The organism is Variovorax sp. 770b2, assembly GCF_900115685.1.
GTDB lineage: Bacteria > Pseudomonadota > Gammaproteobacteria > Burkholderiales > Burkholderiaceae_C > Variovorax.
This window is the reverse complement of record NZ_FOXJ01000001.1, coordinates 1140012-1366917: the sequence shown is the minus strand read 5'-3', so window position 1 is coordinate 1366917 and position 226906 is coordinate 1140012. Positions and strand designations below refer to the sequence as shown.

Here is a 226906-nt window from a genome sequence, read left to right as displayed (position 1 = left end):
GGTCACGCTGCGCCGGTCGGGCGCGACCGCCACGTCTTCTGCCAGCAGGCCGTAGCCCGAGGCGGTTTCGTCCATCGAGCCGGTCAGCAGGGTCTCGAAGATCAGGCCGTCCAGGTAGGCCGGCGCGGTGCCCTTGATGGTGAACGGGTTGTACTTGTCGAAGGTGGAAACGCGCAGGTTGCTCACCAGGCGCAACTCGCCGCCCTTGGGCGCATCGGGGTTGACGTAGTCGAAGGCGGTGAAGCCGGGGGCGTACTTCAGGTCGTCCCAGAGTGCATATCCATGCGCCGCCCAAACAGGAGCCGCCCATACCAACAACCACCAGACCCGGAGAAACCGCATGCGAGAATTCTGCCCAAGATTTTCACGAGGCAACTTCATGGGCTTTCTTTCCGGCAAAAAACTGTTGATCACCGGTGTGTTGAGCAATCGCTCGATCGCTTACGGCATCGCCAAGGCGTGCCACGAACAAGGCGCGGAGCTCGCCTTCAGTTATGTCGGCGAACGATTCAAGGACCGTATCACCGAATATGCCGCAGACTTCGGCTCGAAACTGATTTTTGATTGCGACGTGAGCGACGACGCCCAGATCGACAAGCTCTTCGCCGACCTCGCCCAGACCTGGCCGAAGTTCGACGGCTTCGTCCACAGCATCGGCTTTGCGCAGCGCGAATCCATCTCGGGCGACTTCCTGGAAGGCCTCTCGCGCGAAGGCTTCAAGATCGCGCACGACATCAGCGCCTACAGCTTCCCGGCCATGGCCAAGGCGGCCCTGCCCTACCTCAACGACAAGTCGGCCCTGCTGACCCTGACCTACCTGGGCGCCGAGCGGGCACTCCCCAACTACAACACCATGGGCCTGGCCAAGGCCTCGCTCGAAGCCTCGGTGCGCTACACCGCCTCGTCGCTGGGCCCGAAGGGCATGCGCGTGAACGGCATCAGCGCCGGTCCGATCAAGACGCTGGCCGCGAGCGGCATCAAGGGCTTCGGCAAGATGCTGGCCGCCGTGGCCGACGCCTCGCCGATCCGCCGCAACGTGACGATCGAGGAAGTGGGCAACGTCGCCGCCTTCCTGCTGAGCGACCTGGCCAGCGGCGTGACGGCCGAGATCACCTACGTGGACGGCGGCTTCAGCAACGTCGTCGGGGGCATGGCGGAGTAAACCTGCCTTCTTCCCGAAGGCTTGCAGCGATCATCGAACGGTCGCTGCTCGCTACTTACTTCATGGCATCGTGCTGAATCGACGTTCCCTCCTGCTTGCCGCCCTGGGCGTGGCCCTGGCCTCCCCGGCGCTCGCGCGCAATGCCGCACCTTCGCTGATGCTGGCCGACATCTATCGTCCGGGCATGTCGCTGGCCGACTACTGGGTCAGCGAAAAATACGACGGCGTGCGCGGCTACTGGGACGGCAAGCAACTCTGGACACGCGGCGGCGAGCCCGTGGCGGCGCCCGCCTGGTTCATCGCGTCGCTGCCCAGGCAGCCGCTGGACGGTGAGTTATGGGCCGGCCGCGGCCGCTTTGCGCACGCGGTGTCCACCGTGCGCAGCCAGACGCCGAACGACGTCGCCTGGCGCGAGATGCGCTTCATGGTCTTCGACATGCCGGCCCAGCCCGGCGACTTCACCACGCGCCTGGCGGCACTGCGCAAGCTGCTGCCGATCACCGATGCGCCGTGGGTCACCCTCGTGCCGCAGGAGCGCGCCACCACGCAGGCCGAACTGCAGGCCCTGCTCGACAAGACGGTGAAGATGGGCGGCGAAGGCCTGGTGCTGCACCGCGGCGGCTCGCTCTACCGCGGCGAGCGCAACCACGACCTGCTCAAGTTCAAGCCCTACGACGATGCCGAAGCCCGCGTGGTCGGCCACGCGACCGGCAAGGGCCGCAACAGCACACGGCTGGGCGCATTGATCGTCGAGACGCCCGAGGGCAAGCGCTTTCGGATCGGCAGCGGCCTGACCGATGCCGAGCGCGAGAACCCGCCCGCCATCGGCACCTGGGTCACCTACCGCTTCAACGGCACCAACGCCAGCGGCCTGCCCCGGTTCGCGCGCTTCATGCGGGTGCGCGAAGACGCCCCGCACTCCTGAACAAGATCAGCCGGCCCTGCGAACGCAGTCGGCGTAGTAGCGCTTCTTGCCCGTTTCGTCGACGCGCGCCACGAGGCCGTGGATATCGGTCTCGAAGCCCGGGCACTGCAGGTTGAATTCGCGCGAGAACTTCAGGTAGTCGACGATCTTCTTGTTGAACACTTCGCCCGGAATCAGGAGCGGAATGCCCGGCGGGTACGGCGTGATCAGGCTGGTGGTGATGCGGCCCTCGAGTTCGTCGATCTCCACGCGCTCGGTCTTGCGGTGCGCGATGTGGGCGAAGGCGTCGCTGGGCTTCATGGCCGGCGTGAGGTCACTCAGGTACATCTCGGTCGTGAGGCGCGCCACGTCGAAGCGCGCATACAGCTTGTGGATGTGCTGGCACAGGTCGCGCAAACCGAGCTTCTCGTAGCCCGGGTGATGCTGGCAGAACTCGGGAAGGATCCGCCACATCGGCTGGTTGCGCGCGTAGTCGTCCTTGAACTGCTGCAGCGCCGTGAGCAGCGTGTTCCAGCGGCCCTTGGTGATGCCGATGGTGAACATGATGAAGAAGCTGTACAGGCCCGTCTTCTCCACGATCACGCCGTGCTCGGCGAGGAACTTGGTCACCACGCTCGCGGGGATGCCGGTCTCGGCGAAGTTGCCCTCCAGGTCCAGGCCTGGCGTCACGATGGTCGACTTGATCGGGTCGAGCATGTTGAAGCCGTCGGCCAGGTCGCCGAAGCCGTGCCAGTTGCGCGGCGACTTCTTGTTCTTGGGCTTTCCGTCCTTCTCGCCCTTCATGATCCAGTCCTCGGCGCGGCCGATGCCTTCGTCCACGAGCTTCTCGGGGCCCCAGACCTTGAACCACCACTCGTCCTTGCCGAACTCTTCCTCGACCTTGCGCATGGCGCGGCGGAAGTCCAGTGCCTCGAGGATGCTTTCTTCCACCAGCGCGGTGCCGCCGGGCGGCTCCATCATGGCGGCGGCCACGTCGCAGCTCGCGATGATCGCGTACTGCGGGCTGGTGGACGAGTGCATCAGGTAGGCCTCGTTGAAGAGGTCGCGGTCGAGCGCGCGATTCTGCGAGTCCTGCACCAGCACGTGGCTGGCCTGGCTGATGCCGGCCAGCAGCTTGTGGGTGGACTGGGTGGCGAACACCAGCGAATCCTTCGGCCGCACGCGGCGCTTGCCCATCGCGTGGTAGGCGCCGTAGAACGGGTGGAAGGCCGCATGCGGAAGCCACGCCTCGTCGAAGTGCAGCGTGTCGACGTAGCCGTCGAGCATGTTCTTGATGGTCTCGGTGTTGTAGATCACGCCGTCGTAGGTCGACTGGGTGAGCGTCATCACGCGCGGCTTGACCTTCTCGTGGTCCACGTCGGCCAGCAGCGGGTTGGCCTTGATCTTGGCCTTGATGGCGCTCTGCTCGAACTCGCTCTTGGGAATCGGGCCGATGATGCCGAAGTGGTTGCGCGTGGGCTTCATGAACACCGGAATCGCGCCAGTCATGATGATCGCGTGCAGGATCGACTTGTGGCAGTTGCGGTCGACCACCACCACGTCGTCGGGCGCCACCGTGTGGTGCCACACCATCTTGTTGCTGGTGCTGGTGCCGTTGGTCACGAAGAAGCAATGGTCGGCATTGAAGATGCGCGCAGCGTTGCGCTCGCTGGCCGCCACCGGGCCGGTGTGGTCGAGCAACTGGCCCAGTTCTTCGACCGCGTTGCAGACGTCGGCGCGCAGCATGTTCTCGCCGAAGAACTGGTGGAACATCCGGCCCACCGGGCTCTTGAGGAACGCCACGCCGCCCGAGTGGCCCGGGCAGTGCCAGGAGTACGAACCATCTTCCGCATAGTCGATCAGCGCCCTGAAGAACGGCGGCTGCACGCCTTCCAGATAGCTCTTGGCCTCGCGGATGATGTGGCGCGCCACGAACTCCGGCGTGTCCTCGAACATGTGGATGAAGCCATGCAGCTCGCGCAGGATGTCGTTCGGAATATGGCGCGCGGTCTTGGTCTCGCCGTAGATGTAGATGGGCACGTCCGCGTTCTTGCGCCGCACCTCGCCGATGAAGGTGCGCAGGTTCAGCACGGCCGGATCGAGGTCGGGGCCGACGGTGAACTCCTCGTCGTCGATCGACAGGATGAACGCGCTGGCGCGGCTTTGCTGCTGCGCGAACTGGCTCAGGTCGCCGTAGCTCGTGACGCCCAGCACCTCGAAGCCCTCGCTCTCGAAGGCCTGCGCGAGCGCGCGAATGCCGAGGCCCGAGGTGTTTTCGGAGCGGAAGTCCTCGTCGATGATGACGATGGGGAAGCGGAATTTCATGAGCGGGGCTCCGGACAGGCAATGAGGCGCGAAGTGTACGGAATTCAGATGAAGGATTTGGTCAGCCTCGCGCAAGACATTCGAGCGATGGCGGCATGAAGCACTCCCCTCGCACCAGTACCCCTACGCGTGGCAAGCGCTTGGCGTCTTATGCCTCAGAATGGCGCGCATCGAACAAGCAAGAAAGAGGAGTTGTCATGGCGAATTCCACCGTCTGGTGGCTGATCGCGGGAGCTGCCATCGTGGCCGAGTTGCTCTCGGGCACGGTGTACCTGCTTCTGCTGGCGGCCGGCTTCGCGGCTGCGGCCATCGCAGCGCACCTGGGCTTGGGCCCCATCACGCAATTGATCGTGGCCGCCGTGGTCGGCGTGGGTGCCGTGCTGGTCTGGTATTCGATCCAGCGCAAGCGCCCACGGGCAGCGGGCGCCGGCACCAACCGCGACGTGAACCTGGACATCGGCGAGAGCGTGCATGTCGATGCATGGAATCCCGACGGCACCGCCACTGTGCGCTATCGCGGCGCCCAATGGACCGTCGTGCAGCGCGCGGGGCACGCGCCTTCGACGGGCGAACACCGCGTGGTCGAGGTGATCGGCAGCCGCCTCGTCGTCGACAAGATCTAGTCAGCAGAGAACAGAACTCAGAAAAGGAAGAGCACCATGGAATTCTCGGTCCCCCTCATCATCCTGGTCATTGCGATCATCTTCATCAGCCAGTCGGTCAAGTTCGTGCCGCAGCAGAACGCCTGGGTGCGCGAGCGCCTGGGCAAGTACCACGGCACCATGACGCCCGGGCCCAACTTCCTGATCCCGTTCATCGACCGGGTGGCCTACAAGCACAGCCTGAAGGAAATCCCGCTCGACGTTCCGAGCCAGATCTGCATCACGCGCGACAACACGCAGCTGCAGGTTGACGGCATCCTGTACTTCCAGGTGACCGACCCGATGCGCGCGAGCTACGGCTCGTCGAACTACATCGTGGCGGTGACGCAGCTCGCACAAACATCGCTGCGCAGCGTGATCGGCAAGCTCGAGCTGGACAAGACCTTCGAGGAACGCGATGTCATCAACGCCCAGGTCGTGGCCGCGATCGACGAGGCCGCGCTCAACTGGGGCGTGAAGGTGCTGCGCTACGAAATCAAGGACCTGACGCCGCCCAAGGAAATCCTCTTGGCCATGCAGGCGCAGATCACCGCCGAGCGCGGCAAGCGCGCGCTGATCGCAGCCTCGGAAGGCCGCCGCCAGGAGCAGATCAACATCGCCACCGGCGAGCGCGAGGCCTTCATCGCCCGCTCCGAGGGTGAGAAGCAGGCCCAGATCAACAACGCCCAGGGCGAGGCCGCCGCCATCACCGCGGTGGCCACTGCGACGGCAGACGCCATCGAGCGCGTGGCCGCCGCCATCCAGCAACCTGGCGGCGAACAGGCCGTGCAGCTGAAGGTGGCCGAACGCGCGGTCGATGCCTACGGCAAGGTCGCGGCCGATTCCAAGACCACCCTGATCGTGCCGAGCAACATGAGCGAGACCGCGGCGCTCATCGCCTCGGCGATGCGCATGGTTCAGGCCGGCAAGCCGTCGAATCCGAGCTGAGCGACTGCTATAATCATGGGCTCAGGAGCGGTGGATGAGCGGTTTAAGTCGCACGCCTGGAAAGCGTGTGAGGGTTAATAGCCCTCCGCGGGTTCGAATCCCGCCTGCTCCGCCAGAGATTGATTGTTCGTAACCGTTCGCGAACATGCAGAGACAGCAAGAAGAAGCCCAAGTCGCCACAAGCACTTGGGCTTTTTTTCGTCCGGGCTGTTCTATGTGTTCTATGACACGTTGCTTTGCAACAACTGGGGGCAAGATCGCGGACGAATTCGTCTGGCGGTACGATTCAAAGGTTTTACTTTCAAGCCCGCAAGAACCGCAAAAGGAGCCTCGATGGCTGGACAGACCCAAACCGCACCGCGTGGCAAGACCTCCCTGGACAAGACGCTTCAAAAGAGCGAAGAAGTCGCTGCCGATGTGCAACGGGCATCGGACAACCTCGCCGTGGTGAGCACGGTGCTCGAGCAGGAGCTGCCCGACGAGATCCAGGTCGGTGAAGTGGCGCAGGCCATCGAGCACACGAGCCAGCTCGAAGAAAAGCTGGCCAAGTCGGCGGAAAAACTGGCCGAGGTGAACGCGGCGCTGAGCGAAGAAATCGAGAAGCGCATCGAGGTGACGGCCGAGCGCGACGAGAGCCAGGCGCTGGCCGAAAAGCTCAAGGCAAAGATCCGCGCCAACGGCTCGGACTGAACGGGCCCCGGAACAACGGTCCTTCGGTCCGTCTCCCTTCTCCTACGCTGCGACCGCGCCGGGCACGCTACGCTATTGGTTCTCAAAGCGAAACCAAGGCATGTCCCTCATCACGTTCCTCGTCGAGGACAACAAGACCATCAGAGACAACCTGGTCCCGGCCCTGGAAGATCTGGTCAACGGCCATGTGGTCGGCTTTGCCGAAACGGAGTCGGATGCACTGGCCTGGCTGGCAGCCCACCCCGCCGACTGGCAACTCCTGATCGTCGACCTGTTCCTCAAGGAAGGCTCCGGCCTGGGTGTGCTGGCCGGCTGCAAGGCTCGCTCGGCGGGCCAGCGCGTGGTGGTGCTGAGCAACTACGTGACCGTGGACATCCGGGCCCGCTGCGAAGCGCTGGGGGCCGACGCCGTGTTCGACAAATCACGCGACCTCGATGCCTTCATCGAGTACTGCAACACCGACCGCCCCTCGGGCCTCGCCGCACTCTAGCGCCGCTTGCACGGCGCATGAAAAAAGGGCCCGAAGGCCCTTTTCTCTTTAGCGGACAAGCCGCGCAGTTGCCAATGCGTTCAGCGCACCACGGCGATCTGCGTACGCACACCACCCTTGTAGGTGAACAAGGTCAGCGCGCCGTTCTTGATGTCGCCCTTTTCGTCGAAGGCGATCGGGCCGGTCACGCCCTTGTATTGCAGCTTGCTGATTTCAGGCAGGTACTTTTCCGGCTCCGACGAACCGGCCTTGACCATGGCTTCGGCCAGCACGTTGACCGCGTCATAGACGTACGGTGCGTAGATCTGCACTTCGACGCCGTTCTTGGTCTTGAAGCGGGCCTTGAAGTCTTCCAGCGGCTGCTTGAAGTCGCCATCGACACCGCCGGCTTCGGCGCACACCACCATGTCTTCGCCGATGGCATCGCCAGCCAGCTTGGGCAGTTCGCCGGTGCACAGGCCGTCGCCGCCCATGAACTTGACGTTCAGGCCGAGTTGCTTGACTTGCTTGAGCATCGGGCCGCCCACGGCATCCATGCCGCCGAAGAACAGGACGTCGGGCTTGGCAGCCTTCAGCTTGGTCAGGATGGCGTTGAAGTCGGTCGACTTGTCGGTGGTGAACTCGTGGCCCACGATGGTGCCGCCGGCAGCCTTGGCAGCCTTCTCGAATTCTTCGGCAACGCCTTGGCCGTAGGCCGTGCGGTCGTCGATCACGGCAATGTTCTTGCCCTTGAGCGTGTCGACGGCGTACTTGCCGAGCGTGCCGCCCAGTTGCGTGTCGTCAGCCACCACGCGGAACGTGGTCTTGAAGCCCTGGCGCGTGTACTTGGGGTTGGTTGCCGAAGGCGAGACCTGCGGAATGCCGGCGTCGCTGTAGAGCTTGGAAGCGGGAATGGTGGTGCCCGAATTCAGGTGACCGACCACGCCGTTGACCTTTTCGTCGACCAGCTTCTGGGCAACGGCCGTGCCTTGCTTCGGATCGCCGGCGTCGTCTTCAGGCACCAGCACGAACTTGGCAACCTTGTCGCCGATCTTGAGGCCCTTTGCATTCAGGTCTTCGATGGCCATCTTGGCGCCGAACTCGTTGTCCTTGCCGAGGTGGGCAATGGGACCGCTGGTCGGGCCGACGTGACCGATCTTGACGACCAGTGCATCGGCAGGAGGTGCTGCAGGTGCGGGAGCAGCCGCGGTGGGCGCCGGCGTTGCAGCGGGTGCGGCAGCTTCTTCTTTCTTGCCGCAAGCCACCAGCGTGAGTGCAGCCAGTGCGACCGCAGTCCATTTCAATTGCATGGGAAACCTCCAGAACTTGGATGAAAACAATAAAAAACCGGTCGTGTGATCCGGGCGCGCAGACCTCGCAAGTTTCGCGCCGCAGACCAGCGGCACCCTCACGCCATTCCGACCTGCGGCGCAGTTTAGCCGAGGATTTATGCGCCGGAAGCTGGCGTAGACCCTGTGTTTTCAGAGAGTTCGGCGGCCATCGATTCGATCACCAGCGCACGCAGAACGGCCTCGATTTCACCGCGCAGGCGCGGCACCATGTCGTCCAGTTGCTGCTGGACTGCGGCGGACACCGCATCGCTCAACCGCTCTTCCAGTGAGAGGTCGACGCGCTGCAGCACGCGATGCAAAAGCTGCTCCTCGAGGCTGACGATTTCCGCCTGCGTGAGCTGCGCCGCGGGCGGCAACGCGACCGCGCTGGCCGCATCGGGCTGTGGTGCTGGCGCCTCGCCCGGCTCGGCATCCGCGGGCTCCGCCGGGATATCGAGCACCGTGGTCAGCGTGGGAACGAACCGGGGCGGCGTGCGCAGCGTGCTGGCCATCAGGAAGCGCTCCTTGCGAAGTCGTGCGGCTGAATGGTGTAGCCGCGGTCGGCGTAGTGGCGCCAGCGCGAGCGGCCGATCTGCCGGTCGTTGGCCTCGTCGCTCACGATGTCGATCAGGCGCTCGAAGCGCTCGAAACCGGCGGGCACTTCGAGGCCCAGGTTCACCAGCATCTCGCGGTGCGGCAGCGATGCCGCGTCGGCACCTTCCGACGAAAGGATCACCGGCGAGCGGGCCACCACATGGGCCTGCGCATCGCCGCGGCAATGCGCGACGAAGTCGACGGGCGACAGCTGCCAGAGCGCGGCATCCACCGCGTCGAGCGCCTGCGCATCGCCGACCACCACCACCCGCAGGCCGCGTGCATTCACGGCCTTGCGAACGAGCCGGCAAGCGTAGTTCAGCTTGTCGGGCGCGTTGAAGTGAAAGCCGATTTCCGTCACTTGGAGGACCGGGCCTTCCGGGTCGGCGCCTTGAGCTCGGCCTTGGCCTTGGGTGAAGCGGGAGCGGCCTTGTCGGCCGCGCGGGTCGTCAGGTAGGACACCAGGAGCCCCACGGGCCGGCCCGTCGAGCCCTTGGCCGCCCCGCTCTTCCAGGCGGTGCCCGCGATGTCCAGGTGCGCCCACGCGAAGTCGCCGGCAAAGCGCTGCAGGAACTTGGCCGCGACGACCGCGCCCCCGGCGCGCCCCCCGATGTTGGCCACGTCGGCGAAGTTGCTCTTGAGGCCTTCGGCGTACTCGTCGTCCAGAGGCAGGCGCCAGCAGCGGTCCTGCGATTGCTCGCCGGCCGCCTGCAGCGCCGCAGCCAGCGTCTCGTCGCTCGCGAACAGGCCGCTGCGCACGCCGCCGAGCGCGATCACGCAGGCGCCCGTGAGCGTCGCGATGTCGATCACCGCGGCCGGATCGAAGCGCTTGGCATAGGTCAGCGCATCGCACAGGATGAGCCGGCCTTCGGCGTCGGTGTTGAGCACCTCGATGGTCTGCCCGCTCATGCTGGTGACCACGTCGCCCGGCTTGACGGCCTTGCCGTCGTTCATGTTCTCGCACGAGGGGATGAGACCGACCACGTTGATCGCCGGCCGGATCTCGCCGAGCGCGCGGAAGGTGCCCAGCACGCTCGCGGCGCCGCACATGTCGAACTTCATCTCGTCCATCTCGGCCGCGGGCTTGAGCGAAACGCCGCCGGTGTCGAAGGTGATGCCCTTGCCGACCAGCACCACCGGCGCCTGGTCCTTGGGCGCGCCCTGGTAGCGCAGCACGATGAATCGCAGCGGCTCGGCCGAGCCCTGCGCCACCGCGGCGAAAGAGCCCATGCCCAGTTTCTCGACTTCCTTGGGCCCGAGCACCTCGCACTTGACTCCGGGGAGCTTGGCCAGTTCCTTGGCGGCTTCGGCCAGCAGCGTGGGGGTGGCGTAGTTGGCGGGGCGGTTGCCCCACTCCTTGGCCAGTTCGATGCCCAGCACGGTGGCGCGGGCCTCGTCGAAAGCCTTGCTGGCGCCCGCCGCATCGGCCACGCCGACGGTCAGGTGGCGGATGCTGCGCGCCTCGGCCTTCGACTTGGTGGTGGTGTAGACATAGCTGGCATCGGCCGCGGCCGTGACCGCGCAGGCCACGGCTGCGCCGTCGGCCGGCTGGGCGAAGACGATGACGGCCCGCTTGGGCCGGTGGGCCTTGGCCGCATTGATTGCCGCGATCACCCCGCTGCGCACCGACGCGGGCTTGCCGTCGCCGATGGCCGCGAGCACCACGCGGGAGGCCACGACCTCGTCGGGGCGGTAGAGTGCGAGGAGCTTGCCGGCCTTGTCGGGCAGGTCGCCGGCCTTGCGGGCAGTGGCGGCCAGCACGGAAAGCGCATCTTTGGAGGTGATGGGAGCGCTGCCGACGAGCACGATGAGGACATCGGATTTTTCGGCTGCGGCCTGGGCGACGGTGAGGGGCTTGAGTTGAAAGTCCATAATCCTTTTTTTCCTCGAACGATGTTATTCCATTCTTCCCTACGCAAGGAGCTGTCCCGCAGCTTCGGAGCGACCCTCGTGGTTCTGGTCACCATCGTGATGACCATGATGCTCATCCGTACCCTGGGGCTCGCGTCCAAGGGCAGTGTGAACCCGCAAGAGGTGTTCCTCGTGATGGCCTACACGGTGCTCGGCTACATGCCGACCATCCTGAGCCTGAGCCTTTTCATCGCCATCGTGGGCACCCTCTCGCGCATGTACCGCGACAGCGAGATGGTCATCTGGTTCTCCAGCGGGCGCGGGCTGGCCGACTTCGTGGAGCCGCTGTTCCGCTTCGCCTGGCCGGTGCTGATCCTGATCGCCGTCATGGCGCTGGTGGGCTGGCCCTGGGCCAACTCGCAGACCGCGGGCATGCGCCAGCAATACGAGCAGCGCAGCGACATCGAGCGCGTCACGCCGGGCGAGTTCCGTGAATCGTCGGGCCGCATGCGCGTCTTCTTCATCGACAAGGACACGCCGGACGGCGCCACTGCCACCAACGTCTTCATCTGGGCGATCGAGCGCGGCCTGCAGATCACCACCTCGGCGCGCAGCGGCCGCATCGAGGACGTGGGCCCCAACCGCTTCCTCATGCTCAGCAACGGCCAGCGCCTGGAGCGCCCGCTGCTGCCGACCTCGGGCCTGAAGATCAGCGAGTTCAAGACCTACGGCACGCGCGCAGGCGGCAGCTCCGACGCCACGGCCAACCCCCCCCCGCCTCGGTCGCGCACCACCCTCTCGCTCCTGCGCGACCGCAGCAACGCGAGCCTGGGCGAGCTGGGCTGGCGCATCGGCATGCTGCTGGCGGCCATCAACTTCGTGCTGCTGGCGCTGACCGTCTCGAGCGTCAATCCGCGCGTGGGCCGCAGCGGCAACCTGCTGTTCGCGCTGTTCGCCTTCGTCATCTACTACAACCTGTTGAACCTGGGGCAGAGCTGGATCAGCTCGGGCCGCTACGGCATGGGCAGCTTCATGCTCCTGCTGCATGGCGGCGTGTTCCTCATCGGCGCAGCGTGGCTGTTCCTGCGCAACAACAACTGGGGCCAGCGCCGAAAGCCGGCGCGCGTGATCGCCGGCGGCCTGCCGTCCGTGCAACCCCACAAGATCGACCCGACCTCGTGAAAACCATCCGACGCCTGATCTATGTCGAGGCACTGAAGGCGGTGGCCTTCGTGACGCTCGGCTTCCTGAGCCTGTTCTTCTTCTTCGACTTCGTCGACGAGCTGCAGTCCGTCGGCAAGCCCGAAAGCCTCGCCTACGGACCGATGCAGGCGCTGATCTACGTGGCGCTGCTGATCCCCAGCCATCTTTATGAACTGCTCCCGATCACCGTGCTGATCGGCTGCATCTTCGTGATGGCGCGCCTCGCGCAGAGCTCCGAATACACCATCCTGCGCACGAGCGGCCTGGGCCCGTGGCGCGCGCTGCGCACGCTGCTGCTGCTGGGCGTGGGCTTTGTCATCCTGACCTTCGCCGTGGGCGACTACATCGCACCGATGTCCGAGCGCACCGGCCAGCTCCTGAAGTCGCGCTACCAGGGCACCTACTCGCTGGTGGGCAACACCGGCGCCTGGCTCAAGGAGAAGCGCGACAACGTGTCCTACGCCGTCAACGTGCTGTCGATCTCGCGCGACGGTTCGCTCAAGAACGCGCGCATCTTCGAATTCGACGCCAACGGCTACGTGAGCAAGCAGCTGGTCGCCAAGTCCGCGCGCATCCTGGACGGGCACTGGGCACTGGCGGACATCGAGAAGCAGGACTACGACACGCGCAGCGCCGCCGACAAGGCCCGCATCGTCACCACCGAAATCCCGCAGATGGACTGGCCCACCTCGCTGACCGCCGAAATGGTCTCGGTGGCCCTGCTGCGGCCAGACCGCATGAGCACGATCGACCTGTTCGACTACATCCGCCACCTGGATGCCAACGGCCAGACCGCGCAGCGCTACGAGATCGAGTTCTGGCGCAAGGTGTTCTATCCGCTGTCGTGCCTGGTGATGGTGGTGCTCGCCCTGCCCTTTGCCTACCTGCACTTCCGCCAGGCCGGCATCACGACCTACGTGTTCGGCGGCGTGATGATCGGCATCAGCTTCTTCCTGCTGAACAACGTGTTCGGCTACCTAGGCAACCTGAGCAACTGGTCGCCATGGCTCACGGCAGCGGCGCCGGGAATGATCTATTCGGTGATGTCGTTGACGGCCTTCAGCTGGCTGGTGCTTCGAAGATGACCGACGGCGTGCGGATGCGCAGCGTGCGAGGCACCGTGCTGCTGGCGCACGGTTCGCGCGACGAGCGCTGGCGCGAGCCCATCGAGGCGGTGGCCGCGCGGGTCCTGCAGGACGACCCCACGGCGCGCGTCGTGTGCGCGTACATGGAACTGGCCACGCCGGACCTCCATTCGGCCGCAGCCGGCCTGATCGCCGACGGCGCCACCGCCCTCCGCGTCGTTCCCCTGTTCCTCGGCATGGGCAAACACGCCCGCGAGGACCTCCCGCTGCAACTCGAAACCCTTCGCAAGACCTGGCCCGACATCGATTTCTCGCTCGCCCGCATCGTCGGCGAAGAGCCCGAACTGCTCGAATTGCTGGCCAGAATTGCGGTCAAATCCTGAGACCCGGCAATTTCGATAGATTGCGAAGGCATAATGAATTCCGCAATAAGACGGAATTTGATATGAATCTGCACCAATTCAAGTTTGTTCAGGAAGCCGTGCGGCGCAACCTGAACCTTACCGAGGCGGCCAAGGCGCTCCACACCTCGCAGCCGGGCGTCTCCAAGGCCATCATCGAACTCGAAGAAGAGCTGGGCGTCGAGATCTTCGCGCGCCATGGCAAGCGCCTCAAACGCGTGACCGAGCCGGGCCAGCACGTCATTGCCAGCATCGAGCTGATCATGCGGGAGGTGGGCAACCTGAAGCGCATCGGCGAACAGTTCAGCGCGCAGGACAGCGGCACCCTCTCCATCGCCACCACCCACACCCAGGCGCGCTACGTGCTGCCGGTGCCCGTGGCCAACCTGCGCGAGGCCTATCCGAAGGTCAACGTGAGCCTGCACCAGGGCTCGCCCGACCAGGTGGCGCGCATGGTGATCGACGAGATCGCCGAGATCGGCATCGCCACCGAATCGCTCGACGGCTACGCCGAGCTCGTGACCCTGCCCTGCTACGAATGGCAGCACGTGCTGGTGCTGCCCAAGGACCATCCGCTGGCCGCCAAGGAGCGCATCTCGCTCGAAGACCTGGCCAGCGAGCCGATCATCACCTACCACCCGTCGTTCACAGGCCGCACGCGCATCGACCACGCCTTCGCGCAGAAGAAGCTCTCACCGCGCATCGCGCTCGAAGCGATCGACTCCGACGTGATCAAGACCTACGTGCGCCTGGGCCTGGGCGTGGGCATCGTGGCCGAGATGGCGGTGCGCGACGAGTCGAACGCCGACCTCGTGGTGCGCCCGATGGGGCATGTGTTCGGCCAGAATATTGCCCGTGTCGCGTTCAAGCGCAGCGCCTACCTGCGCAACTTCGTCTTCAAGTTCGCCGAGCTGCTGAGCGACCGGCTCGACCGCAACCTGATCGCCAAGGCTCTGAGCGGCCATCAACAAGACTACGAACTATGAGTACTGTGCTTTCCCCCCGCACGCCCGAGATCACCACCAAGCTGCCGGCAGTCGGCACCACCATCTTCACCGTCATGTCGGCGCTGGCCGCCGAGAAGAACGCGGTCAACCTCGGGCAGGGCTTTCCGGATTTCCACTGCGATCCGAAGCTGCTCGAGGACGTGACGGCCGCCATGGCCGCGGGCCACAACCAGTACCCGCCGATGCCGGGCATCCCGGCGCTGCGCGATGCCATCGCCGCCAAGATCTCCGCGCTTTATGGCCACAGCTACAGCGCCGCTGCCGAGATCACCGTCACCGCGGGCGCGACGCAGGCCATCATCACCGCCATCCTGGCCATCGTGCGGCCGGGCGACGAAGTGATCGTGCTGGAGCCCTGCTACGACAGCTACGTGCCCAACGTCGACCTTGCAGGCGGCAGCGTGGTGCGCGTGCCGCTCGTGCCCGGCACCTTCCGCCCCGACTTCGACAAGATCGCCGCCGCGCTCACGCCGCGCACGCGCGCGATCATCATCAACACGCCGCACAACCCGAGCGCCACGGTCTGGACCGAGGCCGAGATGCGCAAGCTCGAAGCGCTGCTCGCCCCGACCGACGTGTTCGTGATCGCCGACGAGGTCTACGAGCACATGGTGTTCGATGCCGCACGGCACGAAAGCGTGGCCCGCTTCCCGGGTCTTGCGGCGCGCAGCTTCATCGTCAGCAGCTTCGGCAAGACCTACCACGTGACCGGTTGGAAGGTCGGCTACGTGGCCGCGCCCGCGCCGCTGATGGCCGAGTTCCGCAAGGTGCACCAGTTCAACGTGTTCACCGTGAACACGCCGATGCAGCATGCGCTCGCGCAGTACATGGCCGAGCCGAAGCCCTACCTCGAGCTGCCGGCTTTCTACCAGCGCAAGCGCGACCTGTTCGCCGCGGGCCTGGCCGAGAAGACGCGCTTCAGGCTGCTGCGCAGCGAAGGCAGCTACTTCCAGTGCGTCGACATCTCGGCCGTGAGCGATCTCTCCGAAGCCGACTTCTGCCTGTGGCTCACAGGCGAGATCGGCGTGGCGGCGATTCCGCTGTCGGCGTTCTATGGCAACGGCTTCGACCAGCGCGTGGTGCGCTTCTGCTTCGCCAAGAAGGACGAGACGCTCCTGGCGGCGCTGGACCGGCTCGCGAAGCTCTGACGACGGCCGCCAGGACCCGGGTGCCGCGATGACGATGAACCGGCCGCGCTGGATCCTGCTGGCCCTGGGCCTCTCGTTCCTCGTGGTGGGCGTGGCCGACGCCTTCATGCCACCCGTGCGCGGCAAGGACTACACCGTGCTCGACATGGCGCATGCGTTCCTGATCTCGGCGCTTTGCTACACATGGTGCCGGGCCGAAGGCCTCGCGCGCGGCGTGATCCCGCCCGGCCGCTCGGCGCTGTGGGCCGGGGTCTTTCCGCTGCTGGGCATTCCGGTCTATTTCTTTCGCACACGCCCCTGGCGACGCGCGCTGCTGTCCACCTTGGGAGCGGCGGGCTTCCTGGCCGTGGGCCTGGTGCTCGCGGCCGTCGGCACCCTGTTGACCGAACTGATGCGAAGCTGAAGGCCACCCGAATGAAATCCGCCCGCATCGTCAAGTTCGTCTTCGGTCTTGTCGGCGTGCTGATGCTCGCCGGCGCGTGGCTCCTGTACCAGAACACCACGAAGTTCATCGCCTCGGCCAGCCGGGCACAAGGTGAGGTGATCGAGCTGCTGCGTGTGGAGAGTTCGCGCCGCAACAGCTCGGACACATGGCGCCCGCTGGTGCATTTCAAGGTGCCGTCCGGCGAAACCATCGAGTTCGCGCCGTCGAGCAGCAGCAGCCCGCCCGCCTACGACAAGGGAGAGGTCGTGGGTGTGCTCTTCGATCCCGCCGATCCGAAAGACGCTCGGCTCGACGGCTTCTTCGATCTCTGGGGCGGTGCAACCATCATCGGCGGACTCGGCGCCGTGTTCCTGGCATTCGCCCTCGGCATGCACTTCCTGCTCTCCGACGAAGCAGGCGCCAAGCGCCGACGCCCACGGTAGGACAGTCCTGACCGCCGAAGGGGCGGCTCTCCGGCGCCTCGCGCGCCCCAGGACGATGAGCATCAAGGCTCGTTACAACAAACGTCCCAGGAGAAAACCATGTCCCTCTCGTTCATTCTGCTCATCGTCCTGATCCTGATATTGGTCGGCGCGCTGCCGAGTTGGGGTTACAGCCGCTCCTGGGGTTACGGGCCAAGCGGCGGCGTCGGCCTGATCGTGCTGATCGTCGTCATCCTGGTGCTGATGGGTCGCATATAGCGCATACGATGGCGCCTACGCCTCAATGAAAAAAGCCCGCTTCGCCGCGGGCTTTTTCATGCCTGCAACTGGGCCCAGGCCTTGTCGAGTCGCTTAACGCTCACCGGCTGCGGTGTGCGCAGCTCCTGGGCGAAAAAGCTCACGCGAAGCTCCTCGAGCAGCCAGCGGAATTCGAGCATGCGGTCGTCCACCACGCCCTTGCGCTCGGCCACCAGGCGCCAGTAGCGCTGCTCCTGCGGGCGCAGTTCGGCCAGCTTGGCGGTGTCGCGCGCGGGGTCGGCGCGCAGCTTGTCCAGGCGCAGCACGATGGCCTTCAGGTAGCGCGCGAAGTGCTGCAGCTGGGTCCACGGCGAATCGGCGATGAAGCGCTTGCCCACGAGCTTCTGCAATTGCTGCGCGGCGTCCTGTACGGCCTCGGGCTGGATCCTGGTGTCCTTGATCTTGCGCGCAGCCGCGGCGTACTCGATGAGGACGGTCGACGCGAGCCGCGCCACCTCGTTGGCGATCAGCGTGAGCCGCCCCCGCCCCTCTTCCAGCCGGCGCTTGAAGGCGAACTCGTCGGTGGGCAGCGGCTCCTGCAGGAACGCACGGTCGATGGCCACGTCGATGATTTGCGCGCGCAACTCCTCGGAGGTGCCCAGCGGCATGAAGGCCACGGCCATCTTCTGCAGGTCGGGGATGTTTTTCTCCAGGTACTTGAGCGCGTCCTTCAGCTGCAGCGCGAACAGCCGGCGCAGGCCCGCGCGATGCTTCGCGGCGGCGACGGCGGGCTCGTCGAACACCTCGATCGTCACCGCGTCGCCCTCGTCGCGCAGCGCGGGAAAGCCGATGAGCGATTGCGCGCCGCGGCGCACTTCCATCAACTCCGGCAACTCGCCGAAGGTCCAGGCCGTGTAGCGCTGGCCCGCGGGCAATGCGGGTGTCGCCTTTTCGGGCGCCGCGTTTTTCGCGGGCGCCTTGCCTTCATCGACGGCAGAAGCTTTCGGCGCCGGCGACGCTTTCACGTTGAGCCCCGCAAGCGCCTGGAAGGCCCCGCGCGCCTGCGCACCCAATTCGGCCTTCAGCGCACCGAGATTGCGCCCCATGCCCAGCTGGCGGCCATGCTCGTCGACGATGCGCAGGTTCATGAACAGGTGCGGCGCCAGCATGTCCAGCTTGAAGTCGGCGCGCTTCACGTCGATGCTGGTCATGTCGCGCACGCGCTTGAGCAGCACGTCGGTGAGCGAGCCGGAGCCGAACAGTTCGGGTTCCGAGAGCGCCTCGGCCAGCTTGGTCGCCGATTCGGGCAGCGGCACCAGCCGCGAGCGCGGGCGCTGCGGCAGGCTCTTGAGCAGCGCCTGGATCTTGTCCTTGAGCATGCCGGTCACCAGCCATTCGCAGCGCTCTTCGCTCACCTGGTTGAGCACGAACAGCGGCACGCTGACCGTGAGGCCGTCCCTCGCATCGCCGGGTTCGTGCAGGTACGCCGCGGCGCAATCGACACCGCCCAGGCGCAGCGTCGGCGGGAACGATTGGGTCGTGATGCCGGCCGCCTGGTGGCGCATCAGCTCGTCGCGTGTCAGGTACAGGAGGCGCGGCTGCTCCCTGGACGCATGGCGGTACCAGTTCTCGAAGCTGATGCCGCTGGCCACGTCGGCGGGCAGTTGCGCGTCGTAGAAGGCGAAGATCAGTTCCTCGTCGACCAGCACGTCCTGCCGGCGCGCCTTGTGCTCCAGCCCCTCGACTTCGCGCACCAGCTTGCGGTTGGCGGTGAGGAACGGGAACTTGCTTTCCCATTGCCCGGCGACCAGCGCTTCGCGGATGAATATTTCGCGCGCCGCGACTGGATCGACCTTGGTGAAATCGACGCGGCGCCCGCTGTACACCACCAGGCCGTACAAGGTCGCGCGCTCCAGCGCCGAGACCTGCGCGCCCTTCTTCTCCCAGTGCGGATCGAGCAGCTGCTTCTTCAGCAGATGCCCCGCCACCTGTTCGAGCCACTGCGGCTCGATGTTGGCGATGCCGCGTCCGAAGAGCCGCGTGGTCTCGACCAGCTCGGCCGCGACGATCCAGCGTCCGGGCTTCTTCTTCAGATGCGCGCCGGGGTGCTTGTAGAACTTGATGCCGCGCGCACCGAGGTACGCCTCGTCGTCTTCGAGCTTCCAGCCGACGTTGCCCAGGAGGCCGGCAAGCATCGACAGGTGCAGCGGCTCGTAGCCGGCCGCCTCGGCGTTGATGCGCCACTTGTGCTCGGTGACCACCGTGAGCAGCTGCGAGTGGATGTCGCGCCACTCGCGCACGCGGCGGATGTTGATGAAGTTCTGGCGCAGCAACTGCTCGTACTGGCGATTGCTGAGCTTGTGCGTGTCGCCGTGGCCGCCGCGAGCGTCGGCGATCCATTTCCACAGGCGCAGGTAGCCGCTGAACTCGCTCTTCTCGTCGTCGAACTTCGAATGGGCCTGGTCGGCTTGCTGCTGCGCTTCCATCGGCCGGTCGCGCACGTCCTGCACGCTGAGGGCGGATGCGATGACCAGCACTTCCTCGAGCGCGCCGCGCGTGCGGGCTTCCAGGATCATCCGGCCGACGCGCGGGTCGAGCGGCAGCTTGGCGAGTTCGGCGCCGGTGGCGGTGAGCTCGTTCGCGTCGTCGACCGCGCCGAGTTCGTTGAGCAGCTGGTAGCCATCGGCGATCGCGCGGGGCGACGGCGCTTCCAGGAACGGGAAACGCGCCACGTCGCCCAGCCGCAGCGACTTCATCCGCAGGATCACGCCCGCGAGCGAGGAGCGCAGGATTTCCGGATCGGTGAAGCGCGGGCGCCCGTCGAAATCCTTCTCGTCGTAGAGCCGGATGCAGATGCCGTTCGCCACGCGGCCGCAACGGCCCGCGCGCTGGTTGGCCGCGGCCTGGCTGATCGGCTCGACCAGCAGCTGCTCGACCTTGCTGCGGAAGCTGTAGCGTTTGACGCGGGCCGTGCCGGTATCGATCACGTAGCGGGTGCCCGGCACCGTCAGCGACGTCTCGGCCACGTTGGTGGCCAGCACGATGCGGCGGCCCGTGTGGCTGTCGAAGATGCGGTCCTGCTCGGGGCCCGAGAGCCGCGCGAACAGCGGCAGCACCTCGGCGTTGCGAAACAGCGGCTGGTGGCTCAGGTGGCGGCGCAGGTGGTCGGCCGCCTCGCGGATCTCGCGCTCGCCGGGCAGGAAGACGAGGATGTCGCCCGCGTTGTGCGGATCGCGCCAGAGCTCGTCGACGCCGTCGGCGATCGCATCGTTCAGGTCGTGCTCGCGCGATTCCTCGAAGGGGCGGTAGCGCTGCTCCACGGGGAAGGTGCGGCCCGACACGTAGATGATCGGCGCCGGGCCCTTGGCCGATGCGAAGTGCTGCGCGAAGCGGTCGGCGTCGATGGTGGCCGAGGTCACGATCACCTTCAGGTCGGGGCGGCGCGGGAGGATCTCGCGCAGGTAGCCGAGCAGGAAGTCGATGTTCAGCGAGCGCTCGTGGGCCTCGTCGATGATCAGCGTGTCGTAGGCCTTGAGCAGCGGATCGGTCTGCGTCTCGGCGAGCAGGATGCCGTCGGTCATGAGCTTGACCGAGGCATCGCGGCTCAGGTGGTCCTGAAAGCGCACCTTGAAGCCGACCACGTCGCCCAGCGGCGTCTTCAACTCTTCGGCGATGCGCTTGGCCACGGAGCTCGCGGCAATGCGCCGCGGCTGCGTGTGGCCGATGAGCCGGCCCTTGCCCGGCTCGGCGTTGATCTTGCCGCGGCCGAGCGCGAGCGCGATCTTGGGCAACTGCGTGGTCTTGCCCGAGCCGGTTTCACCGCAGACGATCACGACCTGGTTCGCCTGGATGGCGGCCATGATTTCGTCGCGCCGGCCGGAGACGGGAAGCGATTCGGGGAACTCGATGCGCAGGGGGGCGGAGGGTGTCGTGGTCGTCAAGGCAGAGCAGTCGTCGTCGGCACGCGGCGGGCAAACCGTCGATTATCGGCGCGCACCGGCTGTTGCACAGCTTCCACAGTACGGCGCCACGGTTGGATGTGTGACGTAAATAGTCTTTACTCTACCGCAACCCACCGATAGGATCGCGTCCATGTCCTTCCTTGCCCTCACCCCATTGCGCAGCCGCTGCGCACGCCATGCGCTCCCAACGCATGGCCGGGCCAGGTTGCTCCGCCCGGCCTGAGGCCCGCGCCACGTTTCGAGTCGCGCGCTTCAGGTCCAGAAGCGCAGCAACCGCCCCTTCACAGCGTCTGCCTGCCGCTCCTTCATTGCGAAGGGGTGGCCGCTTTTTCGTTCCTGTTTTTTTTCAAGAAATCAATCCATGTCCACCGACATCCATTCCGAACTGCATGCCGAGCTCGCCGAGCGCACGAAGCACCTGCAGAACGTCGCCCGATCGCTGAAGGAAGAACTCTTCGGCATCGACGACATCATCGATCGCGTGATCGAATCGCTGCGCGCCTGGTATGTGCTGCCGCAGCTCATCAGCCGCCCCGTCATCGTCTGCCTCTGGGGCCTCACCGGCACCGGCAAGACGCAGTTGGTGCGCAAGCTGGCCCAGCACCTGGGCTTCTACGACCGCTTCATCGAAGTGCAGATGGACGGCTTCAGCCACGGCTCGGGCCATGGCAGCCGCGGCTCGATCTCGGCCATGCTGGCCGAGTCGGGCATCGTGGAGGGCACGCCGGGCATCCTGGTGCTCGATGAGTTCCAGCGCTTTCGCACCGTGGACGGCAACGGCCACGACGCCAAGGTCGAGCGCTACCAGGACGTGTGGGCGCTGCTGTCCGACGGCCGCCTGCCGCCGGCGCTCTCGATGCTCGGCGAGATCGAGTCTTCGCTCGCCTATGCCGAATACGAGCAGGACCGCGACGGCCCCGCCGACAAGAAGAAGCTCAAGAAGCGCAAGCTGCACCTGGCGCCGTGGGAGGCACGCGAAATCAAGCGCTGCCTGAAGCTGCCCGAGACCCTGCTGCAGATCATGGCGTGGAAGCCCGCCGAGGTGCATGCGCGCCTGCGCGCCTTCCGCGACACGCAGCAGAGCTGGGAGACCGACTACAGCAAGCTGCTGGTGTTCGTCTCGGGCAACCTGGACGAGATGTACGCCGAGACGGCCCAGCGCGTCGAAGACTGCGACACCGACGCCGACATCTTCCATGCGCTCACGAAGAAGCTCTCGGTCATCGACGTGAAGAAGGCGCTCGTCAATCGCTTCCGCCCCGAGCAGATCGCGCGCCTGGGCAACAACCACGTGATCTACCCGTCGCTCAACCGCGCGACCTACGTGCAGTTGATCCTGTCGATCTGCGACCGCTACGTGAGCGAGATCCAGGAGAGCTCCGGCGTGCGCTTCGTGCTCGATGCCGTGGTGTACGAGCAGATCTACGCCAACGCCGTGTTCCCGGCGCAGGGCACGCGTCCGCTGTTCTCCTCGATCCACGCGATCCTGAGCGCGACGCTGGTCAACGCGGCGCTGTGGGCGCTGGAGCGCGGCGGGGATGGGAGCGAGCCCGTGTGGCTCACGCTGGACGCGAGCGTGCCCTGCATCGAGGCGAAGTACCGCAAGGCGCGCCGCCGGTTCCCGGTGGCGCTGGAGCTCAATCGCCTGAAGCAGCGTTCGAGCGAGGACTTCCGCGCGCTGCTCGCCGTGCACGAGGCGGGCCACGGCGTGGTCTACGGCGTGCTCTTCGGCCGCGCGCCGCAGGAGATCAAGATCAACGTGGCCTCGTTCGAGGGCGGCTACAACAGCTACGAGCAGCGCAAGACCTGGTCCAAGGAAAACCTGCGCGACCGCATCTGCGTCGGCCTGGCGGGCCGCGCCGCCGAGCAGATGGTGTTCGGCGGCGAGGCCTGCACCTCGGGCGCCTCGCAGGACTTCATGCAGGCCACGTCCCTTGCGGCGCAGTACGTGCGCCACTACGCCTTCGGCTCACGCTTGAGCCGCACCGACGTCGCCAACGACGCCGAGGACAACCTGAACACCGACCTCGCCGCGACGAACCCGGAGATCGAGGCGCTGCTCGCCCAGGAGCACGCACGCGCGCTCGCGCTGCTCGAGACGCACACCCCGGCGCTGATGGCGGTGGTCGATGCGCTCATGCGCGAAGGCTCGATCGCACCGGCCGAGCTGGCCGCGCTGCTGGACCTGCCCGCCACCCCGGCGGGCGAGTCGACCGACGCCTACGCGGCGCTGCTCGCGACCTTCCGTGCCCGCAAGGCGCAGTTGCTGCCACCTCCGGCGCCCGGCCGAGGCCGCGGCGCGGGTCCGCCCGCCGCCGCGGCCCGCGTGCTGCGCGCATTGGCCTGAGCCGTACGAAACCCCTTCCAAGAATGCACAATCACGCCCCATGTCCACCGTCTTCAATTTCACCTTCGTGCCCTGGTTCCGCTCGGTCGCGCCCTACATCCACACGCACCGCGGTAAGACTTTCGTGGTCGGCCTGGCGGGCGAGGCGATCGCGGCGGGCAAGCTGCAGAACATCGCGCAAGACCTGGCGCTGATCCAGAGCATGGGCGTGAAGATCGTGCTGGTGCACGGCTTCCGTCCACAGGTCAACGAGCAGTTGGCGGCCAAGGGCCACGAGGCGCGCTACTCGCACGGCATCCGCATCACCGACGAGGTGGCACTCGACTCCGCGCAGGAAGCCGCCGGCCAGTTGCGCTACGAGATCGAAGCGGCCTTCAGCCAGGGCCTGCCGAACACGCCGATGGCCGGCTCGACGGTGCGGGTGATCTCGGGCAACTTCATCACCGCGCGCCCCGTGGGCGTGGTCGACGGGGTCGACTTCAAGCATTCGGGCCTCGTGCGCAAGGTGGATGCCTCGGGCATCCGCCGCACGCTGGACTTCGGCGCGATGGTGCTCATGTCGCCCTTCGGTTTTTCGCCCACCGGCGAGGCCTTCAACCTCACGATGGAAGAAGTCGCCACGAGCGTGGCCATCTCGATCCAGGCCGACAAGCTGATCTTCCTGACCGAGATTCCCGGCATCCGCATGGACAGCGAACTGCCCGAGAGCGAAGACAACCCGATCGACACCGAACTGCCGCTGGACGCCGCCGAGAAGCTGCTCGCCTCCCTCCCCCCGGCGCAGAAACCCACCGACACCGCCTTCTACCTGCAGCACTGCGTGAAGGCCTGCAAGGGCGGCGTGGAGCGCAACCACATCCTGCCGTTCGCGCTGGACGGCTCGCTGCTGCTGGAGGTGTACGTGCACGACGGCGTCGGCACCATGGTGATCGACGAAAAACTCGAGAGCCTGCGCGAAGCCACCGTGGACGACATTGGCGGCATCCTGCAACTCATCGAGCCCTTCGAGCGCGATGGAACGCTGGTCAAGCGCGACCGCACCGAGATCGAGCGCGACGTGGGCCACTACACGGTGATCGAGCACGACGGCGTGATCTTCGGCTGCGCGGCGCTCTACCCGTACCCCGAGGCGAAGACGGCCGAGATGGCGGCGCTGACCGTGTCGCCGCTGTCGCAGTCGCAGGGCGACGGCGAACGCATCCTGAAGCGCATCGAGCACCGCGCCAAGTCCATGGGCCTGGAAAGCATCTTCGTGCTCACCACGCGCACGATGCATTGGTTCCTGAAGCGCGGCTTCCAGCAGGTCAACCCCGACTGGCTGCCCGAGGCCCGCAAGCGCAAGTACAACTGGGACCGCAAGAGCATGGTCCTGGTCAAGAAGATCTGAAACACGCCCAGACGGAGACACCACGATGACGCTCGCCACCGCCCTGTTGTTCGCCATCGTGGCCTTCGCGGCCATCGCCACGCCCGGTCCCACCGTGCTGCTGGCGCTGAGCAATGGGTCGCGCCACGGCGTGCGCCGGGCGCTGCCGGGCATGCTCGGTGCGGTGTTGTCTGACTTCGTGCTGGTCGGCGCGGTGGCGCTCGGGCTCGGCGCGCTGCTGGCGGCGTCGGAGTTCTGGTTCTCGATGTTGAAGTGGGTCGGCGCGGTCTACCTGGCGTGGCTCGGCCTGCGCATGCTGCGTTCCAAGGGCGGCTTCCAGCTGCCAACCGCGGACGGCGCCGCGACGGTCACGGCGGGCGAAAGCCGGCGCATCTTCTTCAAGTCGTTTCTCGTGGCGGTGACCAACCCCAAGGGCTACATCTTCTGCTCGGCCCTGCTGCCGCAGTTCATCGACCCGACGGCCGCGCAGACGCCGCAGTACCTGATCATCGCGTTCATCTTCGCGGGCCTGGACACGCTGGTGATGCTGGCCTACGCCTTCGTCGGCGCCCGCGCGATACGGCTTTTGACCATCTCGGCCACCCGCTGGATCGACCGCGCCTGCGGCGGCATGCTGCTGGCGCTGGCGGGCTCGCTCGCCTTCTACCGGCGCAGCGCCGCCTGACATCCGCCCGGGCGGGCGGTCTGGCGGGCGGTCTGGCAGGGGCAGGCAGGCCGCCAAACAGCGACGCCTGTCACCGTTTCGCCGAGTGCGGTAACAGGTGTCACCGATAATCCCGCCCATGAATCCCTTGCTTTCCAAGTTGCAGCCGTACCCCTTCGAGCGGCTGAAGCAACTGTTCGCGGGCGTCACGCCCGTCCCCGAATACGCACCCATCAGCCTCGGCATCGGCGAACCCAAGCACGCCACGCCGGCTTTCATCAAGGAAGCGCTGAGCGCCAGCCTCGGCGCGCTGGCCGCCTACCCTGCCACCGCCGGCGACCTGAAACTGCGCAGCGCCTTCACCGACTGGCTCCAGACCCGCTATGGCCTCGCGCTCGATCCGGCCACGCAGGTGCTGCCGGTCAACGGCTCGCGCGAGGCGCTGTTCTCGCTGGCGCAAACGGTGATCGATGCCACCGTCTCGCCGCAGCCGGTGGTGCTCTCGCCCAATCCGTTCTATCAAATCTACGAGGGCGCGGCCCTCCTCTCGGGCGCCGAGCCGTACTACGTGCCCAGCGTGCCGTCGCGCAATTTCGCGGTCGACTGGGACAGCGTGCCCGACGACATCTGGGCCCGCACGCAGCTGGTGTTCGTCTGCTCGCCGGGCAACCCGACCGGCGCGGTGATGGCGCTCGACGAATGGCAGAAGCTCTTCGCCCTGTCGGACCGCCACGGCTTCGTGATCGCGGCCGACGAGTGCTACAGCGAGATCTACTTCCGCGACGAGCCCCCGTTGAGCGGCCTCGAAGCCTCGGTGAAGCTGGGCCGGCCCGATTTCAGGAACCTGATCGCCCTCACCTCGCTGTCCAAGCGCAGCAACGTGCCGGGCCTGCGCAGCGGCTTCGTGGCGGGCGACGCGGCGATCATCAAGAAGTTTCTGCTCTACCGCACCTACCACGGCAGCGCCATGAGCGGCACCGTGGCGGCCGCCAGCATCGCGGCCTGGGGCGACGAAGCGCACGTGGTGGAGAACCGCGCCAAGTACCGCGCCAAGTTCGCCGCCGTCACGCCGCTGCTCGAACCCGTGCTCGACGTGCGCCTGCCCGACGCCAGTTTCTACCTCTGGGCCGGCGTGCCCGAAGTGTGGGCTGGCGACGACGAAGCCTTCGCCCGCGCGCTCTACGCTCAATACAATGTCACGGTTCTGCCGGGGAGCTATCTGGCGCGAAACACGGCCCACAGCGCCAACCCCGGCCGGGGCCGCATCCGAATGGCCCTGGTGGCCGAAACGGCCGAGTGCGTGGAAGCCGCCAAACGCATCGTCCGCTTCGTGCAAGACGGCCGGCGCTGACGCGCCGAGGCACCGCTTCCCAAGGCTCCTGGCCCCGATTTTTCACCCGAGACCCTCTCCATGACCCAGCAACTGCAACAAATCATCGACGCCGCGTGGGAAGACCGCGCCAACATCTCGTCTTCCGCCGCCTCCGCCGAAGTGCGCGACGCCGTGGAGCACGTGATCACCGAGCTCAACAACGGCAAGCTGCGCGTGGCCACCCGCGAAAGCGTCGGCAAGTGGACGGTGCACCAGTGGATCAAGAAGGCCGTGCTGCTGTCGTTCCGCCTGAAGGACAACGAACAGATGCAGGCCGGCTCGCTCGGCTTCTACGACAAGGTGCCCACCAAGTTCTCGCACCTGTCGGCCGGCGAACTGAAGGAATCGGGCGTGCGCATCGTGCCGCCGGCCGTGGCCCGCCGCGGCAGCTTCATCGCCAAGGGCGCGATCCTGATGCCCTCCTACGTGAACATCGGCGCCTACGTGGGCGAAGGCACCATGGTCGACACCTGGGCCACGGTGGGTTCGTGCGCGCAGATCGGCGCCAACGTGCACCTGTCGGGCGGCGTGGGCATCGGCGGCGTGCTGGAGCCGCTGCAGGCCGGCCCGACCATCATCGAGGACAACTGCTTCATCGGCGCGCGCTCCGAAGTGGTCGAAGGCGTGGTGATCGAAGAAAACTCGGTGCTCGGCATGGGCGTGTACATCGGCCAGAGCACCCCGATCTTCAACCGCGACACCGGCGAGACCTCCTTCGGCCGCGTGCCCTCGGGCAGCGTCGTCATCAGCGGCAACCTGCCCAAGAAGACCAAGTCGGGCCAGGACTACAGCACCTACGCCGCCATCATCGTGAAGACGGTCGATGCGCAAACGCGCTCCAAGACCAGCCTGAACGACCTGCTGCGCGACTGATCCCCCTGCTTTTGTCCCGTTAGAAAACAACAGACCCGAGGAGAGAGACCGATGAACATGATGGAGCGAATTCTTCGTTTGATGGCCGAGCGCAAGGCCTCCGACATCTACCTCTCGGCTCACTCCCCGGTGATGATCCGCATCAACGGCATCTGCGTGCCGATCAATGCGCAGGTCCTGCCCGCGACGGCGCCGCTCGCGCTCTTGTCCGAGGTGGTGCCCGAGGCCCGCATCCAGGAGCTGGAGAACACGGGCGAACTGAACATGGCCGTCGCCCTGGAAGGCGCCGGCAACTACCGCATCAGCGCCATGCGCCAGCGCGGCACCTATGCGGTGGTGGTGCGGCACATCGCCTCGGTCATCCCGAGCTTTGCCGACCTGAACCTGCCCGACATCCTGAAGACGCTGATCATGGACAAGCGCGGGCTGATCCTGATGGTCGGCGCGACCGGCGCGGGCAAGACCACCACCCTGGCCTCGATGCTGGACTACCGCAACGAGAACGCCAGCGGCCACATCCTCACGGTGGAAGAGCCGATCGAGTTCACCTACACCAACAAGAAATCGCTGGTGAACCAGCGCGACGTGGGCAGCGACACCACCTCGCTGCACATCGCGCTCAAGAACGCGCTGCGCCAGGCGCCCGACGTGATCCAGATCGGCGAAATCCGCGACCGCGAGACCATGACGGCCGCCATCGCCTACGCGCAGTCGGGGCACCTGTGCGTGGCCACGCTGCACGCCAACAACAGCTACCGCGCGCTGAACCGCATCCTGAGCTTCTTTCCGGTGGAAGTGCGCTCCACGCTGCTGGGCGACCTGGGCGGCGCGCTGCGCGCCATCGTGTCGCAGCGCCTGTTGCGCACGCCGGCCGGCGCGCGCGTGCCGGCGCTGGAAGTCATGCTGAACACCGCGCTCGTGGCCGACCTGATCGAAAAAGGCGACTTCTCCGCCGTCAAGGAGGCCATGCAGCAGTCGATGGCCGAAGGCTCGCAGACCTTCGAGGAAGACATCGCCCGCCTCATCACCGAGGAGCGCGTGACGCGCGAAGAGGGCCTGGCCCACTCCGACTCGCCCACCAACCTGCTGTGGCGCCTGCAGAACCGCGCTGCGCCCAAGCAGCAGATCGACGACCGCAATCTCACCGACCAAGTCGACGAACCCACCTTCACCGACATCACGCTCGACGTGAAGTTCTGAACGAACCCCTTTTCCCCGATGTCCCGCACGCTCCAGCTCGCCGAACAACTCATCTCGCGCCCCTCGGTCACCCCTGACGACGCGGGCTGCCAACAGATCCTGGGCGAACGGCTGGCGCAACTGGGCTTCGCGCTCGAAACCATCGAGAGCGGGCCGGCCGATTTCCGGGTGACCAACCTGTGGGCGGTGCGCCGCCCGGCAAACGCCACCGGCAGCAAGACGCTGGTGTTTGCCGGCCACACCGACGTGGTGCCCACCGGCCCGGTCGAGCAATGGACCAGCCACCCATTCACGCCCACGCACCGCGACGGCAAGCTGTACGGCCGCGGCGCGTGCGACATGAAGACCTCGGTGGCGGCGTTCGTGGTGTCCATCGAGGAATTTCTGCAGAGCACGCCCGACCCGAAGCTCACGCTGGCCCTGCTGCTCACGAGCGATGAAGAAGGCCCGGGCGTGGACGGCACCGTCATCGTCTGCAACACGCTGGCCGCGCGCGGCGAGGTCATCGACTACTGCATCGTCGGCGAGCCCACGGCCGTGGAACGCTGCGGCGACATGATCAAGAACGGCCGTCGCGGCACCATGAGCGGCAAGCTCACGGTCAAGGGCGTGCAGGGGCACATCGCCTACCCGCACCTGGCGAAGAACCCGGTGCATTCGGTGGCGCCGGCGCTGGCCGAACTGGTGGCTCTCAACGCGGCCGGCGGCTGGGATGCGGGCAACGGCTATTTCCAGCCGACCAGCTGGCAGATCAGCAATTTCCATTCGGGCACGGGCGCGAGCAACGTGATCCCGGGCAATGCGGTGATCGATTTCAACTTCCGCTTCTCGACCGAATCGACGCCCGAATCGCTGCAGCAGCGCGTGCATGCGGTGCTCGATGCGCATGGCGTGGACTACACGCTCGCGTGGACCGTCGGCGGCCTGCCCTTCCTGACCACGCCCGGCGAGCTCGTCGCCTCGGTGCAGGCGGCCATCGCCGACGAAACCGGCATCGCGACCGAACTCTCGACCAGCGGCGGCACGAGCGATGCGCGCTTCATCGCCAAGATCTGCAAGCAGGTGGTCGAGCTCGGCCCGGTCAACGCCAGCATCCACAAGATCGACGAGCACATCGACGTGGCCGAGATCGAGACGCTGAAGAACATCTACCGGCGCACGCTCGACAGGCTCGAAGCCTCGCTCGCGCGATGAGCGCAGCGCCGGGCCGCCCCAAGCAAGCTCGCACCGCAGCGCGAAGCGCGGAGGTCATCCTGTGAGCACGGTCATCCAACTCATCGAGGCCGGCGCGAAGCGGCTGGAAGAAGCCGGTGTCGCCTTCGGGCACGGCACGGCCAATGCCTTCGACGAAGCCGCGTGGCTGGTGCTGTGGCGCCTGAAGCTGCCGCTGGACGACATCGACGCGGTGGCCGACACCGCCGTCTCGCCGGCCGATGCCGGCAAGGTCGCCGCGCTGCTCGATGAACGCATCGCCTCGCGCAAGCCTGCCGCCTACCTCACCAAGGAAGCCTGGCTGCAGGGCGTGCCCTTCTACGTGGACGAGCGCGCCATCGTGCCGCGCAGCTTCGTCGCCGAACTGATCGCCGACGGCAGCATCGACTACTGGCTCGGCACGCACACCGAGCGCGTGCTCGACCTGTGCACCGGCAACGGCAGCCTGGCCGTGCTGGCGGCCATGACCTACCCGGACGTGACGGTGGATGCGGCCGACCTGTCCGTCGAGGCGCTCGAAGTCGCGGCAATCAATGTCACCCGGCACGAACTCGATGCGCGTGTGAAGCTGGTCGAGTCCGATGGCATGGCCAATCTGCCCGGCCCCTACGACCTGGTGCTGTGCAATCCGCCCTACGTGAACAGCGCCAGCATGGCCGCCCTGCCCGCCGAATACCGGGCCGAGCCCGAGCTGGCGCTGGCCGGTGGCGCCGATGGCATGGACTTCATCCGAAAGCTGTTCGCCGACGCGCCTTCCCGCATGCGCGAAGAGGCCGTGCTGGTGCTGGAAATCGGCAACGAGCGCGACTACTTCGAGGCGGCATTCCCGCAGCTGGAGGTGGTGTGGCTCGAAACCTCGGCGGGCGAGGACCAGGTCCTGCTCGTGACCCGGGCGGCGCTCGCGTCGCTCTCCCCGCCATGACGCAGCTTGCCGGCGCCGGCGCGCGTTAGCTGCGCCCGCCCAAGCCCCTTTTCGCCGCGCTCCGCCGCTTTTTCGCAGCCCTGGCTGCGGTCCCCTTGACCGGGTGATGCCCCTCTTTTGCCCCCTCGCGCCAGACCGTCGGGGCCGGACGGGATAATCGCCCCTACGGTTCCTATTTCATGATTACTCTCAAAAACGTCATTCTTCGCCGCAGCGCCAAGAAACTCCTCGACGGCGCCACCGTCAATCTCAACCCCGGCGAAAAGGTCGGCCTGGTGGGGCGCAACGGCGCCGGCAAGTCGTCGCTGTTCGCGCTGTTCAACGGTTCGCTGCACGAAGACGGCGGCGACTTCTACGTGCCCAAGCAGTGGCGCATGGCCCAGGTGGCGCAGGACATGCCCGAGACCGACGAATCGGCCACTGAATTCGTCGTCGGCGGCGACACCCGCCTCACCGAACTGCGCGCCACGCTGGCCGCCATCGAGGCCGCCTACGAAGCCAACCCCGACGACGCCGACATCGGCATGGAACTGGCCCACGCCTACACCGACCTGGCCGATGCCGGCGAGCACGACGCCGTGCCGCGCGCGCAGGCGCTGATCCTCGGCCTGGGCTTCAAGTCGCACGAGCTGGACGGTGCCGTCAACAGCTTCTCGGGCGGCTGGCGCATGCGCCTGCAACTGGCCCGCGCGCTGATGTGCCCGAGCGACCTGCTCCTGCTCGACGAACCCACCAATCACCTGGACCTGGACGCGCTCGTCTGGCTCGAAGCCTGGCTGCAGAAATACGCCGGCACCATGATCGTCATCAGCCACGACCGCGAGTTCTTGGACGCCGTGACCGATGTCACCCTGCACATCGCCAACGCCCAGCTCACGCGCTACGGCGGCAACTACAGCGCCTTCGAAACGCTGCGCGCCGAGCAGATGGCGCTGCAGCAGACGGCCTTCAGCAAGCAGCAGGACAAGATCGCCCATCTGCAGAAGTTCATCGACCGCTTCAAGGCCAAGGCCAGCAAGGCCAAGCAGGCGCAAAGCCGCGTGAAGGCGCTCGAGCGCATGGAAAAGGTCGCGCCGCTGCTGGCCGAAGCCGACTTCACCTTCGAGTTCAAGGAGCCGGGCAACATTCCTAACCCGATGCTCTCGATCAGCAACGCGAGCTTCGGCTACGAGATCGAGGACGAAGCGCCCAAGACCATCCTGCGTGGCGTGAGCCGCTCGGTGCTGGCGGGCCAGCGCATCGGCATCCTGGGCGCCAACGGCCAGGGCAAGTCGACGCTGGTGAAGACCATCGCGCGCGAAATGGGCGCGCTGGCCGGCGAAGTCACCGAGGGCAAGGGCCTGAACATCGGCTACTTCGCGCAGCAGGAACTGGACGTGCTGCGCCCGCAGGACAACCCGCTGGAGCACATGGTGCGCATGGCCCGCGAACTGGGCAGCGCCGTCAAGGAAAGCACCGGCGAGCAGGCGCTGCGCGGGTTCCTGGGCAGCTTCAACTTCAGCGGCGACATGGTCAAGCAGCCCGTAGGCACCATGAGCGGCGGCGAAAAGGCCCGCCTCGTGCTCGCGATGATGGTCTGGCAACGCCCCAACCTCCTGCTGCTGGACGAGCCCACCAACCACCTGGACCTGGCCACCCGCGAGGCCCTGGCCGTGGCGCTCAACGAGTTCGAAGGCACGCTGATGCTGGTGAGCCACGACCGTGCGCTGCTGCGCTCGGTGTGCGACGAGTTCTGGCTCGTGGGCCGCGGCGTCGTCACCGACTTCGATGGCGACCTGGACGACTACCAGCGCTACCTGCTGGACGAGGCCAAGCGCCTGCGCGAAGAGGCCAAGATCGCGGTGCGCGAGGCCGAGAGCGCCGTGGTGGCCGCAGCGGCGGCTGCAGCACCTGCCAAGCCCAACGCCCAGGACCGCCAGCAACGCAGCGACCAGGCCAAGCCGATCAAGCGCGAAATCGCCCAGATCGATGAACGCCTGGCCTCGGCCAACGCCGAACGCACGACGCTGGAGGCCCGCCTCGCCGAACCGCTCACACCGGCCGCGATCGCCGACGCGGGCAAGCGCCTGAAGGCCCTGAACGATGAAATCGCCAAGCTCGAGGAGCGCTGGCTGGCCCTCTCGGACCAGCTGGAGGCCCTGGCCGCCTGACCCCACCGGTCTCACCGGTCCCCCAAGGAGATACGCCGCATGCCGTCCGCGATCGAACTGGCCCATGGTGACGAGAAACTCATCGCGGCCATCCACCGCAGCCGGCGCCTGATCGGCCGCAAGGCCCTGATGGCGGCTGCGGCCAGCGCGATCCCGCTGCCCGGCATCGACTGGGCGGCCGATGCGGCGCTGCTCTCGCGGCTGGTGCCGCAGATCAGCGCCGAATTCGGGCTCTCGGTCACCCAGGTCGAGAAGCTCGCGCCGCACCAACGCGAGCGCATCCAGAAAGCCGCCACGACCGTGGGCGCGCTGCTGGTCGGCAGGCTCGTGACACGCGACCTGCTGATCAGGCTGGCCAAGCACGCCGGCGTGCGCCTGACGGCCAAGCAGGCCACCAAGTACGTGCCGATCGCGGGGCAGATCGTCTCCGCCGCGCTCGGCTACGCGGCCCTGCGCGCGCTCGGCGAGCAGCACATCAAGGACTGCGTGCGCGTCAGCGCCACACTCGGTCTAGAGCCTCCCGAACGGCACGTTCCCGTCGGCGCGTAGCGCCGTCGAACAGCACGCACGCGACCCAGGCGGCCCCGGTGAGGCCGAACACCGCCATGCCGACGAGGGACGGATCGCCCGTCAAGACCCCGCAGAGCAGCGCTGCGAAGGACAGCAGCACCAGCAGCGCGCACAGTGCGCGGTCGAGCCAGAGGCCCGACGGAACGGGACGGCGCACCGCTCAGTCATGGACGCGGGGCCAATGGAAGGCAGCCGGCAACGGCGCCGGCCCGGCCGCTTCGGCCTTGATCTGCTGCTCGTAGGCCGTCAACAACGCGACATAGTGCCGCGACATGACGTCGCGCACCCGGCCGAGGCCGATCTTGCTGACAGTGGGTTGCGGAATTCCGGTACGTTCCTGGATCTGCTTTTGCGTGAGGCCCATGGCCCTCAACGCCAGCACCAACTCGCGTGGCTTCATAAAAACTCCCATTTTTATAATTTTCAGTCTAACTATAATATTCATCCCGGCTTAAATATCGGTATGGAAACCATAGCTCAACGCGCGAAGGCGGCGCGCCTCTACGCCAACCTGACCCAGAAACAAGCCGAGGCCGCATCCGGCGTGAAACAAGGGAGCATTTCGAAGATCGAGCGCGGGGACACCACCCGCACGATGAGCCTGCTGGCGCTGGCGCGCATCTACCGCGCCGACCCGAATTGGCTCGACACCGGCGACGGCCCGGCGCCCTGGGACCCGATCCAGATCCGCAAGGCCCAGCACTATGCCAACGAGCCGGCGGCCATCTACCGGGTCGTGCGCGTGCCGCCGGAGCTGCCCTGCTTCGCGCCCGGCACGCCCGACACCGTGCCGCTCATTTCCTGGTCGCAGGCCGCCAGCTGGGAAAGCGCGGGCAAGCAAAGCGCCGATCGCTGGATTCCCTGCATCGCCCACCACGCCCCTGAAAAAACCTATGCGCTGCGGGTGGAGGGCGACAGCATGGCCGCGGCGAGCGGCGAGTTGAAGAGCTATCCCGAAGGCTCGATCATCTTCGTCGACACCAACCTCAAGACCCCCGACGAAGGCGAGCGCGTCATCGCCCTGCTCACCGAGAGCAACAAGCTCACGTTCAAGGAATTCAAGGAGCAGGACGGCCCCCGCTGGCTGCTGCCGCTGAACCCGAAGCACGAGCCGATCCGCACCGCCTTCGTGGTGCTCGGCACCGTCATCGGCAAGTGGGAAGACGAGGACTGATCAGGGCAGCCGCAGGGGCGGCACGTGGGGCCTGGCCCACTCTATTTCCGTGACACACGAAGGTGCAGGAAGCGAGGCAAGGTCAGGTTGTGTACAGCTTGGCCGCGCATAGTCAGGTCTCTCCCGTGGCCTGCATCCTCTCTGATCCTCCCTCCTCCAGCAGGTCACCTTCCAGCCCGCCTCGTGCGGGCTGTTTTTTTAGGGCTGTTGCTCGCCCCCAGGCTGCGCGCACTTCGTGTCGCTTCGCCTTCCCCCTACCGGGGGCAACACCTGCGGCCTGGCAAAGCCAGTTCCGCGGTGTTCGCTGGAAGAAGACAGGGGGCCTGGTGAGACTGGGGAGTTACTTGGGCAGCAGCACCTTGTCCACCACGTGGATCACGCCGTTCGACTGGTAGACATTCGGGATCGTGACGGTGGCGGTGCCGCCCTTCTCGTCGGTGAGCGTGATCTTGCCGCCCTTGCTCTTGGCAATCAGCGTGCCGCCGGCCACGGTCTTCAGTTCGGCGGAGCCCTTGCCGGCCTTGATCTCCTTCTTCAGCTCGGCCGCATCGAGCTTGCCCGACACCACGTGGTAGGTCAGCACGCCGGTCAGCGCATCCTTGCTCTCGGGCTTGAGCAGCGTATCGACCGTGCCGGCCGGCAGCTTCGCGAAGGCCGCGTTGGTTGGTGCGAACACGGTGAACGGACCCGGGCCCTTGAGCGTGTCGACGAGGCCCGCTGCTTTCACGGCTGCCACCAGCGTGGTGTGGTCCTTGGAGTTGACCGCGTTGTCGATGATGTCCTTGGTGGGTAGCATCGGCGCGCCGCCGACCATGACGCTGGCCGCCATGGCCGAATAGGCACCGGCTGAAAGCGCGACGGCGAGCGTGACGGCCGCGAGGCGATGAAATTTCTTGCTGTGCATGAAGGTGCTCCTGTTGTGTGACGGGGCACGCCGCGAAATGCGCGACGGCTGCCTTCAATACGGCGCACTGCGCACAGCAGATTCGTTCATCGACGAAAAAAGAAAACGGCGCCCGATCGCGCCGAAGCAAAGGTCAGAACCGGAACGAGCCCAACGTCCGCCAGTGCGCACGCAGTTCGGAACGCGGCGTCTTCTTCGCATACGCCAGCGCCAGGATCAGCCCGACGCCCGTCGCGGCCGCGCCGCCCAGCACCACGGGGTTCAAGAGGAAACGCCCGATGCGCGAGCGCGGCCGTTCATTGCCCTGCCCCTCACCGGACGCCGCGCGCTCCAGCGGCGTGACCGCACGCAGGGCGCTCGGGTTTTCTTCTCCTTCGAGAATGCCCTGGGAAATTTCCAGCGGCGTCAGTTCTTCTGCAATCGGGCCCGAAAGCCGGGTGTCGTTGGCGCGCATGGGAAAGCCTTTCCTCGTCGGTTGATCTTGCGACCAAGCCTCGCCCGCGAACCCCTCGGCCCCGCTCAGCGAGCGGCGGACATTCGCGTAGGCCGAAGGCGCACGCGCTGCGGCATCAGAAGGCCGGGATCACCGCGCCCTTGTACTTGTCCTGGATGAACCTACGCACCTGCGCCGTGTGCAGCGCCGCCACCAGCTTGGCGACGGCCGGCGATGCCGCGTTGTCCTTGCGCGAGGCGATGAAGTTGGCGTAGGGGGACTTGCGGCCGTCCTCGATGAAGAGCGCATCCTTGCTCGGGTCCAGCTTGGCTTCGAGCGCATAGTTGGTGTTGATGAGCGCCAGGTCCACATCGGGCAGCGCGCGCGGCAGCTGTGCCGATTCGAGCTCGCGGATCACCAGCTTCTTCGGGTTGGCGACGATGTCGCGCGCGGTCGACTTGATGTTGCTCGGGTCCTTGAGCGTGATGAGCCCTTCGCGCGCCAGCAGCGCCAGTGCGCGGCCCGAGTTCGACGGATCGCTCGGGATCGCGACGACCGCACCCTCGCGCAGCTCGGAAGCCTTCCTGATCTTCTGCGAGTACGCGCCGAAGGGCTCGATGTGCACGTCGCTGCCCGGCACTTCCACGATGTCGGTCTTGCGGTCCTTGTTGAAGGACTCCAGGTACGGGCGGTTCTGGAAGAAGTTCGCGTCCAGCTGCTTGTCGCTCACGGCCAGGTTCGGCTGCACGTAGTCGTTGAACACCTTGACCTGCAGGTCCACGCCCTGCGCCTTCAACTGCGGCCGGATGAATTCGAGGATCTCGGCGTGCGGCACCGGCGAGGCGGCCACGCGCAGCACTTCTTGCGCGTGCGCGGTGGCGGCGAGGCCGGCAGCGGCAAGCGCCACCACGGAAAGTGCGCGTCGGATTGAAAGCGACATGGTTCTGGGTTCCCTCAAGAGATCGATTGAAAAGTTCTGTTCACCCGCCCGCTCCGCAGCGAAGAAGGCATGGGCGTCGCAGGTTAGTCGCGCGCCCCGCGGACCCAAACAACGGATGGGCGCTTCGATATCTGTTTTTTGCATGGGGCGTTCTTCGGATCGCCTATATGCATGCAGCGGCTAAGCAATCCCGAAAGCCTTCTTTGGCGAGCGCACAGGCCGCGCGTAGCCTGCGCCGTTCCTTTTCCGCTCCTTTCCCCACCGAGGAATTCGCAGATGAACGATCGTTTGAACCGCGTGCACGCATCGCGCTCCGCCGCCGTGAAGGCCGGCCTCGACCATCCCGTGATCGACACGGATGTCCACGTCAACGACTACGCGCCCGTGCTCGAGGACTACGTGGCGCAATACGGCGGCAACAAGCTCGTCGATGCGCTGCGCAAGGCGCTGGGCGGGCGCTTCGTCACGCGCAGCAATGCCGGCAAGGACTGGTACCAGCAGACCCCCGAGGAGCGCCAGTTCCATCGCACGCTGCGCGCGCCCTGGTGGGCCCGCGTGACGCGCAACACCTACGACCTGGCCACCTACACGCTGCCCGCGCTGCTGCACGAACGCCTGGGCGAGCAAGGCTCGGACTACTCGATCCTGTTCCCCAACGACGTGCTCTCGCCCGCCGCGGCCGGCAGCGAATACCGCCAGCCGCTGCACCGCGCCATCAACCACTTCCACGCCGACCAGTACCGCCCCTATGCCGACCGCCTGACGCCGGTGGCAGGCATCCCGCTGCACACGCCCAAGGAAGGCATCGAGGAGCTGGAGTTCGCGGTCAAGACGCTGGGGCTGAAGGTCATCAACATCGCCGGCGGTGTGCGCCGTCCGATCCGCGCCATCGCCGAGAAGTACCCGGCCGCCGAGCACCCCGAGATCGCCAAGCAGGCGGGCTACATCGACTTCTACGGCATCGACAGCGAGCACGACTACGACCCGTTCTGGGCCAAGGTGGTCGAGCTGGGTGTGCCGGTTACCACGCACTACGGCAGCCAGGGCTGGACCGGCCGGCAGTCGATCAGCAACTACATGAACAACCACGTGGGCCACTTCGCCGACGGTTCGCAGGCCTTTGCCAAGGCGCTGTTCTTCGGCGGCGTGACGCGGCGCTTTCCCGGCCTGCGCGTGGGCCTGCTCGAAGGCGGCGCGGACTGGGGTTCGCACGTCTACACGCACCTGGTGGACCGCTGGGAAAAGCGCAACAAGAACGCGGTGCGCAACTACGACCCGGCCGAGGCCGACATCGAACTGCTCGCCTCGCTGTTCGAGCGCTACGGCGGCGACCTGCTGAAGGGCTGCACCATCGACAAGTCGAAGCTGCTGCGCGACAGCCTGGGCATCTCGGCGCTCCCGCACAGCCGCGAGCCCAACGACTCGGAGATCGACGACTTCGCGCTCGCCGGCATCGAGAAGGTCGAGGACATCCGCGACCGCTGGGTCGACAACTTCTACTTCGGCTCCGAGGCCGACGACCGCACCGTGGCGGCCGCCTTCAACACCAAGGTGAACCCGCTGGGCACGAAGATCAATGCGATCTGGTCGTCCGACGTGGGCCATTGGGACGTGCCCGAATTCACCGAGCCGCTGGCCGAAACCTGGGACCTCGTGGAACAGGGCGTGATCTCCGCCGCGGACTTCAAGGCCTTCGTCTTCGAGAACCCGCATCGCTTCTACACCGAGGCCAATCCGCGCTTCTTCGAAGGCACCGAAGTCGGCCGCAAGCTGGGCCTGAAAGGCGCGAAGTGAAAGGGGCTGTCTTCACGCTCCTGCGCCGTTGGACCGCGCCGCTCGGCGCTCTTGCGCTGATGGCCGCTGCCACGCTGCCCGCGCACGCAGCGCCCGACACCATCCGCATCGGCGTCGCCACCGCGGGCGGCGGCGATCCCGTCACCTGGGGCGGCTCGCCCGGCGGCGTGGCGCGCGCCAACCACTGGCTGGAGGACGAGTTCAAGGCTTCGGGCGTCAAGGTCGAGTGGCTCTTCTTCAAGGGCGCGGGCCCGGCGGTGAACGAGGCGCTCTCGAACAAGCAGATCGACTTCGCCTACCAGGGCGACCTGCCCGCGATCGTCGGGCGCTCCAACGGTCTGAAGACCAAGCTCCTGGTGGTGAGCGGGGCGCGCAACAACCTCTACCTGGTGACGCCGCCCAAGTCGGACATCCGTTCGATCAAGGACCTGAAGGACCGCAACGTCTCGATCTTCCGCGGCACCAACGGCCACATCGTCGCCATCAACCTGCTGGCCGCCAACGGTCTCGCCGAGCGCGACGTCAAGGGCGTGAACCTGGACACCGGCAGCGCGCAGGCGGCGCTGGTGTCCAACGGCGTGGACGCGGCCTTCGGCGGCTACGAGTGGTTCAAGGTGCGCGACCAGGGGCTGGCCAAGGTGGTGTATTCCACCCGGGGGCAAGACCCGTCGTACACGCGGCAGGCGGCGCTCCTGGTGCGCAGCGACTTCGAGCAGGCCAACCCGGCCGAAGTGCAGCGCGTGGTCGACGTGTTCGTGCGCGCGGCGCACTGGTCGTCGGACGAGAAGAACCGCGAGGAGCTCTTCCGCATCTGGGCGCGCAGCGGCACGCCGGTCGCGTCCTGGGTGTCGGAGTTCGACCAGCAGCAGCTCGCGCTGCGCAACTCGCCGCTGGCGGACGACTTCATCGTCGGGCGCTACAAGGCCGTGGTGGCCGATGCGCTCAAGCTCAAGCTGATCCGCCGCGAGGTGACGGTCGATGACTGGTTCGACACGCGCTACCTGAAGAACGCGCTGAAGAAGCAAGGGCTGGAGAACTACTGGACGGCCTACGACGCGAAGGGCAATCCCAAGGGCGGCCCGGCCGCATCGGTCGCGGCCCGATGAGTGCCGAAGCGGAGTTGACGGCCGTCCTGCGGCCCCGCGACGACGCGCCTGCGTCCGCTGAAGCGCGCACGTTCGCATCGTCTCTGGCGCAGTTGCCTTGGCGCCGCATCGGCGACGCGGCCCTCCCCTGGCTCCTGCCCGTCGCGCTCCTGGCGCTCTGGTTCACCGGCGCCGAGCAGGGCTGGATCTCGCCGCAGGTGCTGCCGCCGCCGCAGTTCGTGTGGGAAACCCTGCGCGACCTCGCCACCAGCGGCGATCTCTGGCTGCACGTGAGCACCAGTTTCACGCGCGTGGGCGTGGGCTTCGCGGCGGGCACGCTGCTCGGCCTGGTGCTCGGCTCGGCCATGGGCCTGTCGCGCAGCGTCGAGGCCTACCTGCTGCCCACCTTCAATGCGCTGGTGCAGATCCCGGTGCTGGCCTGGCTGCCCTTCGTGCTCTTGATCGTGGGCATCGGCGAGCCGCTGAAGTACATCCTCATCGCCAAGGCGGCGCTGGTGCCCGTGGCGCTGAACACGCTGCAGGGCTTTCGCCAGACCCCCGCCGCGCTGCGCGAGGTGGGCGACGTGTACGGCTACAGCCGGCGCCAGCAGGTGCTGGAGATCGTGCTGCCGCACGCCGTGCCGACGCTCTTCACCGGCGTGCGGCTGGGCTTCACCAAGGCCTGGCTCTCGCTGGTGGTGGTGGAGCTCGTGGCGTCGAGCGAGGGGCTGGGCTACCTCATCGTCTACGGCCGCCAGCTGTTCCAGCTCGACCTGGTGATGGCCGCCGTGATCGTGGTGGGCGCCATCGGCTACGCCATCGACCGGCTGCTCGACCGGCTCGAAGGCGCGGTGCACCGTCGCCGCCCCGGTGGAGCCGCGCCGTGACCGCAACACGTACCGCGACATGTACCGCGACACGCACCGCCCCGCGCGACGCGGCCGAGCTGGCCGCCGTGCAGCCGCTGCGGCCCGAGCAGCGCAGCCGCTGGCGCGGCTTCGTGCTGCCGGTGGCGGCCGTCGCGTTGTGGTGGCTGCTGTCGTCGCTCGATGTCGTCAACTCGGCGCTGCTGGTTTCTCCGGCCAAGGTGTTCGACACCGCGGTCGAGCAGGTCGCGAGCGGCCGCCTCTGGCGCGCGCTGAGCGCGAGCCTTGCGCGCGAGGCCACGGGCTTCTTGATCGGCACGGCATCGGGCCTCGTGCTCGGCGCGCTGCTGGGCCTGTCGCCCCTCTTCAACCGCGTGGTCGGCCCGAGCTTCAACACCTTCAAGCAGATCTCGCTGTTCGCGTGGATTCCGCTGATCTCGGTGTGGTTCGGCCTCGGCGACCTGGCCAAGGTGGTGTTCCTGTCGCTGGCCGCGCTGGTGCCGGTGGTGGTCAACACCTGCGACGGCATCCGCACCGCGCCGGCGGGCCTGCTGGAGGTGGCGCGCGTCTACGGCTACACGCGCTGGCAGACCGCGACGCAGGTGGTGCTGCCGTCCGCGCTGCCCTCGATCTTCACGGGCGTGTATCTCGCGCTCATCTATTCCTGGCTCGCGACCATCGGCGCCGAATACCTCCTGGTGGCTGGCCGGGGCATCGGCAACACGCTGATCGAGGGCAGCGAGCATTTCCAGATGGACCTGGTGATCTTCGGCATGTTCGTGATCGGCCTGGTCGGCTGGCTCATGAACGCGTCGGCCCGCGCACTGGAGCGCCGCTTGTCGCGCTGGACCGGGCGCAATTGAAACCGCACAAACGCATCGAACCCGTCGAACCCATCGAACCAATGAGCAACGCAACCCTCGCCGCCTCGAACGAGCTCGACATCCGCGCCCTCGGCAAGCGCTACGCCAACACGCAGTCCGACGGCGGCGAGCTGCAGGTGCTGGACCACATCGACCTGCATGTGCCCGCCGGCAGCTTCGTGAGCATCGTGGGCGCGAGCGGCTGCGGCAAGTCGACGCTGCTGCGCCTGGTCCTCGGCCTGGACGACCAGTACGAAGGGCAGATCCTGCTGGGCGGCCAACCCGTCTCGGGCACGGGGCGCGAACGCGGCATCGTGTTCCAGGACCACCGGCTCTTTCCGTGGCTCACGGTCGCGCAGAACATCGCCGTGGGCCTGCGCAACGCACCCCATACCGCGAAGGAAAAGGCCGAACTGGTGGCCGAGCACGTGGCGCTGGTGGGCCTGGGTGGCTTCGAGCGCTCGTGGCCGCACGAGATTTCCGGCGGCATGGCCCAGCGCGTGGCCATCGCGCGCGGGCTGGTCAACCGCCCGCGCGTGCTGCTGCTGGACGAGCCCTTCGGCGCGCTCGACGCGCTCACGCGTTCGCGGCTGCAGAACGAGCTGCAGCGCATCTGGCAGAAGGAGCAGATCACGATGCTGCTGGTGACCCACGACGTGGAAGAAGCCGTGTTCCTCGGCGACCGCGTGGTGGTGATGCAGCCGTCGCCGGGGCGCATCCGGCGCATCGTCGATGTCGACCTGCCGCATCCGCGCAACCGGAGCGACCCGGCGTTCATCCGGTTGCGGGACGATGTGCTGAGCGATTTCCTGGACACCGAAACGCAGCCGCGGGTGCCACCGCCACCGCGCGGAGGGCTTCCCGTCGGCGGTGTGCCGCAGCGGCTGCAGCTGGCCTGGTAGAGCGTCCTCGCTCAGGCGGCCGCGTTCTCCTGCGGCTCGCCCAGCGACAGCATCAACCGGTTGGCCCAGTTGAAAAAGGCCGCGCCGTGGATCACATCGGCAATCGCCAGGTCGTCCAGCCCCTGCGCGCGCAGGAGCTCGATGTGTTCCGGCCCGAACGCCGACGGCGTGGCCGACAGCGCGACCGAGGCCGCGACGATCGCACTCCATCGCTCGCCCAGGTCGGCCTTCACGCCCTCGTCGAGCAGGCGCTGCACGTCTTCCGTGCGCTGCGAGAAATGCGAGGCGAAGCGCGCATGCACCGAGGCGCAGTAGATGCACCCGTTGTAGCGCGATGCCGCAGCGGCCGAGAGCTCGCGCTCGGCGCGCGGCAGGCCGGCTTCGGGGTTGTAGAAGATGTCCTTGTCGGTGCGGGTGCGCGCGCCCAGGATGTCGGGATCGCGCGCCAGCAATCGGAAGTACGGCGACTTGGCGCGCGATGCGTCCACCAGCCCGGCGAAGTGCCGCTCGGTCAGCTCGGCCTCGGGCAATGGTTCCAGCCAGGGCAGCCATTCGAGCTGCGCCTGCGTGAAGACGGTCGGATGCGTGTCGTGGGAATGAGTCAGCGTGGATTCGGTGGTCATGGTGTGCCTCGCATCGGTCAATCGACAAGGGTGACGGGACGTTGCGCCAGCGCCTTCAGGCCGATGACCACGCGGATCTGGAAGGCGAGGAACGCCACGAGCTGCGACAGGGTCACGACCTCGGTGCTCGTCCATCCGGCATCGAGCAGCGCCTGCAGCGCGCCCGGGCTCGCGTCGCGCGGATGAAAGACCAGGAGGTGCGCATGCGCGAGGCCGGCCGACAGCCGCTCGCCGAGCACCGGCCGTTGCGCGGCGCCCACCGCATACGAAGGGCCGGGCGCATCCTCGGTGCTGAGCGGGCCGGCGGGATAGCGGCCGTAGGGCCCTTGCGCGGCGCCTCGCTGCGTTTCGATGGCGATGGCCTCGGCCACCCCGGTGCGCGCGCCCTGCCCGCCCAGCGCATCGGCATAGAAGCGCGCCACCTCGGGCTGGCCGTGCAGGGCAGCGACGAAGGCCGCGACGGCGAACCGGTCGGCGACTTCGAAGTTGCCGAACACGGGCGGGGCCGGCGCGAACAGCGAGAGATAGCTCTGCTGCGCGTTCGTGCGCGCCGCTTCGCGCTGCGCGCGGATCTGGTCGAGATGGCTGCCTGGCGCGATGCCGGCGAGCCGGTCGATGACGTCGGGCACGGAGGAAGAAGAAGCCGTGGCGTTCATGGATGAAGTCCAGCCTACAGAAGTGCAAGCGATTGAAGGTCCGACACGCCTTCGCCGCGCGCCCAGCCCAGGGCCGGCGCGACCACGGTGGCGGTCAGTTCGATGGAGCGCAGGATCGCCTCGTGCGGCGGATCGACCGAATGCACCTGGCACACCAGGTCGGTCACCCGCGCGAGCGTGCGGTCCGCGCGCAGCGAGGCGATCACGTCGTCGGGCGAACCGACGTGCACGTCGTACGCGGCGATCAGCTGTTCGAGCGAGGCATCCGGGCCGGCGCGGTCCGCGAGGCCGGCCTGTCCCGATGCGGCGAAACGGGCGGCCGAGCGGCGCAGCCCGATGTCCGCCAGGCGCAGTGCCTCCTTGCGCGTGTCCGCCACGAACACGCTGCGCGAGCCCACGATGCGCGGTGCGCGGCCGGGCGGCAGCGCGGCCAGGTAGGCATCGACGATCGGGTTCTGGATGTCGGCGAGCGACGCATCGGGCGCATGTTCGGGACGCGGCTGCGTGCGCGAGAGCATCAGCCCGTCGCCGGCCTCCCCCGCGCGCGTGCCGCCGCTCACCGAGAACGTGGCCTGCCAGATGCGGTCGAGCAGTTGGGAACCCGCGGGGTACAGCGTGTCGCCGCCGGCCAATGGTTTGCCGGCCCACGCCGCGCGCACCGCGGCGAGTTGGCGCGCGAAGAGGGCCGAGCGGTCGTTGCCGTCCAGCCCGAAGGCCGCGAACGATTCGGGCGTGCCGCCCGTGCCCACGCCCACTTCGAGCCGGCCGTTGGAAAGCAGGTCGAGCACGACCGCATCCTCGGCCACGCGCACCGCGTTTTCCAGCGGCAGCGTGACGATGCCCGTGCCCAGCCGAATGCGTTTCGTGCGCGAGGCCACGTAGGCGAGGAACACGAACGGCGACGGCAGCCCGCCCTCGTGTTCGTGAAAGTGATGCTGCGCCACCCAGGCCGAGTCGAAGCCGAAGGCCTCGGCATGGGCGATCTGCGCGGCGACGAGACGGTACCGCTCGGCGGCCATGGTGTCGTCGAGCAGGCGGCTGAAGAAGCCGAGGCGAAGGGGGCGCGAAGCGTTGTTGGAAATGCCGGGCATCCGGAAAAGACGAAGGTGGTCGCAGAGCCTTCGAGTCTTGCCTGCGGCTGGGCAGGAGGGAAATCCGGTTTTCGCGCTTGGTTATGCGAATTGCGCGCATACCGGCACGCAGTGCCTGTTCGTTCGATGGGCCATGCGATGCGGCGGGTTCAGCGGCAAGTCGCGCAGGCGGAACGAAAAAAAGCCCGCTGTCTGTTCGACAGCGGGCTTTTCGTATTCGGCGAGGTTCGGTGGTAGGACGTACTGGATTCGAACCAGTGACCAACGGATTAAAAGTCCGCTGCTCTACCAACTGAGCTAACGTCCCGGAACCATTTTTTGCTTCTTGCCGACGTTGAATCCGGCAAAGCCAAAGATTATAGCGTGGCGTTGCTCGCGATCTTGTCGAGAACCCAGCCTGCCGCACATTGTCCGAAGGTGGCCGTGACGCTCACCACCGATCCGTAGCCGTGGCAGTTGAGCGAACCGTCGCCTTCGATCGCGCAGGACGCATCGGGCGGCGCAACGCTTTCGCGGCTGAAGACGCAGGCGACGCCGATCTTGCGGCCCTCGCGCGGCGCACCGTGGTCCTTGCGCAGGCGCTGGCGAAGCTGGGCGAGCAGCGGGTCGTGCGTGACGAGCGAGAGATCGTCGATGTCGACCTTGTGCGCCTGCCGCTTGCCGCCTGCCGCACCCACCGTGATGAACGCCGCGCGCGATGCGCGGGCCCACGCGGCCATGGTCAGCTTGGCCTTTACCTGGTCGCAGGCGTCGATGACGGCGGTGGCCGGGCCGTTCGCGGCCTCAGCCGCATCGAGCAATGCGGTCCAGTTGCCGGGCTCCACGAACTCGTCGAGCGCGAGCACCTTGCAATCGGGGTTGATCTGCGCGATGCGATCGCGCATGGCCTCGACCTTGGCCTGCCCCACGGTCGCCTCGAGTGCGTGGATCTGCCGGTTGATGTTCGATTCGGACACGTGGTCCAGGTCGACCAGCGTCAGTCGCCCCACCCCACTGCGCGCCAGGGCCTCGACCGCCCAGGAGCCCACGCCGCCGATGCCGGCGACCAGCACATGCGCATTGCGGATGCGCGCAGCGCCGGCCACGCCATACAGACGCTCCAGGCCGCCGAAGCGGCGCGCAAAGTCGGGCGCCGCGGTGTCGGTGACGACATCCGCGGCAACCGGCGTGAACGCTGCTGGCGTGAGGGTGCTCAAGCGGAGGGCTCCGCTCGCATTAGCGCAGGCGCGAGAGACGCTCGCGACCCGCCTGCGCAGCCTCGGACTGCGGATAGGCCTTGGCGAGGTCTTCCAGCGTGCGGCGCGCCGAGCGCGTGTCCTTCAGTTCGATCTGGCAGTTCGCGATCGACAGCACGGCCTCGGGGGCCTTGGCGTGATCGGGCGCGAGGGAGAGCATCGAGCGGAAGTTCGCGATGGCCTCGTTGTAGTTGCGCGTGGCGTACTGCGCATTGCCAAGCCAGAACAGCGCCGAGGCGTTGTAGCCGCTCTGCGGGTAGCGCTTGACGAATTCGGCGAACGCCGTTTGCGACTGCGCGAACTGGCCGGCGCGGAAGATGCCGAGTGCAGCCTCGAAGTCGGCCTTTTCCTTGGGATCGGCATTGAACTCGCGGCCGTCGACCGTCACCTTGGACGGCTCGCTCTGCTTGAGCTTGTCGTCGATGGTGGACTGGCGCGACTGCATTTCGCTCAGCGTGCGCGTGAGCTGCTCGTTCTGGCCGGTCATGCGCGCCAGGTCGCCCCGCATCTGCTCGATCTGGTTCTGCAGATCGAGCAGGCTGCGGCGCAGCTGGCCGTTTTCGTCGGTCAGCCGCTGGTCGGTTTGCTGGCGCATGGCCTCGACACGCTGGCGCAGGTCGAGAATGGCCTTGCGGGCCTCGTCATCCTCGAACAGTGCGGCCTGCGATCCCATCGAGACGCAAAGCAGGGCGGCAGCCAGCGCCGCGCCCCGCAACAGGACGCGTGGCATCACCGGGAGTAGCGGATTTCAGCGCGGCGGTTCTGTGCCCACGCCTCTTCGCCCGAGCCCTGGACGGCCGGCTTTTCCTTGCCGAAGCTCACGGCTTCGATCTGGCTGTCGCTCACGCCCAGGAGGGTCAGCGCGCGACGCACGGCTTCGGAGCGCTTCTGGCCGAGGGCCAGGTTGTACTCACGGCCACCGCGTTCATCGGTATGACCTTCGATCGAGATGCGGCGCTGCGGAGCGCTCTTCAGGAAGCGCGCGTGGCCGTCGATGATCGACTGGAACTCGGGCTTGACCGTGTAGCTGTCGTAATCGAAGTACACGATGCGCGCCACGCCCACCGGGCCTTGTGCCGTGCCCGCGTTCGGGTCGGCATTGACCGGGGTCACGGCGCTGGCGCTGCCGCCTTGCTGGCCCGCAGTGCCACGGCCGTCGGTCACGGGCGTGTCGGTGAGCTTCGTGCCCGACGAGCAACCGGCGATGAGAGCCACGATGGCCAGCGAATAAATTGTGCGTTTCAACATTTCGAACTCCTCAAATAAACCTAATCATTGCTTTTGAAACGGACCCCAGTCCGGTTCCCTGATGTCTCCCGCCTGTCCCGCCAGTCGTGCCTTTATTTTTCCGTCGAGCGTGGTCGTCATGAGCGCTTCGCGGTCCTGCAGGCGCGTTGCGTAGACGATCAACTTGCTATTGGGGGCAAAACTCGGGCTCTCGTCGGCAGCGGTGTCGGTGATGGACGCAACTTTGCCGGTCGCCAACTCCATCACCTGGAGTTTGAAGGCACTGTCCACGCGCGCGATGTAGGCCAACCACCGGCCATCGCCGCTGACGGACGGAGAAATGTTGTAGGTGCCATTGACGGTGACCCGTGTCGGGTTGCCGCCGCTGACATTCATCTTGTAGATCTGGGGCGAGCCGTCACGGTCGCTCACGAAATAGAGGGTGCGGCCGTCGGCCGAGTACGCGGGCTCGGTGTCGATGCTCGCGCTCTGGGTCAGCCGGCGCGGTTCGCCGCCGCTGGCCGGCACCGTGTACAGCTGCGAGCCGCCGTCGCGGGTGAGCGTGACGGCCAGCGTGTTGCCGTCCGGCGCCCAGGCGGGTGCGCTGTTGGAACCCCTGAAGTTCGCCAGCAGGCGGCGCTGTCCGCTGCTCACGTTGTGCACGTAGACGACGGGCTTGCGCGACTCGAAGGACACGTAGGCCAGTTGCTGGCCGCTGGACGACCAGGTGGGCGAGATGATCGGCTCCGGGCTCGCGAGCGCAGCCTGCGCGTTCTCGCCGTCGGCATCGGCCACCCACAGCGTGTTGCGCTTGCTGCCCTTGGTGACGTAGGCGATGCGGGTCGAGAAGATGCCCTTGTCGCCGGTCAGCTTTTCGTAGACGAAGTCGGCGATGCGGTGCGAGGCGAGACGCAGGTCGCCCTGCGGCACGGTGTAGCGCTGGCCGCCCAGGTCCTGGCCCTTCACCACGTCCCAGAGGCGGAACCTCACATCGAAGCGGCCGTCGGCCAGCCGGGTGACGCTGCCCACGACCAGCGAACCGGCGGTGCGCTGGCGCCACAGCGAGAGGTCGGGACGCGAGGCCTCGTCCAGCGCCGGGCCCGAGGCATCGACGCCGCGGAACTGGCCGCTGCGTTCCAGGTCGGCCTGGACGATGTCGGAGATCTTCTGGGAGGAGCCGTCCTGGCCCTTGAAGGGAACGAGCGCAACCAGCAAGCCCGCGTCCACGGCGGCAGGCTTCGCCGCACTGGCGCTGTCTTGCGGGCGTGTGCTGCTGCTGCGATCGGGCACCGCCGTTTCATCGGGCTTGGTGTTCGACGCGCAACCGGCGATCAGGGCCACGACGACCAGCGAATAAATCGTGCGTTTCAACGTGTCGAACCTCTGGGGATGCATCTGGTTCTGGTCATTGCTTGCGGAACGGTCCCCAGTCGGGCTCTCTGATGTCGCCGGCCTGTCCCGCCAGGCGCGCCTTGATCTTTCCGTCGAGCGTGGTCGTCATGAGCGCTTCGCGGCCCTGCAGGTGCGTTGCGTAGACGATCAGCTTGCTGTTCGGGGCAAAGCTCGGGCTCTCGTCGGCGCTGGTGTCGGTGATCGACGCCACATTGCCGGTCGCCAGTTCCATCACCTGGAGCTTGAAGGCGCCACCCACGCGGGAGATATACGCCAGCCACCGGCCATCGCCGCTGATGGACGGGGAGATGTTGTAGGTGCCGCTGAAAGTCACCCGTGCCGGGTTGCCGCCGCCCGCGCCCATCTTGTAAATCTGGGGGGCGCCGCCGCGGTCGCTCACGAAGTAGATGGTGCCGCCGTCGGCCGAATACACCGGCTCGGTGTCGATGCTCGCGCTCTGCGTCAGCCGGCGCGGTTCGCCCCCGCCCGCCGGGATCGTGAACAGTTGCGAGCCGCCATCGCGGCTGAGCGTGACGGCCAGCGAACCGCCATCGGGCGACCAGGCCGGCGCACTGTTGGAGCCCTTGAAGTCGGCCACCTTGCGGCGCTGTCCGCTGGACACGTTGTGCACGTACACCACGGGCTTGCGCGATTCGAAGGACACATAGGCCAGTTGCTGCCCGTCGGCCGACCAGCGAGGCGAGATGATCGGCTCGGAACTGGCGAGCGCGGCCTGCGCGTTCTCGCCGTCGGCATCGGCCACCCACAGCGCATAGCGGCTGCCGCCCTTGGTGACGTAGGCGATGCGGGTCGAGAAGATGCCTTTTTCGCCGGTCAGCTTTTCATAGACGAAGTCGGCGATGCGGTGCGCCACCAGGCGAAGGTCGCCCTGGGGCACGGTGTAATTCTGGAAGCCCAGCTCCTGCCCCTTCACCACGTCCCACAGGCGGAACTTCACATCGAAGCGGCCGTCGGCCATCCGGGTGATGCTGCCGCCGACCAGCGAATCGGCGGTGCGCTGGCGCCAGAGCGACCAGTCGGGGCGGGAGGCGTCGTCCAGCGCCTGGCCTGAGGCATCGACGCCGCGGAACTGGCCGCTTCGCTCGAGGTCGGCCTGGACGATGTCGGAGATTTTCTGGGGCGAGGCGTCCTGGCCCCTGAAGGGAACGAGCGCGATCGGCAATTGCGTGAGGCCGACACCCGACACTTCGACCCGGAACTGCGCCAGCGCAGGAAGCATGGGGGTGGCAGCAAGGGCCGCAATGAGCGTGCGGCGTGCAATTAGCGATGAAGAAGGAGTTGGGATAGGAGCTGGCAACGGCTTGTTCATGCGGTTCGGAGAGGTTTTCGGACGAAAAGTTTCGGTCCGACACAACGGGCCACATGTTACACACTGGCCCGGCGCCCCCGTCACAAAACGTTTATCCATCGGTGCGGTCCTACACGACGCCTGCGAAAAGCCGTCCCCGGGGCGACCCGTAGAATCCGCCGCCATGCAAGCACCCCCTGGCAGCGAGAACGCGCGCCCTCCCCTGATGCGCCGCCTGGCGCGCCTGATGACCTGGTTCGGCAGTTCGCGCAAATGGTGGGCCGTGGGCCTGTCCGGGGCCATGCTGGCGGCGATCACCGAGCCGCTGATGGCTGCCCTTCTGAAGCCTTTGCTCGACCGCGGCTTCACCCGCGGCGAGATGCCGCTGTGGTTCGTGCCCGCCGCCGTGTTGATGCTGTTCGCCGTGCGCGGCATCGCGCAATTCATCTCCCAATATGCCCTCTCGCGCATCGCCAACGAAGGCATGCAGAAGCTGCGCCGGGTGCTGTTCGAGCGCCTGCTCGGTGCCGAACTCGCCCTCTTCACGCGCCAGTCGGCCAGCGCCCTGTCGAACACGGTGGTGTACGAAGTGCAGACCGGCGCGATGCTGCTGGTGCAGGCCCTGCTCGGGCTTTCGCGCGACGGCTTCACGCTGATCGCGCTGCTGGGCTACCTGGTCTACCTGAACTGGAAGCTGACACTGATCGTCGCCTTCCTGGTGCCCAGCATCTCCTGGATCATGAAGGTGTTCTCCAAGCGCCTCTACAAGCTCACCCAGCAGGGCCAGCAGGCGACCGACGAGCTGGCCTACGTGGTCGAGGAAAACGTGCTCGCCCACCGCGTCGTGCGGCTGCATGGCGCCGAGCAGGCCCAGGAGCGCCGCTTCGAGCAACTGAGCCAGAAACTCAACCGCCTGGCCTTGAAGTCCACCATCGCCCAGGCCGCCACCACGCCGCTCACGCAGATGATGGCTTCGCTCGCGCTGTCGATCGTGGTGATGATCGCCCTCTGGCAAAGCGGCAAGCAGGGCTTCACCGTGGGCGGATTCGTCGCCTACATCACGGCCATGCTGATGCTGATCGCGCCGATCCGGCGCCTGGCGGAAGTGGCCGGGCCCATCACGCGCGGCCTCGCCGCGCTCGAACGCGGCCTGATCCTGGTCGACGAAGTCGCGCCCGAGTCGCAGGGCAGTTTCGAACTGGCGCACGCCGCGGGCCGCATCGAGCTGCGCAACGTGCAGGTCAGCTACCGCGGCGACGACGAACAGCGCGCACTCGACGGCGTGAGCCTGACCATCGAGCCCGGCCAGGTGGTCGCCTTCGTCGGGCCCTCGGGATCGGGCAAGACCACGCTGGTCAACCTGCTGCCGCGCTTCGTGCAACCCAGCGGCGGGCAGGTGCTGCTCGACGGGCACGACACCAGCGAGTGGCAATTGAAGAGCCTGCGTGCCCAGTTCGCGATGGTGAGCCAGGACGTGGTCATGCTCAACGAGACGCTGGCCGCCAACGTGGCGCTGGGCTCGGAGATCGACCGCGAGCGCGTCAACGAATGCCTGGTCGCCGCCAACCTGAGCGCGCACGTCGAGAACCTGCCGCAGGGCATGGACACGGTGCTGGGCCACAACGCCACGCAGCTCTCGGGCGGCCAGCGCCAGCGGCTCGCGATTGCGCGCGCGCTCTACAAGAACGCGCCCGTGCTGCTGCTCGACGAAGCCACCTCGGCGCTCGACACCGAATCGGAACGGCTGGTGCAGGACGCGTTGCAGCGCCTGATGCAGAACCGCACCACGCTGATCGTGGCCCACCGCCTCTCGACCATCCAGCACGCCGACCGCATCATCGTGATGGAGCAAGGCCGCATTGCCGAGCAAGGCAGCCACGAACAGTTGATGGCGCTGGACGGGCTCTATGCCCGCCTGCAGACGCTGGCGGTGCGCAGCGCCACGCCGGGGCAGGACCCGACGCTCTGAGCCGCTCGCTCAGAGCAGCACGATGTCGTACTGCCCCTGCCCGATGGCAGGCTCGGACTGCAGCGAGATCGGCTTGCCGATGAAATCGCTCAGCCCCGCCAGGTGCTGGCTTTCCTCGTCGAGGAAGAGTTCGATGACCTGCGGCGACGACACGATGCGGAACTCGCGCGGCGTGAACTGCCGGGCTTCCCGCAGGATCTCGCGCATCACGTCGTAGGCCACGCTGCGCGCGGTCTTCACGATGCCCTGCCCGCCACAGGCCGCGCACGGCTCGCACAGCATGTGGGCCAGCGATTCGCGCGTGCGCTTGCGCGTCATCTCCACCAGCCCGAGCTGCGAGAAGCCGCCCGCCGTCGTCTTGACCCGGTCCCGCGCCAGTTGCTTCCTGAACTCCGCCAGCACCTGCTCGCGGTGGTCATCGCGGGCCATGTCGATGAAGTCGACGATGACGATTCCGCCCAGGTTGCGCAGCCGCAACTGCCTTGCGATGGCCTGCGCCGCCTCGAGGTTGGTCTTGAAGATCGTGTCGTCGAAATTGCGCGCCCCGACGAAGCCGCCGGTATTCACATCCACCGTGGTCAGCGCCTCGGTCTGGTCGACCACGAGGTAGCCGCCCGACTTGAGCTCGACGCGCCGGCCCAGCGCCTTGGCGATTTCCTCGTCCACCGAATACAGGTCGAAGATCGGCCGCTCGCCCTTGTAGTGCTGCAGCTTGCCCGCCGCCTGCGGCATGAATTCGAGGCCGAACTTGAGCAGCACCTCGAACTGCTCGCGCGAGTCGATGCGGATGGTCTGCGTCTCCTCGATGGTCATGTCGCGCAGCACGCGCTGCAGCAGGCTCAGGTCCTGGTGCAGCAGCGACATCGCGGGCAACTTGCTCGATGCGTCGCGGATGCGCGACCAGGTCTTGCGCAGGTAGGCGATGTCCTCGGCCAGCTCGGCGTCGGACGAATCTTCGCCGTTGGTGCGCAGGATGAAGCCGCCGGTATTGACCGGCACCACACCGCCGCTGTCGGCAGCCGCGGCCGCCTCGATCAGCGTCAGCATGCGCGTGCGCAGCGACTCGCGCTGCTCCGAAGGAATCTTCTGCGAGACGCCGATGTGGTTGTCCTGCGGCAGGAACACCAGCAGCCGGCCTGCAATGCTGATCTGCGTGGACAGCCGCGCGCCCTTGGTGCCGATCGGGTCCTTGATCACCTGCACCAGCAGCGACTGCCCTTCGAACACCTGCTTCTCGATCGGCACCATCGGGCCGCCATTGCGGTGGTCGCGCTCCGGTGCCGGCGCGCTCGGCCGCGAGCCCGGGGTGAACGGCGCGACGATGTCGGCCACGTGCAGGAAGGCCGTGCGCTCCAGGCCGATGTCGATGAAGGCCGACTGCATGCCCGGCAGCACGCGCGAGACCTTGCCCAGGTAGATGTTGCCGACCAGCCCGCGCTCCAGCGTGCGTTCGACGTGCAGTTCCTGCACCGCGCCGTGCTCGACCAGCGCCACACGGGTCTCTTGAGGGGACCAGTTGATCAGGATGTCTTGCATGGAATTCTTAAGTATTGAAACCGGCGCTGCGAAGCAGCTGCGCGGTCTCGAACATCGGGAGTCCCATGATGCCCGAATAGGACCCGCTGATGTGCTCGATGAAGGCGGCCGCGGCACCCTGGATCGCATAGGCGCCGGCCTTGCCGAGCGGCTCGCCGCTGGCGGCATAGCCGGCGAGCTGCTTCTTCGTGATCGTGGCAAAGCGCACGCGCGACACGCTGAGCGCCGCATGGCGGCGGCGGCCGTGCTGCAGCGCCACGGCAGTCAGCACGCGGTGGGTGCTGCCGGACAGGAGCGCGAGCATGCGCTCGGCATCGCGCGCGTCCTCGGGCTTGCCGAGGATGGTGCGGCCGAGCGCGACCGTGGTGTCGGCGCAGAGCACGGGCGCGTCGGCCAGGCCCAGGCGCTTGCGTCGCGCGACGGCGGCATCCAGCTTGAGGGCGGTCACGCGCTGCACATAGGCCGTCGGCGACTCGTTGGGCAGCACAACTTCGAGCGACTCTGCGTCTTCTTCGGGCGTGGCCAGCAGCAGTTCATGGCGAACGCCGAGTTGGCCCAGCAGTTGGGCGCGGCGCGGGCTTTGCGACGCGAGGTAGATGAAGTCGGGCAAGTTCAGGGCTCCGTGAGATTCCAGACCAGTCCATGCGGCAAGCGCGCGGGTCCGAACAGAAAGTGAAGGACGCGCCGGCGGACGGGCGCCCGGGCGCGAGAAGAGGCGTGCAGCAGCAACGGCCGCATGGCCAGGGCATCGCCGCGCGCGGCGGTACAGGTCACTTCGCCATGAAGATCGCGCAAGGCGCGCGCCTCCGCGTCGCCGAGCCGGCCCGCACGGTGGCTGCCCGGCACGACGCGCAGCGGGCCCGCGTCGACGCCGCAGTCGTCCAGATGCACGCGCACGGCGAGCAGCGATGCCAGCACTTCGACCGGGGGCTGGACATAGGGCTCGCCCTCTTTGATGGCGATGGGCATGACCGCATCGGGCGAGCGCGTCGATGCGGGAATCGATGTGTCCTGGTGCAGTGCGACGAGCCAGTTCTTGTCGGCCGTCTTGTCGAAGAGCGTGCATTGCACGGCCACCGATGCGGCGTCCAGCAGGCCGGCTTCGACGAGCCGGGCCTTGAGCCGCGCCGCCATGTCACGGCAGTGCGGCTGCATCAGCAGGTTCCTGCTGCCGACCGCATCCTGCAACCAGGGCTCCAGCGACTCTGCAACCTCGTCCAGGTGCCCGGTCTGCAGCAGTGCGGGCACAAGCGCGTAGCCCGCCTCATCGAGCAAGGCGACCGGCCCGGTCATTCCCGGTGGTACGGATGGCCCGCGTTGACCGACCACGCCCGGTACAGCTGCTCGACCAGCAGCACGCGTGCCATGGCATGCGGCAGGGTCAGGTCCGAGAGGCGGATGCGTTCGTGCGCCGCGGCCTTGAAGGCGGGGTCCAGGCCGTCGGGCCCGCCGATGACGAGGGCCACGTCGTCGCCCTCGCCTTGCCAGGCCTGCAGGCGCGCCGCGAGCGCCTTGGTGGTGAGTGCGGTGCCGCGCTCATCGAGCGCCACGATGCGCATGCCGCGGGCGATGGCGCCCTCGATGCGTTCGCGTTCGGCGGCGTAGAGCGTCTCCAATGACTTGGAGCCGCGGGGTTCGGTCTTGACGGCGCGCAGCTCGAGCTTGAGCTCGGGCGGGAAGCGCTTGGCGTAGTCGTCCCAGGCGGTCTGCGCCCAGTCGGGCATGCGCTGCCCGACGGCGACCACCAGCAGCTTCATGCGCGGCGGGCTGGCGCCTTCTTGGCAGGCGCCTTCTTTGCCGCGGGCTTGGCCGCAGTCTTCTTCGCGGCGGGCTTGCCGATGATCTTGACTGGCGTGCGTGCGGTGGTCGAGGTCTTCCTGGCGGGTGCCTTCTTGGCGGCAGTCTTTCTTGCGGGCGACCGGCGGGCCTTCTCGTCCCTGGCTTCCTGCTCGGCGGCCTTGATCGCCGTCTTGGCAGCGCTGGAGCGGCGCAGCGAAGGCTCCTTGGCGGCGGGCTTTTTCTTCTTGTCGCTCACGTCTTCCGTGCTCGACGAGGTGCTGGCGGCAGGCTTGGCGCCGCCGAGCTTGGCGCGCACCGGCTTGTCGCCCCAGATCTCTTCGAGGTGGTAGTACTGGCGGATGGCGGGCTGCATGATGTGCGCCACGGCCGCGCCGCAGTCCACGATGATCCACTCGCCGTTGTCTTCGCCCTCGATGCGCGGCTTGCCGAAGCCGGCCTCGCGCACCGCGTCGCGCACGCTGGCGGCGAGCGCCTTGGTCTGGCGGTTGGAGGTGCCCGAGGCGACGATCACGCGCTCGAACAGCGGCGACAAGTGCTCGGTGTCGAATACCTGGATGTCCTGCGCCTTGACGTCTTCGAGTCCATCGATGATGGCTCGCTGGAGTTTCTGGGTGTCTTTCTTGGCGGCGGCTTCAGTGGTCATCAGGCAGAGCGGTAGAGGTGGTGTTGGTCAATATAGCGTGCAACCGTGGGCGGAACCAGCGAGGAAATGTCCACGCCCAGTGCAGCGCGCCGCCGAATCTCGGTGGCGCTGGTGTCCATGGCAGGCAGTTCTAGCGCCTCGAAACGCGCGCCAGCCGGGAGGTTGGGCAGCATGTTCGGATCAAAACGGGCAATGTCGCCCGTCGATAGTGCGCGATACGCTACAGAAACGATAGCAATGCCGAGTATAGCCTGCCAGCCGTGCCAGCTCGGCAATGCGCTGGCCTGGTCGGCGCCCATGATCAAGACCAGTTGGGCGCCGGGCTGCTCTTTCTGCAACTCGTGCAGGGTGTCGAGGGTGTAGGTCGGGCCATCGCGCAACACTTCGCGGCTGTCGATGACGACCTTGCCCTTCAACTCGCCGAAGGCCAGCTGCGTCATCGCGAGGCGGTCTTCCTTCGACGTGAGCGTGCGGCTCTTGTGCCACGCCTGCCCTGTCGGAATGACATGAAGCTCGGCCAGATCGAGTTGCGCCAATGCGGCTTCGGCCAGTGCGACGTGCGCGTTGTGCGGCGGATCGAACGCGCCGCCGAAGACGCCGATGCGCGGGGCCGTGCCGGAAGAATTCACAACCAGTCGCGCCGCGGGAGGAAGTCGCTGTACAGCGCGGCTTCGGGGCTGCCCGCCTCGGGCTGCTGGCGATAGGCCCAGCTTGCGAGCGGCGGCATCGACAGCAGGATCGATTCGGTGCGCCCGCCCGACTGCAGCCCGAAGTGCGTGCCGCGATCCCACACCAGGTTGAACTCGACATAGCGCCCGCGCCGATAGAGCTGGAACTCGCGCTCGCGTTCGTCGTAGTGCGTGTGGCGGCGGCGCTCGACCAGCGGCAGGTACGCTGGCAGGAACGCATCGCCGACCGAGCGGACCAGCGCGAAGCCATTGTCGAAACCGCCCTCGGCGAAGTCGTCAAAGAAGATGCCGCCGATGCCGCGCTGCTCGTTGCGGTGCTTCAGGAAGAAATACTCGTCGCACCAGGTCTTGAAGCGCGGGTACTTGTCGTCGCCGAAGGGCGCGAGCGCATCGCGGCACACGGTATGGAAGTGCACCGCGTCTTCCTCGAAGCCGTAGCAGGGCGTCAAGTCCATGCCGCCGCCGAACCAGCAGACCGGCTCGCCGCCCTCGGGCAGCGCGGCCAGCATGCGCACGTTCATGTGGACGATCGGCACGTACGGATTGCGCGGATGGAACACCAGCGACACGCCCATCGCCTCGAATGGCGCGCCGGCCAGCTCAGGCCGGTTCTGCGTGGCCGAAGGCGGCAGCCTGGCCCCACGCACCTGCGAAAAGCCGCAGCCCGCGCGCTCGAACAACGCACCGCCTTCGAGGATGCAGGTCAGGCCATTGCCCTGCAGCTGCTCGCCCGGCGCCTTGTGCCAGGCATCGTGCAGGCAGGTGCCGCCGTCGGCCTTTTCGACCGCCGCGATGATCGACTGCTGCAGTCCGCGCAGGTAGGTGCCGACTGCCGCGGGGTTCGTTTGCTGCATCAAGCGTGGGGCGTGTTGCGCGCGTGGACCGCGCGGAATCCGATGTCCTTGCGGTATTGCGCGCCGTCGAAACGCACGCGCGCCGCGACCTCGTAGGCCCTCTGCTGCGCGAGCTTCACGCTGTCGGCCAGCACGGTCACGCAGAGCACGCGGCCGCCGCTGGTCTTCAGGTCGCCGTCCTGCATGGTCGTTCCGGCATGGAACACCACGGCATCGGGCGCTTCGGGCGGAATGCCGCCGATGCGGTCGCCCTTGCGCGGCGAGAGCGGATAGCCATGCGCCGCCATCACCACGCCGAGCGCGACACGGCGGTCCCACTGCAGGTCGACCTGGTCCAGCGTGCCGTCGGTGGCGTGCCAGAACACCTCGAAGAGGTCGGACTTCAGCCGCATCATGATCGGCTGCGTCTCGGGGTCGCCCATGCGGCAGTTGAATTCGAGCGTCTTCGGATGGCCGGCCGCATCGATCATGAGGCCCGCGTAGAGAAAGCCGGTGTACGGGATGCCGTCCTTTTCCATGCCGCGGATCGTCGGCAGGATGATCTCGCGCATCGCACGCGCATGCACCTCGGCCGTGACCACCGGTGCGGGCGAGTACGCGCCCATGCCGCCGGTGTTGGGGCCTTCGTCGCCGTCGAGCAGGCGCTTGTGGTCCTGGCTGGTGGCCAGTGCGGTGACGTTCTTGCCGTCGCACAGCACGATGAAGCTGGCTTCTTCGCCCTGCAGGAATTCCTCGATGACCACGCGCGCGCCGCCGTCGTTATGTGACACGCCGAACTTGTTGTCGACCAGCATGAAGTCGACCGCCTCGTGCGCCTCTTCTGCGGTCATGGCCACCACCACGCCCTTGCCGGCCGCCAGGCCGTCGGCCTTGACGACGATCGGCGCGCCCTTGGCGTCGATGTATGCGTGGGCAGCAGCCGCGTCGGTGAAGGCCTCGTATTCGGCGGTCGGGATCTTGTGGCGCTTCATGAACGCCTTGGAGAACGCCTTGGAGCTCTCCAGCTGCGCAGCCGCCTGCGTCGGGCCGAAGATGCGCAGCCCGTGCGCGCGGAACTCGTCGACCACGCCCGCGGCGAGCGGCGCCTCGGGGCCGACCACGGTCAGCGAGATCTTTTCCTGGATGGCCCACTCGCGCAGCGCGGCGGGCTCGGTGATGTCGATGCAGTCGTAGCGCTCGTCGCTCACGGTGCCGCCGTTGCCCGGCGCCACGTACACGCGGCTGACCCGGTTGGCCTGCGCCAATCGCCACGCCAAGGCGTGTTCACGGCCCCCTCCCCCAATAACCAGTACCTTCATTCGTGGGCCTTCTTCATTCGCTGTGGATCAATCATTCATTCGGATTCGGAGAGCAAGGCGTTGTGATAAACGGCCTGCACGTCATCCAGGTCCTCGATCACGTCGAGCAACCGTTGCATCTTGGCGGCGTCTTCGCCGGTGACGTCGATGGTGTTCTCGGCGCGCATGGTGACTTCGGCCACCTCGGGCTTCAGGCCCGCGGCTTCGAGCGCGTTCTTGACGGCTTCGAAATCGCCGACGGCGGTGATCACTTCGATGGCACCGTCGTCATCAGCAATGACGTCTTCGGCGCCCGCTTCGAGCGCCACTTCCATCACCTTGTCTTCATCGGTGCCGGGCGCAAAGACGATCTGGCCGCAGTGCTTGAACTGGAAGGCCACCGAGCCTTCGGTGCCCATGTTGCCGCCGTGCTTGGAGAAGGCGTGGCGCACTTCGGCCACGGTGCGCACGCGGTTGTCGGTCATGGTGTCCACGATGATCGCCGCGCCGCCGATGCCGTACCCCTCGTAACGAATTTCTTCGTAGTTGACGCCTTCCAGATTGCCGGTGGCCTTGTCGATGTTGCGCTTGACGGTGTCGATCGGCAGGTTGACCGCCTTGGCTTTTTCGACCGCCAGCCGCAGCCGCGGGTTGGCGCTGAGATCACCGCCACCGGCGCGCGCTGCCACGGTGATTTCACGGATGGCGCGGGTCCAGAGCTTGCCGCGCTTCTCGTCCTGGCGGCCCTTGCGGTGCTGAATGTTCGCCCATTTGCTGTGTCCGGCCATGGCTTTCTATCTCGCTGTCTTGTGTTTTCAAAGCAAGCCGCGAGTTTACTGTCCGGCGCGCACAACGCCCGCCGGCGCCCGGGAATTCGGGCCGGGGCTTTTGGCGATAATCTTTCGATGACGCCATCGCCTACCGTCGGAACCGGGAATCCCGACACCCTCGCGCCTCACGCGCCCCTTCCGCTGTATTACAACAATGAGGTAGAGCACCAGGCCTTCCTTCGCCGCATCTTCGACAGCACCGCCGCGGACTACGACCGCATCGAGGCCGTGCTCGCATTCGGCACCGGCCCCTCGTACCGCCGCGCTGCACTGCAGCAAGCCGGCCTGGCCGCCGGCGCAGAGGTGCTCGACGTGGGCATCGGCACCGGCCTGGTGGCACGCGAGGCGCTCAAGATCATCGGCCCCACGGGCCGGCTGACCGGCGTGGATCCCAGCGCCGGCATGATGGGGCAGGTCAAGCTGCCTGGCGTCCAGCTGCTGCAGGGCGTGGCCGAAGCCCTGCCCCGCCCCGACGCCAGCTGCGACTTCGTGAGCATGGGCTACGCCATGCGCCACATCAGCGACGTGGCGGCCGCCTTCGGCGAATTCCATCGCGTACTGCGGCCCGGCGGCCGCGTGATCGTGCTGGAAATCACCAAGCCCGAGGGCCGCATCGCGACGGCGCTGCTCAAGGGCTACATGCGCGCCGTGGTGCCGCTGATCGCCCGCGTGGTCGGCCGCCAGAGCAACACCTCCGAACTGTGGCGCTACTACTGGGACACCATCGAGGCCTGCATTCCGCCCGAACGGGTGATGCAGGCGCTGGGCGATGCGGGCTTCACCGACGTGCGCCGCTACCCGAGCCTGGGTGTCTTTTCTTCCTACACCGCCCGCAAACCAGAACAGACCGCTAAGGCCGCTTGACAGTGCGAGTTCAGGACGACAACTCTTCTTCCCACCTGCGCGTCGAGCGCCTTTCGCTGGCGGACAGCCTGGCGCTGGCCGCGAACGGCAAGGCGCCCTTCGCCGCCCTCGGCTACGGCACGCCGCACAGCGTGGCATGGATGCCGACCGTCAATGCGCGCGTGCTGTCGTCGCACGGCGCCATGGCCGACGTGTGGCAGGTGACGGGCGCGCACATCGAGTCGGGTACCACCGGCATCGCGCGCTGGCGCACCGACGGGCACTGGCTGCTTGGTGCCATCGACCTGGATGAAGCCGCCGAGAAGCAGGGTCTGGCCGAACTCGCGCACCGCGCCTACCGCGATCTCTTCAAGACGCTCGAGCAGGCCGGAACGCCCCACCTGCAGCGCATCTGGAACTACCTGCCGCAGATCAACGCCGATGGCGGCGGCCTGGAGCGCTACCGCCAGTTCAACCTCGGCCGGCAGGAGGCCTTCTTCGAAGCCGGCCGCGCCGCGTTCGAGGGCGCCCCCGCGGCGTGCGCGCTGGGCATCCACCAGGGCATGCTGTCGATCCGGTTCCTCGCGGGCCAGGCGGCGCCAGTGCCGGTCGAAAACCCGCGGCAGGTCTCGGCCTACCGCTATCCCGAAACCTACGGACCGCGCTCGCCGACCTTCTCGCGCGCGGCGCTCTCGGACATCGGCGACGGCAACGTCGCGCTCTTCATTTCCGGCACCGCGAGCATCGTCGGGCACGAAACGCAGCATCACGGCGACGTGCTGGAGCAAACGCGCGAAACGCTGCGGAACCTCGGCGCCGTGGTCGCCGCCGCCAACGAGCGGGTCACGGCGACCTTCTCGCTCGCCGGGCTGGATTGCGTGGTGTACGTGCGCCACCCTTCGGACACCGAGGCGGTGCGCGGCGTGATCGAAAGCGCGCTGGGCGCCGACGCCCCGATGGCACGCCATGCGGTGTACCTGGAAGCCGACATCTGCCGCAGCGATCTGCTGGTCGAGATCGAGGCCCACATGGTCGCAGCGGGCCGGCTGCACGCGGTTGCAGCCGACCGGCTGAACGCCGCTGCAGCCGACCGGCTGCGGGCCTGAGCCGCGGCTCGCTCGCTCGACCGACCGGGGCCGACCATTCATTCCTCCATGATCACCCGCGTGCTGCGCATTCTCTGGGCGATCCCGCTCGCGCTGATGCTCTACGCGCTCTTGCTGTTCCTCGGCCTCATCTCGCTGGTCTGGAATTTCGTCGCGATGCTGATCTACCCGGTGATGCCGGTCGCGCCCGCGCGCACGCTGGGCCGGATGACGATCGCCTTCGCCTACCGCATGTTCTGGTGGCTCGCCTCGGTGACCGGCATGATGCGCATCGACGCCACCTGCCTGGACCCGATGCGCGACGAGCCCGGCGTGATCTTCGTGGCCAACCATCCGACGATGCTCGATGCGCTGCTGCTGGTGGCGCGCCTGCCGCGCAGCGCCTGCATCATGAAGGCGGACCTGTTGCGCAACATCTTCCTCGGTGCGGGCGCCCGGCTGGCGCGCTACATCAGCAACGAATCGGCGCGCATGATGGTGCGGCTGGCGGTGAACGACCTGCGCAGCGGCGGCCAGCTGGTGATCTTTCCCGAAGGCACGCGCACCGTGACGCCGCCGCTCAACGCGTTTCGCCCCGGCGTGACGCTGATCGCCAAGCTGGCGCAGGCGCCGATCCAGACGGTGTTCATCGACACCGATTCGCCGTACCTCAGCAAGGGCTGGCCGCTGTGGCGCGTGCCTCCGCTGCCGATCGTCTTCACCCTGCGGCTGGGCCAGCGCTTCTCGCCGACGCCCGACAGCGACATCCTGCAGGCCGACCTCGAACAATACTTTCGCCAAAACATGGAGCAGCGCGCCACCGACGCGTCCCCCGAATGCCAGACGCCTCGCGCACCCACCTTGTCCTGATCCCCAGCTACAACGCGGGCGAACGCCTGTTCTCGACGGTCCAGGGCGCGCGGGCGCAGTGGAGCCCGGTGTGGGTGGTGGTGGACGGCAGCGACGACGGCACGGGCGAACGCCTGCAGCAGATGGCGGCCGGCGATCCGGGCCTGCGCGTGTGGGTGCTGCCGCAGAACCAGGGCAAGGGAGCCGCCGTGCTGCACGGGCTGCGCATGGCGAAGGAAGCCGGTTTCACGCATGCGCTGACGATGGATTCCGACGGGCAGCATCCGGCGGACCTCATCCCCTCCTTCATGCAGGCCTCGCTGGCCCGGCCCGAGACGATGGTGCTGGGAAGGCCGGTGTTCGATGCCAGCGCGCCGCTGCTGCGGGTGCGCGGGCGGCGCGTGTCGAACGGGTGGACGCAGCTGGAGACGCTCTTCGCGGGGATCGGCGATTCGCTCTACGGCTTCCGCGTGTACCCCGTCGCCGATCTGATCGCGGTGATGGCGCGCCAGCCGTGGATGCGGCGCTTCGACTTCGATACCGAGGCGGTCGTGCGGCTGGCCTGGCGCGGCGTCAAGCCCGTGAACATCGATGCGCCGGTGAAGTACCTGACGGCCGAGGAAGGCGGGGTTTCGCACTTTCGCTATGGGCGGGACAACGTGCTGCTGACGTGGATGCACGCGCGGTTGATGGTCGAGTTCGTCTTGCGGCTGCCCGCGTTGATTTTTCGCAAGCTGCGCGGGGCGCCGCCCTTTCAGAAGTAGCGCCTGTCGCGGCGCTGGTGCCATCGGCCCTCACCCCTCACTCCGCCCCTCTCCCGGAAGGATGGGGAGCAAGACGCGCTACTCGGCAGCCGCGCCACCCAGCGCCTTGTAGAGCGTCATCGTCGCGTTGAGCTGGTTCAACCGGTTGAGGGCCAGCGACACCTCGGCCGAACGGCGCCTGTCCTTGGCATCGAGCACCGGCTGCAACGCGGTGGCGCCGGCGCGGTAGCGCACTTCGGACAAGGTCTCCGCGCGCTGCGCCTGCTGCAGCGCCACGACCAGCTTTTCGCTCTCGCTGCGCAACTGCGTTCGCGACGACAAGGTGTTCTCCACCTCCGACAGGGCCGTGTAGAGCGATTGGCGGAAGCCGAGCACGGCCTCTTCGTACTGCGTCTGCGACACGGCCACGGTCAGCCGCGCGGTGTTCCATTGCAGGAAAGGCAGCACCAGTCCGGCACCGAGCGTGGCGACCGGGTTCTTCAGCAGTTCGCCCAGCGCAGTGCTCGACGTGCCGAGCGAACCGGTGAGGCTCAGCGCCGGATAGAAGCCGGTGCGCGTCGCATCGACATTCGCCAGCGATCCGCGCAGGCGCTGCTCCGCGGCACGCAGGTCGGGGCGGCGGCCGAGCAGGCTGGCAGGCAGGCCGGCGTCGATCGCGGGCAGGTCGATGTCCGGCAGTCGCGACGGCTCCTGCGCCGCGGCTTCGGGCGGACGGTCGAACAGGATCGCCAACGCATTGCGCGCCTCGACGCGCTGCTGCAGCAGCTGCGTGTGCGCCGCTTCCTGGCTTGCCAGGTTCTGGCCGGCCTGTGCAACGTCGAGTCCCGACACCGCGCCTGCCGCATATTTCGCGCGCACCAGCGCGAGGATGCGGCGCGCGTCTTCCATGCCCGCTTCGCTCAACGCGATCCGCTGGTTGAGGTAACCCACTTGCCAGTAGAGCCCCGCCGTGGTGCCCACCAGCGAAAGCGCCGTGGCCTGGCGGTCCGACTCGGTGGCTTTCAGCTCCCAGTCGGCCGCACTGCGCTGCGCCGACAAGCGGCCCCACAGGTCGAGCTCGTAGCTCAGCGTCACCAGCGACGTCGAACTCGAACCGGCCACGCCGCCGCGCTTCAGGTCGTAGCTGCGGCCGGTGCTGGCCTGCCCCACCACGCCGGGCGTGAGATTGGTGTTCGCGAGCCCCGCCTGCAACTGCGCGCGCTGCACGCGAATGCCGGCTGCGGCGAGGTCGTTGTTGGTTCGCAGCGCGTCGTCGATCAGCGCATCGAGCTGCGGATCGTTGAACGCGCCCCACCAGTGGGCCGGAAATGCCGCAGCCGCGCCCGGCGTGCCGGGCTGCGGTTGCTGCCACGTCTGCGGCACGTCCAGCGGCCGCTGCGCGCGCCGCTCCGGCTGGAACAGCGTGCAGCCGCCCAGCGCCAGCGCCGCGGCGAGCGCACCCAGGGCAAGACGGGGCTTACTCACGAGCCAGCGCCTCGATCGGGTCGAGCCGCGCCGCATTGCGCGCCGGCAGGTAGCCGAACAGCACGCCGATCAGCGACGCGCACAGAAATGCCGACACCACGGCGCCCATCGAAAAGATCATTTGCCATTGCGTCACGAAGAGCGAAAACAGAAAACTGATGCCATAGGACAGCAGCACCCCGATCAAGCCACCCACCAGGCACACCAGCACCGCCTCGGTCAAAAACTGCTGCAGCACGTCGCTCTGCCGCGCGCCCACGGCCATGCGGATGCCGATCTCGCGGGTGCGCTCGGTCACCGACACCAGCATGATGTTCATCACGCCGATGCCGCCCACCACCAGCGAGATCACCGCGATCAGCGACAGGAGCAGCGTGAGCGACTGGCTCGTGCGCTCGGCGGTCTTCACGATGCTGTCCATGTTGAAGGTGAAGAAATCCTTGGCGCCATGGCGCAGGGTGAGCAGCCGCACGATGCTGTCCTCGGCCGCCTTGGTCGGCTGGTCGTCGCGGATGCGCACCGTGATGCCGTCGAAGTGCTGCTGCCCGAAGATTCGGCTCGCACCGGTGCTGTAGGGCAGCCAGATGTTGAGCGACTTGTTCTCGCCGAACACGCTTTTTTTCTCCTGCGCCACGCCGATCACCGTGCACGGCAGGTTGCCCACCAGGATGACCTTGCCGACCGGCTCGGTGCCATCGGCAAAGAGCTTGCGCCGCGTGTTCTGGTCGATCACCACCACCTGCGACTGGTGGCGCACGTCCTCGGCGGTGAAGGCCGCGCCGCTGGCCATGCGCATGTCGCGCACGCGAAAGAACGCGTCGCTCACGCCGTTCACGTTGCCGTTGATGTCGGCGCTGCGGTAGCGCAGGCGAAGGCTGCGCATGGTGGCGGGCGTCACGCTGTGCACATAGGGCTGCGCGGCGATGGCCTGCAGGTCGGGTGGCGTCAGCGTGCGGATGCTCGCGGCCTTGTCGTCGCCGAAGTCGCGGCCCGGGTACACGTCCAGCGTGTTGGTGCCGATGGCGCGGATGTCCGAGAGCACGAAGCGCTTGGCGCCCTCCCCGATGGCCACGATCGACACCACCGAGGTGATGCCGATGACGATGCCCAGCATGGTGAGCGCGGTGCGCATGCGGTGCGCCATCATCGAGCGCCAGGCCATGCGGAAGGCCTCGGCGAAGCGGGCCCAGCCGGTGCTGAAGCGCGCGATGCCCAGCTTGGGCCTCGTCATCGCGGGGGGTGTCGACGCATCGGCGCCGACCGCCTGCGCGGGCGCCGCGACGGTCGGCACAGTCGGCACATTGGGCCGGTCGCCCACGATCACCCCGTCGGCGATCTCGATGATGCGTTCGGTGCAACTGGCCACCTGCATGTCGTGCGTCACGATGATGATCGTGTGGCCCTGCGCATGGAGTTCGCGCAGGATGCCGATGACCTCCTGCCCGCTCTTGCTGTCGAGTGCGCCCGTCGGCTCGTCGGCCAGGATGACCTGGCCGCCGTTCATCAGCGCGCGCGCGATGCTCACGCGCTGCTGCTGGCCGCCCGAGAGCTGGCTCGGCCGGTGCTCGGTGCGGTCTTCCAGGCCCAGGCGCGCGAGCAGCTGCCGCGCCCGCGCATCGCGCGCAACGCCCTCGGTGCCGGCATACACGGCGGGCACCTCGACGTTGCCCGCAGCCGTCAGGTGCTGCATCAGGTGGTAGCGCTGGAAGATGAAGCCGAAGTGCTCGCGGCGCAGCTGGGCGAGCGCGTCGCTGTCGAGCGTGCCGACGTCCTGGCCCGAGACGGTATAGGTGCCGCTGCTCGGCCGGTCGAGGCAGCCGAGGATGTTCATCAGCGTCGACTTGCCCGAGCCCGAGGCGCCGACGATGGCCAGCATTTCGCCGCTGCCGATGTCCAGGTCGACATCCTTGAGCACCTGCACCTCTTGCTCGCCCGAGGGAAAGCTGCGGCCGATGCCTCGCAGCTTCAGCAGCGGCTCGGTCACTGGCGCTTTCCTCTGTTGCCGCCGCCTTCGCTGCCGCTGGCCGGATCGAGCGCCGAGGCATCGCCGGTGATGACGGTGTCGCCCTCCTTCAGCCCCTCCAGCACCTGCGCCTGGAAGTTGTTGCTGATGCCCACGCGCACCTGGCGCTTTTCCACGCCCTGGTCGGGCTTGAGCACGCGCACTTCCTGGCGGCCGTCCTTGTCGCGCGCGCCGAGCGCGGTGAGCGGCACCGTGAGCGCCTGTTTCGCCTCGCCCAACAGGATCGCCACTTGCGCGGTCATGTCCACGCGCAGCGTGCGGTCGGGGTTCGGCACGTCGAACAGCGCGTTGAAGAACACCGCGTTGTTGATCTTCTCGGGCGAGGGCTGCACCGCGCGCAGCGTGCCGTGGTAGCGCTTGTCAGGATCGCCGAGGATGGTGAAGTACACCGGCAAGCCCGCCTTCACGCGCACCACGTCGGCCTCCGATACCTGCGCCTTCACCGTCATGGTGGACAGGTCGGCCAGCTTCATCAGCGTGGGCACCTGGAAGGCGGCCACCACGGTCTGGCCCTCGAGCGTGCTGATGGAGACCACGTCGCCATCGATGGGCGCGACGATGCGGGTGTACGAGAGATTGGTTTGCGCAGAAGCCAGGGCCAACCTCTGCTGGCGAATCTGCGCTTCCAGCGAAACCCCATCGGCACGCAGCGCACGCAGTTCGGTGTCGGCGCTTTCCATGTCCTGGCGCGGTGCGGCGTCCTGCGCCAGCATTTCGCGCTGGCGGGCCCAGGTGAGTTCGGCCTGCTTGACGCGCACTTCCTTGGCGAGCTTCTGGGCCTGCAGGTTCTCCAGCTTGGCCTGCTCCTGGGCCAGCGTGTTCTGCGAGATGACTGGATCGATCTCGGCGAGCCAGTCGCCCTTTTTCACCGTCTGCCCCAGCACCACCTTGAGCGACTTGAGCTGGCCGCTGACCTGCGCGCCCACCTCCACTTGCTTGAGCGCCTGCAGCACGCCGGTGGCGAGCACCGCGTTCTCCAGGTCGGTGCGCTGCACGGTGGCGGTGAGGTATTCGGTTTTCTTGGCGGGGCTCAGCCAGAAGAAAGCGATGACGGCCAGGACGACGAGCGCTGCAATGCCGAGAAGGAGCTTGCGCGATCGCCGCGGTGGGTTGTTTGGCATGCAATGAGGTGAAAGTGGAACACGCGGCAGGAGAGGGATCGGATCGATCCTAGCCCCGCTTTCTGAAGGCCGGCTAAAGAAGGAGTTCCCTTGAAAGGCTACTTCGTGCCATTGTTGCCGCCGGCGCCGCATGAAAAACGGCGTGGCTCACCGCCCCTTTTCAGGGCGGCGAGCCACGCCGTTTCGGATGCGAAGAAAGGGCTCAGCGTGCGCTGCGGCGGCGCAGGAGCAGCGTGATCAGCAGCAGCGAGAGCACCACGAACGCGACGAACGACCAGTTCGCCAGCGTCAGGCCGAACAGCGTCCAGTCGACCTTGGAGCAATCGCCGCCGCCGCGGAAGATGAGCGGCAGCGCGCGCTTGAGCGGAAAGGTCTCGATCATTCCGTAGAGGTCGCGCCCGCAGGACACGACTTCGGGCGGATACCACTGCAGCCAGCTCTGCGAGGCGGCCGTGTAGGCACCGCCCACCGCCGACACCAGCGCCAGCACCCCGCCCGTCACCTGCAGCGCGCGGTTGCGGAAGATGGCGGCCAGCCCCGTGAAGAGGGCCACCAGCACCAGCGCATACCGCTGCACGATGCACATGGGACAAGGCTCCAACCCCACCACGTGCTGCAGGTAGAGCCCGAAGGCCAGCATGAGGACACAGGCCAGGCAGATCAGCCCGAGCGCGCGGCGCGGCGCGCCGAAGTACCAATCGATCAAGGAGACACCCAATCTTCTTCTACGAACACCCTGGCCTTGCGCGGATTGGCAACGACGGTGTCGCCCTCCTTCAAGCCCAGGTCACGGAACTGTTGCGCAGGGAGTTGCGCCTCGATGATGGTTCCGGAGCCCGGATTATCTGGATTCGATTCGGTGGGCTCAAGTTCCAGCCGCGCGGTCGGTCCGACCACGATCGCGCGCGACAGCGTGGCGACGATGCCGGTGGCGCCCGGCACATAGCGTGTCACCTCCAGGTCATGCGGGCGCACATAGGCCATGGCCTTGGCGTCGCGCGCGCCGCTGTGCTCGGGCGATTCCAGGCGCATGCCGTCCAGCTGCACCTGGCCGTTGTCGGCGCGGCCGTGGAACAGGTTCACGTCGCCCAGGAACCCGTAGACGAAAGGACTCGCCGGCTTGTCCCACACGTCCTGCGGCGAGCCGACCTGTTCGATCTGCCCCTTGTTGATGACCACCACACGGTCGGCCACTTCCAGTGCCTCTTCCTGGTCGTGCGTGACGAAGATCGAGGTGACGTGCAGCTCGTCGTGCAGGCGGCGCAACCACCGGCGCAATTCCTTTCGGACCTTGGCGTCCAGCGCGCCGAAGGGCTCGTCCAGCAGCAGCACCTTGGGCTCCACCGCCAGCGCGCGGGCCAGCGCAATGCGCTGGCGCTGGCCGCCGGAGAGCTGCGACGGGTAGCGGTCGGCCAGCCAGTCCAGCTGCACGAGCTTGAGCAGGTCGGTCACCTTGGCCTTGATCTGCGCGTCGCTCGGGCGCTCTTTGCGCGGCTTCACGCGCAGGCCGAAGGCGACGTTCTCGAACACGGTCATGTGGCGGAACAGCGCGTAGTGCTGGAACACGAAGCCCACCTGGCGCTCGCGCACATGCACGTCGGTGGTGTCCTCGCCCGAGAAAAGGATGCTGCCGGTGTCGGCCGTCTCCAGCCCCGCGATGATGCGCAGCAGCGTGGTCTTGCCGCAGCCCGAGGGGCCGAGCAGCGCGACGAGTTCGCCCGATTCGACGTCCAGGTTCACGTTGCGCAGCGCGCGGAAGTCGCCGAACTGCTTGCTGATGTTGCGGATTTCGATGCTCATGATTTCTTCTCTCTCTCTCAAGCCGCCGTCGTTTCGGGCGGGCGCTCGGGGGGCAGTTCGGCAATGGCCTTCATCTCGCGCTCGTGGCGCCACTCGATCACCGACTTGATCACCAGCGTGACCAGCGCCAGGATCGCCAGCAGCGAGGCCACGGCGAAGGCGGCCACCGACTGGTATTCGTTGTAGAGCACTTCCACGTGCAGCGGCATGGTGTTGGTCTGGCCGCGGATGTGGCCCGACACCACCGACACCGCGCCGAACTCGCCCATGGCGCGCGCGTTGCAAAGGATCACGCCGTACAGGAGGCCCCACTTGATGTTGGGCAGCGTCACGCGCCAGAAGGTCTGCCAGCCGGTCGCGCCGAGCACGATGGCGGCCTGCTCCTCGTCGGTGCCCTGCGCCTGCATCAGCGGAATGAGCTCGCGCGCGATGAACGGGAAGGTCACGAACACGGTGGCCAGCACGATGCCGGGCACGGCGAAGATGATCTTGATGTCGTGGTCGGCCAGCCACGGGCCGATCCAGCCCTGCGCGCCGAACACCAGCACGTAGATCAGGCCCGCCACCACCGGCGACACCGCGAACGGCAGGTCGATCAGCGTGGTGAGGAAGGCCTTGCCGCGGAACTCGAACTTGGCGATGGCCCAGGCCGCAGCCACGCCGAACACGAGGTTCAGCGGCACGGTGATGGCGGCCGTGATCAGCGTGAGGCGGATCGCGCTCCAGGCATCGGGCTCCTTCAGCGCTTCGAGGTACGCCGAGACGCCCTTGCGCAACGCCTCGGTCGCCACGGCCGCCAGCGGCAGCACGAGGAACAGGAACATGAACGCGAGCGCAACGCCGATCAGCGTCCAGCGCACCCAGGGCGCTTCGGTGGTGCCGGCCTGTGCGCGGCGAATGATCTTGGAAGGTGCGCTCATGTCAGGCTCCAGACCTGCGGCGCTGCCACGCCTGCAGGCCGTTGATGACCAGCAGCAGCAGGAACGAGATGACCAGCATCACCAGCGCGACCGCCGTGGCGCCCGCGTAGTCGTACTGCTCCAGCTTGCCGATGATGATGAGCGGCGTGATCTCCGAGATCATCGGCATGTTGCCGGCGATGAAGATCACCGAGCCGTATTCGCCGATCGCACGCGCGAAGGCCATCGCAAAGCCGGTGAACAGCGCAGGCCCGATCGAGGGAAAGATCACCCTCGTGAAAGTCTGCAGCCGCGTCGCCCCCAGCGAGGTCGCGGCCTCCTCGAGTTCCTTCTCGGCGTCTTCCAGCACCGGCTGCACCGTGCGCACCACGAACGGCAGCCCGATGAAGATCAGCGCGATCACGATGCCCGCCGGCGTGAATGCCAGCTTGATGCCGTGCGGCTCGAGCAGTTGCCCGATCCAGCCGTTGCCCGCGAGCAGCGCGGTGAGCGAGATGCCGGCCACGGCCGTGGGCAGTGCGAACGGCAGATCGACCAGCGCGTCGACGATGCGCTTGCCCGGAAACTTGTAGCGCACCAGCACCCAGGCCACGAGCAGCCCGAACACCGCGTTCACGAGCGCGGCGATCAGCGAGGCGCCGAACGTCAGGCGGTAGGAGGCCATCACGCGCGGCGCGGTCACGGCCACCCAGAACTGGTCCCAGGTCAGCGTGAAGGTCCGGAAGACCAGCGCCGACAGCGGGATCAACACGATCAGGCTGAGATAAAGAATGGAGAAGCCGAGCGTGATGTGGAAACCCGGCAGCACGCGCTTGGCGCCCCCTGCCCGGTTGGCACGCGAAAAAGGCGCTCCCGCGGACGGGAGCGCCGAAGAGACTGCGCCGCTCATTTACTTTGCGCCGGGCGTATAGAGCTTGTCGAACTGGCCACCGTCGTTGAAGTGCACCTTCTGCGCTTCGCCGAGGCTGCCGAACAGTTCCTGCACCGTGAACAGCTGCAGCGGCTTGAACGTCGCGGCGTACTTCTTCAGCACGGTCTGCGAGCGCGGACGCAGCGCATGCCTGGCGGCGATTTCCTGCGCTTCTTCGGAATAGAGCCAATCCAGGTACGCCTTGGCAAGTTCGCCGGTGCCCTTCTTGGCCACGGTGCGCTCGACCACGGCCACCGGGTTCTCGGCCACGATGCTGATCGACGGGTAGACCGAATCGACCTTGCCGGTGCCGAATTCGCGATCGATAGACACCACTTCCGATTCGAAGGTGATCAGCGCATCGCCGATGTTGCGTTGCAGGAAGGCGGTGGTGGCGTCGCGGCCGCCGCGTGCCAGCACCGGCGTGTTCTTGAAGAGCTTGCCCACGAACTCGGCGGCCTGCGCATCGGTGCCGCCCTTCTTCTTGATGTAGCCCCAGGCTGCGAGGTAGGCGTAGCGCCCGTTGCCGCCGGTCTTGGGGTTGACGATCACGACCTGGATGCCGGGCTTGACCAGGTCGTCCCAGTCCTTGATGCCCTTGGGGTTGCCGTTGCGCACGAGGAACAGCATGGTCGAGGTGGTCGGCGATGCGTTCTCGGGAAATTTCCTGGTCCAGTCCTTGGCGACCACGCCGGCGTTGGCCAGGAAGTCGATGTCGGTCGAGGTGTTCATGGTCACCACGTCGGCATCGAGCCCGTCGGCCACCGAGCGCGCCTGTGCGCTGGAGCCGCCATGCGACTGGTCGATCTTCACGTCCTTGCCGGTGGCCTTCTTGTAGTGCGCCACGAACGCTGCGTTGTAGTCCTTGTAGAACTCGCGCGCCACGTCGTACGACGCGTTGAGCAGCGTCGTGCCTTGGGCAAAGGCGCTGCTGCCCGCGAGTGCGGAGGACGCCAGCGCGAGCACGGCGACGAAGGTCTTGATTTTGGAAGTCATGTGGTTGCCAAGGTTTCTGAAAAATCACGGCCCGCCGACCAGGCAGCGGGCTCGTCGGTCAACGATTGCAGCAGGGCCAGGCCGAGCGGCCAGTCTCCGTGCCCCGAATCGATGTTGATGTGGCCCGCATTCTGCATGCGCACGAACTCGCTGCCCCAGGCCCGCGAATATGCACCTGCCAGCCGGATGGGGCAGTAGGGGTCGTTGCTGCTGGCCACCACGATGCTGCGGTAGGGCAGCGCCGCATACGGCACGGGCGCGAAGTCGGAGAGCACCGCGCGGCGTTCGGGGTCGGCCGGGGCCACCAGGAGCGCCCCCCGGATGCGGGCGGCCGCCTCGGGCGGCAGGTGCGCCGTGGCGATGCAGCCCAGGCTGTGGGCCGCGATCACCACCGGGCCGGGGCTTTCGAGCACGAGCCTGGTGAGCGCGGGCACCCAGGCATCGCGCTTGGGCGAGGCCCAGTCGTCCTGCACCACCCGTGCGGCGCCCGGAATGCGCTCTTCCCACAGGCTTTGCCAGTGGCCGGGGCCGGAGTCGCGCCAACCAGGCACGATGACGACGCGCGTCAACACTGGCTCTCCCCCAGGGTTCGCGCACTTCGTGTCGCTTCGCCAACCCCCTCGCCGGGGGCAACACCAGCGGCCCGGCAAAGCCGGTTCCGCGGTGTTCCTGGAAGGAGCGTCAAAGCTTTCACGGGCGGCTCTTACTTGTTGGGCTGCGGCGTGATGCGCAGGTAAGGCTTCACGGCCTTGAAGCCCTTGGGAAAGCGCTCTGCCAGCTCGGCCGGGTCCTGGATGCTCGGCACGATGACCACGTCGTCGCCGTCTTTCCAGTTCACGGGCGTGGCCACCTTGTGGCTGTCGGTGAGCTGCAGCGAATCGATCACGCGCAGGATCTCGTCGAAGTTGCGGCCGGTCGATGCCGGGTAGGTGATGGTGGTGCGGATCACCTTCTTCGGATCGATGATGAACACGCTGCGCACCGTGGCCGTGGCCGAGGCGTTCGGGTGGATCAGGTCGTACAGGTCGGCCACCTTGCGGTCGGCGTCCGCAATGATCGGGAAGTTGACGGTGGTGTTCTGCGTTTCGTTGATGTCGCTGATCCAGTCCTTGTGCTTGGTGGCCGGATCGACGCTCAGCGCAATGGGCTTCACGCCGCGCTTGGCGAATTCGCCCGACAGCGCCGCGGTCTTGCCCAGTTCGGTGGTGCACACGGGCGTGAAGTCGGCCGGGTGCGAGAAGAACACGATCCACGAATCGCCGCCCCACTGGTAGAAGTCGAGGGGGCCTTCGCTGGAGTCCTGGGTGAAATTGGGGGCGGTGTCGCCGAGTCGCAGAGTAGCCATGGTCGCTCCTGGATGGATGGGAGCCTTGGATTGTGCGAACCGTTGCTTCAATGCCAAACGAATATCTGCTTGTTTGGATATGACGTTTTTCGCATAAGGCGACAGGAAAGGCGCGTTCGAGGCGCCCCTAGAACATGCGCATGTCCTCGCTTTGCAGGTGCTCCATCAGGAAATCGATCAGCCGCCGCACCGCCGGCACCAGCGCCCGCCGCGCGGGGAACACCATGTGCGCCACCACCGGCGCCGGCCCCCAGCCGGGCAGCAGCCGCACCAGGCGGCCGGCGTCGATGTCGGCGCGGCACATGTAGTCGGGCAGCATGGTCGCCCCGACGCCGGCCAGCGTGCCCTGCTGCAGCGTCACGAGGTCGTCCGCCACGTAGCGCGGCGTGTGGGAGTGGACGTGGCTCTGGCCTTCGGGGCCTTCCAGCCGCCAGTCGCTGCGCCCGTCCCCGTTGACCGACATCGCCGCCGTGGGCAGCTTGCCGAGGTCGGCCACGGTTTCTGCCGGCCCGTGGCGCGCCAGCAGCGCCGGGGTCGCCACCAGCACGCCACGGCTGTAGCCGAAGGTCTTGGCCACCAGCACCGTACTGTCCTCGATGGAATGCCGCACCCGCAGGGCGATGTCGATGCCCTCCTCGATCAGGTCGACCGGCCGGTTGATCACCCGCATGTCCACCCGCACCGCCGGATAGCGCGCCATGAAGAGCGGCATCAGCTGCCCCAGCCCGCTGTGCACGATGGTGACCGGGCAGCTGATGCGCACCAGGCCGCTGGGCTCGTTCTGCACCTGCGCCACCGCCTCGGCCGCCGCCTGGGCCGCGTCGCGCATCGCGGCCGAGTGCCGCAGGTAGATCTCGCCTGCGGGAGTCAGCGACAGGCGACGGGTGCTGCGCTGCATCAGCTGCACGCCCAGGCGCTCCTCCAGCTCCGCCACGCGGCGGGAAAGCCGCGACTTGGGAATGCCGAGCGCCCGGCTGGCGGCAGCAAAACCGCCGCGCTCGGCCACTTCGGCGAAAAAAACCATGTCATTGAGGTCTTGCATGGCGCTCATTGTCCTGCAATCAGGACGATCTATGCAAATTTTGGCTACTTATCAATCACTCGACTCAAAAATAGAATTCTCTCAACGCCGGCCACTTTTGAGCGCCGACACCATCCACACGAAAGTGATTGATATGAAGCTGCTCCACATCGACTCCAGCATCCTCGGTGCCTATTCGACCTCCCGCCTGCTGACGGCCGAGACCGTGGCCGCCTGGAAGGCCGCGCACCCCGACACCGTCGTCGAGTACCTCGACCTGGCCGTCGACGCCCCCGCGCACTTCGGCGCCGACGCCCTGGCCATCAAGACCGGCCCGCAGGCCGAGCCGACCGAAGCCCAGCAACGCGAGAACGCGTTGTCGGAAAAGCTGGTGAGCCAGTTCCTCGCGGCCGACGTGGTCGTGGTCGGCGCACCGCTGTACAACTTCTCGGTCCCGACCCAGCTGAAGGCCTGGATCGACCGCCTCGGGCAGGTCGGCCGCACCTTCAAGTACACCGAGACGGGCCCCGTGGGCCTGGCCGGCGGCAAGACCGTGATCGTGGCGTCCAGCCGCGGCGGCGTCTACTCGACCAGCGACTGGGGCCAGGGCGCCGAGCACCAGGAGAGCTACCTGAAGGTGGTCTTCGGCTTCTTCGGCATCACCGACGTGCGCATCGTGCGTGCCGAGGGCGTGGCGATGGGCGACGAGCCCAAGGCTGCCGCACTGACCGCGGCGCGCTCCGACATCCTGGTGGCGACGGCCGAAGCCGCGAACCAGAAGGACGTCGCCCAGGTTGCCTGAGCGCCTCGACGCCAAAAAAAAGCCGCCCCGTGGGGCGGCTTTTTTCATGGGCGCGGATCAGGCGGCCGAATGGCTCTTGATCCAGGCAACGTACTTGTCCATCCACCCCTGCAGGAACTTCTTGGAGCCTTCGTTGCCGATGTGGCCCTTGTCGTCGAACAGGTCGTCCTTGGTCTGCAGGAACACTTCGGGCGAGCCCAGCGTGGGCACGTCCAGATAAGCCAGGATGTTGCGCAGGTGCTGCTGCGCGAGCGCGGTGCCGATGGCGCCTACCGAGATGCCGACCACGCCGGCCGGCTTGCCGCCCCAGGCGTTCTGGCCATAGGGACGCGAGGCGTGGTCGATGGCGTTCTTCAGCACGCCGGGGATCGAGCGGTTGTATTCGGGCGTGACGAACAGCAGGCCCTGCGCGGCTGCGATCTCGCTCTTCAGGCGCTTGACTGCGGGCGCCTGGTTGCCGTCGTCGTCCTGGTTGTAGAGCGGCAGGTCGTCGATGCGCACGTGCTCGAAGGTGAAGTCCGACGGCGCGAGGTGCGCCAGCGCGAGCGCGAGCTTCTGGTTGAACGAATCCTTGCGAAGACTGCCGACAACGACGGCGATCCGGGTCTGGGCCATGGGTGACTCCTTGGTGTGAATGAAAGGTCTGGAGGAAGGTCCGAAAGACGAACGCGATTATGCGAATCGCCCATGACCTTTTCCGGAAAAGTTCTTGCGCCATCGCGCGCCCTGCCAGATGCTGGAGGCCATGCCTCTGTCCTCTTCCTCCTCCCAGTCGTCTCACTACGACGTCATCGTCGTCGGCCTCGGCGCCCTCGGCGCGGCCACGCTCTACCAACTCTCGCAGCGCGGCGCCCGCGTGCTGGGCATCGACCAGTTCGCGCCGCCGCACGACCAGGGCTCCTCGCACGGTGACTCCCGCATCACGCGGCTGGCGGTCGGCGAAGGCGACGAGTACGTGCCCTTCGTGCAGCGCTCGCACACCCTCTGGCGCGAACTCGAGGCCCGCACCGGCAAGCCGCTGATGACGACCACGAGCGGCCTCATCCTCGCGCCGCGCGACCGCGTGGCCGAGCACCACGGCAAAGCCGATTTCGTGCGCCGCACCATCGCCTGCGCCGAGCGCTTCGGCATCGCGCACGAGGTGCTCGATGCGGCCGGCATCCGCGCGCGTTTTCCGCAGTTCAAGCTGCAGGGCGACGAGATCGGCTACCACGAGCGCGATGCCGGCTTCGTGCGGCCCGAGGACGCCATCGGCGCACAGCTCGCGGTGGCCCGCGCCTCGGGCGCACAGACGCGCACCGGCGAGCGCGTGCAATCCGTGGAGCCCGTGGGCAACGGCGACACGGTCCGCGTGCGCACCGATTCGGCCAGCTTCACGGCAGACCGCGTCGTGGTCGCGGCGGGCGCGTGGCTGCCCGAATTCCTCGGGCGGCAGGCGCGCACCGACTGGCAGGCGAACTTTTCGGTACACCGGCAGGTGATGCATTGGTTCGATACCGGCAGCGCCGCCGCCGACTTCTCGCCCGGCCGCTTTCCCATCTTCATCTGGATGTTCGGCGACGGTCAGGAAGACTACATGTACGGTTTTCCGTCCTCCGACCCCGCGCAGCCCGCGCTCAAGGTCGCGACCGAGCAGTACGTGGCGGCCACCACGCCCGACACCATCGAGCGCAGCGTGAGCCCCGAGGAAACCGCCGCGATGTACCAGGGCCGCGTGGCCGGCCGCTTCCCGCAGATCGGTGGCCGCGCCCTGAAAGCGCGCGCCTGCATGTACACCGTGACGCCCGACCGCCGCTTCGTGATCGATGCTCTGGAGGGCCTGCCCCGCGTGCTGATCGCCTCGGCCTGCTCGGGCCACGGCTTCAAGCATTCGGCCGGCCTTGGCGAAGCCATTGCCGACCAGGTGCTGGGCCGCGCCATTTCTCACGGCCTCGACCTGCGCCCCTTTGCCCGCCAGCGGCTGCTGGAGAAGGAAACTGCCTAGAGCGGCCCGGCGCGAACGCGGGCATCATCGCTCCCGATCTTCTTGATTTCTGGAGCAATGCGCGATGAGATTCCTGGTGGTGGGTGCCGGTGCACTCGGTGGTTATTTCGGCGGCCGTTTGCTGGAGGCGGGGCGCGACGTGACCTTTCTTCTTCGTCCGCGCCGCGCAGCCCAGCTCGCGAAAACCGGGCTCGTGGTGCAGAGCCCTTTCGGCAACCTCGAATTGCCGGCGCCCAGGCATGTGCTGGCCGAGGACATCGACGGCCCCTATGACGTGGTCGTGGTCGGCAGCAAGGCCTACGACCTGGACGCGACGATGGACTCGTTCGCGCCCGCGATCGGCCCGAACACGGCGATCCTGCCGCTCCTCAATGGCATGAAGCACATCGACCAGCTGGTCGAGCGCTTCGGCGACGAGCGCGTGCTCGGCGGCCTCTGCATGATCTCGGCCACGCTGGACGACGAGGGCCGCGTGCTGCACCTGAACGACATGCACGGCCTGAGCTACGGCGAGCGCGCGGGCGGCCGCTCGGCGCGCGTCGATGCCATCGCGGCCCAGTTCGCCGGCGCGAAGTTCGACGCCACCGCGAGCGAGACCATCGCGCAGGACATGTGGGAGAAGTGGGTCTTCATCGCCTCCGCGGCGGGCCTCACCAGCCTGATGCGCGCCACCATCGGCGACATCGTCGCGGCCGGCGGCCAGGACGTGGCGCTCTCGATCTTCGACGAATGCTGCGCCATCGCCGCGCACAACGGCTTCGCGCCGCGCCCCGCCGCCATCCAGCGCGGCCGCGCGGTAGTGACCACGGCCGGCTCGCCGATGACGGCGTCGATGTACAAGGACATGGTGCGCGGCGCGGCCGTGGAAGCCGACCACATCGTGGGCGACCTCCTCGGCCGGGCGCCTCAAAGCGGTTCAGGCGATTCGCCGGTGCCCACGGTGCTGCGCACCGCCTACGTCCACCTCAAGGCCTACGAGGCCCGGCGCGCCCGCGAGGCCGGCTGACCCGCATGGCCGACGCGCTCGCATTCCTTCACACGGCGCAGCCGCATGTGCAGACCTTCGGGCGGCTGATGCGCGACATGGCGCCCGATCTCGACGTGCGCCACCTGGTGATGGAAGAGCTGCTGGCCGACGCACGCGTCGTGGGCGTGGACAACGCGGCGCTGGTCCAGCGCGTGCAGGAGGCCATGCGCGAGGCGGCATCGGACGGCGCCGCGGTGGTCGTGTGCACCTGCTCGACCATCGGCGGCATCGCCGAGAAAACCGCCACCGGCGGTGCCTTCTCGGCCCTGCGCATCGATCGCGCCATGGCCGACCGCGCGGTGCGCACCGGCCCGCGCGTGCTGATCGTCGCGGCCGTCGAAAGCACGCTGGAGCCGACGACGGCGCTGATCCTCTCGGCAGCGACGCAGGCCGGCGTTGGAACCCGGCCCAGTGCGCTGCTCGTCCAGGAGGCGTGGGCGCATTTCCAGGCCGGCGATACCGGCCGCTATGTGGAGACGCTGGCAGCAGCGATCCGCAGCGCGGTCGGCAAGGCCGACGTGGTCGTGCTCGCGCAAGCCTCGATGGCGCCGGTGACGCCGCTGCTTGCCGACCTGGGGATCGATGTGCTCAGCAGCCCGGGGCTGGGCGTTGCGCATGCGGTGGCGACGCTGCGGGCGTCGGGCAATGCGTGGAATGCCAGCGGCACGGGCATGCTGTACGGGCCACAGGGCTGAGCCCGTTGCGGCTCTTGCACCGAGGGGTCGAGTATCTATTCACGTAGATATTCAACAGCCCCTGCATTCCCAATGAGGACCGGGGAAATCTATCTATTCACGTTGCTATTCGGCGTCCTGCCCAATTACTCCGACTTGAGGATCGTCTCCCCCTTCACCACCCCCATGTCCCGCGTGTTGAAGCGATGCCGCTTCCACCCGGCCCAGGTGCGGCGGAAGTTCGCAAGCGAGATGCCGTAGTACAGCACCTTGAACATCCGCAGCGCGCCCCACATCGGCGTGCCCTTGTAGATGTCGCCGGCCAGGAGCGACATCAGCGCCTCCTTCACCCGGAACGGATTGCCCGGGTGCATGAACATGTCGCGGATGGTCGGGTTGGTCACGCGGTAGATGAACCACGAATACTCGCGCGGGCCCTTGCGCATCATGGCCTCGAAGCCCTGGCGCGCGGTGGCCAGCTCGGCCGGCTGGTCCAGCGCGGTGGCCACCAGCTGGGCCCCGTCGAAGGCGCTGTGCATCGCCAGGTACACGCCCGACGAGAACATCGGGTCGATGAAGGTGAAGGCATCGCCCAGCAGCAGGTAGCGCTCGCCCGTGGCGTGCGTGCTCGAATACGAGAAGTTGCCGGTGGCATGCACCGCGTCGTCGACCAGCGTGGCGTTTTTCAAGCGCTCCACCAGCACCGGGCAGGTGGCGATGGTGTCGTGGAAGAAGTCCTTCAGCGGCTTGTCGCGCGTCTTCAGGTAGTACGGCCAGCACACCGCGCCCACGCTGGTGGTGCCGTCGGCCAGCGGAATGAACCAGAACCAGCCGTGCGGAAACCAGCAGATGCTGATGTTGCCTTCCTTCTTGCCCTCGAGCCGCTCGGCGTTCGTGAAGTGCCCGAAGACGGCGGTGCTGTTGTGGTCGGGGTTCTTTTCCTTGCAGCGGAATTTGTTGGCCAGCAATGTGTCGCGCCCGGTGGCATCGACCACGAAGCGGGCACGCCAGCTGCGCCTGGCGCCATCGTCCATCTCGGCCTGGACGGTCGCGCCGTCGGCATCGAAAGCCACGTCGCGCACCTTGCAGCCTTCCAGCGTCTGCGCGCCGCGGGTGGCGGCGTTGCGGAACAGCAGTTCGTCCAGCTCCGAGCGGCGCACCTGCCAGGCGGAGTCGAGCGACTTGTCCCAGCCCTCGGCAAAGTCCACATAGCTGCGGTGCTCATGATCGGGCGAGACGAACTCGATGCCGAATTTCGGCATGCCGATCTTCTCGACCTGGTCGCGCACGCCGAGCCTGTCGAACAGTTCGACGTTCGCCGGCAGCAGCGATTCGCCGATGTGAAAGCGCGGGTGATGCGCCTTCTCGAGCAGCACCACGTGGCGGCCCTGTTGCGCCAGCAGCGCCGCGACGGTAGAGCCGGCGGGGCCGCCGCCGATCACGATCACATCGCAGGATTCGTGCGCGGCCGGGCTGGGTTCGATGGCTTCAGTCGGGAGAGACATTCAGGCTGTACAACATTGTTTGACAATGCTGCGCAGCATAACGCCCTCGGCACAGGCACGGTCCCTGTGCCGATCCGCATCCGCCGCAGATTGACGTTCGACCTTCACGCAGGATTCGCCATGCCTTTTCTTCGCTTTCTCGTCGCCGCCGCCTTCTGTCTCCTTGCCGCATTCGCGCACGCCGCGGGCTTCAGCACCTTCGAGATACCGGCCGACGCCGGGGGCCCGGCGCTGCGCGGCGCGGTGTGGACACCCTGCGCCGCGCCGGCCGGCGAAATCAGGCTCGGCCTCTACGCGATTGCCGGCGTGCGGGATTGCCCGGTCGCGGCAAGCGGCCCGCTGCCGCTGGTCGTGCTGTCGCATGGCTACGGCGGCTCCTTCCTCGGCCACCACGACACAGCGCAAGCGCTGGCCGATGCGGGCTTCGTCGTCGCGGCCATCAACCATTCGAACGACAACTTCCAGGTCCAAGGCACTCCGAACGACAAGCTCTCCGCGCTCGCGACGCGCACCACCGACATCCAGCGGCTCGTCGACTACATGCTCGTGCAATGGCCCGCGCACGACCGGCTGGCGGCCGGACAGATCGGCTTCTTCGGCTTCTCCAGAGGCGGCTTCACAGGCCTTGCGCTCGCCGGCGGCCGTCCGGATTTCGAGCGGCTTCCGTCCCGTGCCGCGGCGACCTGCATATCAGCGCCGGAAGGCGCGGCCTGCGTGCAGGCCCGGCAGCGGTTGCGCGAGCTTCTCGCCACGCCGGTGGTCCACGACGCCCGCATCAAGGCCGCGGTGATCGCCGATCCGCTCGCCATGGTCTTCGATGCCGAGCGCCTGAAGAACGTGACGATCCCGATCCAGCTCTGGGCCTCCGAGCGCGGTGGCGACGGCGTGCTGCCCCGCGACGTGGATGCCGCGCGGCGCGCCCTGCCCTCGCCGCCCGACTACCGCGTGCAGCCCGGCTCCGCGCACTTCGCCTTTCTTGCACCCTGTTCCGAGGCGATGGCCAGGACCTTGCCCGAGATCTGCAGCGACGCCTCCGGCTTCGACCGCGTGGCCTTCCACGCACAGCTGAACGCCGCAGTGCTCGCCTTCTTCAGGCAGCACCTCGCGCCGGCGTCCAAGCCCTAGCCGGCGCGCCGCTGACCGGCGAGGCGCCGCACCACGGCGACCAGGCGATCCACCTCGTCGAAGGTGTTGTAGAACGCGAGCGAAGGCCGCACCGTCGTCTCCACGCCGAAGCGCCGCAGGATCGGCTGCGCGCAGTGATGGCCCGTGCGCACCGCGATGCCTTCGTCGTTCAGCGCGTGGCCCACTTCCTCGGTGGTGTAGCCGTCGAGCACGAAGGACATCACGCTGGCCTTGTCGGCCGCCGTACCGATCAGCCGCACGCCCGGGATCGCACCGAGCTGCGCCATGCCGTACACGAGCAGGTCGTGCTCGTAGCGCGCGATGTTCTCGATGCCGACCTTGTTGACGTAGTCGATCGCGGCGCCCAGGCCCACCGCATCGGCGATGTTGCCGGTGCCGGCCTCGAACTTGTTCGGGATCGGCTGGAACACGGTCTTCTCGAAGGTCACGTCGGCAATCATGTTGCCGCCGCCCTGCCAGGGCGGCATGTCCTCGAGCACTTCGCGCTTGCCCCAGACCACGCCGATGCCGGTCGGGCCGAACACCTTGTGGCCGGAGAACACGAAGAAATCGGCACCGAGGTCCTGCACGTCCACGCGCATGTGCGAGACCGACTGCGCGCCGTCGACCAGCGCCTTGGCGCCGGCGCGATGCGCAAGCTCGACGATCTCCTTCACCGGCACCACGGTGCCCAGTGCGTTGGAGACCTGCGTGACCGCGACGATCTTCGTGCGGTCGTTCAAGAGCTTGCGGTATTCGTCGAGCAGCACCTGCCCGGAGTCGTCCACGGGGATCACGCGCAGCTTCGCGCCCTTGGCGGCGGCGAGCTGCTGCCACGGCACGATGTTGGCGTGATGCTCGAGGTTGGAGACGATGATCTCGTCGCCCTCGCCCACGTGCTGGCCGCCCCAGCTCTTGGCCACGAGGTTGATGGCCTCGGTGGTGCCGCGCACGAAGATCACCTCTTCGACTTCGGGCGCGTTGATGAACTTGCGCACGCGCTCGCGTGCTCCTTCATAGGCATCGGTCGCACGCGCGGCGAGCTCATGCGCCGCGCGATGGATGTTCGAGTTCTCGTGCGCGTAGAAATACGCGATGCGGTCGATGACCGACTGCGGCTTGTGCGTGGTGGCCGCGTTGTCGAACCACACGAGCTGCTTGCCGTTGACGCGCTCCTGCAGGATCGGGAAGTCGCGGCGCACGGCATGGACGTCGAACGGCGGATGCTGCCCGCTGCCGGCGAGCGGCACCGCGTCGGGACCGCGCGGATCGGCCTTCGCCGGCGTGACGAAGCCGTTGGGCAGGCGCACGGCATCGACGAAGTAGAACTGTGCATCGCGGCCAGCCGGCGCCGAAGGCGGGCTCGGCGGCAATGCCGGTTGAGCCGTCGGCGCCGCCAGGCCTGCGAACGGATCGTGAATCGCGAAGCCATCGCTGGCACCGGCCGTTGGATGTCCGTAGCTGTTGTTCAGGAAGTAGAACGGTGACGTGGCCGATTGCGGCGATGCGGGCGCACCGACCTGCTGCGGCACCCCCAGCACCGTGCCGCCCGAACGCGGCTCGAAGGCCGGCGCCACGGACAACACGTTGTCCGGCACGCCATTGCCCGCGACCGCATGCGGCAGCAGGGCCGGCGCGCGGTTCGCGAGCGAAGGCAACTGGGTTGGCGATGCCGGCAGCACATTGGCGCCCGGAATCTGCCCCTGCGGAATCGGCGTGCCCGGCACGCTGGGACCGAAGCCGGCGGGGCTCACCAGCGGCGAGCCCGGCGGCGCGATGTTGGACGGGAACTGCGCACCCGGCACCAGCCCGCTCGCCACGCCGGGCAGCGAGGTCGGCGGCGTGCCCGGAAAATAGGCGGGTGCCGTGCCCGGCAGGGCGGCGAACATGGCGCTCGCCATGCGCGCGAGGATCGCCGGATCGAACGGCGCCTCGCCCGGAATCGTTGGGTTGCTCACCGCGGCTTACTTGTAGGTGTCGGGATAGTCGTGGTACTTGCCGATCTCGACGTCGTCGAGCACCGCCAGCGCGTCGGTGGTCAGCACCGCGAGCGAGCAGTACAGCGAGATCAGGTACGACGCGATCGCATGGTTGTTGATGCCCATGAAGCGCACCGACAGCCCCGGGCTCTGCTCACCCGAGAGGCCCGGCTGGAACAGGCCCACCACGCCCTGGCGCTTGTCGCCCACGCGCAGCAAAAGGATCTTGCTCTTGCCGTCGGCCACCGGCACCTTGTTCGACGGAATCAGCGGAATGCCGCGCCAGGTGATGAACTGCGAACCGAACAGGCTCACGGTCGGCGGCGGCGTGCCGCGGCGCGTGGCCTCGCGGCCGAAGGCGGCAATGGCCAGCGGGTGCGTGAGGAAGAACGCGGGCTCCTTCCACACCTTGGTGAGCAGCTCGTCCAGGTCGTCCGGCGTGGGCGCACCGGTCAGCGGGAAGATGCGCTGCTCTTCGCTCACCTGGGCCAGCAGGCCGTAGTCGGGGTTGTTGATGAGCTCGCTCTCCTGGTTCTCCTTGATCGTCTCGATCGTGAGGCGCAGCTGCTCCTTGATCTGGTCGTGCGGGCTGCTGTACAGGTCGGAGATGCGGGTGTGCACGTCCAGCACGGTGCTCACGGCATTGAGGTAGTGCTCGCGCGGGTTCTCTTCGTAATCGACGAAGGTGCGCGGCAGCTGGTTTTCTTCTTCGCGCGAGGTGCAGGTGACCTTGATCGACTCGGGGTTCTTGACCTTGTTGACGCGGTAGATGCCCGCCTCCACCGGCACCCATTGCAGGAGGTGCGTCAGCCAGCGCGGGCTGATGGTCTCCAGCTGGGGGACTGTCTTGGTGGCATTGGCTAGCTGGCGTGCGGCGTTGTCGCCAAGGGCGGTGGTACCACCGACTGTTGCGCTCATGGATCAAGGCTCCGGGGTTGGAAAGAAAACGGGGACATCGACGCGGCGATCTGCATCGACGCACCGAGTGTCCGGTGGCCCCGGGTTTTCCCTCAACAGGCTATAGCCGCCAAGTTGATCCGCCTTGCAAGACGCGATTGCTCCAGCTGCTCGCAGCGCGCGAGCAGGTTCACGATGTTGATGCCCAGCGCCGTCGCGAGCTTCTGCGCGGTGACGATGGAGGGGATCACGCGGCCGCGTTCGACCTCGCCCACATAGGAGCGATTGAGGTCCGAGCGTTCCGCAAGCTGCTCTTGCGACCAGCCGTTCGCCTCGCGCAACTGGCGCACGGTCACGCCGAAATCTTCGACAAAGGCTTTCATGGCGCGCTCGCTTTCGGTGCGTTCTGCAAACTGGCCTGCGTCACGCTGGCACCCGGCTTCACGTCGTCGGTGATCCAGACGTTGCCGCCGATCACCGCGCCCTTGCCCAGCGTCACGCGGCCCAGGATGGTCGCGCCCGCGTAGATGACCACGTCGTCTTCCACCACCGGATGCCGCGGCAGGCCTTTCTGCAGGTTGCCCTCGGTGTCGGTGGGAAAGCGCTTGGCGCCCAGCGTCACGGCCTGGTAGAGCCGCACGCGCTTTCCGATGACGGCCGTCTCGCCGATCACGACGCCCGTGCCGTGGTCGATGAAGAAGCCCGCGTCGATCTGCGCACCGGGGTGGATGTCGATGCCGGTCTGCCCGTGCGCGAGCTCCGCGACGATGCGCGCGAGCAGCGGCAGCTCGAGCCTGTAGAGCGTGTGCGCGAGGCGGTGATGGATCATCGCAAGCACGCCCGGATAGCACAGCAGCACCTCGTCGACGCTGCGCGCGGCCGGGTCGCCCTGGTAGGCGGCGAGCACGTCGCTGTCGAGCAGGCGGCGAAGGTCGGGCAGCGCGTTGGCGAACTGGCGCACGGCCTCGGTGGCGAGGTCGTCGATCTCGCTGGCGGGGCGCGGCTGGAGGCGCGCGTTGAAATTGAGTTCCAGGCGCGCCTGCAGCAGCAGCGCCTGCAGGGCGGCGTCGAGCGTGTGGCCGACGTAGAAGTCCTCGCTCTCATGGCGCAGGTCCGGCGGGCCGAGCCGCATCGGAAAGAGCGCGCCCTTGAGCGATTCGACGATCTGCGCGAGCGCGTCGCGCGACGGAAACTCGCGCGCACCGGGCTCGCGCGAGCGCCGCTGCGAATCGCGCCATTCGTCGCGCACGCCGTGCAGCGCGCGCACGATGTCGCTTACCTCGAAGTGGGCCATTTGTTTTTTCTCCCGTGAACGTCTTGTGTAGGGGGTCTCAGTCCTGCACCCACGGCAGCTGGTGAAAGCGCCAGCCATCGGCACCACCGCGGTGCTGCTGCGCATCGATCTCGCCCTCGAAACCTTCGAGCACGTTGAAGACGTTGGTGAAGCCGGCCTTGGCAGCCGCCTCGGCCGCCAGCGCGGAACGCTTGCCGCTGCGGCACAGCAGCAGCGCCACGGCATCCTTGCCGCCCTCTTTCGCGAGCTTGGCCTCGAGTTCGCGAACGAAGCGCGGATTGCGCGTGAGCGCAGTGCCCGTGGCCCAGGCCACATGCAGGCTCTCGGGCACATGGCCGACGAACTTGCGTTCCTCGCCCGAGCGCACGTCGACCAGCACGGCCTGGCCTTTCTGCACGAGGTCCCAGGCCACCGTCGGCGTCACGCCGCCGGCATGGGGCCAGTTGTTTTCGGCGGCCTTGGCGCGCGCCTGTTCCAGTGCTTCGGGCAAGACGATTTCTTCAACTTCCACTGACATGCTGTGCGGCTCCTGTTGTGCGTTGGAATTCGCCTTTGATGGCGATAACCACCACTTTAGGAGCGTCGCCCGGAACCTCCAACGACTGAAAAGTCGATTTCTAACAACCGGACGTTGTATAGCGCAGCATTCAGGCGGCAGCCGCCTCCGCCGCGCGCACGGCCGGCGCGGTCAGGTCCACGCTTTTCGCACCGTCCACGCCATGCGGCACATCGCCCGCGATCGTCACGCGCCGCACCACCCGGTGCTGGTCCCCGTAGTCGTTGATCGCGTAGTGCTGCGTGGCCCGGTTGTCCCAGATGGCCACGTCGCCCTTCGTCCAGCGCCAGCTCACCGTGTTCTCCAGGCGGTGCACGTGGCTTTGCAGCACGCTCAGCAGATGGCCCGAGTCGTGCGTCGAATGGCCGGCCAGCCGCTTCACGAAATGGCCCAGCACCAGGCTGCGCTCCCCGGTCTCGGGGTGCACGCGCACCACCGGGTGCTCGGCTTCGAGAAGGCGCCGGGTGAACACCTCCTTGTAGCGCCTGACGCCCTCGTCGGCGAGATCTGCGGGCTGTCGCGAGGCGGCGTAGTCGTAGTCGTTGCCATGCACCGCGCGCAGCCGGTCGGCCAGCGCCTTCAGGTCGTCCGGGAGGCTCTCATAGGCGGCCACGGTGTTGGCCCAGACCGTGTCGCCGCCATAGGGCGGGATCACGACCGCGCGCAGGATCGACACCTGCGGATAGGCCACCTCGAAGGTCACGTCGGTGTGCCACGAGTTGGCGCGGCCGCCGTGGCGCGAGTCGAGTTCGAGCAGCTTCGTGCCGTCCTTGGAGGGCACGGTGGGATGCGGCACCAGTTCGCCCCAGAGGCGGCCGAAGGCCTGCTGCTGCGTGTCGTCCAGGTGCTGCTGTCCGCGGAAGAACAGCACCTTGTGCTTCAGGAGCGCCACCTTGATCGAGCGGAACACCTCCGGCTGCAGTTCGCCCGAGAGCCGCACGCCGCGCACCTCGGCGCCGATGTGGCCGGCCTGGCGGACGATGTCCAGGTCGCTGTCCCGCGTGTCCTGCAGCGGGGCCGGAGAAGAAAGAATGGCGCTCATCGAAGGTCCTCGTTGGGGTTGATTCCAAAGATTCTGCGAGGCGGCTTTCCAGGCCGGAAGGAAGCTGTTCGCAGTACCTCATGCCCCATTCGACTAAGCCATGCTGGATATATCGAACTGCGCGAAACAAAGGCACAGTGGCGCCATGGATCACAAAGTCATCACCCTCATCAAGTGGCTCTTCCTGGTCATCGGACTCTTGCTCCTGGTCGGCGCCATCTTCGTGGACCCCGAGGCCAAGCTGGCCTTGACGATCATGGGCGTGATCTTCGCGGGCGTCGGCGGCGGCATCATCGCCTTCGGCCGCTGGAGCGCGCAGAAGGAGGCCGACCTGCGGCAGAACGGCCAGCTCATCGAGGCCGAGTTCCAGGAGGTCGAGCAGAACGGCAGCATCGAGGTGAACGGGGAGCACCCGTATCGCATCGTCGCCCGCTGGCACGACGCGGGCAACAACCGCCTGCACGTCTTTCGCAGCGCCAACCTCTGGTTCGATCCGACCGACTATGTGCAGGAGTGGATTCCGGTCTATGTCGATATCAACAATCCGAAGCGCTATCACATGGACACCTCGTTCCTGCCCAGGCTGCAGTGAACGAAGCGCGAGCGCATCTTCACCAGGGAACGGCGTTCCCGTCGCGGTCCAGATACCGCAAGCCGGGCCGCCCCTGTTGCGCCACAAGCACATCCACGACCTTCGGAATGCTCTCCCCGATGCTCAGGGGTGCATCGGGGCCTCCCAGCTCGGTGCGTATCCAGCCCGGCGCAATCAGCGCCAGGGCGCGCGCCTCGCCGGCATGGCGGGCGGCGTAGCTTCGCATGTACATGTTCAGGGCCGCCTTGCTGCCTCTGTAGATCTCATGCCCTCCCTTCTCGTTGTTGCCGACGCTGCCCTGTCCCGATGACATGACGCCGATCACGCCGCTCCCGGAGACCAGGTCCTGCAAACCCTCGACGACACGCATCGGACTCAGCGCATTCGTGACCATCACGCGCACGAACTCTTCCGTCGAGACATCCGCGATGGTCTCGCCCTGGTTGTCGTTGGCGGTCCCGGCGTTCACGAACAGCATGTCGAAGCTGCGGCCGGACAGGCGTTCGCGCAGTGCCGCAATCTCGTTCGTTTGGGTGATGTCCAGAGATTCGATCTCGAGACGGCCCTTGTATTCGTCCGCCAGGTCGTGCAGCTTCGTCCTGCCGCTGCCGCGAACCGTGCCGACGACGCTCCACCCCCTGGCCAGAAATTCGACAGCCATCGCGAGGCCCAGACCGCGCGATGCGCCAACGAGGAGAAGCGCACCGGTGGCGCCGTGTGAAGTGAGTTTGTGCATGGGGAGTTCTTTCGGTTGCCTGAAGTGACGGTCAGTGTGATCCACCAGACCCGCAGGCGCCAGACGCATGGCACGCACAATGCAGTTGCATGGGACGCCACGCCAAGTCGGCAAACAACCAGGGCTCGCGAATGGATGATGTCGATCTGAACCTGCTTTTCGCGCTCGACGCGCTGCTTGTCGAAGGGAGCGTCACTGGCGCCGCCCGGCGCCTTGGCCTGAGTTCTTCTGCGATGAGTCGCACGCTGGCGCGCCTGCGGTCTGCAACCGGCGATCCACTGCTCGTGCGCGCGGGGCGCGGACTGGTGCCCACACCGCGCGCCGCCGAACTGGGCGACCATGTGCACCGGCTTGCCCGCGACGTGCGGGCGGTGTTCAGCCCGCAATCCGGCGATCTCGATCTCGCCTCGCTCGAGCGGACTTTCACGATCCGCGCCAACGAGGGGTTCGTGCAAGTGCGCTCTGGGAAACTGGTGGCTGCCGTCGCAGCGGCCGCTCCGCGCGTGCGCCTGCGCTTTGCCCCCAAGCCTCAGAAGGATGCCGGTCCGCTGCGGCAGGGAGACATCGACCTGGAGATCGGCGTGCTCGGGTCGTCTGCCCCGGAAATACGCATGCAGTCGCTCTTTCGAGAGCATTTTGTCGGCGTCGCGCGGCCGGGACATCCGCTGCTGACAGAAGGCCCCGTGACGCCCGAGCGCTATGCGGCGTGCCAGCATGTCGTGGCCTCGCGTCGCGGCAGCTTCACGGGCCCGGTCGACGACGCGCTCCAAGAGCTGGGACTTCGACGAACAATCGTCGCCGTGGTGCCTGGATTCCTGGATGCGATGCGCATTGCGCACCAATCGGACCTGGTCGCGCTCGTGCCACGCTCCTGCGCCGACAGCGCCCTGGCAAGTACCGCCCTGCCCGGGCAAGGCCTTGCAAGCTTCGACCTTCCGGTGCGCACGCCGGAGATCGTGGTCTCCATGATGTGGCATCCCCGCCTGCACGCCGACCCGGCGCATCGCTGGTTGCGCGCCACGGTGATGGCAGCGTGCCGTGAAGCGCAGGGGCCGATCGACCACTTGCCCTAGCGCTGCGCGCACCCACAAAAAAACCCGGCGCCGCGAGGACGCCGGGTTGTTCGCAATCGCCCGAGGGTCCGTCAGAGCTTCGCGATAGAAACCTCGGTCGACTTCACGAGCGCGACCACGTCGGAGCCGACCTTCAGCTGCAGCTCGTCGATCGAGCGCGTGGTGATGACCGAGGTCACGATGCCCCAGGCGGTTTCGACATCGACTTCGGAGACGACGTCGCCGCGGATGATTTCGCGGACCTTGCCCTTGAACTGGTTGCGCACGTTGATGGCTTGGATGGACATGATGGTTTCTCTTTCAGGTTGAAGAAATAAAGGATGGGATGGGGAGATCAGAGGATCTGCGCCACGTCGTCGAACCCGAGCCGCGGCCCGCGTTGGAAGGTGCCGGCGTGGTCGGCCACGCCGAGATTCACGAGGAAGTTGGCGCGATAGCGGCCGTCGGGAAAGAACGCCTTGTCGAGCAGCCCCGCGTTGAAGCCCGACTGCGGCCCCGCGTCCAGGCCGAGCGAGCGCGCGGCCAGGATCAGGTAGGCGCCCTGCAGGCTGCTGTTGCGAAAGGCCGTGGCCTCTGCGGCTTCGGCGCTCTTCTCGAAGAAGGGCTTGGCGTCGTAGGCCGGGAACTGCGTGGGCAGGTGTTCGTAGAAGCGCGTGTCGTGCGCCACGATCACCGTCACGCCGGCGGCCAGCGTCTGCGCCGCGTTGCCGGACGACACCGCGGGCTTCAGCCTGCCCTTGGCCTCTTCGCTGCGCACGAACACATAGCGCGCGGGCTGCGCGTTGTAGGCGGTCGGGCCCCACTTCACGAGGTCGTAGAGCTTGTGGATCAGCTCGTCGGTGACGGGCACCGGCTTGAAGGCGTGCACGGTGCGGGCCTTGCGGAACAGCTGGTCGAGCGCCGCTTCGGGAATGGCGTTGAGTGTTGTCATGGTTTTACGTTCGTCGAAGCGGTCAGGACGCGGCCGCGAGTGCCACGTCCAGGTCGGCGATCAGGTCGTCGATGTGCTCGATGCCGACCGACAGGCGCACGGTGTCTTCCGTCACGCCGGCCTTGGCGAGCTCTTCGGGCGAGAGTTGCCGGTGCGTGGTCGAGGCCGGGTGCGTGGCCAGCGAGCGCACGTCGCCGATGTTCACCAGGCGCGTGAAGAGCTTCAGCGCATCGAGAAACTTCGCGCCGCCTTCACGGCCGCTGCCGATGCCGAAGGTCAGCACGCCGCTGGACTTGCCGCCGAAGTACTTCTGCGCGAGCGCATGGTCGGGGTGGTCTTCGAGCGCCGCGTAGTTCACCCAGTTCACGGCCTTGTGCGTCTTCAGGTGCTGCGCCACCTTGAGCGCATTGCTGCTGATGCGGTCCATGCGCAATGCCAGCGTCTCGATGCCCTGCAGGATCAGGAAGGCGTTGAACGGCGAGATGGCCGCGCCGGTATTGCGCAGCGGCACCACGCGCGCGCGGCCGATGTAGGCGGCCGGGCCCAGCGCCTCGGTGTAGACCACGCCGTGGTAGCTCACGTCGGGCTCGTTCAGTCGCTTGAAGCGCGCCTTGTGCTCGGCCCACGGGAACTTGCCCGAGTCGACGATGGCCCCGCCGATGCTGGTGCCGTGGCCGCCCAGGTACTTGGTGAGCGAATGCACCACGATGTCCGCGCCGTGCTCGATGGGCCGGCTCAGGTACGGCGAAGGCACGGTGTTGTCCACGATCAGCGGCACGCCATGGCGGTGCGCGATCTCGGCGATGGCCGCGATGTCCGTCACGTTGCCCGCCGGGTTGCCCAGCGACTCGACGAACACCGCCTTGGTCTTGTCGTCGAAGAGCTTCTCGAAGCTCTTCGGATCGCGGTGGTCCGCAAAGCGCGTGGTGATGCCGAACTGCGGCAGCGTGTGCGCAAAGAGGTTGTAGGTGCCGCCATAGAGCGCGGTGCTGCTCACGATGTTGTCGCCGGCCTCCGCGATGGTCTGGATCGCATAGGTCACGGCCGCCTGGCCCGAGGCCAGCGCGAGCGCCGCGATGCCGCCTTCGAGCGCGGCCACGCGCTGCTCCAGCACATCCTGCGTCGGGTTGTTGATGCGGGTGTAGATGTTGCCCGGCACCTTCAGGTCGAACAGGTCGGCGCCGTGCTGCGCACTGTCGAACGCGTAGGCCACCGTCTGGTAGATCGGCGGCGCGACGGCGCGCGTGGTCGGCTCGGGCGAATAGCCGGCGTGCACCGAGAGGGTTTCGAATTTCCAGTTCTGCGACATGGGGACTGCCTTTCAGGGACGGATGAAGGAAGGCTCAGATGGCCCAGCGCAGCGCATGCGCGGGTCGGCCAAGCCAGTTGGCGTCGGTGCTGCCGTCAGCCTCTTCGGAAGTTCCGGGCTTTTGCAGCACCCTGTCGAGGATGCGTTTTTCGATGGCCGCGAAGGCCGGGTCGCCCTGCGAGCGCGGGCGGGCCAGGGCGATGTTTTCGTCCAGCGCGATGCGGCCGTCTTCAATGAGGATCACGCGGTCCGCCAGGGCCACGGCTTCCTGCACGTCGTGCGTCACCAGCAAGGCGGTGAAGCGGTGGCGCTGCCAGAGGTTCTCGATGAGCCGGTGCATCTCGATGCGGGTGAGCGCGTCCAGCGCGCCCAGCGGTTCGTCCAGCAGCAAGAGGCGCGGGTGATGCACCAGTGCGCGGGCGAGCGACACGCGCTGGCGCTGTCCGCCCGACAGGCGCGCCGGCCATTCGTTCTCGCGGTCGGCCAGGCCCACCTGCGCGAGCACTTCCTTGCCGCGCGGCTTGGCGTCGTTCGCCAGGCCCAGCGTCACGTTGTCGAGCACGCGGCGCCAGGGCAGGAGGCGCGCCTCCTGGAACATGATGCGGGTGTCGTCGTGCAGGCCGTTCACGGCCTTGCCGTCGGTGTAGAGGCCGCCGGAGGTCGCCTCTTCGAGCCCCGCGATCAGCCGCAGCAGCGTGCTCTTGCCGCAGCCGCTGCGCCCCACGATGGCGATGAACTGGCCCGGCTCGATGGTCAGCTTGGTGTTGCGCAGCACGTCGCGCGTGCCGTAGCGCTTGTGCAGGCCGCGCGCTTCCAGGCGCACGCCACCGGCGATGGCCTGGGGTTGGATGTCTTTCAGAACGGCACTCATGAACTCAGGCTCCGGGTTTGAATAGCGCTACGTCGAGCGCATTGAGTTTTCGGGGCAGCAGCTTCTCGCCGAAGAAGGCGTCGGCAATGCGCTGCTGCTCGGTCAGGCCCTCGGCCACGACCGGGCGCACCGCGTAGCTGCGGCGGCTGTTGGCTTGTTCGATGGTCGCGGCGTCCAGGCCCCACACGGGCGACAGCAGCGCGGCGGCCTCCCTGGGGTTCTGCTTGACCCACTTGCCGGTCTTCTCGAGCTCGGCGTAGATGACGCGCAGCACGTCGGGCCGCGCCTTCGCGAACTTGGTGCTCGCGAGGTAGTAGCGCTGGTACGACGCGATGCCCGCGCCGTCGGCCAGCACGCGCACCTTCGACTGGCGCTGCGCGGCGGCCAGGAACGGGTCCCACACCACCCACGCGTCGATGGCGCCCTTCTCGAAGGCGGCGCGGCCATCGGCCGGCGTGAGGTAGGCGGGCTCGATGTCCTTGAACGAGAGCCCGGCCTTCTCCAGCGCGGCGATCAGCAGGTAGTGCGCGCCGGCCGCTTTCGCGAAGCCGACCTTCTTGCCCTTCAGGTCGGCCACGGTCTTGAGCGGCGAGTCGTCTTTCACGACGATGGCTTGCGCGGCGGGCGACGGCGCTTCCTGTGCGATGAAGGTCAGCTCGGCACCGGCCGCCTGCGCGAACACGGGCACCGTGTCGGCCACGTCGGCGCTGAGGTCCAGGTTGTCCAGGTTCAGCGCCTCCAGCAGCGGCAGGCCACTGGTGAACTCGTGCCAGCTCAGCGTGGCGTTGAGCGGCGCGAGTTGCTTTTCGAGCGTGCCCTGCGCCTTGAGCAGGGCCGTGAGCGTCGACGACTTCTGGTAGCCGAAGCGCACGGTGACGGGTCGCGGCGCGACGCCCTGTGCCAGCACGGCACCGGCGCTCCATGCGCCCAGCGTGGCGATGGCCGCGCGTCGGGAGATGGTGTGGTTCATGTGCCCTGCCCTCACTTCGGCTTCTTCTGATAGCCCGGGTGCCAGCGCAGCCACCACTGCTCCAGGCCGCGCGCGAACAGGTCGGCCAGCTTGCCCAGCAGCGCATACAAGAGGATGCCCACGAGCACGATGTCGGTCTGCAGGAATTCGCGGGCATTCATCGTGAGGTACCCGATGCCGGCCTGCGCCGAGATCGTCTCGGCCACGATCAGGATCACCCACATGAGGCCCAGCGAAAAGCGCAGCCCCACGAGGATCGACGACAGCGCGCCCGGCAGGATCACCTCGCGGTACAGCTGCCAGCGCGTGAGGCCGTAGGTGCGGCCCATCTCGATGAGCTGCGGATCGACGTTGCGGATGCCGTGGAAGGTATTGAGGTAAATCGGGAAGAACACCGACACCGAGATCAAAAACAGCTTGGCCGATTCATCGATGCCGAACCAGAGGATCACCAGTGGAATCAGCGCGAGCGCGGGAATGTTGCGCACCATCTGGATGGTCGAGTCGAGCAGCGTCTCGGCGAACTTCACCGAGCCCGTGAGCAGGCCCAGCGCCAGCCCCGCGCCGCCGCCGATGGCCAGGCCCGCGAGCGCGCGGCCCGCGCTCACCTTCACGTGCGTCCAGAGTTCGCCGGACACCGTGAGCGACCACGCGGCCTTGACCACGTCGACCGGTGCCGGCAGCACGCGCGTGGAGAGCCAGCCGAGCGACGAGGCGATCTGCCAGAACACGATGAGCCCCACCGGCACGAGCCAGGGAACGAGGCGGCCCGCCACATTGAGGCCGAAGGCCTTGAACGCGTTGCCGGTGCCTGCGCCTTCGTCGGTCGAAGCCACCGGAAGCTCCTGTACTTGTTCAGTCATGGAATTCCTTGTTCAACTCTGGGAGACGAGGCGCGACGGCGCGTCGAGGTTGGCGACGACCTCGCCGAACGGTCCGCTCAGCGAGCCGCCGGCCAGTCGCGACTGCGCCTTGCGCGAGAGCAGCGGGAACACCAGCTCGGCGAAGCGGTACGCCTCTTCCAGGTGCGGGTAGCCCGAGAGAATGAATTTGTCGAGGCCGAGCGCCGCGTATTCCTCGATGCGCGCCGCGACGGTCTTCGCGTCGCCCACGAGGGCCGTGCCCGCGCCGCCGCGCACGAGGCCCACGCCGGCCCAGAGGTTCGGCGAAATCTCCAACTCGGCGCGCGAGCGCTTGGCACCGCCCGCATGCAGCGCGGCCATGCGGCGCTGGCCTTCGGAATCCATGCGCGCAAAGGCGGCCTGGGCGCGGATGACGGTGTCGTCGTCCACGCGGCTGATCAGTTCTTCGGCGGCCTTCCATGCGGCGTCTTCGGTCTCGCGCACGATCACGTGCAGGCGAATGCCGAACTCGACGCGGCGGCCCTGTTTCTCAGCGCGGGTGCGCACGTCAGCGATCTTCCTGGCGACTTCGGCGGGCGGCTCGCCCCATGTCAGGTACGCATCGACCTGCTCTGCGGCAAGGTCGTGTGCGGCGGCCGACGAGCCGCCGAACCACACCGGCGGGTACGGCGTCTGCACCGGCGGATACAGCAGCTTGGCGCCCTTCACGCTCAGGTGCTTGCCTTCGAAGTCGTAGCCCTGGCCGTCGTGGCTGCGCGTGAGGATCTCGCGCCAGATGCGGATGAACTCGGCCGACTGTTCGTAGCGCGAGGCGTGGTCCAGGTACACGCCATCGCCTTCGAGCTCGGCCTGGTCGCCCCCGGTCACGAGGTTCACGAGCAGGCGCCCGCCCGAGAGCCGGTCGAAGGTCGCGGCCATGCGCGCGGCGAGGCTGGGCTGGTGCAGGCCCGGGCGCACGGCGACCAGGAACTTGAGATTCTTGGTCGAGCCGATCAGGCTGGAGGCGATCACCCACGGGTCCTCGCACGAGCGGCCGGTGGGAATCAGCACGCCTTCGTAGCCGAGGTTGTCGGCCGCGCCCGCGATCTGCTGCAGGTAGGCCAGGTCGATGGGGCGTGCGCCCTCGCTGGTGCCGAGGTAGCGGCTGTCGCCGTGCGTCGGGAGAAACCAGAAGATCTGCATCACGCGACTCCCGCGCCGGCGGCTTCGAGCACGTTGATCTTTTTCGGGATCAGCTTCAGATCGAAGAAGGTGTCGGCGATCTTCTGCTGCTCGGCCAGGATGGCCCTGGTGATCGGCGTGATGCCATAGGCCGTGCGCGCCACGGTGACGTCGGCCACGGGCTTGGGCAAACCCCACAGCGCGGCCAGCTCGGCGGCCAGGTCGCCCTTGTTCGCCGCGCCCCAAGCGTCGACCTTGTTGAGTTCTTCGACGGCGATGGCCAGCACGTCGGCGTTCTTGGCCACGTAGTCGAGCGACGAGAAGTAGTAGGCGCGGTTGCCCACCACGCCCGTGGCGTCGGCGAGGATGCGCGCGTCCAGCGTTTTCTCTGCAGCGGCCAGGAACGGATCCCAGATCACCCAGGCGTCGACCGAGCCTTTCTCGAACGCGGCGCGCGCATCGGCCGGCGGCAGGTAGGCCGGGTTCAGGTCGGCATACGACAGGCCGTGCTTCTCGAACAGCTTGACGATGAAATAGTGGACGTTGGAGCCCTTGTTGAGCGCGATCTTCTTGCCCTTGAGATCGGCCACCGTCTTGATGGCGGAGCCCTTGGGCACCAGCACGGCCTCGGTCTGCGGGCGGTGCTGCGTGGCGGCCACATAGGCCAGCGGAGCCCCGGCGGCCTGCGCGAAGATGGGCGGCGCTTCGCCGACATCGCCGAAGTCGATCGAGCCGACGTTCAGCGCTTCCAGCTGCACCGGCCCGGCGGTGAACTCGGTCCACTTGACCGTGACGCCCAGCGGCGCGAGCCGCTTCTCCAGCGTGCCGCGGCCCTTGAGGATGTTCAGCGTGCCCTTCTGGTTGCCGACACGGAACTGGCGCGCGGGCGCCTGGGCCAGTGCGGCGAACGAAGGCAGTGCGATGGCGGCTGCGGCTGCGCCCTGAATCAGGCGGCGGCGGGGAATGGAGAGGCGGTTCATGGCGTGTGCTTGAAAGAGATTCAGGGCTGCGCGGCGACCACCGCGTCGCTGACCTTGATGGGCTTGGGAATGAGCTTCAGCGCGAAGAAGGTGTCGGCGATCTGCTGCTGGCCGGCCGCGACGGCGGGCGTGATCGGCTTCACGTTGAACTCGTAGCGGCGCAGCGCCAGCTCGACCACGTCGACCGGCAGGCCCTGCAGCGGCGCGATCTGCTCGGCCGCCTGGCGCAGGTTCTTCTTGAGCCAGATGCCCTGCTCCACCGAATCGGCGAAGAGCGCGTCGATGACCTTCGGGTTGTTCTTCACGAAGCTGCGCTCGCCCAGGTAGAACTGGTAGTTGTTGACCACGTCGGTGGTGCCGTCGGCGAGCACCCGGGCGCCGGTGGCCTTCTCGGCGGCGGCCTGGAACGGGTCCCAGATCACCCAGGCATCCACGTTCTTGCTCTCGAAGGCGGCGCGGCCGTCGGCGGGGGCCAGGTACACGGGCTGGATGTCGGAGAACTTCAGGCCGTTCTTCTCGAGTTGCTTCACGAGCAGGTAGTGCACGTTGCTGCCCTTGTTGAGCGCGACCTTCTTGCCCTTGAGTTCCGCGACGGACTTGATCGGCGAATCTTTCGTGACCAGGATCGCCTCGGCGCGCGGCGCAGCCGGGTCGTAGCCGACGTAGACGAACTTCGCACCCGCGGCCTGCGCGAAGATGGGCGGCGCCTCGCCTACATAGCCCACGTCGACCGCGCCGACGTTCAGCCCTTCGAGCAGTTGCGGGCCGGCCGGAAACTCGACCCACTTGACGCCGAAGCCCAGCGGCGCGAGCTTCTTCTCGAGCGTGCCCTGCGCCTTCTGCAGCACGAAGAGGCTGGCCGATTTCTGGTAGCCGATGCGCAACTCGCCCTTGCCCTGGGCATGGGCGGATGCGGCGGAGATGAAGCTCACGATCAGCGCGACGGCGGCGACCACGATCGTGCTGATCGCCAGGTCGCGCAGCGCCTGCCAGATCGAGCGCGGCGGCGCTTCGAACGCGGAGTCTTCGGTGGCAACGGGGTTCATGCGGGGATTCCTTGGTGCAAAAACTTTGGGCAAAGCTGTCCCCTTGCCACGCACAGGCGGCTTTGAAAAACGGGGACGGGGATGGGTCTGGCGACGCCGGGTTCTACGAGGAACCCCGCGCTCAGACGCTACATCGCACGCGGGAGAACGGCACCGGTTCGAAGCCGTGTGTCGCGGGCAATTTGAGGCCCTCTGTCGCAAGCACCTCGACGGCCTCGTTGAGTCGCTCGGCCAGGTCGTTGTGCACCTGGTAGGCGTTCTCGGGCGTCAGCGCGATCTGCGAGTCGCTCGCATAGACGCCCGGCAGGATGTGGCGCGCCGCCAGCGACTGCAGCACGGGCCGCAGCGCGTAGTCGAGCGCGAGCATGTGATGGGGGCTGCCGCCCGTGGCCAACGGCAGCACGGTCTTGCCCTTGAGGGCGTTCTGCGCGAGCAGGTCGAGAAAGACCTTCAGCACGCCGCTGTAGGCCGCCTTGTAGACCGGCGTGGCCACCACGATCACGCGGGCCGCCGCCACCTGGGCGATGGCGCGCTCGATGGCCGGATGGGTCCACTCGGCCAGCAGCAGCGCCTGTGCGGGCAGGTCGCGGATCGAGAGCCGCTCGATGCGGGCATTGCGTTTGGCCAGCCGCTCGCCCACGGCCTCTAGCAAGGCGGTGGAACGGGACGGGGCCGAGGGGCTGCCGGCAATCAGGAGAACGGACACAGGAGGCTTTCGGTTTTCTTCGGGGATTCAAGGCGTGCCGGGTCGCGGCGCCCGCGGAACGGGCGCCCTGAGAACCGGCCTGGCAGCGCGGATTACTTTTGCTTCGTGGTGTAGATCTGGTCGAACGAAGCACCGTCTGCGAAGTGCTCCTTGTCCGCCTTCGCCCAGCCGCCGAAGGCCTGGTCGATGGTCACCAGCGTGAGCTTGGGGAACTGCTTGTCGTACTTGGCCTTGGCCTTCTCGGAGGTCGGGCGGTAGAAGTTGCGGCCCGCGATGTCCTGGCCTTCGTCGGAGTAGAGGTACTTCAGGTATTCCTCGGCCACGGCACGGGTGCCCTTCTTGTCGACGACCTTGTCGACGACGGCCACGCTGGGCTCGGCCAGGATGGAGATGGACGGCACCACGATCTCGAACTTCTCGGGGCCGAATTCCTTCAGCGCCAGGAAGGCTTCGTTTTCCCAGGCCAGCAGCACGTCGCCCACGCCGCGCTGCACGAAAGTGATGGTCGATCCGCGCGCGCCGGTGTCCAGCACGGGCACGTTCTTGTACAGGTTGCCCACGTATTCCTTGGCCTTGGCGTCGCTGCCGTACTTGCGCTTGGCGAATTCCCAGGCGGCCAGGTAGTTCCAGCGGGCGCCGCCCGAGGTCTTGGGGTTGGGGGTGATCACCTGCACGCCGGGCTTGACCAGGTCGTCCCAGTCCTTCAGGCCCTTGGGGTTGCCCTTCTTCACCAGGAACACGATGGTCGAGGTGTAGGGAGCCGAATTGAGCGGCAGGTGCTTCTGCCAGTCGGCCTTGACCAGGCCGCCGTGGGTGACGAGCGCATCGATGTCGCCGCCCAGGGCCAGCGTGGCCACGTCGGCGTCGATGCCGTCGATGATCGAGCGGGCCTGCTTGCCCGAGCCGCCGTGCGACTGCTTGACGGTCACGTCCTGGCCGGTCTTGCCCTTCCAGTACTTCGCGAAGGCCTGGTTGTAGTCCACGTAGAGCTCGCGCGTCGGGTCGTACGACACGTTCAGCAGCGTCACGGGGCCCTTGGCGGCGGCCGCACCCTGGGCGAACGTCGGCAACGCCGAGAGGGCCAAGGCACCGGCCACGCCGGCACCCAGGGAAAGCTTGATAAAGTCGCGGCGAAGGCTCATGGTGTCTTGCTCTAAAAAGGCATATCAATGAAGCTGCGTATTCTCAATACGACATATAGAAACTGGAACGACCAAGTTTTCAGTTCTAAATAGCCAAATCAACTAAGCGACACGCTTACCCCACCCAAGAGGCAAAAAAATGGCACGCATGATCCAGTGCATCAAGCTCGGCAAAGAGGCCGAAGGGCTCGACTTCCCGCCCTATCCCGGCGACCTGGGCAAGCGCCTGTGGGAAAACGTCAGCAAGGAAGCCTGGGCCGCCTGGCTCAAGCAGCAGACCATGCTGGTCAATGAAAACCGGCTGAACCTGGCCGATCTGCGCGCCCGCCAGTACCTGGCGCGGCAAATGGAAAAGCATTTCTTCGGCGAAGGCGCCGACGTCGCCCAGGGCTACGTGCCCCCACCGGCGGCCTGAACGTCGCTGCCCGCCGTGACCGCTGAGCCAGTGGCCTGGCGCGCCGACGGCGTCCCTCGCAGCGAACGCTTCGACGACATCTATCACACCGAAACCGGAGCGCTGGCGCAATCGCGCCATGTGTTCCTGGGCGGCTGCGGCCTGCCAGCGGCCTGGGCCGGGCAACCGCAATGGCGGATTCTGGAAACCGGCTTCGGGCTGGGCCTCAATTTCCTGACAACCTGGCAGGCATGGCGCTCCGATGCGAACCGGCCGCGGATGCTGCATTTCGTCTCGGTGGAGGCGCATCCGGTCGGGGCGGACGATCTCTTGCGGGCTGTAGAGGCGTATCCCGAACTGGCGTCGCTGGCCCGGGAACTGGTCGCGCAGTGGCAGGGGCTGCTGCCAGGCTTTCACCGGCTCGCTTTCGACGAAGGCCGCGTCCTGCTCACGCTGTGCATCGGCGATGTGCAGGCCATGCTGCGCTCCCAGCGCTTCGAGGCCGACAGCCTCTTTCTCGATGGTTTCAGCCCGCAGCAGAACCCGGCGATGTGGTCGGCCGAGACGCTGAAGGCCGTGTCGCGATTCGCCCGGCAAGGCACCGGTCTTGCCACCTGGACCTGTGCGCGCGCGGTATGGGATGCGCTCTCGCAGAACGGCTTCCAGCTCGAAAGGCGCCCGGGCCTGCCGCCCAGGCGCGACGGCCTCGGCGGCGTGTTCGCGCCGGCCTGGACGGTGCGGCGCCGCGGCCCGGTGCCCGCGCGGATCGACGCGCCGGGGCGTTGCGCAGTGATCGGCGCCGGCCTGGCGGGCTCGGCCGTCGCCGCGAGCCTCGCGCGGCGCGGGTGGCAGGTCACGGTGCTTGATGCGGCCTCGCGCCCTGCCTCGGGCGCCTCCGGGCTGCCGGTCGGCGTGCTGGCGCCCCATGTGTCGCCCGACGACGCCCTGCTCTCGCGTCTCACGCGCGCGGGCATTCGCGCCACTTGGTTCGAACTGCAGCGCCTCCTCGAAGAAGGCCGCGACTGGCGTGCCAGCGGGGTGCTGGAACGGCGGCCCGAGGGCGACACGCGCGTGCCTGCCGGCTGGAGCGACAGCGGCCCCAACGAATCGTGGCCTGCGAGCGCGGAGCAGTTGGAAGCGGCCGGCCTGCCAGCCGGCGCCGCCGCGCTCTGGCACGCGCGTGCCGGTTGGGTGCGCCCGTCGCGCCTGATCGAGGCGTGGTTGCGCCAGCCGGGTGTCGAATTCCGTGGCAACGCCGCCGTGGCGCGACTTGCGCGAAACACCGACGGCTGGCAGCTGTTCGACGCAGCGGACCGGTTGTTGATCGCAGCAGACCGCGTGGTCGTCGCCGCCGGTTTCGAATCAGGCCGCTTCGCCCCGGGACTGCCGCTACAGCCGGTGCGCGGCCAGGTCGCATGGGGCCACGCCAACGACCGCGTCCTTCCGGCCACGCCGCTCAACGGCGACGGCCACCTGATCGCCCATGTGCCCGACGCCGACGGCGCCCCGCTCTGGCTGGCCGGTGCCACCTTCGAGCGCGACAGCACGGACCTCGCTCCGAACGCTGCCGACGGCGCCTCGAACCGCGACCGCCTCGCCCGGCTGCACCCCACCGCCGCCGCGGCACTGGCCCCGGCTTTCGAGCGCGGCGAAGTCAACGCCTGGGTCGGCGTGCGCTGCGCCTCGGGCGATCGGCGGCCGCTGGTCGGCCCGCTGGACGAGGACACCGCCGGCCTCTGGACCTGCACCGCGCTGGGCTCGCGCGGCCTCAGCTTCGCGGCCCTGTGCGCCGAACTGCTGGCCGCGCAATGGCATGGCGAACCGCTGCCATTGCCCGCCACGCTGGCCAAGGCGCTCGGCACGCAGCGGCTCTGAATGAATCGCTTCCCCTGGGTCGGCGCGAACACGTGAGAATGCCCCATGGCCATCCAGTACGACATCACGCACACCACCATCTACCGCTACAACAAGCCGGTCACCTTCGGTTTGCACCGTGTGATGTTCCGGCCCCGCGACAGCCACGACCTGCGCGTGCTGGCCACCGACCTGCAGGTGAGCCCCCAGGCCTTCACGCGATTGATCCAGGACCCGCACTCCAACTCCGTCGCGCTGGTGCAGCCGATGGGCGAGGCCACCGAGCTGCGCATCGTGTGCTCCTTCACCATCGAGCACGTGCCGGCGCAGCAGGACCAACTGGCGCTCGACCCGGCCGCCGAATTCCTGCCCTTCGCCTACTCGGTGCAGGAGCGCCTGGACCTGGAGCACTACCTGCGCCCGCACCACGACGACGACACCAACGGCACGCTGATCCGCTGGGCCCACCAGTTCCTGCACACCGACAAGCCCAACAGCACGCGCGAGGTGCTCGCGCGCATGAACGCGCACATCGGCCAGAGCCTCGAATACAAGGCGCGCGACGAGGAAGGCACGCAGACGCCGCTGGCCACGCTGGCGTTGGGCAGCGGCAGCTGCCGCGACTACGCGCTGCTGATGATGGAGGCCGCGCGGCGCCTGGGCATCGCGACCCGCTTCGTCTCGGGCTACCTCTACGACGCCGCGCTCGACCGCGCGGCCCAGGCACCCGGCGAATCGATGACCGGCGCAGGCACCACCCACGCCTGGCTGCAGGCGTACCTCCCGGGCATCGGCTGGCTGGCGTTCGATCCGACCAACAACCTCATGGGCAGCGGGCAGCTGATCCGCGTGGGCGTCACGCGCGACCCGGCGCAGGCCGCGCCGATCTCGGGCAGCTGGTATGGCGATGCCGAGGCGTACGAAGGCCTGGACGCCACGGTGGTGGTGACGCGCCGCAAGGGCTGACCCCACCCGCGCAGGCAGTGCGCAGATAGCGCGCAAATGTCGCGCAGACATCGAGCAGGTGTCGCGCAGGAGATAGCAGGTACGGGAAAGCCCGGGCCGACGCGCCCGGCAACGCCCCTACGCTGCGCCGCCGGTCCAGTGAAATAGCACGATCGTTCTCAATGGTCGTTCGGGCAGCGCTGCGCCGGGCATCTTCCAAAACCCATAAGAACGGAGAGAGACATCCCATGCATTCCGCGCGCCTGACACTCCTTGCCCTGGCCGCCAGCCTCGCCGTCGCATCCTGCGGCGGTGGTGGCGGTGGAAACGGTTTTGCCTTCACGCCGCTGCCGCCGGCTCCGGCGCCTGCGCCACCTGCGCCGCCCCCTCCCCCGCCGCCGCCGGCTCCGCCCGAAGAGACGCGCGTGCAGGACAGCCGCAATTCCTTCGCGCCCGCCGACCCCACTGCCACCACCTTCGCGGCGCTGAAGCTCGATGCCGGCGACACCGTCGACAACGCCACCACCAGCCGCTGGGCCGGCGTGCTCGGCGGCGCGCAGTACCACGTCGAAGTGCCGGCCAACTGGAACGGCAAGCTCGTGATGTACGCGCACGGCTACGCGGGTGAAGTCAACGCGCTGTCGGTCACCGACCCGTCGATCCGCCGCTACCTGATCCAGAACGGCTACGCCTGGGCCGCCTCGAGCTACAGCAAGAACTTCTACGACGTGCGGGCCGGGGTGGAAGACACCAACGCGCTGGCGCTGGAGTTCAACAAGATCGCCAAGGCCAACGGCCGCGAGCTCGCTGCGCCGACGAAGACCTACATCACCGGCCACTCGATGGGCGGCCACATCACCGCGGCGGCCATCGAGGACGAGGCCTTTGCCACCGCCAATCACAAGGTGAAGTACAACGGCGCGGTGCCCATGTGCGGCGTGGTCGGCGACACGGAGCTGTTCGACTACTTTGCCGGCGCGCAGGTCACGGCGCAGGCGCTGGCGGGCCTTCCGAAATACCCGACGCCGAACTGGGCGGACATCTCCGCGCAGGTCACGGCCACGCTGTTCACCACCTTCCCTACCGCGCCCACGGCCACGGGCCTGAAGTTCGCCTCGGTGGTGAAGAACCTGACCGGCGGCGAGCGCCCGATGTTCGACCTCGGCCTGGCGGCGGGCGGTTCATTCGCGGCGGTGTGGGGGGTGTTCGGCAGCGACGGCACGGTCAACGGCATCCTGAACAAGAACACGCTGGACACCAACCGCTTCACCTACACCATCGACGGCGACGTGCCGGGCTCGACGGCGTTGAACGGTTCGGTGATCAAGCTCACTGCGGCCGCCGATGCCAACCGCCTGCGCACCGACGGGCTGCGCTGGATTCCCAAGACCAACGGCGAGTTCAAGATCCCGGTGGTCACGCTGCACACGCTGGGCGACCTGTACGTGCCCTTCAGCATGGAACAGATCTACAACAAGCGGGTGGCCGCCAAGGGCAACGGCGGCTGGCTGGTGCAGCGCGCGGTACGCGGCATCTCGCATTGCGACTTCACCATCGCCGAGCAGGTCGAGGCCTTCGACGCGATGATCAAGTGGGAGCGCGACGGCGTGAAGCCGGCGGGCGACGACGTGGTCACGGCCGCGACGGTGGCGGCGCCCACCTACGGATGCACGTTCACGCGGCCGCTGAGCACGCTGGATGAAAGCGGCACGAGCAAGCTGACGCGTCCGGGCGCCGCACTGGCACGCCCCTGCCCGCCCTGAGCGACGAGCGAGCGGTCAGCGCGCGGGCGGCACCGCCGCCCGCGCCGCCGCCAGCTTTGCCTCCAGTTCAGCGACGAGCGCCCTCGCCTCGTCGCCCTCCGGAATGTCCCGGCCGCTGTCGCGCCATGCGACAGCGCTCTTGAACCCTTCGGCCTCCGCCTGCCTGCGAAACCACATCCCCTCCGGGTTGTGCCGCGTGATCCCGTCGAACACGGTCGCGAACATCTGCGTCTGCTCCAGCCCCATCGAATGCCACACCTGGTTCACGACCAGCTTGTGCATCATCAGATGCGAACGCGGCACGCCCGCGATGCGCTGCGCGAGCTTCAGCGTGGCGTCGTCCAGCCGGTCGGGCGGCACCGAGAAATTCGCGAGGCCCCATTCGGCCGCCTGCGTGCCATCGATGGTGTCGCCGGTGAACATGAGTTGCTTGGCGCGCATCGCGCCGAGCCGGTAGGTCCACATCGCCGTCGTGGGGCAGCCCCACACGCGCGTGGGCATGTAGCCGATGCGCGCGTCGTCGGCCATGGTGAGCAGGTCGCAGCACAGCGCGATGTCGCTGCCGCCGGCCACCGCGTAGCCGTGCACCTTGGCGATGGTGGGCTTGCGGCAGCGCCACAGGGCCATGAAGTCGTCGGTGTTGCGCTTCATGGCGGCGTAGTCGAGCATCGGGTCCCAGGGCGTTTTCTCCTGCCGGCAGGGGTGGTCGCCCTGGCCTTCGCGGCCGTGGCCTTCGGCGTAGTCGCCCAGGTCGTAGCCGGCGCAGAACGCGCGGCCCGCGCCCTCGACCACGATCACGTGCACCTCGTCGTCGGCCTCGGCCCACTCGACCGCCCGGCGGATTTCCGAGGGCGTGGTGTCGCCGATGGCGTTGAGCTTCTCGGGACGGTTGAGCACCAGGCGCGCGATGCGCGGATGCTGCGGGTCCTTGTCGATCAGGACGGTCTTGAAGGCGGGCATGGTCTTGTGTCTCCTTGGGTTGGGTCGCCATGCTCTTGTAGCATCGCCCCCAGGCCGACCGGCACAGGCAAACCACGGGGGGGACCACGCGATGACCGCGACATTCAGGCTTTCGGAAGATGACTACGTCGATGCGATGCGGCTCTACGGCCGGCTACCGCGCCTGGCGCGATGGATGGTGATCGCGATCGCCGTCGGGCTGCTGCTGACGGCGATCTTCGGTTCGCGACAGATCCAGTCGGGCGCGCTGGGCGGTCTCGTCGGCGGCACGGGGGTGCTGCTGGCCCTGCGCTACGTAGCCCTGCCGATGAGCGCACGCCGCCATTACCGCAAGTACAAGGCGATCCAGGACGAGTTCTCGGTCGAGCTGCAGGACGACGTCCTGCGCCTCTGGGCCCCGCACGGCGAGAGCCGGATCATCTGGACGAACCTGCTCAAGTGGCGCCAGGACGACCGCTTCGTGCTGCTCTACCTGATGCCGCGCCTTTTTCACGTGCTGCCCAAGTCGGTGGCCTCGCAAGGCTTCGATGTGGCCGCGCTCGTCGAGCGGTTGAACTGCCACGTCGGCCCGGAGGCCTGACGCGCTTCAGGCGCCCTGCGCACAGCCCGATCAGGCGCCTTGGGCACCACCCAGCTGAAAGCGGAACACCGCGCCCTTGCCCGCCTGCGGCACCAGCCGGATGTCGCTGCCGTGCAGCTGCAGGATGCGCTGCACGATCACCAGCCCCAGCCCGCCGCTGCCCGAGCCGTCGCTGCGCGCACCGCTCATGAACACCGGCCGCACGAAAAGCCCCTTCTGCAGCTCGCCCGGAATGCCCGGACCCGTGTCGCTCACCTGCACCGCCACGCCGGCCACACCGGCCACACCGGTATTGGCGGGCCGCAGCTGCACCTCGATTTCTCCGCCGGCCGGCGTGTGGCGGATGGCGTTGTCCAGCAGGTTGGTCAGCACGCGCTCGATCATCCCCAGGTCGGCCGACACCACCGGCAGGCCCGGCGCGATGTCGGGCCTGAGCTGCTGGTGGCGCGCCTCGGCCGCCAGTTCGAATTTCTGGAACACGTCCTGCACCAGGTCGGCGAGCGCGAAGTTCTCCTTCTCGGGCTTCACCACGCCGTACTCGAGCCGCGCCAGCTCGAACAGCTCCTGCGCGAGCCGGCCCACCTTGCGGCTCTGGCCGAGCGCGATCTCCAGGTAGCGCCGGCGCTCTTCGTCGCTGAGCGTGCCGGCCTTGAGCAACAGGGTTTCGAGATAACCGTGCAGCGACGTGAGCGGCGTGCGCAGGTCGTGCGAGATGTTGGCGAAGAGTTCGCGGCGCTGCTGGTCCTGCAGCGTGAGCTCGCGCCATTGCTCGGCGATGCGGCGCGTCATCTGCGTGAAGGCCTGGCCCAGCAAGGCGATTTCGTCGCTGCCGTGCGAAAGCCTTTCCAGCGTGGGCGTTTCACTTTCGAGCGAGGCCATGCCCTCGGTCTCGAAGCGCTTGACCGCCTTCGTCAGCTCGCGCAGCGGCCGCGTGATGAGCCGGAACGCCGCCAGCCCCGCGATCAGCCCGAGCAGCGCGACCAGCGCCATCGACCAGAGCGTGGTGCGCAGCACGTTGTCGGTCGCGACGTTGGCCGCGAGCGCGTCGTAGTCCTCGCCCTGCAGCACCACGTACACGTAGCCCGCATCGCGCCCGCCCATCTTCAGCGGCGCGGCGCTGAACACCTTGGCCGCGTCGGCGCTGCGCGGGTCGTCGCCCAGGATGGGCAGCGGCGCGCCCGACAGGAGCTTGCGGATCGGCGCCAGCGCGACGCGCTCGCGCTTCATGTGCCCGGGCGGCGCGGCCTGCGCTTCGATGCGGCCGTCCAGGCCCAGCAGGTAGACCTCCACGCTGGGGTTGACGGCCATCAGCTTGTCGAAGAGGTCCTTCACCGCGGCCTGGTTGAGGCCACCGGGTTGCATCAGCTCGGAGTTCTCGGCGATGTGCGCGGCGAGCCCGCCCGAGAGGCGCTGCACCACCTCCTGCTCGTGCAGCCCGCTCGATCGCATCTGCAGCCAGGCCGAGGCGCCGCAGCAGGCCAGCAGCAGCACCGCGAACACCATCGAGAGACGGCGCGAGAGCGTGGCCCAGGTGATCATCGGCGCACCCTTGGCGCTTCGCGCCTTCCCGCCAGGCGGGAGCGAGCTTGCTTGGGGCGGCCCGGCGCGGCGCTCATGCGCCCCCCTCGTCACCTGCACCGGTGGGCGAGAGCTTGTAGCCCCGGCCCCAGACCGTCAGGATGCGCCGCGGCTCGGCCGGATCGGCCTCGACCTTGGTGCGCAGCCGGTTGATGTGCGTGTTGACCGTGTGCTCGTACCCATCGTGCTGGTAGCCCCACACCTGGTTGAGCAGATCGAGCCGCGAGAACACCTTGCCGGGGTTGCGCGCAAAGAAATACAGCAGGTCGAACTCGCGCGGCGTGAGCTCGATGAGCTTGCCATCCACGCGCACCTCGCGCGCCAGCGGCTCGATGTCCAGGTTGCCCAGCGTGAGGCTGCCCGACTCCATGCGCGCATTGCGCGCCAGCGCGTCGGTGCGGCGCATCAGCGCCTTCACGCGCGCCACCAGCTCCAGCACCGAGAAAGGCTTGGCCAGGTAGTCGTCGGCGCCCAGTTCCAGCCCGAGGATGCGGTGCACTTCGCTCGACCGGGCGCTGATGATGATGATCGGCGTGTAGCGCGCCATGGCCCGCGCGCGGCGGCAGATCTCCAGGCCGTCGACGCCGGGCAGCATCAGGTCGAGCACCAGCGCGTCCCAGTTGCCGCGCTCCAGTTCGCGCAGGCCCGCATGGCCGTCGGCGGCGTGTTCGATCGCATAGCCCTCGTCGCGCAGGTGCATGCGCAGCAGTTCGGCGATGTGGGCGTCGTCCTCGACGATCAGCACGCGTTTGGGGGTGTCCATGCGCCGATTGTCCCGCGATACGGGTTCCCCAGTTATCACGATTAATTGAACTTTGCGTGATGAATCGGCCATGGGGTGCGCCCAAGAATCCATCCCATGAACAGCACAGCCCTCGCAAGCATTGCCCCCGATGCCCGGCCCATCCACCCGCTGTGGATGCGCATCACGCACTGGCTCAACGCCCTGGCCGTGCTCGTGCTGGTGACCAGCGGCTGGCGCATCTACAACGCGGCGCCGTTCTTCCCCTTCAGCTTTCCGAACGGAATCACGCTGGGCGGCTGGCTCGGTGGCGCGCTGCAGTGGCACTTCGCGGCGATGTGGCTGCTGGTGTTCAACGGCTTCGTTTACCTGGCTACCAATATCGCCAGCGGTCGGCTGGCCGCCAAGTTCTTCCCGGTCACGCCGGCCGGCATCTGGCACGACGCGCTCGCAGCGCTCAAGGGCAAGCTCTCGCACGCCGACCCGCGCCGCTACAACAGCGTGCAGCGCCTGGCCTACCTGTTCGTGATGCTCGACATCGTGGTGATCGTGCTCTCGGGCCTGGTGCTGTGGAAGTCGGTGCAGTTCGCCGTGCTGCGCGACCTCCTGGGCGGCTACGAGTTCGCGCGCCGCATCCACTTCCTCGGCATGGCCTCGCTGGTCGCCTTCGTGGCCCTGCACCTGGTGATGGTGGCGCTCGTGCCCCGCACCCTTCTCACCATGATCCGCGGCCGTGCGCCCAAAGCCTGACATGAGAATCTTCAAAGCCCCCAAGATGACCGGCGTCGACGGCGATGCCGTGGTGCGCGAGGCCCGCACGCTGATCGCCAGGAACCTCGACCAGCCCGCGCGCCGCGCCTTCCTGCAGCGCTCGCTCACGCTGGGCGGCCTCTCGCTGCTCACGGGCTGCAGCATCAGCGACGACAGCCATGTCGAAGCCGCGCTCTCGAAGATCTCGCGCTTCAACGACAAGGTGCAGGGCCTGATCTTCAGCCCGACGCAACTGGCCGAGACCTTCCCCGAGTCGATGATCACGCGGCCCTTTCCGTTCAACGCCTACTACGGCGAGGACGAGATCCGCGAGGTCGACGAAGCCACCTACAAGCTCGAAGTGACCGGCATGGTCGCCGACAAGCGCAGCTGGACCTTGCCCGAGCTGCGCGCCATGCCGCAGCACGACCAGGTGACGCGGCACATCTGCGTCGAAGGCTGGAGCGCCATCGGCAAGTGGGGCGGCGTGCGCTTTGCCGATTTCCTGCGCCACATCGGCGCGGACACCACCGCCAAGTACGTCGGCTTCAAGTGCGCCGACGACTACTACACCAGCATCGACATGCCTACCGCGCTGCACCCGCAGACGCTGCTCACGCTCACCTACGACGGCCAGCCGCTGCCGCCGAAGTACGGCTTCCCGATGAAGCTGCGCATGCCCACCAAGCTTGGCTACAAGAACCCCAAGCACATCAAGGCGATGTTCGTCACCAACACCTATTCCGGTGGCTACTGGGAAGACCAGGGCTACAACTGGTTCGGAGGGAGCTGAGCGTCTTTTGCGACGACTCGACTACCGATGAAAGCGCGAAAGCGAAAGCAAAAAACCTCAACCTCAACTCAAGGACTTCCAATGAACAAGCTCACCGCAACCCTGCTCGCAACCTGCATGGCTTTTGCCGGCGCCTCGGCGTTCGCCGCGGACGAAATGGCCAAGGACGGCATGGCCAAGGATTCGATGTCGAAAGACGCGATGAAGAAAGACTCGATGGCCAAGGACTCCATGTCCAAGGACGGGATGAAGAAAGACTCCATGGCCAAGGATTCCATGTCGAAAGACGGGATGAAGAAGGATTCGATGGCCAAGGACTCCATGTCCAAGGACGCCATGAAGAAAGACTCGATGGGCAAGGACGAGATGAAGAAGTAAGCGGCGCGCCATTGACGGCCGGTGGATTCGGCGGCAATGTCGCCGCCATCGGCTTGCTTCTTCCTGCCTCCACGCGCAAAACCTGCTTTCAAGGACACCCCATGAAATCCCTCGCACTCACCGCCGGCGCATTGGCTGCCGCAGCCCTGGTCTGGTATGGCGTGCCCTCTTTCGCCGAACCGGCCCGGCGCGTGCCGGCCCCCACCGCCGACCTGGCCGCCCCGGCCACCGCGAAAACCGAAACCGCCGTGTTCGCCGGCGGCTGCTTCTGGGGCGTGCAGGGTGTGTTCCAGCGCGTCAAGGGCGTGAGCAACGCGGTGTCGGGCTATGCCGGCGGCGACGCCAAGACCGCGCGCTACGACCAGGTGGGTTCGGGCCGCACCGGCCATGCCGAATCGGTGCGCATCACCTACGACCCGCAGCAGGTGAGCTACGGCAAGCTGCTGCAGATCTACTTCTCGGTGGCGCACGACCCGACCGAGCTGAATCGCCAGGGCCCCGACACCGGCACGCAATACCGCTCCACCGTGTTCGCGGAAAACGCCGAGCAGGCCCGCATCGCCAAGGACTACATCGCGCAGCTGAACCAGGCCAAGACCTTCGGCAAGCCGCTCGCCACCACCATCGAGACGGCCAAGCCCTTCTATGCGGCCGAGGACTACCACCAGGACTACCTCACGCTCAACCCGAGCCAGCCTTACATCGCGATCAACGACATGCCCAAGATCGACGACCTGAAGAAGCTGTTCCCCGAGAGCTACAAGGCCACGCCGTCGCTGGTGCGCACGGCGAAGGCCGGTTGATCAGAGCAGCTTCGCGCGCTTCGCCTGCCCGGTGAGCTCCGCCCGGAAATCCGGGTGGGCGATCGCGATCAGTTCCAGCGCGCGCTGCTTCGCTGACTTGCCGCGCAGCTGCGCCACGCCGTACTCGGTGACCACATAGTCGATGTCGTTCTTGCTCGTGCTCACGTGCGTGCCGGGCGAGAGCGAGGGCACGATGCGCGAGATGGTGTCGCCCTTGGCCGTCGAAGGCAGCACGATGAAGGCCTTGCCGCCGCGCGAACGGTTGGCCGCCCGCACGAAGTCCGACTGCCCGCCCGTGCCCGAGTACGGCGCATGCCCCAGGCTCTCGGAGCCGCACTGGCCCAGCAGGTCGATCTGCATGGTCGCGTTGATCGCGATGAGGTTGTCGTTGAGCCCGGCCAGCGCGGGGTCGTTGGTGAAGTTCACCGGATGCATCTCCAGCGACGGATTGCGGTCCATGAAGCGGTAGAGCTTGGCCGAGCCCAGCGCGAAGGTGGCGACGGATTTGCCCGGCAGGTAGTTCTTGCGCCGGTTGGTGACCGCGCCGCTTTCCACCAGCGTGAGGATGCCGTCGCCGATCATCTCGGTGTGAATGCCCAGGTCGTGCTTGTGCGTGAGCTGCATCACCACCGCATCGGGAATGCCGCCGTAGCCGATCTGCAGCGTGGAGCCGTCGTCGATCAGGTCGGCCACGTGCTTGCCGATGGCCTCCTGCACGGGGCCGATTTTCGGAAGGCCCACTTCCATGACCGGCGCATCGCTTTCGACGAACGCCGCCACCTGCGAGATGTGCACGTGGCAGTTGCCGTGCGCGAAGGGCACGTTCGGGTTCACTTCGAGCACCACGGCGCGCGCCTTGGCAATGGCGGCCATCGTGTAGTCGGCGCCCAGGCTCACGGCGAAGTAGCCGTGCGCGTCCATCGGCGAGGCCATGCTGAAGACCACCTCGGCGGGGATCTGCCCACGTTCGATCTGCGCGGGAATCTCAGAGAAGTAGTTGGGGATGAAATCGATCCAGCCCTCCTGCCCGCCCGCGCGCGTGGCGCCGCCGAAGAACAGCGCGACGTGGCGCACATGCTCCACGGTCTCGGGATCGATGTAGGCGTACTTGCGCATCGCGAGGATCTGCGCGACCTTGACGTCGCGGAAATCGCGGCGCTGTTCCGACAGGGCCGTGAGCAACGATGGCGGTTCGCCGACGCCGGTCGGCACGATGATGAGATCGCCGTTGCGCACGAGGCGCACGGCATCGGCGGCGGAGACGCGCTTCTGCGCGTAGAGGTCCTGGACGGTCATTCGCTCTTTCTGGCTTTCTGGCTTTCTGGCTTCTTGGCTTTTGGGTTACTGCGGCGCGTCGGCCCGTGCGTCGTAGCGGCCGCTGCGCGCGGCCTTGTTGCAGCCCGTGCGGACCACGAGCGCCTTTTGCGCCTGCGCGACGTTGGCGGCCTGGCCTTTCCAGAGATCGAGTGCCGGCTGCTGAACGGCGCGCGAGAACGAGAAGGTCAGCGCCCACGGCATGCGCGACTTGAACTTCACGTTCATCGCATGGAGCCGCGCGGAGGCCAACTGCGCCGATTGCCCGCCCGAGAGAAACGCCACGCCCGGCACGGCGGCAGGCACGGTGCGCAAGAGACAGGCCACCGTCGCATCGGCCACCGCTTCAACGCTGTCCTGCGTCTTGCTGCCCTGCCCCGGCAGCACCATGTTCGGCTTGAGCAGCATGCCTTCGAGCAGCACGCCCTGCGCGTTCAGTTGAACGAACACTTCGCGCAAGACCTCTTCGGTCACCTCTGCGCACCGTGCCAGGGAATGGCCGCCGTCCATCAGCACCTCGGGCTCGACGATGGGCACCACGCCGGCCTCCTGGCACAGCGCCGCATAGCGTGCGAGCGCGTGGGCGTTGACCTCGATGCAGGCCCGACTCGGCAAGCCGTCGCCAATGGCGATCACCCCGCGCCACTTCGCGAAACGGGCGCCCATGCCGACGTATTCGGCCAGTCGCTCGCGCAGGCCGTCGAGGCCTTCGGTGACCGTCTCGCCGGGATGGCCGGGCAACGCCTTCGCGCCCATGTCGACCTTGATGCCGGGGATGATGCCCGCGTCGGCCAGCGCCTTGGCGAATGGCTTTCCGGCGTTGGTCGTCTGCCGGATGGTCTCGTCGAACAGGATCGCGCCGCTGATGCTGTCGGCGAGGCCGGGCGCGGTGACGATCAGCTCGCGCCAGTCGCGCCGCGCGCTCTCGGTTTGCGGGATGTTCAGCGCGGCGAAGCGCTTGTTGCAGGTGGCGTTGCTCTCGTCCATGGCGAGCAGGCCCTTGTCGCCGGCGACCAGCGCCTGTGCGGTATCGATCAATGTCTGTGCAGTCATTGGGGCACCTTTCTGGCGGGCATGGTACGCCCGCGCCCCGCCCGCAGCTAGATCACGTTCTTCTCGAGCAAGGGCTTGTTGTCCAGGATGCGCGCAAACGAGACCGGCGAGAGATCCAGGCTGCGGTATTCGCCGAAGCGGATCAGCTCCGCGATGCCGCGTCCCGCCGCGGGACATTGCTGCAGCCCGTGGCCCGAGAAGCCGTTGGCGAAGAACAGGTTCTCGCAGTCCGGGTGCAGGCCGAGGATCGCGTTGTGGTCGAACACGTTCATCTCGTAGTAGCCGGCCCAGGCGCCAGTCATTCGGATGGCTTCGAAGGCGGGGATTCGCTCGGCGAGCGCGGGCCAGATGAGTTCGTCGAAGGCGCCGTACTCGACGTCGAGCGGCGCGTCGTCGTGGTCCTGGTCTTCGGGCGGCGCGAAGCCGCAGATGAACTGGCGGCCCTCGGGGCGCAGCCAGATGCCCGAGGTGTCGATGACCAGCGGGCAGCCGGGCAAGGTCTCGGGGCACGAGAAGCTGAACACGCTGCGGCGCCGGCCGCGCACCGGCAGATCGATGCCGGCCCACCCGGCCACCTTCGCGGCCCAGGCGCCGCCGGCGTTGACGGCGATGTCGGCATCGAGCGTGTCGCCGTTGTCCAGCTGCACGCCGGTCACGGTGCTGCCCTTGCGCCGCAGTCCCGCGGCATGCGCCTGCACGTAGCGCGCGCCCTGCGATGCGGCCTTCTTGCGGAAGGCCTGGAGCAGGCTGTAGCCGTCGTACCAGCCCTCGCCCGAAAGGCCCAGCGATGCGAGTTCGACGCCCTCGGTCGATATCCACGGAAAGCGCGCCTTCAGTTCATCGGGCGTCATCAGCGCCACGTCCACCGCGTGCGCCTTCTGCATCGCATGGTTCTCGCGCAGCACATCGACGCCCGCCGCCGAGGCCAGGTACAGGTAGCCGGGCTCCACGAGACCGATGTCCGGCACGTCGTCGCCGACGCGCAAGGTCTCGCCCAGGTGCCGGAAGAAATCGATGCCGTAGAGCGACATCTCGATGTTGATGGCGGTGGAGAACTGCTGCCGGATCGAACTGGCCGACAGCGCCGACGACGCCTGCTTGTACGAGAAGTCGCGCTCGACCACCGTGACCTCGAAGGGCTCCGCCTCCGGGTCCCGGGTCAGGAAGTACGCGATGGCCGAGCCGATGGCCCCGCCGCCGATGATCACCACTCGACGCATGAATGCTTTCCGTTCATCGTTGCTGTTGCGTGTACGCCAGTTGCGCGGCTGCCAGGTCCCACAGCGCATGGCCCACGGTCTTGATCAGCACCGGCCGGTCTGGCGTTGCCAACCCCGCCTTCGCGTTCGCGAAGGCCTGCACGGTGGACCAGTCGATGCCCGCCTGGATCAGGTCGCCCGCCTCGTTGCGCGCACCCTCCAGCGTATCCACAAACACGGCGCAGCGGCGCACGAGTTCGGGCGGCACCTCGGCCATGTCGGCGCGGTAGGCGCCGACGGCGATGACGGTGGCGTCCAGCCGCACCTTCGGCGGGATCACGGGCGTCGAAGAGTTGGTCGTCGCGACGATCACGTCGGCTTCTTCGGAAACCTGCGCCGGGTCGTCGATCGCGCTGGCGTCCACGCCGAGCGTTCGCATGTGCTGCGCCAGCTGTTCGGCATGGGCCTGCGTGCGCGCATGAATCCACAGATGGCGCACGCCTGCGACTTCCGCAAAGGCCTCGGCATGCGAACGCGCTTGCACGCCCGCACCGATCAGCAGCATGCGGCCACCGACAGGGCGTCCTGCCCTTGCAGCCCCGGCCAGCGACAGCGCCGCGGTACGTCGCGCGGTCAGCACGTTGCCATCCATCGCGAGCAGCCGGGTGCCGTTGACGGCATCCATCAGCGTGACCTCGCCCTGCACCACCGGCAACCCGAGCCCGGCGTTGCCGGCATGCACGGTCACGGTCTTGAGCGCTGCGAAGCGCGCATCCGCCGCGGGCATCAGCAGCAGCACGCCGCCGCCCGCGAGCGGCACCGAGGTGCGCGTGGCCGCATGCGCCTCGCCCCGGCGCTCCCGCTCGAACATCTGCAGCAGCGCCTCGACCAGCGCGCCATAAGGCAGCGCGGCTGCCGTCTCCGCCGCGTTCAGCGTCCGCATGCGTGCCGCGCGTTCGGAGTTCAGGAGCCGGCCACGCGGACGCGCTTGCCGTCCTTGTAGGTGAAGACGGTGAAGTCGGGCTTCTGCAGGTTGCCCTTGGCGTCGAAGCTGATGGCGCCGGTGACGCCATCGAACTTCACCTTGCGCATCGCCGGCAGGTAGGCCTCGGGCTCGACCGAGTTGGCCGCGCGCATGCCGGCGGCCAGCGCCATCATGGCGTCGTAGAGGTACGGCGCATAGGTCAGCACCTCGACGCCGAAGCGGGCCTTGTAGCGCTGCTCGAACTCGGCGCCCTTGCTGGTCTTCTCGATCTCCTTGCCGCCGCGCGTGCAGTACAGCAGGTCGTCGACCGCGCCGCCGCTGATCTTGGCGACCTCGTTGGTGCAGAGGCCGTCGGTGCCCAGCAGCTTGGCCGTGATGCCCAGCTGCTTCATCTGCCGCGCGATGAGGCCGCCCTGCGCGTCCATGCCGCCGTAGAACACCACGTCGGGCTGCTTGGCCTTGATGCTGGTGAGGATGGCCATGAAGTCGGTGGCCTTGTCGCTCCCGAACTCCTGCGCGACGATGGTGCCGCCCAGGCCCTTCACGCCCCGCGTGAACACCTCGGCCGCGCCCTGGCCGTAGGCGGTGCGGTCGTCGATCACCGCGATCTTTTTCGCCTTGAGGTCCTTCACCGTGAAATCGGCGATGGCCATGCCCACGTCGTCGTCGCTCGCCAGGATGCGAAAGACGTTGTTGTAGCCCTGCTTGGTGAAGGTCGGGTTGGTGGCGGTCGACACGTCGGGCAGGCCCGCGCGGCTGTAGACGGCCGAGGCCGGAATGGCGGCGCCCGAGTTGAAGTGGCCCAGCATGCCCTTCACGCCCATGTCGGCCAGCTTGTTGGCCACCACCATGGCCTGTTTCGGATCGGCCTGGTCGTCTTCGGACTGCAGCACGAACTTGATCTTCTTGCCGCCGATGACCAGGCCCTGCTTGTTTAGGTCTTCGAGCGCGAGCCGTGCGCCGTTGTCGTTGTCCTTGCCCCAGTGGGCCGCGCCGCCGGTGAGCGGGCCGGCGTGGCCGATGGTGACGATCTGCTCGGCCTGCGCGAGCGCGGCGGTGGGCAGGCCGAGAACGGAAGCCAGTGCAATACCTACGGCAGTGCGACGGGTGCGCAAGACAATCATCGGAAGTCTCCTCATATCGTTGCAGGGGTCGAGACGCAGAATAGGGTCGCGGCGGCATGCGAAACAAACGCTAAATACTCACAACGTTGTGCAGCGCCGGAAGGACCGAGACACCGGGCACGACAGGTGCTTGCGGCAGGAAGACACAGAGACAACAGGCATTCGATGAGAAAAGACATTCCCAACCTGGGCGCGCTGCAGGCCTTCGAGGCCTCGGCGCGACTGGGGAGCTTCACCCGCGCCGCGGCCGAATTGGCGCTCACGCAGAGCGCGGTCGGGCGGCAGGTGGCGATGCTGGAGCAGCGGCTGGGCGTGCCGCTCTTCTCGCGCGTGCGCAGGCGCCTGACGCTCACCGACGTGGGGCGCGAGTACGCCGCGCGCATCCGCCGGCACCTCGACCAGATTCGCCGCGACACGCTGGAGATCAGTGCGGGCCACGACATGGGTTTCGTGCTGGAGCTGGCCGTGGTGCCCACCTTCGCGACGCAGTGGCTGATTCCGCGGCTGCCCGATTTCAGCCGGCTGCATCCGAACATCACAGTGAATCTCTCGGCGCGTTCGCAGCCCTTCTCGTTCCAGGAAAACGCCTACGACGCGGCCATCTATTTCGGCGACCAGTTCTGGCCCAACACGCGCGGCGGACTGATCTTTTCAGAGGGCGAGATGGTGCCGATCTGCAGCCCCGCCTTTCGCGACGCCAACGGCCCGTGGGACGAAGCGGGCTTCGAGCGTTGCCGCCACGTGCACCTGAGCACGCGCGCGCATGCATGGCGCGACTGGTATGCGCAGCAGGGCTGGGACTACACGGTGCATGCCTCGCGCGGACCGCGCTACGAGCTCTTCACGATGGTGGTTGCGGCGACGGCGGCCGGGATGGGCGTCGGCCTCGCGCCGCGCATCCTCATCGAGCACGAACTGCGCACCGGCGAATTGGTGATTCCCGTGGATCGCCACCTCGACGTGCCGCAGGGCTACTACTTCGCGTACCCCGAAGGCCGTCCGGCCTCCGGGGCGCTGGAGCACTTCAAGCAGTGGGTGCTTGGTTTGACACCTGCTTAGACCGGGTTCGGGTTGCGCTCCAGAAAACCCTGCTGGTGCCAGTAGGGATAGGTCCGCGTCACCGCGCTGGCCGCATCGAGTTCGGCGATCTGCGCCGGTGTGAGATTCCAGCCCACCGCGCCGAGGTTCTGCCGCAGTTGCGTTTCGTCGCGCGCACCGACGACCACGCTGGACACCGTCGGCCGCTGCAAGAGCCAGTTGAGCGCGACCTGCGGCACGGTCTTGTCGATTTCTCCGGCGACCTTCTCCAGCGCATCGACCACGCGGTACAGCAGCTCGTCGGCCACCGGCGGGCCCATGTCGGCCGTCACGTGCAGGCGGCTGTTGGCGGGCAGCGGCTGGCCGCGGCGGATCTTGCCCGTGAGCCGGCCCCATCCCAGCGGGCTCCAGACCACGGCGCCCACGCCCTGGTCCTGCGCGAGCGGCATCAGCTCCCACTCGTACTCGCGCCCGACGAGCGAGTAGTACGCCTGGTGCGCCACATAGCGCGCGTAGCCGTAGCGCTCCGACACGGCCAGCGACTTCATCAGGTGCCAGCCCGAGAAGTTCGACGCGCCCACATAGCGCAGCTTGCCCGCGCGCACCAGGTCGTCGAGCGTGGACACGGTTTCCTCGACGGGCGTGCTCGCATCGAAGCCATGGAGCTGGAAGAGATCGATGTAGTCGGTGCCCAGGCGCTTGAGCGCGCTGTCGACCGCCTGCACGAGATGGTGGCGCGACGACCCCACTTCGTTCGCCCCCGGACCGCTGCGGAACGTGGCCTTGGTCGAGATGATGAGCTTGTCGCGCGGCCGGCCCTTGATGGCCTCGCCGAGCACCGATTCGGCGGCGCCGTCGGAGTAGATGTCGGCGCTGTCGAACATGTTGACGCCCGCGTCGATGCAGATGTCGATGAGCTTGCGCGCCTCGGCCACGTCGGTGCTGCCCCAGGCGCTGAAGAACTCGCCCTTGCCGCCGAAGGTGCCGGTGCCAAAACTCAACACGGGGACCTTGAGGCCTGATTTGCCCAGATGACGGTATTCCAAAGTGCTACTCCTTCGAACAATGAAGCGGCGGGCCGACCGGCGCGCCGTTGCGGCATTGTTGGCCGGGGCGTTGAACCCCTTCGCGAGTCGGGCTTTGCGGGGGCGCTGGGTAATATCGGCCGGATGCAGATCGCCATCGAAAACCCCGGCCAGCCCGACGTCGTCCAGCTCATCGACGACCTCGACGCGTACCAGAAGCCGCTCTACCCGCCCGAGAGCCACTACGGCATCGACATCGCGGCGCTGTCTGCCGCGAATGTGCTTTTCGCCGTTGCGCGCGACGAGGCCGGCACGGCGGTCGGCTGCGGGGCCATCGTCATGGAAACCGGGTACGGCGAACTCAAGCGGATGTATGTGCGGCCGGAGCATCGCGGACAAGGCGTTGCGGCCAAGGTGCTGGCCTTTCTCGAAGGCGAGGCGATGTCGCGGGGCTGCGCGATGTTCAGGCTGGAGACGGGCGTGAGCCAGCCCGAGGCGCTGTCGTTCTATGCGCGCTCGGGGTACGCGCGGCGCGAACGCTTCGGGCGGTACCCGGAAGATCCGCTGAGTGTCTTCATGCAGAAGGACGCGGGCTGAAGCCGGCGATGCCGCGACTAGGCCGCGTCTGAGCGCAGCGCGATGACCCCGACTTCTGCTGCGTCATCGCGCCGCGGCCTTTGGGTCAGCCTCGCGTTTTGCGCAGCGCTCGCCGCGGGCGCATGGGCCGTGATCAGCGGCACCGTCGAAGTGCCGGAGCGCTTCAATCCATGGGCACCGCTCGACGTGATGGCCGAGCCCAATTGGCTCACCGGCTTCAAGCTCGCCCGCGCCCGCCGCGAGCCGACGCGCTGCCTCGCAGCGCTCGCGCAAACGGGCATGCAATACGACCTGATGCCCGACCGAATGACCGGCGAAGGCTGCGGCTTCGAGAACGCGGTGCTGCTGCGCTCGGCCGGTGTGCGCCTGGGCACGGCGCCTTCATTGAGTTGCCCGATGGCGCTGTCCTTCTTCATGTGGGAGACGCACGCGCTGCAGCCGGCCGCGAAGCAGCACTTCGGCGAGCCGGTCGTGGCCATCGCGCATCTGGGCAGCTATGCGTGCCGCAACGTGAACCGCGGCGAAGGCGCAGTGCCGGGCGCCTCCCGCAGCCGGCACGCGACGGCCGATGCATTCGACATCGCGAGCCTGACGCTCGCCGGTGGCCAGCGCATCACGGTGCGGAAGGATTGGTCCGGCAAAGGCGATCCGGCAGACCTGCTGCTGCGCGACGCGCATCGCGGGGCCTGCCGGTTCTTCGATGGGGTGCTGGGTCCCGACTACAACGCGGTGCACCGGGACCACTTTCATCTGGAGACGGGCGGCTATTCGATGTGCCGCTAGCGCTGCGCCCTATGCGCCGGAGGGGCTCGGCGCGAACACGCTCGGCACCATGGCCGCTCGCATCGCCTGCACGGCCTTGTCGACCGACTCGATGCGGCGACTCAGTTCTTCGTTGACCACGCGCACCAATGCACTGAGTTCATTGCGCGTCGGATTCAGTTCGTCGGCGTCGCCCAGTTCGAGCGGAACGATGAGCTTCTCGATGCACGCGTAGGCGCGATGCACTTCGCGAAGACTGTCGGTGTCCTCGCAGACTTGCAGCGCCAGCGCGTTGGGATCGGTATCGAGAAATGCGGCAGACGATGCCGTGCGGGAACAAGAGGTCCTGACCATGATTGGCTTCCATAAAAAACGCAGGGGTGCTTAGGGACGCCAATCCCATGCACGCCATTTCTTGACGTGCGCGGGCAGTGTATCTCTGGCCTTTCTTGGCGCGTGTTGCAGATTTCGCGTTTTCGTCAAAGACGCATCCCCAGCCATATGACAGTCTCCGTCGACAGCGCGACCACAGGACTCAATATGCGCGACCAGACATGGCTCTCGCGCACGTGCGATGCCGACTGGTCATGGTGGAGTTGCTCTTCCTCGACGATCTGCGAGATGACGTGTACGGCCGCTTCATCCTTCCCGGCCAGTTCGCGCAGTTGAGTCTTCAGATGCCTGAGCACCACTCGCTCGACAGCAACGGTGGTTGCCGAAATCGCATGCCGCCCCATCAGCCCGTCAGCAAGCCCAGCATCCAGCCGCCGATGCCGCACAGCCAGTAGCTGCGGCAGCGGCGAACGCCACGGCGTTGCAGTTCGGCCCAGAACAACGCGCGGTGCCGTTCTTCGTGCGACTTGAACTCTCGCAGCTCAGGCACCAGCGAGGGCGCGGTCCATCGCGCCATCAGGATCTGTGCCCTGTAGATGTTCACCGCGCCTTGCTCGCCCGCGTGATCGACTTTCAGGATTCGCCCACCGAGTGCCGAGCCGCGATCGGGTGTCTGCTCTGTTGTCATCGCTCTCCTCTTTTTCTCTGATTCTCATGGCCCGCCGCGCGAGCCAGTCTCGGGCCGCGCATTCGCCGGGCATCGACAAGCCTCGGACAACAGCGATTCCGGGAAAACACCTAGACGAAGCACTGAAGCAACGGCGAACCCGCGTCTTCACAGGCGAGCCATCGACCGCCGCTTCTTTTTCAACCCCTTCGCCGCTGGCCCGCTCCTTGCAACCTCGTTCAAAAATGACAGAAAATTTTCAGAATTGACTTATATTTGAAAACTGGTTTTCACAAAACGCACACTTTCAGGTTCCTCCGCACCATCCATGAGCACCCCCGTCGACACCCCAGGCACCACCGTGGCCCAGCGCATTGCGCAGGCGCTGCCGCGGCTGACGCGTTCGCACCGGCAGGTCGCCGACTACGTGCTGGAGCATCCGCTGCAGGTCGCCACGCTGCCGATCGATGAGCTCGCGGCCGCGGCGGGCGTCTCGGTCGCGACGGCCAACCGCTTCGCGCGCGCGCTGGAATTCGACGGCTACGCCACCTTCCGCGCCGAGCTCGTGCGCGGCTTCGAGTCGCTCGTGGCGCCGGTGGAGCGCCTGCGCGGCAACCTGGAGCACCCGACCACGGTGGCCGAGGTGTTCGCGACCGCCCTGGACGAGAGCCGCCGCAACATCGAGGCCACGCGCCAGTCGCTCGACTACGCCGCCTGCGAGGCCGCGGTGCAGCGCATCGGCAAGGCGCGCTCGGTCTACATCGCGGGCTTCGGCGCGAGCGGCTGGCTCGCGGGCCTGTTGCAGCACGGGCTGGACAGCAGCTGCAGCGACGTGCGCCTGCTGCCCGGCGTGAGCGGCGTCACGCATGCGGCCCGCTCGCTGATGCACGCGGGCCCGAAGGACGTGTTCATCGGCCTCACCTTTCCGCGCTACCTCACCGACACCGTGCTGCTCGCGCAGATCGCGCGCGAACAAGGCTGCGGCGTGATCGCGCTCACCGACCGGCCGACCTCGCCGATGGCGCCGCTCGCCGACATCGCGCTCTACTGCCAGACCGAAACCAACTACCGCCCGAACTGCGAGACCAGCGTGCTCGCGCTGGTCGAGGCGCTCACCAGCGCCGTGGCGCTGCGGGCGCCCGACCCGGTGCAGTCCGCCCGCCGCACGCTGCAGGTGCTGCGGCCCTGGCTGCACGGTGCGAACGGGCTGCCGCGCATCGACGGCATGGCCGCCCGGACTGCCGGTGCCGCCGGTACATCCAATGCCGCCGCCCTGAACGGCGCCGGCAAGAAGAAAAAGGAAGCTCCCCGATGAAGAACACCACGCCCGTCATCGCCATCCACGGCGGTGCCGGCACCATCAGCGCCGCCACGACCAGCACCGCGCAGGCGCAGGCCTATCACGACGCATTGCAGAACATCGTGCGTGCCGCGCAGGCGGCGCTGCTCAAGGGCGCGTCCGCGCTCGACGCCACCTGCCTGGCGGTCGAACTGCTCGAAGAGTGCCCGCTCTTCAACGCGGGCCACGGCGCGGTCTTCACGCACGAAGAAACCCACGAGCTCGATGCCGCCGTGATGGACGGCGCCACGCTCGCCGCCGGCGCCATTGCCGGGGTCTGCCACGTTCGCCGCCCCGTGCGCGCCGCGCGTGCCGTGCTCGAAGACGGCGCGCACGTGCTGCTGGCCGGTGCGGGCGCCGAGGCCTTTGCGCGCGATCGCGGGCTCGAAATGGTCGAGCCCTTTTTCTTCTCCACCGAAGCGCGCCGCCAGCAGCTCTACCGCGTGCGCGACACCGGCCGCGTGGTCACCGACCACGAAGGCGCCGCAATGACGCCGCCGCTGGACGAAGACAAGAAGTTCGGCACCGTCGGCGCGGTCGCGCTCGACATGCACGGCCATCTCGCCGCCGCCACCTCGACCGGCGGCATGACCAACAAGCGCGTCGGCCGCATCGGCGATTCGCCGCTTATCGGTTCGGGCACCTATGCCGACGACCGCACGGCTGCCATCTCCTGCACCGGCAGCGGCGAAATGTTCATCCGCGTCGCAGCCGCCCACGACATCTGCGCGCGCATGGCCTACGGCGGCGCGACGCTCGAAGCGGCCACGCACGCCGTGGTGCACCAGTCGCTGCCCGCCATCGGCGGCACCGGCGGGCTGATCGCCGTCGACCGCCACGGCAACCTGAGCCTCGCCTTCAACACCGAAGGCATGTACCGCGGCCACGCGCGCGGCGACGAAGCACCCATCACGGCCATCTTCGCCTGACCCCTACGCCCTTTTTCTTTCGCATCGCCATGTCCTCCCCTGCCCTCAACCTGCCGGACGGCCGCGTTCTCGCCGTCGACGACCTCACCGTGCGCTTCTCGACGTCCGAGCGCACCGTCGATGCCGTCAAGCACCTGTCCTTCCACGTCGACCATGGCGAAACGCTCGCGGTGGTCGGTGAATCGGGCTCGGGCAAATCGGTCACCTCGCTCGCGCTGATGCGGCTGGTGGAGCACGGCGGCGGGCGCATCCTGGGCGGCAGCATGGCGTTTCGCCGCCGCAACGGCGAGGTGCTCGACCTCGCGCAGGCGCGCGACGGCACGATGCGCGGCATCCGCGGTGCGGACATCGCGATGATCTTCCAGGAGCCGATGACGTCGCTGAACCCGGTGTTCACCGCCGGCGAACAGATCGCCGAGGCCATCCGCATCCACCAGCACAAGGACAACGCGGCCGCGCGCGCCGAGGCGCTGCGCATGCTCGAACTCGTGCGCATTCCCGAAGCGCGCAACGTGCTCGACCGCTTTCCGCACCAGCTCTCGGGCGGCATGCGCCAGCGCGTGATGATCGCGATGGCGCTGTCGTGCAAGCCGCAGTTGCTGATTGCCGACGAGCCCACCACGGCGCTCGACGTGACGATCCAGGCGCAGATCCTCCAGCTCATCCGCGAGCTGCAGAAGGAGATGCGCATGGGCGTGCTCTTCATCACGCACGACATGGGCGTGGTGGCCGAAATTGCCGACCGCGTGCTCGTGATGTATCGCGGCGACAAGGTGGAAGCGGGCACTTCCGACGCCGTGTTCGCAGCGCCGCAGCACCCTTACACGAAGGCGCTGCTGTCGGCCGTGCCGAAGCTGGGCGCGATGCAGGGCACGGACCTCCCGGCCAAGTTCGAGCTGCTGCGCACCGAGGGCAGCCCCGATACCGTGCCGTGCACCAACACCACGCCGCAGACCACCGTGCGCGAAGAGGCCGGGCCGATCCTGCGCGTGCGCGATCTGGTCACGCGCTTCGACGTGCGCAGCGGCATCTTCGGCCGCGTGAAGCGCCGCGTGCATGCGGTCGAGAAGATCAGCTTCGATCTCTATCCCGGCGAAACACTGGCGCTGGTCGGCGAATCGGGTTGCGGCAAGTCGACCACGGGCCGCTCGCTGCTGCGCCTGGTCGAAAGCCAGAGCGGTGCCATCGAGTTCGGCGGCAAGAACATCCGCGAGCTGCCCACGCGCGAACTGCAGGCGCTGCGCCGGAACATCCAGTTCATCTTCCAGGACCCGTTCGCCTCGCTCGATCCGCGCGTGACGGTGGGCTTCTCGATCATGGAGCCGCTGCTGATCCACAACATCGCCAAGGGCGCCGAGGCGCAGAAGCGCGTCGACTGGCTGCTGCAGAAGGTCGGGCTGCCGCCTGAAGTCGCGCAGCGCTATCCGCACGAGTTCTCGGGCGGGCAACGGCAGCGCATCGCGATTGCGCGCGCGCTCGCCTTGAACCCCAAGGTCGTGGTGGCCGACGAATCGGTGTCCGCGCTCGACGTGTCCATCCAGGCGCAGATCGTCAACCTCATGCTCGACCTGCAGCGCGAGCTGGGCGTGTCGTTCCTGTTCATCTCGCACGACATGGCGGTGGTGGAGCGCATCAGCCATCGCGTGGCGGTGATGTATCTGGGCCAGATCGTGGAGATCGGCCCGCGCCGCGCGGTGTTCGAAGCCCCGCAGCACGCCTACACCCGCAAGCTGATGGCGGCCGTGCCGGTGGCCGACCCGTCGCGCCGCCACAAGCCGCGCGCGCTGCTCGAAGGCGAGATCCCGAGCCCGATCCGCGCGGTGGGCGACGAGCCCGACGTGCCGCCGCTGGTGCAGGTCGCGCCGGGCCATTTCGTTGCACGCCACGCCATTGGCGGCGCGTTCTGATTTCCGATTTTTCATCCCGCAGGCCCTCCTGCTTTTTTCCTCGAACCGACTGGAGTTCTCCCATGAAGCAATCTTCTTCCTCCCTGCGATGGGCATCCGCACTGCTGGGCCTGGCCGCGTTGGCCGCATCGGGCGCGGCGCTGGCATCCAAAGACGTGGTGCTGTCGATCGGCTACCAGCCGGAAACGCTGGACCCATACAACACCAACACCACCATCACCACCGCCGTCACCAAGACCTTCTATGAAGGTCTCTTCCAGTTCGACAAGGACCTGAAGGTGCAGAACGTGCTCGCCGAGGGCTACGAAGTTTCGAAGGACGGCCTGGTCTACACCATCAAGCTGCGCAGCGGCGTCAAGTTCCACGACGGCACCGACTTCAACGCCGAAGCCGTGAAGGTCACGCTCGATCGCGTGCTGAACCAGGACAACAAGCTGCTGCGCTACAACCAGTTCAACCGCGTGGGCAAGGTCGAGACGCTGAACCCGACCACCGTGCGCATCACGCTGAAGGAGCCCTTCGGCCCCTTCATCAACTCGCTGGCCCACGCCTCGGCCGCGATGATTTCGCCCGCCGCGCTCAAGAAGTGGGGCAACAAGGACATCGCCTTCCACCCCGTGGGCACCGGCCCCTTCGAGTTCGTCGAGTGGAAGCAGACCGATGCGGTGAAGGCCAAGAAGTTCGACGGCTACTGGAAGAAGGGCTTCCCCAAGATCGACAACCTGCAATGGAAGCCGGTGCTGGAGAACAACACCCGCGCCGCGATGCTGCAGACCGGCGAAGCCGACTTCGCGTTCCCCATTCCCTACGAACAGGCCGAGCTGCTGAAGAAGAGCGACAAGCTCGAAGTGGTGGCCTCGCCCTCGATCATCACGCGCTTCCTGGCCTTCAACATGCTGGTGAAGCCTTACGACAACCCGAAGGTGCGCGAAGCCATCGGCTACGCGATCAACAAGGAAGCGCTGTCGAAGGTCGCCTTCGGCGGCTATGCCTTCCCCGCACAGGGCGTGATGCCCCAGGGCGTGAAGTTCGCCGAGAAGATGGCGCCGATTCCCTACGACGTGAAGAAGGCCAAGGAACTGCTGGCCGAAGCCGGCTACCCGAATGGTTTCGAGTCGGTGCTGTGGAGCGCGTACAACAACACGACCAGCCAGAAGACCATCCAGTTCGTGCAGCAGCAGCTCGCGCAGGTGGGCATCAAGCTGCAGGTGCAGGCGCTCGAAGTGGGCCAGCGCACCGAGCTGGTGGATGCATGGCCCGATCCGAAGACGGCCAAGGTGCGCATGTACTACACGGGCTGGTCGTCGTCCACGGGTGAGGCCGACTGGGGCCTGCGTCCGCTGTTCGCATCCGAATCGTGGGCACCGAAGTTGAACAACATGTCGTTCTACAAGAGCGACGTGGTGGACAACGCGCTCGCCAAGGCGCTGATCACGGTGGACGACAAAGAAAAGGCCGCGCTCTACAAGACCGCGCAGGACGAGATCCGCAAGGACCTGCCGCGCGTGCCGCTGGTGACCGAGCAGAACCTGTCGGCGCACGCCAAGCGTCTTTCCGGTGTGTTCGTGATGCCCGACGCGAACATCAACATCGACGCGATCGCTGTCTCGAACTGATTGAGCGCGCACCGGGCGATGGCACCGCGCCATCGCCCGTTCGCGACACCCGCACCCCATGCTGAATTACTTTCTCAAACGCCTGTTGGGCCTGATCCCCACGCTGCTCATCGTGGCCGTGCTGGTGTTCCTGTTCGTCCACATGCTGCCCGGCGACCCGGCGCGACTTGCCGCCGGCCAGGAGGCCGACGAGCAGACCGTGGCCATGGTCCGCGCCGAGCTCGGCCTGGACAAGCCGCTGCCGCAGCAGTTCGTGAGCTTCTTCACCCACATGCTGCAAGGCGACTTCGGCACCTCGATCCGCACGCGGCGGCCGGTGTCGACGGAAATCGGCGAGCGTTTCTTTCCGACGGTGATGCTGACCATCACCAGCATGGTGTGGGCGGTGATCTTCGGCATGGGCATCGGCATCGTCTCGGCGGTGTACCGCAACAAGTGGCCGGACCGGCTGGGCATGACGCTCGCCGTGTCGGGCATTTCATTTCCCGCATTTGCACTGGGCATGCTGCTGATGCAGATCTTCTCGGTGCAACTGGGCTGGCTCCCCACGGTGGGCGCCGCGACCTGGAAGCACTACATCCTGCCCTCGATCACCTTGGGTGCGGCCGTGGCGGCCGTGATGGCGCGCTTCACGCGGGCCTCGTTCGTCGAGGTGATCCAGGAAGATTTCGTTCGCACCGCGCGCGCCAAGGGCGTGCACGAATCCCGGGTGATCTTCAAGCACACGCTGCGCAACGCGCTGATCCCCGTGGTGACGATGATGGGCCTGCAGTTCGGCTTCCTGCTCGGCGGCTCCATCCTTGTGGAGGCGGTGTTCAACTGGCCGGGCCTGGGCCGCCTGCTGGTCGATGCCGTGCAGATGCGCGACTACCCCGTCATCCAGACGCTGGTGCTGCTGTTCTCGCTCGAATTCATCCTGATCAACCTCGTGGTCGATGTGCTCTATGGCTACATCAACCCGACCATCCGCTACAAGTGAGCAAGCAGCCATGACGCAAGCTTCCGGCGTGCCTGCCGAAACCCTCATTCCAACGACACCGGTCGCGGCCGTCCAGATCGCGGGCAAGGTCCGCACGCCCTGGGGCGAATGCTGGCGCCGCTTCAAGAAGCAGCCCGTGGGCATCGTGGCCGCGATCTTCGTGTTGCTGCTGGTGTTCGTCGCGGTGTTCGCGCCGTGGATCGTGCCTTTCGATCCGGAGAACTTCTTCGACTACGACATGCTGAACAGCGGCCCCTCGGCCACGCACTGGTTCGGCGTCGACCCGCTGGGCCGCGACATCTTCAGCCGCATCCTGGCGGGCGCGCGCATCTCGCTGATGGCGGGCTTTCTGTCGGTGCTGGTGGGCGGCTTCATCGGCACGGCCTTCGGGCTGCTGGCGGGCTACTACGAAGGCTGGTGGGACCGCATCGTGATGCGCATCTCGGACGTGCTGTTCGCCTTTCCCGGCATCCTGCTGGCACTGGGCGTGGTCGCCATTTTGGGCAGCAGCATGACCAACGTGGTGGTCGCGGTGTCGGTGTTCAGCGTGCCGGCCTTCGCGCGGCTCGTGCGCGGCAACACGCTGGTGTTGAAGCAGCAGACCTACATCGAGGCCGAGCGCAGCATCGGCGCGTCGGACTGGACCATCATCGTGCGGCACATCCTGCCGGGCACGATCTCCTCGATCGTGGTGTATTTCTCGATGCGCGTGGGCACCTCGATCATCACGGCGGCCAGCCTCTCGTTCCTGGGCATGGGCGCGCAGCCGCCAACGCCCGAGTGGGGCGCGATGCTCAGCGAAGCGCGCGCGGACATGGTGACCTCGCCGCACGTGGCGTTGTTCCCGAGCCTGGCCATCTTCTTCACCGTGCTCGCCTTCAACCTGCTGGGCGATGCCCTGCGCGATGCGCTCGATCCGAAGATCGACCGCGAGTAATCCGCTTTCTTCATGTCATCGACTCCCCTGCCCTACATCGGCACCCTCATCCAGGGCCCGCGCAACGCCATCACCGACGTCGAAGGCGTCACGGTCGGCCACCGGACGCTGGACGACGGCGGCGTGCAGACGGGCGTGACGGTGATCCGCCCACATGCGGGCGATCCGTTCCGCGACAAGGTGCCGGCCGCGGCCGTGGTGCTCAACGGCTTCGGCAAGAGCGTGGGGCTGGTGCAGCTCGCGGAGCTCGGCGTGCTGGAGACGCCGATTGCGCTGACCAACACCTTCTCGGTCGGCACGGTGGGCACGGCGCAGATCCGGCATTGCGTGGCCGCCAACCCCGAGAGCGGCCGGTCGCTGCCCACGGTGAACCCGCTGGTCTTCGAGTGCAACGACGGCTTCTTGAACGACATCCAGCGGCTGGCCGTGACGGAGGCCGATTACCTGCAGGCGCACGATGCCGCCACTAGCGACTTCGCGCAAGGCTCGGTCGGCGCGGGGCGCGGCATGTCCAGCTTCCAGCTCAAGGGCGGCATCGGCAGCGCCTCGCGGCGCGTGTCCTCGCCCTGCGGCGAGGTGCATACGGTGGGCACGCTCGTGCTGGCGAACTACGGGCGCCAGCCGCAGCTGGTGCTGGCCGGGCATGCGGTCGGCGAGCGATTGGCGGCGCCAGGCACGCCCGAATGCAAGGAGCCCGAAAAGGGCTCGATCATCATCGTCGTCGCCACCGATGCACCGCTCGACGCGCGCCAACTGCGCCGCCTCGCGCTGCGCGCGGGCGCGGGGCTGGCGCGCACGGGCTCGGTCTTCGGGCATGGCAGCGGCGACATCGTGCTGGCCTTCTCGACCGCCTACACCGTGCCCGACCGCGTCGACCGCCCGATGCCGACGATCGCGATGGTGCACGACGGGCTGCTCGACGGCCTCTTCCAGGCCGCGGCCGACAGCACCGAGCAGGCCATTCTTCATGCGCTCTGGCGCGCGACGGCCGTGACGGGCCGCGACGGCAATCACCGGGCGGCGCTGTCCGAAGTGCTGCCACCCTCTTCCCTTTCTTCTTTCGCCGAATCGCGGGTCCCCTCATGAAAGTCCTGATCTCCACCGACATCGAAGGCGTTGCGGGCGTCTACCACCACGAGCAGGCACGGCAAGGCAACCCCGAGTACGAACGCGCGCGCCTCTTGATGGCGCACGAGGCCAACGCGGCGATTGCCGGCGCCTTCGACGCGGGCGCCACCGAGGTGCTGGTGAACGACTCGCACGGCGGCTTTCGCAACATGCCGCCGGACGTGCTCGATGCGCGCGCCCGCGTCGTGCAGGGCAAGCCGCGCTACCTGAGCATGGTGGCGGGCGTGGAGGAAGACGGCGTCGAGGCGGTCTGCATGGTCGGCTACCACTCGCGCGCGCAGGGCCGCGGCATCCTTGCGCACACGATCAACGGCTTTGCCTTCGCGGGCATCCGGTTTGGGGATCAGGAGTTGGGCGAGGCCGGGATCTACGGCGCGCTGGCCGGCGAATACGGCGTGCCCGTGGTGATGGGCAGCGGCGACGATGCGTTCATCGCCGAGAACCGCGCGCTCTTTCCGCACGCGACCTTCGTGGAAACCAAGAAGGCGACCGGCTTCAACAGCGGCGTGTCGCTCTCGCCGGAGCAATCGCGCAAGGCGATCCGAGCCGGCGTGGCCGAGGCGCTGGCTGCGCGTGGCAATGCGAGTCCGCTGGTCTTCGACGGCCCGCAGGTGGTCACGCTGCGCACCCAGTCGCCGATGATGGCCGACCTGTTCTGCCAGTGGCCGACCTTCGAGCGTGTCGATGGCGTCACGTTGCGTTTTACTGCCGACACGGTGGAAGCGGCAGTGCGCATGCTGAACTGCTGCTCGGCCATGTCGTCGATGCTGCGCTGAGGCGCAGCCGCTGCTTCAGGCCAGCACGTCGAAGCCGCGCAGGATCCAGGACAACTGGTAGAGCACGTTGCCCACCGCCAGGCTGGCGTGAAAGCGCCGGTTCGCGGTCCAGGCGGCCACGCCGGCCAGCACGAAGTACGCCGTGATCCGCAGCGGGTACTCGATGCCGAAGGCCGCGAAATGGTCGCGCCCTTTCAGCAGCGAATCGATGCCGTCGAAGGCGACCGACACGGCCAGCAGCGCGAAGAACCAACGCCGGCGCGACATGAAGTAATCGCCGTAGCCGTCGTACTCGGCGATGTCCGAGGGAAACAGCACCGCGCACATCAGGTAGTAGAGGATGGCGAAGCACATCACGAACAGGTAGAGCTCGAAGCGCCAGCTCAAGGCCGACAGCCGGTACTCCCACCACCAGAAGTGCAGCATCGACAGCAGCATGGACAGCGCCCATGCGAGGTGGATCCAGTCGGGCTTGTGGCGATGCGGGTGCTGGACGAAGCGCGCCACGCCAGTCAGCACGCTGGCGATGGCCAGGCTGACCACCATGCCGATGGCCACCTTGATGTGGATGAAGACGGCGGGATCGGGTGGGGTGGGCTCCATCGGCGGACGATAGCAAAGCCAGGCGCCCTGCCACAAGAACAAAGGGCCCGGGCACTCCCGTGCGCCCGCGCGGGCTTCTTTCCATTCCTAGAATCCTTGGGTCCGGCAACCGGTTTCCGGCCCGCCGGCCTTATCCGGAATAAGCATTCAACCGTCCCGAAACCCGCATGGATACTGGTGAATAAGCTTATCCGCATAAAGCGCGAACCAAAAAATAGTTTGTTTCCATAAGGCGCGCTTTCAGAATCTCGGCTTCTTGCTGGGGCGCTGGACGCACCGCACTTCAAGACACATACGCACGATGTACCAATACACAGAATTCGATCGCCAGTTCGTTCACCAACGGGCCGCCCAGTTCAGAGACCAGCTCGAGCGCTGGCAAAAGGGCCGCCTGCACGAGGACGAGTTCCGCCCGCTGCGGCTGCAAAACGGCTGGTACGTCCAGCGCTACGCGCCGATGCTGCGCGTCGCGGTGCCCTACGGCGAGCTCTCGAGCCGCCAATTGCGCGTGCTGGCAAAGATCGCCCGCGAATACGACGAGCCCGAGGCCGAGGTCTACCGGAAGGCCATCGAGACGCAGGGCCTGCTCGGCAGCCACAAGCTCCCGACCCACTACGCCCACTTCTCGACACGCCAGAACGTCCAGTACAACTGGATTCCGCTGGCCAAGTCGGCCGACGTGATGGACCTGTTGGCCTCGGTGGACATGCACGGCATCCAGACCAGCGGCAACTGCATCCGCAACATCACCAGCGACGAGCGCGCCGGCATCGCCGTCGACGAGATCGCCGATCCGCGTCCGTTCGCGGAAATCATGCGCCAGTGGAGCACGCTGCACCCTGAATTCGCCTTCCTGCCGCGCAAGTTCAAGATCGCCATCACCGGCGCCACCGAAGACCGCGCCGCCACCGGCTGGCACGACGTGGGCCTGCACGTGGTGAAGAACGAAGCGGGCGAAATCGGCTTCCGCGTGCAGGTAGGTGGCGGCATGGGCCGCACGCCCATCATCGGCACCGTGCTGCGCGAGTTCCTGCCGTGGCAGCAGATCATGAATTACCTCGAAGCGGTGATCCGTGTCTACAACCGCTATGGCCGCCGCGACAACATCTACAAGGCGCGCATCAAGATCCTGGTGAAGGCCGAAGGCCAGCGCTACATCGACGACGTGGACGCCGAGTACAAGCAGATCCTCGAACACGACGGCGCACCGCACACCATCACGCAGGAAGAGTACGACCGCGTGGCCGCCTCCTTCGTGCCGCCGACGCTGGCCACCCGCGTGCTGCAAAGCGCCGAGAAGACCGACGCCGAGCTGCGCGCCCAGGCCGCCGACGACGTGCAGTTCGCGCGCTGGCTCGCCCGCAACGTCGCGCCGCACAAGAACCCTGCGCTGCGCGCCGTCACGCTGTCGTTCAAGCGCCTGAAGCAGGCGCCCGGCGATGCATCGGCCGACCAGCTGGACACGCTCGCGCTGCTGGCCGACCGCTTCTCGGCCGGCGAAGCCCGCGTGACGCACGACCAGAACGTGGTGCTGCCCTGGGTGCATGCCGAAGACCTGCACGCGCTGTGGCTCGCCGCCCGCGCCGCAGGCCTGGCCAGCGCCAACGTGCACCTGCTGACCGACATGATCGCCTGCCCCGGCGGCGACTTCTGCGCGCTGGCCAACGCGCGCTCCATCCCGATCGCCGAAGCCATCACCGAGCGCTACCAGGACCTCGACGAGCTCGACGACCTGGGCGAGATCGACCTGCACATCAGCGGCTGCATCAACTCCTGCGGCCACCACCACAGCGGCCACATCGGCATCCTGGGCGTCGACAAGGACGGCAAGGAGTGGTACCAGGTGTCGCTGGGCGGCTCCGACGGTTCCGCGCTCAGCGGCGCGCCGGTGGCCGGCAAGGCCGTGGGCCCCTCGTTCTCCGCGGCCGAAGTGCCGGGCGTCATCGAAGCCGTGCTCACCACCTACCGCGACACGCGCGTGTCGGGCGAGACCTTCATCGACACGCTGCGCCGCGTGGGCCCCGACCCGTTCAAGGCCGCGGCCAACGGTGCGCGATTCAAGGTGGAGGAAGCAGCATGAACAGGACGCTGAACATCCTGGCCGCCGAAGACCACATCGACGACGGCGATCCGAAGGTGCTGCAACTGGCCAACGATGCCGACCCGCTCGCCATCGAGGTGTGCCTGGCCGACATCGAGCGCATCGACCTGAGCTTTCCGAAGTTCACCGACGGCCGCGCGTACAGCCAGGCCTTCCTGCTGCGTCGCCGGCTGGGCTTCACGGGCGACATCCGCGCCACGGGCGACGTGCTGATCGACCAGCTGGTGCAGATGGAACGCACCGGCTTCTCCAGCGCCGTGCTGAAAGAAGGCGTGGACGCCTCCGACGCGCAGCGCCAGTTCGACCGCTTTGCCGCCTTCTACCAGGGCGATGCGGTCAAGACCGCGCCGCACTTCGTGGCCGGCAACTGAGAAGGCTTTCGACATGAGCATCGCCACCGACATCGACTTCGACTTCGCGCGCATCAACACCGACCTCGGCCGCAACGCCGAAGGCCTGGTGGACTGGGCGATCGGCCTCGGCCAGCCTTCGATCATCACCACCAACTTCCGCCCGTTCGAGGCTGTGATCCTGCACATGGTCACGCGCGCCAGGCGCGATGTGCCGGTGGTCTGGATGGACAACGGCTACAACACCGAGGCCACCTACCGCTTTGCCGACGAGGTGACCAAGCAGCTGGGCCTGGACCTGCACATCTACCTGCCGCGCCGCTCGCGTGCGCATCGCGAAGCGGTGGAAGGCCCGACGCCGGCACTGGACGATCCGCGCCACGCCGCCTTCACCGAAGAGGTGAAGCTGGAGCCCTTTGCCCGCGCGCTGCGGGAGACGGCGCCCAAGGTGTGGTTCACCGCGCTGCGGGCCACCGACACGGCCGTGCGCGCGCAGATGGACCCGGTGAGCGTCAACCCGGACGGCCTCATCAAGGTCGCGCCGCTCCTGCACTGGTCGTCCAAGGAGTTGTACGAGTACTGCACGGCACACGGCCTGCCCAACAACTTCGACTACGTGGACCCGACCAAGGGCGAAGACAACCGCGAGTGCGGATTGCATATCGCGCACTGAGCGCCAACGCCTCACCGATCCTCTGAATCCAGCTCCCACCCGATGAACGCCCGTACCGAAACCGAACTGCTGCTGTCGCCGGCGGACCTGTCCCACCTGTCCAATACGCACCTCGATGCGCTGGAGGAAGAAACCATCTTCATCCTGCGCGAAGTGGCGGCCGCTTTCGAGCGCCCCACCCTGCTGTTCTCGGGCGGCAAGGACTCGCTGGTGCTGCTGAAGTGCGCGGAGAAGGCGTTCGGCGTCGGCCGCATTCCCTATCCGCTGCTGATGATCGACACGGGCCACAACTTCCCCGAAGTGACGGCCTACCGCGACCAGCGCGCCAAGGAACTGGGCGCCGAACTCATCGTGCGCAGCGTCGAGGATTCGATGGCGCGTGGCACCGTGCGCCTGGCGCACCCCGGCGAATCGCGCAACGCGCACCAGTCGGTGACGCTGCTCGAGGCGATTGAAGAATTCCGCTTCGACGCGCTGATCGGCGGTGCCCGCCGCGACGAGGAAAAGGCGCGCGCCAAGGAGCGCATCTTTTCTCACCGCGATTCCTTCGGCCAATGGCAACCCAAGGACCAGCGCCCCGAGCTGTGGACGCTGTTCAACACGCGCCTGGCTCCCGGCGAACACTTCCGCGTGTTCCCGATCTCCAACTGGACCGAGCTGGACGTGTGGCAGTACATCGAGCGCGAGCACGTCGGCCTGCCCTCCATCTACTACACGCACAAGCGTGAAGTGGTCGAGCGCCGCGGCCTCCTGGTGCCGGTGACCGAGCTCACCCCGCCGCGCGACGGCGAAACGGTGCAGGTGCGCGACGTGCGCTTTCGCACCGTGGGCGACATCACGACCACCTGCCCCGTCGAAAGCCTTGCGGCCGATGCGGGCGACGTGGTGATCGAAACGCTCACGGTCGACGTCAGCGAACGCGGCGCCACCCGGATGGACGACATGACCTCCGAAGCCTCGATGGAAAAACGAAAGAAAGACGGTTACTTCTGATGAGCGCGACGACAGCCACCCCCAACGAACTCGCCGTGCACGGCGACACCGGCACCGCCCTGCGCTTCATCACCTGCGGCTCGGTCGACGACGGCAAGAGCACGCTGATCGGCCGCCTGCTGGTGGACAGCAAGACCGTGCTGCAAGACCAGCTGGCCGGCGTGCAGCGCGGCGGCGAAACCGATCTGGCCTTGCTCACCGACGGCCTCTCGGCCGAGCGCGAACAGGGCATCACGATCGACGTGGCGTACCGCTACTTCTCGACCGCCAAGCGCAAGTTCATCATCGGCGACGCGCCGGGCCACGAGCAGTACACCCGCAACATGGTCACCGCCGCCTCGGCCGCCGATGCCGCCGTGGTGCTGGTCGATGCGACCAAGCTGGCCTGGGCCGCCGAAGTGGAAGACGGTACCGTGGTCAAGCGCGAGCTGCTGCCGCAAACGCGCCGCCACACGCTCTTGTGCCACCTGCTGCGCGTGCAGTCGATCGTGTTCGCGGTCAACAAGCTCGATGCCATCGACGACGCGGGCCTGGCCTTCGAGCGCATCTCGACCGCGCTCAATGCCTTTGCCGAAGCGGCCGGCGTGCAGGTCGCGGGCATCGTGCCGATCTCCGCCCTCAAGGGCTGGAACGTGGCCACGCGCCATGCCGACTGGGTGGGCTACGAAGGCCCGAGCCTGCTCGCGCTGCTCGAAGACCTGCCGGTCACCGTGCAGGACGAAGCCGTGCCCTTCGCCTTCCCGGTGCAATGGGTCGAGAAGTTCTCGGCCTCGGCCGATACCTCGCAAGGCCGCCGCGTGTTCTGGGGCCGCGTGGCCTCGGGCCATGTGGAGCCCGGCCAGCGCGTGACGGTGCTCCCGAGCAACCAGACCGCCACCGTCGCGCAGGTCTTGAGCCACACGCGCCAGCCGAAATCGGTGCACGCGGGCCACAGCGCCGGCATCGTGCTCGACCGCGAGGTGGACGTGTCGCGCGGCGACTGGTTGCTGGCACCCGGCGCCTTCGAGCCGGTGCGCGAGATTACCGCCACCGTGGCCTGGCTGGACGACGAGCCGCTGGTCGCGGGCCGCGTGTACTGGGCGCTGCAGGGCCACCGCTGGGTCAAGGCCAAGGTGGCGCGCATCGTCGATCGGGTGAACATCACCACCCTCGAATCGGAGCCGGCGACGCAGCTGGAAGCCAACTCGATCGGCGATGTGGTGCTCGCGCTGCAGCAGCCGCTGGCCGTGCTGCCCTTCACGCAATCGCGCGCCCTGGGCTCGCTGGTGCTGGTCGATACGGCCTCGCACAAGACCGCTGCTGCCGTTCTCGTGCAGCCCGCCGCCGCAAAGGCCTAAAATCTGGGGTTTTCCCCGATCAAACTGACGTTAAAAGACAAATGACTCACGTCGTCTCCGAAGCCTGCATCCGTTGCAAATACACCGACTGTGTGGACGTCTGCCCCGTGGACTGCTTCCGCGAAGGTCCCAACATGCTGGTGATCGATCCGGACGAGTGCATCGATTGCGCGGTCTGCATCCCCGAATGCCCGGTCAATGCGATCTACGCCGAGGAAGACCTCCCGGCCAACCAGATCGCCTTCATCAAGATCAATGCCGAGCTGGCCCTGGCCGACGGCTGGAAGAGCATCACCAAGCGCAAGCCCGCGCTGCCCGATGCGGATGACTGGAAAGACAAGACGGACAAGGTCGGGGAGCTGGTGCGCTGAGCGCCCTGCCCGTCCCCATCGAAACCGACGCGCTCGTCGTCGGTGCCGGCCCTGTCGGGCTGTTCCAGGCCTTCCAGCTGGGCCTGCTTGAAATCTCCTGCCACATCGTCGATGCACTGCCCGCCGCGGGCGGCCAGTGCGTGGCGCTCTATGGCGACAAGCCGATCTACGACATTCCCGGCACGCCGGTGACCAGCGGGCGCGAGCTGGCGCAGTCGCTGCTCGCGCAGGTGGCGCCGTTCAAGCCGCAGTTTCATTTCGGCGAGCAGGTCGCCACCCTCGCCCGCCAGGCCGACGGGCGCCTGCTGCTGACGACCTCGGCCGGCAAGGCGTTCCTCGCGAAGACGGTGTTCATCGCGGCCGGCGTCGGTGCCTTCGTGCCCAAGCGCATCACCATCGACGGGATCGCGCAGTTCGAAGGCACTTCGCTTTTCTATCACCCCGAATCGCTGGACCGCTTTGCGGGGCAGGCGGTGGTGGTGAATGGCGGCGACGACATCGCGCTCGAAACCGCCGTGGCGCTCACGGCCATCGCGAAACAGGTCACGCTGGTCCATCGCCGCGACGGCTTCCAGGCCGATGAGGCGAACATCGCCGCGATGCGCGCCCTCGTGGCCGCCGGCAAGCTGGCCTTCAAGGTCGGCCAGCCGACCGCGTTCGACGGCAAGCAACTGCAGATCACCACGCCCGATGCCACGACCGTCGACCTGCCGCTCGATGCGCTGATCGCCTGCCTGGGCATCTCGCCGCGCCTCGGCCCCATCGCCGACTGGGGCCTGGAACTCGAGCGCAAGCAGGTGCCCGTGGACACCGAGAAGTACGAAACCCGCGAGCGCGGCGTGTTCGCGGTGGGCGACATCAACACCTACCCGGGCAAGAAGAAGCTCATCGTCTGCGGCTTCCACGAAGCCACGCTGGCCGCCTGGGGCGCCACCGCCATCGTGTTCCCTGGCAAGGCGATTCCGCTGCAGTACACGACCACCAGCACGCGCCTGCACGAGCTGCTGGGCGTGGCTACTTCGCGCCAGGCATAAGCGCCCGGTACTCGCCGATGAAGCTGCCGATGGCGGCGATGTAGCCGTCGATGTCCGCATCGGACAACGGCAGCGAGAGCACGACGAAGCCGCGCGGCGACGTATAGATGCCCTGGCTCAGCAGGTGGAAGAACAGCAGCTGGCGCAGGCGCCCGTCGACCACTGCCAGATCGTCCACGCGCCGCACCTCCCCCTCGAGGAAATGCGCGTTCATCAGCGAACCCACGCCGGTGAACTGCATGGCTACGCCCTCTTTCGCGCACAGCGCATTGAGCCGCGCACGCATTGCCTCGCCACGTTCGGCCAGCGCGCCAGCCGCCTCGGGCGTGAAGAGCTTCGTGAGCCCCGCATACCCGGCCGCCATCGTCATCACGTTGTTGTTGAAGGTGCCCGAGTGCGCGAGCGCGCCGGTGCGCGGATCGAACTGCGCCATCACGTCCGCACGCCCGCCGAAGGCGCCGAAGGACATGCCCCCGCCGATGTACTTGCCCAGCGTGGTCAGGTCCGACTGGATGCCCAGCTTGTTGGCCAGGCCGTGCGGCGCGAGGCGCGAGGTCATGACCTCGTCCAGGACCAGCAGAGCGCCGACCTGCGTGGCGCCATCGCGCAGCGCCTGTAAAAAGTCGAGACGCCCCGGAATGCATCCGCTCGCGCCCTGCATCGGCTCGACCAGGATGGCGGCGATCTGCGGCCCGTGCCTGGCGATCTCCTCGCTCGCGCGCTGCGCGTCGTTGTAGGGCAGCACGAGGAAATCGAAGGGCACGGTCGTGGGCGAAGGCTTGTCGCCGAAGCCCAGCACGCCGCCGTGATAGCCACCCGAGAACACCACGATCTTTCGCCGCCCCGTGAAATGCAGCGCGGCCGTGAGCGCCATCAGGTTCGCCTCGGTGCCCGAGTTGGTGAAGCGCAATTGCTCGATCTGCGGAAAGCGCTCGCAGATCGTCTTTGCCAGCCGCCCTTCGAGCAGGTTGTGGCCCGTGAGGTTGATGCCGCTCTTCATCGCCTCGATGACGGCATCGCGGATCTCGGGCGCCGAGTGGCCGTAGACGCCGGCCGTGTACTCGGCGATGAAGTCGGCATGGCGATGGCCATCGGCATCCCACAGCGCAGCGCCTTCACCCCTGGCGATGGTGAGCGGGAACGGCGCATAGAACAGCACCGATCGCGTATTGGCGCCCGGCATGTAGCGCGTCTGCTCCTCGAACAGGCGCCGGCTCACGGGGTTGGCCTCGGTGAAGCGTTGATGCGCCCCGGCGAGGGCTTGGTCGATGGCGGCGTCGGTCATGGAACGGTCCTTGAAAGATGGATGGCCTCTTCGGCGCGATTAATTGATCACTGCTCAATTAATAATATTTATACAATCAATTCGCCCGCCGCACAACGCCCACCTCCATGAAAAAGCCCGCTCCCGAGCCGAAACCCAAACCCAAACCCAAGACCGCCGGCCGCCCCACCGGCGGCGGCGCGCTGTCCAAGAGCCTCATCGCCGAGGCCGCCCTCGCGCACATCGATGAATTCGGCCTGGGCGCGTTCAGCATGCGCGAGATCGCGTCGCAGCTCGGTGTGTACCCGGCCACGGTGCACTGGCACGTCAGCACGCGCGAGGCGCTGCTGGCCGAAGTGGCCGCGACCGTCATGGCGCAGGTCACGCCCCCGGCGGGCACTCTCGCATGGCAGGCCTGGATCACCGAGCTCTTCCACCGCTGCCGCGCCGCGGTGCGCCGCCACCCGAACGTGGCGCAGTTGCTGGGTGCGCAGTTGGTATCGAACGGCAGCCTGCCGACCGAGCTGGTCGAAGGCGTGCTCGCTGCACTGGCCGAGGCCGGCTTCGAGGGGCAGTCGCTGCTGGAGGCCTACAACTGCGTGATCGCGGCGATGCTGGGGTTCCTCACGATGGAGTTCTCGCCCCTGCCCGCCGACAACACCCAGGCCTGGGCCGAGGAGCTGCGCGAGCGCGTCCACACCATCCGCCCGCTCGACCACCCGGTGCTCGCGCGCAACCTGCCACTGCTGGCCAACAAGGCCTTCATCGTGCGCTGGGACAACGGCACCACCGTACCGCTGGACAGCAGCTTCGAGCGGCACATCCGGATCACCATCGACGGGCTGGAGGCGTTCGCGCGCAGGGTCAAGGGCGTCTAGACGGGGCCCAGCAGCTCGTACAGCACCATGCGCGTCTGGCGGCCGCGCAGCTCCACCAGTTCCTCGATGCGCCGCGTGGCGAGCCGCCCGCCCAGCCCTTGGAAGGTGGCCTCCGAGATCAAGGTGCGCGTGCCCAGTTGCTTGTTCGTGCTCTCGATGCGGCTCGCCACGTTGATCACGTCGCCCAGCGCGGTGTAGGACAGCCGGTCGCTCGAGCCGAGCACCCCCGCGATCACGATGCCGGTGTGGATGCCGATGCGCGTGCGGAACGCTTGCAGGCCCTGCTCCTGCCACTTGCGGTTGAGCGCCTTCATTTCTTCATGCAGTTCGAGCGAGGCGATGCAGGCCCGGTGCTCCGCATCCGGCAGGTCCGCCGGCGCGCCCCAGAGCACCATGATCCCGTCGCCCATGAACTTGTCGACCACGCCACCGTGCCGCGCGAACACGCGCGTGGCCAGGTTGAAGTACTCGGTCAGCTGGCGCATCAGCACGTCGGCCTCCATCGATTCGGAGATGCTGGTGAAGCCTTCCACGTCGGTGAACATCGCGGTCACGCGCCGCGGCGAACCGTTGGGCGCGAGCGCATGGCCTTCGGCGACCAGCTGCTTGATCACGTCCACCGGCACGAACTTGCTGAAGGCCTGCAGGCTGCGCGCCGAGTCGTCCAGCGCCTGGCTCAGGTTCTGGATCTCGAACACCCGGCTCGGCTCGCGCGGCAGGTCGTCCAGCTCCAGCCGCCCGATGCGTCGCGCCGTGCGCGAGAGGCTCTCGATCGGCGCGGTCACCAGCTTGGACAGGCGCAGCGAGATGAACAGCGCCACGGCCAGGAAGCCGAGCGTCAGCAGCAGCGACCAGAGCACGTTGCGGTGCAGCCCGCCCAGCAGCGCGTCCTCGGGCTCCCAGCTCACCAGCCGCCAGCCCGTGGACGGGATGTGCGAGGTCTGCACCTTGTAGCGCTCCCCCTCGTGGTCGAGCGTGAAGGCCATGTCTTCGGTCCAGCCCCGGCTGCCGTTGGCCAGCATGTGCGCGTGCAGCGCGCCGAGCACGCCGCCTTCGGGATTTTCCAGCGCACGCACGACGTGGGGCTGGTCGCTGCGCGCGATCACGTGGTGGTCCGCGCTCAGCAAGGCGCTGTGGCCATGGCCCGTGCCGCCGAACACGCGCACCAGGTTCGACAGGTGCCCGAGCGACACGCCGCCCGCCACCACCAGCGTCCGCATCGCCCCTTCGTCGTCGCGCCGCCGGCTGGGCCGCGCATGGCCGATGCCCAGCTCCTTCGCAGAGCCGAGCACGAAGGGCGCGGTCCAGACCGGGTGCTGCGCTTTCTGCGCCTGGACGAACCAGTCGTCGTGCACCGGATCGTCGTCGCTGCGAAAGGCCTCGATGCGGCGGGTGGCGTAGCGCTGGCGCGGGTCGTCGTCGCCTTCACCGTCGGGCGGCTGCTTGTATTCCCAGGTCTCGGTGCTGAACCCTGCATCGCGCAGCACCTGGCGCACCACCGGCTCGGGATAGCGCATCGCCATCAGCACATGGCCGTCGTCGCTGGCCACGCCGATGCTGTCCAGCTCGGGGGTCTGCTCCAGCGCGGCCCAGAGCAGCTCGGCGGTCTGCTCGCCGTCTTCGCCGGCCGGATGCAGGCTGGGCGTGTGCGCGACGGCGCGCACCAGCGCCTCGGTCTTGGCGAGGAAGGCCAGCACGTTGTCTTCGACGCGGTCGTGGTTGACCTTGTGCGCCGACTCGCCGACCCGCGACACCAGCTGCTCCGCGCCCCAGTAGCCGAAGGCCACCAGCAGCAGCGACTGCAGCAGCGCGACCGCGCAGATGATGGTGCCGACATCGACCCGGAAACGGCGCAGGCGGGCGCGCGCGGAAGGCGTGGAAGGCGCAGGTGGGGCCTGCGCCAGGTCGGGATGCCTGGAATCGTCTGTCATGTGCGCGGTCCTCTCTCTCGCGCCGATTCTCGCCCTGCTTCAGCGCGCGGCCTGCAGCTCCCGGTACTTCACAGGCGGTACTCCTTCAGGCGGTTGTAGAGCGTCTTCATGCTGATGCCCAGCACCGCGGCCGTCCGCTCCTTGTTCCGGCCGCAGCTCTCGTAGGTCGCGAGGATCACGCGCCGCTCCACGTCGGCCAGCTGGGTGCCGACCTCCACGAGCAGCTCGTTGCCGCCCGGCTCCAGCGCACCAGGCACGGTGTCGTCGAAACCGGCCATCGTCGCGCGCGCCGTCGACGCGTCGCGCCGCGGCAGTGCGCGGGCTGCTCCTGCGGGCGCGACGGCCGCAACCGTCGGCGGCGGCAGCCATTCGTCGCCCACCTCGGGCCCCGTGGCCATGACCCAGGTGCGCTGCACGATGTTGCGCAGTTCGCGCACGTTGCCGGGCCAGTGGTAGGCGGACAGCCGGGACAGCGCCGCGGGGCTGAAGCGCTCCGCGCCGCCGTCCGCGTGGTGCAGGTCCTGAAGAAAGCTGCGCGCGATCAGCTGGATGTCGTCGCCGCGCTCGCGCAGCGGCGGCAGCCCGATCGGAAAGACGTGCAGGCGATACAGCAGGTCTTCGCGCAGCTTGCCGCTGGTCACCGCCTGGGCGGCGTCGCGGTTGGTGGCCGCGATGATGCGCACGTCGGTCTGCTGCAACTGCACCGACCCGACCCGCATGAAGATGCCGCTCTCCAGCACGCGCAGCAATTTCGCCTGCAGCTCCAGCGGCATTTCCGTCACTTCGTCCAGGAACAGCGTGCCCCCGTGCGCCCGCTCGAAGAAGCCGCGGTATTGGTGCTCCGCGCCCGAGAAGCTGCCGCGCTCGTGGCCGAAGATCTCGCTCTCGATCAGGTGCGGCGAGAGCGCCGCGCAGTTGACCGCCAGGAAGGGTTGGTCGCGCCGGCCGCTCAGGTCGTGCACCCCGCGCGCCACCAGTTCCTTGCCCGTGCCGCTCTCGCCATGGACGAACACGCTCACGGCCGTGTCGGCCACCCTGGACATCTGGCGGTACACGCGCTGCATCGGGGGCGAGCGTCCGATGAGGTGGCCGAACCGGCCGGTTCCGCGCCAGCGCTCCTGCACCTCGTCCAGTTCCAGGCGCAGCTGCGATGGCTCGACCAGGCGCGAGAGCAGCTTCTTCAGCTGCTGCGGGTTGATCGGCTTGGGAAGGTAGTCGGTCGCCTGCAGGCCCGGCGGGCCGGTGGATGTTTCGGGGATCGCCTGGGCGCTCATGAGCACCAGCACCGTGTCGCCCAGGGTGTCCAGGTCGGCCAGCAGGTCGAAACCGCTGCCGTCGCGCAGGTGCAGGTCCAGCAGCAGCAGGTCGGGCCGCCGCGTGGCGATGAGGCGGCGGGCCGCGCCGATCGAATGGGCGCACGCGGCCGTGTGGCCCTCGCGCACGACCAGGGCGGCGATCATTCGCGCCGACTCCTCGTCGTCTTCAACAATCAGTGCATGGCCCAATCGTGACTCCCTTGGCTCCGGCATCGCACGGCGACGCCCGAGCCCGCCGCTGGCGGCAGTTTGTTCACCCGAGACAGCGCACGGCAGGTGCACATCACGCCTCGGTCTGCGATGTAGTACGCAAGACCTCAGGCGCCGGATTCACACCATTTGACGTTGTTTCAAGAGGTTTGGGAATATAACGATCGAAAGCTGCAGGATGGTCATCGGGTCGTCCAAACGGCCATGAACCTACGCCTTTACGCGATTCCGTCCGACGCAGCGGCCCTTTGCGCGCTTCGTCGCGCGATGCACATGAGCGACAACGCGCTCGCCGGCGCCGCCGGATCGCGGCCCGAGAGCAGGTTGCCGATGCGGTACTTCCATTGCGCCGGGCCGACGTCGCCGCGCAATGCCGCGGCCCCGACCTGGTGGTTGTGCGGGTGGACCGCGACCTCGAACCCCAGCGGCTCGAGCGTCGCGGTGAAGAATTCCCGCGTGACGCCGTCGCCGGGCCGGTGGTGCAGTTCGGTCTTCAGGCCCCATGACTGCTGGTTGCCGGTTTTGTGAAATCCATGCCGGATCACGCGGTAAATACCCAGCCGCGCATTCCAAAGCAGCCGGGCCACGCCTTTGTAGTCCCAGGCGGTCAATTGCGGGTCGTGATCGGTGATAAGCAAACCATTTGACTTAACCAGGCGCGCACCTTCACGCAACACCGCTTGCATATCGTCGCAATGGTGCAGTGAAGCATTGATGACGACGATATCGGCAATCTGCGATCGAAACGGCGTGTTCGCCGCATCGGCCTGCACGGCCGTATAGCCGATTCCGGCCGCCATTTCCAGCGACCCGCCCGCCACGTCGACGCCCACCAGCAGCCGGGGCTTTCCGCCCAGCGTGGCAAAGACATTGCCGGGACCGCAGCCCAGATCGACGACGACCTTGTCCGTCCAATCTCCGCCTGCGGCCAGCCATCTGTTTCGGAAATGCACATCGCGATGGCAAAAGGCGAAATACTCCCGCGCCCATTCCTTATTCCCGAAATAGAAGGCATTGGCCGATCTTCCATCGGAATTTCCTTCCATTTTCGATTTCCAATAACCATCGGAATAATTCAGAACAACGCCGGGTAACAGGATGTCGTCGAGCATATTCAGCCTTTCGTTGAATTACAGGAGTCCCTGGAGTATTTTTCTGATGAAATCTTCATTCAACTCCCGCACCATTGATTCTTTTACGCCGAAGAAAAGAGAATCGCGCAGGAAATGTTTTCAATCCGAATCCTGATGTTTGCAAGATTGCCAAACTTGACAACTGTCAAGACGGTACGGCCTGTCCCGCCTTCACCGAACATTCTCCTCTCGGGAGGTCGCCATATGCCTCCTGCAGGGCGCCCGCCCAACCTTTCTTGAAACCGGATTCCACGTCCGTCCGTAAATTCGGCAGTCAATCGGACGGCAAATTATTCAAAATCATGAATTGGGTACCCCAAACACCATAAATTGGGTAGTTGAATCCAGAAATATGTATATCTCGATGTAACACCACCCCCAAACACCCACACGGACAGTTCACCAAGCTCCTAGGATCGCGACAAGCCGATCCCGACTTGAATTTCAATTGATGCGTCGATTTTAATTCAGGAATTATCCATTGCAATTGAGCTTGGTAATTAAATGGAAACTCAGACTGTTCCGCTGGCGCCAACGCCCGCTGCTTCCGGGCCTTCGCTGGACGACCTGTTCGTCGCGCAGCCCTCGCTGGAAGCGGCAGGCGGACAGCGCACCGCCACCCTGGCGCTCCAGGCGGGTTTGGGGCAGCGCTGGCTGGCTGCCCTCGGTTCCACGGGCCATCTGCCGGACACGCTCTTCGCCGGCGCCCGGCAACTGCTGCAGGCGTGCTGGCTGGGCCAGTCGCTGCCGTCCGCCACGGCGAGCGCGTGGCTGGCGCAACTGGACCGCGACCGCCGCACAGCCGCCGAGCCTTCCGACAGTCCGCTGCACCTGCGCCTCGACGCCCGCGCCGGGCACCCGGCCTGCCTGCACCTGGATTTCGCGCCGGGGCTGATGGACGCGCCCTCCGCCGACCGGCTGCTCGCCGCCATCGCCGACACCGCCGCCGACCTGCTGGACCGCCCCGATGCCGCGCTCCACGACATCCGCACCCTGTCCGACGCCGATCGCCACGACCAGCTCGCCGCATGGAACACGGCGCCCTCCACGCTGGACCGCGCGCTCACCGTGCCGGCCCTCTTCAGCCGCCAGGCTGCCGCCGCGCCCGATGCGGTGGCGCTGGAGGAAGGCGACGCGGCGATGCGCTACGGCGAGCTGGACGAACGCACCGACCGGCTCGCGCAGCGCCTGCAGCAACTGGGCGTGCGCGCTGGCGACAACGTCGGCGTGATGCTGGAGCGCTCGATGGCCGCCATCGTCGCCATGCTGGGCATCCTCAAGGCGGGCGCCGCCTACGTGCCGGTGCCGACGGACTTTCCGCCCGAGCGCATCGCGAACATGCTCGGCCAGGCCGGCGCCACGCTGGTGGTGACGACTGAAGCGCTCCGCCACCTCGTGCCGGCCGACCGCACCGCCGTGCTGCTCGACGGGTCTGATGACGACTTGCATCGCGCTCTCCGGAACGCACCGGACATCGACGGCGAATCGGCGGCGTACCTCATGTACACCTCGGGCTCGACCGGGATACCCAAGGGTACGGCGATCAGCCATCGCGCGATCCTGCGGCTGGTGGTCGGCGTCGATTACGCCGAGTTCGCGCCCGGTCGCGGGGTACTGCACGCGGCGCCGCTCGCCTTCGACGCCTCGACGCTGGAGATCTGGGGGCCGCTGCTGAACGGCGGCCGCTGCGTGATCCACGACGAACGGGTACCCACCGGCGCCGGCCTCGCACGCACCATCGCCCGGCACGACGTGCACACCGCCTGGCTCACGGCGGCGCTCTTCAACGCGGTGGTCGACGGCGATCCGCGGCACCTGGCAGGCCTTGCGCACCTGTTCACGGGCGGCGAGGCGCTCTCGGTGGCGCATGTGCGCCGCGCGCTCGACGCACTTCCCGGCCTCGTGCTCAGCAACGGCTATGGCCCGACCGAGTGCACGACCTTCGCGGCCACGCACCGCATCGAGCGCGCGAGCCTCGTGGCGGGCCTGTGCTCGGTGCCGCTCGGGCGGCCTATCAAGGACACGGTGCTGCGCGTGCTGAGCCCGTCGCTGGCGCTGCTGCCCAGCGGTCTGGTGGGCGAGCTGTGCATCGGCGGGCATGGCCTCGCGCACGGGTACCTGGGGCAACCCGAGCTCACCGCCGCGCGCTTCGTGCCCGATCCCTTCGGCGGGCCCGGCGACCGGCTCTACCGCACCGGCGACCTCGCGCGCTGGCTGCCCGATGGCACCGTCGAATTCATCGGCCGCATCGACGGGCAGGTGAAGATCCACGGGCATCGCATCGAGACCGGCGAGGTCGAGGCGGCGATCCTCGCGCACCCCGCGATCCAGTCGTGCGCGGTGGTGGCGCGGCCCGGCGGCGATGGCGCCTTGCGCCTCATCGCCTACCTGGTCGCGCGCTCGCAGCCGCTGCCCTGGGACGTGCTGCGCGCGCACCTCGCGGCGCGCCTGCCCGCGGCGATGCTGCCCTCGGCCCCGGTGTGGCTCGCGCAGTTGCCCGTCACGCCCAACGGCAAGCTCGATCGCAAGGCGCTGCCCGAACCCGCGGGCGAGCGGCCCGAACTCGCGCAGCCCTACGAGGAGCCGCGCGACGCGCTCGAGCAGCAGGTGTGCGATGCCTTCGCGCGCGCCCTCTGCATCGACAGGGCCGGGCGCAACGACAACTTCTTCGACCTGGGCGGCAACTCGCTGCTGGTGCTGCAGGTGCTGGCCGACCTGCAGCGCGCCGACGCGACGACGCTGTCGACCAACCTGTTCTTCCGGCATCCGACGCCGGCCGCCATCGCGGCGCAATTGCAGCCGGTCGAAAAGACGGAGAGCGCGCAGCCCGCGCCCGCGCCCGTTCGCACCACCGCGCACCGCGCACCGGCCGACGCCCCCGAGGCCGTCGCCCTCATCGCCACCGCCGGCCGCTTCCCCGGCGCGGGCGACGTCGAGCAGTTCTGGGACAACCTGGTCGCCGGCCGCGACACCGTGAGCTTCTTCGACGACGCGACGCTGGACGCCGGCGTGAGCCAGGCCCTGCGCAGCGACCCGGCCTACGTGAGGGCCCGCGGCGTGATCGAAGGCATCGAGAACTTCGACGCCGCCTTCTTCGGCATCGGCCCGAAGGAAGCCACGCTCATGGACCCGCAGCACCGCGTGTTCCTGGAGATCTGCTGGGAGTGCCTGGAGCGCGCGGGCTACGTGCCCGACGAGGCGCCGGGCCCCGTGGGTGTGTACGCGGGCACGTACAACGCCACCTACTTCCAGCGCCACGTGGCCTCGCGGCCAGATCTCGTGGAAGCCGTCGGCGAATTCCAGGTGATGCTGGCCAACGAGAAGGACTACATCACCACCCGCGTGGCCAACCGCCTGAACCTGCGCGGGCCGGCCGTGAGCGTGAACACCGCCTGCTCGACCTCGCTGGTCGCGGTGGCGCAGGCCTTTCACGCGCTGCGCACGGGCCAGTGCTACATGGCGCTGGCGGGCGGTGCCTCGGTCACCTGCCCGCCGAGGAGCGGCTACCTCTACAACGAGGGCTCGATGCTCTCGCCCGACGGCCACACGCGCAGCTTCGACGCCGAGGCCAAGGGCACCGTGTTCAGCGACGGCGCGGCCGTGGTGCTGCTCAAGCGCCTGTCGGATGCGCAGGCCGATGGCGACACCATCTACGCGGTGCTGCGCAGCGCGTGCGTGAACAACGACGGCGGCGCCAAGGCCAGCTTCACCGCCCCCAGCGTGGACGGCCAGGCCGCGGTGATCCGCGCCGCGCTGGCCGCGGCCGACGTGGACGCGCAGAGCATCGGCTACGTCGAGGCGCACGGCACCGCCACGCCGATGGGCGACCCGATCGAGGTCGAGGCGCTGGCCGTCGCCTACGCCGAGCACACCGATGCGCGCGGCTACTGCACGCTGGGTTCGCTCAAGAGCAACGTGGGGCACATGGTCACGGCCGCGGGCGCCGCGGGGCTCATCAAGACCGCGCTGTCGCTGCACCACGAACTGATTCCACCCACCGCGCATTTCACCGCGCCGAACCCGGCGATCGATTTCGCGCGCACGCCGTTCTTCGTGAGCAGCCAGCTGCAGCCCTGGCCGCGCGCCGACCTGCCGCGCCGCGCGGGGGTCAGCTCCTTCGGCGTCGGCGGCACGAATGCGCACGTCGTGCTGGAAGAGGCGCCGGCGCGTCCTGTTGCGCCATCGTCCGCGGCCGGCATCCACGTGCTCCCGCTGTCGGCCCGCTCGGAGGCCGCGCTCGCAGTGGCCACGCAGCAGCTCGCGGCGCACCTCGAAGCGCACCCCGGCCTCGCGCTCGCCGACGCGGCCTTCACGCTCGCGGTCGGCCGCAAGGCGCACGCCTTCCGCCGCGCCGTGGTGGCCGCCGATGCGACAGAAGCCATCGCCGCATTGCGAATGGACGACGCCCCGTGGCGCACGAGCGGCAGCATCGCCGCGCGCGCCCCGCAACCCGTGCTGATGTTCCCGGGCCAGGGCGCGCAGTACGCCGGCATGGGCCGCGCGCTGCATGCGAGCGACGCGGTGTTCGCGGCCGCGTTCGACGATTGCCTGCGCGCGCTCGAAGGCACCACCGATTTCGACCTGCGCGAGCGCATGTTCAGCGACGATGCGGGCGCGCTGGCCCCCACGGCCGTCACGCAACCCGCGCTCTTCACGCTCGAATACGCGCTCGCGCGGCGTCTTCTCTCGCTGGGCCTGCGGCCGCATGCGCTCATCGGCCACAGCGTCGGCGAATTCGTCGCGGCCGTCATCGCGGGCGTGATGCGGCTCGAAGACGCCGCCCGCCTCGTCGCCCGCCGCGGTGCGCTGATGCAAGCGATGCCCGCGGGAACGATGCTCTCGGTGCGGCTAGGCGCGGACGATCTCGCCGCGCGGCTCGCGTCTTCTCCCACCGTCTCGCTCGCGGCGGAAAACGGACCGACCGCCTGCGTGGCCGCCGGCCCCACCGAGGCCATCGCCGCGCTGCAAGCCGCGCTCGAAGCTGAAGGCATCGCCTGCCGCGCGCTGCAGACCTCGCACGCCTTTCACTCTTCGATGATGGACGGCGCGGTCGCGCCCTTCGAGGCGCTCGTCGCCGAGGTGGCGCTGCACGCACCGGCGATCCCGATCTTCTCGACGCTCACCGGCCGGCTGCTCGAAGACGCCGAGGCCACCAGTCCCGCGTACTGGGCGAAGCACCTGCGCGGCACGGTCCGCTTCTCCTCCGCCCTGCAAAGCGCGGCGGCTGCGGCTGCGAACCCGGTCTTCGTGGAAGCCGGCCCGCGCAACACGCTGGCCACGCTGGTGCGCCAGCACGGCGCGAAGACGCTCGCCCCCACGTCGAAAGCAGGCGTCACCGCCGTCTCGCTGCTGCACGGCGAGCCGGCCGACGAGGCCCGCACGCTGCGCTTGGCCGCCGCGCGCCTGTGGACCTGCGGCGCCGATGTCGAGCTCGCCCGCCTGGCCGCGCGTGCCGGCGCGCGGCGCGTGTGTTTGCCCACCTATCCGTTCGAACGCAAGCGCCTCTGGGTCGACATCGCGCCCATCGCTTCCACCACGTCCACCGCGCCCGCTGCATCGGCCCAGCCGATGCCGACCGCCCTTCTTCCCGCTCTTCCCGCTCTTTCCGTCCCAACCGTTTCATTGGAGCCGACCGTGACCGCTGCAGTGCCTTCGACCTCATCGACCCCTCCGCCCCAGCCCTCCGCGTCGTCCGCGGCATCGGTGGGCGTGCGATTGCGAACGCTCTTCGAGGACATCTCGGGCATCGACATGGCCGAGGCCGAAGGCCACGCCGCGTTCGCCGAGCTCGGGCTCGATTCGCTCACGCTCACCCAGGCGGCCACGCAGATCAAGAAGACCTTCAAGGTCAATGTGAGCTTTCGCCAGCTGATGGAGAACTACCGCAGCTTCGACGCGCTCACGGCGTTCCTGCAGCAGAGCCTGCCGCCCGAAGCCGCGCCGGTGCAGCAGCCCGCGGCCGCGACCGCGACCACGCTGGTGGCCGTGCAGGAAACGGTGCAACAGCCCATGGTCCAGGTGATGCAGGCGGCCAGCCAATTGCCGCAATTGCCGGCCGGTGCCGTCAACCAGCTGATTGCGCAGCAAATGGAATTGATGCGCCAGCAGCTCGCCCTGCTCTCCGGCACGACCGCCGCCGTGGCGATGTCCGTGCCGGCGACGGCGTCGTTGCCTCTCGCCGTGCAGGCCACGCCCGCACCGCAAGCACAGGCGCAGGCGCAACCGCTGGAGCCATCGCCCGACGCGCCCCGCGAACCCCTGCGCTACGACGTCGCCAAGGCCTTCGGCGCCATCGCCCGCATCCACACCAAGCCCACCGCCGAACCCAGCGCGCGGCAGAAGGCGCGGCTTTCCGCGTTCGTGCGCCGCTACGTGGAGCGCACGCGGAACAGCAAGCGCTTCACCGAGGACAACCGCGCCCACATGGCCGACCCGCGCGTGGTCAACGGCTTTCGCCCGATCACCAAGGAGATCACCTACCAGATCGTGATCGAGCGCTCCAAGGGTTCGAAGATGTGGGACATCGACGGCAACGAGTACGTCGACGCGCTCAACGGCTTCGGCCTCAACCTGTTCGGCTGGCAGCCCGACTTCGTGCAGGAGGCCGTGAGGAAGCAGCTGGACGCGGGCTACGAGATCGGGCCGCAGCATCCGCTGGCGGCCGACGTGACGCGCCTCTTGTGCGAGCTCACCGGCTGCGAGCGCGCGGGCCTGTGCAACACGGGCTCCGAGGCCGTGATGGCGGCGCTGCGCATTGCGCGCACCGTTACCGGCCGCAGCACCGTGGCGGTGTTCACCGGCTCCTACCACGGCACCTTCGACGAAGTGCTGGTGCGCGCCGGCAAGGGCGGCAAGGGCCTGTCGGCCGCGCCGGGCGTGATGAGCGGCATGTTCGGCGACGTGCGCGTGCTGGACTACGGCACGCCCGAGGCGCTGGCCTTCATCCGCGAGAACGCGGAGGACCTGGCGGCCGTGCTGGTCGAGCCGGTGCAGAGCCGCCGCCCCGACTTCCAGCCGCGCGAGTTCCTGCACGCGGTGCGCGACATCACCACGCAAAGCGGCACCTGCCTCATCTTCGACGAGGTCATCACGGGCTTTCGCACGGGGCTGGGCGGCGCGCAGGAACTGTTCGGCGTGCGCGCCGACCTCGCCACCTACGGCAAGGTGATCGGCGGCGGCTTTCCGGTCGGTGTCGTCGCGGGCAAGCGCCCGTTCATGGACGCGCTGGACGGCGGTGCCTGGCAGTACGGCGACGACTCCATTCCGGGCGTGGGCGTGACCTACTTCGCCGGCACCTTCGTGCGGCACCCGCTCGCGCTGGCCGCGGCCAAGGCCTCGCTGGAACACCTGAAGGCGGCGGGCCCCGCGCTGCAGGCCGCGCTCAACACCAGCACCGCCGCGATGGCCGGCGAGCTCACGGCCTGGTGCGCCGAGGTGGGCGCGCCGATCGCCATTCGCCACTTCGCCTCGCTATGGCGCGTGAACTGGCTGGAGGACCACCCGTTGCAGGACCTGCTCTTTGCCATGATGCGCAGCCGCGGCGTGCACATCCTGGACAACTTCCCGTGCTTTCTCACGACGGCGCACAGCCAGGAAGACATCGCCACGATCCAGCGGGCGTTCAAGGAATCGGTGGCCGAGCTGCAGGAGTCGGGGTTCCTGCCGCGCCGCACGCCTGCCGTCCAGGCCTTCGATGTACGCAAGCCTTCGCAGGAAGGCTCGGTGCTGGGCCGCGACGTGGACGGCCAGCCCTTCTGGTACGTGCCGGGCACGAGCGAAGCGATCCAGATCCCCAACGGGCACGCCGCATGAACGCCGTCCTTCGCCCCACCCCGGCCGCGATGGGCTCGGCCGCCAACTCCGGCACGCTGGTCGGCGCCTTCGTCGAATGCGTCATTCCCACCACCGAATCGCAGCGCGAGGTCTGGCTGGGCGCCATGCTCAGCCCCGAGGCCTCGCTGGCCTACAACGAGTCGGTGCTGCTGCGCCTGCGCGGCCCGCTGGACCGGCCCGCCATGGCGCGCGCCGTGGCCCGGCTGGTGGAGCGCCACCAGTCGCTGCGCGCGACGATCTCGCCCGACGGCACCTGCATGCTGGTCGGCCAGGCCGAGGCCGATCCGCTCGTGCAGCAGGACCTCGGCATGCTCGATGCCGCGGCCCGCGCCCTGGCGCTGGACGACGCGCACGACGCGGCGGTGAGCACGCCGTTCTCGCTGGAGCACGGCCCCCTCTTTCGGGCGGTGCTCTATCGGCTCGGCGAGGCCGAGCACGAGCTCCTCATGTCGGCCCATCACGTGGTGTGCGACGGCTGGTCGTGGGCGGTCATCACCGAGCAGCTGGGCCATCTGTACGCCGAGCAGACCGGCGACGGCCTGCCGCTCAAGCCGGCGCCCACCTTCGATGCCTTCGCCACAGAGGAAGCCACCGACGCGGCGGGACCCGGCATGCAGCTGCACGTGGACTACTGGCTCGAACGCTTCTCGGGCGGCACGCTGCCCGTGCTCGACCTGCCGCCCGACCATCCGCGCCCCGCGGTGCGCACCTTCGCCTCGCGGCGCACCGAGCGGCTGCTCGAGCGGCGCCTGGTGACTGCGCTGCGCGCCATGAGCGCCAGGACCGGCGCGAGCCTGTTCGTGGGCCTGCTCAGCGGCTTCGTCGCGACGCTGCATCGCCTCACGGGGCAGGACGACATCGTGGTCGGCATCCCGGCCTCGGGGCAGATGGCGCGCGACATGCCGGGCCTGGTGGGCCACTGCGTGAACCTGCTGCCGCTGCGCATCGCGGCGCACGCCAAGCTGCGCTTCGACGCGCTCATGGGCGAATGCAGCACCGCCGTGCTGGACGCCTTCGACCACCAGGCGCTCACCTACGGCGCGCTCCTTGGCAAGCTCGCGCTGCAGCGCGATGCGAGCCGCCAGCCGCTGGTGAGCGTGATGTTCAACGTGGACCCCGACGTGGCCGGCAGCGCGCAGACCTTCTCGGGCCTGCACGTCGAGCAGGACACGGTGGCGCGCCGCTGCGAGAACTTCGAGCTCTTTCTCAACCTGCGGCCGCTGGACGGCGGGCTGCAGATCGAGGCCCAGTACAACACCGACCTCTACGACGAGGAGAGCGTGCAGCGCTGGCTGGACATGTTCGAGTGCGTGCTGCGCTCGGCCGTGCGCAGCCCCGCCGACGCCATCGGCCGGCTGGAGGTGCTCTCGCCCGAAGCGGCGCACGCGCTGGCCGCGCTGCAGCCGCCGCCCACCGCGCTGCAAGGCGCGCCGCTCGCGCACGCCGGCTTCATGGCGCGCGCGCTGCTGCAGCCCGAACGCCCCGCGGTGCGCGACGGCGCGCGCACCTGCAGCTACGGCGATCTGGATGCGCGCTCCAACCGCCTGGCCCATGCATTGCGCGCGCGCGGCATCGGCCGCGGCGAATACGTGGGCCTGTGCCTGGAGCGCGGCCTGGACATGGTCGTGGCGCTGCTCGCGGTGCTCAAGTCGGGCGCGGCCTACGTGCCGCTGGACCCGGCCTTTCCGCAGGCGCGGCTGGACCACTACGCCGCGGACGCGAGCCTGCGCCTCTTGGTGACCACCTCGGACATCGCCGCCGCGCCGCGCAAGTGGAACGCCGATGCGGGCGCGCGCCTGTTCGAGATCGACCGCGACACCGACTGGCTGCAGGCCTCGGCCGACGCGCTCGCGCCGGGCCTGGGCGATGCCGGCCCGGACGACGCCGCCTACGTGATCTACACCTCGGGCTCCACGGGCCTGCCCAAGGGCGTGTGCGTGCCGCACGGCGCGGTGGCCAACCTGATCGCCTCGATGCAGAAGGCCCCGGGCATCGGCGCGAACGACCGGATCGCCGCGGTGACCACGCTGTCGTTCGACATCCATGTGGCCGAGATCCTGCTGCCGCTGGCGGCCGGTGCCGAAGTGGTGATGGTCCAGCGCGAGACCGCGATGGACGGCAACCGGCTGCGCGCGCTGCTGGAGACCGAAGAGATCACCGTGCTGCAGGCCACGCCCGGCATGTGGCAGCTCTTGCTCGATGCGCAGTGGGCCGGCGCCAAAAACTTCCGCGGCTGGATCGGCGGCGAGCCCGTGCGCGGCCGCCTCGCGTTCGACCTGCTGGACCGCGCTGCCGAGATCTGGAACGTCTACGGCCCCACCGAGACCACCGTGTGGTCCACCGCATGGAACATGCAGCGCGACATCGTCGCCGCGCGCGGCATGTCCGTCGGCACGCCCATCGACAACACCGAGGTCTGGATCCTGGACGCCGACCTGCAGCCCTGCCCCATCGGCGTGCCCGGCGAGATCTGCATCGCGGGCGCCGGCCTCACGCTGGGCTACCACGAACGGCCCGAACTCACGGCCGAGCGCTTCGTCACGGCGCGCGTGCTGGGCCACAACCGCGCGGTGTACCGCACCGGCGACCGCGGTCGCTGGCGCAACGACGGCCTGCTCGAACACCTGGGGCGCCTGGACTTCCAGGTGAAGGTGCGCGGCTACCGCATCGAGCCCGGCGAGATCGAGGCGCGCTGCAACGAGGTGGCCGGCGTCTCGCGCAGCGTGGTGGTGGCGCGCGAAGACCATCCGGGCGACGTGCGGCTGGTGGCCTACCTGGCACTGGTGCCGGGCGCCGCGTTCGAGCCCGATGCACTGATGCAGCACCTGCGCGAGCGCCTGCCGGCCTTCATGCTGCCGCAGCACGTGGTCACGCTCAAGAGCCTGCCCACGCTGCCCAACGGCAAGCTCGATCGCGTCTCGCTGCCCGCGCCGCAGGCCCTGCCGCGCGACGAGGTGCGGCGCGGCGCGGGCCCCCGCAACGACGCCGAGCGCACCGTGCTCGCGGCCATGGAGCAGGTGCTGAGCCTGCCGGGCCTGGACATGCACGACGACTTCTTCACGATGGGCGGCCACTCGCTGCTGGCCGCGCGGCTGGCAACACTCCTGAGCCGCGAGTTCCAGGTCACGCTGCCGCTGCGCGCGCTGTTCGAGGCGCCCACGGCCGAGCGGCTGGCCGCGGCGATCGCGGTGCTGCAGGGCGCCGGCGTCGGCATGCAGGCGGCGCTCCCGTGCCGGCCCGATCGCGTGGCCGCGCCGATGACGCCCTCGCAGGAACGCATCCGTTTCATGGAAGAGCTGCACCCGGGCCGCTCGGTCTACAACGTGCCCTCGGCACAGCGGCTGGTGGGGCCGCTGGACGTGGCGCGCTTCCAGGCGGCGCTCGCGGAAATCATTCGCCGCCAGCCCGCGCTGCGCACCTCGGTGGGCACCGAACCGACGTCCGGACAGCCCGTGCAATCGATATCGCGACGTGTGGAATTCTCGTTGCCGCTGATCGACCTGCGCGGCCTGCCCGCGGACCAGCGCGAGGCCGAGCTGGCCGAGCGCATGCAGGAGCTGGCGGACCGCCCCATCGACCTGCAGCGCGCACCGATGATCCACGCGGCGCTGTTCCAGGTCGACGACGACGACCACGCCTTCGTGTTCGTGCCGCACCACCTCATCTGGGACGGCTGGTGCTTCGATCTCTTCCAGCGCGAGCTCACCGCGATCTACGACGCCGCCGAGCGCGGCCGCCCGCATGGGCTGGCACCGCTGGCCACCACGCACGGCGACTACGCCGAGTGGCTCGCGCAATGGATGCGCGAGCCCGAGTTCCGGCAGCAGCTGGACTTCTGGCGCCGCCGCTTCGAGAGCGTGCCCGCGCCGCGCGCCCCCCGCACCGACATGCCGCGGCGCGCGGGCAAGAGCGGCCAGGGCGGCACGCAGTGGATCCACATCGACCTGGCGACCACCGGCCGGCTGCGCGAGATCGCGCGCGGCATGGAGGTGACGCTGAGCATGCTCACCTTCGGCCTGTACGCGCTCACCATGAGCCAGGTCATCGGCAGCGACTCCATCGTCATCGCGAACCCGGTGCGCGGCCGCCAGCAGCCCGAGACCGAGGACGTGATGGGCGTCTTCAACAACGTGCTGCCGGTGTCGCTGCAGATCGACACGGCGCAATCGCTGCCGGACTTCATGCGCTACGTGAAGCAGGAGCTGCTCACGCTCATGAACTACCAGCAGGTGCCGTTCGAGCGGATGGTGGCCGACGGCGGCCTGGGCGGCCAGAACAGGAACGCGGGGCCCTACCAGTCGATGTTCTCGTTCCAGGATGCGCGCGAACGCGCGCGCCACCTGGGCAGCCTGCAGACGCGCCAGATGCACCTGATGCAGCGCGGCGCGACCGACGACATCGGCGTGTGGCTGATGGACAAGCCGCACGGCCTGGAAGGCGCGCTGATCTACAACGCCGACATCTACCTGCGCGAGACCGGCGCGCAGCTGCGCGACCGCTACCTCGAACTGCTGCACCGCGCGGCCGACCGCCCCGCGGCCACGCTCGCCTACCTGGCCACCGACGAAGGCTCGGCGAGCGCGGCCTACCTGCGCAAGCTCGCGGCGGTCGAACCCGACAAGGCCAGGGAGGCGCCGGCCATCGTCGTGCCCGGTGCAACCGATGCGACCGGTGCGAACGGCGCAACCGGTGCAACAGGCGCGCGCTCCCCGGTGCAAAGCCTGCTCACGCCCGAGCAGGCCCCGCTCGCGCAGATCTGGGCGGGCGTGCTGGGCATCGACGTCAACGAGATCCGCGCGAGCGACAACTTCTTCGACCTGGGCGGCGATTCGCTGATGGTGCTGCGCGCGGTGGAGCAGACGGCGCAGACGCTGGGCGTGCGCGTGGCGTCGCGGCGCTACCTGTTCGAGAACCTGGGCCAGATCGCGTCCTCCTCCTCCCCGCGCGCCGGCGCGGCCGACACCGAGCCGGGCGAGCTGCCGCAGGTGCCGCTCGGCCAGGTCAAGAGCGCGTCGCACGAAGGCCTGCTGGGCCGCGCGTTCGGCGTGGGCGGCTGGCTGCGCAAGGGCTGATGCCATGACCGCCATCGCCTTCGCCACCACCGCCGCGCAGCGCACCGCGGCGCAGCCGATCATGTTCGGCCCGGCCTCGCGCCAACTCTTCGGCCTCTTCCATCCGGCCGAGGACAACCGCACCGAGGACAGCGCGGTGCTGGTCTGCCCGCCGTTCGGCCAGGAGGGCCTGCGCACCCACCGCTTCTTCAAGGTGCTGGCCGAGCGCTTCGCCCGCACCGGCGTCCCGACGCTGCGCTTCGATTTCCACGGCACGGGCGACTCCCCCGGCGACGAGCGCCTGGGCGAGCTGGACGGCTGGCGGCGCGACCTGTGCGCGGCGCACGAAGAGCTGCGCCGGCGCGCGCCGGACAAGCGCATCGTCTGGGTCGGCGCGCGGCTGGGCGCCACGCTGGCGGTGCTGGCGGCGCGCAACGGGCGCTGCGACCCGGTGCGGCTGGTGCTGTGGGAGCCGGTGATCGACGGCCGCCGCTATGCGCGCTTCCTGCGGGAGCAACACGTGGCCGCGATCGATGCGACCTTCTGCATCCCCGACCTGGCATGGCGCCGCGAGCTCGCCCGCGAGCCCGCCGCGCTGCCCGACGAGGCGCTGGGCACGGCCCTCTCGCCCGCGCTGCGCGCGCAGCTGGAGGCGCTCGTGCCCGACGCGCTGCCGCTCACGGCGCTGCACGACACGCTGGTGCTCGTGCCGCCGGACGACGCGCACACACCGCAGTGGGCGGCCGAGCAGCAGTCGCGCCACATGCCGGTGCGCCTGGCGTACTTCCAGCACCGCCTGGACTGGACCGCGGACCCCTACCCCAACAGCGCGATGGTCCCGGCCGATGCGCTCAGCCGTCTTCAAGGGGCGCTTCATGAATGACACGACGCGGGTCAGCCAGACGCCACAGGCCATCCAGGCGCCGCAGCTCCTGCAGGCCACGCAGGTCATCCAGATGCCGCACGCCGCCCGCATGGCGCAGCAGCCGGTGCGCTTCGGCGCGGACGACGCGCTGGTCGGCATGATCACCACGCCCGCCGGCCAGGCACCCGCGGCCGTCGCCTGCCTCATGTTCAACATGGGCGCCAACCACCGGGTCGGGCCGCGCCGCATCAACGTCAAGCTGGCGCATGCGCTGGCCGCACGCGGCGTGGGGAGCCTGCGCCTGGACCTGGGCGGCATCGGCGACAGCGACGCGCCGGCCACGGCCGACGACCTGCCCTCGCGCGCCGTGCGCGACCTGCGAGCGGGCATGGACCTGCTCGAAGAGACGCTGGGCATCCGCGAGTTCGTGATCGTGGGCATGTGCTCGGGCGCGGAGCACGCCATGTCCACCGCCGCGGCCGATGCCCGCGTGGTCGGGCTCTCGCTGTTCGACGGCTACGCCTTTCCGCAGCGGCGCACGCGCTGGGAACGGACGCTGCGGCGCGCGCTCGCGGCGCCCGCCCACCCCTCGTTCGCGGGCAAGACGCGGCGCTGGCTCAAGCGCCATGTGCTGCGCAGCGAAGCGGCCAGGCCGATGCCCGGCTTCTTCACGCAGGAGATCTCGCCCGAAGCCACGGCCGCCTGGTTCGGCCGGACCATGGCGCTGCTGGCCGAGCGCAACGTCGCCATGCAGCTTCTCTACTCGGGCTCGCTGCACGTCTGCGACCGCGACCGCGACCAGCTCGGCGCCTTCCGCAGCGAGCCGTTCGCACAGGCGCTGCACTACGAATTCATGCGCGAGGTGGACCACACGGTCTGCACGGCCGAGGGACAGCAGCTGTTCCTGGAAGCCGTGGGCGACTGGGTCGCCGAGCGCTGCATGGGCGCCAACGCCAGCACTGGACGGCGCGGCGCCGGCCGCCCGGCCGCGAACGCCCCCCGCCCCATGCCGGCCAGGCGGGCCGCGCCCTGACCACCGACTGCAGACAACAGACCACCGACCACCGACAGCCAAGGAGAACCTCATGATCCGCATCGATCCAGCGAGCACGCCGCAGGGCGCCCGCGTTCCGTTCTTCACCGGGTGTGCCGACCTCGGCGCACGCGCCTCGTTCGCGGCCGAACGGGTCCGATGGCTGGGCATGGCGATGCTGCTGTCGCTCGGCCTGTGCGGCTGCGTGCCGGGCTTCGGCACGCCGGGCGTGCTGCGCAACGAGGACGGCTCCGCGGGCACCGGCAAGGTCAAGACCATCACGCCCGAGCTGATCCGCGCGCAGAACGCGGGGAACACGGGCCTGGCGCCCGAGGTGAAGGCGCTGTTCGGCCGGGCCTCGGCCTACACCATCGGGCCGGGCGACGTGGTGGGCATCATCGTGTACGACCACCCCGAGCTCCTGCCCAACGCGGGCGCGGTGATCTCCCAGCAGAGCGACCCGACCGGCGTCACCGTCGCGCCCGGCTTCATCGTCGATGCGGCGGGCGAGATCAGCTTTCCCTACATCGGCCGCACCAAGCTGCAGGGGCTCACGGAGAGCAGCGCGTCGGAGCTGATCGCCAAGCGCATCCGCGCCTACATCAAGGCGCCGCAGGTGAGCGTGCGCATCCAGTCGTTCCGCAGCCAGCGCGCCTACGTGGAGGGCGAAGTGCGCACGCCCGGGCTGCAGATCTTCACCGACGTGCCGATGACGCTGGCCGAGGCGCTGAACCGCGCGGGCAGCATCACCGCCGCGGGCGACCGCTCGCAGGTGGTGCTCTCGCGCGGCGACCGCTCGGTGGCCATCGACCTGCTGCAGCTCAAGCGCTTCGGCGCCGACCCCAACAACATCCCGCTGCGCAACGGCGACATCGTGTACGTCGGCGCGCGCGACGACAGCCGGGTCTACGTGATGGGCGAGATCCTGCGGCCCTCGGCGCTCCTGATGCGCAACGGGCGCCTGAGCCTGAACGAGGCGCTGGGCGATGCGGGCGGGCCCGACCTTTTCTCGTCGGACCCCGGGCAGATCTACGTGATCCGCAGCTCGCCGCAGTCGCCTGACACGCCCGAGATCTTCAACATCAACGCGAAGAACCCGGCCGCCCTCGCGCTGGCCGACCGCTTCGAGCTGAAGCCGCGCGACGTGGTCTACGTGGACCGCGTGCCGCTGGTCTCGTGGAACCGCGTGGCCAGCCTGATCCTGCCCGCCGCGCAGGTCATGAACCTCACGCGCGACACCGCGCGCAGCCGGTAGGCCGCGCCGCGACCGCACGCACACCGCACCCGCCCCGCCCCCGCAACACGGAACAAAGGTGAACCCCATGAACGCGCGCTGGTACCCCCCGCTTCCCGCCCCCCAGGGCGCGGAACCCGACATGCCCCGCTCGGGGCTGAAGGAATACGTCGACATCCTCATGGACCACCGATGGCTGATCGCGGCGGTCACCGCCGTGGCGCTGGTGCTGGGCGCCTGCTACGCGCTCTTCGGGCCGCGGGTGTACGAGGCGAACGTGCTGATCCAGGTGGAAGACGCCGAGCGCTCGGGCAGCCCCGGCGATGCGGTGGTCAACGGCGTGAACGTGAAGACGCCGACATCGGGCGAGGCCGAGATCCTGAAGTCGCGGCTGGTGCTGGGCCAGGCGATCGAGAACACCAAGCTGTACATCAGCGCGCAGCCGCACTACCTGCCGGTGGTGGGCGCGTTCATGGCGCGGCACTCCAAGGGGCTCTCGACGCCGGGCTTCTTCGGCATGGGCGGCTATGTGTCGGGCACCGAGCGGATCGCGGTCGCGCAGATGGACGTGCCGCCGCCCTTCGAGGGCGAGCGCTTCATGCTGACCGCGGGCGCGGACGGCACCTACACGCTCGCGCACCCCGACCTGGGCGCGCCGCTGCAGGGCCGAGTCGGCGTGCCGCTGGACGCCTCCGTGCCGGGCGGCGCGATCCACCTGCTGGTGGGCGCCATCGACGCCCGGCCCGGCGCCGCCTTCGAGCTGACGCGGCGCTCCATGCAGCTGGCCCTGCTCGAGCTGCAGCGCGACCTGCGCGTGATCGAGAAAGGCAAGCAGTCCGGCGTGATGGACGTGAGCTGGCAGACCGGCGACCGCGCGCAGCTGCCCGAACTGCTCAACGAAGTCTCGCGCCTCTACGTGCGGCAGAACATCGACCAGAAGACGGCGCAGGCCGAGCGCACGGTGAACTTCCTGGGCACCGAGCTGCCGAAGTTCAGGCAGCAGCTGGAACAGTCGGAAGACGTCTACAACCAGTACCGCAACCAGAACGGCACGATCAACCTGGACGACGAGGCGCGCAACGCGCTCACGCAGAACCTCGACCTGCAGTCCAAGCTCTTCGATGCGCGCCTGAAGCGCCTGGACCTCACCAGCCGCTTCACCCCGCTGCACCCGATGGTGGTCACGCTGGATGCGCAGATCGCCTCGCTCAAGAAGGAACTGGGCAACGTGGACGCGCGCATCCGCCGCATGCCGATGCTGCAGCAGAACTCGCTGCGCATGCAGCGCGACATCAAGGTCAACACCGACCTCTATGCGTCGCTCCTGAACAGCTCGCTGCAGGCGCGGCTGGCGCGCGAAGGCCGCATCGGCAACGTGCGCGTGCTCGACGCCGCGCTCCTGCCCGAGAAGCCGGTGCGGCCCAAGGCGGCCATCGTGATGGCGCTGGCGCTGGCCGCGGGCCTCTTCGTGGGCGCGGCCACGGCGATCCTGCGCAAGACGCTCAAGAGCACGGTGGCCAACCCCGACGAGATCGAGGCGCACACGGGCCTGGACGTGTACAGCACCATCGCGCTGAGCACGCACCAGGGGGCGCTGGACCGCGCCATTCGCCTGGGCCGGCCGGGCCTGAAAGTGCTCGCGGCGCTGCACCCGGAAGACCAGGCGCTGGAAGGCGTGCGGCGCCTGCGCACCACGCTCGGCTTCGCAATGCTCGGCGCGCCGAACAACCGCATCCTGCTGACCAGCGCCACGCCCGGCGCGGGCAAGAGCTTCGTCTCGGCCAACCTCGCCGCGGCGCTCGCGGCCTCGGGCAAGCGCGTGCTGCTGATCGATGCCGACATGCGCCGCGGCAGCCTGGCGGCCCAGTTCGGGCTGGAGCAGGACACGGGCCTGGCCGAGCTGATCGCGGGCAGCGCGACGCTCATGCGCACGATCCAGACGCACGTGCTGCCCAACCTGGACGTGATCGCCAGCGGCACGCTGCCGCAGGACCCGGCCACGGCGCTGGCCAGCGAAGCCTTCGCCAAGCTGCTGGAGACGCTCTCGGCGCGCTACGACACGGTGCTGATCGACGCGCCGCCCGTTCTTCTCGCGACCGAGTCCGTCGCGATGGCGCCGGCCATGGGCACGCTGCTGCTGGTGGCCCGCGCGGGCGACAGCCAGCTGGGCGACCTGATGGAAAGCGCCAAGCGGCTCGCGCACGTGGGGGCGTCGTTCCACGGCGTGGTGCTCAACGGGCTGGACATGCGCCAGCGCCACTACGGCAGCTACGGCTACGGGTACGGCCTGTACCGCTTCCGCCCGCACAGCTATCCCGCGCTGGGCCATACGCCGGCCGCGCCGCAGGCCGCCCGCAACGAACCGGAGCGCGCCACATCATGAACACGCTTCGCCCGGGCACGCAGGGCCGCTCCCCGGCCAACCCCGGCACCACGGCGCCGGCACCGGCGCCGCTGGGCGGCTCGCCGGCCCTGCAGGCGGCCAAGCGCGTCATCGACATCCTCATGGCGGGCAGCTTCTTCGTCTTCTTCGGCTGGGCCTACGCGCTCATCTGGGCGGGCGTGCTGCTCACCTCGGGCAGCCCCGCCATCTACATGCAGCCGCGCTACGGCAAGGACGGCAAGGTCTTTCGCTTCCTCAAGTTCCGCACCATGGTGCCGGACGCCGAGGCGGTGCTGGCGCGGCATCTGCGGGACAACGAGGCGGCCTGGCGCGAATGGCAGGTGTTCCAGAAGCTGGAGCACGACCCGCGCATCACCCGCTTCGGCGCGTTCCTGCGCAAGTACAGCATCGACGAGTTCCCGCAGTTCTGGAACGTGCTCAGGGGCGACATGAGCATGGTCGGCCCGCGCCCCTGCATGTTCGCGCAGAAGGACCTGTACGGCCCCTACTGGCAGCACTACTGCGCGGTGCGCCCGGGCATCACGGGCCTGTGGCAGATCAGCGGACGCAACGAAGTGAGCTACCGCCGCCGCGCGGCGATGGACGCCGAGTACGTGGCCACGCTGTCGGTGCTGCACGACATCCAGATCGTGCTCAAGACCTTCCGCGTCGTGATGGGGGCGCGCGGCTCGCGCTGAACCGCGCCGAACCGCGAACACCCGTTTCCTCTTCCCGAATTCATCAACTCCTTTCACCGAAAGAACGATATGCGTATCTATGTTGCAGGTCATCGCGGGATGGTGGGCCAGACGCTCACGAGGCGCCTTGTCGAACTGGGCCACGAGGTGGTGACGCGAACGCGCGCGGAGCTCGACCTGCTGGACCAGGCGGCGGTCGCGCGCTTCTTCGCGAGCGAGCCGATCGACCAGGTGTACGTGGCCGCAGCCAAGGTCGGCGGCATCCACGCCAACATGACCTACCCCGCGCAGTTCATCTACGAGAACCTGCTGATCGCGGCGAACATCACGCACCAGGCGTTCGTGGCCGACGTGAAGCGCCTCCTGTTCCTGGGTTCCAGCTGCATCTACCCGCGGCTGGCGGACCAGCCGATCCGCGAGGACGCGCTGCTCACCGGCAAGCTGGAGCCGACCAACGAGCCCTACGCGATCGCCAAGATCGCGGGCATCAAGCTGTGCGAAAGCTACAACCGGCAGTACGGCGCCACGCACGGCATCGACTACCGCAGCGTGATGCCGAGCAACCTGTACGGCCCCGGCGACAACTACCACCTGGAGAACAGCCACGTGGTGCCCGCGCTGATCCAGCGCTTTCACCTGGCAAAGATCAGCCGCGCGCCGAGCGTGCTGATCTGGGGCAGCGGCCGCGCGCGGCGCGAGTTCCTGTACGTGGACGACATGGTCGAGGGGTGCCTGGATGTGATGGCCCTGCCGCGCGCGGCCTACGACGAGCACACCGACCCGATGCGCGGGCACATCAACCTGGGCACCGGCGAAGACGTGTCGATCGCCGAGCTGGTCGAGCAGATCCGCGAGACCGTGGGCTACGAGGGGAGCATCCGCTACGACCTCGCGCAGCCCGACGGCGCGCCGCGAAAACTGCTGGACGTCTCGCGCGCAGCCACCTTCGGCTGGCGCGCCACGGTGCCGCTGGCCGAAGGCCTGCAGCGCACCTACGCGGACTACCAGAAGGCCGTCCGGCCGGTCGAAGCCACCGTCGAGCACGCCTGAGAAGTTCCCACAGAACGAAACGGAAAGCTGCCATGAGAACCCTCGTCTTCTGGTTCGGCATCGCCTGCACCGTGCTGTGCGGACTGGTCGACCCCGTCTGGGGCTATGCGGCCGTGTTCGTGCTCGCGGCGGTGCAGCTGTCGATGCTCGGCGCCGCCGGCGACAGCGTGTTCCTGCTGATCCACTACACGGTGGTTCTCATCTATTTTTCGATCGCCCCGGCGATGCAGATCGCCGCCGATGTCGACTTCTGGGAGGTCGGCATCCTCACCAGCGCCGCGCACACGCAGGCGCTGATGCTCCTGCTGCTGTACATGGCCGGCGTGGAGGCCGCGCGCCTGGGCATGCCCGTGCGGCCGGCCGCGCGGGGGCTGCGCCCCGCCGAGCGCGGCGCGGGCGTGGCCCACCCGTTCCTCCTGCTCCTGAGCTGCTCGCTCGCGGCCTTCGCGGCGCTCTTCATCCGGCCCGACCTGAACTTCGTGGCGCGCGGCGTGATCGCCGACGACGACAGCCTGCCGATCGAGTTCATCGTCTATTCCACGATCCCCAAGCTGGTGGTGCTGATGTGCTTCGTGGCGCTGGCGATCCACGCGGTGCGCCAGCGCACGCTGTGGGCATGGTGCGCCGCGGCCATGGCGTTCGCGCTGGCCGCGCTGGCCGCCAATCCCGTCAACACGGCGCGCCAGATCATCCTCATCGGGCTCTTGCCGCTGCTCATCCATGCCATTGCGCGCAGCCACCGCTGGACGCTGGCCACGGTGATCTTCGGCGCCATCGCGGGCGTGGGGCCGGTGCTGAACCTGATCTCCAGGGACAGCATGTGGGGCGCGGGGCTGGAGACCTTTCCGTTCAGCCAGGACTTCGACGCGATGTTCGTCATCGCGGGCCTCCTGGAGCGCGCGCCCTCCCCCGACGCCGGCTTCGGGCGCTACCTGCTGTCGGCCATGTCGTTCTTCCTGCCGCGCGACCTGAAGATGTTCCCGGGGTTCGACCCGCTCGGCTGGTCGGCCGTGGCGGCCAATTTCTCGCAGAGCAACCTGTCGCTGCCGCCGTTCGCCACCGCGTACTTCGACTTCGGACTGCTGGGCCCGGCGATGCTGGGCTTCGTGATCTCGGCGGGCTTTCGCGTGGTCGACCGCATCGTGGATCCGCGCCGCGCGCTGACGGCCACGTATCTCTGCGCGCTGGTGCTGCTGGCGGCCTACGTGCCGTTCATGCGCGGCCCGATCCTGGGCTGGGGACCGTTCGCCGCGTCGGGGCTGATCGCGGCCGTGGTGGCGGGCAGCCTGAGTTCGTGGTTCCGGCGCGCGGCGCGAAGGCCTGCGCCGCAGCCGGCCCATGAACCCGTGCGCGCCGGCTTGCCCACCGCGTGAACGAGACAAAGAAAACGCCCATGGCCACCTATCTCTTCTACGACACCATTCGGCTGAACCCGTCGGCCGGCGGCGTGCTGAACGTGTCGGAAGTGCTGCTCCAGAGCATGCGCCGTTCGACCGACCATCAGGTGCAGCCGATCAGCGAGCGCCATCCGCGTCTCTACGAGGCCGCGCGCCGGCTGGGCGTGAGCCGCTTCGTGCTCGACGTTCTGCTCTACAACTTTCACCGCGTGCGCGCGTGGCTCTCGGGCGAGCGGGCGTTCTCTCTCTTTCCGAACTACTTCCTGCCGTTCTCGCCTTTCGGGCGCCACGCCGATTCGATCGTGGTGGTGCACGACCTGCAGTACAAGACGTACCCGCAGTACTTCACGCCGGCCAAGCGCCGGTGGCTCGACTGGAACCTCGCCCGCATTGCGCAGAGCGCAGCCGACGTGGTGTTCATCAGCCGCAGCAGCCAGGAAGATTTCGAGCGGCACTTCGGGCGCTGCGAGCGGCCGGCGGTGATCTTCAATCCGGTGGACGCGGGCACGACGGGGCGCGCGATGGAGAGCGGCGCGGAAGAACCGAAAGACGCGAACGACGCGCAAGAGGCGCAAGAGGCGCAAGGCAGCCGCTACCTGATCGCGTCCTACCACTACTACCCGCACAAGAATTTCGGCGGCATCCTGAAGCTGTTCGAGCGCATGAAGCGCGAGGGCCTGGTCGACTACCTGGACATCACGGGCAACGGCGCGCGCGAGGTCCAACGCATGCTCGCGGCCGAGACGCCCGCGCTGCGCGCGAGCGTGCGGCACCGCGGGCTGGTGTCGCGCGACGAGCTGTTCCGGCTGTACCGCGGGGCGACGGCGTTCATCTCGCTGTCCACGTCGGAGGGCTTCAACCTGTCCGCGGCCGAGGCGGCCACGCTGGGCGTTGCGCTGCTGCTCTCGGACATCCCGGTGCACCGCGAGCTCTTCGCCGGCTACGGGCTCTTCGTGGGCAGCGAGGCCTGCGATCTCGGCGAGATCACGCACTACCTGGCCAGGCACCAGCGTGCACGGCCGGTGTGGACGCACTCGCGCGACTGCGCGCCCAGCGCGGTGGCAGCGAGCTACTTCACGCTCAAGCGCAACCGCGCTTCGCTGGCGGAGGCCGTGCAATGACCCATCGCGCCCTTCCTGCCGCGCTTTTTCGCACGCTCGCAGCGCTGGTGTTCGCGCTGCTCGCATGGCCTGCCGTTGCGGCGGTTCCGGTCGCGCCGCCTCCGCCGGGCTTCGGCGTGATGGTCCACTACCTGCCCGCAAAGCAGTCCATCGGCGAGGTCACGCGCTTCGACGCGGAGGCCTTCGCCGCGTCGCTCGCCCAGATGCGCGCCACCTACCTCATCCTCACGCTCGGGCAGAACAACGGCCAGTTCATCGCGCCGAACGCGGCACTCGAGGCGCTGTGCCCGCGCAGCGCGATGAACCGCCCGCCGCGCGACCTGCCGCTGGCGATCGGCCAGGCGCTGCAACGCCGAGACATCGCGCTGATCCTGTATCTGCCGTTCCGCGCGCCGCAGGCGGACCCGTACCTCATGGAATGCCTGGGCGACATCTCCGAGCAGCTGCCGCCGCCGCCGCGCTTCATCGCCGCCTGGTCGGCGGTGATCAAGGACTGGTCGGACCACTACGGCCCGCTCGCCAAGGGCTGGTGGTTCGACGGCGTCTACAACACGACCGGCATGACGCCGGACGACTGGAACAAGCTGTGCGGCGCCGCCCGCAGCGGCGCATCGAACCGGTGGCTGGCCTTCAACGCCGGCGAGGGTGCGGCGCGCTTCAGCCTGAAGAGCGCACCGTGCCAGAACCTCATGGCGGGCGAGTTGCTGCAGCCCGCCGCGCACCTGGCCTCGCCGCCCTCGGAACTGCGGCTGCACGTGCTGACGCCGCTGGGCGCGTCCTGGGCCCGGCCGACCGCGCCGCGCTTCTCGGCGGCGCAGCTGCGCGGCTGGATCGCCGATGCGAATGCCGCGGGCGGAATGCTCACGCTGGACATGCCGCTGGACAACGACTTCCGCTTTCTCCCCGCGCACGTGGCGCTGGTGCGCAGCGCCACCGCGCCGCAGCGTTGACCCGCCCGCTCCCCATACACCCGTATCTCACACGCCCGCACCCATGAACAACGCCCTCGCCTTCATCGTGGTGGAAGACCGCCGCAACAAGACGCTGCTGCTGTGCCGCAAGGCCGCGGCGCGGGCCGGGGAGCAGCTGCTCGTGCTGGCCGGCACGGAGGCGGGCTTCGCGTACCGGCGCTTCTGCGAGGTCTACGTGCACCTCTCGAGCAACACGCCGGCGTTCGAGAAGATCTGCTTTCGGCGCTACTTTCTTCTGGCCGACTACCTGGCGGCGCACCCCGAGTGCCGCGAGTTCGTGCTGATCGACAGCGACGTGCTGCTGTTTCGCGGCGCCGGCGCGCACATCGCGCAGCTCGTGGGGAACGCCGCGTTCTCGGGCTCCTTCATCCGTCCCGCCGCGGGCTGGAACCCCTGCCAGATTTCGCCGCACGTGAGCTACTGGACGGCCGCGGGCCTGCGCGATTTCGTCGCCAGCGTGATCGAGGCGTACAGCACGCCGGCGGGCGTGCAGCAGCTGCGCGACATCGCCGACCGGTTCGCCGCACGCGGCGTGCGCGGCGGCGTGTCCGACATGACGCTGCTGTACCTCTGGGCGGAGGCTTCGGGCAATGCCGCGCCGATCAACCGGGTGCAGGACGGCCAGGTGATCGACCACAACATCAACGGCGGCACCAACCATCTCGTGCGCGAGTTCCGCGTGCGCGGCGGCGCCAAGCGCCTGGAACTCATCGACGGGCAGCCGTGCCTCTGCACGCCCGCAGGCGATGCGGTGCGCGTGCTCGCGCTGCACTTCCAGGGCTCGGCCAAGAAGGCGATGGCGCATGCGCTCCAGGGCCGGATGCGCACCGTCGCGGCGCTCACCTGGGCGCTGCAGATCGCGCGCAGGGCGAAGAACGGCGCGCACCGCATCGCCTCGCGCGCGCGCCGCATGGCCGAAGCACTGCGCCTGGCGCATGCACCGACGGCAAAGCACCCGGCGGATGGAAGCACCCCATGAAGCTGCCCGCCGCCCCCTCGTTCGCCCTGCCCGGCGCCCGCCTCGCGCAGCGCTTCGGCCTGGGTGCGCTCGCCTCGCGGTTGTATGTGTACCTGTCGGGCTTTCTGGCCATCTTTCTCATGGCGGCCGAGGTCGCGCCCGCGCGCTTCGGCGAGTACTCGATCTACCAGTCGGTGCTCGAAGTGGCGCTGGTGGTGGGCACGCTGGGGAGTTCGCTGCTGTTCTCGCGCAACGCTGCGAGCGTGCCCCCGGGCGTGACCCGCGGCGACCTCGCGCGCACGCTGGCGATCGGGCTTCCGCTGGCCACGCTGCTGGCGGCCGCCATCGTGGGCGCGCAGCGCCTGCCGGTGATCGGCACGCCGCTGGCGCTGATCGTGGCGACGCTGGCGGTCTTCGCCTTCAACAGCCTGCGCCTGTCGTACAGCCGGGGCCTGGGTTTTGCGGGCCTGCTCAACCTGGAGTCGGGCCTGCGCTCGACGCTGCTGGTGCTGGGCGTGGCGGCGCTGGCTTCGTTGGGCCTCGAGATCGGCGTGACACACCTGCTGGCCATCAACCTGCTGGCGTTCGTGCTGGTGTGCGCGGCCATCGGCCTGCCGTCCAACGGCCCGGCGCCGCCCGCCGGCAAGCCCGCGCTGGATCTCGCCTCGCAGGCCCATGCCACGGTGTATTCGCTGCTCACGTTCCTGCTGCGCAAGTCCGACCTGCTCGTGGTGGCGCTCTTCATGCCGCTCAGCTACGTGGGCGCGTTCAAGCTGGCCTTCCTGCTCGCGGAGGCGCCCTCGCAGTTCGTGCAGGCCTTTCTCTTCACCAAGACGCCCGCGATGCTGAACGCCAACGCCGGCAACTTCACGGCCGCCAAGCTGCAGCTGGCGCGCCATGCGTTCCTGCTGGGCTGCGCGCTCTTCGCGGCGCTGGCGGGCCTGCTGGCGGTGGCCTCGCCGCTCCTGAAGGTGGGCAGCGAGGCGCTGGAGATCTTCGTGTGCATCGCGCCGTACTTCCTGCTGCGCACCTACACGGTCCACCACGAGATGCTGCTCTCGCTGAACGTGCCGATGGGCACGCTCGGGCGCTGGGCGCTGCTGGAGGTGGCGCTGCGGATGGCCTCCTACGGCGTGGTGATCGCGCTGTTTCCCGACCGGCCGCACTACGTGTTCTTGGTCGCCTTCTTCTCCGATTTCCTGTTGTACGAGCTGCGCATGCGCGCGCTGTTCGGTTTCTTTCCGCTGGTTCGCCTGCTGCGCCCGGTCCATTGAGAGGGTCCCCGTGAAAATCCTTCTGTATTCGATGAACTTCACGCCCGAGCTCGCGGGCATCGGCAAGTACTCCGGCGAGATGGCCGAATGGCTCGCCGCGCGGGGCCACGAGGTCCGCGTGATCGCGGCGCCGCCTTTCTTTCCGCAATGGGCGGTGTTCGAGGGGCACTCGGCCTGGGCCTATCGCAAGAGCGAGGCCAACGGCATCACGGTCTGGCGCGCACCCACCTGGGTGCCCGCGAAGCCGCGCACGCTGGCGCGCGTGGCGCACCTGTTCTCCTTCATGCTCTCCAGCATGCCGCTGCTGCTGGCGCAGGCGCGCTGGAAGCCCGACCTCGTGTTCGTCGTGGAGCCGCCGCTTTTCTGCGCGCCCGCGGTGCTGCTGTTCTCGAAGATGCTGGGCATCAAGTCGTGGCTGCACATCCAGGACTACGAAGTCGATGCCGCGTTCGGCCTGGGCTGGGTGCGCGGCGCGGGGGTGCGGCGCTTCGCGCTCGCGGCCGAGCGGTGGCTGCTGGGCAAGTTCAACCGCGTCTCGACCATCTCGGGCGCGATGCTGGAGAAGGCCAGGGGCAAGGGCGTCGGCGAAGCCCGGCTCGTGCTGTTTCCGAACTGGGTGGACGTGTCGGCGATCCGGCCCGCCACGGGCGCGGCGGCACGCCCCACCGACGACGACACGGGCTTCAGGGCCGAGCTGGGCATCCCGGCCGATGCCCTGGTGGTGCTCTATTCGGGCAGCCTGGGCAGCAAGCAGGGCATCGAACTCCTGGCCGAGGCGGCGCGCCTCTTGGTCTACGCGCGGGACATCCACTTCGTGATCTGCGGCAACGGCCCGAGCCGCGAGGCGCTGATGTCGGCCTGCATGCGCCTTCGCAACGTGCACTTTCTCGACCTGCAACCAGCCGCGCGGCTCAACGAACTGCTGGGCATGGCCGACATCCACGTGCTGCCGCAGCGCGCCGATGCAGAGGACCTGGTGATGCCCTCCAAGCTGGCCGGCATGCTCGCCAGCGGCAAGGCCGTGATCGTGACCGCCAACCCCGGCACCGAGCTCGGCCGCGTGATGACGAACCGGGGCCTGGTGGTGCCGCCCGGCGATGCGGCGGTGCTGGCCGACGCCATCGAGCAGCTGGCGCTCTCGCCGACGGTGCGCGAGGCGCTGGGCGCGGCGGGCCGGGCGTTCGCGCAGGCCGAGCTGGACCAGAACGCGATCCTCTCGCGCTTCGAACAAGAGCTGTTTCGCTGCGTCGCAGGCGCGCAGACGGCACCCTGCACGCCCACCATCGAGTCCAAGGCATGACCCTTCCAAAGATCCTGGTGACGGGGGGCGCGGGCTTCATCGGAAGCCACGCCTGCGTGGCGTTGATCGCGGCCGGCTACCAGCCGGTGGTGCTGGACACGCTGGTCAACAGCGACCCGCGCTCGCTGCTGCGCGTGGCGCGCATCACCGGGGTGGAGCCGGTGCTGGTGCGCGGGGACGTGCGCGACGCGGTGGCGCTGGACCGCGCGTTCGCCGAACACGGGTTCGACGCGGTGCTGCACCTGGCGGGGCTCAAGGCGGTGGGCCATTCGGTGGGCGATCCGATCGGCTACTACGACGTCAACGTGGCGGGCAGCCTCGCGCTGGTGCGCGCCATGGAGCGCGCCGGGGTGCGCACGCTGATCTTCTCGTCGTCGGCCACGGTCTACGGCGACCTGCAGCGCTCGCCGATCCGGGAGAGCGCGCCCTATGCGGCCGTCAACCCCTATGGACGGACCAAGGTGATGGTCGAGCGCATGCTCGCGGACCTCGCCCGGGCCGACAAGCGTTGGGGCATCGCGTGCCTGCGCTTCTTCAACCCCATCGGGGCGCACGAGAGCGGCCTCCTGGGCGAGCACCCGCACGGGCCGCCCGACAACCTGCTGCCGTATGTCTCGCAGGTCGCGGTGGGCGAGCGCACCCACGTGGTCGTGCACGGCGACGACTACGAGACGCCCGACGGCACCGGCGTGCGCGACTACGTGCACGTGATGGACGTGGCCGAGGGCCACGTGGCGGCGCTGCGGCATGCCACGAGCCACCGGGGGCTGCTCACGGTCAACCTGGGCACGGGCCGCGGCGCCTCGGTGCTCGAGGTGATCTCGGCCTTCGAGCGGGCGTGCGGGCGGGCCATTTCCGTGCACGTCGGGCCGCGCCGCACCGGCGATGCCCCGGCCTATTGGGCCGACGTGCGGCATGCCCGCGACCGGCTCGGCTGGCGCGCGCGCAGGAGCCTGGACCAGATGTGCGCGGACTGCTGGCGCTGGCAACTGGCGAACCCGCGCGGTTTCGACGAACCCGAGCCCGAGCCGGCGCCCCCCGCACCGCCGGCCCCGGCCGTCACCGCCGAATGAAAACCGCAGAGGACAAACCGACACCGCCGCCCCCGCCCCCGTCCTACAGCCAAGGAAGTACGCCAAATGCCGAATGAACCAAAGCTCTATCTTTTACAAACGTAAGACATTTGTTATCTTTTAGTTGCTAAAAACGTTAACAGTCCAAATACCAAGAACCGAGGGCATTCCCATGCTTGACAACACGCTTCACTTTTCCGGAGAGCGGCCTTCCGGCACGATGGCCGAGCGCCGCGCGGTGTACGCCGCCGGCGTATGCATGCCCGCGGCGATGCCCTGGCCGGACTTCCTCACGGGACAGGAGACAGCGCCGGTGCGCGTGCTGCTCATCGACGACGACGAGTTCGTGCGCCGGGTGATCGCCCAGGAGCTGTTGTCGGACCTGCGCATCCAGCTGGAGGGCCAGGCCGACAGCATCCGCGAGGGACGCAAGCTCCTGGCCACGCACGAGTTCGACGTGCTGATGGTCGACCTGCGCCTGAGCGACGGCATGGGCTTCGAGCTGATCGACGAGGCGCGCAACCACCACAGCAACGGCGAGATCATCGTGATCTCGGCGCTGGAGGACGACTCGCACGTGCTGCGCGCCTTCGAGCTGGGCGCCACGGGCTATCTGCTGAAGAACGCGTGGCTGCAGAGCTTTGCCGAAGCCGTGCTGCACGTGGTGAACGGCGGCGCGGCCATCACCCCCCGGCTCGCGCGGCGGCTTTTGCACCGCATGAACCAGAACAACCACCATCACACTCATCAGGATGAACCGGCCGGCGACGCCTCGCCGATGCTGCGTGCGCCCTCGCGCGATGCGACGCTCACGCCGCGCGAGAGCGAGATCCTGCGCTTCGTGGCGTGCGGCTACGTCTCGGCCGAGATCGGTTCCAGGCTCGGCATCACGGGGCAGACGGTCAACGTGCACATCAAGAGCATCTACAAGAAGCTGCATGTGCATTCGCGTGCGCAGGCCGTGAACTTCGCGGTTCACTCGGGCCTGATCTGAACGGCGGAAATTCCCGCCCGCCAACGACCGGGGGAGATCCCTTTCATGCCATCCGAAGCCTGTGACCCCAGCCTCTCGGCCATGCTCGCCGAGCGCCAGCGGATCGCCAACGACCTGCACGACGGCGTTGCCACGCGCCTGGTGATGCTGCTGGCCAGCATTCCGGTTCACAACCGCCTGAACGCGGAGATCGCGCGCGGCCTGCAGGAGTGCCTGCTCGAGCTGCAGATGACCGTGGACGGCCTGGGCGCCGAGCACATGTCGCTGGGCGAGATGCTGGGCAACCTGCGCTACCGGTTCGAACCGGCCTTCCGGCGCAGCGGCATCGACTTCCAGTGGGACGTGTCGGACCTGGAGACCGGGTCGCTGGACGACGTGCGGGTCCACCGCGAGCTCTGCAAGATCGTGCAGGAGGCGCTCGCCAATGCGCTGCGCCATTCGGGCGCCCGCCGCGTGCAGGTGCGCGTGCGGCTCGCGCACAGCCGCGGCAACGAACTGCTGACGCTGGAGGTGAGCGACGATGGCCGCGGGCTTCCCCATTCCACCGATGGCGGCGATGCCGGCGATGGCGGCGACCGCGCGGCCGGGGCGCAGCGCAGCCGCGGCCGGGGCCTTCGCAACATGCGCGCGCGCGCCGAGGCCATCGGCGCGGGCATCGGCATCTCGAACCTGTCGCCGCGCGGCTTGCGGGTGGGCGTGATCCTGCCGCTCGGGGGCCATGCGGGCCGCGCGGTCCATGCGAGCCGCCCCGCCCGTGCGGGCCACGCGGTCGCGCCCGGGGCCGTCCTGGCGTCGCCCCGCCGGTAAGCCCGCTTTCCATCCACTCCACAAAGATTGGTCACCATGAACGCATCCACCATTCATCCCGTGCTCCTGTGCGGCGGCAGCGGCACGCGCCTGTGGCCGCTCTCGCGCAAGGCGCTGCCCAAGCAGTTCGCCCCGCTCGTGGGCAACAAGAGCCTGCTGCAGCTCACGCTGGAACGCCTGTCGGGCCTGAACCGGACCATCACCTGCGTGGCCTCGGAAGACCATCGCTTCCTGGTGCGCGAAGCGATGGACAACGCGCAGGCGCAGGGCCGGCAGATCCTGGAGCCGATGCCGCGCAACACCGCTGGCGCGATGGCCGCGGCCGCCCTGCTGGCCGACCCGGACGACCTCCTGCTGTTCGCGCCCGCCGACCACCACATCCCCGACGCCGCGCTGTTCGCGGCCACGGTGCGCAGCGGCGTCGAAGCGGCGCTGGCCGGGCGCATCGTCACCTTCGGCGTGACGCCCAGCTTTCCGAGCACGGCCTACGGGTACATCGAGGCAGCCGGGCCCACGGGCCACGGCGCGAGCCATGCGGTGGCGCGCTTCGTGGAGAAGCCGACGGCGGCGGTGGCCGAATCACTGATCCTGCAAGGCAGCTATTGCTGGAACGCGGGCATCTTTCTCGTGCAGGCGCGCGCGCTGGTCGCGGCGCTGCGCACGCATGCGCCCGACATCCTGGCCGCCTGCGAACGCGCGACCGCGGCGCACTCGGTCGACGGCAGCTTCGTGCGCCTGGGCCGCGAGGCCTTCGAGGGCTGCCGCAGCGAGAGCATCGACTACGCGGTGCTCGAAAAGCACACGGACGTGGCGGTCGTGCGCTTCGAGGGCGCCTGGAGCGACGTGGGCAGCTGGAACGCCGTGGCCCAGCTGCACCCGGCCGACGACGCGGGCAACCGCCTGAGCGGCGGCATGGCGAGCGTCCTGCGTTCGCGCAACACCTTCGTGCATGCGCCGCACCGGCCGGTGGTGGCGCTGGGCACCGAGGACCTGATCATCGTGGACACGCCGGACGCCGTGCTGGTAGCCGGCGCGGGCTGCGCCGAGCAGGTGGCCGAGGTGGTACGCATGCTCGCGTGCGAGGGCAAGGCCGTGGCCACCGAGCACCGCCGCGTGGTGCGGCCCTGGGGTGCCTACGACAGCGTGGACACGGGCGAGCGCTTCCAGGTGAAGCACCTGACCGTCAAGCCCGGCGGCACGCTGTCGCTGCAGATGCACCACCACCGCGCCGAGCACTGGATCGTCGTCAAGGGCACGGCCAAGGCCACGCGCGGCGGCGAAGTGCTGCTGGTGCGGGAGAACGAATCGATCTACCTGCCCTCGGGCACCATCCACCGGCTGGAGAACCCCGGCAAGACGATGCTGGAGGTGATCGAGGTGCAGACCGGCGGGTACCTGGGCGAAGACGACATCGTGCGTTTCGACGACACGTATGGGCGCTGCGCGCCGATCGAGGTGCGGGGCGGGGCCGAGCGGGCCGCCACGCCGCCGGCCCATCAGCCGGTGATGCCCCCGGTGGCCGAGGCCGGCGTCGGCGCGGCCGCCTGAGCGGGCGGCGGCTCGATCGCGGGAAGATCGAAGGCGCTGACCCTGGGCGGGTTCACGCACTTCTCGATCTGCACCAGCACCGTCTGCGCGACCGAGGACTGCGTGAGGCGCGAGGTGCCCTTGTCCATCGTCACCACGTTGGGGTTGCCGTGCTTCTCGACGGAGCATGGTGCCGCGGGGTCCTCGGGATCGAACCATGCGCCGGTCGCCACCTGCAGCACGCCGGGCATGAGGTCGCACGAGATCACGGCCGATGCGAGGAAGGCGCCGCGGTCGTTGAAGACCTTCACCACATCGCCGGCGACGATGCTGTAGCGCTGCGCATCCGATGCATGCAGGGTCAGGGGCTCGCGGCCATCGACCTTCGTCGCGCGGCTGACGGCGCCTGCGTCCATCTGGCTGTGCAGCCGCCCCTTGGGCTGGTTGGACAGCAGGTGAAACGGAAACCGCGCCGCGCTTTCGCCTCCGAGCCATTCGGCCGGTTCGAGCCACGTGGGGTGCGGCGGGCAGTCGTCGTAGCCGAAGGCTTCGATGCGGCGCGAGAAGAGTTCGATCTTTCCCGAAGGCGTGGCCAGCCTGTTCGCCACCGGATCGTCGCGAAAGGCCGAGAGAAAGAGCGGCGGCTCCGCGGCCATCGGGAATTCGTAGCTGCCCGCCGCCCAGAATTCATCGAACGCCGGCGGCGAGAAACCCAGCTCGAAGGCGCGTTCGCGGGCCTGCCCGTACATGTGGCGCAGCCACCCCATCTCGTCGCGCCCCTCGGTGTAGGCCTGCCTGAACCCCAGCCGCTCCGAGAGCTCCGCAAAGATGTCCATGTCGTTACGCGCCCCGCCCACCGGATCGATGACCTGGCGCATCGCGATGTAGTGGCGCTGCAGGTCCGTCGCCAGGATGTCGTTGCGCTCCATCGTGGTCGTGGCCGGCAGCACGATGTCGGCGTACTTCGCAGGCGGGTTCCACCAGGGCTCGTGCACCACCACCATCTCGGGCTTGCGCCAGGCCTGCACGAAGCGGTTCAGGTGCGTGTTGTGGTGAAACGGGTTGCCGCCCACGGAGTAGATGAGCCGGATGTCCGGCATGCGGATCGTGGTGCCGTTGAATTCGAGTTCGCTGCCGGGGTTGAGCAGCATGTCGGCCACGCGCCCCACGGGCACGAAGCTGCGCACAGGGTTCTTTCCCAGCGAAAGGGTCGGGCGCGGAATGCCGTCGGGCCGGCTCGTCGTGATGCCGTTGACCGCGCCGAACCCGAGGCTGAAGCCGCCGCCGGGCAGGCCGATCTGCCCGAGCATCGAGGCGAGCGCCACGGTCGCCCACACCGGCTGCTCGCCATGGTCGGCGCGCTGGATCGACCAGGTGGTGGTCACCAGCGTGCGGCAACGCGCCATCCGCAATGCGAGGTCTTCGATGGTCTGTGCCGGCACGCCGGTGATGGCCGAGGCCCAGGCGGCGCTCTTGGCCACGCCGTCGTCCTGTCCGAGCAGGTAGCGCTCGAAGGCGCCATAGCCTTCGCAGTGCGTCGCGAGAAATCCGGTGTCGTGCAGGCCCTGCGCGACCAGCGAATGCGCCATGCCGAGCATCATCGCGACGTCGGTGTTGGGGCGGATCGGAATCCAGTCCGCCCGAAGGCCCTCGGTCATGTCCCCGCGCGACGGGCTGATGTTGACGAAGCGCACGCGCGATGCGGCGGCGCGTTCGATCCAGTGGGCGTTGTCGTGCGTCACCGCGCCGCCGGCGTCGATCTGCATGTTCTTCGTGTGCGCGCCGCCGAACATCACCACGAGTTCGGAGTGCGCGACGATCGACGGCCAGGGCACGACCATCGCGGTGATGTCGTTGTCGCCGGTGACGTAGGGCATCACGCCCAGCGCGGCGCCGAAGCTGTGGTTGCCGCGCTTGTCGACGTAGCCGCCGAAGAGGCCGAGAAAGCGCTTGAGCACGCTGGGCGAATGGTGCAGGCGCCCCGCACTTGCCCAGCCGTAGGAGCCGCCGTAGATCGACTCGTTGCCGTGTTCGGACTTGATGCGCTGCATGCCGTCCACGATGAGGCCGAGCGCGGTGTCCCAGGACACCGGCACGAAGGCTTCCGAGCCCCGGCCCTGCGCCGACCGCTCCCGGTTTTTCAGGTACCCCGAGCGAACGTAGGGCCGGTCGATACGCAGCGGGCTGCGCACCATGTCGGGCAGGCTGCGGATGAGCGCGGTGGGCGCCGGATCGCTGGCGAAGGGAACGGTCGAGACGATCTCGCCGGACGCCGACACCTCCACCGAATACACGCCCCAGTGCGAGGCCGTCTGGATGGTTCTGTTCGCAGCGGTCGTCATGGCGCGCGCTCGTTTTGCATGCCTTACTCCTGGCGCACGAGGTAGTCGCGCAGCCACTGGCTGCAATGGCTCGCGCCCTCGACCGGCCACAGCACCTTGACCACCGTGTCGCCGCGATGGATCTCGATGCAGATGTCCGTCGATTCGCGCCGGGGCGAACGGCCGAACCAGCGCGACCACCAGGTGCCGGCCGGCACCGCAGCTTCGTGCTGCACGACGACCGGCGGTGCGGGCCGCGGCACCTCGATCGGCGCGTCGATCGGCGCTGCAACGGGCGGGCGGGCAACCGGGTGCGAGGCAGGCGCCGCCACCGGCGCCCTGGCTGCCACCGGCGGCTTCGCCGGCGCCTGCGTGACCTTGACGCCGCTTGCCGCCGCATCGCCGGTGCCCGTGATCCGCGCCACGAGCTTCTCGGTGAACTCGTCCCACATGCGGTCGGCCTTGGTCTTCATCGCGCTCAGCCCGAAGGTGCCCAGGCGCCCCAGCACATCGACCTTCACGAGGATGCGCAGCTCGGTCTGGCCGTCCGCCTGTTCCGTGAGGAAGATCTCGCTGGTCTGCTTGAGCGAGCTGGCGACGGACGTGTCCTCGCCCGTGCCCTCGGTTCGCAGGTAGTGCGGCGCCCGCTGCTCGACGATGGTGGTCCTGAGCTTGAACTTCGCACTGATGAACGACACCTTCACCTTGATCTCGGCGACGTACTCCAGGTCGCTGATGACCTGGATGGACTGCATGCCGGGCACGCAGCCGCCCATCACCTGGGGGTCGAGCAAGAGTTCCCACACGCGGTTCGCGGGGGCGGGAACGACAACGGTTTTTTCAATTTCCACGCATCTTCTCCGCGGCAACAAGAATGGATTCGACGATCTGGGTGTAGCCGGTGCAGCGGCAGAGATTGCCGTTCAGGCCGTGCCGCACCTCGTGTTCGGATGGCGAGGGGTTGTGCGCCAGCATGGCGCACGAGGTCATGAGGAAGCCGGGCGTGCAGTAGCCGCATTGCAGCCCGCCGCACGCCATGAAGCTTTCCTGCAGCGGGTGCAGGTTCTCGCCCTCCGACAGGCCTTCGACCGTGGTGATGCTGCGGCCATCGACCTGCACCGCCAGCATCAGGCAGGACTTCACGACCTCGCCGTCCAGGTGCACGGAGCATGCGCCGCAGATGCCGGTTTCGCAGCCGCGCTTGGTCCCCGTCAGGTGCAGGTCGTCGCGCAGGAAATCGCTCAGCAGCCGCCGGGAGGAAACCTGCGCAGCGTGGACTTCACCGTTCACGGTGATCTCGATGTCGTGTTGACTCACGGCCTGTCTCCTTCTTCCTTGTCCAGCCCGAACACTTCGAGCAGGGTGCGCCGGGCGATGACGCGCACCATGTCGCGGCGGTACTCGGCGGCGCCGCGCAGGTCGGACACGGGCTCGATGTCGGCGGCCACGATGTCGGCGGCCTCGCCGATGCGCTCCAGCGTTGCTTCGCTTTCCGCGAGAAAGGCTTCCGCCCTTCTCAACCGCAACGGGATCGGTGTCGATGCACCGACGGCGATCCGCACCGCATGGCAGCGCGCGCCGCTGCGGCGCGCCGAGACGGCCACGCTCGCGAGGGGCCGGTGTTCGGCCGCGGTGCGCAGGAACCGCGAATACACGCCGGTGGTGCCCGGCTCCGGTGGTGCGATGCGGATCTCGGACAGGAGCTCGTCCGGTGCGAGTGCCGTCGTGTAGTAGTCGATGAGGAACGCCTCGATGCCCATCACCCGGTCGCCCTGTGTGCCGGTGACGACCACCTGGGCGTCCAGCGCCATAAGGCAGCCGGGCGGGTCGGTCGCGGGATCGGCGTAGCAGAGGTTCCCGCCGATGGTCCCCTGGTTGCGCACCTGCGGGTTGGCCACGCGCGAGGCCATGCTCGCGAGCATCGGGTAGTGCGCCTGCACGAGCGGCGAGCGCGCGACTTCGGCGTGCAGCGTGAGCGCGCCGATGCGCAGGCCGTTGGTCTCGTCATAGGCAATGCCCTTCAGGCCGGGCAGCGTGCCCAGCGACACGAGGTGCGTGGGCGTCAGCATGCGCTGGCGCATCGCCAGCATCAGCGCAGTGCCGCCCGCGATGACGCGGCATTCGTCGCCAAGATCGGCCAGCATGTGGGTCGCCTCGGACACCGACACGGGCTGCAGGAAATCGAAATCACGCACCGGCGGCCTCCTTCTGCACGCGCAAGGCGGCGAGTATTTTTTCGGGCGTGATCGGCAGGTCGACGATGCGCACGCCGATGGCGTCGTACACCGCATTCGCGATCGCAGGCGCCCCTGGAAGAATCGCCGTCTCGCTCGCGCCCTTGGCGCCGTAGGGACCGTTCGGGTCGTTCGATTCGACGAAGCCGCCGCGCAGCATGGGCACGGCATCGGCCGTGGGCATCGTGTAGTCGGCGAGGTTGCCGTTGACGATGCGGCCCGCCTCCAGGTGCAGTTGCTCGTACAGCGCCCAGCCGAAGGCCTGCACCGTCGCACCGTTGGTCTGGCCGTGGATCGCCATCGGGTTGAGCGCCTTGCCGCAGTCGTCCGACACGAAGCTGTCGATGACAGTGACCTGCCCCGTGTCGATGTCGACTTCGACCTCGACCGCCTGTGCCGCGAACGAGTAGGACGGCGCGATGTTGCCGTAGACCTTGTCGTCGTGCATCACGGTTTTCGCGTCCCACGTCGCACTCACCTGGATGGCCTCGCCACCGTGGCGCCACACGTGCTGCCGCGCGAGGTCGCCGATGGTGAGCCGGCGGTCGGCCGCCTCGCGCACGTGGACGGCACCGTCGGCCATGTCGAGCCGCTCGACCGGCACTTCGAGCAGTTCGGCGGCCAGGGCGAAGAGCTTCGCCTTCGCCTTGCGGGCCGCCTCGATGGCGGCATTGCCCGCGACGATGGTCACGCGCGATGCGAGCGAGCCGATGGCGAACGGCGCAACGTCGGTGTCGGGCGCTATCACGTGCACGTGCGAGAGCGGAATGGCCAGCTCGTGCGCGACGATCTGGCTGAGCATGGTCATCGCGCCCTGGCCCATGTCGCATTCGCCGCTGTGCACGACGACGCGGCCGTCTTCGTTGATCTTCACGACCACGGTCGAGCCGTCCCAGTTGCCGATGGTGCGGTTGCCGCTGACGTGCATGGCCGCGGCCATGCCCACGCCGCGGCGCCTGGAGCCGCCCGGTGCGCCGCTCTTCCTGGGCTCGCCCCAGCGCAGCGCGCGCGTCGCCTGGTCGATGCATTCGACCAGCCCGGTGCTCGCGACCTTCCAGCCGTGAACCGACACCTCGCCCGCGCCGATGGCGTTTTTCTTGTGGACCTCGGCCGGGTCCAGGCCCAGCTGCTCGGCCATCATGTGGATATGGCTGTTCAGCGCGAACAGCATCTGCGTGCCGCCGAAGCCGCGGAAAGCGCCGTGCGGCGGCGTGTGCGTGTAGACCATGGTGGCGTGCGAGCGCACGTTCTTCAGGCGATGCATGTTGTCGCTGCGCATGGCGCTCACGTGCATCACCTCCGAGGCCAGGCCCGCGTAGGCGCCGCAATCCGCGACGATGCGCACGTCCTTGGCCACGATGAGGCCGTCCCGCGTCATGCCCAGCTTGAGCGTGATGCGCTCGGGCAGGCTCGTGGGGCACGCCAGGAAGTCTTCGAGCCGGTTGTTGACCAGCCGCACCGGCTTGCCGGTCTTCACCGCGAGCAGGCCGGCGACCAGCTGGTTCGCGTCCTCGACGATCTTGCCGCCGAAGCCGCCCCCGGTCGTCGCCTGGATCACGCGAACGGTGGACACGGGCCGCTCCAGCGCCGCGGCCAGGCGCGCGCGGGCGAGGAAGGCGGATTGCGTGGACGTCCACACGACCAGGCGCCCTTCGGCATCGAGCATGGCGACCGAACCCATCGGCTCCAGGTATCCCGGGTACTGGGCGTGCGTCGTGTAGGTGGCCTCGTGAACGAGGTCGGCCTGGGCAAAGCCCTCGTCGACGCTGCCGCGCTCGAAGCGGATCTCGTGCGCGATGTTGTCGGCGCGCCCGTCGTGGATGTTCGGCGCTTCTTCGTCGAGCGACTCCTCGGGCAGCAGAACGGCCGGAAGCTCTTCGTATTCGATGCGGATCAGGTCGAGCGCGTCTCGTGCGATCTCATCCGAGATCGCGGCAACCGCGGCAACCTCTTCGCCGCAGAAACGCACCACGCCCTCCGCAAGAATGCGCCGCTCCTTGTGGCTGACGCCCCAGAGCGCGCGCGGGGCGTCGGCGCCGGTCAGCACCGCCTTGACGCCGGGCAGCGCCAGTGCGTCGGAGGTGTCCACCGAGACGATGCGCGCGTGCGGGTAGGGACTGCGCAGGACCTTGCCATGCAGCATGCCCGCGACCTTGATGTCGCCCGCGTACTGCGCCTTGCCGAGCACCTTGGCGCGCGCCGTGACCTGCGGCGTGTCGCGTCCCAAGGTCGATTGCGTCGTCGTCATGGGCACTCAGTCGGCCTGGATGTTCAGGTCTTTGATGACTTTGCCGAGCCGCTCGTAGTCCGACGCATTGACCTTGGCCATCGCGGAGGGCGGCCCGCCGACCGGCGCCGCGCCGAAGGTGCCCATCTTCGCGATCACGTCGGGCATCTTGAGGATCTCGTTGAGGTTGGCGTTCAACACGTTCACCACCGCGGCCGGCGTATTGCGAGGCGCGAAGAGCCCGTTCCATGCGCCCGAGTCGATGTCCTTGTAGCCAAGCTCGGCGAGCGTGGGAACGTTGGGCAGCAGCGGGGAGCGCTTGGCGTCCGAGATGGCGAGCGCGACCAGCTTGCCGGAAGCCACGTACTGGGCGACCGGGCCGAGCGTCACGTAGGCCAGCGGGATGTGTCCCGCGACCACGTCGGTGACCGATGGCGCGACCCCGCGGTAAGGCACGTGCTGAACCTGGATTCCGGCTTCCCGGTTGAGCCACTCGCCTGCAATGTGCATCGGCGAGCCGGCGCCGGGCGTTCCGTACGACAAGGGCTTGCCCGCCTTGGCCTGCGCCACCAGATCGGCCACGCTCCTGATGCCGGACGACGGATTCGCGACCAGCAGGACCGCCTGGTTGGCCGAATGAATCACAGGGGTGAAACCGTTGACCACGTCGTACGAAGCCGATGCCCCGAGCTTCATCACCAGCGGCGCGGTCGTGAACGGGTTGGGCGTGAACAGCAGCGTGTAGCCGTCCGGCGCCGCGCGGCCCACGTAGGTGTTGCCGACCGTGCCGCCCGCGCCGGGCCGGTTGTCCACGATGACGGACTGGCCCAGGCGCGCCTGCAGCTTCTCGGCGAACAGCCGCGCCATGGCGTCGGTGTCGCCGCCGGCCGGGTACGAGACGACGATGGTGATGGGCTTGGTCGGGTAGGCTGGCGGCTGAGCCTGGGCGTGCACCGCACTGGCCCAGAGTCCTCCCGCAAGAACACCCAGAGCAAGGAACAACGGACGGCTGACTTTCATCTTGGAGCTTTCATAGGGAGCGCGCGCCGGGACGATCGAGGCGGAACGGCACAACACCCGGGCCAACATCTGGACTGCGTTGACGTTTCATATATGGAACATCGAACCGTATTTGAAACGTTGACGCATCGTAAAATGAAGCTGTTGATCAATCAACCAAGTGAAACTTCGAATTGACATTCGAAATTTTTCTTCTAGCAAAGTAATAAATAAGTGTGATCACGGACGAAAGTCCGCCTCATCGACGAGACAAGCCATGCAAGACGACGCCCTGACCGAGCGCTCCACCCTCCCATCCGCCGTGCCCACCGATCCGTGGTCGGGACTCAACGAATCGGGCGACAACCTCACCGTCGACAACTTCATCACCACCGTGATGAGCCAGACCGTGAATGCGCTGCGCCGCGTGACGACGCTGCCCTACGCCAGGCGCTTCGGGCTCACGGTGTCGGAGTGGCGCATCCTGTCCCTGATGGCGCATGCGCGCTCGATGCCGTTCGCGGAGCTGGTCGTGCAATCGACCTCGGACAAGGCGCTCGTGAGCCGCACGCTGCGCCTGCTCGAGCAGCGCGGCCTGGTGTCGCTCCAGGCCGAAGGCCCCACGCCGAGAAAGCGGCTCACCTGCAACATCACGCCCGCCGGCCAGGCGCTGCATGCAGAGGTCATTCCGGTCGCGCGCAAGGCGCAGGCATCGATGATCCAACTCATGACGCCGGAGGAGCGCCGCGTGATGTACGTCGCCCTCAAGCGCATTCATCGCCAGTGCCTGGAAGCCGACGCTTCGGCCGGCGAAGACGAAGACAGCTAGGGCAATTCCCGCCGCCGACAGCTCTGGAAGCCGCCGCGGCAGGCTCGTACAATGACGGCCGCTCTGCGCTCAGGCGCGGAGCACACGCTAGGGGTGTCGAACCGGAATCCGTTCCGGGGCTGACTGAGAGAGTCCCTTTGAACCTGACTGAGGTAATCCTCGCGCAGGGAAGCTGGTCCGGCGGCCTGTCACGTTGTCTCGCGTGGCGGCAGCGCTGCCGGAGCCTCGCCCACCTGCCAAACCTTTTGCACTGGAGCAAACGGATGGCACACGACGACGACGACAACGGAATTTCCTCCGGCAACGAGGCGCTGACGCCCTTGCCCGCCTCCCGCCGCGTGTTCGGCTGGACCGACCACGCCTCGCTCTGGTTCAGCCTGGGCGTCGGGCTGCTGGTGATGCAGATCGGCGCCTACCTCGTGCCGGCCGTGGGCACGCGCGACGCGGCGCTGGCCATCGCACTGGGCTCGGTCATCGGTGCCGGCCTCCTGGCCTGGACCGCGCGCCTGGGCTGCGAAACCGGCCTCGCGAGCGCAGGCCTCATGCACGCGACCTACGGCAGCGCCTTCGCGCGGCTGCCGGTGCTGCTCAACATCGTTCAGCTGGTGGGCTGGACCACCTTCGAACTGGTGATCATGCGGGAGGGCACGCAGGCGATCGGCCAGGTCGCCTTCGGTGCATCGCTCGGTAGCTTCTGGGGCGGCATGCTGACCACGCTGCTCTGGGGCGCGGTGCTGCTGGCGCTGCTCGCGGGCTCGATGGTCAAGCTGGTGCGGCGCTTCGTGAGCCGCTTCGGGCTGCCGCTGGTGGTGCTCTCTTTGCTCTGGTTGACCTGGCAGTTCGCCACGCGCCTGCACGCCAAGGGCCTGGACGCCTTCTGGGCGCGCCCCGGCGACGGCAGCATGGGCATGTTCGGCGCACTCGATCTCGTGATCGCGATGCCGGTGTCGTGGCTGCCGCTGGTGGCCGACTACGCGCGCCACGGCAAGCGCAGCGCGGGAGGTCTCGGCAGCGCGTTCAGCGGCACCTGGATCGGCTACGCGCTCGCCAACATCTGGTGCTACGCGCTCGGCGTGATGGTGGTGAGCGTGGCCGAGCCGGGCACGGGCCTGGTCACCGCGCTGCTGCTCGCGCAGGGCGGGCTGGTGGCGCTGGGCCTCATCCTCGTCGACGAACTCGACAACGCGTATGGCGATGTCTATTCGGGCTCGGTCTCCACGCACAGCCTCTTGCCGCGCTGGAGCGTGAAGCGCTGGGGCCTGCTGCTCGCTGCGCTGTGCATCGCGCTCGCGCTGGTGCTGCCGATGCACACGCTGGAGCCCTTCTTGCTGCTGTTGAGCTCGGTGTTCGTGCCGCTCTACGGCGTGATCCTCGGACGGCTCGGCAGCGGCCAGACGCCGGTGCAGGCCGGCACGCGCCAGATCGACTGGGCCGCCGCGCTGATCTGGATCGCGGGCATCGCCGCCTACCACGCGCTTGCCAAATGGGCACCGCAGTTCGGCTCCGCGCTGCCGACGCTGGCAGCGACCTTCGTGCTGGCGTGGATCAGCAGGCCGTCGGCCGCAGGCGATGCATCGGCACTGGCGCAAAGCCGTGGTTGAGCGGACCGTGGCCCGCGCCAATCTTCACATCCGCACCGGCCGCCATCGCGCCGAGGATGTAGGCGCGTGCGCGTTCGACGGCCTCGGGCAGCTTCAGCCCCAGTGCGAGGTGCGCCGCGATGGCGGACGACAGCGTGCAGCCGGTGCCATGCAGGTTGCGGCTCGCGATGCGCTGCGAAGCCAGGCGCTTGCGCGTGCCGTCCGCCTGCAGCAGCACGTCGACCACTTCATTGCCCGGCAGATGGCCGCCCTTGAGCAGCACGGCCTTCGCGCCGAGCGCCAGCAGTTCGTCGGCCGCGCCGTCGAGCGCGTCGATGCCGTCGATGGCATGGCCGATCAGCAACGCGGCTTCATCGAGATTGGGCGTGACCACCACGGCGCGCGGGAAGAGTTCGCGCACCAGCACCTGCACGGTCTCGGAGGCGATCAGGCGATCGCCGCTGGTGGCGACCATTACCGGGTCGAGCACCACGTTCGGCAACTTGTAGTGGTCGATGGCCCAGGCCACCACCTCGACCACCTCGGGCGCATGCAGCATGCCGAGCTTGACCGCGTCGACGCCGATGTCCTCCACCACCGCCTGGATCTGCGCCTTGAGAAAAGCGGGCGGCACGCCGTGGATGCCCGAGACGCCGAGCGTGTTCTGCGCGGTGAGCGCGGTGATGGCCGTCATGCCGTAGCAGCCCAGGGCCGCGAAGGTCTTGAGATCGGCCTGGATGCCGGCGCCGCCGCCGCTGTCGGAGCCTGCGATGGAGAGCACGCGTGCGTAGCGCATGGGCGCTTGCAGCGCGGGGGAAGGTCCTTGGGTCATGCCGAAAATTATCGGCGACGCACGCAGGCTGCGGGAGCGACGACATGAGCGTGCCGTTTCAATCGGCGGCCGTCATCGGCGCGGGCCTCATGGGGCGCCTCGTGGCGGTCACGCTCGCACAGGCAGGCTGCAAGGTCGCGCTGTATGAAGCCGGCACCTCCGAAGCCGAAGGCGCAGCAGCCCGCGTCGCGGCTGCGATGCTCGCGCCGCTGGCCGAATCGGCGGTGGCGCCGGTGTCGGTCGTGCGCATGGGGCACTACGCGCTGTCGCGCTGGCCGGAGCTGCTCGCACCGCTGGCGCAGCCCGTGTTCTTCCAGCGCGAAGGCACGCTGGTGCTGTGGCACCGGCAGGACGCGACCGAAGCCGCGCGGCTGGAACGCGTGCTGGCGCACACCGGCATGCAGGTGCCCGAGCTGGCGCCGATGCAAGCGCTCGACGGCGCAGGCATCGCCGCGCTGGAGCCATCGCTCGGCCAGCGCTTCGCCAAGGGCCTGTTCCTTCCGGGCGAAGGCCAGCTCGACAACCGCGCGCTGCTCGCCTCGCTGCTCGCGACGCTGCAGGCCGACGCGAACGTCACGCTGCACTGGCAATCGCCGCACGTGCCCGAAGACTTCACACCCGGCAAATCCGGCCAGCCCGACTGGGTGATCGATTGCCGCGGCCTCGGTGCCCGTCCGCAATGGAACGCATTGCGCGGCGTGCGTGGCGAGGTGATCCGCGTGCACGCGCCCGAGGTCACGCTGCAGCGGCCGACGAGGCTGGTGCATCCGCGCTATCCGCTCTACATCGCGCCCAAGCCCGGAAACCTGTTCGTGATCGGCGCGACCGAGATCGAGTCGGAGGACATGTCGCCCGCCAGCGTGCGCTCCACGCTCGAACTGCTGAGCGCGGCCTATGCGGTGCACAGCGGTTTCGCCGAGGCACGCATCGTGGAGATCGCCACGCAGTGCCGCCCGACGCTGCCCGACAACCTGCCCGCCATCCGCCAGCCGCAGCCGCGCGTGCTGCAGATCAATGGCCTCTACCGGCACGGCTTCATGATCGCGCCGGCCCTGCTCGACGCGGCGATGGAGTTGCTCGTGCACGGGCACTCGGCACTCGCGCAGGGCTTCGGCATGGCCCCCCCGACATCCGACGACGCATGATGATGAACATCCTGATCAACGACAAGCCCTACACGCTGCCCGACGGGGCCACCCTCCCCGACGCGCTGGCCGCGCTGGAGGCCGTGCCGCCTTTCGCGGTGGCGGTGAACCGCGAGTTCGTGCCGCGCTCGGCCTACGCCGCGCGCGCGCTGCAGCCCGACGACCGCATCGAAGTGATCCGCCCCGTGACGGGCGGCTGAAAAAAGAGATTGGAGACGACACCCATGACCACCCCGAACGACCCGCTGGTTCTCTACGGAGAAACCTTCCAGAGCCGCCTGCTGCTGGGCACCGCGCGCTACCCCTCGCCCGACCTGCTCGAAGCAGCCGTCAAGCGCGCGAAGCCCGCGATGCTGACCGCGTCGCTGCGCCGCCAGACCGCGAGCCAAGGCCCCCAGGGCTCGGGCGGCAACGACACGAGCAACGGTTTCTGGGCGCTGCTGCGCCAGCTCGCCGTGCCGGTGCTGCCCAACACGGCCGGCTGCCACAGCGTGCAGGAGGTGATCGCCACCGCGCAGATGGCGCGCGAGCTCTTCGACACGCCCTGGATCAAGCTCGAACTGATCGGCGACGACTACACGCTGCAGCCCGACACGCTGAACCTGGTCGATGCCGCCTCGCAGTTGATCCGCGACGGCTTCAAGGTGCTGCCCTACTGCACCGAGGACCTCGTGGTGTGCCAGCGGCTGGTCGACGTGGGCTGCCAGGCCGTGATGCCGTGGGCCGCGCCCATCGGCAGCGGCCGCGGGCCGGTCAATCCGTATGCGCTGCAGGTGCTGCGCGAGCGGCTCAACGTGCCGATGCTGGTCGATGCGGGCCTGGGCCTTCCGTCGCACGCCTGCCAGGTGATGGAGTGGGGCTACGACGGCGTGCTGCTCAACACCGCGGTCGCGCTCGCGCAGGAGCCGGTCGCGATGGCCGGCGCCTTTGCCGATGCGGTGCAGGCCGGCCGCACCGCTTACCGCGCCGGCGCGATGGCCGCGCAAGACTCCGCGCAGCCGAGCACCCCAGTGCTCGGCACACCCTTCTGGCACCACACCGCATGAACGCCACGAGCCAAGTGACCGACGCCCGTTCCATCGCCCACGCCATCGTCGCGGCGCACGGGTTGCGCTTCGGCGCCATCACCGCATCGGCCGTGGGTGCCACCACTTTTTCTTCGGACGACGCGGTCTACCGCGGTGCCAAGCAGGCGTGCACGGCGCTCGGCTTCATCGAAGTCGATGCCGAATGCCTCGCGCTTGCCTGGCATGCGCAGACCGAACGCATCGGCCATTTCGACGCCGCCCGATGGCCCGACGCGCCCGCCGACTTCGGCATGCGTTCGTTCCCGCCTGCGTCGCGCGACGACGCCTTCCTGCCCTGCCCCGAACGGCTGGGCCTCTACGCCGTGCTGCCCGATGCGGCATGGGTCGGCCGCATGGCGCGCGCCGGTGTGCCGACGGTGCAACTGCGCTTCAAGTCCGACGATGCGGCGGCCGTCGAGCGCGAAGTGCAGGCGGCCGTCCAGGCCGTACAGGGCACGGGCGCCCTGCTCTTCGTCAACGACCACTGGCAGGTTGCCATCGCCGCGAGCGCCTATGGCATCCACCTCGGCCAGGAAGACCTCGATGCGCTGTCGCCCCATGAACTGCAGCAGCTGCGCGCCTCGGGCCTGCGGCTGGGCGTCAGCACGCACGGCTACGCCGAGATGGTGCGCGCCGATGCGGTGAGCCCCAGCTACATCGCGATGGGCGCGGTCTACCCGACCACGCTCAAGAAGATGGCGACCGCGCCGCAGGGCGTGGCCCGGCTCGCGGCCTATGCGCGCCTCTTGCGCGGCTATCCGCAGGTGGGCATCGGCGGCATCGACGCGGTGCGGCTGCCCGAGGTGCTCGCCACCGGCGTGGGCTCCGTCGCGGTGGTGCGCGCGCTGGTGACGGCCACCGACCCCGAGGCCACGGCCGCGCAATGGATGACGGCCATGGGCGCCGCGAACGGCAACTGAATACATCGATGACTCCACAACGCTTTCCCTCTTCTCCAGCCCTGAAGCCCTCGCCTGTTTCGCATGCCATCGCCATCGTGCTTTTTGCAGCCGCCTGCAGCGCGCACGCGCAGCAGGGCGCGCTCCCCGCGGTCGTCGTCAACCAGGGCCCGGCCGCGCCGCAGGCCGACGTCAGCGGCTTCGGCGACGTGCCGCTGCGCGAACTGCCGCTCTCGGCCACGGTGATCGACAGCAAGCAGCTGAGCGCCAGCGGTGCGCGCCGGCTCGCCGACCTCACGCAGTTCGATTCGTCGGTCACCGACGCCTACAACTCCGCCGGCTACTGGGACTACCTGACGGTGCGCGGCTTCGTGCTGGACAACCGCTTCAACTACCGGCGCGAAGGCCTGCCGATCAGCGCCGAGACATCGATCCCGCTCGACAACAAGGAGCGCGTGGAGATCCTGCGCGGCACCAGCGGCATCCAGGCCGGCACCAGCGCGCCGGGCGGGCTTGTCAACTACGTCGTGAAGCGCCCCACCGAACAGGACCTGCGCACGGTGGGCATCGAGACCGCGAGCCGCGGCAGCGTGCTCGGCGCGCTCGACCTGGGCGGGCGCTTCGGCGAAGACCGCCAGTTCGGCTACCGGCTCAACGTGGCGAGCGAAAACCTGAAGCCGCTCACCCACGACCTGGACGGCAACCGCAACATGTTCTCGCTGGCGGCCGACTGGCGCATCACGCGCGACTCGGTGCTGGAGTTCGAGGTCGAGCAAAGCAGGAAGACCCAGCCCAGCCAGAACGGCTACAGCCTGCTCGGGAGCGTGCTGCCCGCGCCGGTCGATCCGCGCATCAACCTGAACAACCAGCCGTGGTCGCAGCCCTCGGTGTTCAAGGCGCTGACCGGCACGGTGCGCTTCAGCCAGGCGCTGAACGCCGACTGGCGCTGGAGCGCGCAGATCGGCCAGCAGCGCCTCAAAAGCGACGACCGCCTGGCCTACGCCTTCGGCTGCGGCGCGGAGGGCAACTACGACCGCTACTGTTCGGACGGCACCTTCGACGTCTACGACTTCCGCAGCGAGAACGAACGCCGCACGCAGACCGCGGGCAGCATCAATCTCAAGGGCAACGTGATGACCGGCAGCGTGCGCCACGAACTGGGCTTCGGCCTCTTGCAAAGCCGCGTGCGCAACCGCTTCCAGAACCAGGCCTACAACTATGCGGGCACCGGCAACATCTGGGCCACGGCCATGGTGCCGCCGAGCCCCGACGCCACCACGCCGCAGACCAACCGCGACGAGCGCTCGACCGAGCTCTCGGTGCAGGACGCGATCCGCTGGAACGACCGCTTCACCACCTGGCTCGGCGCGCGCCACACGCGCATGGACCGCAGCAGCATCGGCAACGACGGCTCGAACCCGACGGGCTACAAGCAGGGTGTGACCACGCCGTGGATCGCCGCGAGCTACGCCATCCAGCCGGGCCTCCTGGCTTATGCGAGTTGGGGCAAGGGCGTCGAGTCGCAGGTCGTGCCGAACCGCAGCGACCAGTACAGCAACGCGGGCCAGGCACTGCCCGCGCTGAAGTCGCGCCAGTGGGAACTGGGCATCAAGGGCGGCAACGATGCGTTCAACTGGCAGCTCGCATGGTTCGATATCCAGCGTCCGATGACCAACCTGGATGCGTGCAACCGCTTGGGGCTCACGCCGTGCGAGGCGAAGTACGACGGCCGCGCCGTGCACCGCGGCCTCGAAGCCGGCGCGCAGTGGACCGAAGGCCCCTGGCGCATCGGCGGCAGCATGACGCTGATGGATGCCAAGCGCCGCGGCAGCACCGTCGAACCCGCCAGCAACGGACAGTGGCCGACCAACGTGCCCAAGCAGGTGCTGCGTGCGCAGGCGGCGTATCGGGTGCCATCGGTGCCGGGTCTCGAAGTGGCGGGCCAGCTGTCGCACGAAGGGCGTCGCAACGTGCTCGCCGACGGCTCGATCACGCTGCCCTCGTGGACGCGCGTCGATGCGGTGCTGCGCTACGACACGAAACTGCGCGGCGTGAACACGAGCTGGACACTGGCCATCGACAACCTGTTAGACCGCCGCTACTGGAAGGAATCGCCCTACCAGTTCGGCCACGTCTACCTGTTCCCCGGCGCGCCTCGAACGCTGCGCCTGGGCCTGAGCGTCGCGCTGTGAAGATGCACGAGCGAAAGTTTTTGGTGCAAAAGTTTCGAGGCCTTGAGAAGGCCCAAAAAACCACGCTATAATTTGAGGCTTGTTCCTCGATAGCTCAGTTGGTAGAGCGCCGGACTGTTAATCCGTAGGTCCCTGGTTCGAGCCCAGGTCGAGGAGCCACTACAAGCCGCAAGGCAACTGGATGCCCCGCTACTCAAAAGGTAGCGGGGCATTTTCAATTGTGGGTCGATATTGGAAGCTTCCAATACCCAGTACTCGGGGGTCACCTCTTGAAGGCCGCACCGCGCGGCCCCATGATCGTTCCGGACCATCAATATCTCGACACACTCATGCCTACTTCACCCGAATCTCGCGCCATCGCGAAGCTCGCATGGGAAGCCGCGTGGGAGCGGCTCGGCAACGCTCTGCGTCCGCCGGAGGGTTACCCCGAGCCAACCCCGGAGGAACTCGCGCAGTGCTACTGGAATGCGCAATCGCGACTGGACGAAGTGCGCGTCGCGTTCAACGTCCAACCGCCGCAGTGACTCTGCATTGCTGCTCCACTTCGCCGCATTGCGGTCTGCGTCGATGAGTCGGATGGTTCGCCTGAACTCTCGCCGGGGATGACGAAAGCGCGTCGAATCGGACGTGATCGAGCCAGCCAAAAAAGATGGATGGCAGCCAATGTTGCTCACCGAGCCACGCTTCGCGAGCGCAATCAGATGAGCGCCCGCGCCAGCGCGGCATGCGCTTCGACAAGGCGTGCGCGCTGGCCCCGGATACACGCGCTTGCGCATTCAGACCTCGTTCAGGTCCGCAATGCACATTTCGCCGCCATGACCCTCAAGAACGGGAAGCGCACCATCGTCGCCGATACCCTTGCAGCGGTGCCGAAGGGCCCCGGTCCCGAGAACCAGTTCATCCAGTTGCGCCCGGCATTGCACGGACGTGAGGTGGATGTGTTGAAAGCGGTCGCAGCGCTGCCAGCGGAAATCCGCACGCCCAGTGCGGCGGCGTCCGAACTCGTTCGCAGGGGGATTGGCATTCCCTACTCGACGGTGGGTTCGATCCTCCGACGACTGGAGCGAAAAGGCGCGCTGCGCCTGGGGCGCGTCAAGCCTTGAAGTCCTCTCTCTTGGTCCAGCGGCGACGCTCGATACGGACGCCGAACCGAGTACAAGCGGTTTCAAACAAACGCAACCTGGTGTGACGTAAAGTTCGTTGATTCGAGGCTTGTTACGAACGGCCGGATTCGCCCCCCCGCGCAGCAGCCACTAGACTGGCACCTCGTCCACTGAATCGAGGTCTTGAATGAAAAGCACGAGTCAATACGAATTCAGCCTGCCTCTTTGCAACGAAGAGCAGCAGTTCCAGGTCCAGAAAGCGCTCATGTTCCCCGGTGCGATCACGACAGCCACGGTCGATCGCACCTTCGGCGCGGCCGGCGTGATCGTGCAGGCCAGCTTCACGCCGGCGCAGTCCCTCGGGCTCATGCATGCAGAAATCATTTCGCGCATCGCCCCCCTGGGTCTCGTGCCGATGCGGGTCCCTTCCGTTGCGGCCTGATCGGGAAACCGGACAAGCCTTTCGCGGTTCCTGAATGCCTCGCCGCTCGAACGGCGGCGAGGCATTTTTCAATAGGGCCGCCTGCTCCGGCGTTCCGATCATGGACAGCACCGGCACGCTGTCCGGGTCGCTCAGTGACTTCGGCGCGCATGAGCAGCCGCTGGCGCTCTCGGCTTCGAACACCTCAAGGCCATCGCCCGGGTCATCTGGCCATTGCCCGGCGGCGCGCCTGGGTTGCAATCGGCACGGGGGAAATTCCTACCTGCAATTCCCCAAGACGACTATCCATCGACCTGCGGGGACTCGTCAGACTCCGGCCACCGAAGGAGACGAAGCGGATGACCAGAAGCGAGTTCAAGGCGCTGTCCAGGCGCGCCCGGTTGCGAGAAACCCCCTCTCGCGATGCCGCATACATGGTTCTGGTCGGTGGTGTGCGCCCCGGCGTCGCGGCGCGGGAAGTCGGCACGAGCCCCCAGGCGCTGACCAATATTCTTCGCAAGTTGAGAGACGCGATGGACGAGCCCGCCCATCGCGGCCGCCCACACGCCATCGCAGACCTGCACATCCGGAAATGAGGCACAACCTCACGGCCTGAACGCGGCTGCGCAGCGATTCGGCCAGCAGATTCCAATACAGTCCTGACCATGCATTCCAAGCCGCAAGCTGAACCCGGATTTCCGAACCTCCCCGCACCCCGATCACTCATCCCTCGCCGGATCGCACTCGCCCTCGCCTCGGGCGCACTGGGCGTCCTGCTCATCGGCTGCGCCACCAAGCCGGCCCCGGCGCCCGCACCCAGGAAACCGGCAAGCACCAAGCCGGCGCCCTCCGCCCGCAACGACGCCCGCCCCGCACCGGATCGCCGTGCGCGAAGCAGCGAGCCGGCGCCCGCAACACCGTCGGCCCCCGTGGCCAAGGCGGAGCGAAATTTCCTCCGCCCGTCGAGTGGCACCGTCATCAAGCGATTCGATGGCCGCAACAGCAAGGGCGTCGACTTCGCGGGATCGGAGGGCGATCCCGTCGTCGCCGCGCGCGACGGCAAGGTCGTCTATTCGGCCGTGGGCCCACGTGGCTATGGCCAGCTCGTCATGATCAAGCACGACGCGGTCTTCGTGACCGCCTACGCACACAACAGCAAGCTGCTGGTCAAGGAAGGACAGTCCGTCAAGCGCGGCCAGGTGATCGCGCACATGGGCCGCACCGAGGCCGATCGCGTCAAGCTGCACTTCGAGTTGCGCAGGAACGGCAACGCGGTCGATCCCGTTCCGTACTTCGTGTCCGACTAGGGCCCTTTTCAGGCATCGATCCGGTCGCTTTGGCGCAACTTCAAACCGGTTGAATCCAGACCGGTTGCTTCCGCGTAGACACTTGCATGGCAAGTACGAACGAAGAATGCAAGACGACGCCGCGCCCGGGTTTCGAGGGCATCTGCGCGCACTTCAACGTGCCCGCGAAGAAGGGCGCCCGCGTCAGTTTCCAGGGCCAGCCGGGAACGGTCACCACCGCCCGGGGCTTGACGGTGCGCGTTCGCCTCGATGGAATGTCCTGGTCCCGCCCCTACTTGCCGGACGAGCTGCAGTGGCTCGACGAGACGCCGAAGGCGAAAGAGGATGGCGCCTCGTCGTGCACGGCGCACGCACCGAAGACCCCCGCGCTTATCGGCAAGGCGCGTGAGGCCATTGCTTGACGGACCTCATCGCCTCCCTACACTCGAGCGATGGTCCCCTCGCCCGCGTCCCGCCAACATCCTGCATGCGCAGCCCTGCCTTGGGCAGCGGCTCGCCGCCGCACGGATGTCGTTGCGGCGATTTCGGCAGTGTTCCGACGCACTTGCGCACTTTCCTGAGCCCGGTGGTCCGCTACTTTTCCTGATGCGCAAACCATAGACCGCCGGGCACCGCTTCCGCGCGTTCCATTGGAGTGCTTCATTCATGCTTGCAACGATTCACGGAGAGCGCACGCTCACCGAACTGGACTTCGTCCGTCTTCAGAAACTGACGGGCAATCACCCTCCCCCGGCGCTCGCCGACCTTCTGGACATGGCGGACGTTCTTGCGTCGCGGGAGGTGCCTGCGGACATCGTCACGATGTACACGCAGGTCGAAATCGAAGACCTGCCCACGCGCCAGCGGCAGAAGCTGGTCGTCTGCTACCCGGACGATGCGCAACCGAACGCCGGCTTCATCTCGGTGCTGTCGCCCGCGGGCATCGGGCTGCTCGGCCTGAAGGCCGGGGCAACGGCACGCTGGCGCATGCCGGGCGGCCAGGAGAGCGCCGCGCGCGTGGTGGCGGTGCTCTTCCAGCCCGAGGCCAGCGGCGACTACACGACCTGACGGATTTGACGGTCGAGGTCAGTGCTGGACGACGGGGGTGCGGCCTTTCGCGCTGTCGATGGTCGCGCTGACGGAGCTGGTGTTGACGGCCAGGGCCACCAGGATGGAGCCGACGAAGGAGGGATCGGAAGCGCCGCTGAAATTCGAGGCGCCGGCGATGGCCAGGGCCTGCGCGACTTGTTGACGGGTCAGTTCCGCTGCTGCTTCGCCAACGACATTCTTCTTGGTGGTTGCCATCTGAAAACTCCTCGTGTTGAAGGCCCGACTGTAACTGCGCCGCACCGGGCGCCGGACCATCTCCCTGCGCCTTCCGGGGAGCCTTGAGACCGCCTGTCCGCGGGTGCGCGCTGGGTCATGATCCCGCCCGCTTCGCTGCGCGCGGACCATGACTTTCGGCACTGGCATGCCGATGCGCCAGGTCGTATCGTCGCGCGGTCGCTGGCGGCGCGACGAATCGGGGGAGGTCATACAGGCCACGCGGTCCCACTTCGGTACCCGATGAGTGGCGCTTCCCGGCGGGGCGCTTCTTCATTCCTTACCTGTTGATCCGGACATGGCTTCTTCCAAATTTTCTTTCGCAAGCGCCAGCGCGCTTGCCGGCGCGCTGGTTCTCTCCGGCTGCGCGACCACCGACATGCAAATGGGCAGCCAGTCGGCCAAGACCGTGGCCACCGGCAGCGCCGCCGGTTCGGCCACCGCCGGTGAAAGCAGCGCGCTCGAACGCTGCGATTCGCCGCTGGGCACCGTCTCCCTCATCGAGAACGTCAACGCCGGCTGGTACACCGTCCTCACCGGCGAATACAAGCTCCCGCCGACGGCCAACCTGCTGCGCCTCTTGGTGCAGCAATCGAACTGCTTCGTGGTGGTCGAGCGCGGCGCGGCCGGCATGAACGCCATGACGCGCGAGCGCGCGCTCATGCAGTCGGGCGAAATGCGCGGCGGCAGCAACTTCGGCCGCGGCCAGATGGTGGCTTCCGACTACGGCCTGTCGCCCGAGATCGTGTTCAGCAACAACGACGCCGGCGGCCTCGGTGGCGCGCTGGGCGGCCTGGTGGGCGGCGGCCGTGGCCGCGCCATCGCCAGCATCGGCGCGAGCCTGCAGACCAAGGAAGCCAGCGCGCTCCTGACCCTCATCGACAACCGCTCGGGCGTGCAGGTCGCGGCCGCCGAAGGCAGCGCCTCCAAGACCGACTTCGCGGGCTTCGCCGGCCTGGGCGGCCACTCGGGCGCGGGCGGCATCGGCGGCTACACGCGCACGCCGCAGGGCAAGGTGATTGCGGCGGCCTTCATGGACGCCTTCAACCAGATGGTCCGGTCGCTGCGCAACTACAAGGCGCAGACGGTGCGCGGCCAGGGCTTGGGCGGCGGCGGCCGTTTGGGTGTGGATGGCGGCGCTGCACCGTCGCAAACCTCGGCACCAGCCGCCCGCAACCGGCGCAAGTAAGCGCGCAAGTCCGTCGGACCCGGTCTGAATTTCGCCCGGGTTCACAATTCACCCCTCTGGAGGTGAACACGATGGATGGTTTGGAAGAGACAGCGGAAGCGGCCAAGGGCAAGCTCGTCTACCCCTTTGCGGAGCTCCCGCCACGCGGCAAGTCGATCGAGGTCGCCGCGGGCGTGCACTGGATCCGCATGCCGCTGCCCTACTCGCTGGACCACATCAACCTGTGGGCGCTCGACGACGGCGCAGGCTGGGCCGTCGTCGATACAGGCGTGCGCACCGAGGAAACGGCCGCCGTCTGGCGCGAACTCTTCGCCAATTCGCCGGACACGCGCGGCCTCACCCGCGTCTTCGTGACGCACATGCACCCCGACCACGTGGGCATGGCCGGCTGGCTCACGCGCAAGTTCGGCGTGCGGCTGTGGATGACCCGCTCCGAATACCTCATGTGCCGCGTGATGGTGTCCGACACCGGCCGCGAGGCGCCGGACGACGCCATCGCCTTCTACCGCCGCGCCGGCTGGAGCGATGCCGCCATCGAGACCTACCGCACGCGCTTCGGCAATTTCGGCAAGCACATCCATCCGCTGCCCGACAGCTTCCGGCGCCTGCGCGACGGCGAGGTGCTGCGCATCGGCGCGCACGACTGGCGTATCGTCACAGGCAACGGCCATTCGCCCGAACATGCGTGCCTGTACTGTCCCGATCTCAAGGTGCTGATCTCGGGCGACCAGATCCTGCCGCGCATCTCGTCCAATGTCTCGGTCTCGCCGGTCGAGCCCGACGCCGACCCGATGGCCGACTGGCTCGCATCGCTGGCCAAGCTCCGGCACGAGGTGCCCGACGACGTGCTCGTGCTGCCCTCGCACAACGAGTGCTTTCGCGGCCTGCATGCGCGCATCGACCGGCTCCAGCAGGGGCAGGACCGCGCACTCGACCGGTTGCGGAATGCCTTGAAGACGCCCAAGCGCGCGGTCGACGTGTTCGCGAGCCTCTTCGCGCGCAGCATCGCCGAGTCCGATGTGCAGCTGCTGGGCATGGCGACGGGAGAGAGCCTCGCGTGCCTGAACTACCTGCTGCACCGGGGCGAGGTCGCGTGCGATATCGCCGAAGACGGCATCGGCTGGTACCGCCTCGTCGGCTAGGCGCCGAACCAGTCCCGCGCCGATCGCCCCTGGTCCGGCCCCAGCATCGAGAAGCCGCCATCGACCGGAATGTCCGCGCCGGTCACGAAGCGCGCGGCATCCGAGCACAGGAACAGCACCACCTGCGCCACGTCGTCGCCATCGCCCGCGCGGCCCAGCGGATGCATCGGCGCTGCCATGCGGTCCGCGTGCGCGCGGTCACCGCCCGACATGCGGGACAACGCGTCCGACCACGTCCACCCGGGCGACACCGAGTTCACGCGCACGCGCCGGTGCGCCAGGCTCGCGGCCTGGTTGCGCGTGAGCTGCAGGATGGCCGCCTTGGCCGCCGGATAGAGCGCCCGCCCCGCCGTGCCGAACTTGCCGCCCACGCTGCCCATGTTCACGACCGCCCCGCCCTGCGCCGCCAGCGCGTCGGCGGTCTTGTGCACCAGCAGCGCGCCGGAGACCAGGTTGACGTCGAGCGCATGCAGCCATTCGCCGCGCGAAGCTTCCAGCCCGTTGTCGCCGTACACCACCGCGTTGTTGACGAGGAAGTCGATGCGCCCCTCGCTGGCGAGCGCATCGGCCACCAGCGCATCGAGCGCCGTGTCCGAGGCGATGTCGCACGCAATGAAGCGGCAGCGCGGACCCAGCTCGGCCGCCAGCGCCTCGCCGCGCGTGGCATCGATGTCCACTGCCAGCACTTGCGCACCGGCCTTCACGAAAGCACGGACGATGGCGGCGCCCAGCATCGCCGCCGCGCCGGTGACGATGGCGACTTTTCCTTCGAAGTTCATGGCGTGGCCTCCATCTGCATGATCGCATCGTCGACATTCATCACATCCGCGAGCATCGCCAGCGTCTCCAGGCTGGCCGCATGCAGGTGCGCTTGCGCGGTGCTGCAGGCATCGGCAACGACCGCCACCTCGTAGCCCAGGTCGCTCGCATGTCGCGCGCCATGCTCGACCACGTGGTTCGTCGCGATGCCCGCGACGAAGAGCCGCGATGCGCCAGTGCTGCGCACAACGTCTTCGAGCCCGCTGGCCCAGAACGGGTTGTTGCGCTTGTGGGTGACGATGGCTTCGCCCGGCAACGGCGCGAGCTCTTCGTAGAACTCCGCGCCCCACTCGCCGTCGAGCACCGCACCCGTTTCGGCGACACGCCGGAACAGCGCGCAGTTGTGGAGGCAATCGGCGTACCCGGGTGCGAAGGCGATGCGCACGAAGATCACCGGCACCCCGTTCGCACGCGCACCGGCGATCAGGCGCGCGGCCGAGGCGATGAGCCGCGGGCGCGCCGGGTCGTCGGCCGCCACGCCCACGCGCACCTTGCCATCGACATGCAGCACGTCGTTCTGGTAGTGCATGGCCAACAGCGCGGCCGTCACATGAACACCTGCAAGGCTTCGTGCGGCGCGTCGCAATTGACGAGCTCGACGCGCTTCATCCGGATGCGGAATCCGTCGCCCGCGCGCTGCAGGGTGTGCAGCACGCTGCCGCCGAAGGTGCGCTGCTCGGTCTTGCGCCATTCGAGGAGCAGGAATGCCGAGCGCACCACACAGCCTTCTTCATCGCGCGATTCGAGCGCGATGTTGCCCACCACATGCACCGTGCGCGTGGGCGGCTGCTGCGAATAGGCGCGCGCCTGCTCGAGCCGCCGCGCCCGCATCGAGCGCAGCAAGGCGTCCTCGCAGAACAGCGAGGCATGGTTGATAGGGTCCGTCTGCCCGTGCACCAGCGGCACCCAGTAGAGCCCCTCGGGCGTGAAGAGCCGCTGCCATTCGTCCCAGCGGTGCTCGTCCAGGAGGCGCGCCTCGTGGTGCAGGAACTGGGTGATCGCCTGCTGCTCGTGCCAGTCGTTGAAGTTCATTCGGCGCTCCCGGCCTGCGCGCCCATGTACGAGGCCCACGCCGCGAACATGTTGCGGGACGGCATCTCGCTGTTGCCGTTGGAAGCCCGTCCGCCCGGCAGCGGCTGGTCGCGCCCGGCCGCGCGGTGCATGCTGACCCAGTCGCCGCCGTCGGAGGCCAGCCCCTCCTGCACGCGGTTGTAGGCCTCCAGGTCGTCGGGCATCACGTTCGACGAGGGCGAGTTGACGATGTTGGTGTACTTCAGCGTGCGCTGGAAGGTCGCCTCCGGCGCGCCCTTCAGGCGGAAGCTGAAGATCTCCACCAGCGTGCGGTCCACCGACAGCGGCCGGATCACGCGGATCTGCTGGAACGAGGTGTGCGGCGAACAGCTCGGGTAGACGATGGTGTTGTGCCGGTTCACACGCAGGATCTCGTCGGCGCGCTCGGCGCCCTGGCTGGCTTGGAGCGCCGCCACGTAGGCCAGGCTCACCGGGTCGGTGGGCGGCACGAAGATGCCCTCCATGAAGCCGTGGCCGTTGTCGTAGCCCTTGAGCTCCAGGTTCTCCCAGAACTCCAGCGGCTCGCCGTTGCCGTCGACGATCACCACCTCGAAGGGCTTGGGCGTGCCCGCAGGCATGGCTTCGAACTCTTCCTTGGCCGCGCGCCACGACGACTCGTGCGTGGCCACCGCGTGGATCGTGTCGTGCAGGTTCTCGAAGAAGATCTTCCAGTTGTTGCGCTGGATCACGCGCTGCACGCCGCCGGCCACTTCCACCTCGCCCTCGGGTGCGCGGTCGCAGAAGTTGTCGAGCGACGTGGCCACGCCGCCGAGGAAGTCGATGAGCTCGGGCCCGTCTTCGGAAAGGCTCGCGAACACGAAGCCGCGATGGCTCGCCACGCGCGCCACCTTGCGCACCGAGTGCGACCCGCTCTTGAGGTCGAGCGCCGTGTCCTCGTAGCCGCTGCGCAGTGGCACCGACAAGAGGCTGCCGTCGCACTTGAAGGTCCAGCCGTGGTACAGGCAACGCAGGAATTTTCCGGCGCTGCCGCTGCCGTCGGGCACGATCCTGGCGCCCTTGTGCGGGCAGCGGTTGTACAGCACGTTCACCGCACCGTCGGTGTGGCGCACCATCACCACGGGTTCGCGGCCCAGGCGCGTGGTGAAGTAGTCGCCGACGTTCGGCACCTGGCTCTCGTGGCCCACGTACAGCCAGGCCTGGCCGAAGACGCGGTCCATCTCCAGCTCGAAGATGGCGGGGTCGGTGTAGACGCGCTTGTGCACGCGGTCGGGCTGCACGAGCGACTGGATGTCGATCGGGTTTGTCGCTGCCATAGGGATGATGGGGATGATGGGGATCACGGAATTCATCGGGTCGGTCTCCTGAAGCGTCATCAGATGTCGAGCACCAGGTGCGGCGTCTTGGCGCGCGACACGCAGGTGCACAGGGTCTTGCCGCCCGCCTTCTCGCGCGGGCTCAGGTTGTGGTCTCGGTGGTCGGGCACGCCCTCCACCACGTCGACGGCGCACACGCCGCAATCGCCCTGGCGGCAGTCGTACATCGGGTCGAGCCCGGCGGCGATCAGCACGTCCAGCAAGCTCTGGCCGGGCGGCACCGTCAGCGTCTTGCCCGAGCGCAGCGTGCGCACCTCGAAGGGCGCGTCACCGGTCTGCGCGATCGCGCCGGCGAAGAGTTCGAAGTGCACGTGGTCGTCGGGCCAGTCCTGCGCGCGGGCGGTGTCGACCACCGCCTGCACCATGCCGCGCGGGCCGCAGAGATGCACGTGACGGCCCGGCTGCGGATGGGCCAGCACCGCGCGCAGGTCCAGCCCTCGCGAAGGGTCGCCGCCGTCGTGAACGACCGTCGCGCCCAGTGCGCGCGCTTCGTGCAGGTACGCGGTGGACGCTTCGCTGCGCGTGGCATAGAAGAAATCGAAGGGCTTGCCTTGCGCCGCCAATGCCCTCGCCATGCACAGCAAGGGCGTGATGCCGATGCCGCCGGCGATCAGCAACGGTGCGGCATCGCCTTCACGCAAGGCGAAGTCGTTGCGCGGAGCGTGCGCCGTCAGGGCATCGCCGGGCGCCAGCGCATGCATCCACGCGGAGCCGCCCGCGCCCTGCGGTTCGCATTGCACGGCGATCTCGTAGGCGTCGTCGCCGGCCGCGTGCGGCCTCGCCAGCGAATAGGCGCGCAGCCCGGCGCTCCCGCCCGGCTGCACCACCTGCACGCCGAGATGCGCACCCGGCGCGAAAGGCGGCAGCGCGCCGCCCTCCGCGTTGCGCAACACGAAGGACCTGATGGCCGGCGTGAGTTGCAGCACCTGCGCCACCGCGAGCTGCAACAGGGTCGGCTCGCGCATCATCCCAGCGGCAAGGCCGAGTCGGCGATCGTGAGGCCGTTCGATTTCGACCAGCGCGGCATCAGCGTGTTCGAAGGCAAGGTCTCGTCCACCAGCTTGCGCGAGGTTTCCACGCCCGCCACGGGCAGCCCCTTGGCATCGAGCAGGCCGATCTGCACCAGCACGCTGGCCTGGTCCCAGTAGATGTGCTCGTGGTAGAGCTTGTCGCCGCGGAACTTCACGATGGCCACCAGCGGAATCTCCACCGGCTTTCCGGTCGGCGCGACACCCGGCAGCATCCAGTCGATCTCCACCGTGTGGGTGAAGCGAAAGAGCATCTCGTCCACGATCTGCGTTGCGCCCACGGTGCGCGAGATCGGCGTGAGCTGCGTGTCGGGCGGCGTGGTCGGAATGAAGTGGTGCTTGTAGAAGCGCGACAGCTCCCCGGCGCCCACCCCGCCGGTCATCGTCGGGATGTGGTTGACATAGGGCTCACTCACCATCGTGCCCATGGTGGCGACCACGTCGCGCGTTGCGAACTCGTATTCGCAGTGCTTGTCCCAGAGCGCCGAGAGGTCGTAGACCGGCCCGATGGCCGCCTTGAACAGCGCCATCGAGCGCTGGTGCGCCATCAGCGTGGAAGGCTTGTCGAAGTGGTCGCCGCCGGTGCGCGCGAAGGCGTGGTCCACGCCGGGGTAGACGTACATCTGCGCGTCCGGCTTGCCGGCAAAGGCCTGCAGCACCTGGGCGCGGGCCTCGGGTGGGCAGAACTGGTCGAGCTCGGCGAAATGCAGTGCGATCGGGCATTCGATCTTCGGCACCAGGTCGAGCGCGGATTCGATGCCGACGCCGTAGTAGCCCACCGCCGCATCCACGCCCGAATGCGCGGCCGCAAGGTATGCGAGCTTGCCGCCGAGGCAGTAGCCCAGCGCGCCCACCTTGCCGGTGCAGGCCGGGTGCGCACGCAGCGCCTTCACGCTGGCGGTGACATCCGAGATGCCGGCCTCGATGTCGAACTTCTGGAAGAAGCCGAATGCGCGTTGCCAGTCTTCCGGCGAATAGCCCAGGTCGACGTCGGGCTCCATGCGCCAGAAGAGATCGGGCGCCAGCACCACGTAGCCTTCCTCGGCATAGAGGTCGGCCACCTCGCGCACGTAGCCGTTGATGCCGAAGATCTCCTGGCACAGCACGATGCCGGGGCCGCTGCCCGAGGCCGGCAGTGCGAGGTAGCCGCGAAAGCTGCGGCCATCGCCGGCCGGGATGTCGATGTACTGACTCATCGTGGATGTCTCTCGAAGTGGTGGGGTTTTGGAGAATTCTGGGCAGCGCCCCTGCCGCTGTCTGTCCACTTCTTGCAAGCAACGTCGCTGCAAGAAACGGATAGCCCGCCGCCACGGCGGCACGCAGACTCCGACCCGCATTGCATCCACCCCACGCAACCGAATCCCTCCAGAGGAGATCTCCCATGTCGCAGGCAAGCATCAGAACGGCCTTGTTGGCCCTCACCGTCGTCACCGGCGCATCGTTATCGCTGTCACCGGCACAGGCCCAGCCCGTCAAGGTCGGCCTCGCGATGGACCTCTCGGGCCCCTTCGCCGTCGGCGGGGCCGAGTCCAAGGCCGGCTTCGCCGTGGCGATGAAGCAGCTCAACGGCAAGCTGGGCGGCGTGCCGGTCGAGTTCGTCGAGGCCGACACGGCCGGCAACCCCGACCTCGCCCGCCAGGTGGTGGAGCGCATGCTGCTGCGCGACAAGATCGACCTGTTCACCGGCCCCGTCGGCTCGTCCGTCGCGCTGGCCGTCGGCCCGCCGCTCTTCGCCGCCAAGGTGCCCTACCTGTCGAGCAACACCGGCCCGAGCGACTACTCGGGCGCCAAATGCAACCCCTACTTCTTCGGCGCGTCGTACCCGAACGATGCGTACCACGAGGCTGCGGGCAAGTTCGCCTCCGACAAGGGGTTCAAGAAAGTCGCGCTCATCGCACCCAGCTACCCCGGCGGCAAGGACGCGGTCAACGGCTTCAAGCGCAACTTCAAGGGCGGCGTGGGCGACGAGCTCTACACCAAGCTCGGCCAGCTCGACTACTCGGCCGAGCTCGCGCAGATCCGCGCGAGCAAGCCCGACGCGCTCTACTTCTTCTTGCCCGGCGCGATGGGCGTGAGCTTCATCAAGCAGTTCGTCGGCGCGGGGCTCTCGAAAGACGTGGCGCTGATCTCGACCGCCTTCTCGGCCGACGAGGACATGATCCCCGCCGTGGGCGAACCGATGCTGGGCCTGTTCAACACCGCGCATTGGTCCTACGACCTGGACAACCCCGCCAACCAGCGCTTCGTGGCCGAGTTCCGCCAGCAGAACAACGGGCGCAACCCGTCCTTCTATGCCGGCCAGGCCTACGACGTGCTGATGGCCATGGATGCGGCCGTGCGCGATGCCGGCGGCAAGGTGGCCGACAAGCCCGCGCTGCTCAAAGCCATCAAGGCGGCGAAGTACAAGTCGGTGCGCGGCGATTTCAGCTACGGCGCCAACAACTTCCCCATCCAGAACTACTACCTGCGCGTGATCGGCAAGGACGCCAGCGGCCGCATCACCAACAAGGTGATCGGCACCGTGCTGCAGAACTACCAGGACAGCTCGGCCGCCAAGTGCGCGATGAAGTCCTAGTGCAGCCTCAGTGTCTGGAGGTATCGCGCGGGAGCTGCCCGAAGCGCTCCCGGTAGCAGGCGGCGAAGCGGCTCAGGTGCGAGAAGCCGCAGTCCAAGGCGATCTGCGTCACGCTCGCGCCGTCGTGGCGCGCGAGCTGCGCATGCGCGGCATCCAGCCGCATGTTGCGCAGCACCTCCATCGGCGACAGGTCGCGGTGGCGGCGAAACAGCAGCGCGAGCGTGCGACGCGTCACGCCCGCGGCATCTGCCACCGCTTCGAGCGACAGGGCCGTGTCGAGCCGGCTGCGCATGAACTCCTCGGCGCGCCGCAACTGCCCGAGGCTGGCCGCCTCCGAGCCGAGGCGCTGCGCATCGTGCTGGCGCCGCACCGAGTTGGGCCGGTGGCACAGCAGGTAGAGCATGAGGTTGTCTTCGCAGTGGGCGAGCCAGCGCGGGTCGTACGAAGGACTGTCGCCCGCTGCAGGCAGCAACGACGCGAGGTTGGCCACCATGCGGCACCACTGCGTGCCGGCGGCGTCGTCCAGCCGCAGCGGCATGTCGAAATCGATCTCGCCTACCTCTTCGCCATGGCGCGCGGCGAAGGCGCGGCGCGCCACTTCCTGCAGGCGGCCCAGTTCGATCTTGAGCATCAGCTGCTCGCAGTCGGCATGCCAGCGCAGCCGCACCGGCTTGTGCGCGGACACCACCGCGCCCTGGCCCGGATGGATGTGCAACGTCTGGCCGCCCGAGCGGATTTCGGCGTGGCCGCGCAGCGGCATCTGCACCAGCACGAAGTTGCCGAGTGCATCGGGCTCGATGTCCACGTCGCAGCCATAGCGCAGGATGCACAGCGACAGTGCGCTCAGCTCGGCGCGGCAGAAGATCGCATCGACCTTGCCGCGGCCCCAGACGCTGCGGTGGTCTTTCAGTTCATTGGCGACCAGCGCGTGGGTCTCGTCCGCCTCGCGCGAGCGGAACACCTCGCGTCCGTACAAGGGAGAAAGCTGCTGGCTCGACCATGCGTCCACGGGCACTCCTGGGGGGTCAGGGGGTTGGAAACCATTGTTTGTCACCCGTACGCCGCCCCTGAGATTTCGAAACATAACGAAAGCGATGGATTCGCGCCGAGGGCAAGGCGCAAACCGCAGCGATACCTGTAGGTATCGCGAGGATTTGCAACGCCGCCATCGGGGCGAAGACGCGCTTTCGTGTTTCGAAATCTCAGGGGCGGCGTACCAGGGGCGTGCCCGCAATTTACTGCCGGGTCGCGCTTGCCGCCATGGGGCTTGCCCCGACGTGCAAGAAGCTTGCCCGGCCTTCGCCCCGGCGAGCGCCCGTCAGACCGTGAGCACGACCTTGCCGATGTGCCCGGCGCGCTCCAGGTACCGGTGGGCCTGCACCACATCGTCGAGCGCGAAGGCCCGGTCGATGCGCACCTGCAGCGTGCCGCTCTCGAGGCCCGCGTCGATGAAGGCCAGCGCACGGCCGAGCGCCCCCTCGTCGCGCGGCAATCCCATCGTGGCCGCACCGGTGTGCTCGAGCACCTTGTAGACGTGGAAGCGCCAGCTCCCGCGGAACTGCGCGATCGCCGGGTACTTGAATTCGGCGCCGCCGGAGAGGCCGTACAGCACGTACCAGCCACGGTGCGCCACCACGTCGCCCAGCCGCTCGACCTGCGCGCCGCCCACGCCGTCGTACACCAGGTCGACGCCGCGGCCCTCGGTGAGTTTCGACACGCGCTCGACCACGTCTTCATCGTCCGTCACGACCACATGCGTCGCACCCGCCTCGCGCAACGCATCGCGCTTGGCGGCCGTGCGCGTGACGGCGATGGCGACGATGCCCGCCGCGCGCGCCATCTGCAGCGCCGCGATGCCAGTGCCCGATGAAGCGCCGGTCACGAGCACCGTCTGCCCGCGCTGCAGCCGCGCCATCTCGAACATTGGGAAATAGCCCGTGAGGTAGGCCATGTACGCACCCGCGGCCTGCGCGGCCGACAGGTTGCCCGGGTAGCGCACCACGTGCGTCGCAGGCAGGAGGATGTTCTCGCCATAGGTGGGATACCGGCCTTGGCCGGCGCCCGGCAGCACCGCGACCCTGTCTCCGACCTTCAGCCCCTCGACGCCCCTACCCACCGCCTCGACGACGCCGGCCGCCTCGTTGCCCAACCCTGCCGGCAGCGTCGCCTCTTCGATGTACAGGTTCTCGCGCCACAGCGCATCGGCCCGGTTCAGGCCGATGGCCTCAACCGCGATGCGCACTTCGCCGGCGCCGGGTGCCGGTGTCTGGGCCTCCTCGAGTTGCAGGACTTCGGCACCGCCGAACGCGTGGAAGCGAACCATCTTGCCCATGAAAAATCTCCTTCTTGAATGACCGATGGCTTGAATCTAGAAGCCGCCGGACAATCAAGCAAATCGATTCGCGGGATATTGGCTATGCGCGCAATCGATAACGCCAGGACCCGGATGAAACCCATCGAACTCAACCGCATCGACCTGAACCTGCTCACGGTGCTCGCCGCGCTCATGCGCGAGCGCCACGTCAGCCGCGCCGCGGAGCGGCTGAACCTGGGCCAGCCCGCGGTGAGCCATGCGCTGGCGCGACTGCGCGAGCTCACCGGCGACCCGCTGCTGGTGCGCCAGGGCCGCGTCATGGAGCCGACCGAACGGGCGCTGGCGTTGATGCAGGGCCTGGGCCCCGCGCTCGCGCAGATCGAAGCCACGTTCCGCGCGCAGGCGGACTTCGAGCCGGCGCGCGCCGCACCGGTATTCCGCATCGGCCTGACCGACGACCTGCAGATCGCGATGCTGCCCCGGCTGCTGCGCGCCCTCAGCGCCGAGGTGCCCGGCGCCAAGCTGGTGACGCTGACCGTCTGCTACCGCAACGCCATGCGCTACCTGGAGCAGGGACGCGTCACCGCGGTGATGTCGTTCCTGAAGGAACTGCCCGCCGATGCAAAGGTGCGCAAGGTCCGCACGGCGCGCTTCGCCATGCTGCGTGCCGATGCCGTGCCTGGAAAGCTGTCGCTGGACGACTACTGCCGGCGACGCCATGTGCTCGTGACCTACGCGGGCGATTTGTGCGGCACCGTCGATGAAACGCTGGGCGAGTCGGGGCGCCAGCGCGATGTCGCCTTCTCGGTGCCGCAGTTCGGCAGCCTCCCCGCCGTGCTCGCCGGCACCGACCTGCTGGCCACGGTGCCCGAGCACGTGGCGCTGGCGCTGTCGGCGCAAGGCGGTCTTCGTTTCGAGGCCCTGCCCTTCGAAAGCCCGGACTACCAGATCCGCATGGCCTGGCGCGCGGTGACGGACAAGGACCTGGCAGAGACGTGGCTGCGCAAGGCCATGCTGCGCGCCTTCAACGATTAGGATGGCAACCCCCTTCCCTGGACGCCCTGGAGGACACCGCATGCCGAGCACCGAGACGAACTTCGAACTGGCCGCCAACGACGGCCATGCGGTGGAAGCCCACCGCTGGCAAGGCCCCGAACCACGGGCCATCGTGCAGCTGGCGCACGGCATGGGCGAACATTCGCGGCGCTATCGGCCGCTGGCCGATGCACTCACGCAAGCCGGCTGCGTGGTCTACGCGAACGAGCACCGCGGCCATGGCCAGGGCGCCTCGGCGCGCGGCGAGCTCGGCGAATTCGGTCCACGCGGATTCGCCGGCCTCGTGGACGACATGGCACTGCTGAGCCGCCACGCGCGCGCCGCGCACCCCGGCCTGCCGCTCATCCTCGTGGGCCACAGCATGGGCTCGTTCGCCACGCAGTACTACCTGGTGCGACACAGCGAGCTGTTGTCCGGCGCGGTGCTCTCAGGCACCGCGGCCCTCGACCTGCTCGGTGCCGCGCTGCAGAGCGGCTTTCGCCTGGAAGACATGAACGCCGCCCTGCCCGACGTGCGCACCCCGTTCGACTGGCTCAGCCGCGATGCGGCGCAGGTCGATGCGTACATCGCCGATCCACTGTGCGGGTTCACGGTCTCGGCCGAGGGCCTGGGTTCGATGTTCGCGAACCTCGACGAGCTGGCGCCCGCGGCCATGCAATCGCGCATCCGGCCCGAACTGCCGCTGTACCTCTTCATCGGCGACCTGGACCCGGTCAGCAACAAGGCCGAATGGTTCTACCCGCTGGTGCAGCGCTACCGCGACGCGGGCCTCTGCGATGTGTCGTGCCATGTGTTCGGCGGCGCGCGCCACGAGACGCTGAACGAGACCAACCGCGATGAAGTCGTGGCCGTGCTGCTAGCGTGGATTGCGCGGGTCGTGGGCACAAAAATCTGAGGGCTGCATCGCCATGACCGACACCAACGTTCCGACGCTCTACCAATGGCTTGGCGGCAGCGAGGCGCTGCTTCGCCTGACGACGCGTTTCTATGAACACGTCAAGGCCGATCCGCTGTTGGCCCCGGTCTTCGCACACATGGACGGCGAGCATCCGGCGCACGTTGCCGCGTTCCTCGCCGAAGTGCTGGGCGGCCCGACCGACTATTCGCAGAGCCATGGCGGCCATCCGCACATGATCCGCCAGCACCTGAACCGCCACCTGCAGCAGGAACAGCGCCGCCGCTGGGTCGCGTTGCTCTTGGAGACCGCCGACGAACTGGCGATGCCGGACGATCCCGAGTTCCGCTCGGCGCTGGTCGGCTATCTCGAATGGGGTTCGCGGCTCGCCGTCATCAACTCGCAGGCTGGCGCGACCGTGGACGCCGAGGCACCGATGCCCAGATGGGGATGGGGCGAGGTCAAGGGGCCCTACGCGGGATGAGAGCGGACTAAGCCGTTCGTCGGGTTGCCTGGCCTGTCGCGCAAGACTACATTGCGCGACACCAACAACCGAGGAGCGCGCCATGGGGACCAAGTACGTCATCAACGTGGACCTGGCAGACATCTGGGCCGCTCCCGATCGGAAGAAGCTGCTGCGCACCATCGCGTGGGGCGACGAGATCGCCGTCACGAAAATCACGTCGGCGGCGATCGAGGTGGAAGCCGTGGTGTACGTCGCGCAGCCCGAGGGCAGCGTGGTGACAGAGAAGACCACCGGGTACATCGTGCCGCGCAAGGGCATGAAGATCAAACCGGCGGACGTGGTGGTGAAGCCGGCGCAGAACGACGTGCTGCGCGTCAACTTCGTCGACGTGCAACAAGGCGACGGCGCAGTGATCGAATCGCCGGACGGCAAGGTGATCCTGGTGGACGGCGGTGACAACCAGATGTTCGCGCGCTATCTGGCGGGGCGCTTTCGCAACACGTCGGCCGCCAAGCCCAAGGACATCGACTGCATCCTGGTGACCCACGGCGATGCCGACCACTTCGCCGGGCTGGTGGAGATCTTCAAGTCCGAAGAACACTCCGAACCTCGCAAGCGCCTGTTCATGCGCCCGCATCGCGTGTTCCACAACGGCATCGTCAAGCGGCCGAGCAAGAAGAACAAGAAGACGGTGCCGGACCGCGAACTGCTGGGCGCTACCAGGGAGACAGCGGATGGCCTCTACATCACCGGGCTGGAAGACAACCTGCTCAAGGTCACCGATGCGCAGATGAACGAACCCTTCCTCGAATGGAAGACCGCGCTGGCGCAGTACAACAAGCGGCAGAAGATCGACTTTCGCCGCCTGCAGTTCGGCGACGACAAGGCATTCGAGTTCTTCAACGACGGCGCGCTGAACATCGAGGTGCTCGGGCCGAACACGGTCCAGGTCGCGGGCAAGCCCGCGCTCAAGTTTCTCGGCAAGCCACCCGAAGGGCCGCGCATCGGACACGAGTCGCTGGAGGACACCGACCTGCGGTCCAGCGGCGCTTCCGCCTCCCACACGATCAATGGCCACTCGGTGGTGTTCAAGCTCAACTACGGCGGCTTCAGCTATCTGTTCTGTGGCGATCTCAACGACGAGGCCAGCCGCTTTCTCGCACGCGAGAGCAACAAGGGCACGATCAACCTGCGCTCGGAGATCTTCAAGGTGCCGCACCACGGGTCGGCCGACTTCTCAGGCGCGTTCGTGCAGGCCGTCTCGCCCATCGTGAGCGTGGTGTCCAGCGGCGACGAGAGCGCGCGCAAGGAATATATCCATCCGCGCGCCACGCTCATGGGTGCGCTGGGCAAGTACTCGCGCGTGCCGGAGCCGCTGGTGCTGGTCACGGAGCTGGTGGCCTTCTTTACCTACGAGGGCGCGGTTCTCCCTGCGGACCCGCGCAAGGCCCAGAAGCGCGGCGCCTTCATCGGCTTCAGCCGCGCGGCCTTCGGCATGGTCAAGACCCGCACCAACGGCTCTCGCCTGCTGGTCTACACCGACAGCGCCAACGTCGAGCTCAAGGAAGCGTATGCCTACGAGCTGGACGAGTCAGGCCAACCGCAGCCGGCGCCGGTGATCCGCGTCTAGCCTTCAGGCACTGCTCACCGCGACCGGCCATCAAAGTGCGTGACCGGCACCGCCTCCAGGTCGATGCCTTCGATGCAGCGGATGTTGATGGCCGCCATCGGCTCGCCCTTCGGGCCGGTGGCCTCGCTGTAGGGCTGGATGCCGCAGGCCAGACAGAAGCGGTGCTTGATCACGTGCTTGTTGAACAGGTAGGTGCCCGCGTTCTCGTCGGGTGTGAGCAGGTGCATGGCGCTGCGCGGCACGAACCACAGCAGCGAACCCCGGCGCTGGCACATGGAGCAGTTGCAGGCCATGGCCGAGGCGATGTCGCCCTCCGCTTCGAACTTCACGCGGCCGCAGTGGCAGCTTCCTTCGTGCTTCATGTCGTGTCTCCAGCATAGGGGGACGACAAGAATGGCAGCCGGCCGCGCGCATGGCAAGCGCGAACTGCGTGGCTGTGCGGCTCAACGCGCTGGCACACGGAAATCTGGCGATCGCGCCACCACCGCCGCGATCTCCGCCATCAGCGCCCGCGCGCCCGGCGACGGGAACGCGCCCTGCCGCTGCGTCAACCCGATTTCGCGCCGCGTCTGGTCCAGCGGAAAGTCCAGCACGACCAGGCTGCCGTCGCGAATCTCGTAGCGCAGCTGATGCGGCGAAATCGCGGTCAGCATGTCGCTCTCCAGCAGCAGGCCGCGCAGCACGGCGAGGTCGCCCGTTTCCACCGCGGGAATCGGCGGTGCCTCGCGCGCCGACGAGAAGAACCGTTCGAGCAACTCGCGCGATGGCGTGCTTTGGCGCGAGAGCGCCCAGGTCGCCTGCCGCAACGCATCGAAGTCGATGCGCTTCGCATGTTCCAGCGGATGGCCGGCGCGTGCGATGACCGAGATGCGGTCCTCGAAGAGCGCCTCCTGCTGCAGGTCTTTCGCCTCGGCGGGGCTGCGCAGTGCGCCGAGGATGAAGTCGATGTCGCCGCTGCGCAGCGATGCGGCCAGCGCGTCGTACGGGCTCTCCACCGTTGCCACGTGCAGCCCCGGATGCCGCGCGAGCAGCGAGGCAATCGCGAGCGGCAGGATCTGCGTGCGGCCGAGCGGCAGCGCCCCGACGGTCACGCTTCCCTGCAGCGTGCCCTCGCTCGCGGCAATGTCCGGTCCGACGTGGCGCAGCTCCGCGAGCACGCGCTTGAAGTGAAAGGCCACGATCTCGCCGGCCAATGTAGGCACGAGGCCGCGCGCCTTGCGCTCGAGCAGCGCGGCGCCGAGCCCGCCCTCCAGGTCCTTCAGCGCGCTGCTGATGGCCGGCTGCGTGATGCCGAATTCGCGCGCGACCGCCGGCATGTTGCGCTTCTCGACCAAGCTCGCGATGACGGCGAGCCGCCGGCCGTTGAGGATCGAGGCGAAGAGCGATGGCACGTCGGCGGTCGCGCCGATGCCACCGCGCGCGACGAGCTGCGCGCGCGCATCCTCGAACTCGCGCTCGATGCGGCGCGCGCGCACCAGCACCAGTTCGCCGTATGAATTGAGCGCCATGCCGCGCGCGCGGCGATCGAACAGCGGCCGGCCCAGCACGCCTTCGAGCTCCGAGACGGAACGCGTGACACCCGAGGCGACGCGGTACAGGCGCTCGTCCGCGGCTCTGGCGATGCTGCCGGCGGCAGCCACAGCCGAGAACGCGCGCAGGTGGCGCAGGTTGATGGCCAGCGCGCTGCCGATCACTTTGTCTTGCTGGTTCGCCGGAGTCATTTCAATTCTTGGGGTAAACCCCATCGATAAGAAAGTCTGATGGTAGGGCAACCCGAACTCACCCCACGCGAAGGCACGCGCCACCACACTCGAATGCATCCGAACCAACAACCGATCGGGTTGCCAAAAGATGATCATCGACTGCCACGGCCACTACACCACCGCGCCCAAGGCGCTGGAGAACTGGCGCAACCAGCAGATCGCGGGATTGAAAGACCCCGCGCTCAAACCCCGCGTCGCCGACCTGAAGATCAGCGACGACGAGCTGCGCGAATCGATCGAGGGCAACCAGCTGCGCCTCATGAAGGAGCGCGGCAGCGACCTCACGATCTTCAGCCCGCGCGCAAGCTTCATGGCGCACCACATCGGCGACTTCGAGACCTCCTCGACCTGGGCGGCGATCTGCAACGAGCTGTGCTTTCGGGTGAGCGAACTGTTCCCCGATCACTTCATCGGCGCTGCGATGCTGCCGCAATCGCCCGGCGTGGACCCGCGCAGCTGCATCCCCGAGCTGGAGCGCTGCGTGCGCGAGTACGGTTTCGTTGCGATCAACCTCAACCCCGATCCGTCGGGCGGGCACTGGACCTCGCCGCCGCTGTCGGACCGCCAGTGGTATCCGCTCTACGAGAAGATGGTCGAGCACGACATCCCGGCGATGGTGCACGTCAGCACGAGCTGCAATGCGTGCTTTCACACCACGGGCGCGCACTACCTGAACGCGGACACCACGGCGTTCATGCAGTGCCTCACCTCCGACCTCTTCATCGACTTTCCGACGCTGCGCTTCGTGATTCCGCACGGCGGTGGCGCGGTGCCCTACCACTGGGGGCGCTTTCGCGGCCTGGCGCAAGAGATGAAGAAGCCGCTGCTGAAAGACCACCTGCTCAACAACATCTTCTTCGACACCTGCGTGTATCACCAGCCGGGCATCGACCTGCTCACCCGTGTGATTCCCGTGGACAACATCCTCTTCGCGAGCGAGATGATCGGCGCGGTGCGCGGCATCGATCCGGAGACCGGCTTCTTCTACGACGACACGCGCCGCTACATCGACCAGACCCCCATGCTGGACGCCGACGCGCGCCACAAGGTGTTCGAAGGCAACGCACGCCGCGTTTATCCGCGCCTCGACCGCGCACTCATTGCCAAAGGCCTCTGACCATGTCCAGCACCATCCAACAACTCGGCGTCGTCCATCGCAACATCGTGCGCGCCGACCCGGCCGCCGTCGAAAAGCTCTCCCGCTTCGGCGTCTCGACCGTGCACGAGGCGCTGGGCCGCCTGGGGCTGATGCAGCCGCGCATCCGTCCCATCCACCCCGATGCGCGCTTCTGCGGCACCGCCATCACCGTGCTGCTGCAGCCCGGCGACAACTGGATGCTGCATGTCGCGGCCGAGCAGATCCAGCCCGGCGACGTCGTCGTGGCCGCGTGCACCAGCGACAGCACCGACGGCTTCTTCGGCGACCTGCTGGCCACCTCGTTCAAGGCGCGCGGCTGCAAGGGCCTGGTGATCGACGGCGGCGTGCGCGACGTGCGCGACCTCAACGCGATGAACTTCCCCGTGTTCAGCCGCGCGATCCATTCGAAGGGCACCATCAAGGCAACGCTCGGTTCGGTCAACGTGCCGGTGGTGTGCGCGGGCGCGCTGGTGAACCCGGGCGACGTGATCGTCGCCGACATCGACGGCGTGGTGGTGGTGCCGGCATCGCGTGCACAGCAGGTGGCCGATGCGGCCGAGGCCCGCGAAGCCAACGAGACCGCCAAGCGCGAGCGCTTCGCCGCAGGCGAACTGGGCCTGGACATGTACGCGATGCGCGAGCCGCTGGCCAAGGCGGGCCTGCGCTATATCGATTGAGCGGCGCCCGCAGATCTGGGACGCCCCCTCCTCTTCCCCCTGAAACCATGAACACACGCTCCCTTCGCCGCCGACTGCTGACCCTGGCCCTGGCCACCCCTCTGGCGCTCGGCGCCTGGACTTCCGCAACCGCCGCCGACGCCTATCCCTCCAGGCCCGTGAAGATCCTCGTCGGCTACAGCGCCGGCGGCGCGGTCGATGCCATCGCGCGTTCCGTCGGCCAGCGCATGGCGGGCATCCTCGGCCAGCCGGTGGTCGTGGAGAACAAGCCGGGCGCCGGCACCAACATCGCGATCAAGTCGCTGACCTCGAGCGCGCCCGATGGCTACACGCTGCTGCTGGCGGCCAATGCGCTCGCGGTGAACCCGTCGATGTACCAGCCCGCGCCCTACGACCTGGACCACGACTTCACGCCCATCTCGATGGTCGGCCGCGTGCCCGTGGTGTTCGCGGTGCGCGAAGGCTCGCCGATCAAGACGCTGCCCGAGTTCGTGGCCGCCGCCAAGGCCAAGCCGGGCGGCGTGACGGTCGCGACCCCGGGCAACGGCGCCACGCCGCACCTGGCGATGGAACTGTTCCAGCACACCGCCGGCCTCAAGCTGAGCCACGTGCCCTACAAGGGCGGCGCGCAGGCGATCACCGACGTGCTCGGCGGCCACGTCGACGTGGTGGCGGTCAATGCGCTCGAAGTGCTGCCGCTCGTGAAGGGCGGCAAGCTGAAGGTGCTGGCGGTGATGAGCACCGAGCGTTCCGCCGTGCTGCCCGGCGTGCCGACGGTGGCCGAGTCGGGCTATCCGGGGTTCGAGGCCAGCGTCTGGTATGGCTTCGTGGCGCCGGCGGGACTGCCGAAGCCGGTGCTGGAGAAGCTGCACGATGCCGTGCAGAAGGCGATCGATTCGAAAGAGGTGCGCGAACAGCTCGCGGCGGCCGGTGGCGTGCCGCTGCCGGGGCCGACGGCGCAGTTCGAGACACTGCTCAAGAGCGACGCGGCGCGCTACGGCAAGCTGATTCGCGAAGCCAACATCAAGCCGGACTGATCCCATGGCGACGCCGCTTCGGGGAATCTGCTCGATGGCAACGCGCGGGTTGCTGGACGAACTCGCGGCCGCGCATGCGCAGCGCATCGGGGTGTCGGTTTCGTTCCTCGCGGTGGGCGGCGTCGATGCCGCGCGGCGCGTGTCCGATGGCGAGCATTTCGACGTGGTGGCCCTGGCCTCGGACGCGATCGACAAGCTCATCGCCGCGGGCAAGCTCGACGCGGCTGGCAAGGTCGATATCGTCCGGTCGGGCGTCGGTGTGGCGGTGCCCGCCGGTGCTCAGCGGCCCGACGTCTCCACCGGCGATGCGGTCCGCACCGCCGTGCGGGCGGCGGCCAGCATCGCCTATTCGACGGGCCCGAGCGGCGTCGCGTTGATCGCCTTGTTCGAGCGCTGGGGCATGGCCGATGAACTGCGCGACCGGCTGGTCCTGGCCCCGCCCGGCGTGCCGGTCGGGTCGCTGGTCGCGCGCGGCGATGCCGCGCTGGGGTTCCAGCAGATGAGCGAGCTGATCGGCGTCGAAGGCATCGAGTTGCTCGGCCCCCTGCCGCCGGAGATCCAGATCGTCACGACCTTCTCGGCGGCGCCGGCCATCGGCTCGGAGCAGCCGGATGCGGTGCGTGCCCTGCTCGACTTCATGGTCTCGGCGGGCAGCGTCGAATCGAAGCGCCGCCACGGCATGGAGCCGGCCTGAAGGCAGCGACGAGCCGGGTCGCCACTTCACGCGCACGCCCAGCGAACCGTTGATCGAGCGCTTCACCTTCGCATCGCCGCCCCGAGGACCGGAGCCGCCGAACATTGCGAACTCGTTCTGCGTCCAGCCCGCGTTGACATCCGTTCCGATGCGCGGCTGCGGGCAATCCGGGATGCCCCGGCGGCGGATTCAGGAAAGAAAGAGGCGACCCCAACCCGCCAACGGCCGGGTGTCCACACCCGCCAGGCGCAACGCCTTCCACACCACCGTGGCAACGGTGTCGTAGACGGGCACGCCGAACTCGGCCTCCAGCTCGGCCACGAGCGGCGCGCCGAAGAGATTGGTGCAGAAGATCGCCACGGCCTCGGGCCGGCCGTCCAGAGGCGAGGTCATCACGGCGCGCACCATGTCCCGGATCTCCTCTGCGCTCACCTCGGAGAAAGAAAAGTTGTCCTGCAGCCCGAGATGGCGTTCGGCCACCACCTGGATGCCCGACGCGGCGTAGTTGCGCACGATGGCCGCCTGCACGTCGGCGCGGTAAGGCGACACCAGGCCCAGGCGCCGCACGCCGGTGGCCTTCAGCGCCTCGTTGAGCGCGAGCACCGAAGTGCACGCCAGCGCACCCGTTTCACGCGCGATGGCGGCGCACAGCCGCTCGTCGGCCTCGAAGCCCAGCCAGCCCGCCGAGGTGCCGTTCCACCCGATCACCTGGCAGCGGGCATGCGACAGCAGTTCGGCGGCGGCGAGGATCTCGCGGTCGTCGAACTGCGAGAGCGCCCCGCTGGACAACGCGATCTCCGTGACGCGAAAGCGGCCGTAGTGCGCGCTGACGTTGGGCAGCCCCGCCAGCATCGCGCTGGTCACCGGCTCCAGCGCGGTATTGGACGAGGGCGTCAGCATTCCGATCAGCGTGCGCGACATGGTTCTTCTCCGTTGGGGATGGCAGGCCTGCAAGCCAGAATCGTGCCGAATCTCTAACGATTGGATACGATCCAACTTCTAAATTGTATCCACCCCTTTCGGGCGGGCCGAACTTTTGCTTGCATGATGGCGAGAACTGTTGTCAGCCAATGAACAAATCCAAATCCACCACCTCCAAGACCACGTTGCCCGCAACGCGCAGCGTCGCGAGCCAGGCCGATATCCACCAGAGCGTCTACAACGCCATCGTGGAACACCGGCTCCTGCCCGGCACCAAGCTCTCGGAGGAACGCGTGGCCGAACTCTTCGCGGTGAGCCGCACGCAGGTACGCGGGGCGCTGCAAAGGCTGGCCGTGGAGCAGCTGGTCACGCTCATTCCCAACCGGGGCGCTTTCGTGACCATGCCCAGCGCCGACGAGGCGCGTGACGTGCTCGGCGTGCGCCGCACGCTGGAGCCGGCGGTGGTGGCGCGGCTGATCGAGCGCATCGAAGCCGGCAAGGCGCCGACCGCCGTCAAGCAGTTGCGCGCACTGGTCAAGCGCGAACAGCAGGCGCATGCGCGCGACGACCGTCGGCAGGCCGTGCGCCTTTCGGGCGATTTCCATGTGCTGCTCGCCGAGCTGTCGGGCAGCAGCATCCTCTCGCGGCTGATGCGCGAGCTCACGCCGCTCACCTGCCTGGCGATCCTCACCTTCGAGGCGCCGACGGCCGTCGCCTGCCCGAACGACGAGCACGCGCTGCTGATCGACGCCATCGAGGCACGCGACCCGAAGACCGCGGCGCAGCTCATGGTCGAGCATCTGAGGCACATCGAGAACGCGCTCAAGCTCGATGCGCAGGCGGTGCAGGAAGTCGATCTGGCGGACGTGCTGTTCGGCTGAACGCACGCGCCTTCAGGTACCTCAGTCCATCAGCGGAGACGCAGGCCCGACGCCCAGGATCTGTTCGGCGTGCCACGCCAGTTGCAGCACGCGCGCATCGGCGAAGCGCGGCCCCGAGATCTGCAAGCCGACCGGCAGGCCCTGGCGGCCAGTGCCGCAGGGCAATGACAGCGCGGGCACACCGCCGTAGTTGAAGAGCGGCGTGAAGGCCGCATGGCCGCGCGGCCCCGCGGGCAGGCCACCGATTTCCGAAGGGCCCAGGCTGCCGAGCGGCCAGGCTTCGACCGGACTCGTGGGGCAGAGCAAGGCGTCGAAGCGCGAGAAGAATCGCGTGAAGCTGGCGTGGAAGTCTTCGCGCAGCTTCAGCAGTTCCGTCACCCGTGTGCCGGAGATCGCGAAGCCCAGTTCGATCTGCGCGCCGATGTCCGGATCGAGGCGCTCCGGCGTCCGGCGCCACACGGCGCCAAAGCGCTGCGCCAGGCCCGCCTGCTGCAGCGCGATGAGCGGGTACTCGTTCGCCTCGGCGGGCCATGCGGGATCGGCGCGTTCGATCTGCCAGCCCGCGCGCTGCAGGCGGTCGATGGCCACTTCCATCGTGGCGAGCACGTCGGCATCGATTGCCAGCCCGCAACCGAGCTGAGGCGACCACGCAAGGCGCAGCGGCCCCAGCGGTTCGCGCAACGATGCCATCGCATCGGGCACCGAGAAGGTCGGCGACGACAAGGTGTCTGCCGGCTCCCACGCCGTGAGCGCGTCCAGCATGAAGGCCACGTCCTCGACGTTGCGCCCGATCTGCCCGATGACGGACAGCAGGTGGTTGGGGTCGTCGAAACCCCACGGATTGGGCACGCGGCCCAGCGTGGGCTTCATGCCCACCAGCCCCGCATGCGCCGCGGGCCGGCGCACCGATCCGCCGGCGTCGGTGGCCAGCGCGATCGGGCCGAGCCCTGCCGCCACAGCCGCCACCGCGCCGCCCGAAGAGCCGCCGGGCGTGCGCTGCAGGTCCCACGGATTGCGCGTTTCGCCGTGCAACGGCGTGGCCGTGATGCCCTTGCAGGCGAACTCGGAGCAGTTGGTGACGGCCAGCGGCACCGCGCCCAGCGCGCACAGCCGCTCCACGCACCACGAGTCGCGCGGCGCCACGAAATCGGCGAACACCCGGGAGCCGAATGTCGCGGGGCGACCGCCGAGCCAGAGGTTGTCCTTGACGGTGAACGGCACGCCCGCGAGCGGGAGCTGCTCGCCGGCGGCGATGCGCGCATCAACCGACTGCGCCGCGGCCAATGTCAGCCCCGGTTCGAAATCCGCAAAGGCGTTGAGCAAGGGGTCGAGCCGCTCCGCCCGCTCGATGAAGGTCCTGGCGACCTCCGTCGCGGACAGCTTCTTGTCCCTGACGTCCCGGGCGATGCGCAATGCGCTCTGGCGGTGCAGGTCTTCATGCATGTTCGACGCTCTCTTTTCAGTTTTTGGATGCACCATAACATTTAGTTTGTATCCAATCTGGTGCGACATTCATCGTGGATTGGCGAATGCCGACCGATCGCACGTGGGCATGCAAGTCCGGTTCCAGCAGGAGATTTCACTGCAATACCGCGGGAACATCCGGCCTCGCCAGATTGGATACAAAGTTGGCACAGTGATTGCGTAAGGCAAGCGTATGGACTCGAACGCCGGACAAAGCCTCACCCTCGATGACATCGTGCACCGCTACGGTGGATCGCTCGCGGTCGACCACGTGACGCTCGAGGTCGCCGCCGGCGAGCTGGTGGCGCTGCTGGGCCCCAGCGGCTGCGGCAAGACCACCCTGCTGCGGATCATCGCGGGCTTCATTGCGCAGACCTCGGGCAAGGTCGTGGTCGGCGGCCGCCGCATCGACGAACTGCCGCCGGCGCGGCGCAACGTGGGCATCGTGTTCCAGAACTACGCGCTGTTCCCGCACATGACCGTGGCCGAGAACGTGGGCTACGGCCTGGCCGCACGCGGCACCGACCGCAATGCGGCTGCAAGGCGCACGACCGAGATGCTCGACATGGTGCAGCTCGGCCACCTGGCAGGACGGCTCACGCGCCAGCTCTCGGGCGGCCAGCAGCAGCGCGTGGCGCTGGCGCGCGCACTGGCCATCGAGCCGCGCGTGCTGCTGCTCGACGAGCCCTTCTCCGCGCTCGACAAGAGCCTGCGGCTGGACATGCAGATCGAGATCAAGCGCATCCAGCGCGCCGCCGGAACCACCGCCATCATCGTCACCCACGACCAGGAAGAAGCGCTGGGCATGGCCGACCGCGTGGCCGTGCTGAGCCAGGGGCGGCTGGAGCAGTTCGCGCCGCCCTCGCAGGTGTACGACACGCCGGCCAGCTACTTCGTCAACCAGTTCGTGGGCACGGCCAATGTGCTGCCGGGCACGCTGGAAGCCTCCGCCGCCGAGGGCGCGACGGTGCGCCTGGACAACGGCACGCTGCTGAGCACGCGCCCGGTCGGCGCTTCCACTTCCACTTCCACTTCCACTTCCACTTCCACTTCCACTTCCGCTTCGGCCAGCCCTTCTGCCGGCAGCAAGGTGATGGCCTGCGTGCGCCCCGAAAACATGCGGCTGTGCGACGAGGTCGCTGGCGCGCTGGAAGGCGTCGTCGAACTTGGCATGCCGCTGGGCGCGACCATCGTCCATGAGATCCGCACCGCCGGTGGGCTGCGGCTGAAGCTCTCCGAACCGCGCGCGCCGGGCACCGGCCCGCGCGAGACCGGCGCCCGCGTCTGGATCCGCCCCGTCTCGCCCGCCAGCGTGATGGTGTTCGCCGCCCCCTGAATCCGCCTTCGCGTCTTCTTCATCCCGCTCTTGTCCTTCACCTCACAAGGAACGCCATGCAACTCACCCGTCGTCACCTGCTCGGCAGCGCGCTCACCCTGAGCGCCATGGAGCTCTTCCCCGGCATCAGCCATGCGCAGGCGCGCAAGCTGGTGTTCGCCACCTTCACCGGCAGCTGGGAGGAAGCCCACCGCGACGTGCTGGTGCCCGCCTTCAAGAAGGCCAGCGGCCAGGACATGCTGCTCGACGCGATGCTGTCGGTCGACCAGATCGCCAAGGTCTCGGCAGCGCGCACCAACCCGCCGATCGACGTGATGCTGCACGACCCGGGTCCGGCCCTGGTCGCCATCGGCCAGGACCTGGTCGAGCCCTTCCCGGTTGCAGCGAGCAAGAACTACAAGGACCTGATTCCCGAAGCCCAGGACCCGATGGGCCCCTCGATGTTCTTCCAGGTCGTGGGCATCACCTACAACCCCGAGACGGTGAAGACACCGCCGACCTCGTGGGCCGACTTGTGGAAGCCCGAGTACAAGGGCCGCGTCGGCATCACCAACCTCAATTCGACGCTGGGCACCGGCTTCCTGGTCGAAGTGGCGCGCATGCACGGCGGCAACGAAGGCAACGTCGAGGAAGGCTTCAAGGCCATCGAGAAGCTCAAGCCCAACCTCGCGGCCGTGGCGGCCAACCCGGGCGCGCTCGCGGCGCTGTTCCAGCAGGGGCAGGTGGACATCAGCCCCGGCAACTTCAACGCCATTCAGATCCTGAAGGCGCGTGGCGTGCCGGTCGAGTTCGTCGCCCCGAAGGAAGGCGCCATCGCCTTCAAGACCAGCATTCACATCGTGAAGAACTCGCCCAACAAGGCGCTCGCGGCGCAGTTGATCGACGTGGCGCTGTCGCCCGAGGTGCAGGGCAAGCTGATGCGCAGCCCCTACCTGGTCGTTCCGACCAACGGCAAGGTCAAGATGGAAGGCGAGATCGCCAAGGTGCTGGCCAAGGACACGGCCGAGATGAAGAAGAAGTTCGTGTTCCAGGACTGGAAGAAGATCAACGAGCACCGCTCGGCCTGGATCGATCGCTTCAACCGCGAGATCAAGCTCTGATCCGCCGCTGAATCACGCCGCACGATGAACACCGCCGCCATCAAGGGCCCGCCCGCCACGGGCTACAGCCTGGCCTTCGCCTCGCCGCTCGCGGCGTTCTTCGTGCTCTTCTTCCTGGCGCCGCTGCTGCTGCTCGTCGTCATCAGCTTCTACGCCACGCCCGATCTCAAGTCGTTCGGCCTGGACCAGTACATCAAGATCGCCACCGACGGCTTCACGCTGCCCGTGCTGGCCGACACGCTCTGGCTGGGCGTGCAGACCACGCTGCTGTGCCTGGTGCTGGGCTATGCGCTGGCATGGAGCTACGTGCGCAGCCCGCGCACGATGCAGAAGGTGCTGATGCTGATCATCGTCATGCCGCTGCTCACCAGCGTGGTGGTGCGCACCTTCGCATGGGTGGTGATCCTCGGGCGGCAGGGCATCGTGAATTCGATGCTGATGGAAATGGGCTGGATCCCGGGGCCGCTCAAGCTGCTCTACACGCGCGGCGGGCTGATCGTGGCGCTGGCCAACGTGCAGCTTCCGCTGATGGCGCTGCCGCTCATCACCGCGCTGCAAAAGCTCGACCCGAACCTGGAAGACGCCTCGTCGGCGCTCGGCGCGAGCGCGCTGCGCACCTTCGTTCGCATCACCCTGCCCCTCACGCTGCCCGGAATTCTTGCGGGGTGCCTGCTGACCTTCGCGGCCAGCATCACGGCCTTCATCTCGCAGTCGCTCATCGGCGGCGGCCAGATGCTCTTCATGCCCATGTACATCTACCAGCAGGCATCGTCGCTGCAGAACTGGCCGTTTGCAGCCGCCATCTCGCTCGTGTTCCTCGTCGCCGTGATGGCGTGCGTGACCCTTCTCAACGCGCTCGGCCGGCTGAGCCGCGGCCACATCGCGGACTGACAGCCTCATGAGCGCAGGCCGCCGCCACGAACCCGCCACCATCGCGCTGACCGCCGTGCTCGGCGCCATCGCGACCATTGCAACGCTGCTGCTGCTCGCGCCCACGGTCGTGGTGATCGTGCTGTCGTTCACCAATGGCTTCTCGCTCAAGTTTCCGCCGCCGGGCTATTCGCTGCGCTGGTACGAATCGCTGCCCGACGCCTTTCAGCTGCAGTACGCGGTGATCAACAGCCTGAAGGTCGCATCGGCCTCGACGCTGCTGGCGGTCGTGCTGGGCGTGGCGGCCGCCATGGCCATCGCGCGCTCCGAGAAAACGATGGCGCGCGTGCTCGACTCGTTCTTCATGTCGCCGCTGATCCTGCCCGCCCTCGCTTTCGGCCTGGCCTCGCTGATCTACTTTTCGCGCATCGGCATCGAGCTCTCGCTGTGGACGCTGGTCATCGGCCACACGGTGGTGGGCGTGCCCTATGTGATCCGCACCACGGTGGCGGCGCTGTCGCAACTGCCGCCCGCGCTGCTCGAGAGCTCCGCAAGCCTGGGCGCGAGCCGCGCCTACACCTTTCGCCGCGTGACCCTGCCGCTCATTGCGCCGGGCATTGCGGCGGGTGCGTTCATCAGCTTCATGTCGTCGTTCGACAACGTGCCGGTGTCGCTCTTCCTGCGCGACGCATCGACCGACATGCTGCCGATCCGCATGTGGCAAGACCTCGAAGGCCGCCTCGACGTGAGCATTGCCGCCGTGTCCAGCCTCATGGTGCTGGCGACGCTGGTGCTCATGATCGTGATGGAGCGGCTCACGGGCATCAGCAAGCGCATGCGCTGAACTCCTCTCTCATTTCCCCTCGATACATGACCCCTGATTTCGACCTCGTGGTGCGCAACGCGCGCGCCATCACGGCCTCCGACGAGATGCATTGCGACATCGGCATCCGCGACGGCCGCATCGTGCAGCTCGGCCTCGCCCTGGGCCCCGGCGCGCGCGAGATCGACGCGGCGGGCCGCGCGGTAACGCCCGGCGGCGTCGATGCGCATTGCCACCTCGACCAGCCGATGCCGCCGCCCACGCGCACCGCCGACGGCTTCGACTCGGGCACGCGCTCGGCGGCCTGCGGCGGCACGACCACGGTCATTCCTTTCGCGGCCCAGCAAAAGGGCCAGTCGCTGCGCGCCGCGGTCGAGGACTATCGCCAGCGCGCCGAAGGCAAGGCGCACGTGGACTACGCCTTCCACCTCATCGTGAGCGACCCCACGCCCACGGTGCTGAAGGACGAGTTGCCCGCGCTGATCCGCGAGGGCTTCACCTCGTTCAAGATCTACATGACCTACGACGACATGAAGCTCGACGACGGCCAGATCCTGGACGTGCTCGACGTGGCGCGCCAGCACGGCGCAATGGCCATGGTGCATGCCGAGAACGCCGACTGCATCGAATGGCTGACCCGTCGGCTCGAAGCCGCGGGCCGCACCGCGCCGCGCTTTCATGCCCACGCGCGGCCGATGCTGGTGGAGCGCGAAGCCACGCACCGCGCCATCGCGCTGGCCGAGCTGGTCGACGTGCCGATCCTGATCGTGCACGTGTCGGGCCGCGAGGCCGTCGAGCAGATCCGCTGGGCGCGCGCGCACGGCCTCAATGTGTTCGCCGAGACCTGCCCGCAGTACTTGTTTCTCACCGCTGAAGACCTGGGCATCGACGACAGCTACAAGGGCGCCCGCTGCGTGTGCAGCCCGCCGCCGCGCGACAAGGCCAACCAGCAGGTGATCTGGGACGGGCTCAACGACGGGCTGTTCACGGTGTTCTCGTCCGACCACGCGCCCTTCAGGTATGACGCGCCCGAGGGAAAGAAGCCGCATGGCGAAGAGGTGGCCTTCCGCCACATTCCCAATGGCATTCCGGGCCTGGAGACGCGCATGCCGCTGCTGTGGTCCGAAGGCGTGCTCGCGGGGCGCATGACGCCGCACCGCTTCGTCGAGCTCACCGCGACCGGACCGGCCAAGGCCTACGGACTGCACCCGCGCA

Annotated in this window: 213 protein-coding genes, 3 tRNA genes, 1 pseudogene and 1 riboswitch (2 of these 218 only partly in view); of the genes and pseudogenes, 121 read left to right on the top strand and 96 right to left on the bottom strand. The window is 67.9% G+C overall.

Going from position 1 to position 226906, the window contains the following annotated elements:
• Positions 1–342, bottom strand: the 5' portion of a protein-coding gene (locus BM133_RS06290; RefSeq protein WP_093432386.1) for an extracellular solute-binding protein. The gene continues 1470 nt to the left of window position 1, outside the view; 342 of the gene's 1812 nt are visible here — the first part of the coding sequence; the start codon lies at positions 340–342; its stop codon lies off the left edge, out of view.
• A 37-nt stretch (positions 343–379) separates the two neighbouring features.
• On the opposite strand from BM133_RS06290, the gene fabI reads away from it, so the two are divergent.
• Together fabI and BM133_RS06280 are read left to right on the top strand one after the other, a co-directional pair.
• Positions 380–1162, top strand: coding sequence for an enoyl-ACP reductase FabI (gene fabI / locus BM133_RS06285; protein WP_093432384.1), 783 nt, complete (start codon positions 380–382; stop codon positions 1160–1162).
• Between the two features lie 70 nt (positions 1163–1232).
• The gene (locus BM133_RS06280; RefSeq protein WP_093432383.1) at positions 1233–2087 is read left to right on the top strand and encodes a DNA ligase; all 855 of its coding nucleotides are present in this window, start codon (positions 1233–1235) and stop codon (positions 2085–2087) included.
• Between the two features lie 6 nt (positions 2088–2093).
• Here BM133_RS06280 and BM133_RS06275 read toward each other — a convergent pair whose 3' ends face one another.
• Positions 2094–4391: an arginine/lysine/ornithine decarboxylase gene (locus tag BM133_RS06275; protein ID WP_093432381.1), complete on the bottom strand. Its 2298-nt coding sequence runs from the start codon at positions 4389–4391 to the stop codon at positions 2094–2096.
• 197 nt (positions 4392–4588) lie between these two features.
• On the opposite strand from BM133_RS06275, the gene BM133_RS06270 reads away from it, so the two are divergent.
• From BM133_RS06270 to BM133_RS06250, 5 genes are all read left to right on the top strand, one after another.
• On the top strand, positions 4589–5014 hold the full coding sequence (locus BM133_RS06270) for an NfeD family protein (protein ID WP_093432380.1): 426 nt from the start codon (positions 4589–4591) through the stop codon (positions 5012–5014).
• 36 nt (positions 5015–5050) lie between these two features.
• Complete coding sequence (locus tag BM133_RS06265; RefSeq protein ID WP_042579791.1) at positions 5051–5980, top strand: SPFH domain-containing protein; 930 nt, start codon at positions 5051–5053, stop codon at positions 5978–5980.
• A 24-nt stretch (positions 5981–6004) separates the two neighbouring features.
• A tRNA-Ser gene (locus tag BM133_RS06260) sits at positions 6005–6095 on the top strand.
• 218 nt (positions 6096–6313) lie between these two features.
• Positions 6314–6670 (top strand): hypothetical protein, encoded by a 357-nt coding sequence (locus tag BM133_RS06255; protein ID WP_093432378.1) that lies wholly within the window; start codon positions 6314–6316, stop codon positions 6668–6670.
• A gap of 100 nt (positions 6671–6770) precedes the next feature.
• Entirely contained in the window at positions 6771–7160 is a 390-nt protein-coding gene (locus BM133_RS06250) for a response regulator (RefSeq protein ID WP_093432377.1), read from the top strand.
• 80 nt (positions 7161–7240) lie between these two features.
• Here the strand turns inward: BM133_RS06250 and BM133_RS06245 are convergent, their stop codons facing one another.
• The 4 genes from BM133_RS06245 to BM133_RS06230 all read right to left on the bottom strand — a co-directional run bounded on the left by BM133_RS06245 (position 7241) and on the right by BM133_RS06230 (position 10936).
• Positions 7241–8449 (bottom strand): branched-chain amino acid ABC transporter substrate-binding protein, encoded by a 1209-nt coding sequence (locus BM133_RS06245; RefSeq protein WP_093432375.1) that lies wholly within the window; start codon positions 8447–8449, stop codon positions 7241–7243.
• Between the two features lie 137 nt (positions 8450–8586).
• Positions 8587–8982, bottom strand: coding sequence for a hypothetical protein (locus BM133_RS06240; protein ID WP_093432374.1), 396 nt, complete (start codon positions 8980–8982; stop codon positions 8587–8589).
• Entirely contained in the window at positions 8982–9425 is a 444-nt protein-coding gene (locus BM133_RS06235) for a DNA polymerase III subunit chi (protein ID WP_093432372.1), read from the bottom strand. The genes BM133_RS06240 and BM133_RS06235 overlap by 1 nt, the downstream gene beginning before the upstream one ends.
• On the bottom strand, positions 9422–10936 hold the full coding sequence (locus BM133_RS06230) for a leucyl aminopeptidase (protein ID WP_093432370.1): 1515 nt from the start codon (positions 10934–10936) through the stop codon (positions 9422–9424). The genes BM133_RS06235 and BM133_RS06230 overlap by 4 nt, the downstream gene beginning before the upstream one ends.
• Positions 10937–10957: 21 nt before the next feature.
• Between BM133_RS06230 and lptF the strand changes: the two genes are divergently transcribed.
• From lptF to BM133_RS06190, 8 genes are all read left to right on the top strand, one after another.
• Positions 10958–12097, top strand: a complete 1140-nt coding sequence (gene lptF, locus BM133_RS06225; protein ID WP_093432369.1) for an LPS export ABC transporter permease LptF — start codon at positions 10958–10960, stop codon at positions 12095–12097.
• The gene (gene lptG / locus BM133_RS06220) at positions 12094–13203 is read left to right on the top strand and encodes an LPS export ABC transporter permease LptG (protein WP_093432367.1); all 1110 of its coding nucleotides are present in this window, start codon (positions 12094–12096) and stop codon (positions 13201–13203) included. Before lptF ends, lptG begins: the two co-directional genes overlap by 4 nt.
• The gene (locus BM133_RS06215; RefSeq protein WP_256219067.1) at positions 13200–13586 is read left to right on the top strand and encodes a CbiX/SirB N-terminal domain-containing protein; all 387 of its coding nucleotides are present in this window, start codon (positions 13200–13202) and stop codon (positions 13584–13586) included. The genes lptG and BM133_RS06215 overlap by 4 nt, the downstream gene beginning before the upstream one ends.
• A gap of 62 nt (positions 13587–13648) precedes the next feature.
• Positions 13649–14590 (top strand): CysB family HTH-type transcriptional regulator, encoded by a 942-nt coding sequence (locus tag BM133_RS06210; RefSeq protein WP_093432366.1) that lies wholly within the window; start codon positions 13649–13651, stop codon positions 14588–14590.
• Positions 14587–15759 (top strand): pyridoxal phosphate-dependent aminotransferase, encoded by a 1173-nt coding sequence (locus tag BM133_RS06205; RefSeq protein WP_093432364.1) that lies wholly within the window; start codon positions 14587–14589, stop codon positions 15757–15759. Before BM133_RS06210 ends, BM133_RS06205 begins: the two co-directional genes overlap by 4 nt.
• A 28-nt stretch (positions 15760–15787) precedes the next feature.
• Positions 15788–16162 carry a rard protein gene (locus BM133_RS06200; protein ID WP_093432363.1) on the top strand — a complete coding sequence of 125 codons (375 nt, stop codon included), beginning with the start codon at positions 15788–15790 and terminating at the stop codon, positions 16160–16162.
• A gap of 11 nt (positions 16163–16173) precedes the next feature.
• Positions 16174–16626 carry a DUF3592 domain-containing protein gene (locus BM133_RS06195; RefSeq protein ID WP_093432361.1) on the top strand — a complete coding sequence of 151 codons (453 nt, stop codon included), beginning with the start codon at positions 16174–16176 and terminating at the stop codon, positions 16624–16626.
• Positions 16627–16725: 99 nt separating this feature from the next.
• Positions 16726–16884 (top strand): DUF3309 family protein, encoded by a 159-nt coding sequence (locus BM133_RS06190; protein ID WP_093432360.1) that lies wholly within the window; start codon positions 16726–16728, stop codon positions 16882–16884.
• 56 nt (positions 16885–16940) lie between these two features.
• Here the strand turns inward: BM133_RS06190 and hrpA are convergent, their stop codons facing one another.
• Positions 16941–20804: an ATP-dependent RNA helicase HrpA gene (gene hrpA / locus BM133_RS06185; RefSeq protein WP_093432358.1), complete on the bottom strand. Its 3864-nt coding sequence runs from the start codon at positions 20802–20804 to the stop codon at positions 16941–16943.
• Positions 20805–21186: 382 nt separating this feature from the next.
• Here hrpA and BM133_RS06180 point away from each other — a divergent pair, with 382 nt between their 5' ends.
• The 10 genes from BM133_RS06180 (at position 21187) to BM133_RS06135 (ending at position 33480) form a co-directional block, all read left to right on the top strand.
• Entirely contained in the window at positions 21187–23172 is a 1986-nt protein-coding gene (locus BM133_RS06180; RefSeq protein WP_093432357.1) for an AAA family ATPase, read from the top strand.
• A gap of 40 nt (positions 23173–23212) precedes the next feature.
• Entirely contained in the window at positions 23213–24559 is a 1347-nt protein-coding gene (gene argA / locus BM133_RS06175; RefSeq protein ID WP_093432355.1) for an amino-acid N-acetyltransferase, read from the top strand.
• 25 nt (positions 24560–24584) lie between these two features.
• On the top strand, positions 24585–25223 hold the full coding sequence (locus BM133_RS06170; protein WP_093432354.1) for a LysE family translocator: 639 nt from the start codon (positions 24585–24587) through the stop codon (positions 25221–25223).
• A gap of 118 nt (positions 25224–25341) precedes the next feature.
• Positions 25342–26553 carry a succinyldiaminopimelate transaminase gene (gene dapC, locus BM133_RS06165; protein WP_093432352.1) on the top strand — a complete coding sequence of 404 codons (1212 nt, stop codon included), beginning with the start codon at positions 25342–25344 and terminating at the stop codon, positions 26551–26553.
• Positions 26554–26613: 60 nt separating this feature from the next.
• On the top strand, positions 26614–27447 hold the full coding sequence (gene dapD, locus BM133_RS06160; RefSeq protein ID WP_093432351.1) for a 2,3,4,5-tetrahydropyridine-2,6-dicarboxylate N-succinyltransferase: 834 nt from the start codon (positions 26614–26616) through the stop codon (positions 27445–27447).
• Positions 27448–27498: 51 nt separating this feature from the next.
• A complete protein-coding gene (locus BM133_RS06155; protein ID WP_093432349.1) occupies positions 27499–28647 on the top strand; it encodes a PilT/PilU family type 4a pilus ATPase in 1149 nt (382 codons plus the stop codon).
• A gap of 18 nt (positions 28648–28665) precedes the next feature.
• Positions 28666–29841: a succinyl-diaminopimelate desuccinylase gene (dapE, locus tag BM133_RS06150; RefSeq protein WP_093432348.1), complete on the top strand. Its 1176-nt coding sequence runs from the start codon at positions 28666–28668 to the stop codon at positions 29839–29841.
• A 61-nt stretch (positions 29842–29902) separates the two neighbouring features.
• Positions 29903–30781: a 50S ribosomal protein L3 N(5)-glutamine methyltransferase gene (gene prmB / locus BM133_RS06145; protein WP_093432346.1), complete on the top strand. Its 879-nt coding sequence runs from the start codon at positions 29903–29905 to the stop codon at positions 30779–30781.
• 179 nt (positions 30782–30960) lie between these two features.
• Positions 30961–32931: an ABC-F family ATP-binding cassette domain-containing protein gene (locus BM133_RS06140; protein ID WP_093432345.1), complete on the top strand. Its 1971-nt coding sequence runs from the start codon at positions 30961–30963 to the stop codon at positions 32929–32931.
• 39 nt (positions 32932–32970) lie between these two features.
• The gene (locus tag BM133_RS06135) at positions 32971–33480 is read left to right on the top strand and encodes a hypothetical protein (protein ID WP_093432343.1); all 510 of its coding nucleotides are present in this window, start codon (positions 32971–32973) and stop codon (positions 33478–33480) included.
• Between the two features lie 181 nt (positions 33481–33661).
• Here BM133_RS06135 and BM133_RS06130 read toward each other — a convergent pair whose 3' ends face one another.
• On the bottom strand, positions 33662–33901 hold the full coding sequence (locus BM133_RS06130; protein ID WP_093435089.1) for a helix-turn-helix domain-containing protein: 240 nt from the start codon (positions 33899–33901) through the stop codon (positions 33662–33664).
• Positions 33902–33964: 63 nt separating this feature from the next.
• Between BM133_RS06130 and BM133_RS06125 the strand changes: the two genes are divergently transcribed.
• Positions 33965–34675 (top strand): helix-turn-helix domain-containing protein, encoded by a 711-nt coding sequence (locus BM133_RS06125; RefSeq protein ID WP_093432342.1) that lies wholly within the window; start codon positions 33965–33967, stop codon positions 34673–34675.
• A gap of 340 nt (positions 34676–35015) precedes the next feature.
• Here the strand turns inward: BM133_RS06125 and BM133_RS06120 are convergent, their stop codons facing one another.
• The 3 genes from BM133_RS06120 to BM133_RS06110 all read right to left on the bottom strand — a co-directional run bounded on the left by BM133_RS06120 (position 35016) and on the right by BM133_RS06110 (position 36952).
• On the bottom strand, positions 35016–35579 hold the full coding sequence (locus tag BM133_RS06120) for a fasciclin domain-containing protein (protein WP_093432340.1): 564 nt from the start codon (positions 35577–35579) through the stop codon (positions 35016–35018).
• 133 nt (positions 35580–35712) lie between these two features.
• Positions 35713–36033: a hypothetical protein gene (locus BM133_RS06115; RefSeq protein WP_093432339.1), complete on the bottom strand. Its 321-nt coding sequence runs from the start codon at positions 36031–36033 to the stop codon at positions 35713–35715.
• 115 nt (positions 36034–36148) lie between these two features.
• The gene (locus tag BM133_RS06110; protein ID WP_093432337.1) at positions 36149–36952 is read right to left on the bottom strand and encodes a MetQ/NlpA family ABC transporter substrate-binding protein; all 804 of its coding nucleotides are present in this window, start codon (positions 36950–36952) and stop codon (positions 36149–36151) included.
• 276 nt (positions 36953–37228) lie between these two features.
• On the opposite strand from BM133_RS06110, the gene BM133_RS06105 reads away from it, so the two are divergent.
• The 5 genes from BM133_RS06105 to BM133_RS06085 are packed head-to-tail and all read left to right on the top strand — an operon-like array spanning position 37229 to position 42462.
• Positions 37229–38746, top strand: a complete 1518-nt coding sequence (locus BM133_RS06105) for an amidohydrolase family protein (RefSeq protein ID WP_093432335.1) — start codon at positions 37229–37231, stop codon at positions 38744–38746.
• A gap of 59 nt (positions 38747–38805) precedes the next feature.
• Complete coding sequence (locus BM133_RS06100; protein WP_093432334.1) at positions 38806–39852, top strand: ABC transporter substrate-binding protein; 1047 nt, start codon at positions 38806–38808, stop codon at positions 39850–39852.
• Positions 39849–40718, top strand: a complete 870-nt coding sequence (locus tag BM133_RS06095; protein WP_093432332.1) for an ABC transporter permease — start codon at positions 39849–39851, stop codon at positions 40716–40718. The genes BM133_RS06100 and BM133_RS06095 overlap by 4 nt, the downstream gene beginning before the upstream one ends.
• Positions 40719–40777: 59 nt before the next feature.
• Positions 40778–41560, top strand: a complete 783-nt coding sequence (locus tag BM133_RS06090; RefSeq protein WP_093435087.1) for an ABC transporter permease — start codon at positions 40778–40780, stop codon at positions 41558–41560.
• Between the two features lie 41 nt (positions 41561–41601).
• Positions 41602–42462, top strand: coding sequence for an ABC transporter ATP-binding protein (locus BM133_RS06085; RefSeq protein WP_093435086.1), 861 nt, complete (start codon positions 41602–41604; stop codon positions 42460–42462).
• 11 nt (positions 42463–42473) lie between these two features.
• Here BM133_RS06085 and BM133_RS06080 read toward each other — a convergent pair whose 3' ends face one another.
• The 9 genes from BM133_RS06080 to tolB (BM133_RS06040) all read right to left on the bottom strand — a co-directional run bounded on the left by BM133_RS06080 (position 42474) and on the right by tolB (BM133_RS06040) (position 49926).
• Positions 42474–43085: an alkylhydroperoxidase domain protein gene (locus BM133_RS06080; protein ID WP_093435084.1), complete on the bottom strand. Its 612-nt coding sequence runs from the start codon at positions 43083–43085 to the stop codon at positions 42474–42476.
• 17 nt (positions 43086–43102) lie between these two features.
• Positions 43103–43741 (bottom strand): CMD domain protein, encoded by a 639-nt coding sequence (locus BM133_RS06075; protein WP_093432331.1) that lies wholly within the window; start codon positions 43739–43741, stop codon positions 43103–43105.
• Between the two features lie 14 nt (positions 43742–43755).
• Positions 43756–44832 carry a putative FMN-dependent luciferase-like monooxygenase gene (locus BM133_RS06070; protein ID WP_093432329.1) on the bottom strand — a complete coding sequence of 359 codons (1077 nt, stop codon included), beginning with the start codon at positions 44830–44832 and terminating at the stop codon, positions 43756–43758.
• Between the two features lie 231 nt (positions 44833–45063).
• Positions 45064–45139: transfer RNA gene (locus BM133_RS06065), tRNA-Lys, on the bottom strand.
• Positions 45140–45188: 49 nt separating this feature from the next.
• A complete protein-coding gene (locus BM133_RS06060) occupies positions 45189–45935 on the bottom strand; it encodes a tRNA threonylcarbamoyladenosine dehydratase (RefSeq protein ID WP_256219193.1) in 747 nt (248 codons plus the stop codon).
• A gap of 112 nt (positions 45936–46047) precedes the next feature.
• The gene (ybgF, locus tag BM133_RS06055; protein WP_093432326.1) at positions 46048–46797 is read right to left on the bottom strand and encodes a tol-pal system protein YbgF; all 750 of its coding nucleotides are present in this window, start codon (positions 46795–46797) and stop codon (positions 46048–46050) included.
• Positions 46797–47315, bottom strand: a complete 519-nt coding sequence (gene pal / locus BM133_RS06050) for a peptidoglycan-associated lipoprotein Pal (protein ID WP_093432325.1) — start codon at positions 47313–47315, stop codon at positions 46797–46799. Before pal ends, ybgF begins: the two co-directional genes overlap by 1 nt.
• Before the next feature lie 24 nt (positions 47316–47339).
• Positions 47340–48521 (bottom strand): Tol-Pal system beta propeller repeat protein TolB, encoded by a 1182-nt coding sequence (gene tolB, locus BM133_RS06045; protein ID WP_177224823.1) that lies wholly within the window; start codon positions 48519–48521, stop codon positions 47340–47342.
• 178 nt (positions 48522–48699) lie between these two features.
• The gene (gene tolB, locus BM133_RS06040) at positions 48700–49926 is read right to left on the bottom strand and encodes a Tol-Pal system beta propeller repeat protein TolB (RefSeq protein ID WP_218158345.1); all 1227 of its coding nucleotides are present in this window, start codon (positions 49924–49926) and stop codon (positions 48700–48702) included.
• Positions 49927–50179: 253 nt separating this feature from the next.
• On the opposite strand from tolB (BM133_RS06040), the gene msbA reads away from it, so the two are divergent.
• Complete coding sequence (msbA, locus tag BM133_RS06035) at positions 50180–51964, top strand: lipid A export permease/ATP-binding protein MsbA (protein ID WP_093432322.1); 1785 nt, start codon at positions 50180–50182, stop codon at positions 51962–51964.
• A gap of 9 nt (positions 51965–51973) precedes the next feature.
• On the opposite strand, the gene rng is transcribed toward msbA, so the two are convergent.
• The 9 genes from rng to BM133_RS05990 are packed head-to-tail and all read right to left on the bottom strand — an operon-like array spanning position 51974 to position 59551.
• Positions 51974–53500 (bottom strand): ribonuclease G, encoded by a 1527-nt coding sequence (rng, locus tag BM133_RS06030; RefSeq protein ID WP_093432320.1) that lies wholly within the window; start codon positions 53498–53500, stop codon positions 51974–51976.
• A 7-nt stretch (positions 53501–53507) separates the two neighbouring features.
• On the bottom strand, positions 53508–54110 hold the full coding sequence (locus BM133_RS06025; RefSeq protein WP_093432319.1) for a Maf family protein: 603 nt from the start codon (positions 54108–54110) through the stop codon (positions 53508–53510).
• 2 nt (positions 54111–54112) lie between these two features.
• On the bottom strand, positions 54113–54793 hold the full coding sequence (locus BM133_RS06020) for a phytanoyl-CoA dioxygenase family protein (protein ID WP_093432317.1): 681 nt from the start codon (positions 54791–54793) through the stop codon (positions 54113–54115).
• Entirely contained in the window at positions 54790–55257 is a 468-nt protein-coding gene (rlmH, locus tag BM133_RS06015; protein WP_042579728.1) for a 23S rRNA (pseudouridine(1915)-N(3))-methyltransferase RlmH, read from the bottom strand. Before rlmH ends, BM133_RS06020 begins: the two co-directional genes overlap by 4 nt.
• On the bottom strand, positions 55254–55943 hold the full coding sequence (rsfS, locus tag BM133_RS06010) for a ribosome silencing factor (protein ID WP_093432316.1): 690 nt from the start codon (positions 55941–55943) through the stop codon (positions 55254–55256). The genes rlmH and rsfS overlap by 4 nt, the downstream gene beginning before the upstream one ends.
• Positions 55943–56572: a nicotinate (nicotinamide) nucleotide adenylyltransferase gene (gene nadD / locus BM133_RS06005; RefSeq protein WP_093432314.1), complete on the bottom strand. Its 630-nt coding sequence runs from the start codon at positions 56570–56572 to the stop codon at positions 55943–55945. The genes rsfS and nadD overlap by 1 nt, the downstream gene beginning before the upstream one ends.
• Positions 56569–57486 (bottom strand): oxygen-dependent coproporphyrinogen oxidase, encoded by a 918-nt coding sequence (gene hemF / locus BM133_RS06000; protein WP_093435081.1) that lies wholly within the window; start codon positions 57484–57486, stop codon positions 56569–56571. Before hemF ends, nadD begins: the two co-directional genes overlap by 4 nt.
• Entirely contained in the window at positions 57486–58784 is a 1299-nt protein-coding gene (gene purD, locus BM133_RS05995) for a phosphoribosylamine--glycine ligase (RefSeq protein WP_093432313.1), read from the bottom strand. Before purD ends, hemF begins: the two co-directional genes overlap by 1 nt.
• Positions 58785–58819: 35 nt before the next feature.
• On the bottom strand, positions 58820–59551 hold the full coding sequence (locus BM133_RS05990; protein WP_093432311.1) for a YebC/PmpR family DNA-binding transcriptional regulator: 732 nt from the start codon (positions 59549–59551) through the stop codon (positions 58820–58822).
• Between the two features lie 117 nt (positions 59552–59668).
• Between BM133_RS05990 and BM133_RS05985 the strand changes: the two genes are divergently transcribed.
• The 4 genes from BM133_RS05985 to BM133_RS05970 are packed head-to-tail and all read left to right on the top strand — an operon-like array spanning position 59669 to position 63134.
• Entirely contained in the window at positions 59669–60457 is a 789-nt protein-coding gene (locus BM133_RS05985) for a class I SAM-dependent methyltransferase (RefSeq protein ID WP_093432310.1), read from the top strand.
• A 2-nt stretch (positions 60458–60459) separates the two neighbouring features.
• A complete protein-coding gene (locus BM133_RS05980) occupies positions 60460–61542 on the top strand; it encodes a chorismate transformation FkbO/Hyg5 family protein (RefSeq protein ID WP_093432308.1) in 1083 nt (360 codons plus the stop codon).
• Positions 61543–61590: 48 nt separating this feature from the next.
• Complete coding sequence (locus tag BM133_RS05975; protein WP_256219065.1) at positions 61591–62391, top strand: lysophospholipid acyltransferase family protein; 801 nt, start codon at positions 61591–61593, stop codon at positions 62389–62391.
• A complete protein-coding gene (locus BM133_RS05970) occupies positions 62358–63134 on the top strand; it encodes a glycosyltransferase family 2 protein (protein WP_093432307.1) in 777 nt (258 codons plus the stop codon). Before BM133_RS05975 ends, BM133_RS05970 begins: the two co-directional genes overlap by 34 nt.
• A gap of 78 nt (positions 63135–63212) precedes the next feature.
• Here the strand turns inward: BM133_RS05970 and BM133_RS05965 are convergent, their stop codons facing one another.
• The 11 genes from BM133_RS05965 to BM133_RS05915 all read right to left on the bottom strand — a co-directional run bounded on the left by BM133_RS05965 (position 63213) and on the right by BM133_RS05915 (position 74755).
• Positions 63213–64634 carry an efflux transporter outer membrane subunit gene (locus BM133_RS05965; RefSeq protein ID WP_177224732.1) on the bottom strand — a complete coding sequence of 474 codons (1422 nt, stop codon included), beginning with the start codon at positions 64632–64634 and terminating at the stop codon, positions 63213–63215.
• Entirely contained in the window at positions 64591–66582 is a 1992-nt protein-coding gene (gene macB / locus BM133_RS05960; protein WP_093432304.1) for a macrolide ABC transporter ATP-binding protein/permease MacB, read from the bottom strand. The genes BM133_RS05965 and macB overlap by 44 nt, the downstream gene beginning before the upstream one ends.
• Entirely contained in the window at positions 66579–67742 is a 1164-nt protein-coding gene (gene macA, locus BM133_RS05955; protein WP_093432302.1) for a macrolide transporter subunit MacA, read from the bottom strand. Before macA ends, macB begins: the two co-directional genes overlap by 4 nt.
• 202 nt (positions 67743–67944) lie before the next feature.
• Positions 67945–68448, bottom strand: a complete 504-nt coding sequence (locus tag BM133_RS05950; protein ID WP_093432301.1) for a disulfide bond formation protein B — start codon at positions 68446–68448, stop codon at positions 67945–67947.
• On the bottom strand, positions 68445–69542 hold the full coding sequence (locus BM133_RS05945; protein WP_093432300.1) for a sulfate/molybdate ABC transporter ATP-binding protein: 1098 nt from the start codon (positions 69540–69542) through the stop codon (positions 68445–68447). Before BM133_RS05945 ends, BM133_RS05950 begins: the two co-directional genes overlap by 4 nt.
• A 17-nt stretch (positions 69543–69559) precedes the next feature.
• On the bottom strand, positions 69560–70462 hold the full coding sequence (gene cysW, locus BM133_RS05940; RefSeq protein WP_093432299.1) for a sulfate ABC transporter permease subunit CysW: 903 nt from the start codon (positions 70460–70462) through the stop codon (positions 69560–69562).
• A gap of 1 nt (position 70463) precedes the next feature.
• On the bottom strand, positions 70464–71351 hold the full coding sequence (gene cysT / locus BM133_RS05935) for a sulfate ABC transporter permease subunit CysT (RefSeq protein WP_093432297.1): 888 nt from the start codon (positions 71349–71351) through the stop codon (positions 70464–70466).
• Positions 71352–72368, bottom strand: coding sequence for a sulfate ABC transporter substrate-binding protein (locus BM133_RS05930; protein ID WP_093432296.1), 1017 nt, complete (start codon positions 72366–72368; stop codon positions 71352–71354).
• Complete coding sequence (locus BM133_RS05925) at positions 72365–72940, bottom strand: RBBP9/YdeN family alpha/beta hydrolase (RefSeq protein WP_093432295.1); 576 nt, start codon at positions 72938–72940, stop codon at positions 72365–72367. The genes BM133_RS05930 and BM133_RS05925 overlap by 4 nt, the downstream gene beginning before the upstream one ends.
• A gap of 131 nt (positions 72941–73071) precedes the next feature.
• The gene (locus BM133_RS05920; protein WP_093432293.1) at positions 73072–73713 is read right to left on the bottom strand and encodes a peroxiredoxin; all 642 of its coding nucleotides are present in this window, start codon (positions 73711–73713) and stop codon (positions 73072–73074) included.
• A 127-nt stretch (positions 73714–73840) separates the two neighbouring features.
• Positions 73841–74755 carry a LysR family transcriptional regulator gene (locus BM133_RS05915; protein WP_093435078.1) on the bottom strand — a complete coding sequence of 305 codons (915 nt, stop codon included), beginning with the start codon at positions 74753–74755 and terminating at the stop codon, positions 73841–73843.
• A 133-nt stretch (positions 74756–74888) separates the two neighbouring features.
• Here BM133_RS05915 and BM133_RS05910 point away from each other — a divergent pair, with 133 nt between their 5' ends.
• Positions 74889–75536, top strand: coding sequence for an FMN-dependent NADH-azoreductase (locus tag BM133_RS05910; RefSeq protein WP_093432292.1), 648 nt, complete (start codon positions 74889–74891; stop codon positions 75534–75536).
• Positions 75537–75593: 57 nt separating this feature from the next.
• On the opposite strand, the gene BM133_RS05905 is transcribed toward BM133_RS05910, so the two are convergent.
• Entirely contained in the window at positions 75594–76151 is a 558-nt protein-coding gene (locus BM133_RS05905; RefSeq protein WP_093432290.1) for an NADPH-dependent FMN reductase, read from the bottom strand.
• A gap of 130 nt (positions 76152–76281) precedes the next feature.
• Here BM133_RS05905 and solA point away from each other — a divergent pair, with 130 nt between their 5' ends.
• From solA to BM133_RS05890, 3 genes are all read left to right on the top strand, one after another.
• A complete protein-coding gene (solA, locus tag BM133_RS05900) occupies positions 76282–77520 on the top strand; it encodes an N-methyl-L-tryptophan oxidase (protein ID WP_093435076.1) in 1239 nt (412 codons plus the stop codon).
• Positions 77521–77584: 64 nt separating this feature from the next.
• Positions 77585–78526, top strand: coding sequence for a 2-dehydropantoate 2-reductase (gene panE / locus BM133_RS05895; RefSeq protein ID WP_093432289.1), 942 nt, complete (start codon positions 77585–77587; stop codon positions 78524–78526).
• A 5-nt stretch (positions 78527–78531) separates the two neighbouring features.
• The gene (locus BM133_RS05890; RefSeq protein ID WP_093432287.1) at positions 78532–79242 is read left to right on the top strand and encodes an aspartate/glutamate racemase family protein; all 711 of its coding nucleotides are present in this window, start codon (positions 78532–78534) and stop codon (positions 79240–79242) included.
• Positions 79243–79367: 125 nt separating this feature from the next.
• On the opposite strand, the gene BM133_RS05885 is transcribed toward BM133_RS05890, so the two are convergent.
• Positions 79368–80726 (bottom strand): NAD(P)/FAD-dependent oxidoreductase, encoded by a 1359-nt coding sequence (locus BM133_RS05885; RefSeq protein WP_093432286.1) that lies wholly within the window; start codon positions 80724–80726, stop codon positions 79368–79370.
• Positions 80727–80846: 120 nt separating this feature from the next.
• Here BM133_RS05885 and BM133_RS05880 point away from each other — a divergent pair, with 120 nt between their 5' ends.
• The gene (locus BM133_RS05880; protein ID WP_093432284.1) at positions 80847–81851 is read left to right on the top strand and encodes an alpha/beta hydrolase family protein; all 1005 of its coding nucleotides are present in this window, start codon (positions 80847–80849) and stop codon (positions 81849–81851) included.
• On the opposite strand, the gene BM133_RS05875 is transcribed toward BM133_RS05880, so the two are convergent.
• The 6 genes from BM133_RS05875 to BM133_RS05850 form a co-directional block, all read right to left on the bottom strand.
• Positions 81848–83752 carry a family 2A encapsulin nanocompartment cargo protein cysteine desulfurase gene (locus BM133_RS05875; RefSeq protein WP_256219192.1) on the bottom strand — a complete coding sequence of 635 codons (1905 nt, stop codon included), beginning with the start codon at positions 83750–83752 and terminating at the stop codon, positions 81848–81850. The genes BM133_RS05880 and BM133_RS05875 overlap by 4 nt on opposite strands.
• A gap of 63 nt (positions 83753–83815) precedes the next feature.
• Positions 83816–84748, bottom strand: a complete 933-nt coding sequence (locus tag BM133_RS05870; protein WP_042579703.1) for a family 2A encapsulin nanocompartment shell protein — start codon at positions 84746–84748, stop codon at positions 83816–83818.
• A 92-nt stretch (positions 84749–84840) separates the two neighbouring features.
• Positions 84841–85110, bottom strand: coding sequence for a helix-turn-helix domain-containing protein (locus BM133_RS05865; RefSeq protein ID WP_013541111.1), 270 nt, complete (start codon positions 85108–85110; stop codon positions 84841–84843).
• Positions 85107–86021 (bottom strand): serine O-acetyltransferase EpsC, encoded by a 915-nt coding sequence (gene epsC / locus BM133_RS05860; protein ID WP_093432283.1) that lies wholly within the window; start codon positions 86019–86021, stop codon positions 85107–85109. The genes BM133_RS05865 and epsC overlap by 4 nt, the downstream gene beginning before the upstream one ends.
• Positions 86022–86058: 37 nt before the next feature.
• Entirely contained in the window at positions 86059–86538 is a 480-nt protein-coding gene (locus tag BM133_RS05855) for a rhodanese-like domain-containing protein (protein WP_093432281.1), read from the bottom strand.
• Positions 86539–86668: 130 nt separating this feature from the next.
• A complete protein-coding gene (locus BM133_RS05850; RefSeq protein ID WP_093432280.1) occupies positions 86669–87619 on the bottom strand; it encodes a TauD/TfdA dioxygenase family protein in 951 nt (316 codons plus the stop codon).
• A gap of 145 nt (positions 87620–87764) precedes the next feature.
• On the opposite strand from BM133_RS05850, the gene BM133_RS05845 reads away from it, so the two are divergent.
• Positions 87765–88211, top strand: a complete 447-nt coding sequence (locus BM133_RS05845; RefSeq protein WP_093432278.1) for a hypothetical protein — start codon at positions 87765–87767, stop codon at positions 88209–88211.
• A gap of 19 nt (positions 88212–88230) precedes the next feature.
• On the opposite strand, the gene BM133_RS05840 is transcribed toward BM133_RS05845, so the two are convergent.
• Complete coding sequence (locus BM133_RS05840) at positions 88231–88947, bottom strand: SDR family oxidoreductase (RefSeq protein ID WP_093432277.1); 717 nt, start codon at positions 88945–88947, stop codon at positions 88231–88233.
• An 89-nt stretch (positions 88948–89036) separates the two neighbouring features.
• Here BM133_RS05840 and BM133_RS05835 point away from each other — a divergent pair, with 89 nt between their 5' ends.
• Positions 89037–90020 (top strand): LysR family transcriptional regulator, encoded by a 984-nt coding sequence (locus BM133_RS05835; protein ID WP_256219062.1) that lies wholly within the window; start codon positions 89037–89039, stop codon positions 90018–90020.
• Between the two features lie 71 nt (positions 90021–90091).
• On the opposite strand, the gene BM133_RS05830 is transcribed toward BM133_RS05835, so the two are convergent.
• The 11 genes from BM133_RS05830 to BM133_RS05780 form a co-directional block, all read right to left on the bottom strand.
• On the bottom strand, positions 90092–90307 hold the full coding sequence (locus tag BM133_RS05830) for a TOBE domain-containing protein (RefSeq protein WP_042579699.1): 216 nt from the start codon (positions 90305–90307) through the stop codon (positions 90092–90094).
• 47 nt (positions 90308–90354) lie between these two features.
• Positions 90355–90951: a malonic semialdehyde reductase gene (locus BM133_RS05825; RefSeq protein ID WP_093432275.1), complete on the bottom strand. Its 597-nt coding sequence runs from the start codon at positions 90949–90951 to the stop codon at positions 90355–90357.
• 22 nt (positions 90952–90973) lie between these two features.
• Positions 90974–92260, bottom strand: coding sequence for an O-acetylhomoserine aminocarboxypropyltransferase/cysteine synthase family protein (locus BM133_RS05820; protein ID WP_093432274.1), 1287 nt, complete (start codon positions 92258–92260; stop codon positions 90974–90976).
• A 34-nt stretch (positions 92261–92294) separates the two neighbouring features.
• A complete protein-coding gene (locus tag BM133_RS05815) occupies positions 92295–93131 on the bottom strand; it encodes an ATP-binding cassette domain-containing protein (RefSeq protein ID WP_093432272.1) in 837 nt (278 codons plus the stop codon).
• A gap of 4 nt (positions 93132–93135) precedes the next feature.
• Complete coding sequence (locus BM133_RS05810) at positions 93136–94101, bottom strand: aliphatic sulfonate ABC transporter substrate-binding protein (protein WP_093432271.1); 966 nt, start codon at positions 94099–94101, stop codon at positions 93136–93138.
• An 11-nt stretch (positions 94102–94112) separates the two neighbouring features.
• Positions 94113–94964, bottom strand: a complete 852-nt coding sequence (gene ssuC, locus BM133_RS05805) for an aliphatic sulfonate ABC transporter permease SsuC (RefSeq protein ID WP_093432269.1) — start codon at positions 94962–94964, stop codon at positions 94113–94115.
• 12 nt (positions 94965–94976) lie between these two features.
• On the bottom strand, positions 94977–96146 hold the full coding sequence (gene ssuD, locus BM133_RS05800; RefSeq protein ID WP_093435072.1) for an FMNH2-dependent alkanesulfonate monooxygenase: 1170 nt from the start codon (positions 96144–96146) through the stop codon (positions 94977–94979).
• The gene (locus BM133_RS05795; RefSeq protein ID WP_093432268.1) at positions 96146–97105 is read right to left on the bottom strand and encodes a sulfonate ABC transporter substrate-binding protein; all 960 of its coding nucleotides are present in this window, start codon (positions 97103–97105) and stop codon (positions 96146–96148) included. The genes ssuD and BM133_RS05795 overlap by 1 nt, the downstream gene beginning before the upstream one ends.
• A 20-nt stretch (positions 97106–97125) precedes the next feature.
• On the bottom strand, positions 97126–98151 hold the full coding sequence (locus BM133_RS05790; RefSeq protein WP_093432266.1) for a sulfonate ABC transporter substrate-binding protein: 1026 nt from the start codon (positions 98149–98151) through the stop codon (positions 97126–97128).
• A 121-nt stretch (positions 98152–98272) separates the two neighbouring features.
• Positions 98273–98857: an NADPH-dependent FMN reductase gene (gene ssuE, locus BM133_RS05785; protein WP_093432265.1), complete on the bottom strand. Its 585-nt coding sequence runs from the start codon at positions 98855–98857 to the stop codon at positions 98273–98275.
• A gap of 92 nt (positions 98858–98949) precedes the next feature.
• The gene (locus BM133_RS05780) at positions 98950–99999 is read right to left on the bottom strand and encodes a sulfate ABC transporter substrate-binding protein (RefSeq protein WP_093432263.1); all 1050 of its coding nucleotides are present in this window, start codon (positions 99997–99999) and stop codon (positions 98950–98952) included.
• Positions 100000–100138: 139 nt separating this feature from the next.
• Between BM133_RS05780 and BM133_RS05775 the strand changes: the two genes are divergently transcribed.
• From BM133_RS05775 to BM133_RS05760, 4 genes are all read left to right on the top strand, one after another.
• Positions 100139–100414: an oxidative damage protection protein gene (locus BM133_RS05775; RefSeq protein ID WP_093432262.1), complete on the top strand. Its 276-nt coding sequence runs from the start codon at positions 100139–100141 to the stop codon at positions 100412–100414.
• Positions 100415–100429: 15 nt separating this feature from the next.
• The gene (mnmC, locus tag BM133_RS05770) at positions 100430–102268 is read left to right on the top strand and encodes a bifunctional tRNA (5-methylaminomethyl-2-thiouridine)(34)-methyltransferase MnmC2/FAD-dependent 5-carboxymethylaminomethyl-2-thiouridine(34) oxidoreductase MnmC1 (protein ID WP_093432260.1); all 1839 of its coding nucleotides are present in this window, start codon (positions 100430–100432) and stop codon (positions 102266–102268) included.
• Positions 102269–102313: 45 nt separating this feature from the next.
• Complete coding sequence (locus BM133_RS05765) at positions 102314–103213, top strand: transglutaminase family protein (protein ID WP_093432259.1); 900 nt, start codon at positions 102314–102316, stop codon at positions 103211–103213.
• A gap of 227 nt (positions 103214–103440) precedes the next feature.
• Complete coding sequence (locus BM133_RS05760; RefSeq protein ID WP_093432257.1) at positions 103441–104955, top strand: alpha/beta hydrolase family protein; 1515 nt, start codon at positions 103441–103443, stop codon at positions 104953–104955.
• 15 nt (positions 104956–104970) lie between these two features.
• Here the strand turns inward: BM133_RS05760 and BM133_RS05755 are convergent, their stop codons facing one another.
• Entirely contained in the window at positions 104971–105915 is a 945-nt protein-coding gene (locus BM133_RS05755; RefSeq protein ID WP_093432256.1) for a crotonase/enoyl-CoA hydratase family protein, read from the bottom strand.
• A gap of 91 nt (positions 105916–106006) precedes the next feature.
• Here BM133_RS05755 and BM133_RS05750 point away from each other — a divergent pair, with 91 nt between their 5' ends.
• Positions 106007–106495, top strand: a complete 489-nt coding sequence (locus BM133_RS05750; RefSeq protein ID WP_093432254.1) for a YcxB family protein — start codon at positions 106007–106009, stop codon at positions 106493–106495.
• Between the two features lie 30 nt (positions 106496–106525).
• Here the strand turns inward: BM133_RS05750 and BM133_RS05745 are convergent, their stop codons facing one another.
• Together BM133_RS05745 and BM133_RS05740 are read right to left on the bottom strand one after the other, a co-directional pair.
• Positions 106526–108034: a sensor histidine kinase gene (locus BM133_RS05745; RefSeq protein WP_093432252.1), complete on the bottom strand. Its 1509-nt coding sequence runs from the start codon at positions 108032–108034 to the stop codon at positions 106526–106528.
• 73 nt (positions 108035–108107) lie between these two features.
• Positions 108108–108836 carry a response regulator transcription factor gene (locus BM133_RS05740; protein WP_093432250.1) on the bottom strand — a complete coding sequence of 243 codons (729 nt, stop codon included), beginning with the start codon at positions 108834–108836 and terminating at the stop codon, positions 108108–108110.
• Positions 108837–108932: 96 nt separating this feature from the next.
• Here BM133_RS05740 and BM133_RS05735 point away from each other — a divergent pair, with 96 nt between their 5' ends.
• The 4 genes from BM133_RS05735 to msrA all read left to right on the top strand — a co-directional run bounded on the left by BM133_RS05735 (position 108933) and on the right by msrA (position 111539).
• Entirely contained in the window at positions 108933–109565 is a 633-nt protein-coding gene (locus BM133_RS05735; RefSeq protein ID WP_093432249.1) for a cytochrome b/b6 domain-containing protein, read from the top strand.
• 1 nt (position 109566) lies between these two features.
• Positions 109567–110358: a molybdopterin-binding protein gene (locus BM133_RS05730; RefSeq protein WP_093432247.1), complete on the top strand. Its 792-nt coding sequence runs from the start codon at positions 109567–109569 to the stop codon at positions 110356–110358.
• Between the two features lie 81 nt (positions 110359–110439).
• Positions 110440–110736: a pentapeptide MXKDX repeat protein gene (locus tag BM133_RS05725; protein ID WP_093432245.1), complete on the top strand. Its 297-nt coding sequence runs from the start codon at positions 110440–110442 to the stop codon at positions 110734–110736.
• A 101-nt stretch (positions 110737–110837) separates the two neighbouring features.
• Complete coding sequence (gene msrA / locus BM133_RS05720; protein ID WP_093432243.1) at positions 110838–111539, top strand: peptide-methionine (S)-S-oxide reductase MsrA; 702 nt, start codon at positions 110838–110840, stop codon at positions 111537–111539.
• On the opposite strand, the gene BM133_RS05715 is transcribed toward msrA, so the two are convergent.
• From BM133_RS05715 to BM133_RS05695, 5 genes are read right to left on the bottom strand one after another with little or no spacing between them, the layout of a single operon-like run.
• Complete coding sequence (locus BM133_RS05715; RefSeq protein ID WP_093432241.1) at positions 111540–112835, bottom strand: acetyl-CoA hydrolase/transferase family protein; 1296 nt, start codon at positions 112833–112835, stop codon at positions 111540–111542. It abuts the gene before it with no gap.
• Between the two features lie 45 nt (positions 112836–112880).
• Positions 112881–113906 carry a class I fructose-bisphosphate aldolase gene (locus BM133_RS05710; protein ID WP_093432239.1) on the bottom strand — a complete coding sequence of 342 codons (1026 nt, stop codon included), beginning with the start codon at positions 113904–113906 and terminating at the stop codon, positions 112881–112883.
• 47 nt (positions 113907–113953) lie between these two features.
• Complete coding sequence (locus BM133_RS05705) at positions 113954–115126, bottom strand: NAD(P)/FAD-dependent oxidoreductase (RefSeq protein ID WP_093432238.1); 1173 nt, start codon at positions 115124–115126, stop codon at positions 113954–113956.
• Between the two features lie 13 nt (positions 115127–115139).
• Positions 115140–116048: a delta(1)-pyrroline-2-carboxylate reductase family protein gene (locus BM133_RS05700; protein WP_093432236.1), complete on the bottom strand. Its 909-nt coding sequence runs from the start codon at positions 116046–116048 to the stop codon at positions 115140–115142.
• Between the two features lie 20 nt (positions 116049–116068).
• The gene (locus tag BM133_RS05695; protein ID WP_093432234.1) at positions 116069–117214 is read right to left on the bottom strand and encodes a branched-chain amino acid ABC transporter substrate-binding protein; all 1146 of its coding nucleotides are present in this window, start codon (positions 117212–117214) and stop codon (positions 116069–116071) included.
• 165 nt (positions 117215–117379) lie between these two features.
• Between BM133_RS05695 and BM133_RS05690 the strand changes: the two genes are divergently transcribed.
• Positions 117380–118273 (top strand): LysR substrate-binding domain-containing protein, encoded by an 894-nt coding sequence (locus BM133_RS05690; protein WP_093432232.1) that lies wholly within the window; start codon positions 117380–117382, stop codon positions 118271–118273.
• Here the strand turns inward: BM133_RS05690 and BM133_RS05685 are convergent.
• Positions 118270–119298 (bottom strand): aldo/keto reductase, encoded by a 1029-nt coding sequence (locus tag BM133_RS05685; RefSeq protein ID WP_093432231.1) that lies wholly within the window; start codon positions 119296–119298, stop codon positions 118270–118272. The genes BM133_RS05690 and BM133_RS05685 overlap by 4 nt on opposite strands.
• A 123-nt stretch (positions 119299–119421) precedes the next feature.
• On the opposite strand from BM133_RS05685, the gene BM133_RS05680 reads away from it, so the two are divergent.
• A complete protein-coding gene (locus tag BM133_RS05680) occupies positions 119422–119874 on the top strand; it encodes a GNAT family N-acetyltransferase (protein WP_093432229.1) in 453 nt (150 codons plus the stop codon).
• A 42-nt stretch (positions 119875–119916) separates the two neighbouring features.
• Positions 119917–120657, top strand: coding sequence for an extensin-like domain-containing protein (locus tag BM133_RS05675; RefSeq protein ID WP_093432227.1), 741 nt, complete (start codon positions 119917–119919; stop codon positions 120655–120657).
• A 9-nt stretch (positions 120658–120666) separates the two neighbouring features.
• On the opposite strand, the gene BM133_RS05670 is transcribed toward BM133_RS05675, so the two are convergent.
• Together BM133_RS05670 and BM133_RS05665 are read right to left on the bottom strand one after the other, a co-directional pair.
• Positions 120667–120990, bottom strand: coding sequence for a hypothetical protein (locus BM133_RS05670; protein WP_256219061.1), 324 nt, complete (start codon positions 120988–120990; stop codon positions 120667–120669).
• Positions 120991–121115: 125 nt separating this feature from the next.
• Positions 121116–121657: pseudogene (locus tag BM133_RS05665) on the bottom strand (demethoxyubiquinone hydroxylase family protein).
• 307 nt (positions 121658–121964) lie between these two features.
• On the opposite strand from BM133_RS05665, the gene BM133_RS05660 reads away from it, so the two are divergent.
• The 8 genes from BM133_RS05660 to BM133_RS05625 all read left to right on the top strand — a co-directional run bounded on the left by BM133_RS05660 (position 121965) and on the right by BM133_RS05625 (position 131247).
• On the top strand, positions 121965–122951 hold the full coding sequence (locus tag BM133_RS05660; protein ID WP_093432226.1) for a MurR/RpiR family transcriptional regulator: 987 nt from the start codon (positions 121965–121967) through the stop codon (positions 122949–122951).
• Complete coding sequence (locus tag BM133_RS05655) at positions 122948–123904, top strand: isoaspartyl peptidase/L-asparaginase family protein (protein ID WP_013541055.1); 957 nt, start codon at positions 122948–122950, stop codon at positions 123902–123904. Before BM133_RS05660 ends, BM133_RS05655 begins: the two co-directional genes overlap by 4 nt.
• Before the next feature lie 29 nt (positions 123905–123933).
• On the top strand, positions 123934–125811 hold the full coding sequence (locus BM133_RS05650; protein ID WP_093432224.1) for a dipeptide ABC transporter ATP-binding protein: 1878 nt from the start codon (positions 123934–123936) through the stop codon (positions 125809–125811).
• 62 nt (positions 125812–125873) lie between these two features.
• A complete protein-coding gene (gsiB, locus tag BM133_RS05645; RefSeq protein WP_093432223.1) occupies positions 125874–127427 on the top strand; it encodes a glutathione ABC transporter substrate-binding protein GsiB in 1554 nt (517 codons plus the stop codon).
• A gap of 58 nt (positions 127428–127485) precedes the next feature.
• Complete coding sequence (gene gsiC / locus BM133_RS05640; RefSeq protein WP_093432221.1) at positions 127486–128406, top strand: glutathione ABC transporter permease GsiC; 921 nt, start codon at positions 127486–127488, stop codon at positions 128404–128406.
• A gap of 10 nt (positions 128407–128416) precedes the next feature.
• The gene (gsiD, locus tag BM133_RS05635) at positions 128417–129343 is read left to right on the top strand and encodes a glutathione ABC transporter permease GsiD (RefSeq protein ID WP_093432219.1); all 927 of its coding nucleotides are present in this window, start codon (positions 128417–128419) and stop codon (positions 129341–129343) included.
• A gap of 12 nt (positions 129344–129355) precedes the next feature.
• On the top strand, positions 129356–130429 hold the full coding sequence (locus tag BM133_RS05630; RefSeq protein WP_093432218.1) for a P1 family peptidase: 1074 nt from the start codon (positions 129356–129358) through the stop codon (positions 130427–130429).
• A complete protein-coding gene (locus BM133_RS05625) occupies positions 130426–131247 on the top strand; it encodes a M55 family metallopeptidase (RefSeq protein WP_093432216.1) in 822 nt (273 codons plus the stop codon). The genes BM133_RS05630 and BM133_RS05625 overlap by 4 nt, the downstream gene beginning before the upstream one ends.
• Positions 131248–131262: 15 nt before the next feature.
• On the opposite strand, the gene BM133_RS05620 is transcribed toward BM133_RS05625, so the two are convergent.
• A complete protein-coding gene (locus tag BM133_RS05620; protein WP_093432215.1) occupies positions 131263–131850 on the bottom strand; it encodes a hypothetical protein in 588 nt (195 codons plus the stop codon).
• 301 nt (positions 131851–132151) lie between these two features.
• On the opposite strand from BM133_RS05620, the gene BM133_RS05615 reads away from it, so the two are divergent.
• The 7 genes from BM133_RS05615 to BM133_RS05585 are packed head-to-tail and all read left to right on the top strand — an operon-like array spanning position 132152 to position 138709.
• Positions 132152–133930 carry a nitrite/sulfite reductase gene (locus tag BM133_RS05615; RefSeq protein WP_093432213.1) on the top strand — a complete coding sequence of 593 codons (1779 nt, stop codon included), beginning with the start codon at positions 132152–132154 and terminating at the stop codon, positions 133928–133930.
• Positions 133927–134322: a DUF934 domain-containing protein gene (locus tag BM133_RS05610; protein WP_093432212.1), complete on the top strand. Its 396-nt coding sequence runs from the start codon at positions 133927–133929 to the stop codon at positions 134320–134322. Before BM133_RS05615 ends, BM133_RS05610 begins: the two co-directional genes overlap by 4 nt.
• Before the next feature lie 13 nt (positions 134323–134335).
• On the top strand, positions 134336–134974 hold the full coding sequence (locus BM133_RS05605) for a phosphoadenosine phosphosulfate reductase domain-containing protein (RefSeq protein ID WP_093432211.1): 639 nt from the start codon (positions 134336–134338) through the stop codon (positions 134972–134974).
• Positions 134975–135016: 42 nt separating this feature from the next.
• Positions 135017–135967, top strand: coding sequence for a sulfate adenylyltransferase subunit CysD (gene cysD, locus BM133_RS05600; RefSeq protein ID WP_093432209.1), 951 nt, complete (start codon positions 135017–135019; stop codon positions 135965–135967).
• Entirely contained in the window at positions 135967–137304 is a 1338-nt protein-coding gene (locus BM133_RS05595) for a sulfate adenylyltransferase subunit 1 (RefSeq protein WP_093432208.1), read from the top strand. Before cysD ends, BM133_RS05595 begins: the two co-directional genes overlap by 1 nt.
• 41 nt (positions 137305–137345) lie before the next feature.
• Positions 137346–137675, top strand: a complete 330-nt coding sequence (fdxA, locus tag BM133_RS05590) for a ferredoxin FdxA (protein WP_056518182.1) — start codon at positions 137346–137348, stop codon at positions 137673–137675.
• Entirely contained in the window at positions 137633–138709 is a 1077-nt protein-coding gene (locus BM133_RS05585; protein WP_093432206.1) for an NAD(P)/FAD-dependent oxidoreductase, read from the top strand. The genes fdxA and BM133_RS05585 overlap by 43 nt, the downstream gene beginning before the upstream one ends.
• Here BM133_RS05585 and BM133_RS05580 read toward each other — a convergent pair.
• Positions 138690–139994, bottom strand: coding sequence for an aspartate aminotransferase family protein (locus BM133_RS05580; RefSeq protein WP_093432205.1), 1305 nt, complete (start codon positions 139992–139994; stop codon positions 138690–138692). The two genes, BM133_RS05585 and BM133_RS05580, sit on opposite strands and share 20 nt — an antisense overlap.
• A 107-nt stretch (positions 139995–140101) precedes the next feature.
• Between BM133_RS05580 and BM133_RS05575 the strand changes: the two genes are divergently transcribed.
• Positions 140102–140851, top strand: a complete 750-nt coding sequence (locus BM133_RS05575) for a TetR/AcrR family transcriptional regulator C-terminal domain-containing protein (RefSeq protein WP_093432203.1) — start codon at positions 140102–140104, stop codon at positions 140849–140851.
• On the opposite strand, the gene BM133_RS05570 is transcribed toward BM133_RS05575, so the two are convergent.
• From BM133_RS05570 to BM133_RS05560, 3 genes are all read right to left on the bottom strand, one after another.
• Positions 140848–142782, bottom strand: a complete 1935-nt coding sequence (locus BM133_RS05570; RefSeq protein WP_143100083.1) for an adenylate/guanylate cyclase domain-containing protein — start codon at positions 142780–142782, stop codon at positions 140848–140850. The genes BM133_RS05575 and BM133_RS05570 overlap by 4 nt on opposite strands.
• Positions 142783–142850: 68 nt before the next feature.
• On the bottom strand, positions 142851–144287 hold the full coding sequence (locus BM133_RS05565; protein ID WP_093432202.1) for a sigma-54-dependent transcriptional regulator: 1437 nt from the start codon (positions 144285–144287) through the stop codon (positions 142851–142853).
• 239 nt (positions 144288–144526) lie between these two features.
• Entirely contained in the window at positions 144527–145420 is an 894-nt protein-coding gene (locus BM133_RS05560; RefSeq protein ID WP_093432200.1) for a class I SAM-dependent methyltransferase, read from the bottom strand.
• A gap of 525 nt (positions 145421–145945) precedes the next feature.
• On the opposite strand from BM133_RS05560, the gene BM133_RS05555 reads away from it, so the two are divergent.
• The 18 genes from BM133_RS05555 (at position 145946) to BM133_RS05470 (ending at position 177031) form a co-directional block, all read left to right on the top strand.
• Positions 145946–153253, top strand: coding sequence for a type I polyketide synthase (locus BM133_RS05555; RefSeq protein WP_093432199.1), 7308 nt, complete (start codon positions 145946–145948; stop codon positions 153251–153253).
• Positions 153250–158346 (top strand): non-ribosomal peptide synthetase, encoded by a 5097-nt coding sequence (locus BM133_RS05550; RefSeq protein WP_093432197.1) that lies wholly within the window; start codon positions 153250–153252, stop codon positions 158344–158346. Before BM133_RS05555 ends, BM133_RS05550 begins: the two co-directional genes overlap by 4 nt.
• A 4-nt stretch (positions 158347–158350) precedes the next feature.
• The gene (locus BM133_RS05545) at positions 158351–159208 is read left to right on the top strand and encodes a serine aminopeptidase domain-containing protein (RefSeq protein WP_093432196.1); all 858 of its coding nucleotides are present in this window, start codon (positions 158351–158353) and stop codon (positions 159206–159208) included.
• On the top strand, positions 159201–160223 hold the full coding sequence (locus BM133_RS05540) for an alpha/beta hydrolase (protein ID WP_256219060.1): 1023 nt from the start codon (positions 159201–159203) through the stop codon (positions 160221–160223). Before BM133_RS05545 ends, BM133_RS05540 begins: the two co-directional genes overlap by 8 nt.
• Positions 160224–160275: 52 nt before the next feature.
• Positions 160276–161478, top strand: a complete 1203-nt coding sequence (locus BM133_RS05535) for a polysaccharide biosynthesis/export family protein (RefSeq protein WP_093432194.1) — start codon at positions 160276–160278, stop codon at positions 161476–161478.
• 67 nt (positions 161479–161545) lie between these two features.
• Positions 161546–163840: a polysaccharide biosynthesis tyrosine autokinase gene (locus BM133_RS05530; RefSeq protein ID WP_093432193.1), complete on the top strand. Its 2295-nt coding sequence runs from the start codon at positions 161546–161548 to the stop codon at positions 163838–163840.
• The gene (locus tag BM133_RS05525) at positions 163837–164538 is read left to right on the top strand and encodes a sugar transferase (RefSeq protein ID WP_093432191.1); all 702 of its coding nucleotides are present in this window, start codon (positions 163837–163839) and stop codon (positions 164536–164538) included. The genes BM133_RS05530 and BM133_RS05525 overlap by 4 nt, the downstream gene beginning before the upstream one ends.
• Positions 164539–164607: 69 nt before the next feature.
• A complete protein-coding gene (locus BM133_RS05520; protein ID WP_093432190.1) occupies positions 164608–165588 on the top strand; it encodes a GDP-L-fucose synthase family protein in 981 nt (326 codons plus the stop codon).
• Positions 165589–165620: 32 nt separating this feature from the next.
• Complete coding sequence (locus BM133_RS05515; protein ID WP_093432188.1) at positions 165621–166961, top strand: hypothetical protein; 1341 nt, start codon at positions 165621–165623, stop codon at positions 166959–166961.
• 20 nt (positions 166962–166981) lie between these two features.
• Positions 166982–168106, top strand: a complete 1125-nt coding sequence (locus tag BM133_RS05510) for a glycosyltransferase (RefSeq protein ID WP_093432187.1) — start codon at positions 166982–166984, stop codon at positions 168104–168106.
• Entirely contained in the window at positions 168103–169056 is a 954-nt protein-coding gene (locus BM133_RS05505) for a hypothetical protein (RefSeq protein ID WP_093432185.1), read from the top strand. Before BM133_RS05510 ends, BM133_RS05505 begins: the two co-directional genes overlap by 4 nt.
• Before the next feature lie 43 nt (positions 169057–169099).
• Complete coding sequence (locus BM133_RS05500; protein WP_093432184.1) at positions 169100–170056, top strand: hypothetical protein; 957 nt, start codon at positions 169100–169102, stop codon at positions 170054–170056.
• Entirely contained in the window at positions 170053–171309 is a 1257-nt protein-coding gene (locus BM133_RS05495; RefSeq protein ID WP_093432182.1) for an MATE family efflux transporter, read from the top strand. The genes BM133_RS05500 and BM133_RS05495 overlap by 4 nt, the downstream gene beginning before the upstream one ends.
• 10 nt (positions 171310–171319) lie before the next feature.
• Entirely contained in the window at positions 171320–172609 is a 1290-nt protein-coding gene (locus BM133_RS05490; protein ID WP_093432181.1) for a glycosyltransferase WbuB, read from the top strand.
• Positions 172606–173682 (top strand): UDP-glucose 4-epimerase GalE, encoded by a 1077-nt coding sequence (gene galE / locus BM133_RS05485; RefSeq protein ID WP_093432179.1) that lies wholly within the window; start codon positions 172606–172608, stop codon positions 173680–173682. Before BM133_RS05490 ends, galE begins: the two co-directional genes overlap by 4 nt.
• 220 nt (positions 173683–173902) lie before the next feature.
• Positions 173903–174676 carry a response regulator gene (locus tag BM133_RS05480; protein ID WP_093432178.1) on the top strand — a complete coding sequence of 258 codons (774 nt, stop codon included), beginning with the start codon at positions 173903–173905 and terminating at the stop codon, positions 174674–174676.
• 45 nt (positions 174677–174721) lie between these two features.
• Positions 174722–175483 (top strand): sensor histidine kinase, encoded by a 762-nt coding sequence (locus BM133_RS05475; RefSeq protein WP_093432176.1) that lies wholly within the window; start codon positions 174722–174724, stop codon positions 175481–175483.
• Positions 175484–175519: 36 nt separating this feature from the next.
• The gene (locus BM133_RS05470; RefSeq protein WP_093432175.1) at positions 175520–177031 is read left to right on the top strand and encodes a mannose-1-phosphate guanylyltransferase/mannose-6-phosphate isomerase; all 1512 of its coding nucleotides are present in this window, start codon (positions 175520–175522) and stop codon (positions 177029–177031) included.
• Here the strand turns inward: BM133_RS05470 and BM133_RS05465 are convergent.
• From BM133_RS05465 to BM133_RS05440, 6 genes are read right to left on the bottom strand one after another with little or no spacing between them, the layout of a single operon-like run.
• Positions 176980–179352 carry a molybdopterin-dependent oxidoreductase gene (locus tag BM133_RS05465; RefSeq protein ID WP_093432173.1) on the bottom strand — a complete coding sequence of 791 codons (2373 nt, stop codon included), beginning with the start codon at positions 179350–179352 and terminating at the stop codon, positions 176980–176982. The genes BM133_RS05470 and BM133_RS05465 overlap by 52 nt on opposite strands.
• 23 nt (positions 179353–179375) lie before the next feature.
• Complete coding sequence (locus tag BM133_RS05460) at positions 179376–180182, bottom strand: SRPBCC family protein (protein ID WP_093432172.1); 807 nt, start codon at positions 180180–180182, stop codon at positions 179376–179378.
• Positions 180172–180648, bottom strand: a complete 477-nt coding sequence (locus BM133_RS05455) for a (2Fe-2S)-binding protein (protein ID WP_093432171.1) — start codon at positions 180646–180648, stop codon at positions 180172–180174. Before BM133_RS05455 ends, BM133_RS05460 begins: the two co-directional genes overlap by 11 nt.
• Positions 180645–181526: an FAD binding domain-containing protein gene (locus BM133_RS05450; RefSeq protein WP_093432170.1), complete on the bottom strand. Its 882-nt coding sequence runs from the start codon at positions 181524–181526 to the stop codon at positions 180645–180647. The genes BM133_RS05455 and BM133_RS05450 overlap by 4 nt, the downstream gene beginning before the upstream one ends.
• Positions 181519–183813 carry a xanthine dehydrogenase family protein molybdopterin-binding subunit gene (locus tag BM133_RS05445; protein WP_093432168.1) on the bottom strand — a complete coding sequence of 765 codons (2295 nt, stop codon included), beginning with the start codon at positions 183811–183813 and terminating at the stop codon, positions 181519–181521. Before BM133_RS05445 ends, BM133_RS05450 begins: the two co-directional genes overlap by 8 nt.
• Before the next feature lie 6 nt (positions 183814–183819).
• Positions 183820–184812 (bottom strand): Bug family tripartite tricarboxylate transporter substrate binding protein, encoded by a 993-nt coding sequence (locus tag BM133_RS05440; RefSeq protein WP_093432167.1) that lies wholly within the window; start codon positions 184810–184812, stop codon positions 183820–183822.
• Between the two features lie 256 nt (positions 184813–185068).
• On the opposite strand from BM133_RS05440, the gene BM133_RS05435 reads away from it, so the two are divergent.
• Positions 185069–185620 carry a MarR family winged helix-turn-helix transcriptional regulator gene (locus BM133_RS05435; RefSeq protein WP_093432165.1) on the top strand — a complete coding sequence of 184 codons (552 nt, stop codon included), beginning with the start codon at positions 185069–185071 and terminating at the stop codon, positions 185618–185620.
• Between the two features lie 79 nt (positions 185621–185699).
• Positions 185700–185807, top strand: a riboswitch (TPP riboswitch).
• A gap of 76 nt (positions 185808–185883) precedes the next feature.
• Entirely contained in the window at positions 185884–187221 is a 1338-nt protein-coding gene (locus BM133_RS05430) for a purine-cytosine permease family protein (RefSeq protein WP_093432164.1), read from the top strand.
• On the opposite strand, the gene thiD is transcribed toward BM133_RS05430, so the two are convergent.
• Entirely contained in the window at positions 187166–188032 is an 867-nt protein-coding gene (gene thiD / locus BM133_RS05425) for a bifunctional hydroxymethylpyrimidine kinase/phosphomethylpyrimidine kinase (RefSeq protein WP_093432162.1), read from the bottom strand. The two genes, BM133_RS05430 and thiD, sit on opposite strands and share 56 nt — an antisense overlap.
• Positions 188033–188076: 44 nt before the next feature.
• On the opposite strand from thiD, the gene BM133_RS05420 reads away from it, so the two are divergent.
• The 13 genes from BM133_RS05420 to BM133_RS05360 all read left to right on the top strand — a co-directional run bounded on the left by BM133_RS05420 (position 188077) and on the right by BM133_RS05360 (position 197213).
• Positions 188077–189177 (top strand): FAD-dependent oxidoreductase, encoded by a 1101-nt coding sequence (locus tag BM133_RS05420; protein ID WP_093432161.1) that lies wholly within the window; start codon positions 188077–188079, stop codon positions 189175–189177.
• Positions 189174–189377, top strand: a complete 204-nt coding sequence (gene thiS / locus BM133_RS05415) for a sulfur carrier protein ThiS (protein ID WP_093432159.1) — start codon at positions 189174–189176, stop codon at positions 189375–189377. The genes BM133_RS05420 and thiS overlap by 4 nt, the downstream gene beginning before the upstream one ends.
• Before the next feature lie 24 nt (positions 189378–189401).
• Positions 189402–190223 (top strand): thiazole synthase, encoded by an 822-nt coding sequence (locus BM133_RS05410; protein ID WP_093432158.1) that lies wholly within the window; start codon positions 189402–189404, stop codon positions 190221–190223.
• Positions 190220–191164: a thiamine phosphate synthase gene (thiE, locus tag BM133_RS05405; protein ID WP_093432156.1), complete on the top strand. Its 945-nt coding sequence runs from the start codon at positions 190220–190222 to the stop codon at positions 191162–191164. The genes BM133_RS05410 and thiE overlap by 4 nt, the downstream gene beginning before the upstream one ends.
• Before the next feature lie 8 nt (positions 191165–191172).
• Positions 191173–193335, top strand: coding sequence for a TonB-dependent siderophore receptor (locus BM133_RS05400; RefSeq protein WP_093432155.1), 2163 nt, complete (start codon positions 191173–191175; stop codon positions 193333–193335).
• A gap of 83 nt (positions 193336–193418) precedes the next feature.
• Positions 193419–193494 (top strand) — tRNA-Asn (locus BM133_RS05395).
• Between the two features lie 134 nt (positions 193495–193628).
• Complete coding sequence (locus BM133_RS05390; RefSeq protein WP_256219059.1) at positions 193629–193859, top strand: hypothetical protein; 231 nt, start codon at positions 193629–193631, stop codon at positions 193857–193859.
• A 291-nt stretch (positions 193860–194150) separates the two neighbouring features.
• Positions 194151–194438 (top strand): hypothetical protein, encoded by a 288-nt coding sequence (locus BM133_RS05385; protein WP_093432153.1) that lies wholly within the window; start codon positions 194151–194153, stop codon positions 194436–194438.
• A 187-nt stretch (positions 194439–194625) separates the two neighbouring features.
• Positions 194626–194880 (top strand): hypothetical protein, encoded by a 255-nt coding sequence (locus tag BM133_RS05380; RefSeq protein WP_093432152.1) that lies wholly within the window; start codon positions 194626–194628, stop codon positions 194878–194880.
• A gap of 338 nt (positions 194881–195218) precedes the next feature.
• Positions 195219–195455, top strand: a complete 237-nt coding sequence (locus BM133_RS05375) for a hypothetical protein (protein ID WP_093432150.1) — start codon at positions 195219–195221, stop codon at positions 195453–195455.
• Between the two features lie 69 nt (positions 195456–195524).
• Complete coding sequence (locus tag BM133_RS05370) at positions 195525–196166, top strand: murein hydrolase activator EnvC family protein (protein ID WP_093432148.1); 642 nt, start codon at positions 195525–195527, stop codon at positions 196164–196166.
• An 86-nt stretch (positions 196167–196252) separates the two neighbouring features.
• Positions 196253–196567, top strand: a complete 315-nt coding sequence (locus BM133_RS05365) for a polysaccharide deacetylase (RefSeq protein WP_093432147.1) — start codon at positions 196253–196255, stop codon at positions 196565–196567.
• A gap of 244 nt (positions 196568–196811) precedes the next feature.
• On the top strand, positions 196812–197213 hold the full coding sequence (locus tag BM133_RS05360; RefSeq protein WP_093432145.1) for a GreA/GreB family elongation factor: 402 nt from the start codon (positions 196812–196814) through the stop codon (positions 197211–197213).
• 18 nt (positions 197214–197231) lie between these two features.
• Here BM133_RS05360 and BM133_RS05355 read toward each other — a convergent pair whose 3' ends face one another.
• The gene (locus tag BM133_RS05355) at positions 197232–197450 is read right to left on the bottom strand and encodes a hypothetical protein (RefSeq protein ID WP_093432143.1); all 219 of its coding nucleotides are present in this window, start codon (positions 197448–197450) and stop codon (positions 197232–197234) included.
• Positions 197451–197766: 316 nt separating this feature from the next.
• Between BM133_RS05355 and BM133_RS05350 the strand changes: the two genes are divergently transcribed.
• Positions 197767–198657, top strand: coding sequence for a CsgG/HfaB family protein (locus BM133_RS05350; protein WP_093432141.1), 891 nt, complete (start codon positions 197767–197769; stop codon positions 198655–198657).
• Positions 198658–198728: 71 nt separating this feature from the next.
• On the top strand, positions 198729–199799 hold the full coding sequence (locus tag BM133_RS05345; RefSeq protein ID WP_093432139.1) for an MBL fold metallo-hydrolase: 1071 nt from the start codon (positions 198729–198731) through the stop codon (positions 199797–199799).
• On the opposite strand, the gene BM133_RS05340 is transcribed toward BM133_RS05345, so the two are convergent.
• The 6 genes from BM133_RS05340 to BM133_RS05315 are packed head-to-tail and all read right to left on the bottom strand — an operon-like array spanning position 199796 to position 205247.
• Complete coding sequence (locus tag BM133_RS05340; protein ID WP_093432138.1) at positions 199796–200578, bottom strand: SDR family oxidoreductase; 783 nt, start codon at positions 200576–200578, stop codon at positions 199796–199798. The two genes, BM133_RS05345 and BM133_RS05340, sit on opposite strands and share 4 nt — an antisense overlap.
• Positions 200575–201168 (bottom strand): cysteine hydrolase family protein, encoded by a 594-nt coding sequence (locus BM133_RS05335; RefSeq protein ID WP_093432136.1) that lies wholly within the window; start codon positions 201166–201168, stop codon positions 200575–200577. Before BM133_RS05335 ends, BM133_RS05340 begins: the two co-directional genes overlap by 4 nt.
• Positions 201165–201650, bottom strand: a complete 486-nt coding sequence (locus BM133_RS05330; protein ID WP_093432135.1) for an aromatic-ring-hydroxylating dioxygenase subunit beta — start codon at positions 201648–201650, stop codon at positions 201165–201167. The genes BM133_RS05335 and BM133_RS05330 overlap by 4 nt, the downstream gene beginning before the upstream one ends.
• Positions 201647–202963: an aromatic ring-hydroxylating dioxygenase subunit alpha gene (locus BM133_RS05325; protein WP_093435065.1), complete on the bottom strand. Its 1317-nt coding sequence runs from the start codon at positions 202961–202963 to the stop codon at positions 201647–201649. Before BM133_RS05325 ends, BM133_RS05330 begins: the two co-directional genes overlap by 4 nt.
• 59 nt (positions 202964–203022) lie before the next feature.
• Positions 203023–203988 (bottom strand): PDR/VanB family oxidoreductase, encoded by a 966-nt coding sequence (locus BM133_RS05320; protein ID WP_177224730.1) that lies wholly within the window; start codon positions 203986–203988, stop codon positions 203023–203025.
• Entirely contained in the window at positions 203988–205247 is a 1260-nt protein-coding gene (locus BM133_RS05315) for a dienelactone hydrolase family protein (protein ID WP_093432132.1), read from the bottom strand. Before BM133_RS05315 ends, BM133_RS05320 begins: the two co-directional genes overlap by 1 nt.
• 185 nt (positions 205248–205432) lie before the next feature.
• Here BM133_RS05315 and BM133_RS05310 point away from each other — a divergent pair, with 185 nt between their 5' ends.
• Entirely contained in the window at positions 205433–206626 is a 1194-nt protein-coding gene (locus tag BM133_RS05310) for an ABC transporter substrate-binding protein (protein ID WP_093432131.1), read from the top strand.
• A 7-nt stretch (positions 206627–206633) separates the two neighbouring features.
• Here the strand turns inward: BM133_RS05310 and BM133_RS05305 are convergent, their stop codons facing one another.
• Together BM133_RS05305 and BM133_RS05300 are read right to left on the bottom strand one after the other, a co-directional pair.
• Positions 206634–207635, bottom strand: coding sequence for an AraC family transcriptional regulator (locus tag BM133_RS05305; RefSeq protein WP_093432130.1), 1002 nt, complete (start codon positions 207633–207635; stop codon positions 206634–206636).
• Between the two features lie 309 nt (positions 207636–207944).
• Complete coding sequence (locus BM133_RS05300; RefSeq protein WP_093432128.1) at positions 207945–208958, bottom strand: zinc-dependent alcohol dehydrogenase family protein; 1014 nt, start codon at positions 208956–208958, stop codon at positions 207945–207947.
• 114 nt (positions 208959–209072) lie between these two features.
• Between BM133_RS05300 and BM133_RS05295 the strand changes: the two genes are divergently transcribed.
• The 4 genes from BM133_RS05295 (at position 209073) to BM133_RS05280 (ending at position 212987) form a co-directional block, all read left to right on the top strand.
• The gene (locus tag BM133_RS05295) at positions 209073–209975 is read left to right on the top strand and encodes a LysR family transcriptional regulator (protein ID WP_093432127.1); all 903 of its coding nucleotides are present in this window, start codon (positions 209073–209075) and stop codon (positions 209973–209975) included.
• A gap of 40 nt (positions 209976–210015) precedes the next feature.
• Positions 210016–210891 (top strand): alpha/beta fold hydrolase, encoded by an 876-nt coding sequence (locus BM133_RS05290; RefSeq protein WP_093432125.1) that lies wholly within the window; start codon positions 210016–210018, stop codon positions 210889–210891.
• Positions 210892–210904: 13 nt separating this feature from the next.
• Positions 210905–211375, top strand: coding sequence for a group II truncated hemoglobin (locus BM133_RS05285; RefSeq protein ID WP_093432124.1), 471 nt, complete (start codon positions 210905–210907; stop codon positions 211373–211375).
• Positions 211376–211457: 82 nt separating this feature from the next.
• Positions 211458–212987 carry a ComEC/Rec2 family competence protein gene (locus BM133_RS05280; RefSeq protein ID WP_093432122.1) on the top strand — a complete coding sequence of 510 codons (1530 nt, stop codon included), beginning with the start codon at positions 211458–211460 and terminating at the stop codon, positions 212985–212987.
• A gap of 14 nt (positions 212988–213001) precedes the next feature.
• On the opposite strand, the gene BM133_RS05275 is transcribed toward BM133_RS05280, so the two are convergent.
• On the bottom strand, positions 213002–213349 hold the full coding sequence (locus tag BM133_RS05275) for a GFA family protein (protein ID WP_093432121.1): 348 nt from the start codon (positions 213347–213349) through the stop codon (positions 213002–213004).
• Positions 213350–213430: 81 nt separating this feature from the next.
• Entirely contained in the window at positions 213431–214708 is a 1278-nt protein-coding gene (locus BM133_RS05270; protein WP_093432119.1) for a LysR family transcriptional regulator, read from the bottom strand.
• A gap of 130 nt (positions 214709–214838) precedes the next feature.
• Here BM133_RS05270 and BM133_RS05265 point away from each other — a divergent pair, with 130 nt between their 5' ends.
• The 4 genes from BM133_RS05265 to BM133_RS05250 are packed head-to-tail and all read left to right on the top strand — an operon-like array spanning position 214839 to position 218296.
• Positions 214839–215867, top strand: coding sequence for an amidohydrolase family protein (locus tag BM133_RS05265; RefSeq protein ID WP_093432118.1), 1029 nt, complete (start codon positions 214839–214841; stop codon positions 215865–215867).
• 2 nt (positions 215868–215869) lie between these two features.
• Complete coding sequence (gene ligK / locus BM133_RS05260; protein ID WP_093432116.1) at positions 215870–216565, top strand: 4-carboxy-4-hydroxy-2-oxoadipate aldolase/oxaloacetate decarboxylase; 696 nt, start codon at positions 215870–215872, stop codon at positions 216563–216565.
• A 47-nt stretch (positions 216566–216612) separates the two neighbouring features.
• Entirely contained in the window at positions 216613–217602 is a 990-nt protein-coding gene (locus tag BM133_RS05255; RefSeq protein ID WP_093432115.1) for a Bug family tripartite tricarboxylate transporter substrate binding protein, read from the top strand.
• 4 nt (positions 217603–217606) lie between these two features.
• Positions 217607–218296: a substrate-binding domain-containing protein gene (locus BM133_RS05250; protein ID WP_177224729.1), complete on the top strand. Its 690-nt coding sequence runs from the start codon at positions 217607–217609 to the stop codon at positions 218294–218296.
• A gap of 189 nt (positions 218297–218485) precedes the next feature.
• Here the strand turns inward: BM133_RS05250 and BM133_RS05245 are convergent, their stop codons facing one another.
• Positions 218486–219217 carry a maleate cis-trans isomerase family protein gene (locus tag BM133_RS05245; RefSeq protein ID WP_093432112.1) on the bottom strand — a complete coding sequence of 244 codons (732 nt, stop codon included), beginning with the start codon at positions 219215–219217 and terminating at the stop codon, positions 218486–218488.
• A gap of 149 nt (positions 219218–219366) precedes the next feature.
• On the opposite strand from BM133_RS05245, the gene BM133_RS05240 reads away from it, so the two are divergent.
• Positions 219367–220098 carry a GntR family transcriptional regulator gene (locus tag BM133_RS05240; RefSeq protein WP_093432110.1) on the top strand — a complete coding sequence of 244 codons (732 nt, stop codon included), beginning with the start codon at positions 219367–219369 and terminating at the stop codon, positions 220096–220098.
• Positions 220099–220119: 21 nt separating this feature from the next.
• On the opposite strand, the gene BM133_RS05235 is transcribed toward BM133_RS05240, so the two are convergent.
• Positions 220120–221541, bottom strand: a complete 1422-nt coding sequence (locus tag BM133_RS05235) for an amidase (protein ID WP_218158344.1) — start codon at positions 221539–221541, stop codon at positions 220120–220122.
• Positions 221542–221755: 214 nt separating this feature from the next.
• On the opposite strand from BM133_RS05235, the gene BM133_RS05230 reads away from it, so the two are divergent.
• The 5 genes in view from BM133_RS05230 to hydA are tightly spaced (at most 56 nt apart) and all read left to right on the top strand, a layout consistent with a single transcriptional unit that may run on beyond the window.
• Positions 221756–222898 (top strand): ABC transporter ATP-binding protein, encoded by a 1143-nt coding sequence (locus BM133_RS05230; protein ID WP_093432109.1) that lies wholly within the window; start codon positions 221756–221758, stop codon positions 222896–222898.
• A 56-nt stretch (positions 222899–222954) separates the two neighbouring features.
• Complete coding sequence (locus BM133_RS05225) at positions 222955–223998, top strand: ABC transporter substrate-binding protein (RefSeq protein WP_093432107.1); 1044 nt, start codon at positions 222955–222957, stop codon at positions 223996–223998.
• A 24-nt stretch (positions 223999–224022) separates the two neighbouring features.
• Entirely contained in the window at positions 224023–224889 is an 867-nt protein-coding gene (locus BM133_RS05220; RefSeq protein WP_093432106.1) for an ABC transporter permease, read from the top strand.
• 7 nt (positions 224890–224896) lie between these two features.
• The gene (locus tag BM133_RS05215; protein ID WP_093432104.1) at positions 224897–225712 is read left to right on the top strand and encodes an ABC transporter permease; all 816 of its coding nucleotides are present in this window, start codon (positions 224897–224899) and stop codon (positions 225710–225712) included.
• 26 nt (positions 225713–225738) lie between these two features.
• Positions 225739–226906 carry the 5' portion of a dihydropyrimidinase gene (hydA, locus tag BM133_RS05210; protein ID WP_093432103.1) on the top strand. It continues 251 nt past the right edge of the window, so 1168 of the gene's 1419 nt are visible here — the first part of the coding sequence; its start codon is at positions 225739–225741; the stop codon falls past the right edge of the window.

Bases quoted from the DNA above. Each gene is read 5' to 3' on its own strand.
- BM133_RS05945 (WP_093432300.1), bottom strand. From the start codon at position 69,542: ATGAGCATCGAAATCCGCAACATCAGCAAGCAGTTCGGCGACTTCCGC.
- BM133_RS05850 (WP_093432280.1), bottom strand. From the start codon at position 87,619: ATGAGCGCCATTCTTTCTTCTCCGGCCCCGCTGCAGGACACGCGGGAC.
- BM133_RS06170 (WP_093432354.1), top strand. From the start codon at position 24,585: ATGACGCTCGCCACCGCCCTGTTGTTCGCCATCGTGGCCTTCGCGGCC.
- BM133_RS05760 (WP_093432257.1), top strand. From the start codon at position 103,441: ATGCATTCCGCGCGCCTGACACTCCTTGCCCTGGCCGCCAGCCTCGCC.
- BM133_RS06205 (WP_093432364.1), top strand. From the start codon at position 14,587: ATGAGTACTGTGCTTTCCCCCCGCACGCCCGAGATCACCACCAAGCTG.
- BM133_RS06100 (WP_093432334.1), top strand. From the start codon at position 38,806: ATGGCCGCTGCCACGCTGCCCGCGCACGCAGCGCCCGACACCATCCGC.
- BM133_RS05435 (WP_093432165.1), top strand. From the start codon at position 185,069: ATGCAAGACGACGCCCTGACCGAGCGCTCCACCCTCCCATCCGCCGTG.
- BM133_RS05775 (WP_093432262.1), top strand. From the start codon at position 100,139: ATGGCACGCATGATCCAGTGCATCAAGCTCGGCAAAGAGGCCGAAGGG.
- BM133_RS05865 (WP_013541111.1), bottom strand. From the start codon at position 85,110: ATGAAAGCCTTTGTCGAAGATTTCGGCGTGACCGTGCGCCAGTTGCGC.
- BM133_RS05550 (WP_093432197.1), top strand. From the start codon at position 153,250: ATGAACGCCGTCCTTCGCCCCACCCCGGCCGCGATGGGCTCGGCCGCC.
- BM133_RS05515 (WP_093432188.1), top strand. From the start codon at position 165,621: ATGAGAACCCTCGTCTTCTGGTTCGGCATCGCCTGCACCGTGCTGTGC.
- BM133_RS06265 (WP_042579791.1), top strand. From the start codon at position 5,051: ATGGAATTCTCGGTCCCCCTCATCATCCTGGTCATTGCGATCATCTTC.
- fabI (WP_093432384.1), top strand. From the start codon at position 380: ATGGGCTTTCTTTCCGGCAAAAAACTGTTGATCACCGGTGTGTTGAGC.
- BM133_RS05390 (WP_256219059.1), top strand. From the start codon at position 193,629: ATGATCGTTCCGGACCATCAATATCTCGACACACTCATGCCTACTTCA.
- BM133_RS05905 (WP_093432290.1), bottom strand. From the start codon at position 76,151: ATGGCCCAGACCCGGATCGCCGTCGTTGTCGGCAGTCTTCGCAAGGAT.
- rng (WP_093432320.1), bottom strand. From the start codon at position 53,500: ATGCAAGACATCCTGATCAACTGGTCCCCTCAAGAGACCCGTGTGGCG.
- BM133_RS05970 (WP_093432307.1), top strand. From the start codon at position 62,358: ATGCCAGACGCCTCGCGCACCCACCTTGTCCTGATCCCCAGCTACAAC.
- BM133_RS05360 (WP_093432145.1), top strand. From the start codon at position 196,812: ATGCTTGCAACGATTCACGGAGAGCGCACGCTCACCGAACTGGACTTC.
- BM133_RS05495 (WP_093432182.1), top strand. From the start codon at position 170,053: ATGAAGCTGCCCGCCGCCCCCTCGTTCGCCCTGCCCGGCGCCCGCCTC.
- BM133_RS05705 (WP_093432238.1), bottom strand. From the start codon at position 115,126: ATGCGTCGAGTGGTGATCATCGGCGGCGGGGCCATCGGCTCGGCCATC.
- BM133_RS05420 (WP_093432161.1), top strand. From the start codon at position 188,077: ATGAGCGTGCCGTTTCAATCGGCGGCCGTCATCGGCGCGGGCCTCATG.
- BM133_RS05290 (WP_093432125.1), top strand. From the start codon at position 210,016: ATGCCGAGCACCGAGACGAACTTCGAACTGGCCGCCAACGACGGCCAT.
- BM133_RS05715 (WP_093432241.1), bottom strand. From the start codon at position 112,835: ATGACCGTCCAGGACCTCTACGCGCAGAAGCGCGTCTCCGCCGCCGAT.
- pal (WP_093432325.1), bottom strand. From the start codon at position 47,315: ATGTTGAAACGCACAATTTATTCGCTGGCCATCGTGGCTCTCATCGCC.
- BM133_RS05830 (WP_042579699.1), bottom strand. From the start codon at position 90,307: ATGTCCATCCAAGCCATCAACGTGCGCAACCAGTTCAAGGGCAAGGTC.
- BM133_RS06020 (WP_093432317.1), bottom strand. From the start codon at position 54,793: ATGACCGGGCCGGTCGCCTTGCTCGATGAGGCGGGCTACGCGCTTGTG.
- BM133_RS05410 (WP_093432158.1), top strand. From the start codon at position 189,402: ATGACCACCCCGAACGACCCGCTGGTTCTCTACGGAGAAACCTTCCAG.
- BM133_RS05735 (WP_093432249.1), top strand. From the start codon at position 108,933: ATGAACAGCACAGCCCTCGCAAGCATTGCCCCCGATGCCCGGCCCATC.
- BM133_RS05370 (WP_093432148.1), top strand. From the start codon at position 195,525: ATGCATTCCAAGCCGCAAGCTGAACCCGGATTTCCGAACCTCCCCGCA.
- BM133_RS05825 (WP_093432275.1), bottom strand. From the start codon at position 90,951: ATGACAACACTCAACGCCATTCCCGAAGCGGCGCTCGACCAGCTGTTC.
- BM133_RS05355 (WP_093432143.1), bottom strand. From the start codon at position 197,450: ATGGCAACCACCAAGAAGAATGTCGTTGGCGAAGCAGCAGCGGAACTG.
- BM133_RS06210 (WP_093432366.1), top strand. From the start codon at position 13,649: ATGAATCTGCACCAATTCAAGTTTGTTCAGGAAGCCGTGCGGCGCAAC.
- BM133_RS05745 (WP_093432252.1), bottom strand. From the start codon at position 108,034: ATGATCACCTGGGCCACGCTCTCGCGCCGTCTCTCGATGGTGTTCGCG.
- BM133_RS05835 (WP_256219062.1), top strand. From the start codon at position 89,037: ATGGGACGCCACGCCAAGTCGGCAAACAACCAGGGCTCGCGAATGGAT.
- BM133_RS05615 (WP_093432213.1), top strand. From the start codon at position 132,152: ATGTACCAATACACAGAATTCGATCGCCAGTTCGTTCACCAACGGGCC.
- ybgF (WP_093432326.1), bottom strand. From the start codon at position 46,797: ATGCCACGCGTCCTGTTGCGGGGCGCGGCGCTGGCTGCCGCCCTGCTT.
- BM133_RS05920 (WP_093432293.1), bottom strand. From the start codon at position 73,713: ATGGCTACTCTGCGACTCGGCGACACCGCCCCCAATTTCACCCAGGAC.
- BM133_RS05710 (WP_093432239.1), bottom strand. From the start codon at position 113,906: ATGACTGCACAGACATTGATCGATACCGCACAGGCGCTGGTCGCCGGC.
- BM133_RS05695 (WP_093432234.1), bottom strand. From the start codon at position 117,214: ATGATTGTCTTGCGCACCCGTCGCACTGCCGTAGGTATTGCACTGGCT.
- BM133_RS06195 (WP_093432361.1), top strand. From the start codon at position 16,174: ATGAAATCCGCCCGCATCGTCAAGTTCGTCTTCGGTCTTGTCGGCGTG.
- BM133_RS05890 (WP_093432287.1), top strand. From the start codon at position 78,532: ATGGCCGACGCGCTCGCATTCCTTCACACGGCGCAGCCGCATGTGCAG.
- BM133_RS05910 (WP_093432292.1), top strand. From the start codon at position 74,889: ATGAAGCTGCTCCACATCGACTCCAGCATCCTCGGTGCCTATTCGACC.
- BM133_RS05690 (WP_093432232.1), top strand. From the start codon at position 117,380: ATGAGAAAAGACATTCCCAACCTGGGCGCGCTGCAGGCCTTCGAGGCC.
- thiE (WP_093432156.1), top strand. From the start codon at position 190,220: ATGAACGCCACGAGCCAAGTGACCGACGCCCGTTCCATCGCCCACGCC.
- BM133_RS05750 (WP_093432254.1), top strand. From the start codon at position 106,007: ATGACCGCGACATTCAGGCTTTCGGAAGATGACTACGTCGATGCGATG.
- BM133_RS05345 (WP_093432139.1), top strand. From the start codon at position 198,729: ATGGATGGTTTGGAAGAGACAGCGGAAGCGGCCAAGGGCAAGCTCGTC.
- BM133_RS06155 (WP_093432349.1), top strand. From the start codon at position 27,499: ATGAACATGATGGAGCGAATTCTTCGTTTGATGGCCGAGCGCAAGGCC.
- epsC (WP_093432283.1), bottom strand. From the start codon at position 86,021: ATGGCCCACTTCGAGGTAAGCGACATCGTGCGCGCGCTGCACGGCGTG.
- BM133_RS05670 (WP_256219061.1), bottom strand. From the start codon at position 120,990: ATGGTCAGGACCTCTTGTTCCCGCACGGCATCGTCTGCCGCATTTCTC.
- BM133_RS05880 (WP_093432284.1), top strand. From the start codon at position 80,847: ATGCCTTTTCTTCGCTTTCTCGTCGCCGCCGCCTTCTGTCTCCTTGCC.
- BM133_RS05990 (WP_093432311.1), bottom strand. From the start codon at position 59,551: ATGGCCGGACACAGCAAATGGGCGAACATTCAGCACCGCAAGGGCCGC.
- BM133_RS05725 (WP_093432245.1), top strand. From the start codon at position 110,440: ATGAACAAGCTCACCGCAACCCTGCTCGCAACCTGCATGGCTTTTGCC.
- BM133_RS05680 (WP_093432229.1), top strand. From the start codon at position 119,422: ATGCAGATCGCCATCGAAAACCCCGGCCAGCCCGACGTCGTCCAGCTC.
- BM133_RS05255 (WP_093432115.1), top strand. From the start codon at position 216,613: ATGAACACACGCTCCCTTCGCCGCCGACTGCTGACCCTGGCCCTGGCC.
- BM133_RS06200 (WP_093432363.1), top strand. From the start codon at position 15,788: ATGACGATGAACCGGCCGCGCTGGATCCTGCTGGCCCTGGGCCTCTCG.
- BM133_RS05875 (WP_256219192.1), bottom strand. From the start codon at position 83,752: ATGGCGAGCGCCATGTTCGCCGCCCTGCCGGGCACGGCACCCGCCTAT.
- BM133_RS06245 (WP_093432375.1), bottom strand. From the start codon at position 8,449: ATGCAATTGAAATGGACTGCGGTCGCACTGGCTGCACTCACGCTGGTG.
- BM133_RS05575 (WP_093432203.1), top strand. From the start codon at position 140,102: ATGAAAAAGCCCGCTCCCGAGCCGAAACCCAAACCCAAACCCAAGACC.
- BM133_RS06095 (WP_093432332.1), top strand. From the start codon at position 39,849: ATGAGTGCCGAAGCGGAGTTGACGGCCGTCCTGCGGCCCCGCGACGAC.
- BM133_RS05885 (WP_093432286.1), bottom strand. From the start codon at position 80,726: ATGTCTCTCCCGACTGAAGCCATCGAACCCAGCCCGGCCGCGCACGAA.
- argA (WP_093432355.1), top strand. From the start codon at position 23,213: ATGTCCACCGTCTTCAATTTCACCTTCGTGCCCTGGTTCCGCTCGGTC.
- ssuC (WP_093432269.1), bottom strand. From the start codon at position 94,964: ATGACTGAACAAGTACAGGAGCTTCCGGTGGCTTCGACCGACGAAGGC.
- BM133_RS05225 (WP_093432107.1), top strand. From the start codon at position 222,955: ATGCAACTCACCCGTCGTCACCTGCTCGGCAGCGCGCTCACCCTGAGC.
- BM133_RS06275 (WP_093432381.1), bottom strand. From the start codon at position 4,391: ATGAAATTCCGCTTCCCCATCGTCATCATCGACGAGGACTTCCGCTCC.
- BM133_RS05605 (WP_093432211.1), top strand. From the start codon at position 134,336: ATGAGCATCGCCACCGACATCGACTTCGACTTCGCGCGCATCAACACC.
- BM133_RS05380 (WP_093432152.1), top strand. From the start codon at position 194,626: ATGAAAAGCACGAGTCAATACGAATTCAGCCTGCCTCTTTGCAACGAA.
- BM133_RS05230 (WP_093432109.1), top strand. From the start codon at position 221,756: ATGGACTCGAACGCCGGACAAAGCCTCACCCTCGATGACATCGTGCAC.
- BM133_RS06110 (WP_093432337.1), bottom strand. From the start codon at position 36,952: ATGTCGCTTTCAATCCGACGCGCACTTTCCGTGGTGGCGCTTGCCGCT.
- BM133_RS05270 (WP_093432119.1), bottom strand. From the start codon at position 214,708: ATGACTCCGGCGAACCAGCAAGACAAAGTGATCGGCAGCGCGCTGGCC.
- rsfS (WP_093432316.1), bottom strand. From the start codon at position 55,943: ATGACCACTGAAGCCGCCGCCAAGAAAGACACCCAGAAACTCCAGCGA.
- BM133_RS05650 (WP_093432224.1), top strand. From the start codon at position 123,934: ATGTCCTCCCCTGCCCTCAACCTGCCGGACGGCCGCGTTCTCGCCGTC.
- BM133_RS05245 (WP_093432112.1), bottom strand. From the start codon at position 219,217: ATGTCGCGCACGCTGATCGGAATGCTGACGCCCTCGTCCAATACCGCG.
- BM133_RS05740 (WP_093432250.1), bottom strand. From the start codon at position 108,836: ATGGACACCCCCAAACGCGTGCTGATCGTCGAGGACGACGCCCACATC.
- BM133_RS05430 (WP_093432164.1), top strand. From the start codon at position 185,884: ATGGCACACGACGACGACGACAACGGAATTTCCTCCGGCAACGAGGCG.
- BM133_RS05400 (WP_093432155.1), top strand. From the start codon at position 191,173: ATGACTCCACAACGCTTTCCCTCTTCTCCAGCCCTGAAGCCCTCGCCT.
- BM133_RS05620 (WP_093432215.1), bottom strand. From the start codon at position 131,850: ATGGAGCCCACCCCACCCGATCCCGCCGTCTTCATCCACATCAAGGTG.
- BM133_RS05810 (WP_093432271.1), bottom strand. From the start codon at position 94,101: ATGAACCACACCATCTCCCGACGCGCGGCCATCGCCACGCTGGGCGCA.
- BM133_RS05625 (WP_093432216.1), top strand. From the start codon at position 130,426: ATGAAAGTCCTGATCTCCACCGACATCGAAGGCGTTGCGGGCGTCTAC.
- tolB (WP_218158345.1), bottom strand. From the start codon at position 49,926: ATGCTTCCTGCGCTGGCGCAGTTCCGGGTCGAAGTGTCGGGTGTCGGC.
- BM133_RS05595 (WP_093432208.1), top strand. From the start codon at position 135,967: ATGAGCGCGACGACAGCCACCCCCAACGAACTCGCCGTGCACGGCGAC.
- BM133_RS05525 (WP_093432191.1), top strand. From the start codon at position 163,837: ATGAACACGCTTCGCCCGGGCACGCAGGGCCGCTCCCCGGCCAACCCC.
- BM133_RS05295 (WP_093432127.1), top strand. From the start codon at position 209,073: ATGAAACCCATCGAACTCAACCGCATCGACCTGAACCTGCTCACGGTG.
- BM133_RS05845 (WP_093432278.1), top strand. From the start codon at position 87,765: ATGGATCACAAAGTCATCACCCTCATCAAGTGGCTCTTCCTGGTCATC.
- BM133_RS05510 (WP_093432187.1), top strand. From the start codon at position 166,982: ATGGCCACCTATCTCTTCTACGACACCATTCGGCTGAACCCGTCGGCC.
- BM133_RS05540 (WP_256219060.1), top strand. From the start codon at position 159,201: ATGAATGACACGACGCGGGTCAGCCAGACGCCACAGGCCATCCAGGCG.
- panE (WP_093432289.1), top strand. From the start codon at position 77,585: ATGAGATTCCTGGTGGTGGGTGCCGGTGCACTCGGTGGTTATTTCGGC.
- BM133_RS05610 (WP_093432212.1), top strand. From the start codon at position 133,927: ATGAACAGGACGCTGAACATCCTGGCCGCCGAAGACCACATCGACGAC.
- BM133_RS05440 (WP_093432167.1), bottom strand. From the start codon at position 184,812: ATGAAAGTCAGCCGTCCGTTGTTCCTTGCTCTGGGTGTTCTTGCGGGA.
- BM133_RS05975 (WP_256219065.1), top strand. From the start codon at position 61,591: ATGATCACCCGCGTGCTGCGCATTCTCTGGGCGATCCCGCTCGCGCTG.
- BM133_RS05500 (WP_093432184.1), top strand. From the start codon at position 169,100: ATGAACAACGCCCTCGCCTTCATCGTGGTGGAAGACCGCCGCAACAAG.
- thiS (WP_093432159.1), top strand. From the start codon at position 189,174: ATGATGATGAACATCCTGATCAACGACAAGCCCTACACGCTGCCCGAC.
- gsiD (WP_093432219.1), top strand. From the start codon at position 128,417: ATGACGCAAGCTTCCGGCGTGCCTGCCGAAACCCTCATTCCAACGACA.
- BM133_RS05350 (WP_093432141.1), top strand. From the start codon at position 197,767: ATGGCTTCTTCCAAATTTTCTTTCGCAAGCGCCAGCGCGCTTGCCGGC.
- hemF (WP_093435081.1), bottom strand. From the start codon at position 57,486: ATGCAGCAAACGAACCCCGCGGCAGTCGGCACCTACCTGCGCGGACTG.
- BM133_RS06270 (WP_093432380.1), top strand. From the start codon at position 4,589: ATGGCGAATTCCACCGTCTGGTGGCTGATCGCGGGAGCTGCCATCGTG.
- BM133_RS05820 (WP_093432274.1), bottom strand. From the start codon at position 92,260: ATGTCGCAGAACTGGAAATTCGAAACCCTCTCGGTGCACGCCGGCTAT.
- BM133_RS06130 (WP_093435089.1), bottom strand. From the start codon at position 33,901: ATGAAGCCACGCGAGTTGGTGCTGGCGTTGAGGGCCATGGGCCTCACG.
- BM133_RS06135 (WP_093432343.1), top strand. From the start codon at position 32,971: ATGCCGTCCGCGATCGAACTGGCCCATGGTGACGAGAAACTCATCGCG.
- msrA (WP_093432243.1), top strand. From the start codon at position 110,838: ATGAAATCCCTCGCACTCACCGCCGGCGCATTGGCTGCCGCAGCCCTG.
- gsiB (WP_093432223.1), top strand. From the start codon at position 125,874: ATGAAGCAATCTTCTTCCTCCCTGCGATGGGCATCCGCACTGCTGGGC.
- BM133_RS06230 (WP_093432370.1), bottom strand. From the start codon at position 10,936: ATGGACTTTCAACTCAAGCCCCTCACCGTCGCCCAGGCCGCAGCCGAA.
- macA (WP_093432302.1), bottom strand. From the start codon at position 67,742: ATGCCAAACAACCCACCGCGGCGATCGCGCAAGCTCCTTCTCGGCATT.
- BM133_RS05385 (WP_093432153.1), top strand. From the start codon at position 194,151: ATGACCCTCAAGAACGGGAAGCGCACCATCGTCGCCGATACCCTTGCA.
- BM133_RS05870 (WP_042579703.1), bottom strand. From the start codon at position 84,748: ATGAGCGCAACAGTCGGTGGTACCACCGCCCTTGGCGACAACGCCGCA.
- BM133_RS05475 (WP_093432176.1), top strand. From the start codon at position 174,722: ATGCCATCCGAAGCCTGTGACCCCAGCCTCTCGGCCATGCTCGCCGAG.
- BM133_RS05855 (WP_093432281.1), bottom strand. From the start codon at position 86,538: ATGTCAGTGGAAGTTGAAGAAATCGTCTTGCCCGAAGCACTGGAACAG.
- BM133_RS05915 (WP_093435078.1), bottom strand. From the start codon at position 74,755: ATGCAAGACCTCAATGACATGGTTTTTTTCGCCGAAGTGGCCGAGCGC.
- BM133_RS05285 (WP_093432124.1), top strand. From the start codon at position 210,905: ATGACCGACACCAACGTTCCGACGCTCTACCAATGGCTTGGCGGCAGC.
- BM133_RS05505 (WP_093432185.1), top strand. From the start codon at position 168,103: ATGACCCATCGCGCCCTTCCTGCCGCGCTTTTTCGCACGCTCGCAGCG.
- BM133_RS05325 (WP_093435065.1), bottom strand. From the start codon at position 202,963: ATGGCAGCGACAAACCCGATCGACATCCAGTCGCTCGTGCAGCCCGAC.
- thiD (WP_093432162.1), bottom strand. From the start codon at position 188,032: ATGACCCAAGGACCTTCCCCCGCGCTGCAAGCGCCCATGCGCTACGCA.
- BM133_RS05765 (WP_093432259.1), top strand. From the start codon at position 102,314: ATGGCCATCCAGTACGACATCACGCACACCACCATCTACCGCTACAAC.
- BM133_RS05755 (WP_093432256.1), bottom strand. From the start codon at position 105,915: ATGCCCGCCTTCAAGACCGTCCTGATCGACAAGGACCCGCAGCATCCG.
- BM133_RS06140 (WP_093432345.1), top strand. From the start codon at position 30,961: ATGATTACTCTCAAAAACGTCATTCTTCGCCGCAGCGCCAAGAAACTC.
- BM133_RS05465 (WP_093432173.1), bottom strand. From the start codon at position 179,352: ATGACGACCGCTGCGAACAGAACCATCCAGACGGCCTCGCACTGGGGC.
- solA (WP_093435076.1), top strand. From the start codon at position 76,282: ATGCCTCTGTCCTCTTCCTCCTCCCAGTCGTCTCACTACGACGTCATC.
- BM133_RS05795 (WP_093432268.1), bottom strand. From the start codon at position 97,105: ATGAACCGCCTCTCCATTCCCCGCCGCCGCCTGATTCAGGGCGCAGCC.
- BM133_RS05330 (WP_093432135.1), bottom strand. From the start codon at position 201,650: ATGAACTTCAACGACTGGCACGAGCAGCAGGCGATCACCCAGTTCCTG.
- BM133_RS05660 (WP_093432226.1), top strand. From the start codon at position 121,965: ATGAGCACCCCCGTCGACACCCCAGGCACCACCGTGGCCCAGCGCATT.
- BM133_RS05445 (WP_093432168.1), bottom strand. From the start codon at position 183,813: ATGACGACGACGCAATCGACCTTGGGACGCGACACGCCGCAGGTCACG.
- cysW (WP_093432299.1), bottom strand. From the start codon at position 70,462: ATGAGCGCACCTTCCAAGATCATTCGCCGCGCACAGGCCGGCACCACC.
- BM133_RS05545 (WP_093432196.1), top strand. From the start codon at position 158,351: ATGACCGCCATCGCCTTCGCCACCACCGCCGCGCAGCGCACCGCGGCG.
- BM133_RS05535 (WP_093432194.1), top strand. From the start codon at position 160,276: ATGATCCGCATCGATCCAGCGAGCACGCCGCAGGGCGCCCGCGTTCCG.
- BM133_RS05265 (WP_093432118.1), top strand. From the start codon at position 214,839: ATGATCATCGACTGCCACGGCCACTACACCACCGCGCCCAAGGCGCTG.
- BM133_RS06125 (WP_093432342.1), top strand. From the start codon at position 33,965: ATGGAAACCATAGCTCAACGCGCGAAGGCGGCGCGCCTCTACGCCAAC.
- cysD (WP_093432209.1), top strand. From the start codon at position 135,017: ATGAACGCCCGTACCGAAACCGAACTGCTGCTGTCGCCGGCGGACCTG.
- BM133_RS05375 (WP_093432150.1), top strand. From the start codon at position 195,219: ATGACCAGAAGCGAGTTCAAGGCGCTGTCCAGGCGCGCCCGGTTGCGA.
- BM133_RS06115 (WP_093432339.1), bottom strand. From the start codon at position 36,033: ATGCGCGCCAACGACACCCGGCTTTCGGGCCCGATTGCAGAAGAACTG.
- BM133_RS06075 (WP_093432331.1), bottom strand. From the start codon at position 43,741: ATGAACGCCACGGCTTCTTCTTCCTCCGTGCCCGACGTCATCGACCGG.
- BM133_RS05840 (WP_093432277.1), bottom strand. From the start codon at position 88,947: ATGCACAAACTCACTTCACACGGCGCCACCGGTGCGCTTCTCCTCGTT.
- BM133_RS05250 (WP_177224729.1), top strand. From the start codon at position 217,607: ATGGCGACGCCGCTTCGGGGAATCTGCTCGATGGCAACGCGCGGGTTG.
- ligK (WP_093432116.1), top strand. From the start codon at position 215,870: ATGTCCAGCACCATCCAACAACTCGGCGTCGTCCATCGCAACATCGTG.
- BM133_RS05560 (WP_093432200.1), bottom strand. From the start codon at position 145,420: ATGCTCGACGACATCCTGTTACCCGGCGTTGTTCTGAATTATTCCGAT.
- BM133_RS05520 (WP_093432190.1), top strand. From the start codon at position 164,608: ATGCGTATCTATGTTGCAGGTCATCGCGGGATGGTGGGCCAGACGCTC.
- BM133_RS05320 (WP_177224730.1), bottom strand. From the start codon at position 203,988: ATGCGCGAGCCGACCCTGTTGCAGCTCGCGGTGGCGCAGGTGCTGCAA.
- BM133_RS05675 (WP_093432227.1), top strand. From the start codon at position 119,917: ATGACCCCGACTTCTGCTGCGTCATCGCGCCGCGGCCTTTGGGTCAGC.
- purD (WP_093432313.1), bottom strand. From the start codon at position 58,784: ATGAAGGTACTGGTTATTGGGGGAGGGGGCCGTGAACACGCCTTGGCG.
- BM133_RS05655 (WP_013541055.1), top strand. From the start codon at position 122,948: ATGAAGAACACCACGCCCGTCATCGCCATCCACGGCGGTGCCGGCACC.
- msbA (WP_093432322.1), top strand. From the start codon at position 50,180: ATGCAAGCACCCCCTGGCAGCGAGAACGCGCGCCCTCCCCTGATGCGC.
- BM133_RS05240 (WP_093432110.1), top strand. From the start codon at position 219,367: ATGAACAAATCCAAATCCACCACCTCCAAGACCACGTTGCCCGCAACG.
- BM133_RS05300 (WP_093432128.1), bottom strand. From the start codon at position 208,958: ATGGGCAAGATGGTTCGCTTCCACGCGTTCGGCGGTGCCGAAGTCCTG.
- BM133_RS05780 (WP_093432263.1), bottom strand. From the start codon at position 99,999: ATGAGCCTTCGCCGCGACTTTATCAAGCTTTCCCTGGGTGCCGGCGTG.
- BM133_RS05580 (WP_093432205.1), bottom strand. From the start codon at position 139,994: ATGACCGACGCCGCCATCGACCAAGCCCTCGCCGGGGCGCATCAACGC.
- BM133_RS05365 (WP_093432147.1), top strand. From the start codon at position 196,253: ATGGCAAGTACGAACGAAGAATGCAAGACGACGCCGCGCCCGGGTTTC.
- cysT (WP_093432297.1), bottom strand. From the start codon at position 71,351: ATGAGCGGCGCAGTCTCTTCGGCGCTCCCGTCCGCGGGAGCGCCTTTT.
- BM133_RS05215 (WP_093432104.1), top strand. From the start codon at position 224,897: ATGAGCGCAGGCCGCCGCCACGAACCCGCCACCATCGCGCTGACCGCC.
- dapE (WP_093432348.1), top strand. From the start codon at position 28,666: ATGTCCCGCACGCTCCAGCTCGCCGAACAACTCATCTCGCGCCCCTCG.
- BM133_RS05570 (WP_143100083.1), bottom strand. From the start codon at position 142,782: ATGACAGACGATTCCAGGCATCCCGACCTGGCGCAGGCCCCACCTGCG.
- BM133_RS05480 (WP_093432178.1), top strand. From the start codon at position 173,903: ATGGCCGAGCGCCGCGCGGTGTACGCCGCCGGCGTATGCATGCCCGCG.
- BM133_RS05730 (WP_093432247.1), top strand. From the start codon at position 109,567: ATGAGAATCTTCAAAGCCCCCAAGATGACCGGCGTCGACGGCGATGCC.
- fdxA (WP_056518182.1), top strand. From the start codon at position 137,346: ATGACTCACGTCGTCTCCGAAGCCTGCATCCGTTGCAAATACACCGAC.
- BM133_RS05630 (WP_093432218.1), top strand. From the start codon at position 129,356: ATGTCATCGACTCCCCTGCCCTACATCGGCACCCTCATCCAGGGCCCG.
- BM133_RS05310 (WP_093432131.1), top strand. From the start codon at position 205,433: ATGTCGCAGGCAAGCATCAGAACGGCCTTGTTGGCCCTCACCGTCGTC.
- galE (WP_093432179.1), top strand. From the start codon at position 172,606: ATGACCCTTCCAAAGATCCTGGTGACGGGGGGCGCGGGCTTCATCGGA.
- gsiC (WP_093432221.1), top strand. From the start codon at position 127,486: ATGCTGAATTACTTTCTCAAACGCCTGTTGGGCCTGATCCCCACGCTG.
- BM133_RS06190 (WP_093432360.1), top strand. From the start codon at position 16,726: ATGTCCCTCTCGTTCATTCTGCTCATCGTCCTGATCCTGATATTGGTC.
- BM133_RS06180 (WP_093432357.1), top strand. From the start codon at position 21,187: ATGTCCACCGACATCCATTCCGAACTGCATGCCGAGCTCGCCGAGCGC.
- lptF (WP_093432369.1), top strand. From the start codon at position 10,958: ATGTTATTCCATTCTTCCCTACGCAAGGAGCTGTCCCGCAGCTTCGGA.
- BM133_RS05555 (WP_093432199.1), top strand. From the start codon at position 145,946: ATGGAAACTCAGACTGTTCCGCTGGCGCCAACGCCCGCTGCTTCCGGG.
- BM133_RS05930 (WP_093432296.1), bottom strand. From the start codon at position 72,368: ATGACTTCCAAAATCAAGACCTTCGTCGCCGTGCTCGCGCTGGCGTCC.
- BM133_RS05790 (WP_093432266.1), bottom strand. From the start codon at position 98,151: ATGAACCCCGTTGCCACCGAAGACTCCGCGTTCGAAGCGCCGCCGCGC.
- dapD (WP_093432351.1), top strand. From the start codon at position 26,614: ATGACCCAGCAACTGCAACAAATCATCGACGCCGCGTGGGAAGACCGC.
- BM133_RS05315 (WP_093432132.1), bottom strand. From the start codon at position 205,247: ATGAGTCAGTACATCGACATCCCGGCCGGCGATGGCCGCAGCTTTCGC.
- BM133_RS05965 (WP_177224732.1), bottom strand. From the start codon at position 64,634: ATGCGGCGCGGCTCGACCCGATCGAGGCGCTGGCTCGTGAGTAAGCCC.
- BM133_RS05280 (WP_093432122.1), top strand. From the start codon at position 211,458: ATGGGGACCAAGTACGTCATCAACGTGGACCTGGCAGACATCTGGGCC.
- BM133_RS05470 (WP_093432175.1), top strand. From the start codon at position 175,520: ATGAACGCATCCACCATTCATCCCGTGCTCCTGTGCGGCGGCAGCGGC.
- BM133_RS05700 (WP_093432236.1), bottom strand. From the start codon at position 116,048: ATGCGGACGCTGAACGCGGCGGAGACGGCAGCCGCGCTGCCTTATGGC.
- BM133_RS05235 (WP_218158344.1), bottom strand. From the start codon at position 221,541: ATGCATGAAGACCTGCACCGCCAGAGCGCATTGCGCATCGCCCGGGAC.
- BM133_RS05815 (WP_093432272.1), bottom strand. From the start codon at position 93,131: ATGAGTGCCGTTCTGAAAGACATCCAACCCCAGGCCATCGCCGGTGGC.
- BM133_RS06080 (WP_093435084.1), bottom strand. From the start codon at position 43,085: ATGACCACCGAATCCACGCTGACTCATTCCCACGACACGCATCCGACC.
- BM133_RS06085 (WP_093435086.1), top strand. From the start codon at position 41,602: ATGAGCAACGCAACCCTCGCCGCCTCGAACGAGCTCGACATCCGCGCC.
- BM133_RS06070 (WP_093432329.1), bottom strand. From the start codon at position 44,832: ATGCCCGGCATTTCCAACAACGCTTCGCGCCCCCTTCGCCTCGGCTTC.
- BM133_RS06105 (WP_093432335.1), top strand. From the start codon at position 37,229: ATGAACGATCGTTTGAACCGCGTGCACGCATCGCGCTCCGCCGCCGTG.
- dapC (WP_093432352.1), top strand. From the start codon at position 25,342: ATGAATCCCTTGCTTTCCAAGTTGCAGCCGTACCCCTTCGAGCGGCTG.
- BM133_RS06120 (WP_093432340.1), bottom strand. From the start codon at position 35,579: ATGCACAGCAAGAAATTTCATCGCCTCGCGGCCGTCACGCTCGCCGTC.
- BM133_RS05275 (WP_093432121.1), bottom strand. From the start codon at position 213,349: ATGAAGCACGAAGGAAGCTGCCACTGCGGCCGCGTGAAGTTCGAAGCG.
- BM133_RS06240 (WP_093432374.1), bottom strand. From the start codon at position 8,982: ATGGCCAGCACGCTGCGCACGCCGCCCCGGTTCGTTCCCACGCTGACC.
- BM133_RS05530 (WP_093432193.1), top strand. From the start codon at position 161,546: ATGAACGCGCGCTGGTACCCCCCGCTTCCCGCCCCCCAGGGCGCGGAA.
- BM133_RS06255 (WP_093432378.1), top strand. From the start codon at position 6,314: ATGGCTGGACAGACCCAAACCGCACCGCGTGGCAAGACCTCCCTGGAC.
- BM133_RS05340 (WP_093432138.1), bottom strand. From the start codon at position 200,578: ATGAACTTCGAAGGAAAAGTCGCCATCGTCACCGGCGCGGCGGCGATG.
- BM133_RS06215 (WP_256219067.1), top strand. From the start codon at position 13,200: ATGACCGACGGCGTGCGGATGCGCAGCGTGCGAGGCACCGTGCTGCTG.
- BM133_RS05985 (WP_093432310.1), top strand. From the start codon at position 59,669: ATGACGCCATCGCCTACCGTCGGAACCGGGAATCCCGACACCCTCGCG.
- ssuD (WP_093435072.1), bottom strand. From the start codon at position 96,146: ATGCAGATCTTCTGGTTTCTCCCGACGCACGGCGACAGCCGCTACCTC.
- rlmH (WP_042579728.1), bottom strand. From the start codon at position 55,257: ATGAAGCTGCTGGTGGTCGCCGTCGGGCAGCGCATGCCCGACTGGGCG.
- BM133_RS06250 (WP_093432377.1), top strand. From the start codon at position 6,771: ATGTCCCTCATCACGTTCCTCGTCGAGGACAACAAGACCATCAGAGAC.
- BM133_RS05220 (WP_093432106.1), top strand. From the start codon at position 224,023: ATGAACACCGCCGCCATCAAGGGCCCGCCCGCCACGGGCTACAGCCTG.